This is a genomic window from Micromonospora sp. HM134, assembly GCF_007833915.1.
Classification (GTDB): domain Bacteria; phylum Actinomycetota; class Actinomycetes; order Mycobacteriales; family Micromonosporaceae; genus Micromonospora; species Micromonospora wenchangensis.
The window spans coordinates 6187121-6417198 of sequence record NZ_CP041061.1; the positions used below are offsets into that span (position 1 = coordinate 6187121).

General features: G+C 74.0%; 200 protein-coding genes, 3 tRNA genes and 1 pseudogene (2 of these 204 running past the window's edge). 81 read left to right on the forward strand and 123 right to left on the reverse strand.

Annotation, left to right across the window (positions count from 1 at the left end):
* Positions 1 to 1744: the 3' portion of a hypothetical protein gene (locus FJK98_RS26785; RefSeq protein WP_145921442.1), read on the forward strand. It extends 452 nt beyond the left edge of the window; the window shows 1744 of its 2196 coding nt (coding positions 453–2196); its start codon lies off the left edge, out of view; the stop codon is at positions 1742 to 1744.
* 458 nt (positions 1745 to 2202) lie between these two features.
* Positions 2203 to 3291 carry an AI-2E family transporter gene (locus tag FJK98_RS26790; RefSeq protein WP_145923012.1) on the forward strand — a complete coding sequence of 363 codons (1089 nt, stop codon included), beginning with the start codon at positions 2203 to 2205 and terminating at the stop codon, positions 3289 to 3291.
* 16 nt (positions 3292 to 3307) lie between these two features.
* On the opposite strand, the gene FJK98_RS26795 is transcribed toward FJK98_RS26790, so the two are convergent.
* From FJK98_RS26795 to FJK98_RS26810, 4 genes are all read right to left on the reverse strand, one after another.
* Positions 3308 to 4108, reverse strand: a complete 801-nt coding sequence (locus FJK98_RS26795) for an alpha/beta hydrolase (RefSeq protein WP_145921443.1) — start codon at positions 4106 to 4108, stop codon at positions 3308 to 3310.
* Positions 4109 to 4195: 87 nt separating this feature from the next.
* Positions 4196 to 4522 (reverse strand): hypothetical protein, encoded by a 327-nt coding sequence (locus FJK98_RS26800; RefSeq protein ID WP_088642767.1) that lies wholly within the window; start codon positions 4520 to 4522, stop codon positions 4196 to 4198.
* Between the two features lie 64 nt (positions 4523 to 4586).
* Positions 4587 to 6365, reverse strand: coding sequence for a 3-hydroxyacyl-CoA dehydrogenase family protein (locus FJK98_RS26805; protein WP_145921444.1), 1779 nt, complete (start codon positions 6363 to 6365; stop codon positions 4587 to 4589).
* A 97-nt stretch (positions 6366 to 6462) separates the two neighbouring features.
* On the reverse strand, positions 6463 to 6930 hold the full coding sequence (locus tag FJK98_RS26810; protein ID WP_145921445.1) for an FHA domain-containing protein: 468 nt from the start codon (positions 6928 to 6930) through the stop codon (positions 6463 to 6465).
* Positions 6931 to 7122: 192 nt separating this feature from the next.
* Between FJK98_RS26810 and FJK98_RS26815 the strand changes: the two genes are divergently transcribed.
* Positions 7123 to 8622, forward strand: coding sequence for an aldehyde dehydrogenase family protein (locus FJK98_RS26815; RefSeq protein ID WP_145921446.1), 1500 nt, complete (start codon positions 7123 to 7125; stop codon positions 8620 to 8622).
* Between the two features lie 32 nt (positions 8623 to 8654).
* On the opposite strand, the gene nucS is transcribed toward FJK98_RS26815, so the two are convergent.
* Positions 8655 to 9314, reverse strand: a complete 660-nt coding sequence (nucS, locus tag FJK98_RS26820; protein ID WP_145921447.1) for an endonuclease NucS — start codon at positions 9312 to 9314, stop codon at positions 8655 to 8657.
* Positions 9315 to 9385: 71 nt separating this feature from the next.
* Between nucS and FJK98_RS26825 the strand changes: the two genes are divergently transcribed.
* Positions 9386 to 10003: a DUF4126 domain-containing protein gene (locus tag FJK98_RS26825; protein ID WP_145923013.1), complete on the forward strand. Its 618-nt coding sequence runs from the start codon at positions 9386 to 9388 to the stop codon at positions 10001 to 10003.
* A 64-nt stretch (positions 10004 to 10067) separates the two neighbouring features.
* Here FJK98_RS26825 and FJK98_RS26830 read toward each other — a convergent pair whose 3' ends face one another.
* A complete protein-coding gene (locus FJK98_RS26830) occupies positions 10068 to 10664 on the reverse strand; it encodes a hypothetical protein (RefSeq protein ID WP_145921448.1) in 597 nt (198 codons plus the stop codon).
* Positions 10665 to 11428: 764 nt separating this feature from the next.
* Between FJK98_RS26830 and FJK98_RS26835 the strand changes: the two genes are divergently transcribed.
* From FJK98_RS26835 to FJK98_RS26845, 3 genes are all read left to right on the forward strand, one after another.
* Positions 11429 to 11725 (forward strand): DUF1540 domain-containing protein, encoded by a 297-nt coding sequence (locus tag FJK98_RS26835; protein WP_067312880.1) that lies wholly within the window; start codon positions 11429 to 11431, stop codon positions 11723 to 11725.
* Between the two features lie 172 nt (positions 11726 to 11897).
* The gene (locus FJK98_RS26840) at positions 11898 to 12800 is read left to right on the forward strand and encodes an ABC transporter ATP-binding protein (protein WP_145921449.1); all 903 of its coding nucleotides are present in this window, start codon (positions 11898 to 11900) and stop codon (positions 12798 to 12800) included.
* Complete coding sequence (locus FJK98_RS26845; RefSeq protein ID WP_145921450.1) at positions 12800 to 13645, forward strand: ABC transporter permease; 846 nt, start codon at positions 12800 to 12802, stop codon at positions 13643 to 13645. The genes FJK98_RS26840 and FJK98_RS26845 overlap by 1 nt, the downstream gene beginning before the upstream one ends.
* Before the next feature lie 88 nt (positions 13646 to 13733).
* On the opposite strand, the gene FJK98_RS26850 is transcribed toward FJK98_RS26845, so the two are convergent.
* A complete protein-coding gene (locus tag FJK98_RS26850; protein WP_145921451.1) occupies positions 13734 to 14582 on the reverse strand; it encodes a 3-hydroxyacyl-CoA dehydrogenase family protein in 849 nt (282 codons plus the stop codon).
* 102 nt (positions 14583 to 14684) lie between these two features.
* Positions 14685 to 16124, reverse strand: coding sequence for a UDP-N-acetylglucosamine 1-carboxyvinyltransferase (gene murA, locus FJK98_RS26855; protein WP_145921452.1), 1440 nt, complete (start codon positions 16122 to 16124; stop codon positions 14685 to 14687).
* Between murA and FJK98_RS26860 the strand changes: the two genes are divergently transcribed.
* Both FJK98_RS26860 and FJK98_RS26865 read left to right on the forward strand, forming a co-directional pair.
* Positions 16123 to 16695 carry a cob(I)yrinic acid a,c-diamide adenosyltransferase gene (locus FJK98_RS26860; RefSeq protein WP_145921453.1) on the forward strand — a complete coding sequence of 191 codons (573 nt, stop codon included), beginning with the start codon at positions 16123 to 16125 and terminating at the stop codon, positions 16693 to 16695. The two genes, murA and FJK98_RS26860, sit on opposite strands and share 2 nt — an antisense overlap.
* Positions 16671 to 17096: a VOC family protein gene (locus tag FJK98_RS26865; RefSeq protein WP_145921454.1), complete on the forward strand. Its 426-nt coding sequence runs from the start codon at positions 16671 to 16673 to the stop codon at positions 17094 to 17096. The genes FJK98_RS26860 and FJK98_RS26865 overlap by 25 nt, the downstream gene beginning before the upstream one ends.
* Before the next feature lie 34 nt (positions 17097 to 17130).
* On the opposite strand, the gene FJK98_RS26870 is transcribed toward FJK98_RS26865, so the two are convergent.
* The 12 genes from FJK98_RS26870 to FJK98_RS26925 form a co-directional block, all read right to left on the reverse strand.
* A complete protein-coding gene (locus FJK98_RS26870; RefSeq protein ID WP_088642779.1) occupies positions 17131 to 17586 on the reverse strand; it encodes a DUF2550 domain-containing protein in 456 nt (151 codons plus the stop codon).
* A 12-nt stretch (positions 17587 to 17598) separates the two neighbouring features.
* Positions 17599 to 17877 (reverse strand): F0F1 ATP synthase subunit epsilon, encoded by a 279-nt coding sequence (locus tag FJK98_RS26875; RefSeq protein WP_067312863.1) that lies wholly within the window; start codon positions 17875 to 17877, stop codon positions 17599 to 17601.
* A 135-nt stretch (positions 17878 to 18012) separates the two neighbouring features.
* Positions 18013 to 19212 (reverse strand): LCP family protein, encoded by a 1200-nt coding sequence (locus tag FJK98_RS26880; RefSeq protein ID WP_145923014.1) that lies wholly within the window; start codon positions 19210 to 19212, stop codon positions 18013 to 18015.
* Between the two features lie 237 nt (positions 19213 to 19449).
* Positions 19450 to 20907, reverse strand: a complete 1458-nt coding sequence (gene atpD, locus FJK98_RS26885; RefSeq protein WP_088642781.1) for a F0F1 ATP synthase subunit beta — start codon at positions 20905 to 20907, stop codon at positions 19450 to 19452.
* Positions 20907 to 21836, reverse strand: a complete 930-nt coding sequence (locus FJK98_RS26890; RefSeq protein ID WP_145921455.1) for a F0F1 ATP synthase subunit gamma — start codon at positions 21834 to 21836, stop codon at positions 20907 to 20909. The genes atpD and FJK98_RS26890 overlap by 1 nt, the downstream gene beginning before the upstream one ends.
* Before the next feature lie 9 nt (positions 21837 to 21845).
* Positions 21846 to 23489, reverse strand: a complete 1644-nt coding sequence (atpA, locus tag FJK98_RS26895) for a F0F1 ATP synthase subunit alpha (protein WP_145921456.1) — start codon at positions 23487 to 23489, stop codon at positions 21846 to 21848.
* Between the two features lie 87 nt (positions 23490 to 23576).
* Positions 23577 to 24398, reverse strand: a complete 822-nt coding sequence (locus FJK98_RS26900) for a F0F1 ATP synthase subunit delta (protein WP_145921457.1) — start codon at positions 24396 to 24398, stop codon at positions 23577 to 23579.
* Complete coding sequence (locus FJK98_RS26905) at positions 24398 to 24937, reverse strand: F0F1 ATP synthase subunit B (protein ID WP_088642785.1); 540 nt, start codon at positions 24935 to 24937, stop codon at positions 24398 to 24400. The genes FJK98_RS26900 and FJK98_RS26905 overlap by 1 nt, the downstream gene beginning before the upstream one ends.
* Before the next feature lie 29 nt (positions 24938 to 24966).
* On the reverse strand, positions 24967 to 25200 hold the full coding sequence (locus FJK98_RS26910; RefSeq protein ID WP_067312849.1) for an ATP synthase subunit C: 234 nt from the start codon (positions 25198 to 25200) through the stop codon (positions 24967 to 24969).
* 132 nt (positions 25201 to 25332) lie between these two features.
* Positions 25333 to 26130: a F0F1 ATP synthase subunit A gene (gene atpB / locus FJK98_RS26915; RefSeq protein ID WP_145921458.1), complete on the reverse strand. Its 798-nt coding sequence runs from the start codon at positions 26128 to 26130 to the stop codon at positions 25333 to 25335.
* An 11-nt stretch (positions 26131 to 26141) separates the two neighbouring features.
* On the reverse strand, positions 26142 to 26378 hold the full coding sequence (locus FJK98_RS26920) for an AtpZ/AtpI family protein (RefSeq protein ID WP_088642787.1): 237 nt from the start codon (positions 26376 to 26378) through the stop codon (positions 26142 to 26144).
* Positions 26379 to 26551: 173 nt separating this feature from the next.
* Positions 26552 to 26983 carry a hypothetical protein gene (locus tag FJK98_RS26925; RefSeq protein ID WP_145921459.1) on the reverse strand — a complete coding sequence of 144 codons (432 nt, stop codon included), beginning with the start codon at positions 26981 to 26983 and terminating at the stop codon, positions 26552 to 26554.
* A gap of 123 nt (positions 26984 to 27106) precedes the next feature.
* Between FJK98_RS26925 and FJK98_RS26930 the strand changes: the two genes are divergently transcribed.
* Positions 27107 to 28564, forward strand: a complete 1458-nt coding sequence (locus FJK98_RS26930; protein ID WP_145921460.1) for an SDR family oxidoreductase — start codon at positions 27107 to 27109, stop codon at positions 28562 to 28564.
* Between the two features lie 126 nt (positions 28565 to 28690).
* Here the strand turns inward: FJK98_RS26930 and FJK98_RS26935 are convergent, their stop codons facing one another.
* The 4 genes from FJK98_RS26935 to prmC all read right to left on the reverse strand — a co-directional run bounded on the left by FJK98_RS26935 (position 28691) and on the right by prmC (position 33179).
* The gene (locus tag FJK98_RS26935) at positions 28691 to 30808 is read right to left on the reverse strand and encodes a transglycosylase domain-containing protein (protein ID WP_145921461.1); all 2118 of its coding nucleotides are present in this window, start codon (positions 30806 to 30808) and stop codon (positions 28691 to 28693) included.
* 164 nt (positions 30809 to 30972) lie between these two features.
* Entirely contained in the window at positions 30973 to 31584 is a 612-nt protein-coding gene (locus tag FJK98_RS26940) for a phosphotyrosine protein phosphatase (RefSeq protein WP_145921462.1), read from the reverse strand.
* Positions 31585 to 32232, reverse strand: a complete 648-nt coding sequence (locus FJK98_RS26945) for an L-threonylcarbamoyladenylate synthase (RefSeq protein ID WP_145923016.1) — start codon at positions 32230 to 32232, stop codon at positions 31585 to 31587.
* Entirely contained in the window at positions 32232 to 33179 is a 948-nt protein-coding gene (gene prmC, locus FJK98_RS26950; protein WP_205789223.1) for a peptide chain release factor N(5)-glutamine methyltransferase, read from the reverse strand. The genes FJK98_RS26945 and prmC overlap by 1 nt, the downstream gene beginning before the upstream one ends.
* Before the next feature lie 75 nt (positions 33180 to 33254).
* On the opposite strand from prmC, the gene FJK98_RS26955 reads away from it, so the two are divergent.
* Positions 33255 to 34799, forward strand: coding sequence for a GGDEF domain-containing protein (locus tag FJK98_RS26955; RefSeq protein WP_145921463.1), 1545 nt, complete (start codon positions 33255 to 33257; stop codon positions 34797 to 34799).
* Between the two features lie 104 nt (positions 34800 to 34903).
* Here the strand turns inward: FJK98_RS26955 and prfA are convergent, their stop codons facing one another.
* From prfA to thrB, 4 genes are all read right to left on the reverse strand, one after another.
* Positions 34904 to 35992, reverse strand: coding sequence for a peptide chain release factor 1 (prfA, locus tag FJK98_RS26960; protein ID WP_145921464.1), 1089 nt, complete (start codon positions 35990 to 35992; stop codon positions 34904 to 34906).
* Positions 35993 to 36112: 120 nt separating this feature from the next.
* A complete protein-coding gene (gene rpmE, locus FJK98_RS26965; RefSeq protein WP_088642795.1) occupies positions 36113 to 36337 on the reverse strand; it encodes a 50S ribosomal protein L31 in 225 nt (74 codons plus the stop codon).
* Positions 36338 to 36835: 498 nt separating this feature from the next.
* The gene (gene rho / locus FJK98_RS26970) at positions 36836 to 38893 is read right to left on the reverse strand and encodes a transcription termination factor Rho (RefSeq protein ID WP_145921465.1); all 2058 of its coding nucleotides are present in this window, start codon (positions 38891 to 38893) and stop codon (positions 36836 to 36838) included.
* 294 nt (positions 38894 to 39187) lie between these two features.
* Entirely contained in the window at positions 39188 to 40132 is a 945-nt protein-coding gene (gene thrB, locus FJK98_RS26975; protein ID WP_145921466.1) for a homoserine kinase, read from the reverse strand.
* Positions 40133 to 40239: 107 nt separating this feature from the next.
* Between thrB and FJK98_RS26980 the strand changes: the two genes are divergently transcribed.
* A complete protein-coding gene (locus FJK98_RS26980; protein ID WP_145921467.1) occupies positions 40240 to 40758 on the forward strand; it encodes a hypothetical protein in 519 nt (172 codons plus the stop codon).
* 28 nt (positions 40759 to 40786) lie between these two features.
* Here FJK98_RS26980 and FJK98_RS26985 read toward each other — a convergent pair whose 3' ends face one another.
* From FJK98_RS26985 to argS, 7 genes are all read right to left on the reverse strand, one after another.
* Positions 40787 to 42031 (reverse strand): MFS transporter, encoded by a 1245-nt coding sequence (locus tag FJK98_RS26985; protein WP_145921468.1) that lies wholly within the window; start codon positions 42029 to 42031, stop codon positions 40787 to 40789.
* 11 nt (positions 42032 to 42042) lie between these two features.
* Positions 42043 to 42888, reverse strand: coding sequence for a polysaccharide deacetylase family protein (locus FJK98_RS26990; RefSeq protein ID WP_145923017.1), 846 nt, complete (start codon positions 42886 to 42888; stop codon positions 42043 to 42045).
* A gap of 204 nt (positions 42889 to 43092) precedes the next feature.
* A complete protein-coding gene (locus FJK98_RS26995; protein ID WP_145921469.1) occupies positions 43093 to 46365 on the reverse strand; it encodes an efflux RND transporter permease subunit in 3273 nt (1090 codons plus the stop codon).
* A gap of 147 nt (positions 46366 to 46512) precedes the next feature.
* On the reverse strand, positions 46513 to 47562 hold the full coding sequence (gene thrC / locus FJK98_RS27000) for a threonine synthase (RefSeq protein WP_145921470.1): 1050 nt from the start codon (positions 47560 to 47562) through the stop codon (positions 46513 to 46515).
* A 114-nt stretch (positions 47563 to 47676) separates the two neighbouring features.
* Entirely contained in the window at positions 47677 to 48990 is a 1314-nt protein-coding gene (locus FJK98_RS27005) for a homoserine dehydrogenase (RefSeq protein WP_194822939.1), read from the reverse strand.
* Positions 48991 to 48998: 8 nt separating this feature from the next.
* A complete protein-coding gene (gene lysA, locus FJK98_RS27010) occupies positions 48999 to 50384 on the reverse strand; it encodes a diaminopimelate decarboxylase (RefSeq protein WP_145921472.1) in 1386 nt (461 codons plus the stop codon).
* Positions 50385 to 50443: 59 nt separating this feature from the next.
* Entirely contained in the window at positions 50444 to 52108 is a 1665-nt protein-coding gene (argS, locus tag FJK98_RS27015; protein WP_145921473.1) for an arginine--tRNA ligase, read from the reverse strand.
* Positions 52109 to 52206: 98 nt separating this feature from the next.
* On the opposite strand from argS, the gene FJK98_RS27020 reads away from it, so the two are divergent.
* The 4 genes from FJK98_RS27020 (at position 52207) to FJK98_RS27035 (ending at position 54917) form a co-directional block, all read left to right on the forward strand.
* A complete protein-coding gene (locus FJK98_RS27020; RefSeq protein WP_145921474.1) occupies positions 52207 to 53025 on the forward strand; it encodes a DUF3105 domain-containing protein in 819 nt (272 codons plus the stop codon).
* A gap of 10 nt (positions 53026 to 53035) precedes the next feature.
* The gene (locus tag FJK98_RS27025; RefSeq protein WP_145921475.1) at positions 53036 to 53701 is read left to right on the forward strand and encodes a DUF305 domain-containing protein; all 666 of its coding nucleotides are present in this window, start codon (positions 53036 to 53038) and stop codon (positions 53699 to 53701) included.
* A 185-nt stretch (positions 53702 to 53886) separates the two neighbouring features.
* Positions 53887 to 54582 (forward strand): winged helix-turn-helix domain-containing protein, encoded by a 696-nt coding sequence (locus FJK98_RS27030; protein WP_145921476.1) that lies wholly within the window; start codon positions 53887 to 53889, stop codon positions 54580 to 54582.
* 260 nt (positions 54583 to 54842) lie between these two features.
* Positions 54843 to 54917 (forward strand) — tRNA-Arg (locus tag FJK98_RS27035).
* A gap of 234 nt (positions 54918 to 55151) precedes the next feature.
* Here FJK98_RS27035 and ligD read toward each other — a convergent pair.
* Positions 55152 to 56111, reverse strand: a complete 960-nt coding sequence (gene ligD / locus FJK98_RS27040) for a non-homologous end-joining DNA ligase (RefSeq protein ID WP_145921477.1) — start codon at positions 56109 to 56111, stop codon at positions 55152 to 55154.
* 330 nt (positions 56112 to 56441) lie between these two features.
* Here ligD and FJK98_RS27045 point away from each other — a divergent pair, with 330 nt between their 5' ends.
* From FJK98_RS27045 to FJK98_RS27055, 3 genes are all read left to right on the forward strand, one after another.
* A complete protein-coding gene (locus tag FJK98_RS27045; protein WP_145923018.1) occupies positions 56442 to 56774 on the forward strand; it encodes a helix-turn-helix domain-containing protein in 333 nt (110 codons plus the stop codon).
* A gap of 104 nt (positions 56775 to 56878) precedes the next feature.
* Complete coding sequence (locus FJK98_RS27050) at positions 56879 to 57466, forward strand: TetR/AcrR family transcriptional regulator (RefSeq protein WP_145921478.1); 588 nt, start codon at positions 56879 to 56881, stop codon at positions 57464 to 57466.
* 13 nt (positions 57467 to 57479) lie between these two features.
* Entirely contained in the window at positions 57480 to 59684 is a 2205-nt protein-coding gene (locus FJK98_RS27055) for an MMPL family transporter (protein WP_145921479.1), read from the forward strand.
* A 93-nt stretch (positions 59685 to 59777) separates the two neighbouring features.
* Here FJK98_RS27055 and FJK98_RS27060 read toward each other — a convergent pair whose 3' ends face one another.
* Positions 59778 to 61034: an erythromycin esterase family protein gene (locus tag FJK98_RS27060; RefSeq protein ID WP_145921480.1), complete on the reverse strand. Its 1257-nt coding sequence runs from the start codon at positions 61032 to 61034 to the stop codon at positions 59778 to 59780.
* Positions 61035 to 61124: 90 nt separating this feature from the next.
* Between FJK98_RS27060 and FJK98_RS27065 the strand changes: the two genes are divergently transcribed.
* Positions 61125 to 61316 (forward strand): DUF2795 domain-containing protein, encoded by a 192-nt coding sequence (locus tag FJK98_RS27065; protein ID WP_145921481.1) that lies wholly within the window; start codon positions 61125 to 61127, stop codon positions 61314 to 61316.
* A gap of 29 nt (positions 61317 to 61345) precedes the next feature.
* Here FJK98_RS27065 and erm read toward each other — a convergent pair whose 3' ends face one another.
* Both erm and FJK98_RS27075 read right to left on the reverse strand, forming a co-directional pair.
* Positions 61346 to 62170 carry an ErmE/ErmH/ErmO/ErmR family 23S rRNA (adenine(2058)-N(6))-methyltransferase gene (gene erm, locus FJK98_RS27070; protein ID WP_145921482.1) on the reverse strand — a complete coding sequence of 275 codons (825 nt, stop codon included), beginning with the start codon at positions 62168 to 62170 and terminating at the stop codon, positions 61346 to 61348.
* Between the two features lie 596 nt (positions 62171 to 62766).
* A complete protein-coding gene (locus FJK98_RS27075) occupies positions 62767 to 63672 on the reverse strand; it encodes a Gfo/Idh/MocA family protein (protein WP_145921483.1) in 906 nt (301 codons plus the stop codon).
* Between the two features lie 203 nt (positions 63673 to 63875).
* On the opposite strand from FJK98_RS27075, the gene FJK98_RS27080 reads away from it, so the two are divergent.
* A complete protein-coding gene (locus FJK98_RS27080; protein ID WP_145921484.1) occupies positions 63876 to 64280 on the forward strand; it encodes a hypothetical protein in 405 nt (134 codons plus the stop codon).
* Positions 64273 to 64747 (forward strand): annotated as a pseudogene (locus tag FJK98_RS27085) (hypothetical protein). The gene FJK98_RS27080 and the pseudogene FJK98_RS27085 overlap by 8 nt, the downstream one beginning before the upstream one ends.
* Here the strand turns inward: FJK98_RS27085 and fabG are convergent.
* On the reverse strand, positions 64720 to 65478 hold the full coding sequence (gene fabG, locus FJK98_RS27090; RefSeq protein WP_145921486.1) for a 3-oxoacyl-ACP reductase FabG: 759 nt from the start codon (positions 65476 to 65478) through the stop codon (positions 64720 to 64722). The pseudogene FJK98_RS27085 and the gene fabG overlap by 28 nt on opposite strands.
* 98 nt (positions 65479 to 65576) lie before the next feature.
* The gene (locus FJK98_RS27095) at positions 65577 to 67229 is read right to left on the reverse strand and encodes an alpha-amylase family protein (protein WP_145921487.1); all 1653 of its coding nucleotides are present in this window, start codon (positions 67227 to 67229) and stop codon (positions 65577 to 65579) included.
* Between the two features lie 111 nt (positions 67230 to 67340).
* On the opposite strand from FJK98_RS27095, the gene FJK98_RS27100 reads away from it, so the two are divergent.
* A complete protein-coding gene (locus FJK98_RS27100; protein WP_145921488.1) occupies positions 67341 to 67955 on the forward strand; it encodes a DUF1349 domain-containing protein in 615 nt (204 codons plus the stop codon).
* 170 nt (positions 67956 to 68125) lie between these two features.
* Positions 68126 to 68806, forward strand: coding sequence for a DedA family protein (locus FJK98_RS27105; protein ID WP_145921489.1), 681 nt, complete (start codon positions 68126 to 68128; stop codon positions 68804 to 68806).
* 140 nt (positions 68807 to 68946) lie between these two features.
* On the opposite strand, the gene FJK98_RS27110 is transcribed toward FJK98_RS27105, so the two are convergent.
* From FJK98_RS27110 to lysX, 7 genes are all read right to left on the reverse strand, one after another.
* Complete coding sequence (locus tag FJK98_RS27110) at positions 68947 to 70509, reverse strand: cellulose binding domain-containing protein (RefSeq protein WP_145921490.1); 1563 nt, start codon at positions 70507 to 70509, stop codon at positions 68947 to 68949.
* Between the two features lie 220 nt (positions 70510 to 70729).
* Entirely contained in the window at positions 70730 to 72166 is a 1437-nt protein-coding gene (locus FJK98_RS27115) for a carbohydrate-binding protein (protein WP_145921491.1), read from the reverse strand.
* Between the two features lie 76 nt (positions 72167 to 72242).
* Positions 72243 to 72974, reverse strand: a complete 732-nt coding sequence (locus FJK98_RS27120) for a membrane protein insertase YidC (RefSeq protein WP_145921492.1) — start codon at positions 72972 to 72974, stop codon at positions 72243 to 72245.
* Positions 72975 to 73101: 127 nt separating this feature from the next.
* Positions 73102 to 73413, reverse strand: a complete 312-nt coding sequence (locus FJK98_RS27125) for a DUF6412 domain-containing protein (protein WP_240762381.1) — start codon at positions 73411 to 73413, stop codon at positions 73102 to 73104.
* A 10-nt stretch (positions 73414 to 73423) separates the two neighbouring features.
* The gene (locus tag FJK98_RS27130; RefSeq protein ID WP_145921493.1) at positions 73424 to 74254 is read right to left on the reverse strand and encodes an alpha/beta fold hydrolase; all 831 of its coding nucleotides are present in this window, start codon (positions 74252 to 74254) and stop codon (positions 73424 to 73426) included.
* Positions 74251 to 74961: a DUF998 domain-containing protein gene (locus FJK98_RS27135; RefSeq protein WP_145921494.1), complete on the reverse strand. Its 711-nt coding sequence runs from the start codon at positions 74959 to 74961 to the stop codon at positions 74251 to 74253. Before FJK98_RS27135 ends, FJK98_RS27130 begins: the two co-directional genes overlap by 4 nt.
* Positions 74958 to 78320, reverse strand: a complete 3363-nt coding sequence (lysX, locus tag FJK98_RS27140; RefSeq protein WP_240762383.1) for a bifunctional lysylphosphatidylglycerol synthetase/lysine--tRNA ligase LysX — start codon at positions 78318 to 78320, stop codon at positions 74958 to 74960. The genes FJK98_RS27135 and lysX overlap by 4 nt, the downstream gene beginning before the upstream one ends.
* Before the next feature lie 203 nt (positions 78321 to 78523).
* On the opposite strand from lysX, the gene FJK98_RS27145 reads away from it, so the two are divergent.
* From FJK98_RS27145 to FJK98_RS27160, 5 genes are all read left to right on the forward strand, one after another.
* Positions 78524 to 79663 carry a glutamate--cysteine ligase gene (locus tag FJK98_RS27145; RefSeq protein WP_205789227.1) on the forward strand — a complete coding sequence of 380 codons (1140 nt, stop codon included), beginning with the start codon at positions 78524 to 78526 and terminating at the stop codon, positions 79661 to 79663.
* A 132-nt stretch (positions 79664 to 79795) separates the two neighbouring features.
* Positions 79796 to 81166 carry an FAD-dependent oxidoreductase gene (locus tag FJK98_RS27150; protein ID WP_145921496.1) on the forward strand — a complete coding sequence of 457 codons (1371 nt, stop codon included), beginning with the start codon at positions 79796 to 79798 and terminating at the stop codon, positions 81164 to 81166.
* A 111-nt stretch (positions 81167 to 81277) separates the two neighbouring features.
* A complete protein-coding gene (locus FJK98_RS34400) occupies positions 81278 to 81463 on the forward strand; it encodes a type IV toxin-antitoxin system AbiEi family antitoxin domain-containing protein (protein ID WP_240762384.1) in 186 nt (61 codons plus the stop codon).
* Between the two features lie 9 nt (positions 81464 to 81472).
* A complete protein-coding gene (locus tag FJK98_RS27155; RefSeq protein WP_240762386.1) occupies positions 81473 to 82219 on the forward strand; it encodes an endonuclease domain-containing protein in 747 nt (248 codons plus the stop codon).
* A gap of 95 nt (positions 82220 to 82314) precedes the next feature.
* Positions 82315 to 83181: an aminoglycoside phosphotransferase family protein gene (locus FJK98_RS27160; protein ID WP_145921497.1), complete on the forward strand. Its 867-nt coding sequence runs from the start codon at positions 82315 to 82317 to the stop codon at positions 83179 to 83181.
* 15 nt (positions 83182 to 83196) lie between these two features.
* Here FJK98_RS27160 and FJK98_RS27165 read toward each other — a convergent pair whose 3' ends face one another.
* Entirely contained in the window at positions 83197 to 84003 is an 807-nt protein-coding gene (locus FJK98_RS27165; protein ID WP_145921498.1) for an Fpg/Nei family DNA glycosylase, read from the reverse strand.
* Between the two features lie 157 nt (positions 84004 to 84160).
* On the opposite strand from FJK98_RS27165, the gene FJK98_RS27170 reads away from it, so the two are divergent.
* The 3 genes from FJK98_RS27170 (at position 84161) to rocD (ending at position 87323) form a co-directional block, all read left to right on the forward strand.
* Entirely contained in the window at positions 84161 to 84943 is a 783-nt protein-coding gene (locus FJK98_RS27170; protein ID WP_145921499.1) for a DMT family transporter, read from the forward strand.
* A 353-nt stretch (positions 84944 to 85296) separates the two neighbouring features.
* Positions 85297 to 86112 carry a dimethylargininase gene (ddaH, locus tag FJK98_RS27175; protein WP_194823626.1) on the forward strand — a complete coding sequence of 272 codons (816 nt, stop codon included), beginning with the start codon at positions 85297 to 85299 and terminating at the stop codon, positions 86110 to 86112.
* Positions 86109 to 87323 (forward strand): ornithine--oxo-acid transaminase, encoded by a 1215-nt coding sequence (gene rocD, locus FJK98_RS27180; RefSeq protein ID WP_205789229.1) that lies wholly within the window; start codon positions 86109 to 86111, stop codon positions 87321 to 87323. The genes ddaH and rocD overlap by 4 nt, the downstream gene beginning before the upstream one ends.
* 63 nt (positions 87324 to 87386) lie before the next feature.
* Here the strand turns inward: rocD and FJK98_RS27185 are convergent, their stop codons facing one another.
* The 6 genes from FJK98_RS27185 to FJK98_RS27215 form a co-directional block, all read right to left on the reverse strand.
* Complete coding sequence (locus tag FJK98_RS27185; protein WP_145921501.1) at positions 87387 to 88439, reverse strand: acyl-CoA desaturase; 1053 nt, start codon at positions 88437 to 88439, stop codon at positions 87387 to 87389.
* Positions 88440 to 88581: 142 nt separating this feature from the next.
* Positions 88582 to 89733, reverse strand: coding sequence for an FHA domain-containing protein (locus tag FJK98_RS27190; RefSeq protein ID WP_145921502.1), 1152 nt, complete (start codon positions 89731 to 89733; stop codon positions 88582 to 88584).
* A 113-nt stretch (positions 89734 to 89846) separates the two neighbouring features.
* Complete coding sequence (locus FJK98_RS27195; protein ID WP_168222557.1) at positions 89847 to 92588, reverse strand: SCO7613 C-terminal domain-containing membrane protein; 2742 nt, start codon at positions 92586 to 92588, stop codon at positions 89847 to 89849.
* Positions 92589 to 93676: 1088 nt separating this feature from the next.
* A complete protein-coding gene (cutA, locus tag FJK98_RS27205; protein WP_145921504.1) occupies positions 93677 to 93997 on the reverse strand; it encodes a divalent-cation tolerance protein CutA in 321 nt (106 codons plus the stop codon).
* 52 nt (positions 93998 to 94049) lie between these two features.
* A complete protein-coding gene (locus FJK98_RS27210; protein ID WP_145921505.1) occupies positions 94050 to 95069 on the reverse strand; it encodes a 1-acyl-sn-glycerol-3-phosphate acyltransferase in 1020 nt (339 codons plus the stop codon).
* Entirely contained in the window at positions 95069 to 95899 is an 831-nt protein-coding gene (locus FJK98_RS27215; protein WP_145921506.1) for a patatin-like phospholipase family protein, read from the reverse strand. Before FJK98_RS27215 ends, FJK98_RS27210 begins: the two co-directional genes overlap by 1 nt.
* A gap of 191 nt (positions 95900 to 96090) precedes the next feature.
* On the opposite strand from FJK98_RS27215, the gene FJK98_RS27220 reads away from it, so the two are divergent.
* Positions 96091 to 97809: a serine/threonine-protein kinase gene (locus FJK98_RS27220; protein ID WP_145921507.1), complete on the forward strand. Its 1719-nt coding sequence runs from the start codon at positions 96091 to 96093 to the stop codon at positions 97807 to 97809.
* A gap of 28 nt (positions 97810 to 97837) precedes the next feature.
* On the opposite strand, the gene FJK98_RS27225 is transcribed toward FJK98_RS27220, so the two are convergent.
* From FJK98_RS27225 to FJK98_RS27260, 8 genes are all read right to left on the reverse strand, one after another.
* Positions 97838 to 98947 (reverse strand): glycosyltransferase family 4 protein, encoded by a 1110-nt coding sequence (locus tag FJK98_RS27225; protein WP_370517096.1) that lies wholly within the window; start codon positions 98945 to 98947, stop codon positions 97838 to 97840.
* A 190-nt stretch (positions 98948 to 99137) separates the two neighbouring features.
* A complete protein-coding gene (locus tag FJK98_RS27230) occupies positions 99138 to 100760 on the reverse strand; it encodes a trypsin-like peptidase domain-containing protein (protein ID WP_145921508.1) in 1623 nt (540 codons plus the stop codon).
* A gap of 84 nt (positions 100761 to 100844) precedes the next feature.
* Positions 100845 to 102395, reverse strand: a complete 1551-nt coding sequence (locus FJK98_RS27235; RefSeq protein WP_145921509.1) for a cell wall metabolism sensor histidine kinase WalK — start codon at positions 102393 to 102395, stop codon at positions 100845 to 100847.
* Complete coding sequence (locus FJK98_RS27240; protein WP_088646020.1) at positions 102392 to 103093, reverse strand: response regulator transcription factor; 702 nt, start codon at positions 103091 to 103093, stop codon at positions 102392 to 102394. The genes FJK98_RS27235 and FJK98_RS27240 overlap by 4 nt, the downstream gene beginning before the upstream one ends.
* Before the next feature lie 101 nt (positions 103094 to 103194).
* The gene (locus FJK98_RS27245) at positions 103195 to 103812 is read right to left on the reverse strand and encodes a PadR family transcriptional regulator (RefSeq protein WP_145921510.1); all 618 of its coding nucleotides are present in this window, start codon (positions 103810 to 103812) and stop codon (positions 103195 to 103197) included.
* Positions 103809 to 104639 (reverse strand): DUF4097 family beta strand repeat-containing protein, encoded by an 831-nt coding sequence (locus FJK98_RS27250; RefSeq protein WP_145921511.1) that lies wholly within the window; start codon positions 104637 to 104639, stop codon positions 103809 to 103811. Before FJK98_RS27250 ends, FJK98_RS27245 begins: the two co-directional genes overlap by 4 nt.
* A gap of 305 nt (positions 104640 to 104944) precedes the next feature.
* Complete coding sequence (locus FJK98_RS27255) at positions 104945 to 105865, reverse strand: 1-acyl-sn-glycerol-3-phosphate acyltransferase (RefSeq protein WP_145921512.1); 921 nt, start codon at positions 105863 to 105865, stop codon at positions 104945 to 104947.
* Positions 105862 to 106641 carry a GNAT family N-acetyltransferase gene (locus FJK98_RS27260; RefSeq protein ID WP_145921513.1) on the reverse strand — a complete coding sequence of 260 codons (780 nt, stop codon included), beginning with the start codon at positions 106639 to 106641 and terminating at the stop codon, positions 105862 to 105864. Before FJK98_RS27260 ends, FJK98_RS27255 begins: the two co-directional genes overlap by 4 nt.
* 200 nt (positions 106642 to 106841) lie before the next feature.
* Between FJK98_RS27260 and FJK98_RS27265 the strand changes: the two genes are divergently transcribed.
* The 5 genes from FJK98_RS27265 (at position 106842) to FJK98_RS27285 (ending at position 113743) form a co-directional block, all read left to right on the forward strand.
* Positions 106842 to 107507 carry a hypothetical protein gene (locus tag FJK98_RS27265; protein WP_145921514.1) on the forward strand — a complete coding sequence of 222 codons (666 nt, stop codon included), beginning with the start codon at positions 106842 to 106844 and terminating at the stop codon, positions 107505 to 107507.
* Positions 107508 to 107657: 150 nt separating this feature from the next.
* Positions 107658 to 108590 (forward strand): ABC transporter ATP-binding protein, encoded by a 933-nt coding sequence (locus tag FJK98_RS27270; RefSeq protein WP_145921515.1) that lies wholly within the window; start codon positions 107658 to 107660, stop codon positions 108588 to 108590.
* Positions 108587 to 109411: an ABC transporter permease gene (locus FJK98_RS27275; protein WP_145921516.1), complete on the forward strand. Its 825-nt coding sequence runs from the start codon at positions 108587 to 108589 to the stop codon at positions 109409 to 109411. The genes FJK98_RS27270 and FJK98_RS27275 overlap by 4 nt, the downstream gene beginning before the upstream one ends.
* Positions 109412 to 109711: 300 nt before the next feature.
* Entirely contained in the window at positions 109712 to 113485 is a 3774-nt protein-coding gene (locus FJK98_RS27280; protein WP_145921517.1) for a multifunctional oxoglutarate decarboxylase/oxoglutarate dehydrogenase thiamine pyrophosphate-binding subunit/dihydrolipoyllysine-residue succinyltransferase subunit, read from the forward strand.
* Between the two features lie 78 nt (positions 113486 to 113563).
* The gene (locus FJK98_RS27285) at positions 113564 to 113743 is read left to right on the forward strand and encodes a DUF6104 family protein (protein WP_088645992.1); all 180 of its coding nucleotides are present in this window, start codon (positions 113564 to 113566) and stop codon (positions 113741 to 113743) included.
* Positions 113744 to 113755: 12 nt separating this feature from the next.
* On the opposite strand, the gene FJK98_RS27290 is transcribed toward FJK98_RS27285, so the two are convergent.
* Both FJK98_RS27290 and FJK98_RS27295 read right to left on the reverse strand, forming a co-directional pair.
* Positions 113756 to 115966 carry a bifunctional polysaccharide deacetylase/glycosyltransferase family 2 protein gene (locus FJK98_RS27290; protein WP_145921518.1) on the reverse strand — a complete coding sequence of 737 codons (2211 nt, stop codon included), beginning with the start codon at positions 115964 to 115966 and terminating at the stop codon, positions 113756 to 113758.
* On the reverse strand, positions 115959 to 116549 hold the full coding sequence (locus FJK98_RS27295; RefSeq protein ID WP_145921519.1) for a hypothetical protein: 591 nt from the start codon (positions 116547 to 116549) through the stop codon (positions 115959 to 115961). Before FJK98_RS27295 ends, FJK98_RS27290 begins: the two co-directional genes overlap by 8 nt.
* A gap of 249 nt (positions 116550 to 116798) precedes the next feature.
* Between FJK98_RS27295 and pta the strand changes: the two genes are divergently transcribed.
* From pta to FJK98_RS27315, 4 genes are read left to right on the forward strand one after another with little or no spacing between them, the layout of a single operon-like run.
* Entirely contained in the window at positions 116799 to 118874 is a 2076-nt protein-coding gene (gene pta, locus FJK98_RS27300; protein ID WP_145921520.1) for a phosphate acetyltransferase, read from the forward strand.
* Positions 118871 to 120022, forward strand: coding sequence for an acetate/propionate family kinase (locus FJK98_RS27305; RefSeq protein ID WP_145921521.1), 1152 nt, complete (start codon positions 118871 to 118873; stop codon positions 120020 to 120022). The genes pta and FJK98_RS27305 overlap by 4 nt, the downstream gene beginning before the upstream one ends.
* A gap of 57 nt (positions 120023 to 120079) precedes the next feature.
* A complete protein-coding gene (locus FJK98_RS27310) occupies positions 120080 to 120982 on the forward strand; it encodes an alpha/beta hydrolase (protein ID WP_145921522.1) in 903 nt (300 codons plus the stop codon).
* A 39-nt stretch (positions 120983 to 121021) separates the two neighbouring features.
* Entirely contained in the window at positions 121022 to 121999 is a 978-nt protein-coding gene (locus tag FJK98_RS27315; protein WP_145921523.1) for a chlorophyllase, read from the forward strand.
* 12 nt (positions 122000 to 122011) lie between these two features.
* Here the strand turns inward: FJK98_RS27315 and FJK98_RS27320 are convergent, their stop codons facing one another.
* The 3 genes from FJK98_RS27320 to FJK98_RS27330 all read right to left on the reverse strand — a co-directional run bounded on the left by FJK98_RS27320 (position 122012) and on the right by FJK98_RS27330 (position 124679).
* Entirely contained in the window at positions 122012 to 122974 is a 963-nt protein-coding gene (locus tag FJK98_RS27320) for a zinc-binding dehydrogenase (protein WP_168222558.1), read from the reverse strand.
* 110 nt (positions 122975 to 123084) lie between these two features.
* Positions 123085 to 124263 (reverse strand): NADP-dependent malic enzyme, encoded by a 1179-nt coding sequence (locus FJK98_RS27325; RefSeq protein WP_145921525.1) that lies wholly within the window; start codon positions 124261 to 124263, stop codon positions 123085 to 123087.
* Positions 124264 to 124403: 140 nt separating this feature from the next.
* Entirely contained in the window at positions 124404 to 124679 is a 276-nt protein-coding gene (locus tag FJK98_RS27330; RefSeq protein ID WP_145923023.1) for a S24/S26 family peptidase, read from the reverse strand.
* Positions 124680 to 124838: 159 nt separating this feature from the next.
* On the opposite strand from FJK98_RS27330, the gene sodN reads away from it, so the two are divergent.
* From sodN to FJK98_RS27345, 3 genes are read left to right on the forward strand one after another with little or no spacing between them, the layout of a single operon-like run.
* Entirely contained in the window at positions 124839 to 125243 is a 405-nt protein-coding gene (sodN, locus tag FJK98_RS27335; protein ID WP_088645999.1) for a superoxide dismutase, Ni, read from the forward strand.
* Positions 125240 to 125800 carry a GNAT family N-acetyltransferase gene (locus FJK98_RS27340; protein ID WP_240762388.1) on the forward strand — a complete coding sequence of 187 codons (561 nt, stop codon included), beginning with the start codon at positions 125240 to 125242 and terminating at the stop codon, positions 125798 to 125800. Before sodN ends, FJK98_RS27340 begins: the two co-directional genes overlap by 4 nt.
* Positions 125797 to 126204, forward strand: coding sequence for an ATP-binding protein (locus FJK98_RS27345; RefSeq protein WP_145921526.1), 408 nt, complete (start codon positions 125797 to 125799; stop codon positions 126202 to 126204). Before FJK98_RS27340 ends, FJK98_RS27345 begins: the two co-directional genes overlap by 4 nt.
* Before the next feature lie 40 nt (positions 126205 to 126244).
* On the opposite strand, the gene FJK98_RS27350 is transcribed toward FJK98_RS27345, so the two are convergent.
* Positions 126245 to 126634 (reverse strand): hypothetical protein, encoded by a 390-nt coding sequence (locus FJK98_RS27350; protein ID WP_145921527.1) that lies wholly within the window; start codon positions 126632 to 126634, stop codon positions 126245 to 126247.
* A 42-nt stretch (positions 126635 to 126676) separates the two neighbouring features.
* On the opposite strand from FJK98_RS27350, the gene FJK98_RS27355 reads away from it, so the two are divergent.
* Together FJK98_RS27355 and FJK98_RS27360 are read left to right on the forward strand one after the other, a co-directional pair.
* Positions 126677 to 127627: a diacylglycerol kinase family protein gene (locus tag FJK98_RS27355; protein ID WP_145921528.1), complete on the forward strand. Its 951-nt coding sequence runs from the start codon at positions 126677 to 126679 to the stop codon at positions 127625 to 127627.
* A 444-nt stretch (positions 127628 to 128071) separates the two neighbouring features.
* Entirely contained in the window at positions 128072 to 128329 is a 258-nt protein-coding gene (locus tag FJK98_RS27360) for a WhiB family transcriptional regulator (RefSeq protein ID WP_067311984.1), read from the forward strand.
* Positions 128330 to 128471: 142 nt separating this feature from the next.
* Here the strand turns inward: FJK98_RS27360 and FJK98_RS27365 are convergent, their stop codons facing one another.
* The 4 genes from FJK98_RS27365 to FJK98_RS27380 all read right to left on the reverse strand — a co-directional run bounded on the left by FJK98_RS27365 (position 128472) and on the right by FJK98_RS27380 (position 131963).
* Positions 128472 to 129221, reverse strand: a complete 750-nt coding sequence (locus tag FJK98_RS27365; RefSeq protein WP_240763069.1) for a sirohydrochlorin chelatase — start codon at positions 129219 to 129221, stop codon at positions 128472 to 128474.
* 104 nt (positions 129222 to 129325) lie between these two features.
* On the reverse strand, positions 129326 to 130090 hold the full coding sequence (locus FJK98_RS27370; RefSeq protein ID WP_145921529.1) for a phosphoadenylyl-sulfate reductase: 765 nt from the start codon (positions 130088 to 130090) through the stop codon (positions 129326 to 129328).
* A complete protein-coding gene (locus FJK98_RS27375) occupies positions 130087 to 130245 on the reverse strand; it encodes an IS1 family transposase (protein ID WP_141723017.1) in 159 nt (52 codons plus the stop codon). The genes FJK98_RS27370 and FJK98_RS27375 overlap by 4 nt, the downstream gene beginning before the upstream one ends.
* The gene (locus FJK98_RS27380; protein WP_145921530.1) at positions 130242 to 131963 is read right to left on the reverse strand and encodes a nitrite/sulfite reductase; all 1722 of its coding nucleotides are present in this window, start codon (positions 131961 to 131963) and stop codon (positions 130242 to 130244) included. The genes FJK98_RS27375 and FJK98_RS27380 overlap by 4 nt, the downstream gene beginning before the upstream one ends.
* A gap of 834 nt (positions 131964 to 132797) precedes the next feature.
* Here FJK98_RS27380 and FJK98_RS27385 point away from each other — a divergent pair.
* On the forward strand, positions 132798 to 134390 hold the full coding sequence (locus FJK98_RS27385; protein ID WP_370516930.1) for a glycosyltransferase family 39 protein: 1593 nt from the start codon (positions 132798 to 132800) through the stop codon (positions 134388 to 134390).
* Positions 134391 to 134405: 15 nt separating this feature from the next.
* On the opposite strand, the gene FJK98_RS27390 is transcribed toward FJK98_RS27385, so the two are convergent.
* The 5 genes from FJK98_RS27390 to FJK98_RS27410 all read right to left on the reverse strand — a co-directional run bounded on the left by FJK98_RS27390 (position 134406) and on the right by FJK98_RS27410 (position 141457).
* Positions 134406 to 135944 carry a glycosyltransferase family 39 protein gene (locus FJK98_RS27390; protein WP_145921531.1) on the reverse strand — a complete coding sequence of 513 codons (1539 nt, stop codon included), beginning with the start codon at positions 135942 to 135944 and terminating at the stop codon, positions 134406 to 134408.
* On the reverse strand, positions 135941 to 136939 hold the full coding sequence (locus FJK98_RS27395) for a glycoside hydrolase family 26 protein (RefSeq protein ID WP_145921532.1): 999 nt from the start codon (positions 136937 to 136939) through the stop codon (positions 135941 to 135943). Before FJK98_RS27395 ends, FJK98_RS27390 begins: the two co-directional genes overlap by 4 nt.
* On the reverse strand, positions 136936 to 138588 hold the full coding sequence (locus tag FJK98_RS27400) for a glycosyltransferase family 2 protein (RefSeq protein WP_205789231.1): 1653 nt from the start codon (positions 138586 to 138588) through the stop codon (positions 136936 to 136938). The genes FJK98_RS27395 and FJK98_RS27400 overlap by 4 nt, the downstream gene beginning before the upstream one ends.
* 261 nt (positions 138589 to 138849) lie before the next feature.
* Positions 138850 to 140373: a sensor histidine kinase gene (locus tag FJK98_RS27405; protein ID WP_145921533.1), complete on the reverse strand. Its 1524-nt coding sequence runs from the start codon at positions 140371 to 140373 to the stop codon at positions 138850 to 138852.
* Between the two features lie 52 nt (positions 140374 to 140425).
* Positions 140426 to 141457: an SIS domain-containing protein gene (locus tag FJK98_RS27410; RefSeq protein ID WP_145923028.1), complete on the reverse strand. Its 1032-nt coding sequence runs from the start codon at positions 141455 to 141457 to the stop codon at positions 140426 to 140428.
* A gap of 188 nt (positions 141458 to 141645) precedes the next feature.
* On the opposite strand from FJK98_RS27410, the gene FJK98_RS27415 reads away from it, so the two are divergent.
* A complete protein-coding gene (locus tag FJK98_RS27415) occupies positions 141646 to 143481 on the forward strand; it encodes a tetratricopeptide repeat protein (RefSeq protein WP_145921534.1) in 1836 nt (611 codons plus the stop codon).
* A gap of 192 nt (positions 143482 to 143673) precedes the next feature.
* On the opposite strand, the gene FJK98_RS27420 is transcribed toward FJK98_RS27415, so the two are convergent.
* The gene (locus FJK98_RS27420) at positions 143674 to 145263 is read right to left on the reverse strand and encodes an MDR family MFS transporter (protein WP_145921535.1); all 1590 of its coding nucleotides are present in this window, start codon (positions 145261 to 145263) and stop codon (positions 143674 to 143676) included.
* 116 nt (positions 145264 to 145379) lie between these two features.
* Between FJK98_RS27420 and FJK98_RS27425 the strand changes: the two genes are divergently transcribed.
* Complete coding sequence (locus FJK98_RS27425) at positions 145380 to 145961, forward strand: TetR/AcrR family transcriptional regulator (protein ID WP_145921536.1); 582 nt, start codon at positions 145380 to 145382, stop codon at positions 145959 to 145961.
* 7 nt (positions 145962 to 145968) lie between these two features.
* Here FJK98_RS27425 and FJK98_RS27430 read toward each other — a convergent pair whose 3' ends face one another.
* Positions 145969 to 146514, reverse strand: coding sequence for a GNAT family N-acetyltransferase (locus FJK98_RS27430; RefSeq protein WP_145923029.1), 546 nt, complete (start codon positions 146512 to 146514; stop codon positions 145969 to 145971).
* Complete coding sequence (locus FJK98_RS27435; RefSeq protein ID WP_145921537.1) at positions 146514 to 146729, reverse strand: biotin/lipoyl-binding carrier protein; 216 nt, start codon at positions 146727 to 146729, stop codon at positions 146514 to 146516. The genes FJK98_RS27430 and FJK98_RS27435 overlap by 1 nt, the downstream gene beginning before the upstream one ends.
* Positions 146730 to 146964: 235 nt before the next feature.
* Here FJK98_RS27435 and FJK98_RS34885 point away from each other — a divergent pair, with 235 nt between their 5' ends.
* Complete coding sequence (locus FJK98_RS34885) at positions 146965 to 147039, forward strand: 50S ribosomal protein bL37 (RefSeq protein WP_369700219.1); 75 nt, start codon at positions 146965 to 146967, stop codon at positions 147037 to 147039.
* A 128-nt stretch (positions 147040 to 147167) separates the two neighbouring features.
* Here the strand turns inward: FJK98_RS34885 and rsrA are convergent, their stop codons facing one another.
* From rsrA to FJK98_RS27460, 5 genes are all read right to left on the reverse strand, one after another.
* Entirely contained in the window at positions 147168 to 147455 is a 288-nt protein-coding gene (rsrA, locus tag FJK98_RS27440) for a mycothiol system anti-sigma-R factor (RefSeq protein ID WP_145921538.1), read from the reverse strand.
* Position 147456: 1 nt separating this feature from the next.
* The gene (locus FJK98_RS27445) at positions 147457 to 148278 is read right to left on the reverse strand and encodes a sigma-70 family RNA polymerase sigma factor (protein ID WP_088646016.1); all 822 of its coding nucleotides are present in this window, start codon (positions 148276 to 148278) and stop codon (positions 147457 to 147459) included.
* Between the two features lie 259 nt (positions 148279 to 148537).
* Positions 148538 to 149149, reverse strand: a complete 612-nt coding sequence (locus tag FJK98_RS27450) for an alpha/beta family hydrolase (protein ID WP_145921539.1) — start codon at positions 149147 to 149149, stop codon at positions 148538 to 148540.
* Between the two features lie 32 nt (positions 149150 to 149181).
* Complete coding sequence (locus FJK98_RS27455; RefSeq protein WP_145921540.1) at positions 149182 to 149574, reverse strand: WhiB family transcriptional regulator; 393 nt, start codon at positions 149572 to 149574, stop codon at positions 149182 to 149184.
* Positions 149575 to 149774: 200 nt separating this feature from the next.
* Positions 149775 to 150473, reverse strand: a complete 699-nt coding sequence (locus FJK98_RS27460; protein ID WP_145921541.1) for an SOS response-associated peptidase — start codon at positions 150471 to 150473, stop codon at positions 149775 to 149777.
* Between the two features lie 101 nt (positions 150474 to 150574).
* Here FJK98_RS27460 and aroA point away from each other — a divergent pair, with 101 nt between their 5' ends.
* The 4 genes from aroA (at position 150575) to FJK98_RS27480 (ending at position 154965) form a co-directional block, all read left to right on the forward strand.
* Positions 150575 to 151876 carry a 3-phosphoshikimate 1-carboxyvinyltransferase gene (aroA, locus tag FJK98_RS27465; protein ID WP_145921542.1) on the forward strand — a complete coding sequence of 434 codons (1302 nt, stop codon included), beginning with the start codon at positions 150575 to 150577 and terminating at the stop codon, positions 151874 to 151876.
* A 204-nt stretch (positions 151877 to 152080) separates the two neighbouring features.
* Positions 152081 to 152974 carry a ribosome small subunit-dependent GTPase A gene (gene rsgA / locus FJK98_RS27470; RefSeq protein WP_145923030.1) on the forward strand — a complete coding sequence of 298 codons (894 nt, stop codon included), beginning with the start codon at positions 152081 to 152083 and terminating at the stop codon, positions 152972 to 152974.
* Positions 152975 to 153232: 258 nt separating this feature from the next.
* Positions 153233 to 154051, forward strand: a complete 819-nt coding sequence (gene hisN, locus FJK98_RS27475; protein WP_145921543.1) for a histidinol-phosphatase — start codon at positions 153233 to 153235, stop codon at positions 154049 to 154051.
* Between the two features lie 59 nt (positions 154052 to 154110).
* Positions 154111 to 154965, forward strand: coding sequence for a hypothetical protein (locus tag FJK98_RS27480; protein ID WP_228544551.1), 855 nt, complete (start codon positions 154111 to 154113; stop codon positions 154963 to 154965).
* Positions 154966 to 155066: 101 nt separating this feature from the next.
* Here the strand turns inward: FJK98_RS27480 and FJK98_RS27485 are convergent, their stop codons facing one another.
* Complete coding sequence (locus FJK98_RS27485; RefSeq protein WP_145921545.1) at positions 155067 to 156380, reverse strand: glycosyltransferase; 1314 nt, start codon at positions 156378 to 156380, stop codon at positions 155067 to 155069.
* A gap of 253 nt (positions 156381 to 156633) precedes the next feature.
* Here FJK98_RS27485 and FJK98_RS33390 point away from each other — a divergent pair, with 253 nt between their 5' ends.
* The 3 genes from FJK98_RS33390 (at position 156634) to FJK98_RS27495 (ending at position 158205) form a co-directional block, all read left to right on the forward strand.
* Positions 156634 to 156780: a hypothetical protein gene (locus FJK98_RS33390; protein ID WP_168222559.1), complete on the forward strand. Its 147-nt coding sequence runs from the start codon at positions 156634 to 156636 to the stop codon at positions 156778 to 156780.
* Entirely contained in the window at positions 156777 to 157559 is a 783-nt protein-coding gene (locus FJK98_RS27490) for an ATP-binding protein (protein WP_145921546.1), read from the forward strand. The genes FJK98_RS33390 and FJK98_RS27490 overlap by 4 nt, the downstream gene beginning before the upstream one ends.
* 73 nt (positions 157560 to 157632) lie before the next feature.
* Positions 157633 to 158205 carry a DUF5709 domain-containing protein gene (locus FJK98_RS27495; RefSeq protein ID WP_145921547.1) on the forward strand — a complete coding sequence of 191 codons (573 nt, stop codon included), beginning with the start codon at positions 157633 to 157635 and terminating at the stop codon, positions 158203 to 158205.
* 2 nt (positions 158206 to 158207) lie between these two features.
* Here the strand turns inward: FJK98_RS27495 and FJK98_RS27500 are convergent, their stop codons facing one another.
* Both FJK98_RS27500 and macS read right to left on the reverse strand, forming a co-directional pair.
* Positions 158208 to 158876, reverse strand: a complete 669-nt coding sequence (locus tag FJK98_RS27500) for a response regulator transcription factor (protein ID WP_145921548.1) — start codon at positions 158874 to 158876, stop codon at positions 158208 to 158210.
* Positions 158873 to 160003, reverse strand: a complete 1131-nt coding sequence (macS, locus tag FJK98_RS27505; RefSeq protein WP_145921549.1) for a MacS family sensor histidine kinase — start codon at positions 160001 to 160003, stop codon at positions 158873 to 158875. Before macS ends, FJK98_RS27500 begins: the two co-directional genes overlap by 4 nt.
* A gap of 121 nt (positions 160004 to 160124) precedes the next feature.
* Between macS and FJK98_RS27510 the strand changes: the two genes are divergently transcribed.
* Positions 160125 to 160559 carry an ATP-binding protein gene (locus FJK98_RS27510; protein ID WP_145921550.1) on the forward strand — a complete coding sequence of 145 codons (435 nt, stop codon included), beginning with the start codon at positions 160125 to 160127 and terminating at the stop codon, positions 160557 to 160559.
* Between the two features lie 61 nt (positions 160560 to 160620).
* On the opposite strand, the gene FJK98_RS27515 is transcribed toward FJK98_RS27510, so the two are convergent.
* A complete protein-coding gene (locus tag FJK98_RS27515; RefSeq protein WP_145921551.1) occupies positions 160621 to 161559 on the reverse strand; it encodes a ribose-phosphate pyrophosphokinase in 939 nt (312 codons plus the stop codon).
* A gap of 63 nt (positions 161560 to 161622) precedes the next feature.
* Here FJK98_RS27515 and glpK point away from each other — a divergent pair, with 63 nt between their 5' ends.
* From glpK to FJK98_RS27555, 8 genes are all read left to right on the forward strand, one after another.
* Positions 161623 to 163107: a glycerol kinase GlpK gene (gene glpK, locus FJK98_RS27520; RefSeq protein WP_145921552.1), complete on the forward strand. Its 1485-nt coding sequence runs from the start codon at positions 161623 to 161625 to the stop codon at positions 163105 to 163107.
* A 71-nt stretch (positions 163108 to 163178) separates the two neighbouring features.
* Entirely contained in the window at positions 163179 to 164780 is a 1602-nt protein-coding gene (locus FJK98_RS27525; RefSeq protein WP_145921553.1) for a hypothetical protein, read from the forward strand.
* A 98-nt stretch (positions 164781 to 164878) separates the two neighbouring features.
* A complete protein-coding gene (locus FJK98_RS27530; RefSeq protein WP_145921554.1) occupies positions 164879 to 166546 on the forward strand; it encodes a right-handed parallel beta-helix repeat-containing protein in 1668 nt (555 codons plus the stop codon).
* Between the two features lie 5 nt (positions 166547 to 166551).
* Complete coding sequence (locus tag FJK98_RS27535) at positions 166552 to 168117, forward strand: glycosyltransferase family 39 protein (protein WP_145921555.1); 1566 nt, start codon at positions 166552 to 166554, stop codon at positions 168115 to 168117.
* 473 nt (positions 168118 to 168590) lie between these two features.
* The gene (locus FJK98_RS27540) at positions 168591 to 170210 is read left to right on the forward strand and encodes a glycosyltransferase family 2 protein (protein WP_205789246.1); all 1620 of its coding nucleotides are present in this window, start codon (positions 168591 to 168593) and stop codon (positions 170208 to 170210) included.
* Positions 170207 to 171205 (forward strand): glycoside hydrolase family 26 protein, encoded by a 999-nt coding sequence (locus tag FJK98_RS27545; RefSeq protein WP_145921556.1) that lies wholly within the window; start codon positions 170207 to 170209, stop codon positions 171203 to 171205. The genes FJK98_RS27540 and FJK98_RS27545 overlap by 4 nt, the downstream gene beginning before the upstream one ends.
* 109 nt (positions 171206 to 171314) lie before the next feature.
* Complete coding sequence (locus tag FJK98_RS27550) at positions 171315 to 172550, forward strand: type VII secretion protein EccE (RefSeq protein ID WP_168222560.1); 1236 nt, start codon at positions 171315 to 171317, stop codon at positions 172548 to 172550.
* Positions 172547 to 173722 (forward strand): hypothetical protein, encoded by a 1176-nt coding sequence (locus tag FJK98_RS27555; protein WP_145921558.1) that lies wholly within the window; start codon positions 172547 to 172549, stop codon positions 173720 to 173722. Before FJK98_RS27550 ends, FJK98_RS27555 begins: the two co-directional genes overlap by 4 nt.
* On the opposite strand, the gene FJK98_RS27560 is transcribed toward FJK98_RS27555, so the two are convergent.
* Together FJK98_RS27560 and eccCa are read right to left on the reverse strand one after the other, a co-directional pair.
* On the reverse strand, positions 173673 to 174431 hold the full coding sequence (locus FJK98_RS27560) for a HEAT repeat domain-containing protein (protein WP_145921559.1): 759 nt from the start codon (positions 174429 to 174431) through the stop codon (positions 173673 to 173675). The two genes, FJK98_RS27555 and FJK98_RS27560, sit on opposite strands and share 50 nt — an antisense overlap.
* Positions 174432 to 174577: 146 nt before the next feature.
* Complete coding sequence (gene eccCa / locus FJK98_RS27565) at positions 174578 to 178531, reverse strand: type VII secretion protein EccCa (RefSeq protein WP_145923032.1); 3954 nt, start codon at positions 178529 to 178531, stop codon at positions 174578 to 174580.
* Positions 178532 to 178717: 186 nt separating this feature from the next.
* On the opposite strand from eccCa, the gene eccD reads away from it, so the two are divergent.
* Entirely contained in the window at positions 178718 to 180127 is a 1410-nt protein-coding gene (gene eccD, locus FJK98_RS27570; RefSeq protein WP_145921560.1) for a type VII secretion integral membrane protein EccD, read from the forward strand.
* 7 nt (positions 180128 to 180134) lie between these two features.
* Positions 180135 to 181529 carry a type VII secretion protein EccB gene (eccB, locus tag FJK98_RS27575; protein WP_145921561.1) on the forward strand — a complete coding sequence of 465 codons (1395 nt, stop codon included), beginning with the start codon at positions 180135 to 180137 and terminating at the stop codon, positions 181527 to 181529.
* Between the two features lie 36 nt (positions 181530 to 181565).
* Here the strand turns inward: eccB and FJK98_RS27580 are convergent, their stop codons facing one another.
* Genes FJK98_RS27580 through FJK98_RS27590 form a run of 3 tightly spaced genes read right to left on the reverse strand, consistent with a single transcriptional unit; the run spans position 181566 to position 184886 of the window.
* On the reverse strand, positions 181566 to 182930 hold the full coding sequence (locus FJK98_RS27580; RefSeq protein WP_168222561.1) for a S8 family serine peptidase: 1365 nt from the start codon (positions 182928 to 182930) through the stop codon (positions 181566 to 181568).
* Positions 182931 to 182949: 19 nt separating this feature from the next.
* Entirely contained in the window at positions 182950 to 183930 is a 981-nt protein-coding gene (locus tag FJK98_RS27585) for an SMI1/KNR4 family protein (RefSeq protein WP_305070082.1), read from the reverse strand.
* Positions 183927 to 184886, reverse strand: a complete 960-nt coding sequence (locus tag FJK98_RS27590) for an SseB family protein (RefSeq protein ID WP_145921563.1) — start codon at positions 184884 to 184886, stop codon at positions 183927 to 183929. The genes FJK98_RS27585 and FJK98_RS27590 overlap by 4 nt, the downstream gene beginning before the upstream one ends.
* Before the next feature lie 128 nt (positions 184887 to 185014).
* Between FJK98_RS27590 and FJK98_RS27595 the strand changes: the two genes are divergently transcribed.
* Entirely contained in the window at positions 185015 to 185485 is a 471-nt protein-coding gene (locus FJK98_RS27595; protein WP_145921564.1) for a hypothetical protein, read from the forward strand.
* 21 nt (positions 185486 to 185506) lie between these two features.
* Here the strand turns inward: FJK98_RS27595 and FJK98_RS27600 are convergent, their stop codons facing one another.
* The 11 genes from FJK98_RS27600 to FJK98_RS27650 form a co-directional block, all read right to left on the reverse strand.
* On the reverse strand, positions 185507 to 186055 hold the full coding sequence (locus FJK98_RS27600) for a hypothetical protein (RefSeq protein ID WP_240762392.1): 549 nt from the start codon (positions 186053 to 186055) through the stop codon (positions 185507 to 185509).
* Positions 186052 to 186612: a hypothetical protein gene (locus tag FJK98_RS27605; RefSeq protein ID WP_205789248.1), complete on the reverse strand. Its 561-nt coding sequence runs from the start codon at positions 186610 to 186612 to the stop codon at positions 186052 to 186054. Before FJK98_RS27605 ends, FJK98_RS27600 begins: the two co-directional genes overlap by 4 nt.
* Positions 186609 to 186839, reverse strand: a complete 231-nt coding sequence (locus FJK98_RS27610) for a hypothetical protein (protein ID WP_145921565.1) — start codon at positions 186837 to 186839, stop codon at positions 186609 to 186611. Before FJK98_RS27610 ends, FJK98_RS27605 begins: the two co-directional genes overlap by 4 nt.
* 103 nt (positions 186840 to 186942) lie before the next feature.
* A complete protein-coding gene (locus FJK98_RS27615; protein ID WP_145921566.1) occupies positions 186943 to 187605 on the reverse strand; it encodes a hypothetical protein in 663 nt (220 codons plus the stop codon).
* A gap of 375 nt (positions 187606 to 187980) precedes the next feature.
* On the reverse strand, positions 187981 to 188349 hold the full coding sequence (locus FJK98_RS27620) for a hypothetical protein (RefSeq protein ID WP_145921567.1): 369 nt from the start codon (positions 188347 to 188349) through the stop codon (positions 187981 to 187983).
* A gap of 12 nt (positions 188350 to 188361) precedes the next feature.
* Positions 188362 to 188721, reverse strand: coding sequence for a hypothetical protein (locus FJK98_RS27625; RefSeq protein ID WP_145921568.1), 360 nt, complete (start codon positions 188719 to 188721; stop codon positions 188362 to 188364).
* Between the two features lie 51 nt (positions 188722 to 188772).
* Positions 188773 to 199227 carry a glycosyltransferase family 4 protein gene (locus tag FJK98_RS27630; RefSeq protein ID WP_145921569.1) on the reverse strand — a complete coding sequence of 3485 codons (10455 nt, stop codon included), beginning with the start codon at positions 199225 to 199227 and terminating at the stop codon, positions 188773 to 188775.
* 48 nt (positions 199228 to 199275) lie between these two features.
* Positions 199276 to 199647: a hypothetical protein gene (locus FJK98_RS27635; protein ID WP_145921570.1), complete on the reverse strand. Its 372-nt coding sequence runs from the start codon at positions 199645 to 199647 to the stop codon at positions 199276 to 199278.
* Positions 199640 to 200041 (reverse strand): YbaB/EbfC family nucleoid-associated protein, encoded by a 402-nt coding sequence (locus FJK98_RS27640; protein WP_088644221.1) that lies wholly within the window; start codon positions 200039 to 200041, stop codon positions 199640 to 199642. The genes FJK98_RS27635 and FJK98_RS27640 overlap by 8 nt, the downstream gene beginning before the upstream one ends.
* Before the next feature lie 108 nt (positions 200042 to 200149).
* Positions 200150 to 200440 (reverse strand): WXG100 family type VII secretion target, encoded by a 291-nt coding sequence (locus FJK98_RS27645; protein ID WP_145921571.1) that lies wholly within the window; start codon positions 200438 to 200440, stop codon positions 200150 to 200152.
* A gap of 80 nt (positions 200441 to 200520) precedes the next feature.
* Positions 200521 to 200880: a WXG100 family type VII secretion target gene (locus FJK98_RS27650; RefSeq protein WP_228544714.1), complete on the reverse strand. Its 360-nt coding sequence runs from the start codon at positions 200878 to 200880 to the stop codon at positions 200521 to 200523.
* A gap of 248 nt (positions 200881 to 201128) precedes the next feature.
* On the opposite strand from FJK98_RS27650, the gene FJK98_RS27655 reads away from it, so the two are divergent.
* Together FJK98_RS27655 and FJK98_RS27660 are read left to right on the forward strand one after the other, a co-directional pair.
* Positions 201129 to 202175: a WXG100 family type VII secretion target gene (locus FJK98_RS27655; RefSeq protein ID WP_145921572.1), complete on the forward strand. Its 1047-nt coding sequence runs from the start codon at positions 201129 to 201131 to the stop codon at positions 202173 to 202175.
* Positions 202176 to 202190: 15 nt separating this feature from the next.
* Entirely contained in the window at positions 202191 to 204209 is a 2019-nt protein-coding gene (locus FJK98_RS27660; RefSeq protein ID WP_145921573.1) for a WXG100 family type VII secretion target, read from the forward strand.
* Between the two features lie 44 nt (positions 204210 to 204253).
* On the opposite strand, the gene FJK98_RS27665 is transcribed toward FJK98_RS27660, so the two are convergent.
* A complete protein-coding gene (locus FJK98_RS27665; protein WP_145921574.1) occupies positions 204254 to 205087 on the reverse strand; it encodes a phosphoribosylaminoimidazolesuccinocarboxamide synthase in 834 nt (277 codons plus the stop codon).
* Between the two features lie 146 nt (positions 205088 to 205233).
* Here FJK98_RS27665 and FJK98_RS27670 point away from each other — a divergent pair, with 146 nt between their 5' ends.
* On the forward strand, positions 205234 to 206565 hold the full coding sequence (locus FJK98_RS27670) for an ABC transporter substrate-binding protein (protein WP_145921575.1): 1332 nt from the start codon (positions 205234 to 205236) through the stop codon (positions 206563 to 206565).
* 36 nt (positions 206566 to 206601) lie between these two features.
* Here FJK98_RS27670 and FJK98_RS27675 read toward each other — a convergent pair whose 3' ends face one another.
* The 7 genes from FJK98_RS27675 to FJK98_RS27705 all read right to left on the reverse strand — a co-directional run bounded on the left by FJK98_RS27675 (position 206602) and on the right by FJK98_RS27705 (position 213143).
* Positions 206602 to 206871 (reverse strand): hypothetical protein, encoded by a 270-nt coding sequence (locus FJK98_RS27675; RefSeq protein ID WP_145921576.1) that lies wholly within the window; start codon positions 206869 to 206871, stop codon positions 206602 to 206604.
* Positions 206872 to 206991: 120 nt separating this feature from the next.
* Positions 206992 to 207065 (reverse strand) — tRNA-Met (locus FJK98_RS27680).
* 222 nt (positions 207066 to 207287) lie between these two features.
* A tRNA-Met gene (locus tag FJK98_RS27685) sits at positions 207288 to 207361 on the reverse strand.
* 56 nt (positions 207362 to 207417) lie between these two features.
* Positions 207418 to 208362 carry a hypothetical protein gene (locus FJK98_RS27690; RefSeq protein WP_145921577.1) on the reverse strand — a complete coding sequence of 315 codons (945 nt, stop codon included), beginning with the start codon at positions 208360 to 208362 and terminating at the stop codon, positions 207418 to 207420.
* The gene (locus FJK98_RS27695) at positions 208352 to 208861 is read right to left on the reverse strand and encodes a SigE family RNA polymerase sigma factor (protein WP_145921578.1); all 510 of its coding nucleotides are present in this window, start codon (positions 208859 to 208861) and stop codon (positions 208352 to 208354) included. The genes FJK98_RS27690 and FJK98_RS27695 overlap by 11 nt, the downstream gene beginning before the upstream one ends.
* A gap of 145 nt (positions 208862 to 209006) precedes the next feature.
* Positions 209007 to 212000, reverse strand: a complete 2994-nt coding sequence (locus tag FJK98_RS27700) for a UPF0182 family protein (protein ID WP_194822666.1) — start codon at positions 211998 to 212000, stop codon at positions 209007 to 209009.
* Between the two features lie 129 nt (positions 212001 to 212129).
* Positions 212130 to 213143: a PDZ domain-containing protein gene (locus tag FJK98_RS27705; protein WP_145921579.1), complete on the reverse strand. Its 1014-nt coding sequence runs from the start codon at positions 213141 to 213143 to the stop codon at positions 212130 to 212132.
* Positions 213144 to 213256: 113 nt separating this feature from the next.
* Here FJK98_RS27705 and FJK98_RS27710 point away from each other — a divergent pair, with 113 nt between their 5' ends.
* Positions 213257 to 214555: a zinc-dependent metalloprotease gene (locus FJK98_RS27710; protein ID WP_145921580.1), complete on the forward strand. Its 1299-nt coding sequence runs from the start codon at positions 213257 to 213259 to the stop codon at positions 214553 to 214555.
* 96 nt (positions 214556 to 214651) lie between these two features.
* Here FJK98_RS27710 and FJK98_RS27715 read toward each other — a convergent pair whose 3' ends face one another.
* Both FJK98_RS27715 and FJK98_RS27720 read right to left on the reverse strand, forming a co-directional pair.
* Positions 214652 to 215251 (reverse strand): hypothetical protein, encoded by a 600-nt coding sequence (locus tag FJK98_RS27715; protein WP_145921581.1) that lies wholly within the window; start codon positions 215249 to 215251, stop codon positions 214652 to 214654.
* 65 nt (positions 215252 to 215316) lie between these two features.
* Positions 215317 to 215847: a M48 family metallopeptidase gene (locus tag FJK98_RS27720; RefSeq protein WP_088644234.1), complete on the reverse strand. Its 531-nt coding sequence runs from the start codon at positions 215845 to 215847 to the stop codon at positions 215317 to 215319.
* A 511-nt stretch (positions 215848 to 216358) separates the two neighbouring features.
* Between FJK98_RS27720 and FJK98_RS27725 the strand changes: the two genes are divergently transcribed.
* The 3 genes from FJK98_RS27725 (at position 216359) to FJK98_RS27735 (ending at position 219479) form a co-directional block, all read left to right on the forward strand.
* Positions 216359 to 216526 (forward strand): DUF5679 domain-containing protein, encoded by a 168-nt coding sequence (locus tag FJK98_RS27725; protein WP_007464795.1) that lies wholly within the window; start codon positions 216359 to 216361, stop codon positions 216524 to 216526.
* 298 nt (positions 216527 to 216824) lie between these two features.
* Positions 216825 to 217907, forward strand: a complete 1083-nt coding sequence (locus FJK98_RS27730; RefSeq protein ID WP_145921582.1) for a ThiF family adenylyltransferase — start codon at positions 216825 to 216827, stop codon at positions 217905 to 217907.
* 240 nt (positions 217908 to 218147) lie between these two features.
* On the forward strand, positions 218148 to 219479 hold the full coding sequence (locus FJK98_RS27735) for an AarF/ABC1/UbiB kinase family protein (protein ID WP_145921583.1): 1332 nt from the start codon (positions 218148 to 218150) through the stop codon (positions 219477 to 219479).
* Between the two features lie 324 nt (positions 219480 to 219803).
* Here FJK98_RS27735 and FJK98_RS27740 read toward each other — a convergent pair whose 3' ends face one another.
* From FJK98_RS27740 to FJK98_RS27750, 3 genes are all read right to left on the reverse strand, one after another.
* Positions 219804 to 220169: a WhiB family transcriptional regulator gene (locus FJK98_RS27740; protein ID WP_145921584.1), complete on the reverse strand. Its 366-nt coding sequence runs from the start codon at positions 220167 to 220169 to the stop codon at positions 219804 to 219806.
* A gap of 131 nt (positions 220170 to 220300) precedes the next feature.
* The gene (locus tag FJK98_RS27745) at positions 220301 to 220558 is read right to left on the reverse strand and encodes a hypothetical protein (protein WP_088644283.1); all 258 of its coding nucleotides are present in this window, start codon (positions 220556 to 220558) and stop codon (positions 220301 to 220303) included.
* A 124-nt stretch (positions 220559 to 220682) separates the two neighbouring features.
* Positions 220683 to 222863: an ATP-dependent DNA helicase UvrD2 gene (locus FJK98_RS27750; protein WP_145921585.1), complete on the reverse strand. Its 2181-nt coding sequence runs from the start codon at positions 222861 to 222863 to the stop codon at positions 220683 to 220685.
* 89 nt (positions 222864 to 222952) lie between these two features.
* Between FJK98_RS27750 and FJK98_RS27755 the strand changes: the two genes are divergently transcribed.
* Positions 222953 to 223195 (forward strand): mycoredoxin, encoded by a 243-nt coding sequence (locus FJK98_RS27755; protein WP_145921586.1) that lies wholly within the window; start codon positions 222953 to 222955, stop codon positions 223193 to 223195.
* 64 nt (positions 223196 to 223259) lie between these two features.
* Here FJK98_RS27755 and FJK98_RS27760 read toward each other — a convergent pair whose 3' ends face one another.
* Positions 223260 to 224528, reverse strand: coding sequence for an MFS transporter (locus FJK98_RS27760; RefSeq protein ID WP_145923038.1), 1269 nt, complete (start codon positions 224526 to 224528; stop codon positions 223260 to 223262).
* Positions 224529 to 224761: 233 nt separating this feature from the next.
* Between FJK98_RS27760 and FJK98_RS27765 the strand changes: the two genes are divergently transcribed.
* The 3 genes from FJK98_RS27765 (at position 224762) to FJK98_RS27775 (ending at position 226528) form a co-directional block, all read left to right on the forward strand.
* On the forward strand, positions 224762 to 225736 hold the full coding sequence (locus FJK98_RS27765) for a helix-turn-helix transcriptional regulator (RefSeq protein ID WP_145923039.1): 975 nt from the start codon (positions 224762 to 224764) through the stop codon (positions 225734 to 225736).
* Between the two features lie 73 nt (positions 225737 to 225809).
* On the forward strand, positions 225810 to 226028 hold the full coding sequence (locus tag FJK98_RS27770; protein WP_145921587.1) for a DUF397 domain-containing protein: 219 nt from the start codon (positions 225810 to 225812) through the stop codon (positions 226026 to 226028).
* Between the two features lie 236 nt (positions 226029 to 226264).
* Complete coding sequence (locus tag FJK98_RS27775) at positions 226265 to 226528, forward strand: hypothetical protein (RefSeq protein WP_145921588.1); 264 nt, start codon at positions 226265 to 226267, stop codon at positions 226526 to 226528.
* Between the two features lie 130 nt (positions 226529 to 226658).
* Here FJK98_RS27775 and nudC read toward each other — a convergent pair whose 3' ends face one another.
* From nudC to FJK98_RS27790, 3 genes are all read right to left on the reverse strand, one after another.
* On the reverse strand, positions 226659 to 227606 hold the full coding sequence (nudC, locus tag FJK98_RS27780; protein WP_145921589.1) for an NAD(+) diphosphatase: 948 nt from the start codon (positions 227604 to 227606) through the stop codon (positions 226659 to 226661).
* A complete protein-coding gene (locus tag FJK98_RS27785; RefSeq protein WP_145921590.1) occupies positions 227603 to 228928 on the reverse strand; it encodes a pitrilysin family protein in 1326 nt (441 codons plus the stop codon). The genes nudC and FJK98_RS27785 overlap by 4 nt, the downstream gene beginning before the upstream one ends.
* Before the next feature lie 173 nt (positions 228929 to 229101).
* Positions 229102 to 230078, reverse strand: the 3' portion of a protein-coding gene (locus FJK98_RS27790; RefSeq protein WP_145921591.1) for a pitrilysin family protein. The gene runs 334 nt beyond the window's last position; 977 of the gene's 1311 nt are visible here — the last part of the coding sequence; the start codon falls outside the window, past its right edge — the gene reads right to left on this strand; the stop codon is at positions 229102 to 229104.

Here is a 230078-nt window from a genome sequence, read left to right on the forward strand (position 1 = left end):
GGAACGGCACACCACGGCCCGCAAGGCCGAGGCGGACGCCGCCGTGCGTACCGCCAAGGAGGAGGCCGCCCGGCTGCGCAGCACCGCCAAGGACGAGGCGACCCTGCTGCGCGCCACCGCCGAGGACGAGTCCAACCGGTTGCGGACCGCCGCCCAGGACGCCCTGAACCGGGCCCAGCAGGAGGCCACCCAGCTCCGCGACACCGCCAAGGAGATCCACGCCCGGGCCCAGCAGGAGGCCACCAAGCTCCGCGAGATGGCGAAGGCGGCGCTGGCCAAGGCCCAGAAGGAGGCCACCGACCTGCGCGAGGCCGCCAAGGAGGTGCACCTCAAGGCGCAGCAGGAGGCCCGGCGGCTCGTCGATTCGGCGACGGAGACCAGCCGTGCCACCCACGCCAAGGCGCTCCAGCAGGCCAAGCAGGTCACCGACGACGCGGACGGCGCGGCCAAGGCGACCCGGGAGCGGGCCCGGCAGGAGGCGCAGCGGCTGACCACCGAGGCGACCGAGGCGGCCCGGCACAGCCGGGCCGAGGCCGAGGCGTACGTGCAGCGGATGCGCACCGAGACCGAGGCGTACGTGCAGCAGTCCCGCGCCCAGACGCAGCAGGAGCTGGGAGCCTGGCGCGCGGGGGTGGAGCAGGAGGTCAACGGCCGGCGGGAGGCCGCCGACCGGGAGCTCGCCCAGCGCCGGGCCGCCGCCGAGCAGGAGTTCGCCAAGCGCCGCGACGAGCTGGACCGCAAGCACCAGGCCCGGCACGACGAGCTGGAACAGCAGCACGGCACGCGGCAGGCCGAGCTGGAGCGGGAGTGGGCCGCCCGGCGGGACGAGATCGAGCAGGGCGCGGCCGAGATCCGCCGGGTCGCCGAGGCGGACGCGGCGACGCTGCGCCGCACGGCCGAGCAGGAGACCACCGAGCTACGGCGGCGGGTGGAGCAGGAGACCACCGAGCTGATCGACCGGGTCGAGCGGGAGACCGCCGAGAAGCGTCGCCAGGCCGACGAGCACGTCGCCGCGTCGCGCCGGCAGTTCGACGAGTACGCGGCCACCACCCAGCAGCATCTGGCCACCACCCAGCAGCACCTCGCCGCCACCCAGCAGGAGGCGGCGGCCGGCCGGCAGCAGCTCGCCCGGGTGATGCTGGAGATCGCCCAGGCCCAGCAGCAGCTCGCCGACCTGCGTCAGGAGACCTGGCAGGCGCGGCAGGAGCACGACGAGCTCCAGCGGGACGTCACCGCCCTGCGGGCGCGCGCCGCGACGCCGGTGGGCCCCGACGCCGTGGCGTCGTCCCCGGACGGCGACCGGCCGGGGACGGGTCCGCTCGGCAACGGCAGGAAGCCGAAGCCGACGCGCACCGCCGACGCCCTGGCACCGCAGCCGGTGGGCTCCGGCCCGGCCGGCGGCGGCAAGGCACCCGCCGACAGCGACGCCGGGAAGGAACCGGTCGCGGCCGGCGCGGACGCGGTCGTGGCCGTCACCAGGCCGGCCACCAACGGTACGAAGCCGACCGGCGGTACGGACGGTGCCGCGAAGCCGAAGGCCGAGCCGGTGACCACGGTGGACGGCGGGACGGCGAGCGCCGGGGTGGACGGTGAACCGACCGTCGCCGCGGTTCCCGGCACCGCCGGCCGGGACGCCACCCCGACGAAGATCACCAGCACCGGGGAGAACGGCAAGCGGCCCAGCAAGCCGACCACCGACGAGCGCAGCGCCAAGCCGAGTACGGTGACCGTCGAGTCCGAGTGACCGCGCCGGGGCGACCCCGCGGTGGCCGGTGGGACACCCGCACCACTACCCTGCGGGCAGGAGCCCGTACGGTAGGTGGTCGCCGGGTGGGTTAGTTGATCCACTCCGGGTGTGCCGCGCCGGGGCGGAACTGGGGAGGTCCGGTGGCACAGCACGGCCCGGCACGCGACGATGCGACCCGGGACAGCGCCCCTGCGGGCGTACCGACGGCCCGGGCCGGGGCGGAACCGGTGACGGCCCGCTCCGAGCCGCCGCCCACCACGGACGGCGAGCACGCCACGCGCGGAGAGCCCGCCGCGCCGACCGGCCGGGGCACCGACACCTCCCACACCAGGGCCCCGGGCGTACCCGCGCAGGACGCCCTGGAGCAGGACACGCCAGCACAGGCCGCAGCGCAGCACGCGCCGGGGAAGGACGCAGCACAACACGCCCTGAGGCAGAACGCACCGGCACAGGACGTGCCGGGAGACGACGCCGCCGGGGCGGTCGGCAGCGGGTCGGGGCGGTTCGGTCGACCCGGGCGGCCACTGCGCCGCAGCAGCTTCCTGGTCGGCTTCACCGGGGCACTCGGCGTGCTGCTGGCGTACACGGTGTTCCTGGGGATCCGCAATGCCGGCGGCATCCTGGTCCTGGTGGTGATCGCGCTCTTCCTGGCGGTGGGGCTCAACCCGGCGGTGGTCCGGCTGCGCCGCTGGGGGCTGCCGCACGGGCTGGCGGTGACGGTGGTGGCGCTGACCCTGGTGCTGCTGATCGTCGCCGGGCTGGTGGCGCTGGTACCGCCGGTGGTGACCCAGACCGGGCAGTTCATCGACCAGCTTCCCAGTTACGTCGAGGAGCTGCGCCGCAACCGCACCGTCAACGACCTGGTGGTCCGCTACGACGTGATGCAGCGGGTGCAGGCGCTGGCGAACGCGGACACCGTGGGCCGGGCGCTCGGCGGGGTCCTCGGCGGCGCCCAGTTGATCTTCGGAACGATCTTCCGGGTGCTCACCGTGCTGGTGCTGACGATCTACTTCCTGGCCTACTTCGACCGGCTGCGCGATCTCGGGTACGCGTTGGTGCCCAGGTCGCGCCGGCAGCGGGTCAGCCTGATCGGGGACGAGATCCTCACCAAGGTCGGCGCGTACATGGTGGGGGCGTTGAGCATCGCGGTGCTGGCCGGCGCGACCAGCTTCGTCTTCGCCCTGGTCGTCGGGCTGCCCTACCCGTTCGCGCTGGCCGTGGTGGTGGCGGTGACCGACCTGATCCCGCAGATCGGGGCCACCCTCGGCGCGGTGGTCGTCAGCCTGGTCGGCTTCGCCACCGCGCTGCCGGTCGGTATCGCCTGCGTGGTCTTCTTCGTGCTCTACCAGCAGGTGGAGAACTACCTCATCTACCCGAAGATCATGCGGCGGTCGGTGGAGGTCAACGAGGTGGCCGCGCTGCTCGCCGCCCTGCTCGGGGTGGCGCTGATGGGGGTGGTCGGCGCGCTGATCGCCATCCCGGTGGTGGCCGCCCTCCAGCTGATCCTGCGCGAGGTGGTGCTCCCCCGCCAGGACCGGCGCTGAGGGCCGAGGGCGAGGCTCAGCCGGCGGCCGGACCCGGTACGGGGGTGTCGGCGAAGGCGGCCACCGTCCGGTCGGCGTACGCGCTGACGTCGCCGGTCTCCATCGGGCCGTCCCAGCTCGTCGGCAGCGGCAGCGGCACCGCCGGGTTCACCCGCCGGACGATCTCGTCGAGCACCCGCTCGGCGTCACCCACCCACAGGTGCTTGGCCCCGGGCACGCCGACGACCTCGGCCTGCGGCACCGCCGCGAAGCGCTGCCGGGCCTCGTCGGGGCGCAGGTAGTCGTCGAACTCGGGCACCAGCGCGGTCAGCGGCCGACCCGACTCCGCCCAGACGGCCAGGTCACCGGGTTGCGAGAAACGCAACGGCGGGGAGAGCAGGATCGCCCCGGCCACCGCCGGGTCGCAGCCGTACTTCAGGGTCAGGTCGGTGCCGAACGACCAGCCCACCAGCCAGATGTTCGGCAGCTCGTGGAACTCGGCGTACTCGATGGCGGCGGCGACGTCGAACCGTTCGCCCACCGCGTTGTCGAAGGCTCCCTCGCTGGTGCCCCGCACGCTGCTGGTGCCCCGGGTGTTGAACCGGAGCACCGCCAGGTCGGCCAGGGCGGGCAGCCGCCAGGCCGCCTTGCGGAAGAGGTGGCTGTCCATCATCCCGCCGTGGGTGGGCAGCGGGTGCAGGCAGACCAGGGTGCCCGCCGGCGTCCGGTCGACCGGGCGGGCCAGCTCGCCGACGAGCCGCAGGCCGTCGGCGGTGTGCAGCTCGATGTCCTCCCGGTGGCCGGGCAGGATCGACGACGCGCGGATCGGTGTGCTCACCGCCCCAGTCTGACCCGAACCCGCCGCCGTCGCTCGACCGGGGCGGAACCGGGGTGATCCAGGTCGCCCACCCGGCCGGAAACCGGGTCATCCGTAGCGGGGAGCGCCCCGGCCGCGCAGCAGGTTCGGTCCCCGCCGGTCCCGGGCCCGCCAGCAGCCGTTGTGCCAGTGCCGCCGGTCGGTGAGGTCCCCCGCGCCGTCGGCCGGCCAGGCCACCAGGTGCGCCACCCCGGGTCGGATCTCCTGGTCGCATCCGGGGCAGCGGTACGTCTTGACGGACGCCCCGCCGCTGATCCCGCGTACCTGCCACTCGCCGTCGCGCCACTGCTGCACCGACTCCACGCCGTGCCGGGCCCGCTCGGCGTCGAGCTGGCCGGTGTCCTCGCGGCGGGGACGGTTGCGACGGGGGCTCACCTCGCCAAGGTTACGGTCAGGTCCGCATCCCCGGCGGGGTGAGGTCGGTCGCCCCGGGGTCGGGTCAGTCCCGGGCGTGGTCGCGGAAGCCCCGGCCGGCGGCGCGACCCAGGTGACCGGCGGTGACCAGGTGGTGCAGCAGCGGCGCGGGGGCCAGCCCCGGTTCGCGCGACTCCCGGTACAACGCCCGCTGCACGGCCAGCGCCACGTCGAGGCCGACCGCGTCGAGCAGCGCGAACGGGCCCGTCGGGTAGCCGCAGCCGAGCGTCATCGCGTGGTCGATGTCGTCGACGGTGGCGTATCCGGCCTCCAGCATCGCCACCGCGTCGTTGAGGTACGGGAAGAGCAGCGCGTCGACCACGAAGCCGGCCCGGTCGCCGCAGACCAGCGTGGTCCGGCCGAGGGCGGCGCAGACCGCGCGGGCGGTGGCGGTGGCCTCCGTCGAGGTCCGGACGGTGGTCACCACCTCGACCAGCGGGCGCGCCGGCACCGGAGCGCAGAAGTGCAGGCCGAGCACGTCGGCGGGTCGGCGGGTGGCCATCGCCAGCTCGATCACCGGCAGGGCGGAGGTGGTGGTGGCGAGCACCACGCCCGGCTTGCAGACCTCGTCGAGGCGGGCGAACAGCGCCTGCGTGGCGTCCAGCTCCCCCGCCGTCGCCTCGACCACCAGGTCGACGTCGGCAAGCGGTTCCAGCGCGTCCGCCCAGGTGATCCGGGCCAGCGCGGCGTCCCGGCCGGCCGGGTCGGGGCGGTCGCGCGGGACGTCCTCGGCGAGCGTGGCCCGGACCGCCCCGGTGGTCCCGGCGGGCCCGTCCGCGCCGACGGCGACCACCTGGTAGCCGGCGGCGGCGAACACCGCGGCGAGATCGGCCGCCGTCGTCCCCGAGCCGACGACACCGACCCTGGTCACGGCCGTGGTGCCCGGCGCGTCGTCGGCGGCGGTCGGGGTCGACCCGTCGGGTACGACCTTCGCCGAGCCCGGCTTCTCGTAGGTGTAGAAGCCGCGTCCGGTCTTGCGGCCGAGCAGTCCCGCCGTGACCATCTGCCGGATCAGCGGCGCCGGGGCGTGCCGGCGGTTGCGCCCGCCGTGCCGGTACATGGTGTTCAGGATCTCGTACGCGGTGTCGAGGCCGATCAGGTCCAGCAGGGCGAGCGGGCCCATCGGCAGGCCGCAGCCCAGCGTCATCGCCGCGTCGAGGTCCTCGCGGGTGACGTAGCGGGCCTCGAACAGGCCCACCGCCTGGTTGAGGTAGCCGAACAGCAGGGCGTTGGCGATGAACCCGGCCCGGTCGCCGATAGTCACGCCGACCTTGCCGAGCCGGGCGCAGAGCGCCTCGACGTCGTCGACCACGTCGGTGGCGGTGACCACGGTGCGGACGACCTCGACCAGTTTCATCACCGGTGCCGGGTTGAAGAAGTGCAGGCCGACGACCTGCTGGGGGCGGCCGGTGGCGACGGCGATGTCGGTGACGCTCAGCGAGGAGGTGTTGGTGGCGAGGATGGTGGCGGGCGGGCAGATCCGGTCCAGCTCGGCGAAGATCCGCCGCTTGAGGTCGAGGCGCTCGGGGACCGCCTCGACCACCAGGTCCACCGCGTGCAGCGCGTCCAGCCCGACCTGGAAGTCGACCCGGGCGTGCAGGGCGTCCCGGTCGGCCTCGGCCAGCTTGCCCCGCGCCACGGCCCGGTCGGTCGACCGGGTGAGGGTGGCCCGGCCCCGGGCCAGGGCGTCCGGGGAGATCTCCACCGCGACGACGTCGACACCGTTGCGGGCGAACACCTCGACGATGCCGGCACCCATGGTGCCCAGACCCACCACGCCCACCCTGGTGAACTCCCGCGCCACGACCGGCCTCCCCTGGTTGATTCCGCCGTCGCCGGCATGAACGAACGCTAAGGTTATCCGCCGGGACCGGCGCGGGGGAGGTCGGTCCCGATTCCGGTCAGGCGTCGACGGCGCTGGGCGTGGGGACCGGGGTGGCCGGCAGGGCGTCGGTGGGGCCGGGGAGGCGCGACGGCAGCGGCAGCGTGGGCCGGTGGTCCCGGCGGCCGACGGACCCCCCGGCGAAGCGCAGGCCGACCGGGTCGGTGGTGGCCAGTCCGGGGTCGAAGTAGCGCAGTTCGGTACGGCCGAGCCGGATCACGTCGCCGTCGGTGAGGGGCTCGGCGTCGGTGATCCGCCGGTCGTTGAGCCAGGTGCCGTTTGTCGATCCCAGGTCGACCAGGACCACCCCGTCGGCGGTCAGCCGCACCTCGGCGTGCCGCCGGCTCAGGTGCGCGTCGGCGACCGCGATGTCGGCGGCCGGCGCGCGACCGATCACCTGTGGCTGGGGCCGGACGCGGAAGCTCGCCCCGCGCATCGGGCCAGCGGCCACCGTCAGCAGTGGCATCAGTTCCGGATGATCCTGCATGGACAGTCAGCTCCCCACCCACCGTCGCCCCGCGGTCAGCCTGCCAGCTCCGCGTGACCAGCTCACCACCCGCCCGGCCATCTCCGCGACCCCTGGCGGACGACCGGTGTCCACCGAACAGGCGGCGACGGGGCGATAGCTGAGCGGTGTTCACAACTACCAGCGGGTAGCTTCCGGGTCTAGACTTCCGCCATGACGGCTGTGCAGGTCCCGGGTACCCCGGTCATCTCCGACGGTCGGCTGGTCTCGACGAGCCCGGCCACCGGCGACGAGGCCGGCAGCGTGCCGGTCGCCACCGCCGAGGAGGTGGACCGCGCGGTCGCCCGCGCCCGCACGGCCGGGCAGTGGTGGGCCGGCCTCGGCTTCACCGGCCGCCGGGCCCGGCTGCTGCACTGGCGGGCCCTGCTCGCCCGGCGGGTCGAGGAGCTGGCCGAGCTGATCCACGTCGAGGGCGGCAAGCCGGTCGGGGACGCCGTCGTCGAGGTGCTCACCGCCATCGAACACATCGACTGGGCGGCCCGCAACGCCCGCCGGGTGCTGGGGCCCCGCCGGGTCCGCTCCCGGCTGATCCTCGCCGAGTTCTCCGGTCACCTCGAATACCAGCCGCACGGCGTGGTCGGGGTGATCGGCCCGTGGAACTACCCGGTGTTCACCCCGGTCGGTTCCGCCGCCTACGCGCTGGCCGCCGGCAACGCGGTCGTCCTCAAGCCCAGCGAGTACACCCCGGTCGTCGGGCAGTGGCTGGTCGACGCGTTCGCCGAGGTCGTGCCGGAGCAGCCGGCGTTCACGGCGGTGCACGGCCTCGGCGACGTCGGCGCGGCGCTGTGCCGCTCGGGCGTCGACAAGGTGGCCTTCACCGGTTCCACGGCGACCGCCCGTCGGGTGATGGCCGCCTGCGCCGAGTCGCTGACCCCGGTGCTGCTGGAGGCCGGCGGCAAGGACGCGATGATCGTGGACGCCGACGCCGACCTGGACGCCGCCGCCGAGGCGTGCGTCTGGGGCGCGCTGACCAACGCCGGCCAGACCTGCATCGGCATCGAACGGGTCTACGCGGTGGCGGCGGTGCACGACGCGTTCGTCGGCAAGGTGGTCGCCCGCGCCGAACGGCTGACCGTCGGCGCGGACGGGGCCGACCTCGGCCCGATCACCATGCCGAGCCAGCTCGACGTGATCCGCCGGCACATCGACGAGGCCATCGCCGCCGGGGGGCGGGCCGTGCTGGGTGGTCCCGCCGCCGTGCAGCCGCCGTACGTGCACCCGACCGTGCTGGTGGACGTCCCCGAGTCCGCGTCGGCGATCCGCGAGGAGACCTTCGGCCCGACCGTGACCATCACCCGGGTCGCCGACGCCGACGAGGCCGTACGCCGGGCCAACGCCCTGCCGTACGGCCTGGGGGGTTCGGTGTTCGGGCGGCGCGACGCGGTGGCGATCGCCCGCCGGCTGCGCTCGGGGATGGCGTCGGTCAACTCGGCGCTCACCTTCGCCGGGATGTCCACGCTGCCGTTCGGCGGGGTGGGCGACTCGGGCTTCGGCCGCATCCACGGTGAGGACGGGCTGCGCGAGTTCGGCCGGGCCAAGTCGGTCACCCGGCGACGGGCCCGTTCGCTGCTGCCCGCGATGACCTTCGAGCGGACCCCGACCGACGTGGCCCGGATCGTCAAGGTCACCAAGGCGCTGTACGGCAGGCGCTGACCCCGACCGGCGGGCGGCCCGCCGACCGGTGGTCAGAACAGGGTCAGCTCGTCACGCACGATGCCGCGCAGCCGGTCGTAGTCGACCACCACGCAGCGGATGCCCCGGTCGGTGGCGAGGACCCGGGCCTGCGGCTTTATCTCCTGGGCGGCGAAGACGCCGGTCACCGGGGCGAGCAGCGGATCCCGGTTCATCAGTTCGAGGTAGCGGGTGAGCTGCTCGACGCCGTCGATCTCGCCGCGCCGTTTCACCTCGACGGCGACCGCGCCGGCGTTGGCGTCCCGGCAGAGCAGGTCGACCGGACCGATCGCGGTCATGTACTCCCGCCGGACCAGGGTGAAGCCCTCCCCCAGCGTCTCCGGGTTGGCGGCCAGCAACTCCTGCAGGTGCGCCTCGACGCCGTCCTTGCGCAGCCCCGGGTCGACGCCCAGCTCGTACGAGGTGTCCTGGAAGACCTCCTCCAGGGTGATCCGCAGCTCCTCGCCGGCCTTGTTGACCACCCGCCACACGCCGGGGGCCTCCTCCAGCCGGCAGGGCGGGCTCATCCAGTTCAACGGCTTGTACGCGCGGTCGTCGGCGTGGATCGACACCGACCCGTCCGCCTTGACCATGAGCAGGCGGGTGGCCAGCGGCAGGTGCGCCGAGAGCCGTCCGACGTAGTCCACCGAGCACTTCGCAATCACCAGACGCACCCGACGAGGGTAGCCGAGGACCGGCCGGTCACCGTCGCGCGGCACTGGCGCGCCGGTGCGATGCTGAGATGGTGTTCGAAGTCCTCACCGGTACCGGGCTCGCCGCCTCGGCGGGCCTGAACGCCTACATTCCCCTGCTCACCATGGGTCTGCTGGCCCGCTACACCAGCCTGATCGACCTGCCCAGCGGCTGGCAGTGGTTGGGCAACGGCTGGGTGCTGGCGATCCTCGCGGCGCTGCTCGCCGTCGAGGTCGTCGCCGACAAGGTGCCCGTGGTCGACCACGTCAACGACGTCGTGCAGACGGTGGTCCGCCCCACCGCCGGCGGGCTCGCGTTCGGTGCGGGGTCGGGCTCGGAGACGGTGACGGTGAGCGACCCGGGCGGGTTCTTCTCGTCCCACCAGTGGGTGCCGGTGGCGGCCGGTGTCGCCATCGCGCTCGGGGTGCACCTGTTCAAGGCGGCGGCCCGACCGGTGGTCAACGCGACCACGGCGGGTTTCGGCGCACCGGTGGCCAGCACCGCCGAGGACGCGACGAGCGTGCTGATGTCGCTGGTGGCGATCATCCTGCCGGTGCTGGTGCTGGCGTTCCTGCTGGGCATGGTGGCGTTCGTGGTCTGGTTCCTGCGCCGACGCCGGGAGCGCCGCCGGGACCGCGAGGCGGCCCGCGCCGCCGGCTACCGGGTCTGACCCACCGCCAGGCACGTCGATGGCCGGCACCCCGGGCGGGGTGCCGGCCATCATGTCGTACGGGTCAGCTGTTCCAGTGCTGGGCGACGAGGTCGGCGGCCTGGGTCTCCCACTGGGCGTAGTGGTCGGGGTACGCCGACACCTGCACCGTCTGGGCGGCCTTGGTCAGGGGCATGTCCTGCCAGCCGTCGACCTGCTTGAGGCCCTTGAGGAACGCCATCGTGGCGTACTCGGGGTCGGTGATCTGCTCCACCGTGCCCCAACCACTCGACGGACGCTGCTGGAACAGACCCTGCGAGTCGTGGTCGTTACGGTCACCCAGGTGACCCAGGTTCTCCAGCTTCGACTCCTGAAGGCTCGTGGCGATCGACACCACGGCGGCACGCTCGTCCATGCCGGCCTTCTTCGTCGCGGCGATGATCGCCTTGACGTTGGCGGTCTGCTCGTCGTTCAGGTCGATGCGCGACTGCTCGCCCTGCACACCGTGCGGGATCAGCTTGGCCTTGTCGACGGCCGGCTTGTCGGCCTGCACCACGGCCACGGTGTGGTCGGTGGCGGTCGACTCGGCGGTGCCGTGGTTCAGCGGACCGGCGGCCAGACCACCGGCGACGGCCAGACCGGCGATACCGAGAACACTCTTACGCAGAATGGTGGTCTTCATGGGGGATGCTCCTTCGAGGGGGTCGACGCCACCCGACCGGTCGGGGGACCGGCCACCGGCGGAGCCGGCGGTGGGGGCGTAAGCACCACGAACGAGGCGCTCATGAGGGAAAGTCGGTAGCTCTCCGGCGGGCCCTGCCGCTCGCGCCGGAACCAGATGTAACGACCGGGGGCCCCGCATCATTCCGGGGCGCTGCCCGCCTCCGGGCTGGCCGGGCGGGGTGCTGCTGCGGTCGTACAGAGGGTGTAACGACTGCAGGCCGGCCGGGATTCCGCCATCGGGGTGCCGCCGGTCACGGGACGCTCCGCCCGGTCGACCCCACCCCGGACACCGGTGACGCCCCGACCGGGCTGAACCGGTCATCCGGCCGTACCCGTGACGCGCGGGACGGCCAGGCGCGGCCCCCTCACCGACGACCGAGGCCGGACCGACCACCCGGCCGGGCGCGAGCCCGCCGCCCCACCCGACCCGCCCCGGCCCCGCCCGACCCGCCTCGGCCCGCCCGGCCCACCCCGGCCAGCCCCGGTGATCAAGAGTTTTGCGTCGTCGAGAGCGCTCTCCCAGGCCGCAATTCTCTTGATCACCGGGGCGGAAGGGCCGGGGCGGAAGGGTGGGGTGGGAGGGGTGGGCGGGGCGGGAACGGGGCGTCCGGGGGCGGTCGCCGTGGTGGCGGTCTTCCTACGGGGTGATCAGCGGTGGAACGGCCCGCGCCCACCAGACCGGCACTTATCATTTGTGGCATATCTACCGAAAGTGAGGTTGTCATGACCGCAGCGATGGAAATGCCCCGGGTTCAGGAGTGCGCGGCCTCGTCCTGCGCCTACAACCACACCAACGACTGCCACGCGTTCGCCATCACCATCGGCAGCACCGACCACGCGCACTGCCACACCTTCGTGGAGCTGCCGGTGCGCGGCGGCCTCGACCGGCTCATCGCCCAGGTCGGCGCGTGCAGCCGGGCCGACTGCCGGCACAACGCCGAACTGGAGTGCCGCGCCCCGGCGATCACCGTCGGCCCCGACAACGACCTGGCCGACTGCATGACCTACCAGAGCCGCTGACCGACCACCGCAGGGCCGGGGCCGACACGCCCCCGGCCCCGCCGGCCGTCCCCGGCTGTGCAGCACCTCACAGGACCCCGTCGGGGACGAGCGGGCCGCCTCGACGCGACCCGGCCGACACCGGCACACCCCGGACCGCCGCGCCTCACGGCCTGGTCGCACACTGGACGGCATGGATGACGAGCTCGCGATCTCCGTACGGGGACTGCGCAAGGCGTACGGCGACAACGTCGCGGTGGCGGGGGTGGACCTCGACGTCCGCCGGGGCGAGGTGTTCGCCCTGCTCGGACCGAACGGCGCGGGCAAGACGACCACGGTGGAGATCCTGGAGGGCTACCGGCAGCGCGACGCCGGCCAGGTGAGCGTGCTCGGCACCGACCCCGGTCTCGTCCTCGGGTCCCGCCCGCGCGGCCCACGGGCGGGCGCACCGCGTACCTCCCGGGGGCAGGCGGCCGACTGGCGGTCCCGGGTCGGCATCGTGCTCCAGGGCACCGGCGAGTTCGACGAGCTGACCGTCGCCGAGGTCGTCCGGCACTTCTCCGGGTTCTATCCCGAGGCGGACGACCCGGACAAGGTCGTCGAGCGGGTCGGGCTGGGGGCCAAGGCCAACGCCCGTACGCACACCCTCTCCGGCGGGCAGAAGCGCCGGCTCGACGTGGCGCTGGGCATCATCGGCCGCCCCGAGCTGCTCTTCCTCGACGAGCCCACCACCGGTTTCGACCCGGAGGCGCGGCGCGAGTTCTGGGAGCTGATCCGGGACCTCGCCGCCGCCGGCACCACCATCGTGCTCACCACCCACTACCTGGACGAGGCCGAGTCGCTCGCCGACCGGGTCGGGGTGATCGCCGCCGGCCGGGTGATCGAGGTGGCCCCGCCGGACCTGCTCGGCAACCGTCAGGACGCCCTGGCGACGGTCTCCTGGCGTACCCCGGACGGGACGCCGCACACGGAGCAGAGCGCGACGCCGACGGCGCTGGTGGCGGAGCTGGCCGCGCGCTTCGGCGGCGAGGTGCCCGGTCTGACGGTGACCCGGCCGACCCTGGAAGACGTCTACCTGAGCATGATCGGACACTGATGACCACCACCACGAAGCCGGCGACCCCGTCCGCCACCACCGGCCGCCGGCGGGTCGGGCCGGGCGCGCTCGCCCTGCGCCAGGGCCGGCTGGAGATCACCCAGTTCCTGCGCAGCCGGGAGTCCGTCGTGTTCACGATGGGCTTCCCGATCATCATGATCCTGATCTTCGCGTCGATCTTCGACGGGACGATCGGCGGCGGGGTGAAGTTCACCCAGTACTTCATCACCGGCATGATCGCGACCGGGCTGATGACGGTGAGCTTCCAGAACCTCGGCATCTGGATCCCGATCGAGCGGGACCGGGGCGTGCTCAAGCGCTACCGGGGCACCCCGATGCCGAAGTGGGTCTGGTTCGCCGGCAAGGTGATCATGGTGGTGGTGATCGGTGTCGCCGAGACCGCGCTGCTGCTGGCGGTCGCCGTGGCCCTGTTCGACCTCGACCTGCCGGCCACCGCCGGGAAGTGGTTCACCTTCGGCTGGGTCGCCGTGCTCGGGGTGACCGCCTGCACCCTGTGCGGGATCGCCATCTCGTCGCTGGCCCGCACCGCGCGCAGCGGCTCCGCCGTGGTCACCCCGGTCTCCCTGGTGCTCCAGTTCATCTCCGGGGTGTTCTTCGTCTTCACCGACCTGCCCACCTGGATGCAGCAGGTGGCGGCGTTCTTCCCGCTCAAGTGGATGTGCCAGGGCCTGCGCGCGGTCTTCCTGCCGGAGAGCTTCGGCGCGCAGGAACCCGGCGGCTCCTTCGAGCTGGGCCGGGTCGCCCTGGTCCTCGCGCTGTGGTGCCTGATCGGCCTGGTGCTCTGCCTGACCACCTTCCGCTGGACCACCAAGCGGGACGGCTGACCCGCCGGGTGTGCTCGACGCAGTTGTGCCGATGCTGCGGTGTCCGCCGGTGGGGACACCGCAGCATCGGCGACGTCGCGGGCCGAGCTCAGTACGAGTAGAACCCCTGGCCGGTCTTGCGGCCCAGGTCACCGGCGGTGGCCATCCGCTGGAGCAGCTCCGGCGGGAAGAACTTCTCGTCGGCCGTGTCGGTGTAGATGTTCCTCGTGGCGTTCAGCAGGACGTCCACGCCGGTCAGGTCGACCGTGGCCAGCGGGCCCATCGCGTGGCCGAAGCCGAGCTTGCAGGCGGTGTCGAGGTCCTCGGCCGACATCACCCCGGACTCGACCAGCTTGACCGCCTCCATGGCCAGCGCGCAGATCAGCCGGGTGGTGACGAAACCGGCGATGTCCCGGTTGACCACCACCACGGTCTTGCCGATCTCCTCGGCGAACGCCCTGGCGGTGGCCAGGGTCGCGTCGCCGGTCTTGTAGCCGCGCACCAGCTCGCACAGCTTCATCATCGGCACCGGGGAGAAGAAGTGGGTGCCGACGACCGACTCCGGGCGCTCGGTGGCGGTGGCGATCTGGGTCACCGGGATGGCCGACGTGTTGGTGGCGAGCACCGCGTCCGCCTTGCAGATCTTGTCCAGCGCGCGGAACACCTCGTGCTTGATCTCGATCTTCTCGAAGACCGCCTCCACCACGATGTCCGCGTCGGCCGCCGCCTCCAGGTCGGTGGTCGGGGTGATCCGGCCCAGGGTCGCCTCGACCTCGGCCGGGTCGATCCTGCCCTTCTCGGCGAACTTCGTCAGCGACTTCCGGATGCCGTCCACACCGCGCTTCGTGGCCGCGTCGTCGATGTCGCGCAGCGTCACCTGCCAGCCCGCCTGCGCCGCCACCTGGGCGATGCCGGAACCCATCAGCCCGGCCCCGACGACCGCGAGTCGACCCGCCATCTGCTTCTCCCTCGCCTGCGATTGAGTGTCTGCCAGCACCCTAGTCGGCGAGCCTGAACGAACGCTAAGCCCCGGACGGTCGGACCGGCGGCGGGAGGCGGGTCAGATGGTCAGCTCGGGGGTCTCCGGGACGGTGCCCCGTTCCACCTCCACACCGAGCGCCCGCAGGTCGGCCACGAAGTCCGGGTAGCCCCGGTCCACGTGGTGCACGTGCGACACCTCGGTGACCCCGTCCGCGCACAGCCCCGCGATGATCAGCCCGGCGCCGGCCCGGATGTCGGTGGCCCGTACCGGCGCACCGGAGAGCCGGTCCCGGCCCCGGACCACGGCGTGGTGGCCGTCGGTCTTGATGTCGGCACCGAGACGCACCATCTCGTTGGCGAACATGAACCGGCCGTCGAAGATGTTCTCGGTGATCAGGGACGCCCCCTCGCTGACCGCCGCTAGGCCGATCGCCATCGGCAGCAGGTCGGTCGCGAACCCCGGGTACGGCAGGGTCACCACGTCCACGGCGGCGGGGCGGTCGTCGGCGCGTACCCGGAAGGCGTCGCCCCGGGTCTCCACCAACGCGCCGGCCGACACCAGCTTGTCCAGCGCGACCTCCAGATAGGCCGGGTCGATCCCGGTGACCGTCACGTCCCCCCGGGTCATCGCCGCGCCGAACGCCCACGTTCCGGCGACGATCCGGTCCCCCACCGTGGCATGCCGCACCGGGCGCAGCGCGGGCACCCCGGCGATACGCAGCGTGGAGCTGCCGCAGCCGGAGATCCGGGCGCCCATCCGGTTGAGCATCGTGCAGAGGTCGACGATCTCCGGTTCCCGGGCCGCGTTGTCGATCGTCGTCACGCCCCGGGCCAGCACCGCCGCCATCACCAGGTTCTCGGTGGCGCCCACGCTCGGGAAGTCCAGCACGATCTCGGCGCCCCGCAGCCCGTCCGGGGCGGCGGCGATGACGAAGCCGTGCTCGCCGGAGACCTCCGCGCCCATCCGGGCCAGCCCGGCGATGTGCATGTCCAGACCCCGGGAGCCGATCGCGTCCCCGCCCGGGTGGGCCACCCGCACGTACCCCCGGCGGGCCAGCAGTGGGCCCAACACGCAGATCGACGCCCGCAGCCGACGCACCAGGTCGTAGTCGGCGTCCGCGCCGGGCTGCTCGGGCACGTCGATGACGACCGACCGGGAGCGGGCCTGCCCGCCGTACCCGACCATAGGGTCCACCGGGTCGTCCGCCGCGAAGTAGACCGCGCAGCCGAGCCGGCGCAGCACCTCGCCCATGATGGCGATGTCGGTGATCCGGGGCACGTTCGTGATCACCGTACGCCCCGGGGCCAGCAGCGCCGCCGCCATCAGCTTCAGCGCCGAGTTCTTCGCCCCGACGACGTGCACCGTGCCGGCCAGCCGGGCGTCACCGCCGACCCGGATGACGTCGACCGCGTCGACCGCCGGATCGCCGGCGTCACCCGGCCCCACCTCCACCGGCCAACCGGCCGCAGCGGGCCGTGCCGGGATCGTCAGGTCCGGTATCCGTAGGCTGTGCGTCATGGCCGTCCACCTCACGCGCATCTACACCAAGGCCGGCGACGCCGGCATGACCAGGCTGAGCAACAACGAGCAGGTGCCGAAGACCGATCCACGGATCGCCGCGTACGCGGACGTCGACGAGTGCAACGCCGCGCTCGGCGTGGCGCTCGCCCTGGGGCAGCTCGACGACGAGCTGCGGGCCGTACTGGAGTCGATCCAGAACGACATGTTCGACGTCGGCGCCGACCTGGCCACCCCCGTCGAGCCGGACCCGGCGTACCCGCCGCTGCGGGTCACCGAGGAGTACGTCGAACGCCTCGAAGGCTGGTGCGACGAGTACAACGGGCGACTGGGCAAGCTCGACTCCTTCATCCTCCCCGGCGGCACCGCTGGCGCGGCGCTGCTGCACGTGGCACGGACGATCGCCCGGCGCGCCGAACGGGCGGCCTGGGCCCTGGTCGCCCACGATCCGGATCGCACCAGCTCCCTTCCGGCAAAGTATCTCAACCGCCTCTCCGACCTGCTGTTCATCCTGTCAAGAACGGCCAATCCGGGCGGCGATGTGCTATGGGTGCCGGGCGGCAAGCGCTGAGCACGGGCGGGCTGCACCACGTCGAGGTCTGGGTACCCGACCTGGCCGCCGCGAAGCGGAGCTGGGGCTGGCTGCTCGGTGAACTGGGCTGGACGCCGTACCAGGACTGGCCGGCCGGCTGCTCCTGGCGGCACGGCCCGACGTACCTGGTCGTCGAGGAGTCCCCGGCGCTGACCGGGCGGACCCACGACCGGCGCGCCCCGGGCCTCAACCACCTGGCCTTCCACGCCGGTCCGCCGCACGCGGTGGACCGGCTGGTGGCCGACGCCGCGGCCCACGGCTGGGCGCTGCTGTTCGCCGACCGCCACCCGCACGCCGGTGGCCCGGACAGCTACGCCGCCTACCTCACCGACCGGCAGGGCTACGAGGTCGAGCTGGTGGCCGCCGTCGCCGCACCCTGACCGCGCCCGGCAGGGCGACCGGGCCGGTGCCGGGTCAGGCGGCGGGCCAGTCCTGGGAGGCCATACGTGGCGAGGCCGCCCCGGGCGGGGCGGCCTCGAGCCAGGAGGAGAAACCGGTCACCGTGGATCGGGCCATGGCGATCTCGACCGGCGCGTGTTGACTGGTACAGCGGAGGATCACCCAGTCGGACGGCATGGAGAGCCGTTCCTGACCCTCGGGCAGCCGCCGCCGCTCCACCACCAGCTCCTTGCGGGAGAGCACCCGCTTGGGCCGCAGGGCGAAGCTGAACATCCGGTACCAGCGGAGCTGGTCGCCGACGAACCGCGCGAAGCCCGGTGACCAGCCCCGGCCGTCCAGGACGGTGGTGACCCGGACGCTCAGCCGGATGATGCCGCCGCTACGGGTGACCAGGGCCCGCCGGACGAAGAGGATCAGGAGCGCGGCGAGGATCACCGCGATGCCGATTCCGATCCCTTCGACGATCTCCATCGGCGGGTGGACTCAGCGGGCCGGAGTGGCCGGGGTGGCGCTCTCGGCGAGCACGGTGACGCTCTCCGCGCCGACCGACAGGAATCCGCCGGTGATGTCGTAGGCGACCTGCTGGCCGCCGGCCTGCTTGATCCGGACCTGGCTGGGCTCGGCGAGCTGGCCAAGCAGCGGCGCGTGCCCCGGCAGCACACCCAGCTCGCCTTCGGTCGTGCGGGCGACGACCATTTCGGCCTCGCCGGACCAGACCTTCTCCTCGACGGCTACGAGGTCGACGTGAAGCTGCTGTGCCACGCTGTCTCCTTGCTGCGGCGACGGATTGTCGAAAGTCTAGTCGGACCGCCGTCGCCGACCCAACGCGGGTGCCGAGACCTGCACCACCATCCGGCGTGTCGGCTGGCCGGACGGTGCTGTCGGCACCCGCAGGGGTCACTTGACCTTGTTACGGAACTCCGGGTGCTCCAGCAGGAAGGCGTCCAACTGCTCGTTCTTGAGGGCGGCGAAGAAGTCGTCGGCGGCGGGCAGCAACCGCTCCCCCCGGTAGGCGTTGCCGGTGCCGATCCCCTCCCCGGGCAGCTTGATCAGCTCGACGTTCTCCGAGCGGATGCCCTTGAGCGCGATGGCGAAGTCGACCACGCTGTTGCCCCGGCCGTTGAAGGTCAGCGACTGGCCGGCGGCCCGGATCACCCGGTCCAGCTTGATCGGGTTGGTCACCACGTCGGCGCTGAACGCCTGGCTGATCATCGCCTTGATGAACTGCTGCTGGTGCCGCTGCCGGCCGTAGTCGGCGTCCGGGACGCCGTTCCTCGGGTAGCGCTGCCGGACGTAGTCCAGCGCCTGCCAGCCGCTGAGGTGCTGGTTGCCCTTCTTGTAGACCGCCTGCGGCCCGATGTACCCCTCGCCGTACGGGTTGCCCTTGCGGTGCTTGCCGTTCGGCTCGCGGTGCTCGGAGCGGACCTCCCGCTCGATGTACATGTCGACGCCGCCCATCGCGTCGACGATCTTTTGGAAGCCGGTGAAGTTGATGATCGCCCCGGCGTCGAACCGGGTGATCCCGGTCGCCTTCTGCACGGTCTTGGCGAGCAGTTCGAAGCCCTGCGCCGCGCTGGGGTTCTTGCCCTCGACGATGCTGCCGTGCGACATCGCTCCGTTGATCTTGCCGGAGCCGCCCCGGTAGCCGGCCTTGTCGAACTTGGGGATGTCGACGTAGAGGTCACGCGGCACGGAGAAGATGTACGCCCGGTCCAACGACTCCGGCACGTGCAGCACCATGATCGAGTCGGCCAGCGGCGGCGTCTTCGCGTCCCGCGGGTCGATGCCCACCAGCAGGATGTTCAGCGGGCCCTTGACGTTGCTCTTGCGCTCCTGCGCCCCGGCCGCCTTGTCGCCGAACAGGTCGGCCTTGCCCACCGAACCCTCGTAGCGCGACAGCAGCGTCTCGTAGCCCACCAGGACCGCGCCGCTGAGCATCAGCAGCACGACCCCGAAGATGGTGCACGCGCGGGCCCAGCGGGGCACCCCGGACCAGATCGACCGCCTGCCGTCCCCGCCGGCCTTACCGGCCCCGCCACCCTTACCGGCCTTACCGTCCCTGCCGCCCTTGCCGGTCTTACCCACCAGCAGCTCCATTCGTCGCGCACGGGGACTCGTCACGAGGATTCGTCACGCCCACGAAGAGGAGACGGGCGTACCCGGTCGAAAAGTTGCACCACACCGACCCCCAAACCCGAGAGTCGTTCTCGAAACGGTACCGCGCCCCCGCAGCGACCGCTCGCCCGGCAACCGGACACCGGCCCCACCAGGCGCAACGGCCGAAGGCCACCCCGGTCGACCGGGGTGGCCTTCGCAGCACGACTGTCCGAGAGCTCAGCCCTCCGACATCAGCTCCTTCGCCTTGCGCTCCAGGTCCTCCAGACCGCCGCACATGAAGAAGGCCTGCTCGGGGAAGTGGTCGTACTCGCCCTCGCTGATCTTCCGGAACGCGTCGATGGTCTCCTCGATCGGGACCGTCGAGCCCGGCACGCCGGTGAACTGCTCGGCGGCGTAGGTGTTCTGGGAGAGGAAGCGCTCGATCCGGCGGGCCCGGCCGACGGTGAGCTTGTCCTCCTCCGAGAGCTCCTCGATACCGAGGATGGCGATGATGTCCTGGAGGTCCTTGTAGCGCTGGAGGATGCGCTTGACCTCGGTGGCCACCGCGAAGTGCGCCTCGCCGACGAACTCCGGGGCGAGGATCCGGGACGAGGACGCCAGCGGGTCCACGGCCGGGTAGATGCCCTTGTCGGAGATCGACCGCTCCAGGTTGGTGGTCGCGTCCAGGTGGGCGAAGGTGGTCGCCGGCGCCGGGTCGGTGTAGTCGTCGGCGGGCACGTAGATCGCCTGGAGCGAGGTGATGGCCTGGCCCCGGACGGAGGTGATCCGCTCCTGGAGCTCGCCCATCTCGTCGGCCAGGGTCGGCTGGTAACCCACCGCGCTCGGCATCCGGCCGAGCAGGGTGGAGACCTCGGAACCGGCCTGGGTGAAGCGGAAGATGTTGTCGATGAAGAGCAGCACCTCCTGCTTCTTGACGTCCCGGAAGTACTCGGCCATGGTCAGCGCCGACAGCGCCACCCGCAGCCGGGTGCCCGGCGGCTCGTCCATCTGGCCGTAGACCAGCGCGGTCTTGTCGATGACGCCGGACTCGGTCATCTCGGCGATGAGGTCGTTGCCCTCACGGGTGCGCTCACCCACGCCGGCGAAGACCGACGTACCACCGAAGTTCCGGGCCACCCGGGTGATCATCTCCTGGATGAGCACCGTCTTGCCCACGCCGGCGCCGCCGAACAGGCCGATCTTGCCGCCCTTGACGTACGGGGCGAGCAGGTCGATGACCTTGATGCCGGTCTCCAGCATCTCGGTCTTCGGCTCCAGGTCCGCGAAGGCCGGGGCCTTGCGGTGGATGCCCCACCGGTCGTCCGCGTCGAGCGTCTCGCCCTCGGTGAGGTTGAGGCACTCGCCGATGGCGTTGAAGACGTGGCCCTTGACCGCGTCGCCCACCGGAACGGTGATCGGCGAGCCGGAGTCGGTCACCTCGGCACCCCGGACCAGACCGTCGGTCGGCTGCATCGAGATGGCCCGGACCAGGTTGTCACCCAGGTGCTGGGCGACCTCCAGGGTGAGCGTCTTCGCGCCGCCGGAGAGGTTCACCTCCACGTGCAGGGCGTTGAACAGGGTCGGCATGGCGTCGCGCGGGAACTCGGCGTCGACGACCGGGCCGATGACCCGAACCACGCGACCGGTGGCCGTACTGGTCTCTGCCGGTCCCCCGGCAACTGCGGATACAGTCATCACACTTCACTTCCCGACGCGGCCAGCGCGTTCGCGCCGCCGACGATCTCACTGATCTCCTGGGTGATCCCGGCCTGGCGGGCCGAGTTCATCTCACGCGTGTACTTCTCGATCATCTCTTCGGCGTTGTCGGTGGCGCTCTTCATCGCCCGCCGCCGGGCCGCCGACTCGCTCGCCGCCGACTCCAGCAACGCCGCGTAGATCCGCGTGTTGATGTACTTCGGCAACAGCGCGTCGAGCAGCGACTCCGCCTCCGGCTCGAACTCGTACGCCGGCAGCAGCCCCTCGGAGCGCGGCCGGTCCTCGACCTGCATCGGGCCGATGATCTTCGTGACCGGGCTCTGGGTCATCAGGCTGTGGAACTCGGTGTAGACGATGTGCAACTCGTCGATGCCGAGCACGCCGTCCGGCCCGGCGTCGCCGTCGGTGTCGTCGGCACCGGCGGTGAACGCCGCGATCAGCGTCTCGCCGACCTCACGGGCGTCGGCGAAGGTGGGCTGCTCCGAGAAGCCGGTCCAGTTCGCCGCGATCTGCCGGTTGCGGAACCGGTAGAACGTCAGGCCCTTGCGTCCGATGACGTAGAGCACCGGCTCCTTGCCGTCGGCGGTGAGCCGGGCGATCAGCGACTCGGCGGTCCTGATCGCGTTGGAGCTGTACCCGCCGGCCAGGCCCCGGTCGGAGGTGACCAGCAGGACGCCCGCCCGCCGCACCCGCTCGCGCGGGGTGAGCAGCGGGTGGTCGATCCGGGCGTTCGAGGCCAGCGCGGTGAGCACGCCGGTGATCGCCTGGGCGTACGGCAGGGACGCCGTCACCCGGGCCTGGGCCTTGGCGATGCGGCTCGTCGCCACGAGCTCCATCGCCTTGGTGATCTTCTTCATCCCCTTCGCCGAACGGATTCGCTGGCGAAGAACGCGTACCTGGGCCGCCATGAGTCAGCCCTACTGCTTCTCGGCGTCGCCGCCGGCGTAGCGGGTGACCGTCTCCCGGTCCGACTCGCCCTCCAGCGGCTTGGCCGGCGCGTCGTTGACCCGGCGCTCGTCGGCCTTGCCGAGGAAGACCTGCTTGAACTCGCCGATGGCCGAGTCCAGCGAGGCGGCGATGTCGTCGCCCCACTTGCCGTCCGCGATCGAGGCCAGCACGCCCTCGTGCTTGTGCCGCAGGTACTGGAGGAACTCGGACTCGAAGCGACGGATCTCGCCGACCGGGACGTCGTCCAGCTTGCCCTCGACGCCGGCCCAGACCGAGACGACCTGCTCCTGCACCGGGTACGGCGAGTAGTTCGGCTGCTTGAGCAGCTCGACCAGCCGGGAACCCCGGTTCAGCTGGGCCTGCGAGGCCTTGTCCAGGTCGGAGGCGAAGGCGGCGAACGCCTCCAGCTCACGGAACTGGGCCAGGTTGAGCCGCAGCGAGCCGGAGACCTTCTTCATCGGCTTCATCTGCGCGGCGCCACCGACCCGGGAGACCGAGGTGCCGACGTTGATGGCCGGCCGGACGCCCTGGTTGAACAGGTCGGACTCCAGGAAGATCTGGCCGTCGGTGATGGAGATGACGTTGGTCGGGATGAAGGCCGAGATGTCGTTGGCCTTCGTCTCGATGATCGGCAGGCCGGTCATCGAGCCGCCACCCAGCTCGTCGGAGAGCTTCGCGCAGCGCTCCAGCAGGCGGGAGTGCAGGTAGAAGACGTCACCCGGGTAGGCCTCACGGCCCGGCGGGCGGCGCAGCAGCAGCGACACGGCCCGGTACGCCTCGGCCTGCTTGCTCAGGTCGTCGAAGACGATCAGGACGTGCTTGCCGCCGTACATCCAGTGCTGCCCGATGGACGAGCCGGTGTACGGGGCGAGGTACTTGAAGCCGGCCGGGTCGGACGCCGGGGAGGCCACGATGGTGGTGTACTCCAGCGCGCCCGCGTCCTCCAGGATGCCCTTGATCGAGGCGATCGTGGAGGCCTTCTGGCCGATGGCGACGTAGATGCAGCGGACCTGCTTCTTCGGGTCGCCGGAGCGCCAGTTGTCCCGCTGGTTGAGGATGGTGTCCAGCGCGACGGTGGTCTTGCCGGTCTTCCGGTCGCCGATGATCAGCTGCCGCTGGCCCCGACCGATCGGGGTCATCGCGTCGATCGCCTTGATGCCGGTCTGCAGCGGCTCGTCGACCGACTGCCGGGACATCACGTTGGGGGCCTGGAGCTCCAGCTCGCGGTAGCCCTCGTCGGCGATGTCGCCGAGGCCGTCGATCGGCTGGCCGAGCGCGTTGACCACGCGGCCGAGGAAGGCGTCGCCGACCGGTACGGAGAGCACCCGGCCGGTGCGCTTGACGCGCTGCCCCTCCTCCAGCTTGGCGGAGTCACCGAGAACGACGACACCGATCTCCCGCACGTCGAGGTTCAACGCCACGCCGAGCGTGCCGTCCTCGAACTCCAGGAGTTCGTTGGTCATGGTCGAGGGCAGGCCCTCGACGTGGGCGATGCCGTCACCGGTGTCGGCGACGGTGCCGACCTCCTCGCGGGAGACGTCGGTCGAGTAGGAGGAGACGTAGCGCTCCAGGGCGCCGCGGATCTCCTCCGTCGAGATGGTCAGCTCGGCCATCCTCTGCTTCCTTAAGTATCAGGGGCCCGGGATACCTAGTACCGACCGGTCCGAATGGCGTCGATCAAAGGGCGGCGAGGCCGCTGGTCAGCGCTGCACGAGCGCGTTGCGGGTCTCGTTGAGGCGGCGCAGGACGGTGCCGTCGTACAGGTCGGAACCGACCCGCACGCTCACCCCACCGAGCACCTCCGGGTCGACCGTCTGCTTGACGGAAACCTCTCGACCGTACATCGCGGAGAGACGGGCACCGAGCCGTCGCTCGTCGGACTCACTCAACGGAGCCGCCACGGTCACGTACGCGACCTGACGGTCCCGCCGGTCGGCGGCCAACTCGACCAGCCGGGTGAGCGCCCCGGTGAAGGAGCGTCCCCCGAACCCGCCGAGGGCCACCTCGACGAGGCGGACGGTGACCGGCCGGGCCTTGCCGGCGAGCAGTTCCCGGGCCAGTCCGGCCCGCTGCCCGGCCGGGGCGATCGGATCGGCCAGCGCCGCGGAGAGCGCGGACTGACCGGCGACCACCTGGCCGAAGCGGAACAGCTCGTCCTCGACCTCACCGAGGTCGCCCGCGGCGTCGGCACTGGCCAGCAGCGCCTCCACCCCGAGCCGCTCGGTGCCGTCGAGCAGCTCCGACGGCGTCGACCAGCGGCCGGCGACCAGGCCGGACAGCAGGTCGAGCGCATCCGCGCCGATCTTGCCGGTCAGGATGCCGTTGAGCAGCGCCGCACGGTCGTCGCCGCTGCGGGCCGGGTCGGACAGCGCCCGGCGCAGCCGCGGCTCGCCCCGCAACAGGGCGGCGACGGAGAGGACGTCGTCGGCGGTGGTCGCCACCGCCGACGGCTCCGCCCCGCGGACGTACGCGTCGAGGCGCTCGGCCGCGACCGCGTACGACTCCCGGCTGGCGGCCTGCATCAGCGGGCCCCCGTGCTCTCGAGGTTGCTCAGGAACCGGTCGACGGTGCCCTTGCGGCGTGCCTCGTCGGCAAGCGACTCGCCGACGATCTTGCTGGCCAGGTCCACCGCGATGGTGCCGACCTCGGCCCGCAGCTCACGCACGATGGTGGCCCGCTCGGCGGCGAGCTGCTCCTTGCCGGCCGCGATGATCCGGTCGGACTCCTCCCGCGCCTTGCCGAGGATGTCCTGACGGATGCCCTCAGCGTCGGCCCGGGCGTCGTCCCGGATCTTGGCGGCGTCGGTACGCGCCTCGGCGAGCTGCGCGCGGTACTGCTCAAGGAGCTGGTTGGCCTCGGCCTGGGCGGCCTCGGCACGCTTGATCCCGCCCTCGATCGCGTCGACCCGGGCCTGGAACGTCTGTTCCATGCGGGGGAAGACGAACTTCATCAGCACGAAGCAGAGCACGGCGAAGGCGACGCTGCCGACCACGATCTCCTGCCAGAGCGGGATGATCGGGTTGTGGGTCGACTCACCACCCTCAGCGGCGAGGAAGTACATGGATGACCTCCCGGTCTGCAGGGGCCGGGTCAGCCGGCCCAGATGAAGCCGAAGGCGATGCCCAGCAGCGCGAGCGCCTCGATGACGGCGAAGCCGATCCAGACGTACGGCAGGGTCATCCGGGACGACTCCGGCTGGCGGGCCGTCGACTGGATGTAGGCGGCGAAGACCAGGCCGACGCCGATGCCCGGGCCGATGGCGGCGAGGCCGTAGCCGATGGCGGCGGTGCTGCCGGTGACCTCGGCGAGAACGCTAGCGTCCATGGGTGTGGTTCCTCCTGGGTATCTCGCGTGACTCTCACGCGGGACGACAACGGGTTGATGCGGTGGACCAGTGCTCGCGAGCGAGCCCCCGCCCGTGGACCAGTGCTCGCTTTCGAGCCCCCGCCCGGTGGATCAGTGCTCGTCGGCGAGCGCGCCCTGCACGTAGCTTGCGGTGAGGACGGTGAAGACGTAGGCCTGCAGGCAGATGACCAGGAACTCGAGGAAGGTGAGCGCGATGGTCATCACCCAGGACAGCACCGAGACCGGTGCGAGCCAGGCGTTGGCGCTGAGCATCGCGAAGCCGCCGAGGGTGAAGACCAGCAGCAGCATGTGCCCGGCGAACATGTTGGCGAAGAGACGCACGGCCAGCGAGAACGGCCGCACGAGGAAGGTGGAGAAGAACTCGATCGGGATCAGCAGCGGCAGGATGTACCAGGGCGCCGGCGGGATCAGGGAGTTCTTGAAGTACTTCACGAAGCCGTGGTGCCGGATGCCGACGTAGTTGAACATCAGGTAGCTGATCACGGCGAGGATCGCCGGGAAGGCGATGTGCGAGTTCGGCGAGATCTGGAAGAACGGCACGATCGCGAAGAAGTTGGTCAGCAGCACGAAGCAGAACAGCGTGGTGAAGTACGGCGCGAACCGCACCCCCCGGTGTCCGATCATGTCGACCGCGATGTTGTTCCGCACGAAGCCGTAGATCGACTCGGCGAGCCACTGCTTCTTGGTCGGGACCAGCTGCGGCTTCCGGTAGGTCGCCAGGAAGAAGATGATCAGGATGCCGACGGCGACCCACACCATCGCCGTGATCTTGGTGAACCAGTACGAGTCGTGCGCACCCCAGGGCAGGATGCTGGGCAGGTAGAAGTCCTCCACGCTGGGTGGGAATGCCGCCTGGCCCGCTGCCAGGACGTTCGCCTGTCCGAACACCGCGTCCCTTCCTAAGTAGGCGTGCCGAGCCGGCGGACGACCAGGATGATCCCCCCGGCCATGCCGAGCACGACACCGATCCCGGTGGCGATGCCGCCGGAGTCGAGCCACTGGTCGACCAGCCAGCCGATGAAACCCCAGACGAGCATGCCCCCGATGAGGTACGAGAGCGCGGTCCAACCCTGACCGGCGCCGGTCGGAACGTCGTCCGGGCCACCGGTGGGTCGGGGGTTTTGGTCACCAGCCATGACGGGGCGAACGATATCAGCCGGGAAGACGAGGCTGTGCCTCACCCCCCGCACAACCGTCGTTGTGTGGGCATCGGGCGGGCTCCATCGTCTGGGGGCACGCTACTCCCCTTCCGCAAGGGAGAGAACGACCGCACGCGGACAGTCGCCCGCCCGCCCACCATGTGGGACAGTCAGGAGCCGGGTCGACGGGAATACACCCTGGTCAGCCACCAGATGTGCACTCCGGTCCAGACCACCACACCGGCGGCGATGCCGACACAGAGTGGAACCAGGCCGTCCCAGCCGGTCGATGCCACCGCCACCATGACCACCCCCAGCAGGGTGAACTTGGCGATGTAGAGGCCCAGCCCGAGGGGCAGCACCAGTTGCGGGTTGACCGCGTCGGCCCTGGCCAGCACCACCGTGGTCAGGCTGTAGCTGACCACCGTCACCGCCACCCCGGCCGCCGCGCCGAGGGCCGCCACGCCGCCGCCGGTCACCGCACCGACCAGCGCGGCGACCACCCCCAGCACCGCCGAGGCGGCCAGCAGCACCGGCAGGTGACGCAGCCGCCACCCCTGGTCGTCGGCCACCGCCGGCCCGCGCGCCCCGGGCTCAGCCACGCGGGTCTTCCGGGCCGTCGGCGTGCGGCGCGGCCACGACGGGCCGCCCCCGGTCCGGCCCCCACCAGGTGCGCTTCACGTTCTCCACAGCGAAAGAGTGTACGGAGCCGCACACTGGTGTCCGTGAGATGCCTCGTCACCGGCGCGACCGGATACATCGGTGGACGGCTCGCGCCCCGCCTGCTGGCCGAGGGGCACCAGGTGCGCTGTCTGGCCCGTAAGGCCGGTCGGCTGCGCGACGTGCCCTGGGCGGCGCAGGCCGAGATCGCCGAGGGGGACCTGCGCCGGCCGGAGACGCTCCCGGCCGCCTTCGCCGACGTCGACGTCGCGTACTACCTGGTGCACTCGCTCGGGCAGGCCGACTTCGAGGCGGCCGACCGGGAGGCGGCCACCAACTTCGCCGAGGCCGCCGCCGCGGCCGGCGTACGCCGGATCGTCTACCTGGGCGGGCCGGAGCCGGCGGCCGGCGGCTCGACCTCGCCGCACCTGCGGTCCCGGGCCGAGGTGGCCCGGATCCTGCTGGCCGGCGAGGTGCCCACGGTGGTGCTGCGGGCCGCCGTGATCATCGGGTCCGGGTCCGCCTCGTTCGAGATGCTGCGCCACCTCACCGAACGGCTGCCGGCCATGGTCACCCCCCGCTGGGTCCGCAACCGCATCCAGCCGATCGCCGTCCGGGACGTGCTGCGCTACCTGGTCGGCTGCGCCGGCCTGCCCCCGGAGGTGGACCGGGCGTTCGACATCGCCGGCCCGGACGTGCTCACCTTCCGGGAGATGATGCAGCGGTACGCGCGGGTCGCCGGGCTGCGCCGCCGGATCATCGTGCCGGTCCGCCCGCTGACCCCGGCGCTGTCCTCGCACTGGGTGGGGCTGATCACCCCGGTGCCGAACGCCATCGCCCGCCCGCTGGTGGAGAGCCTGATCCACGAGGCGGTCGCGCACGAGCACGACATCGCCCGGTGGCTGCCCGACCCGCCGGGCGGGCTGACCGGCTTCGACGACGCCGTCGCGCTGGCCCTGACCAAGGTGCGCGACGCCCAGGTGGAGACCCGCTGGTCGAACGCGAGCGGCCCGGACGCCCCGGCCGAACCCCTGCCGTCGGACCCGGACTGGTCCGGCGGGACCGCCTACACCGACGTCCGGGAGCAGGAGGTGGCCGCCCCGCCGGCCGCGCTCTGGCGGGTCATCGAGGGCGTCGGCGGCGAGCACGGCTGGTACTCGTTTCCGCTCGCCTGGTCGGTACGCGGCTGGCTGGACCGGCTGGTCGGCGGGGTGGGGCTGCGCCGGGGCCGGCGCGATCCGCACCGCCTGCAGGTCGGCGAGGCGCTGGACTTCTGGCGGGTGGAGGAGATCGTCCCCGGGGAGCTGCTGCGGCTGCGCGCCGAGATGCGGCTGCCCGGCCGGGCCTGGCTGGAGCTGCGCGCCGAGCCGGCCGGCGACGGCCACAGCCGGTACGTGCAACGCGCCGTCTTCCTCCCCCGGGGCCTGCCCGGCCACCTCTACTGGCTGTCGGTGGCCCCGTTCCACGCCGTCGTCTTCGGCGGCATGGCCCGCAACATCGCCCGGCACACCCCAACCCCCTGATCCCCCACCTCGTGTCGATCATGGAGTTGTGGTGGACGGATCAGACCGTTTTGGTCCGTTATGCGAGCACCACAACTCCATGATCGACGGGGTGGGGCGGGGTGGGTGGGGTGGGGTGGGGTGGGGTCAGTTGCCGTCGCGGGGGGTGGGGGCGAGGCGGTAGGTGATCGACTCGTTGGGCGGGACGAAGTCGCGGACCGGGCTGTCGGCCAGGGCGGCGGCGAGGATACGGCCCACCGCGTCGACCATCCGGCTCTGCACGGCGGCGCCGACGGCGTCCCGGGGGTCGTCGGGGTTGGCGGCGATCTGGGCCACCGCGAGCTGCGGGGTGAACGCCACCACCGACTCGGTCTCGTTCCGTTCCGAACTGCCGGTCTTGCCGGCCACCGGGCGACCCAGCCCCGGGCGGAGTTGCTCGGCCGTGCCGCCGTCGCAGCGGCGGTACATCGACTGGTCGCCGACCGGGCAGCGGGCCGCGTCGGCGGCGGCGCGGGCCACCTCGGTGTCGATCACCTGCCGGCAGTCGGGCCGGCCGGCGGCCACCTCCTTCCCGGCGCTGTCGGTGATCGACACGACCGGCAGCGGCGCGCACCAGGTCCCCTCGGCGGCCACCGTGGCGTACGCGTTGGCCAGGTCGAGCGGGGTGGTGGAGGAGACGCCGAGGGTGAACGCCCCCCAGTTGCGCGCCCCGGAGCGGGCCAGCTCGGCGTCGTCGGGGGCGCGGAACCGGATGCCCAGCCGCTCGGCCATCTCGACCACCCGTTCCGCGCCGACCTTCTCGGTGAGCCAGGCGAAGTAGGTGTTCACCGACCGGCCGAAGGCGGTCCACATGGTGCGGTAGCCGTCCATCCACTCGGGGGTGGCGTTGACCGGGCACCACCGGCCGCCGCAGCTCGACCGGGGGTCGTCGGTCGGGAACCGGGTCACGATCCGGCTCGGCGCGACGAAGGCGGTCTCCAGCGGCAGCCCGGACTCCAGGGCGGCCAGCAGGGTGAACAGCTTGAACGTCGAACCGGCCTGGTAGCCCTCGATGCCGTTGCCACCGGCGACGAGCTGGTTGACCGTGTTCGGGTAGTTCTGCTGCCCGGCCGGGTTGGGGGCGACGCTGTAGTGGCGGTTCACCGCCAGGGCCAGCACCCGCCCGGTGCCGGGCTGGACCACCGCCGCCGGCGCCGCCCGGGGGTCGTCCACGTCGTAGATGCCGGTCACCTGGCGTACGGCGGCCCGCTGCACCGCCGGGTCGAGCGAGGAGACGATCCGGAAGCCGCCCCGGCGCAGGGTGTCCTGCCGTTCGGCGGCGGTCGCGCCGAAGGCGGGCTGGTCGCTCCACCACTGGGTGAACCAGTCGCAGAAGAAGCCCCAGTCGTTGCGCTGCTCGGGTACGGCGGTGCAGTCGTTCGGCGTCCGGCTGGGCCGTAGATCGAGCGGTTCCTCGCGGGCCTGCGCCGCGTCGACCGGCCCGACCTGGGCCAGCGCCACCATCCGGTCCAGCACGTACGAGCGCCGGGTCAGCGCCGCGTCGGCGTCGCCGTTGATCGGGTCGTCGGTGTCCGGGGAGCGGACCAGCCCGGCCAGCAGCGACGCCTGGGCCAGGGTCAGCCGGGCCGGGGTGGTGGAGAAGTAGCGCTTGGTGGCGGCGGCGATCCCGTACGCCCCGGCGCCGAAGTAGGCGATGTTCAGGTAGCGGGTGAGGATCTCGTCCTTGGTCAGCTCGCGCTCCAGCGCCAGGGCGTACCGCATCTCCTGGAGCTTGCGGGCGGTGCTGATCTCGGTGGCCTTCTTCCGCTGCTCCTTGGTCAACCGGGGGTCGTTGCTGAGCACGTTGCGGACATACTGCATGGTCAGCGTGGAGGCGCCCTGCCGGGCCCGGCCGTCGCGCTGGTTGACGGTGAACGCCCGGACCACGCCCCGCAGGTCGACGCCCCGGTGCTGGTAGAACCGGGCGTCCTCGGCGGCCACGATGGCCTGCCGCATCACCGGGGCCACCTTGGCCAGCGGCACGTCCACCCGGTCCTCGGTGTAGAAGGACGTGACCAGGGTGACGCCGTCGGCGGCGTACAGGGTGGACCGCTGGGCGGTGGGTGGGGTGCGCAGGGTGTTGGGCAGTTCGGCGTAGGACGAGGCGAGGCCGCCGAAGCCGAGGCCGAACACCAGCGCGAGCGGCAGGGCCGCCGCGGCCAGCACCAGGCCGGCGAGGACGCCGGCGAGCAGCACGGTGAACGCCTTGTGGAGGGCCCGGATCATCAGTACTCCCCGCAGGAGTCGTCAGGACCCGTTCAGCATGACCCGCAAAACCGCCCGAACTCTCATCTTTCCCCGAAACCGGAGGAAGTTCGCGGGACGGACACGGCGCGCGGGCCGGGACACGCCGCGCCGGTCACCCGGACGGGCCGCCGCTCAGCCGGCCGTCACGGCAGCAGGGCCGAGGTGAGCGGGTGCACCGTCTCCTCGATCTCGTCGGCCACCCGGCTGAAGCACTGGTCGCCCCGGCCCCACGGATCGTCCAGGTCGTCGGAGTGCAGCGCGCCCGCCCCCTGCCGGGCCGCGTCGACCGCCGCCACCAGGGCCACCCCCCGGGCGTACACCGCGTCCGGGGTGGCCCCGGCCGGCGGCAGGGCGGTGGTGTCCAACGCGCCGAGCAGCCGGCCGAACTCACCCAGCACGAACGTGCGCGCCGCCGCGTCCGGACGCAGCGCCACCACGTACTCCTGCTGGTCGGCGGTGGCGGTGAGGACCAGGTCGGCGGCGTCGATCAGGTCGGAACGCAGCTTGCGGGCGGCGAAACCCTCGACGTCACCACCGCGACCCAGCACCTGCCGGGCGGCCGGCGGGTTCATCTCCTCCCCCGCGTGCCACCCGCCGGTGCCGGCGCTGTGGCTGTGCAGCAGCGCGTCCGCCCCGGCCGGGTCGACGCCGAGCCGCTCCAGCCGCTCGCGGACGGCGAGCACCAGCAGCCGTTCGGCCATCGGGGAACGGCAGATGTTGCCCATGCAGACGTGCAGGACGGTGAACGGCGGCACTCAGGCTCCCCGCTCGTCGAGGATGTCCGGCGCGACGTCGCGGAGCTGGTCGAGGGTGATCGCGCCGGCCCGCAGCAGCCGGGGCGTCTCCCCGGTCAGGTCGACGATGGTGCTCGGCACCGGATCGGGACACGCCCCGGCCTCCAGGTAGACCCGCACCGAGTAGCTGAGCTGGTCGCGGGCCTCCTCCGCGGTCAACGACGGCGACTGGCCCACCTTGTTGGCCGCGGCCACCGCCATCGGGCCGGTCTCCCGCAGCACCTCCAGCGCCACCGGGTGCAGCGGCATCCGGACCGCCACCGTCCCGTCGGCGTCGCCGCCCAGGTCCCAGGCGAGGCTCGGCGAGTGCTCCACCACGATGGTCAACGCACCGGGCCAGAACGCCTCGACCAGGTCACGGGCCGCGCGGGGCAGCGAGAAGACCAGGCCGTCGAGGGTGTGCCGGGAGCCGATCAGCACCGGCGGCGCCGCCTGGCTGCCGCCCCGGGCGTCGGACAGGGCCTTGACCGCGTACGGGGTGAACGCGTCCGCACCGATCCCGTAGACCGTGTCGGTGGGCAGAACGACCAGCTCGCCGTTCTTGACCGCCTCGATCGCCGCGGCGATGCCGCGGTCCCGGTCGGCGGATGACCGACAGTCGTAGAGCATCACGAGGAGCCAGTCTGCCACGCCGACGCCGGGACGGCGTGCGGGCCGTCCGACCGGCGGGACGCGGTGGCGAACCGGGGCCGCCCGGCCAGGTCCCGGTGCGCCCGCACCGCCGTGTACCGGCCGTCGGCGGTCAGCAGCGCCGGCACCGCCCCGCCGTGCGTGTCGTCGTGCTCCACGCCCAGCTCGCCGTCGGGTCGCAGAAACTCGGCCGCCCGGCGCAGCACCGGCCGCAGCACCACCAGCCCGTCCGCCCCGCCGAACACCGCCTCGTCGGGGTCGTGCCCGGCCACCTCCGGCGGGACCGGCACCGCCCGTGGCACGTACGGCGGGTTGCACAGCAGCACGTCCACCGCGCCGACCAGGTCGGCCAGCAGCCCCGGGTCGGTGACGTCGGCGGCCACCACCTCGACCGGCCGGTCCCCGACGGCGGCCCGCTCGGCGGCGTTGCGCCGCAGCCAGGCCAGCGCGGCCGGGGACCGTTCCACCGCCACCACCCGGGCCGCCGGCACCTCCTGGGCCACCGCCAGCGCGATCGCCCCGGAACCGCTGCACAGGTCGACCACCAGCGGGTCCGGCCGGGTCAGCGCCCGGTCGATGCCCCAGCCGGCCAGCAGCTCCGTCTCCGGGCGGGGCACGAAGACGCCCGGCCCGACGGCCAGCTCCAGGTGCCGGAAGCCGGCCCGCCCGGTCAGGTGCTGCAACGGCTCGCGGTCGGCCCGCCGGGCCACCAGCGCGTCGTAGCGGGCCCGCTGGGCGGCGGTGAAGCCGTCGGTCAGGGCCAGCCGGCCCCGGGGCACCTCCAGCACGTACGCGGCGAGCTGCTCCGCCTCGGACCGGGCCGACGCCACCCCGGCGGCGGCGAGGGTACGGGCGGCGCGGGCCACCACGGGCGAGGTCCGCTCGCGTTCTGTCCCTTCGGACGGGTGGCGTGGGAGTGAGGTCACGCCATAATCATGAGGCGTCGTCGGTCCCGCCACGAGTGGGTGCGGCCGGGCGCACACCGACGGGAGGTTCGCCAGGTGGGGTGGCTCGACCGGGTCGATGACCAGGTTGACGCCCTGACGCATGCCCGCAGCCTCCAGGAGGCGAGCCGCTCGGCCGAGGCGGTCGGCGTCCTCGACCGGGTGCTGCGCACCACCGCCGACCCGTACACCCGGGCGGACGCGCTGGTGCAGCGGCTCTGCGCGTTGATCAACCTGGGCCGGACGGCCGAGTTCACCCGGGCCATCGAGGAGGCCTCCGGGGCGGTGCGCGACCTGCCCGAGCCCTACCTGCACGGGCACCTCAACGCGCTGGCCGCGCTCGCCGCGCACCACCAGGGCGCGCTCGACCGCTGCGTCATGCACCTGGTCCGGGCGGCCCGGGCACTGGGCGCGGCGGAGGACCGGGACCGGGACACCGCCTGGGGCTGGCACGACCTGGCGATGGCCTACTCCTACCTCAGCTTCCACGGCTACGCGCTGGGCGCGATCGAACGGGCCCGCCAGCACGGCGCCGCCGCCGGCATCCCCGAGGAGACCTTCGCCGCCCCCGGCATCCGGCTACGCAACGCCGTCGCGCTGGACCACAACGGCGACAGCGACGGCTGCCTGCGGGTGCTCCGCGACATCGCGGCCGACCTGGCCCGGTTCGTCGACGACGGGCGGGCCGACCGGCTGCGGCCGAGCAGCCTCGCCGCGTACGGCTACGCGGCGGTCCGCCGGGCGGCGCTCGGCGACGCGACCCCGGTCGGCCCGGAGCCGGCCCGGCTGCTCGACCACGGCGGGGACAGCGCCCGTGCCCGGGACATGCGCCAGCTCGGCCATGTCTGCCTGGCGGTCGCCGACGGCCGCCCGATCGAGGCGATCACCCGGCTGGACTCGGCCCGGGTGTCGGCCGAGACGCTCGGCGCGGCGGAGCTGTCCCGGCTGCGCAGCATCGCCTTCTCCCGGGCCGGCGACCACGCCGCCGCGCACCGCGCCGACCGGATGGCGTTCCGGCTGGCCGCCCAGCGCAACGACCGGCTGCGCGACGTCTACATCGACGGCATCGCGGCCCGCATCGACCACGAGGAGATGCGCCGGGAGGCCGCCCGCTACGAGGGTGAGGCGCTCACCGACCCGTTGACCGGGCTGCCCAACCGGCGGCGGCTGGAGCGCTACATCGGCTCGGTGGTGTCCCGGGGCGAGCGGGTGGTGATCGGCGTCTGCGACCTCGACGGCTTCAAGGCGGTCAACACCACCCACGGCCACCACTCCGGCGACCTGGTGCTGCAACGCATCGCCGGGGTGATCAACCGGGTGATGCGGCGGGGCGACTTCGTGGCCCGCTACGGCGGCGACGAGTTCGTGGTGGTGCTCTCCGGGGCCGGCATGGCCGAGGCTGCCGAGGTGGCCCGCCGGATCGACGCGGCGGTGCGCACCGAGGACTGGGAGTCGCTGGTGCCCGGCACCCCGGTCGGGGTGAGCATCGGGTTCGCCGAGGTCGCCGGCACCGGCACCGCGCTGCGCGACGCCCTCGGGCTCGCGTTCGAGATCGCCGACCGGGAGATGCTGCGCGCCAAGGCCCGCTCCCGCGCCTCCTGACCCTCACCCCTGGGAGTTCTCCCACCGGCCCGCCACGACACCGTCAGGCGCGCTGTGGCGGGCCGCGCCGGGCCGCTGTGCGCCGGGCCGGCCCCCGGACCGGGTCAGCGGCGGGTCAGCTCGGTGTCGCCGGCGAGCCGGGCGGCCCGGTCCGCCTCGGCGAGGGCGTCCAGGACGCCGTCCAGCTCCCCGGCGAGCGCCAGGTCGAGGTTGTACGCGGTGTAGCCGATCCGGTGGTCGGTGATCCGGTTCTGCGGGAAGTTGTAGGTGCGGATGCGCTCCGAGCGGTCCACGGTGCGCACCTGCGCCTTACGGGCGTCCGAGGCGGCGGCGTCGGCCTGCTCCTGGGCCACCGCCAGCAGCCGGGCCCGCAGGATGCGCATCGCCTGTTCCCGGTTCTGCAACTGGGACTTCTCGTTCTGGCAGGAGACCACCACGCCGGTGGGCAGGTGGGTGATGCGTACCGCCGAGTCGGTGGTGTTCACCGACTGGCCGCCCGGCCCCGACGAGCGGAACACGTCGATCCGCAGCTCGTTCGGGTCGATGGTGACGTCGACGTCCTCGGCCTCGGGCAGCACCAGGACACCGGCCGCGCTGGTGTGGATGCGGCCCTGCGACTCGGTCACCGGGACCCGCTGCACCCGGTGCACCCCGCCCTCCCACTTCAACCGGGACCAGACGCCGTTGCCGCCGTCCGGGACCCCCTTGGTCTTGATCGCCAGCGAGACGTCCTTGACCCCGCCGAGGTCGGAGTCCTGCGCGTCGATCACCTCGGTCAGCCAGCCGTGCCGCTCGGCGTACCTGGTGTACATCCGCAGCAGGTCCCCGGCGAACAGCGCGGACTCCTCGCCGCCCTCGCCGGCCTTGATCTCGATGATCACGTCCTTGGCGTCGTGCGGGTCGCGGGGGATCAGCAGCTCGGCCAGCCGCTCCTCCAGCGCCGGCAGGGTCGCCGCGATGGAGTCGGCCTCCTCGCTGAACGCCGGGTCCTCGGCGGCCAGCTCGCGGGCCGCCACCAGGTCGGCGCGGGCCTGTTCCAGCTCACCGGCGGCCTTGTGCAGCGGGACCAGCTCGGCGTAGCGGCGACCGACCCGGCGGGCGGTGTTCTGGTCGGCGTGGATGGCCGGGTCGGCCAGCCGCTTCTCCAGCTCGGCGTACTCGTCGAGGAGGGCGGCCAGGCGCTCGCTGCTCATGCGGGGGGTGCTCCTTCGACGGGTCCGGCGGCGGTGGAACGGGACACGGAGGTCACGGGTGGGCGCAACGGACGACGCCCGCGTCCGGCACGGGGCCGGACACGGGCGTCGTCGGTGGAGCTACTTGGCCTTCTTCGCCTGGACCTTGGCGTACTTCTGCTGGAACTTGGCGACCCGGCCCGCGGTGTCGAGGACGCGCTGCTTGCCGGTGTAGAACGGGTGGCAGGCGCTGCAGGTCTCGACGCTGATCGAGCCGCCCTTGGCGGTGCTGCGGGTCGTGAAGGAGTTGCCGCAGGAGCACTTGACCTCGGTCGTCGTGTACTCCGGGTGGATGTTGGGCTTCATGTCGCCTCGGTCCTTTCGTCAGGTGGTCGCCGGGTCGCCGCTGATCCCCCGCCGCCTGGTGCGCGACGGACTCGGGCGTGAACCGGAACCGGTGGCCGATTGACCAGTGTGCCATGGGCGTGAGCCGACCCGACGGGCGGGCCGCACGATCGGTCCGGCAGTGGTAACGCCCGTCCCGCCATCCGCATTCCCGCCGCTCAGGCCCCGCATTCCTCGCCCGGCGGGCGGACCGGGTGGGCTCCTCCCCCAGGTTCAGAAGCCCACCCGGCCGGGCCGCCGGGCGGCGGACGCCTCCCCAGGTTCCCCCGCCGCCCGTCGGTGGCCGGGCCCGGCCCGCTCGGCCGGGACCGGCCCGCCCCCAGTCAACCCGGCCACGTACAGAATTTTCAAGAGCCGCCAGGCCCATCGAAAGAAAAGTCCACAAACGCAATTCCCGGGTACGACGAAGGGCACGGCCGCTGCGGCCGTGCCCTTCGTGGCGGTCTCACCCGGAGCGGGTCACTCCCCCGGTGTCGACTTGGCGATCTGCATCAGGAACTCGATGTTGGTGCGGGACTGCTTGAGCCGGTCGAGCAGCAGGTCCAGCGCCGCCTGCGAGTCCAGCGAGTGCAGCACCTTGCGGAGCTTGTGGATGATGGCCAGTTCCTCCGGCGCGAGCAGGATCTCCTCCTTGCGCGTACCCGAGGCGCTGACGTCCACGGCCGGGAAGGTGCGCTTGTCGGCGATCTTCCGGTCGAGCTTCAGCTCCGCGTTGCCGGTGCCCTTGAACTCCTCGAAGATGACCGTGTCCGCCATCGACCCGGTCTCCACCAGCGCGGTGGCGAGGATGGTCAGCGAGCCGCCGTTCTCGATGTTGCGGGCCGCACCCAGGAACCGCTTCGGCGGGTAGAGCGCCGTCGAGTCGATACCACCGGACATGATCCGGCCGGAGGCCGGCGCCGCCAGGTTGTACGACCGGCCGAGCCGGGTCACCGAGTCGAGCAGCACGACCACGTCGTGCCCCAGCTCGACCAGTCGCTTGGCCCGCTCGATCGCCAGCTCGGCGACCGTGGTGTGGTCCTGCGGCGGACGGTCGAACGTGGCCGCGATGACCTCGCCCTTCACCGACCGCTGCATGTCGGTGACCTCTTCGGGCCGCTCGTCGACAAGGACCACCATCAGGTGGCACTCCGGGTTGTTGTGCGTGATCGCGTTCGCGATCGCCTGGAGCACCATGGTCTTGCCGGCCTTGGGCGGCGACACGATCAGCGCCCGCTGCCCCTTACCCAACGGCATCACCAGGTCGATCACCCGGGTGGTCAGGATGTGCGGCTCGGTCTCCAGCCGCAACCGCTCCTGCGGGTACAGCGGGGTGAGCTTGTAGAACTCGGGACGGCGGCGGGCCTCGTCCGGCTCCATGCCGTTGATGGTGTCCAGCCGCACCAGCGGGTTGTACTTGTCCCGCCGCTGGTCGCCGCCGCCTCCGCTGTCCCGGGCGGCCCGGACCGCGCCGGTGATCGCGTCGCCCCGGCGCAGGCCGTACTTCTTGATCTGCGACATGGAGACGTAGACGTCGTTCGGGCCGGCCAGGTAGCCGGTGGTCCGCACGAAGGCGTAGTTGTCGAGCACGTCGATGATGCCGGCCACCGGGACCAGCACCTCGTCCTCGCCGACCTGCGGCTCCCGGCCACCGCCGGTGTCGTTGCCGCCCTCGGCCCGGTCACCCCGGCCCCGACGACGGTCCCGGAACCGGCTGCGCCGGCCCCGCCGGCCGCCGCCCTCGTCGTCGTCGGAGTCGTCCCGGTTGTCGCGCTGACCACGGTCGCCACCCCGGTCGTTGCGGTCGGCCCGCTCGCCCCGGTCGTTGCGGTCGCCCCGGTCGCTGCGCTCGGTCCGCTCCGCCCGGTCGTTACCGGCCCGCTCGGCCCGCTCGCCCCGGTCGTTGCCCGCGCGCTCGGCCCGGTCACCACGGCCGGCCCGGTCGTTGTCCGTCCGCTCGGCCCGGTCGTTACCGGTCCGCTCGGTCCCGGTCCGCTCGTTACCGGCCCGCTCGGTCCCGGCGCGCTCGCCACGGTCCCGGCCGGTACGACCCTCGGCCCGCTCGGGACGCTCACCGGCCTCGACCGGCGGCTCCTCGGTACGGGTCTCGACGGGCCGTGCCTCGGCGGCCGGCCGCGACTCGGCGGTGCTGGCCCGGCTGCGCCGGGTCCGGGTCCGACCCTCGGTCTCGGTGGTGGCGGCAGGGGTGGCCGACGCCGGCTCGGCGGCACGCTCCGGGGTCACCTCAGCGTGCACCTCCTCCCGGACGGGAGCAGCCGCAGCCGCCACCTCGGCCCGCGGTCGAGGGGTGCCGGTCGCGGCGCCGCCCTGCTGCCGCTCGGAGATCGCGCTGATCAGCTCGCCCTTGCGCATGCGAGCGGTCCCGGAGATGCCGAGCGACGCGGCCAGGCTCTGCAGCTCCGGCAGCAGCATCGCCGACAGACCGGTACCGCTGCGCCGACGGCGGGCGGGGGCGGCGGTGGTGGCATCGCCAGCGACGTTGGAAACATCCGACGTCACGTCGGTGGTGTCGCTCAATGGATTCCTTCCCTCGATAGGCCGGGACTGCCCGGGATCGACAAGCAAGGTGGCCGGGCGGCCTCGGTGCACCCGCCTCGCATGACGCGTCGCGGGAGTCTGTGGCACAGCAGCCGGGCGGTTTCCCAACTCACCAACGTCGGTGAGCAGGTCTCGCCGTCTGCGGCGACCTGCGGAAACTGCGGTGCGGCGTGGGCCTTGGCAGGGGTGACGGGCTGACCGCCGAGAGCTTCGGGGTGCGCCGACCCGCAGAGAGATCGCGTGCTTCGCGGCTGTGCTGAGTCTAGAGCGTAATCAACTCTTCCGACCTGCGGCAACAGGGTCCCGCTCGGCGTGTCCCAGTCTACCCCGTGCGAGCGTCGCTCCGCGCACCTCTACCGGCAACCGCCAGACTTCCCATTCTGTTCCCGGGTCGAACCCGTCGGGCGGTGCGGTGAACGCCAGCACCGTCGGGCCCGCCCCACTGACCACAGCCGCCACACCGGCCGCACGCAACTCGCTGACCAGTGCGGCGGTCTGTGGCATTCCCGCCGCACGGTAGTCCTGGTGCAGCCGGTCGACGGTGGCCGGCAGCAGCAGCTCCGGCGCGGCGGTCACCGCGTGCACCAGCAACGCCGACCGGCCCGCGTTCAGCGCCGCGTCCCCGTGCGGCACCGTCGCCGGCAACGCCGCCCGCGCGGTGGCCGTCAGCCCCCGCACGGCCGGCACGAAGACGGTGGGCGAGACCCCGGGCGCGACCGGCAGCGAGACCGCCCGGCCACCGGTCGGCTCCGTCCAGGCGATGGTGAACCCGCCGAGCAGGCACGGCGCGACGTTGTCCGGATGCCCCTCGATCTCGGCGGCCAGCCGCAGCACCGCCTCGTCGTCGAGCCGCTGCGCGCCGTCGGCGACCAGCCCCCGGGCCAGCAGCACCCCGGCCACGATCGCCGCCGAGGAGGAACCCAGGCCCCGGGCCTGCGGAATCCGGTTCACGCACTCCAGGGCCAGCCCCGGCGGCTGCGCGCCGAGCAGGTCGAAGGCCGCCCGCATGGCCACGACCACCAGGTGCCGGTCGTCCGGCGGCAGGTCGCCGGCGCCCTCGCCGGTCACCGCCACCCGGACGCCGTCCGGGGTCACCTCGGCGGCCACGTCGTCGTGCAGGGCGAGGGCGAGCCCGAGGGCGTCGAACCCGGGGCCCAGGTTGGCGCTGGTCGCGGGCACCCGCACCCGCACCGGCCCGGAGGTGAAAGTCGTCGGCACGGGATCATGCTAGGGCCCGGGACCGACGGGGACCGCCTCGCCCGGAAGGTGGAACTGGATCAGCTCGGCTAGCCTGACGCCGATCCATCGACCGGTCGGGAGGCGACGTGGCAATGCTCGGTTACCGGCTCACCCAGGTGCTGGGGCACCTACCCATCCTGCTGACCCTGCTGACCGTCCTGGTGCTCGGCGCCACCGCCGGCCGCCGGCTGCCCGGCCGGTCCCGGTCGTTCCTGCTCGCCGGGGCCGTCGTCCTGCTGCTGCTGGAACTGCTCACCACCGCCTGGGTCGCGGCCCTGCCGGACTTGATCCGCTCCGGCGGGATACGGCAGTACCAGATGTGGAGCCTCGCCGTCAGCGCGGTCGGCTGGATCGGCTACCCGATCGGCCTGGGCCTCATCGTCGCCGCCGTCTTCGTCGGCCGCCGCGCCGCGTCCCCGTCCCCCGTGCCCGGTCAGCCGTGGGGCACCTGGACGCCGCCGGCCGGTGGCCCCCCGACCGGGCACCCGGGTGGCCCGCCGCCCGGCTACGCCGCCGGTCAGGCCGCGGAGCACCCGGGTCGGGGCGCGTGGGGCGGGAGCGACCACCCGCCGGCCGCCCCGCCACAGGCCGACCGCGCCGACTGAGCCGGATCGACCGCGCCGCCTCCGGCCGTCAGCGGACGGTCGACGGGTCGCCCCCGGTGGCCGGGTCGGTGAGCGAGAGCCGGCGGGTGGCGATCCGCCAGCCCACCGCGTACACGACGGTGACCAGGCCGCAGCCGGCCAGCACCACCCGCTCGTCGACCCGGTCGACCACACCGGCCACCACCAGCTGACTGACCGAGATGGCCAGGGTCGCCAGCATCATGTCGGTGGCGAACACCCGGCCGCGCAGCCGGTCCGGCACCTCGCCCTGGAGGGCGAAGTTCGACAGGACCCAGTTGCTGCCGCCGCCGAAGTGGGCCACGAAGACCAGCAGCAGCACCAGCGGGAACCAGCTCGCCACCGCCGCGCCCAGGTAGGCCAGCCCGTACAGCGACATCGACAGGGCCAGGCCGGGCAGCAGCCAGGCCCGGTTGGTCAGCACCCGGCTCATCAGGATCGGCCCCACCAGCGCCCCCGCCCCGCGCGCCGCGAAGAGCAGGCCGGTGCCGACCGGCCCCGCCCCGTACACGGCGGCCAGCAGGGGGAAGACGGTCAGCACGCCGTTGCCCAGCCCCACCGCCGACTTCACCGTCACCAGCGCCAGCACCCGGGGCCGGTGCCGGATGTGCCCCAGCGCCTCGCGGATCGCCGTCCAGGTGCGCGGCGTCGACCGGTCGGCCTCCCGGGCGGCCTGCAACGGCCGGCGGATCAGCGCCGCCAGGCCCGCCGCCGCCACCAGGCCGACCACCCCCACCCAGAAGCAGGCGTACGGCCCGACGGCCGCGGTCAGCACGCCACCGAGGGACGCCCCGACCACGGTCATCGTCCCCCAGGCGGAGCCGGCGACGGCGTTGCCGACGGCCAGGTCGGCCGGATCGAGCACGTTGGGCAGGGCGGCCTGGGCGGCCGGCGAGTAGAACGCCTTGCCGACCGCCACCGCCGTGATCGCCACCATGGCCAGCCAGGCCGTACCGGCGTTGCGGACACCGAGCAGCAGCAGCACACCGAGCAGCGTCACGCCGTTCGCGGCCATCATGATCTTCCGGCGGTCGAACCGGTCGGCGATGGTCCCGGTGTACGGCAGCAGCAGCGCCAACACCCCGGTGTCCAGCGCCAGCACCAGGGCGCCCCACACCCCGCTGCCGGTCAGCTTCGGCAGCAGCACCAGCAGCGGCACCATGACGAACCAGTCGGCGCCGAAGACCACCAGCTCGGCGAGGAAGAGATTGCGGAAGTCCCGGTTACGGACGAGAACGGAGAGCGGAGAGGACACGTGCCCGGACCCTACCCCCCGGGTCGGGAGCCGGTCGGATGGCCCAGCAGCTGGGAGACCGTGACGAAGGTGTACCCCCGGGCCCGCAGGCCGGTGATCATCGAGTCCAGTCCCCGCAACGCCACCTGACGGTTCTCCGGGCCCGCGTCGTGGGCGAGCAGGATGGTGCCCGGCACGACGTCGGACACGATGCGCCGGGCGTGCCCCGCCGGGTCGTCCGGGTACTCCCCCTCCACCATCTGCAACGACCAGAGCACGACCCGGTAGTCGAGGCGTACGGCGGCGTGCAGCACCCCGCCGCCCAGGTGCCCGTACGGGGGCCGGAGCAGCCGGGGCGGCGTTCCGGTGACCTCGGCGATGGCCTCGTGCGACCGGCGCAGGTCGTCGTGCACGTCGGCGGCGGCCAGCCGCGCCAGGTCCCGGTGCCGCCAACTGTGGTTGCCCACCTCGTGCCGGGCCAACCGCCCCCGGATCAGCCCGGCGTGCCGGCGCACCCGCTCCCCGACCAGGAAGAAGGTCGCCGGCACCGCGTGGCTGTCCAGGGTGTCCAGCACGGTCGGCGTCCACCGCGGCAGCGGACCGTCGTCGAAGGTCAGCGCGACCAGCCGTCGCGTGGCCGGGGCGTGCCACACCACCTGGAGCCCGCCGGAGCCGACGTCCTGCCGCCGGTTGCCGACGGTGGCGCTGGCCGGGCCGGCGGACAACGGCAGGTGCCGGTCGGCCAGCCAGGCCCCCTGGGACATGCCGGCGGCCCCCAGCGCGACGCCGCCGGCCAGCAGTGCCCCGCCGCCCAGCACCCGTCGCCGGCCCCACCGCCCGCCGCCCGGCCCGGCCGGCTCCGCCCGATCTACGTCCATCACCCAGGGTGGATCGACGATGACCGACAGTAGAGGAACACAGGGGTGACCGTACCCGGTGAACGGCCGGCTGTCCCGGGCGCGACGCGACGCGCCCCCGGCCCGGTGACCCCGGACCGGGGGCGCGTCGTGGCGCGTCGGCGGCCCTCCCCCGACCCGGTCGCGGCGGGTCGGGGGCGGCCGCTGCGACGCGGCCGGGCGGGACTACTCGGTCGGTGGCAGCGGCGACCGGCGGCTCTTCGGCAGCCGCAGCACCTCGAACTGGTCGGTGCCGTCCACCAGCGCGGCCGACGGGGCCGGTCGGGCCGGCGGTCCACCCGACGCCTCGGCCGCCGGGGCACCCACCGGCGTCGGCACCTCGGCGTCCGGCTCGGCGGGCGTCCCGGTGGGGCCGCCCTCGTCGGAGGTCCGTCCCCGCCGGCCGGCCCGCCGCTCGCGCAGCGACTCCTTGGTGCGTTCCACCATCGTGTAGAGGGTCGGCACCAGGACCAGGGTGAGCAGGGTCGAGCTGAGCAGGCCACCGATCACCACCACCGCGAGCGGCTGGGAGATGAAGCCGCCCTCGCCGGTCAGCCCGAGGGCCATCGGCAGCAGCGCGAAGATCGTGGCCACCGCCGTCATCAGGATCGGCCGCAGCCGACGCCGGCCGCCCTCGACCACCGCCTCGGTGATGCCCATCCCCTGCGCCCGGTACTGGTTGATCAGATCCAGCAGCACGATCGCGTTGGTCACCACGATGCCGACCAGCATCAGCACGCCGATCAGCGCCGGCACGCCCAGCGGGGTCCCGGTGACCAGCAGCAGGGCGATCGCGCCGGTCGCCGCGAACGGGATGGAGATCAGCAGGATCAGCGCCTGGGTGATGCTCCGGAACGTCGCCACCATGATCAGGAAGACGATCGCGATGGCGGCCAGCACGGCCAGCCCCAGGTCGCCGAAGGCGTCCTCCTGCTGGGCGCTCGCGCCACCCACGGCGATCGTCGCCCCCGGCACGTCCACGTCGTCCAGCCGCTTCTTCAGCTCGGTGGTGGTCGCACCGAGGTTCGAGCCGGTGGCCGTGCCGGTCACCGAAACGCTGCGCTCACCGTCGATCCGGGTGATCTGCTGCGGCCCCTCGCCCCGGGTGACGTCGGCGATGTCGTCCAGCTTCACCGGGCCCACCGGCAGCGCCCGCAACTGCTCCTCGGTCAGCGGCGGGGCCGCCGTCGTCCGCAGCACCACGTCCTGCTGCCCGCCGTCGAGGGTCACCCGACCCAGCGGGCTGCCCCGGTACGCCTGCGACACCAACTGCCCGACCGCCGCCTCGCTGAGCCCCACCCGGGCCGCCGCCAGCCGGTCGACCGTCACGTCGACCCGGGGCACCCGGTCGGCCAGGCTGGTGGCCACGTCCTCGACGCCGGGGGTGCCCGCCATCGCCGCCCGGACCTGGTCGGCGGCCCGGTTCAGGGTGTCGGTGTCGGCGGCCTGGACGACCACCTCCAACTGGCTGCCCGAGGTGCCGCCCTGCCCGTTGTCGAAGCTCAGCTCACCCGCGCCGGACCCGAGCCGGTCGAACTCCCGGCGCAGGACCTCCTTCATCTCCTTGGCGTCGGTGTCCCCACCGAGCGCCACCGACCAGCGGGCGGTGTTGTTGCCGCCGCCGCCCAGCCACGGCTGGTCACTGCCGCCCGCGCTCACCTGGTAGGTCTCGACCCCGTCGGTGCGCGCCAGCACCCCCTCGACCAGGCGGGCGGCCTCGTCGGTGGCGGCCAACCCGGACCCCGCCGGCAGCTTCTGGCTGATGCTCAGGGTGTCCTGGCCGGAGTCGTCGAGGAAGTTGGTCTCCAGCTTCTGGGCCAGCCCGAACGTGCCGAACAGCAGCAGGATGCCCACCGCCACGGTGATCCAGCGGGTCCGGCGGGTCCGGGTGGCGAACCCGATCGCCGGCAGGTACGCCCGCTGCAACGGGCTGCGCAGTTCCTTCTCCTCGGCGGCCCGGCGCACCGCCTCGTCCGCCCCGTCCCGCGGCGGCTTGAGGAACCAGTACGCCAGCACCGGGATCACCGTCAGCGACACCAGCAGCGAGGCGAGCAGGGCCACCGTGACGGTGATCGCGAACGGGGCGAAGAGCTGCCCGACGAAACCACCCACCAGCGCGATCGGGGCGAACACCGCGACCGTGGTGAGCGTCGACGCGGTCACCGCCCCGGCCACCTCGCGGACGGCGGTGACGATCGCGTCCCGCTTCGGTTCGCCGTACTCCAGGTGGCGTTTGATGTTCTCCAACACCACGATCGAGTCGTCCACCACCCGCCCGACTGCGATGGTGAGCGCGCCCAGGGTGAGCAGGTTGAGCGAGTAGTCGCCGATCCAGAGGGCGAGCAGCGCCACCACCACCGACAGCGGGATGGAGACCGCGGTGACCAGGGTGGACCGGACCGACAGCAGGAAGACCAGGATCACCACGACCGCCATCAGCAGGCCGAGCAGCCCCTCGGTGGTCAGGCTCTCGATCGACTTCTCGACGAACGGGGCCTGGTCGAACACGATGGTCAGCTCGGCGCCCGAGGCGGACCGCAGGTCGTCCAGCCGGTCCCGGATGTCGTGCGAGATCCGTACGGCGTTGCCGTCCTGGGCGGCCGTGACCTGGACCCCGATGCTCTCCTTGCCGTTGGTGCGGGTGATCGCGGTGGCCGGGGCGAGCTGCTGCTCGACGGTCGCCACGTCACCGAGCCGGACCGGGGCGGCCTTCGGCGCGGTCGGGGTGAGCGCGATGCCCCGCAGCTGGTCGAGGGTGGTGACCGGAGCGCCCACCTGCACCGGCAGCGCGGTGGTGCCGTCGACGACCGCGCCGGCCGGGACGGCGATGCCGTTGGACTTCAGCGCGGTGGCGATCGCGGTCGGGGTCAGCTTGGCGGCGGCGAACTTCGCCGGGTCCGGCACGATCGTCACGACCTGCTCGCGGGTGCCGGTGACGGCGACCGTGCGGACCCCGTCGATCCCCTCCAGCTCCGGCACCACCGTGTCGCGCAGCTTGGCGGCGAGGGCCTGCTCGTCACCGCCGCCGGTGGCGGCCAGCACCACGGCCGGCAGGTCGTCGGTGCTGCCGGTGATGACCTGCGGGTCGACCTCATCGGGCAGTTGCGCGTCGACCCGGCTCAGCGCGGTCTGCATCTTGTTGGCCACGTCGTCGATGTCCGTGCCGAAGACGAACTCCACCGCGATCGTCGCCGACCCCTCCCGCGAGGTGGAGGTGACCTTCTCCAGCCCGGGGATGCTCTGGAGGCTGTTCTCGATCGGCTCGGCGACCTGCGCCTCGACGATCTCCGGCGAGGCACCCGGGTAGACCGCGACGACGAACGCGCCGGGGAACTCCAGCGAGGGCAGCAACTGCTGCTTGAGCGAGGGGACGGTGAACGCCCCGAACGCCGCGGTCACCACCGCGATCAGGGCGACGAGCCCCCGGTTGGCGAGGCTGGATCTGGCGAGCAGCGACATCGGCGTGGCTCACTCCTGGGAGAGGGGACAGGCGTAGGGAAAGTCTGCCCGACCCGGTCTCCCCCACCCGTCACGGGGTGGTCACCCGACGGCCGGGGCGACGGGGACGGCACCGGGCCGTCACCGTCGCCCGGCGCGGGGCGGGGATCAGGCCAGGTCGAGGGAGCGGGCGGCGGTCAGGGCGTCGTTGGCGATGGTGATCGGGGCGGGGGCGGTGGAGATCGCCCACTCCGGGTCCTTCAGGCCGTGGCCGGTGACCGTGCACACCACCGTCGCCCCGGCCGGCACCCGGCCCTCGGCCCCCTGCTGGAGCAGACCCGCCACGCTGGCCGCGCTGCCCAGCTCGACGAAGACCCCCACCTCGCGGGCGAGCAGCCGGTACGCCGCCAGGATCTCCCGGTCGGTCACGGCGGCGATCAGCCCCTGCGAGGCGTCCCGGGCGTCGAGCGCCTTGGTCCAGCTCGCCGGGTTGCCGATCCGGATGGCGGTGGCGATCGTCGACGGCTCCGGCACCACCTGACCGCTGACGATCGGGGCCGCCCCGGCGGCCTGGAAGCCGTACATCTTCGGGGCGCGGGTGGCGTTGCCGTCGCGCAGGTCCTCCGAGTAGCCCATCCAGTAGGCGGAGATGTTGCCGGCGTTGCCGACCGGCAGGCAGTGGATGTCGGGGGCGTCACCGAGCGCCTCGACGATCTCGAAGGCGGCCGTCTTCTGGCCGTGCAGCCGGTCCGGGTTGACCGAGTTGACCAGGGCGACCGGGAAGTCCTGGGCGAGCTTCGAGGCCAGTGCGAGACAGTCGTCGAAGTTGCCCTGCACCTGGAGCAGCTTGGCCCCGTGCACCAGCGCCTGGGCCAGCTTGCCCAGCGCGATCTTGCCCTGCGGCACCAGCACCGCGCAGGTGATCCCGGCCCGGGCCGCGTACGCGGCGGCGGAGGCGCTGGTGTTGCCGGTGGAGGCGCAGATGATCGCCTTGTCGCCGGCCTCGACCGCCTTGGAGACGGCGACCGTCATCCCCCGGTCCTTGAACGAGCCGGTCGGGTTGGCCCCCTCGACCTTCAGGTAGACGTCCGCGCCGAGCCGGGCGGAGAGCGCCGGCGCGGGCAGCAGCGGGGTGTTCCCCTCGTGCAGGGTGACCACGGGCGTGGCGTCGGTGACCGGCAGCCGGTCCCGGTACGTCTCGATCAGGCCCCGCCACATGTCGCTCTCCTCGCCTCTGCCGCCCCGGTCGTGCCGGGGCCCCTGCCAGCCTGGACCAGCCTCGTCGACCGGCCTCCGGCACACCCGCCGATAACCATCAGGCGAGACGCCCGGTCATGCCCCGCCCTCGACCCGCAGCACGCTCGCCACCGACCGGACGATGTCCAGCCCGCGCAGCTCCCGTACCGTCGCGGCGAGCGCGGCGTCCGGGGCGACGTGGGTGACGATGACCAGGTCGGCGTCCTCGCCACGGCCGGCCGGGCCGCCGCCGGCCGGCCCCTGCCGGACGGTGGCGATGGAGACGTCGTGCCGGGCGAACACCCCGGCCACCGCCTGGAGCACACCCGGCCGGTCGACCACGTCGAGACTGATGTGGTAGCGGGTCAGCGCCTCGCCCATCGGCCGGACCGCCAGGTCGGCGTAGGCGGACTCGCTGGCCGCGTACGCTCCGGCGAGCCGGTTGCGGGCCACCGCCACCACGTCGCCGAGGACCGCGCTGGCGGTCGGCGCCCCGCCCGCCCCCCGCCCGTAGAACATCAACTGCCCGGCCGCCTCGGCCTCGACGAAGACCGCGTTGAACGCGTCGCCGACGCTGGCCAGCGGGTGGGTCAGCGGGATCATCGCGGGGTGCACCCGGACGCTGACCGTCTCCCGGCCGGCGGCGTCGGTGCCCCGGGCGGCGATGCAGAGCAGCTTGATGGTGCAGCCCATCGCCTTGGCGCTGGCCATGTCGGCGACGGTGACCTCGGTGATGCCCTCCCGGTGCACGTCGGCGGCGGTGACCCGGGTGTGGAAGGCGAGCGAGGCCAGGATGGCGGCCTTCGCGGCGGCGTCGAAGCCCTCCACGTCGGCGGTCGGGTCGGCCTCGGCGTACCCCAGTTCGGTCGCCTCGTCGAGCGCCTCGGCGAAGCCGGCGCCGGTGGCGTCCATCGCCGAGAGGATGAAGTTGGTGGTGCCGTTGACGATGCCGGTGACCCGGTTGATCCGGTCGCCGTGCAGCGACTCACGCAGCGGACGCAGCAGCGGGATCGCCCCGGCCACGGACGCCTCGTAGTAGAGGTCGGCACCGCCCTCGGCCGCCGCGTCGTGCAGTGCCGCGCCGTCCTCGGCGAGCAGCGCCTTGTTGGCGGTGACCACGCTCTTGCCGGCGCGCAGCGCCTCCACCAGCCAGCTCCGCGCCGGCTCGATGCCGCCGACCACCTCGACGACGACGTCCACGTCGTCGCGTTTGATCAGGCCGAGCGGGTCGGTGGTGAACAGCGCCGGGTCGACGGGGAGGTCACCCCGGTCCCGGCCGACGCGGCGCACGGCGATACCGGCGATCTCCAGCGGAGCACCGATCCGGGCGGTCAGGTCGGCGGCCTGCTCGTGCAGCAGCCGGACCACCTCGCTCCCGACCGTTCCGCAGCCGAGCAGGGCCAAGCGCACAGGTGACGTCATCCCACATCCAAAGCGAGCAGGTCTTCTTCGGTCTCCCGCCGTACGATCAGCCGGGCTCGGCCGTCACGCACCGCTACCACCGGAGGGCGGGGCACATGGTTGTAGTTGCTGGCCATGCTCCGGCAGTACGCCCCCGTGCCGGGGACCGCGACAAGATCTCCGGGCTGCACGTCGGCGGGCAGGAATTCATCCTTCACCACGATGTCCCCGGACTCACAGTGCTTTCCCACCACGCGGGCCAGCAGCGGCTCGGCGGTCGAGGTCCGGTCGGCGAGCGTCGCCGAGTACGACGCGTCGTAGAGGGCGGTCCGGATGTTGTCGCTCATCCCGCCGTCCACGCTGACGTAGGTGCGCAGCCCGTCGACGTCCTTGACGGTGCCGACCGTGTAGAGGGTGAACACGGCGGGGCCGACGATGGCCCGGCCCGGCTCGATCGACAGGTGCGGGACGGCCAGGTTCTCCGCCGCGCACTCCGAGTCGACGATCTTGCGGAGCCGCTTGGCCAGCTCGGCCGGGGGCGACGGGTCGTCCTGGGTGGTGTACGCGATGCCGAAGCCGCCGCCCAGGTCCAGCTCGGGCAGCTCCACCCCCCGGGCGTCGCGGATCTGCGCCTGCAGGGCGAGCACCCGACGGGCGGAGACCTCGAAGCCGCTGGTGTCGAAGATCTGCGAACCGATGTGCGAGTGCAACCCGCGCAGGTCCAGCACGCCCTCGTCGATGACCCGGAAGGCCGCCGCGGCGGCGGCCCCGCCGGCCAGCGAGAAACCGAACTTCTGGTCCTCGTGGGCGGTGGCGATGAACTCGTGGGTGTGCGCCTCCACCCCGACGGTGACCCGGATCAGCACCCCGGGGCGGACCCCGCGCTCCCGGGCCAGCGCGGTGAGCCGGTCGATCTCGGTGAACGAGTCGAGGATGATCCGCCCCACCCCGGCGTCCAGCGCCCGGGTCAGCTCGGCGACGGACTTGTTGTTGCCGTGGAAGCCGATCCGCTCCGCCGGCATCCCCGCCGACAGCGCGGTGGCCAGCTCGCCGCCGGAGCAGACGTCCAGGTGCAGGCCCTCCTCGGCGATCATCCGGACCACCGCCCGGCAGAGGAACGCCTTGCCGGCGTAGTAGACGTCCACGTCGGGGAAGGCGTCCCGAAACTCCCGGGCGCGCGAGCGCAGGTCGTCCTCGTCGAGGACGTACGCCGGGGTGCCGTACCCGGCCGCCAGCTCGCGGACGTCGAGACCCGCGACGGTCAGCGCGCCGTCCGCGCCGCGCTCGACCTGGCGCGGCCAGAGCTGCGGCACCAGGGCGTTGACGTCGGCCGGGGGACGCAGCCAGGCCGGCCCCCGGTGGCCGATGTCACCGTGCAGGGCACCGGCTTCGTGCGCACGCATCTACTCGTCTCCGCTTCGCGTCTGGGGGGCCCGCCCGCCCGCTTCCCGGGTACCCACGGTCACATCCGCTCCGGGGCGGAGACGCCGAGCAGGCGCAGCCCGTTGGCGATCACCGTGCGGGTGGCGTCGTTGAGCCAGAGCCGGGCCCGGTGCAGGTCGGTGACCTCCTCGTCACCGCGCGGCAGGATCCGGCAGTTGTCGTAGAACCGGTGGTACGCCCCGGCCAGGTCCTCCAGGTAGCGGGCGACCCGGTGCGGCTCGCGCAGCTCGGCGGCGGCGGCGACCACGGCGGGGAACTCGGCGAGCGCCTTGAGCAGCTCGTTCTCCTTGTCGTGGTCGAGCAGCTCGGGGTGGAACCCGGCCCCGTCGCCCCGGCTCAGGCCGACCTCGGCGGCGTTGCGGCCGACGCTGGCCGTCCGGGCGGCGACGTACTGCACGTAGTAGACCGGGTTGTCGCGGGTGGCCCGGGTCCACAGCTCGACGTCGATGTCGATGGGCGAGTCGCTGGAGTAGCGGGCCAGCGCGTAGCGGGCGGCGTCCACCCCGATCGCGTCGACCAGGTCCTCCAGGGTGACCACGGTGCCCGCCCGCTTGCTCATCCGCAGCGGCACACCGTCGCGGACCAGGTTGACCAGCTGGCCGATGAGGATCTCCAGGTTGACCGCCGGGTCGTCACCGAAGCAGGCGGACATCGCCTTCATCCGCCCGATGTAGCCGTGGTGGTCGGCACCCAGCATGATCACGACCCGCTCGAAGCCGCGCTCCCGCTTGTCGAGGTAGTAGGCGCAGTCGGCGGCGAAGTACGTCCACTCGCCGTTGGACTTGCGCAGCACCCGGTCCTTGTCGTCACCGAAGTCGGTGGTCCGCAGCCAGGTCGCCCCGTCGGCCTCGTACAGGTGGCCCTGCGCGCGCAGCCGGTCCAGGGCGAGGTCCAGCTCGCCCCGGTCGTGCAGGTCCTTCTCGTTGAAGTAGGTGTCGAACTCCACCCCGAAGCCGCGCAGCGAGGACTTGATCTCGGCGAACATCAGCGTGACGCCCTCGACCCGGAACACCTCCTGGGCCTGCGCGTCGGGCAGGTCGAGCACGTCCGGCCGGACCGCCCGGACCTGCTCGGCGATCTCGGCGATGTACGCCCCGCCGTAGCCGTCCTCGGGGGCCGGCTCGCCCTTCGCGGCGCAGAGCAGCGACCGGGCGAACCGGTCGATCTGCGACCCGGCGTCGTTGAAGTAGTACTCGGTGCCGACGTCGGCGCCGGTGGCCCGCAGCAGCCGGCTGAGCGCGTCGCCGACCGCGGCCCAGCGGACCCCGCCGATGTGCACCGGGCCGGTCGGGTTCGCCGAGACGAACTCCAGGTTGATCCGCTGGCCGGCGAGCCGGTCGCTGCGGCCGTACTCCTCGCCGGCCTCGACGATCGCCCGGGCGAGCTGGCCGGCGGCGGCGGCGTCGAGCCGGATGTTGAGGAACCCGGGGCCGGCGATCTCCACCGACTTGATCCCGGCGGCCCGACCGAGCTGGTCGGCCAGCGCGGCGGCCAACTCCCGGGGCGGGACGCCGACCTTCTTGCTGAGCTGGAGGGCCAGCGTCGAGGCGTAGTCGCCGTGGTCGGGGTTGCGCGGTCGCTCCACCGCCGTGTGCGCCGGGAGCGCGGCGGGGTCGAGCCCACGCTCGCGGAAGACGGCGTGGGCTGCGGAGAGGACGACCTCGGCGAGTTCTGCGGGAGTCACCGAACCATGTTATCGGGGGTAGACTCGGGCACTCGGCGGCGACCCTGAGCGTCACCCGGCCCGCCAGATCCCCTGACCGACCGACCTGACGAGGGACGATGAGCATCAGCACCCCGGGCGGCCCGCAGCGCCGTCCGACCGTGGTCAGCACCGGCAAGAAGCCGGCGGCGGGCCGGCCCGCCGCCGGCGCCAGCAAGCCCGGGGCCGCCAAGTCCACGGGCACCCCCCGGCAGACCTCGGGCGGCAAGGGCCCGCGCAAGCCGATCGCCCCGGTGAAGGTGAGCCAGGGCCGGTCCTGGGGCCCGATCGCCCTGTTCGTGGCCGTGGGCGTGCTCGCCGTCTCGATCATCGGTTACGGCGCGTACGCGGCCTTCCAGGGTTCCAAGTCGTGGGAGCAGCGGGCCTCCGAGATCGACGGCATCGTCGACTTCCGGGAGAAGGACCCCAAGCTCGTCCAGGGCGGCCAGCACCAGCAGGGCGCGATCAAGTACGACGTGCTCCCGCCGGTGGCCGGCCCGCACAACCCGGCCTGGCAGAACTGCATGGGCGACGTCTACGACGCCCCGATCGCCAACGAGCACGCGGTGCACAGCCTGGAGCACGGCACGGTCTGGATCACCTACCGTCCCGACCTGCCGGCCGACCAGGTCAGCAAGCTCCGCAGCAAGGTGCAGGGCGTCGAGAAGGCCATGCTCAGCCCGTTCGAGGGGCTGGACAAGCCGATCTCGCTCCAGGCGTGGGGCTACCAGCTCAAGGTCGACAACGCCGACGACAGCCGGATCGACGAGTTCATCAAGACGCTGCGGGTGAACGCCTCGGTCGAGGGCCCGAACGCCAACTGCGGTCAGGGCATCACGGCCACCGGCACCGCCCCGCGCGACAACGTCCCGCAGCAGCAAGAGATGCCCACCCAGTGAGGACGTGGCGATGACCGCTCCCGCGACGACCGACACGCCGCCCGTCGAGCCCCCGGTCACCCCCTCCGGTGACCGGCGGCCCGCCGGCCGTTACGGCGTGCTCGCGCTGACCGCCGCCGTCGTGGTCGGCCTCCTCCTCGGGTACGCCGGTGGCCTGCTCACGCCGACGTTGACCCGGCCGGGCGACAGCTCGCCGGAGGCCGGCTTCGCCCGGGACATGAGCACCCACCACGCCCAGGCGGTGGAGATGGGGCTGATCGTCTTCGACCGGGGCACCGACCCCGAGGTGCGGCAGATCGGCGGCGACATCGCCACCGGCCAGCAGGGCGAGATCGGCACCATGCAGACCTGGCTGCGGTCGTGGGGGCTCGACCCGACCGGCAGCGAGCCCCGGATGGCCTGGATGCCCGACGGGGCCAAGGTCGAGAACGGTCTGATGCCGGGCATGGCGACGCCGGAGGAGATGGCCAAGCTGCGCGTCGCCCAGGGGCGCGAGCTGGACGTCCTCTTCCTCCAGATGATGATCAAGCATCACCTCGGCGGCATCCACATGATCCAGGGCATCCTGGACGCCGGCAGCGACGACGACGTGCTCGCGGTGGCCCAGATCATGAAGAACACCCAGCAGACAGACCTGACCAACCTGCAGAACGCGTTGAAGCGCCTGGGCGGCTGACCCGCCCGACCTCCTGGGAGGCCCGCGTACCGCTCCGGCGGACGCGGGCCTCCGCGCATCCGCCGGACCCCGTGACAGGTTATGGGTGATTTGCATCTTTAGCGTGCTGCGCACCTTTGAGGGTCTACGAGAGGTTTCTACCTACATATCGTGACCAGTTGCGATTAGTGCTCGTTGCGTAGGACGTGGGGGTTGCACTCAGAGACGCGCGGCGCTCGGTCACCAGCTGGTGCCGACGCCACACCATCGGCGGTGACGGAGCGGTGGCAGCCGCCCGTCGCGGACACCGGCAGGGCGAGTCGGGAGCGCTCAGCCGGCAACAGGAACTCGAACTGATCGACGTACTGCGCGGCGTCCACCCCGACGCCTTCGGGCTGGACGAGGAACTCTGGACGCGCCAGAGCCTCGCCGCGCTGATCCAGCGCCGCTTCGACCTGACCATGGACGCCGGCACCGTCGGGGCGTACCTGCGGGCCTGGGGGCTGGGCCCCCGGGAACCGCGCGAGCGGGCCTGCGGGCTCTGCGTCGGCGCGGTCGAACGCTGGGTACGCGGCGAGTACCCGGCCATCACCCGGGCCGCCCAGGAACACGACGCGGAGGTCTACTGGATCGGCCGGGTACGCCTGCGCGGCACCATGCCCGCCGCCGAGGTGATCTCGGCGGTGTCGTCCCGGGGCCGGGTCCGGTTCATGGTCACCACGCCGAGCGTGGACCCGCCGCTCCCCCGGGACTTCGTGTTCCGGCTCAGCGGTGCCGACCAGCACCCGGTGCACCTGATCGTGGACGGCTCCTGGCCCCGCAACGAGTGGCCCCGCCGACTGCCCCGGCGCATCGCCCTGCACCCGCTGCCGAGCTGCGGGCGCACCCTGGCCGCCGCCTGACCAGCCCGGCCCGGCCGCCGGTGACGGCTCGGCGGCCGGCGTGGTCGCTGCGACCAGCCTGCTGATCAGCTCGCGCCGGCCGACGGTGACAGCCAGCCCTGGGTCACCGGTGACGGTCCGCCCGCCGCCGACGGATCGGTGCGGCCACCCCTCGCCCGCCTCGGCGTCACGATCACGCAGGTCAACGGGGAGAACCGAGGGGTCCCGGGTGGCGATTCGGTGATCCCGAAGGGGGTTTGCTACTCTTCTCAGGTCGCTGAGCCCCCGTAGCTCAGGGGATAGAGCACCGCCCTCCGGAGGCGGGGGCGCAGGTTCGAATCCTGCCGGGGGCACCACGGACGACCAGCACTAGAAGGCCGCTGACCAGGGAAAACCCGATCAGCGGCCTTCGTCGTATCTCCGGCCGTCAGCGACCCGTGGCGGGTGTCCGTGCCGTCGGCGTGCCGATCCGAGGCGATGATCCGCTCAATGTCGGCCCTGTTGCGCTGTCGCGGCATCGGGGATGCCGCTACCTCGGCCCACGGGAGTCGATCAAGCCCGGCCGATCCCGAGGCCGGGCGGGCGGCGGGTCAGGGGGATTCGCGGCGGGCCCTGGCGCGGCGTTTTCCCTCGTGCATGGCCTGCACCCGGGGCACCGGGATAGTGCGCCCCTCGGCCACCAGGTCGGCGGGGAGGCGTTGCGGCGCGGGCATCGCCCCGGCCCACGGGTCCCGGTCGCCGAGCACCGCCGGGACGGTCCGCACGGTGAAGTCGCCGGGGCTGATCCGGTCGAGGTCGTCCCAGGCCACCGGGAAGGAGACCGGGAGCCCGGGGCGCATCCGGGGGCTGTACGCGGCGACCACCGTCGCCCCGCCGGCCCGGGTGGGGTCGACGAAGACCCGGCCGCCCCGGTCCTCCCGGATGAAGGCGGTGGTCGCCGCCTGTGGGTCGAGACGCTCGGTGTGCAGGGCGAGCGCCCGGGTCGCGGCGGCCACCTCCTCGGCGGTGGTGTCCGGGTGCACCGGCACGAAGACGTGCAGCCCCTTCGCGCCGCTGGTCTTCACCGCGCCGGCCAGCCCGACGTCGGCGAGCGCCCGGCGGACCGCCCCGGCGACCCGGACCACCGTCGGGAAGGCGTCCCCCTCGGGCGGGTCGAGATCGAGCACGAGGTGGGTGGGCTGCTCGGGGAGGGTCGCGGTGACCAGCGCCGGGTGGTACTCGATGGCCCGCTGGTTGGCGAACCAGAGCAGGGTGCGCCGGTCGTCGCAGAGCGCGTACGACACCTGGCGGTGCGAGGTCTCGGCCCAGATCGCGGTGCGGCGTACCCAGTCGGGGGTGTATTTCGGCAGGTTCTTCTGCATGAACGGCTCCTGCCCGCGCAGCAGCCGGACCACCGACAGCGGCCGGTCGCGCAGGCCGGGCAGGATGCGGTCGCGTACGGCGTCGAGGTAGTCGACCAGGTCCCGCTTGGTCAGATCGCTGCCGGCGAGCAGCGGCTGGCCCAGGTTGGTCAGGCCGACCCCGTCCCGCGTCTCCTCCGCCCCACCCATCCGCCCACCCTCCCGGCCGTACCGGCCCGGCGCAACCCCGACACGGGTCGGCCGCCGGTCCCGTCGTCGGGGTGTCCGTCTGTGACCATGGCACCGGCGGAAGGAGGCACCCTCGTGTCCCGGGAACTCAGCGACGGCCGCACCGGCGGGCAGCAGGACGACGACAGCCACGCCGGCCCGGACCAGCACGGCCACGGCACCGGGAACCAGCACGGCACGGACCGGGACGGCAGGGACCGGGACGGCACGGACCGGCACGGCACGGACCGGCACGACGGGGAGCAGGACGACGACGGGTGTGCCGGCGGGGGACGGGACGGCGACTGCACCCTGCGGGAGGCGCTGGACCGGGTGGGCGGCAAGTGGGCGATCGGCATCCTGTTGGCCGCCTCCCCCGGCCCGGTCCGCTTCTCGGAGCTGACCCGGCAGGTGGAGGGGATCAGCCGCCGGATGCTCACGTTGACGCTGCGCAACCTGGAACGGGACGGCCTGTTGCACCGCCGGGTGCATCCGGGCGTGCCGCCGAGGGTCGAGTACCGGGCCACCCCGATGGCGTTGGAGCTGTACGAGCCGTTGCTGGCGTTGACCGCCTGGGCGCAGCGGCACCGTACGGCGATCAGCGAGGCGCGGGCCGCGTACGACCGGAGGCACGGCCGGGCATGACGGTGCGTCACGGGAGCAACGGGCCCGGCGCTGTGGCGAACGCCACCGACTTTCTCTGACCGATCGGTCAGTGTCTGACCGATCGGTCAGGCATGCTGGAACGCATGATCCGACGCACCCCCCGCACGCACGGCGAGATCCTCGCCGCAGCGGCCCGGCGGTTCGCGGTGACCGGCTACAAGGGCACCTCGTTGCAGGACATCGCCCGCGAGGTGGGCTGCTCCAAGGCGGCGGTGCTCTACCACTTCGCCGGCAAGGAGGCTCTGCTCGCCGAGCTGATGGCGGGACCGATCGCGGTCCTCTGCGAGCTGGACGAGCGGATCTCGACGCTGACCGGCGCGGCGGCGCAACGCGTGGCGGCGGAGGGCTTCGTCGACCTCGCGGTGCGGTTCCGGGGCGAGATCGCGCTGCTGCGCGGGGAGTTCCCGGAACTGCTCGCCCAACCGGCCTTCGCCCACATCCAGCGCATCTCCGAGCGGCTGATCGAGGCGATGACCGGCCCCGACGGCGGGCAGGACGCGCGGGTCGCCGCGCTGGTGCTGCTCGCCGGCATCGCCGAGGGGTGCGGTGCGTTCGCCGACATCCCCGACGAGGAACTGCGCCCCGCCCTGCTGGCCGTCGCCCAGCGGGTGCTCGTCACCCCCGCACCGCCGCCACCACGGCCACCTCTCGACCACCAACACCAGGATTGAGGACAAGGATCTGATGGCGACCCTGCTGTACCGGCTAGGCCGGGCATCGTTGCGCCGCCGGCGACTCGTCGTCGCCGTCTGGCTCGTCGTACTCGTCGGCCTCGGCATCGCCGCCGCCACCCTGAAGGGCCCGACGGCCAGCAACTTCACCATGCCCGGCACCGAGTCGCAGCAGGCGTTGGACCTGCTCGCCGAGCGGTTCCCGGCAGCCAGCGGCGCCACCGGCACCATCGCGGTGAAGGCACCCGCCGACGGCCAGTTGACCACCCCCGACGGGCAGGCCGTGGTCAAGGGGGTCGTCCAGGAGGCGGCCACCCTGCCCGGCGTCATCGGCGCGGTCGACCCGTACCAGTCCCAGGCGATCACCCCCAACGGCCGCTACGCGCTGATCCAGGTGCAGTTCGCCACCGGCGCGGACGACGTCACCGACGACCAGCGGGCGGCGTACGAGAAGGTCGGCGCGCAGGCCGAGGCGCAGGGGTGGCAGATCGCCCCCGGCGGTGAGGTGCTCAACTCCGAGCCGGAGGTCGGCTCGACCGAGGCGCTGGGTGTGCTCGTCGCCGCGATCGTCCTGATCATCACGTTCGGCTCGCTGGTCGCGGCCGGGATGACCATGCTGAACGCGCTGATCGGCGTCGGGGTCGGCATGGCCGGCCTGTTCGCGCTGAGCAGCGTGGTCGAGCTGACCAGCACCGCGCCCATCCTGGCCCTGATGCTCGGCCTGGCGGTCGGCATCGACTACTCGCTGTTCATCACCTCCCGGCACCGGCAGCACCTGCTCGAAGGGCTCACCCCGGAGGAGGCCGTCGGCCGGGCCGTCGGCACCGCCGGTTCCGCCGTGCTCTTCGCCGGCGCCACCGTGGTCATCGCGCTCGCCGGCCTAGCCGTGGTCGGCATCCCGTTCCTCACCGTGATGGGTCTGGCCGCCGCCGGCACGGTCAGCGTCGCGGTGCTGGTGGCGATCACCCTCGCCCCGGCGCTGCTCGGCTTCGCCGGCCGCCGGGTGCTGCCCCGCAAGCTGCGCAACGCCACCCCGGCCACCGGGACCGTCGACGCCACCGGGACCGTCGACGCCGCGCCGGCCGCCGAGGACCGTTCCGGCTTCGGGTTCCGCTGGGCGCGGTGGGTGACCCGGCTGCGCATCCCGGTGATCCTGGTCGGTCTGCTCGGTCTCGGGCTGCTCGCCCTGCCGGCCCAGGACATGCGGATCGCCCTGCCGGACGCCAGCACCGCCCCGGTGGGCAGCCCGGCCCGCACCAGCGCCGACCTGATCCGGGAGGGCTTCGGTCCGGGCTTCACCGGCCGGCTCGCCGTGGTGGTCACCTCGGACTCCCCGCAGGACACCGCCGCGGCCGTGCCGCAGGTCGCCGCGCTGGTCCAGCGTACGGACGGGGTGTTGGCGGTGGCTCCGCCGCAGCTCGACCCGTCCGGGCGGACGGCGCTGATCGGGGTGATCCCGAAGAGTGGGCCGACCGACGCGGCCACCGAGACGCTGGTGCACGACATCCGGGACCGGGTGGGCTCGATCGGCAACGCGGAGGTGCTGCTGACCGGCGTCACCGCGATCGGCATCGACGTGTCCGAGAAGCTGTCCGACGCGATGCCGGTCTACCTGCTGCTCGTGGTGGGGCTGTCGATCCTGCTGCTGATGCTGGTCTTCCGGTCGATCCTGGTGCCGTTGAAGGCCGCGCTGGGCTTCCTGCTCACGGTGGCCGCCACCTTCGGCATCACCGTCGCGGTGTTCCAGCAGGGCCACCTCGCCGGCCTGGTCGGCCTGGACAGCCCGGCCCCGCTGATCAGCTTCCTGCCGATCCTGCTGATCGGCATCCTGTTCGGCCTGGCCATGGACTACGAGGTCTTCCTGGTCTCCCGGATGCGGGAGGACTTCGTGCACGGCGACACGGCCCGGCAGGCCACCATCAACGGGATGGGGCACGGGGCCCGGGTGGTCACCGCCGCCGCGCTGATCATGATCTCGGTCTTCGGCGGCTTCGTCTTCCTCGACGACCCGGTGATCAAGTCGATGGGCTTCGCGCTCGCCGTCGGCGTCGCCATCGACGCCTTCGTGGTCCGGATGACCATCGTCCCCGCCGTGATGTCCCTGCTGAACGCCAGGGCGTGGTGGCTCCCCCGCTGGCTCGACCGGGCCCTGCCCAACGTCGACATCGAGGGCGAAGGTCTCCGCGCCCACCTCGACAAGCAGCCGGTCAACGTCTGACCCTGCCGATCATGGAGTTGTGGTGCCCGGCCCGGGGTTTTCGCCCCGTTCCGTCCGGCACCACAACTCCATGATCCACGCAGCGGACGGGGGTCAGACCCCGGCGGGGTAGGTTTCCAGTTCGCCTACCGTGGGTCGGGTGGGTAGGGGGTGCAGGGCGGTGGAGGCGTCGCACCAGACGAAGGCGTCGTAGCGGTCGGCCAGCCGGCTCGGCACGTAGTTGCCCCAGCGTTCGAAGGTCGGGTCGTAGACCACCCCGATCGCCCGGTGCTCGGCGGTGTCGGTGACCCAGTCGGGCTGGTCGGGGCCGCCGAAGACGAGCACCGCCCGCTCCGGCAGCAACTCGTGCAGCCGCCACTCCACCGAGCCCTCCCGGGCCGGCGGCACCGTCATCACCTCGGCCGGTGAACCCCAGTGCGGGGCGGCGACCACGGTGCCCCGGTAGCCGCCGAAGCCGATCAGCGTGACCGCGTCCCGGCCGAGGCGTTCCCGGGCGAGCTGGCCGATGTTGACCATCCCGTCGCCGGCCATGTCGGTGGCGCGGGCGTCCCCGATGTGGGTGTTGTGCGCCCAGACGATCCCGCGCGACCCCGGGCCGTACCGGGTCAGCAGGCGGTCCAGGGTGTCGGCCATGTGGATGTCGCGCACGTTCCAGGAATCCGGCCCGCCGTGCACCATCGCCCGGTAGTACCGCTCCGCGCCGGCCACCACCTCCGCGTTCTGCCAGGCCGCGAAGGCGTCCGGGCCGTCCGAGGCGACGTGTGCCCGGGTACGCGCCAACAGCCGGATCACCTCCTCCTCGCAGCGCGCCGAGACGAACCGGCTGGCCGCGCCGTACTCCTCGACCCGCCGCCCGTACGGCTCGAAGCACCGGTACGCGTCCTGCGCCGCCTCCATCGACTTCGGGTCCTCCTCGCCGAGGTAGTCGAAGATGGCCTGCATGGACTCCCACAGGCTGTAGACGTCGAGCCCGTGGAAACCGGCCCGCTCCCGCTCCGGGCGCTCCAGGTTCCACGCCCGCAGCCAGCGGCAGAACCGGTCCACCTCGGCGTTGGCCCACATCCAGGTGGGCCAGCGGGTGAACCGGCCCAGCGCGGTACGCGGGTCCTGCGCGCCGCCGGGCGCGCCCACCACCGACCGGTGCACCCGGTCGCAGTCCGGCCAGTCCCCCTCCACCGCCACGAAGTCGAACCCCTGCTCGGCGATGAGGCGTCGGGTGAGCTGCTCACGCAACCGGTAGTAGTCGTAACTGCCGTGCGTCGCCTCGCCGATCATCACCACCCGGGCGTTCCGGGCGCGCTCCAGCAGCGGGTCGAAGTCGCTCGGCGTACCGAGCCGCTGTACCAGCATGGGCGGGGCTACCCGGCAGGGTCGGCGGACAAACCGCCGGCCGGCCCGTGACGGGCGGTGTGTCGCCGGGCGGAACGGGTAGCCGGCGGCATGACCGTCACCGGGATGCAGTTGCAGGAGTACCTGGCCGGGCTCGACTACCCGGTCTCCCGCGAGGACCTGGTCCGCTGGGGTCAGGAGAACGGCGCCAGCACCGAACTGCTCCAGATGCTGCGGGCGCTGCCCGCCGGGCAGTTCGACGACCCGGCCGAGCTGAACGAGGCCCTCGGCACCCTCGCCTGAGCCGCCCCCGCCTGCGCCGCCCCGACCGGTCACCACCGGCGGCCACCGGCGCGACCCGTGGGAGCGTGCAGCAACCGGAACAGCACCAGCCACTGCTCCGGCCAGACCAGCCCGACCGGGGTCGCCGGGTCGAGCCGCGCCGCCCGCAGCGCGCCGTCGACCCGCCGGCCCGGATGGGCCGTGCGCAGCGAGGCCGCGAGCGACCCGCCCGCCCCGCCGAACCCCAGCTCCACCATCCTGCGGTACGCGGGCAGCCCGGCCGGGTCCAGCAGCGCCGCCGGCCGGCGGTCGATCCGCAGGATGCCCCCGTCGACGGCGGGCACCGGCCGGAACGCGGTGCGGGCCACCCGGCCGGACAGCCGCCAGTGGTACTCCGGCCAGGTCAGCACGGTCAGCCGCGTCCACCGGCCGAGGTCACCGGTCCGTTTACGGGCGTACTCCCACTGGGTGAGCAGGGTGGCCGCGCGCAACCGGGGTGCGGCGAGGCACCAGCGGACCACCGCCGCCGTCAGCGACCAGGGAATGTTGCCGACGACGGCGAACGGCTCGTCGGGTGGTGCGGCGGTCAGGAAGTCGGCCTGCCGGTGCTGCACGTGCGGCAGCGTCGCGCACACCGCCGCCAGGGCGGGGACGACGGTCGGGTCGACCTCGTAGGCGATCAGCCGGCCGCACCGCTGCGCCAGCGGCCGGGTCAGCTGGCCACGGCCGGCGCCCACCTCCAGCAGCAGGTCGTCCGGGCCGGTACGGGCCGCCCGGACCATCCGGGTCACGGCGGCCGGGTCGGCGAGGAAGTTCTGGGACAGTACGCGACGGGACCGGTCGCGTGCGGTGGTGCGGTCGGGGCGGGGTGCCACGGGGCTCGTCCTGTCTGTCGCCGCTCGGCGACGGTACGGACAGGCGCAGCACGACACCGGGCCTGTCCGAGCGGATCGGGACTCGGACGACCCTGGAGATCGGCGGGGACGCGACGCGAGGAGAGCGCGGACCGTGACCAGCCACGATGGCGGCCAGACCACGGTGGCGGCCAGACCACGGTGGCGGTCAGGCCGGGGTGGTGCTCGGGTCAGGCGCGGTGGGCGTCCCGGCCGGCCAGGGCCGGACGCCGGACTCGCGGGCGGGCCACCAGGAGGGGGCCCCGCGCGGCCGACGTGACGGCCACGATGATCAGGGCGTGCGTGAACATGGAGGCCACGCTAGTGCACCCCGCGTGTCGCGCAACGGCTTTTCCGCTCCCGTCCGCCGCGGCCCCGGACACCGACGGACGAGCGTCCACTCTGATCACCTCGGGTGACCACGGACGGGGCAGCACCGCACGCACGTCGACATGCCTGGCAGGCATATTCATGCCTGCCAGGCATATCGTCCGTCGTCGCATCCGGGGCCGGCCCGGTCCACGCCGGCCGACCAGGCCGGCCCGGGACACGCCTACAGGTCGACCGGGTCGCGGCGGTCAGGGCCGGAGGTCGACGGTGCGGGCCTCGGCGCGGGCGGTCTGGGCCGCCGCCAGGACGGCCACCACCTCCCGACCGAAGCGGACGTCGCACCGGTGGTCCCGGCCACCCGAGTCGATCTCCGTCAGCAGTTGGTCGACGGCGGTGCCGAACGCGGTAAGCGAGTCGCCGTCGGCGGGCGGGACGACCGCGGTGCCGTTCTCGCCGTAGAAGACGTTGTCCCGGGTCACCGCCGTCGGCGGGGCGTCCAGGGTCAGCGACAGCGCGCTGGTCGCGCCCCCGTCGTGGGTGAGCAGCAGGTGCACCAGCCCGGCGGGGCCGTCCATCGCGGCGACCCGGGTGACCCGGCCGAGCACCGGCAGCACGATCGACAGCGCGTGCGGGCCGATGTCCCACAGCGCGCCCTGCTCCCGCCGCCACCGGGAGCCGCCGTACGGGCTGCCGGTGGCGTAGATCGAGGCGAACTGGGTGACCCGGGCGTGCTGCCAGCCGCCGACCGCGGCGGTGGCGGTGAGGAAGCCGTCGACGTTGGGGTGGAAGCGTTGGGTGAAGAAGACCACCGAGGCCACCCCGGCGGACCGCGCGGCGGCGACCACCCGGTCGGCCTCGTCGAGGCTCAGCGCGAGGGGCTTGTCCAGCAGCAGGTGCCGGCCGGCGGTGGCGGCCCGGACGGCGATCCCGGCCTGCACGTCCGGGGGCAGCGCCACGGCCACCGCGTCGCAGGCGTCGAGCAGGGCGTCGACGTCGTCGAACGCCGGTACGCCGTGCCGGGTGGCCAGCGCGGCGGCCCGGTCGGGGTTGCGCCCCCAGACCCCCACCAGTTCGGCGCGGGGATGGGCGTCCAGCCCGGCGCCGTGGGTGCGCGCCGCCCAGTGGCCGGTGCCGAACAGGCCGAACCGCAGCACGAGGTACCCCCGGTCTCGTCGTCGGCCACGCCCGGTCGCAGCCGTGATCCACGCTAGTCGCCCGCCCCTGTTCGCGCAGCCGACGGCCGCCGACCCGCACCGCCGTCCACCGACCGGGAACCCGGGCCGCCGACCCGGGACCGGGACGACGGTGATTACTACGCCGGTTAGTAGGCTGTGCCGGTGACCGAGACACCTATCGGATGGCGGCGATGACCGGCGCGGCGTCGGCCGGTTCGCCGGTGGGCGGGGTGCTCGCCACCGTGACGATCGGGCTGTCGCTCGTACTCGCGCTGTGGGCCCTGGTGGCGGCGGTCCGGCACCGGCCGCCGGACCTGGTGCAGTCCGTCGGGCTGGGCCTGCTGGAGGTGGCGCTGCTCGCGCTGACCGTGCTGGCCCTGGTCGCCGTCCTCGGGGGTGAGCGGCCGGGCGAGCCCGGCGCCTTCTTCGGCTACCTGGTGACGCTGGTCTGCCTGCCCCCGCTGGCCTGGGTGCTGGCCCGGATGGAACCGACCCGGTGGGGGTCGGCGATCGTCTGCGCGGTCTGCCTGGTCCTGCCGGTGGTCGTGGTCCGGCTGCAACAGACCTGGGAGGTCGTCGGTGGCTGACACCCGGACGGCGCGGCGCGCCACCAACGCGGGGCCGGGGCGGCTGCTGATCGCCGTCTACATCCTGTTCGCCATCGCCGCCACCAGCCGGGCCGGGCTCCAGATCGCCACGAAGTTCGACGAGGCCCCGGTGGCGTACCTGCTCTCGGCGATGGCCGCGCTGATCTACATCGTGGCGGCGGTCGGGCTGGCCCGTGCCGGGCACGCCGGCCGCCGGGTCGCGCTGGCCTGCTGCTCGGTGGAGCTGGTCGGGGTGGTCGGCGTCGGCGTGCTCAGCCTGGTCGACCCTGAGCTGTTCCCCGACGAGACGGTCTGGTCCGGCTTCGGCAGCGGGTACGGCTACATCCCGCTGGTGCTGCCCGTGCTGGGCCTGCTCTGGCTGTGGCGTACCCGCACCGCCGCCGACGCCTGACGCCGCCTGCGACGCCCCGGCCCCCGGTCAGTCCTTCGGGCCGCCCGCGACGTAGATGACCTGGCCGGAGACGAAGGACGCGCCCTCGCTGGCCAGGAACGAGATGGTGTGCGCGACGTCCTCGGGGCGGCCCGGACGGCGGACCGGGATCTCGGCGGCGGCGTGCTTCTGGAGGTCGTCGAAGTCGACCTTCATCCGGGCGGCGGTGGCGGCGGTCATGTCGGTGACGATGAAGCCGGGGGCGACCGCGTTGACCGTCACCCCGAACGGCCCCAGCTCGATCGCGAGGGTCTTGGTGAAGCCCTGGAGGCCGGCCTTGGCCGCCGCGTAGTTGGCCTGGCCCCGGTTGCCCAGCGCCGAGGTGCTGGACAGGTTGACGATCCGGCCGTACTTCCGCTCGACCATGTGCCGCTGGGCGGCCTGGCTGAACAGGAACGCGCCGCGCAGGTGCACCCCCAGCACGGTGTCCCAGTCGGCGTCGGTCATCTTGAACAGCAGGTTGTCCCGCAGCACCCCGGCGTTGTTGACCAGCACGGTCGGCCCGCCCAGCTCGGTGGCGACCCGCTCGACGGCGGCCTCGACCTGGTCGCGGTCGGCGACGTCCGCGCCGACGCCGACGGCCCGGCCGCCGGCGGCGGTGATCGCCTCCACGGTCGGTCCGGTCGCCGCCTGGTCGATGTCGACCACGGCGACGGCCATGCCGTCGGCGGCCAGCCGCCGGGCGGTGGCCGCGCCGATACCGCGTGCGGCTCCGGTGACGATGGCGACGCGGGGCTCCTCCGACATGACTACCTCCCGGTAACTTCTGGCTCGACCGGAGGAGCCTACCCGCCCCGACGCCCACCGACGTCCCGGCCGGGCGGGGACGTCGGCGGGCGGGCCGGTCAGTAGGTGGTGGACCGGCGGAGCCGGATCCAGCGGTAGCCGTGCCCGCCCAGCTTCAGGCTGTCCAGCTTGCCCACGTCGCCGTAACCCCGGTCGGTCAGGACGTCTATCGGCAGGTCCGCCTCGGGGGCCACGCTGCTCAGGTCCACCTCCACGTCCTCGGTGCCGAGGTTGTGCAGGAAGACCATGGTGCCGGTCGGGCCGTCGGCGCGGTGCGCGAGGACCCCGGCCGGCATCGGCACGTCGATGTGCGTGGTCGAGCCGGAGCCGATCTCCGGGGCCTCCCGCAGCGTCCGGATCATCCGCTCGAACCAGGCCAGCAGCGACGTCGAGTCGCCCCGTTGGGCGGTGACGTTGACCTGCTGGTAGCCGAAGTCACCCTTGTCGATCACCGGGCGGATCAGCTTCTCCGGGTCCGCCGTGGAGAAACCGCCGTTCTCCTTGTACGACCACTGCATCGGGGTACGGATCGCGTTCCGCCCGTCCAGCGCGAGGTTCTCGCCCATCCCGATCTCCTCGCCGTAGCGCAGCACGGGCGTGCCGCGCAGCGAGAACTGGAGCGCGTACGCCAGCTCGATGTGCCGGCGGTCGTTGCCGAGCATCGGGGCCAGCCGGCGCCGGATGCCCCGGCCGTAGAGCTGCATGTTCTCGTCCGGGCCGAACTTCGCCAGCACGTCGTTGCGCTGGTCGGCGGTGAGCCGGGACAGGTCGATCTCGTCGTGGTTGCGCAGGAAGGTCGCCCACTGGCCGCCGGTGGGCAGCTTCGGGGTGTCGCGCAGCGCGTCGATGATCGCCTCCGGGTCCTCCCGGGCGAGGGCGAGCATCAGCCGGCCGTTGAGCATGAAGTCGAAGAGCATGTGGATGCGGTTGCCCGAGCCGCTGCCGTCGCCGAAGTAGACCGGGAGCTGGTCGGGTTCGACGTTCGCCTCGGCCAGCAGCACCGCGTCGCCGCGCCGCCACTGCACGTGCTGGCGCAGGTCGGTGAGGAAGTCGAAGTCCTTGGGCGCGTCCGGGTTGCCCGGCTCGGTCTGCTCGATGATGAACGGCACGGCGTCCATCCGGAACCCGGAGACGCCGAGCTGGAGCCAGAACGAGGTGATCTTCTTGATCTCGGCGCGGACCTTCGGGTTCTCGACGTTGAGATCCGGCTGGAACTTGTAGAAGCGGTGGTAGTACCACGCCTTGGCGGTCCGGTCGTAGCTCCACGTCTCGTGCTGCTCGCCCGGGAACACCATGCCCTGGTGCCGGTCCGCCGGCTCGTGGTCGGCCCAGACGTACCAGTCCCGGTACGGCGAGTCGGGCGAGGACCGGGCGGACTGGAACCACGGGTGCTGGTCGGAGGTGTGGTTGACCACCAGGTCGATGATGACCCGGATGCCCCGGTTCTGCGCCTGGTGCAGCAGCTCGGCGAAGTCACCGAGGGTCCCCAGCCGCGGGTCGACGTTGTAGAAGTCGGTCGCGTCGTATCCGTCGTCCTGGTTGGGCGAGGGATGGATCGGGTTGAGCCAGAGGCAGGTCACCCCCAGCCGCGCCAGGTAGTCGAGCCGGCCGATCAGGCCCCGGAAGTCACCGACCCCGTCGCCGTCGGAGTCCGCGTACGTGTCGACGTCGAGGCAGTAGACGACGGCCTCGGAATACCACCTGTCACCCATGCCGGCCTAATGTCTCCGGTGCGCCGACGCCGCAAACGCGAACCCCGTTCCGTCGTCCGTCGGCGGCCACCGCGCCGACCCGGGACGGGCCGACCGGGGTACGGTCCGGGGATGGCTGCGCATCCGACGGACGGCTCCCGCACCCTCGACTGGGACGAGGGCCGGTGGCTGCACCCACCGGTACGGGTGGACCGGGCCGGCGACGGCGCGCTGCTGGTGGAGCCGGCCGCCGGCAGCGACCTGTGGCGGCACACCAGCTACGGCTTCGTCCACGACGACGGGCCGGCGCTGCTCGCCCCGCTGCCGGCCGACGGCGCGGTCGAGGTGGACTTCCTGCTCGACTACACCGAGCAGTTCGACCAGGCCGGAGTGCTGGTCCGGGTGGACGAACGGAACTGGATCAAGGCCGGGGTGGAGGTCAGCGACGGTCTGCCGCAGGTCGGCGCGGTGGTGACCCGGGAGGTCTCCGACTGGTCGGTGGCGCCGGTGCCGCAGTGGAGCGGCCGGCAGGTGACCGTGCGGGCCAGCCGCGGCGGCGACGCGCTGACGGTGCGGGCGCGGGTCGCCGACGAACCGTGGCGGTTGGTCCGGCTGGCCCCGCTCGACCCGGCGGCGGTGGCGCTGGCCGGGCCGTTCTGCTGCGCGCCCAGCCGGGGCGGGCTGACCGTCCGGTTCACCGGCTGGCGACAGGGGCCGGCGGACCGGGCGCTGCACCCCTCGGACTGATCCCCGGCTCAGTCGGCGCCGTCGACCGTTCGGCACGACGGCGCGGTCGCAGCGTACGGCCGGGCCCGGCGGGCGGCGGCCGACGGGGGTGGGCTCACTCACCGGAGGGTGTAAGTGGTGGCCGGCTGGGTACCACTGTCCGATCCCGCCGGCCCGCTGGAAGGACGCCCATGGCTCTCGCCGAGAACGTCGACCCGAACCAGTTCACCGGGCTGACCGGATGGGTGGCGGGCGTCATCGACTCCCTCGGCGCGGTCGGGGTCGCCTTCCTGGTGGCGCTGGAGAGCATCATCCCGCCGATCCCGAGCGAGATCGTGCTGGCGATGGCCGGCTACCTCGCCGCCGAGGGCCGGTTCAGCCTGGTGGTGATCGTCCTCGCCGCGACGGTCGGTTCGCTGGTCGGCGCGCTGGTGCTCTACTGGCTCGGCGCGGCGCTCGGCGAGGAACGGCTCAAGCGCTGGCTGGACCGCATCCCGCTGGTCGACCGGGACGACCTGGAGAAGGCCGACCGCTGGTTCGAGCGGCACGGCCGGTGGGCGGTGCTGATCGGCCGGCTGGTGCCGGTGGTGCGCAGCCTGGTCTCCGTCCCGGCGGGCGCGAACCGGATGCCGATGGGCGAGTTCGTGCTGCTCACCACGCTGGGCAGCGGGGTGTGGAACGCGCTGGTCGTCGGCCTCGGCTACATGCTGGGCTCGCGCTGGCAGGACGTGGAGAAGTACAGCGACTGGTTCAACTACGCCATCTTCGCGGTCTTCGCCGTCATGCTCGTGAGCTGGGCCAGCAAGAAGATCCGCTCCCGGCGCGACCGGAACGACCGGGGTGACCGGCGGTCGGTGTCCGCCGACCACTGACCGGGTCACCGCGCCGGCCCATCCGCGCGGGCCGCCCGGCGGCGAGGGGCCGCGAAGACGGCCCGGCCGGGGAGCCGGCCGGCCGGGGACCGCCACCCGGTGGGGCCGCCGGACGGGCCGGCCCCACCGGGCGGTGGTGTTCAGAACTTCGCGGTGATCGAGGTGAACTCCCAGGTGCCCTGGCTGATGCCGGAGCAGTTGGCGACCACTCCCCCGTCCGGGCAGGCGCGGTCCCGGTTGACCGACCAGAAGGTGAACCGGGACAGCCCCCGTGCCCTGGCCCAGTCCCGGATCTGCGTCCAGGTGGCCGGCGTGGTCAGCTCCCGCTGGTCGGACAGGCCGTTCATGCCGCTGATGCCCATGTGCGCGTACGCGGTGGCGTCGGACCAGCCGAACGCCGACTTCAGGGTGGTCTTCAGCCCCTCGGCGGCGTTGACGGTGCTCTGGTACATGTCCGCCCCGCCGCCGAAGTCGAACGGCATGATGGTGAAGGTGTCGATGTTCGCCCCGAGCGCGGCGGCCTGATTGACCAGCCGGGTGCCGTAGTACGACGGCCCGGTGGTCGAGGTGCCGAAGGTGACGATCGTCCTGATCCCGGGGTTGTTCTGCTTGACGATCTTCAGCGCGCCGAGGATGCGGTCCTGCACCGCCTCGTTCTCGAACTCGTCGCTGTTCTCGATGTCGATGTCGATCGCCTTCAACCCGTACGCGTTGATCACCTGCTGGTACGCCCCGGCGAGGGCGCTGGCCGACGCGCAGTTCGGGCCGAGCTTGTTGCCGCTCCACCCGCCGAACGAGGGGATGACGTCGCCGCCGGCCGCCCGGATCGCGGCGATGGTGCCGGCGTGCGCGCCGCCGGTAAGCGGGCCGGAACCGTCCCAGGCCGGGGTGCAGCCGCCACCGGAGAGCACGAACGCGATGGTGAACCACTTCACCCCGGTCGCCCCCATCACCGTCGCCGGTGCGGGCGGGTCGCCCCAGCCCGGGTAGAGGTAGGGGGCGGCGGCCATCGTGCCGGTGCCGCCGGTGCAGCCGGTGGTGGTGGCCGACACCGGGGCCGACTTCGCCGACTCGCTGGCCGCGTTGTACGCCGTGACGGTCCAGCTGTGGGTGGAGCAGGCGGCCAGCCCGGAGACGGTGGTCGAGGTGCCGGTGACGGTGGCCTTCACCGTGCTGCCCTCGTAGATCCGGTAGCCGGTGACCGTGCCGGAGACGGCGTTCCAGGCCAGCGTGGCCGAGGACGCGGTGGTGCCGGTGACCCGCAGCCCGCCCGGGGTGGCCGGGCCGGTCGGGTTGCCGGGGCCGCCGCCGGTGCAGGACCCGCCGTTGACCGTGCAGTTGGTCGGGTCGCCGGTGCCCGCGACGACGAAGCCGAAGGTGGTGCTGGCGCCGGGGGCGAGGCTGCCGTTCCAGCTCTGGTTGAGGGCGGTGACGTGCTGGCCGGAGCTGCTCAGCCGGGCGTCCCAGAACGAGCCGACGGTGCTGCCGGACGGCAGGTCGAACTGGACGTTCCACGAGCTGATCGCGGTCGAGGTGTCGTTGGTGACGGTGAACTTGGCCTCGTACCCGCTGCCCCAGCTGGCGGTGCGGACGAAGGCGGCGGTGGCGGCGGACGCGGCCGGCGGGGCCACGAGCGTGCCGGTGAGCAGGGCGGCGGCGAGCGCGACGGCGAGGGTGGCCGCGCGGGGGGTGCGGAGTCTCACGGGTGGCCTCCAGTGGACCGGGGCGGGGGCGTCAGGGGTGCGACCGGTCCGGGTGCGCGGGCCGGTGGACGCGGTCCGGGGGTGGGACCGCCGGGACGACCGGGAGGGCATCCACGGTCGTCCACGTCCGCGCCTATTATTAAGACTCTTAACTGTTAATGTCCAGAGCCCACCGACGAGGGGGCCGCACCGGTGCGGCGCGACCCCCTCGCGGCCCGGGTCAGCGACGGAAGGTGAACCAGTTGACGTTGACGAAGTCGGACGGCTGACCGCTGCTGAAGGTGAGGTAGACGGTGTGCCGGCCGGTCACCGCCGACACGTTGCCCGGCACCGACCGCCAGCTCTGCCAGCCACCGGTGTTGGCGACGGCGAAGCTGCCGATCGGGGTGGCGGTCGGGCTGTCCACCCGTACCTCGACCAGGCCGCTCACCCCGCCGGCCGCGCCGGAGGCCACCCGGGCCAGGAAGTCGCGCGGGCCGCTGCTGCCGAAGTCCACGTTGTCGTAGCGGGCCCAGTCACCGTTGCGCAGCGCGGCGATGTTCTGCCCGCCCTCGGCGCACGTCTCGACGGCCACCCCGTTCTGCCCGGAGAACGCCTCGGCCTGGATCGTCGAGTAGGCGTCCACGGTGCCCGACGGCGGCGGCGTGGTCGGGGCCGGCGTGGTGGGGGTCGGCGTCGGGGTGGAGCCGCCACCCCGGCGGTAGACCGCGACGTAGTCGACGAGCATCGGCCGGCCGGAGACGGTCGACCCGGTCGGCGTGACGGCGCCGGCCACCCCGTCCGGGAAGGAGCCGCCCATCGCCACGTTGAGCAGCAGGAAGTAACCGCCGTGACCGGTCATCTGCGCCCAGTAGGTGGCACCGACCTGGGTCTGGGTCACGGTGTGGAACAGCTGGCCGTCGACGTACCAGCGCAGTTGCTGCGGGCTGACCGAGGTGTCCCACTCGGTGCGGTAGGTGTGGAACGCGGCCTGGCAGGCGCTGCCGGGGCAGACCCGGGTGGCGCCCAGCCCGCTGAACTCGTTGCACGGACCGCCGGGGGCGACCCCGCAGTGCAGCGCGCCCCAGACCTGGTTGAGCCCGTTGACGTTCTCCATCACGTCGATCTCGCCGATGCCCGGCCAGTTCTGGTAGTTGCCCCGGTAGGGCGCGCCGAGCGCCCAGAACGCCGGCCAGTAGCCGGCCGCCTGGGCACCGGTGACGTTGGGCATCTGGATCCGTCCCTCGATCGCCAGCACCCCGCCCGACGGGGGCTTGAAGTCGGTGCGCACGGTCTCGATCCGGGCCGAGGTCCACCGGCCGCCGGAGTCGCGCAGCGGGGTGATCCGCAGGTTGCCGGACCCGTCCTGGGCCAGGTTGGCGGTGCTGCCGGTGTACGTCTGGATCTCGCCGGTGCCCCAGTTGGCCGGGCCGCCCGGGTAGCTGGTGCCGGTGTCCACGATCCAGTTGGCCGAGGACGGCAGCGTGCCGGCCGAACCGGTGAAGTCGTCGCTCCACACCAGGCTCCACCCCGACGGCGGCGTGGGGACGGCGGCCTGCGCGGCGACCGAGACGCCGGTCAGCGCGGTGGCGGCGGCGAGCGTGACCGCCAGGGCGAGCCGGCGGCGGGGCCGGCGCGGGGCGGTGGGGGCGACCGGAGCCGCCGGGACAGCGTTCATCGGGATGCCTCTCTGGGGGGACGGGAGCAAGAGAGCGCTCTCTGAGCGGTTTTCTACGCTCCCGCCCCACCACTTGTCAACGCTCGTCGATGGCTCCGGCCGGCACCGGTCGCGGCCGACGCAACAGCACGTGCTCGGCCACCGTCCACCCGGTGGTGGTCACCAGGTAGAGCACCGCCGCCAGCGGCACCACCAACGCCAGCAGCACCGTGCCGTACGGCAGCAGCGGCAGCACCCGGGCCAGCAGCGCCGCCCCCGGCTGGTCGGCCGGGACGGCGGCCGACGCCGCCGCCCGCCGGGACAGCACCGTGGCCAGGCCGGCCAGCGCCGCCAGCAGCACCCCGAACACCAGCAGCACCGACGGGGTCAGCCCGTCGCCCAGGTGCCAGCCCAACGGCACCCCGGCCAGCCGCGCGTCGAGCAGCCCGCCGGCACCGTCCCCGGTGCCGAAGAGCCGGTACATGACCAGGAAGAACGGGGCCTGGAGCAGCGCCGGCAGGCAGCCCGCCACCGGCGACGCCCCGGCACCGCGGTAGAGCGCGAACACCTCCGACTGCAACGTCGCCGGGTCGCCCGCGTACCGCTGCTGGAGCTGGCGTAGCTGCGGGGCGAGCGCCGCGCGACGCCGCTCCGCACGGACCTGGGCGACGGTGAGCGGTGAGATCAACAGCCTGACGGCGATGGTGAACAGCACGATCGCGACGGCGGTGGCGACCCCGCCGGCCAGCGGCGTCAGCAGCCCGGCGAGCCAGCCGACGACGGAACCCGCGGCGGCGGCCGCGTCGTGCACAGGTGAGAAGGCGAGCATGGGGGAACCCCTCGGTCCGATTCCGGAGGTCCGCACGCGACGGTGACCGGCGGCCCGTCAGGGGCCGCCACAAGTCCGCGTGGGACGGATGGCGACGGAACCGGTCGGGGGTCGGCGGCGCGCGGGCTCAGCCCGCGACCGGGGACCAGCCGACCGGGAGGGGACCCCCGGGTGCCCGGGGGCGGGGCCGGCCCGCCGCGTCCGGATCGACCTGCCGGGGTACGCGTCGACGCCGGGCCCGGTCGCGCAGCCCGACCGCCCGCCGCCGCCCGGTGCCGGGGCCGGACGCCGACCGGGGCCGGGCCGCCAGCAGGACGACGAGCAGCAACGCGGCCGCCACCGCAGCACCGGCCAGCAGGTCACCCGGCCGGTCCGCGAGCAGCGTCAGCCCGACGAGCGCGTACGCCCACAGACCCGTCACCACCCGCAGCCCCGACACGCCCGCCAGCCTAGGACCCGCTGTCACGTCGGACCGCCGCGACGGCGTCGGCCACCGTCCCCGGCCGGTCGACGTGCAGCAGGTGCCGGGCGTCCCGGAACACCTCCTGCCGGCCAGCGGGGAAGCTCGCCGCCAACGCCGCGTGTCCCGCCCGCCAGGCCGCCCGGCCGGCCGGGGTGGGCACGTCGCCGAGCGCGGTCAACACCCGCACCGGCAACGTCGGTGCTGCGGTCACCGCCCGCAACGCCACCAGCTCCGCCGCCACCGCCGGGTACGCCAGCCACTGCACCAACGCCCCGACCAGCACCGCCCCGCGGCCGTACGCCGCCGCCTGAGCCGGGTCGGGCGGCCGGACGCTCATCCGGCGCACCGCCCGACGCCACGCCCCCGGGCCGCACCGGCGGGCCAGACCGGACCGGTCGAGCGCCCCGGCCAGCACCGGCTCCCCGGCCGCCACCGTGCCGGCCGTCCACGCCGACCACCACCGCCACCGGGCCGCCCCGGCCGGGTCCACCAGGCTCGGGTCCACCAGCACCAGGCCGGCGAGCCGCCCCGGATGCCGCCGGGCGTACGCCTCGGCGGGCAACGCCGCCGCCGAGTGCGCCACCAGCACCGGCCGGTCCAGCCCGGTCACGGCCGCGTCGAGGCGGGCCAGTTCGGCGGTGAGGGTGGGCACCCGGGCGTCGTCCGGCCGGTCCAGCCGGCGCACCCGGTACCCGGCGGCGGTCAGCGACGGCACCAGCAGGTCCCAGGTCGCCGCCCCCTCCCCCATCCCCGGGCAGAGCAGCACCCCCGGCCCGCCGGCCCGCGCCGCCGGGTCGCCGGTGGGCGGGCCGGTCACCGGGGACGCTCCGGGCCGGGGCCCCGGCGGGCGACGGCGGCGGTGAGCAGCAGCCAGCCGGACAGCCCGGTGAGCTGGACCCGCTGCCACAGGCCCAGCCCCCACTCGGGGTGCAGCGTGGCGACCAGCGTCCCGACCGTGCCGACCGCCAGCACCACCGCCACCGCCAGCCCCACCCGGCGGCGGGCCGGGCCGCGCAGCACGGCGAGGACCGCCACCAGGCTGAGCAGCGCGCCGGCCACCGCCACCGAGGAGGTGACCGTGTGCGCCTGGTGCCGCCAGGACAACTCCCCCAGCTCCTCCAGCCGGGCGCAGCGGGCATCGATCGAGGGGGCGCAGTCCATCGAGGTCCAGCCGCCGTCGACGGCGGTGGCCACGCCGAACACCAGCAGCCCCCACCAGGCCGGCCGGGGCACCTCCCGGGCCACCCGGGCCAGCAGCAGCCCGGCCACCGTCGCGCACAGCCCGGTCGTCACGTCGCCGAGCTGGAAGACCAGGTGGTACGGCTGGTCCCGGGCGGCCAGCTCGCTCAGGTAGCTCTGCACCGGCCGCAGCCCCGGGTTGAACACCGGGGCGAGCAGCCAGGAGGCGTAACAGACCGCCGCCAGCGCCAGCGCCACCGCCGCCCCGGTCCGGGCGGCCCGGCGTCCGTCGCCCCCACGGCGGGCCGGCGGGTCCGGGGCGCGGTGCGGGCGGGGGCGGCTCACGACGACTCGCGGACCATCGGGAACGGCAGCGTCTCCCGGATGGACCGGCCGGTCAGCAGCATCACCAACCGGTCCACGCCCAGCCCCAGACCGCCGGTCGGCGGCATCGCGTACTCCAGCGCGGTGAGGAAGTCCTCGTCCAGCTCCATCGCCTCCGGGTCACCGCCGGCCGCCTTCAGCGACTGGGCGGTCAACCGCCGCCGCTGCTCGGTCGGGTCGACCAGCTCCGAGTACGCGGTGCCCAGCTCCATCCCGAACGCCACCAGGTCCCACCGCTCGGCCAGCCGGGGGTCGGCCCGGTGCTGGCGGGTCAACGGGGAGACGTCGGTCGGGAAGTCCAGGTAGAACGTGGGCACGTCGGTACGCGCCTCGACCAGTCGCTCGTACAGCTCCAGCAGCAGTTCGGCGCGCTCCCACCCCGGGTCGTACGGCACCTGAGCCGTGTCGGCGAGCCGGCGCAGGGTGGCGGTGTCGGTGTCGACGGTCACCTCCTCGCCGAGCGCCTCGGAGACCGCCTCGTGCACCGTACGCACCGGCCAGGGCCCGCCGATGTCCACCAGTTCACCGGTGCCCGGTCGACGGGCCAGTGGAGCCCCGTGCACCGCCACCGCCGCCGCGACGATCAGCTCCCGGGCCAGCTCCCGCATGTCGTGGTAGTCGGCGTACGCCTGGTACGCCTCCAGCACGGTGAACTCCGGGTTGTGGCTGAAGTCGACGCCCTCGTTGCGGAACACCCGGCCCAGCTCGTACACCCGCTCGACGCCGCCCACGGCGAGCCGCTTCAGATACAGCTCGGGGGCGATCCGCAGGGTCAACCGCAGGTCGTAGGCGTTGCTGTGGGTGACGAACGGGCGGGCGTTGGCACCCCCGTGCACCCGTTGCAGGATCGGCGTCTCCACCTCCAGGAAGTCCCGGGACACCAGGGTCCGCCGCAGGCTGGTGAGGGTGGCGCTGCGGGCCCGCAGCAGCTCCCGGGCCTGCGGGCTGGTCGCCAGGTCCAGGTAGCGGCGGCGGACCCGCGCCTCCGGGTCGGCCAGGCCGTGGTGCTTGTCCGGCAGCGGACGCAGGCACTTGGCGGTGAGCCGCCAGTCGGCCACCCGGACGGACACCTCGCCGCGCCGGGTGGCGTACACCTCGCCGGTCGCGCCGACGTGGTCGCCGATGTCGACGGTGGACCGCCACCGGTCCAGCTCCTTCTCCAGCACCAGTTGCAGGTCACCGCTGCCGTCGCGGACGGTGACGAAGCAGACCCGGCCGTGGTCGCGGACCAGCAGCACCCGCCCGGCCACCGAGACGGTCTCCCCGGTGCCGGTGTCCGGGGCCAGCCCGGCGTGCCGGGCCCGCACCGCCGCGCACCCGTCGGTACGCGGCCACCCCACCGGGTACGCCTCGACGCCCTGCGCCCGCAGCCGGTCCAGCTTCGCCCGCCGGACCCGCACCTGCTCGGGAAGCTGCTCGTGCGCCGGCTCCGGGCTGACCGCGTGCACGGTGGCCGCGTCCGGCGGCACGAACCCCACCCCGCCACCGGCCGGCGGCGCACCGTACAGCGGGGACGGCCGGCCGCCGGGCAACGCCACGAAGCCCTCCGCGACGGCGGCGGCCAACCCGACCCGGGCCAGTTCCCGCCGCTCGCCGAAGCACAGGTAGCGGGGCGTCCAGTGCGGCTGGTACTTGGCGTTGGACAGGTACAGCGACTCCAACTGCCACCAGCGGGAGAAGAACAGCAGCGTACGCCGCCACAGCCGGATCACCGGGCCGGCGCCGATCCGGGCACCCTGCTCGAACACCGACCGGAACACGGCGAAGTTCAGCGACACCCGCTCGACGCCCAGCCGGGGGGCCACGCCGAGCAGCGCGGCCACCATGAACTCGGTGACCCCGTTCTCGGCGGTGCGGTCCCGGCGCATCAGGTCCAGCGACAGCCCGTTGCCGCCCCACGGGCTCAGCGACAGCAGCGCCCGTACCCGGCCGGTGCCGTCGCGGGCCTCGACCAGCACGCAGTCACCGTCGGCCGGGTCGCCGAGCCGGCCCAGCGCCATCGAGAAGCCGCGTTCGTGCTCGGTGTCCCGCCAGCGGGTGGCCAGGGCGGCGAGGTCGGCCAGTTCGTCCGGCGGGATGTCGGCGTGCCGGCGGACCCCGGCGGTGTAGCCGGCCCGCTCGACCCGGTGGACCGCCTGCCGGACCGGGCGCATGTCCCGCCCGCCCAGGTCGAACTCCCGGGCCAGCAGGATCGCCTCGTCGCCCAGTTGCAGCACCTTCAGCCCGTGCCGGTGGTAGGCGCGCGCGCCGGCCTCGCTGGCCCCCATCACCGCCGGGGTCCAGGCGTACTCCCGGGCCTGTTCCAGCCACGCGGTGATGGCCGGACCCCACGCCTCCGGGTCGCCGACCGGGTCGCCGCTGGCCAGGCTCACCCCGTTGACCACCCGGTAGGTCAGCGCCGCCTTGCCGCTGGCCGAGAAGACCGCCGCCTTGTCCCGCCGGGTGGCGAAGTAGCCGAGCGAGTCCCGGTCGCCGTAGCGGGCCAGCAGCTCCCGGATGCGTTGCTCCTCGTCGGGGTGCAGCACGGCGGCGGCGCGCTGGGAGCGCAGCAGGGTGAACAGGCCGGCCAGGAAGGCGACCGCGCCCATCCCGCCGAGCAGCAGGTTGACCCAGCCGGGGGCCTGGCCGTGCCGGGTGACGTCCAGGGTGATCGCGCCGCCGAAGACCTTCTCGATGGCGTACCCGATCCGGTCCAGCCAGCTGTGCAGGCTGCCGGGCACGGCGGTGAGCAGCAGGTAGCCCAGCCCGACGGCCGCCGCAGCGAGGCCGAAGAACACCCCGAGGGCACGCCGGGTGCTGCCGCTGCGGACCCGGGCGTAGAACTCCCGCCGGGCGGCCAGCAGCAGGGTCAGGGCGGCGGCGGCGAAGCCGATGCCCACCCAGACGCCGACGGTCTCGATCATGCTGAACAGCCGTCGGCCGGCGTCGTCGGTGAGCTGGTCCGCGCCGACGGTCACCAGCAGCAGGCCGGTCAGCACGCCGACGACCAGGCTGAGGATGAAGTAGACGACCAGCACCCAGTACGCCAGCCGCTTGCGGCGCAGCACCGCCGCGGCGAGGGTGCCGAGGAACACCGCGTACGCCAGGTTGGCCGGCGCCGGCACCAGCAGCGTGTCGATCATGGTCCGGATCGGCTGGAACTCGGCGTTGGCCGCGCTGCTGACCGCCGCCAGCGCGCAGATCGCGGCGATGAACCACAGCAGCGCCGCGAACATCCGGGGCACCTGCCGCCGCCAGTCCCGCTCGGGTGGCCGGGCCGGGTGACCGGGCCGGCGGACCGGCGAAGGGGGCGTCACCCGGGACACCGTCGTCGGGGTCACCTGACCTCCCTCACGTCGCCGCCCCCGACCCGCCCGGTCGGGGCGGGGGTGCGGTTCGGCACCGGTCGGCGGACCGGGCCATGGTAAGCATCCGGCGCGACGACGCGCCGTGTCGCGTTTTCTCCGCCGGCCACTCTGGGTAATGCGCCGGACAGCGCGTGGCGAACCCGCCGCGACCGGGACGTGGACGGACGGTGATGGCGATGACCAGTGGGGTGGCGGCCGGGGCGGTGGCCCCGGAGCGGACCGGGCCCGACCGGCTCACGGTGGGCGTGGAGGAGGAGTTCCTCCTGGTCGATCCGCACACCGGTGCCGCGGTGCCCGCCGTCGACCTGGTCATGGCGCAGGTGCCGGCCGAGCTGCGCGGGCAGGTGGAGCGGGAGTTCCAGACCAGCCAGATCGAGATCGGCAGCCCGCCCGGGTTGGACCTGGGTTCGATCCGGCACTCGCTGGGCGTGCTGCGCGGCGCGCTGGCCGACGCGGCCGAGCGGGCCGGCGTCCGGGTGCTGGCGATCGGCACCGGGCCGGTGGCGGGACCGGTGCCGCCGGTGGTGGACAAGCCCCGCTTCGACCGGATGATCGCCCGGTTCCGGCTGCTGGTGCCCGGCCCCGGCAACAACGGCATGCACGTGCACGTCGGCGTGCCCGACCCGGACACGGGGGTACGGGTGCTCAACCACATCCGGTCGTGGCTGCCGGTGCTGCACGCGATGACCACCAACTCGCCCTTCTCCGAGGGGGTCGACACCGGCTACGCGAGCTGGCGTTCCGTCGAGTGGGAACGCTGGCCGTCGGTCGCGCCCACCCCCTACCTGGAGTCGTACGAACACTACGAGCGGCTGATCCGGCAGTTGATCGCCAGCGGGGTGATGCTCGACGAGGGGATGCTCTACTGGTACGCCCGGCTGTCGGCGAAGTACCCGACGGTGGAGGTCCGCATCGGTGACGTCTGCCCGTCGGTCGACGACGCGGTGCTGGTCGCGGGACTGGTCCGGGCGCTGGTCGCCACCGCCATGGACGACGTGGCGGCGGGCCGTCCGCCGGTGAACACCGACCACCACCTGCTGGTGGCCGCGCACTGGCGGGCCGCCCACGACGGGTTGGAGGGCGACGGCGTCGACCTGGCCAACGGCGAGCTGCGCCCGGCGTGGGAGCTGGTGGACCGGCTGGTCGAGCGGGTCCGCCCCGCCCTGGAGGCGCACGGCGACCTGGCCGAGGTGACCGAACTGCTGGCCGGGCTGCGCCGGCACGGCACCGGGGCGGCCCGGCAGCGGGCCGTGTTCGCCCGCTCGGGCCGGCTGGAGGACGTGGTCGCCGAGGTCGCCCGGCAGACCCGTGGCTGACCGGTCCGACACCGGCCGGCGGCACGACGGCGACCGGCCGGTCGACGGCCGCCGGGCCACCCGCCGGGGTGCTGCTGGCCGGGGTGCTGCTGGCCGGCCCGGGGGCGACCCGCGCGTGGAAGACTGGGCGTCGTGACAGAGCGGCTGGTCGTCGTCGGTGGGGACGCCGCCGGCATGGCGGCGGCGTCCCAGGCCCGTCGCCGCCGGGGCGTCGACGACCTGGAGATCGTGGCGTTCGAGCGGGGACACTTCACGTCGTACTCGGCGTGCGGCATCCCGTACTGGATCAGCGGGCTGGTCGAGGAGCGGGACGCGCTCATCGCCCGCGACCCGGCCACCTTCCGGGACGACTTCGCCATCGACGTACGGCTGCGCACCGAGGTCACCGGCATCGACCTCGACCGCCGGGAGGTCACCGCCCGCCGACTCGACGACGGCGGCGAGGTCCGCGAACGCTTCGACACCCTGGTGTACGCCACCGGCTCGGTGCCCAACCAGCCCGACTGGGCCGACGGCGACATCGACGGCATCTTCGGCATCCAGACCCTCGACGACGCGGCGGCGCTGCGGGCCTGGCTGGACGCCGACCCGACGCCCCGCCGGGCGGTGGTGGTCGGCGGCGGCTACATCGGGGTGGAGATGGCCGAGGCGCTGATCCAACGCGGGCTCGCCGTCACCCTGGTCGAACGGGCCGAGCAGCCGATGGCCACCGTCGACGAGGACATGGCCGGCCTGGTCGCCGAGGCGATGCGCGGGCTGGGCGTCGAGATCCGTACCGGCGTCACGGTCAGCGGGGTCGAGCAGCGCGACGGCCGGGTGTCCGCGGTGGTCACCTCCACCGGCCCGGTGCCGGCCGACGTCGTGGTCCTCGGCCTGGGCGTACGCCCCAACACCGCGCTCGCCGCAGCCGCCGGCCTCCCGCTCGGCCGGACCGGCGGGGTCCGTGTCGACCGTCGGATGCGGGTGCCCGGGGTGCCCGGCGTCTGGGCGGCCGGCGACTGCGTGGAGACCCTGCACCGGGTCACCGGCATGTCGGTGCACATCCCCCTCGGCACCCACGCCAACAAGCAGGGCCGGGTCGCCGGGATCAACATCGGCGGCGGGTACGCCACCTTCCCCGGGGTGATCGGCACCGCCGTGACGAAGGTGTGCGACCTGGAGGTGGGGCGTACCGGGCTGCGGGAGCGTGACGCCACGGCGGCCGGGTTCGAGTTCGTCTCGGTGATCGCCGAGTCGACGAACCGGGCCGGCTACTACCCGGGGGCCCAGTCGATGACGGTCAAGCTGATCGCCGAGCGGCCCACCGGTCGGCTGCTCGGCGCGCAGATCGTCGGCCGTTCCGAGGCGGCGAAGCGGATCGACGCGCTGGCCGTGGCGCTGTGGAACGAGATGACGGTGGACGAGATGACCGCCCTCGACCTCGGCTACGCCCCGCCGTACGCGCCGGTGTGGGACCCGGTGCTGATCGCCGCCCGCAAGGCCGTCGACGCCCTCGGCCGCTGAAACCCACCACCCCGTATCACTGCCTCGCCGGTAGGCGTCACTTTGTGGAGAGTTCTTGTCGCCAGGGCGACAAGAACTCTCCACAAAGTATGGTCTGCTCGTCGGATGCGGATGCCTGGCGACGATGCCGCCGCCCTCGACTGGTTGCTCTTCACGCAGGCCGGAGTGGTGAGCTGGGCCCAGGCCACCGCCGAACTCACCCCCTCCCGGGTCCGTCACCTGCTGGCCACCGGCCGGTGGGAACGGGTGTGCCGGGGCATCCTGCGGGCCGGCGGTGGCCCGGTGACCGTCGACTAGGCACGATGGGTGGCAGTGCTGGCCGCCGGTACCGACGCCGTCCTGGCTGGTTTCGCGGCGGCGCAGGCGGGGGGCCTGCGCGGGCATTGGCGGCACGAAGCGGTGGACGTGCTGATCCCGTACCAACGGCAGGCCCCTGACCTGCTGCGTCGGCTGCCCCTCGGCATGCCGGCGGTGCGGGTACGACGGACCCGGCAGCTCACCGACGACGACCGGCAGCGGGGCCGGCCGGACCGCACCACGATGGCCAGGTCGCTCCTCGACGCCGCCCAGTGGATGCGCGGCGACGACGATGCGCAGGCGGTACTGGCGGCCGGCTGCCAGCAGCGGCGGGTCACCCCTGGAGAACTCGACGCGGTGGCCCGCCGGTTGCCCCGACTGCGCCGGGCGGCCCTGATCCGGCGGACCATCGGCGACCTGGCCGGCGGGGCAGAGGCACTGTCCGAGATCGATCTGGTCCGGCTCTGTCGTCGCCATCGCCTGCCCCGCCCGGAGTTGCAGGAACGCCGGCGGGACGCGGACGGGCGCGTGCGTTACCTGGACGCCTACTGGCGGCAGTGGGGCCTGCACGTCGAGGTCGACGGCGCACACCACATGGACGTCCGGCAGTGGGCGGCCGACCTGCGCCGGCAGAACGGGGTGTGGATCTCCGGGGACCGCATCCTGCGGTTCACCGCCTTCGACGTCCGCCACCGCCCCGACGAGGTGGCGGCCCAACTGCGCGCGGCGCTGACCGCCGCCGGCTGGCGTCCCTGACCGTCCCGCCTCTCCGGGCGGCTCGACGCGTTCGTTCGTGGCGAGCTGTGGTCGCCGGGGCAGCAACAACTCTTCACGGTCGCCACAATGGGTCGGTGGAGATTCCGGCGGGGTTGTCGTGGGTGCGGCAGACGCCGGAGGGGCGGGAGTGGCTGGCCACGCTGGCCCGGTGGCGGGACGAGTGCGCGCAGCAGTGGTCGCTGCGGCTCGGGCCGCCCTTCCCGTACGCGTTCGCCTCGCTGGCGATGCCGGCCGACCTGCCCGACGGCACCCCGGCGGTGCTGAAGTTGCAGTACCCGGCCCCGGACAGCCGGCACGAGGCCGACGCGTTGGCGCACTGGGACGGCGAGGCGGCGGTCCGGCTGCTCGCCCACGACCCGCAGCGGCGGGCGCTGCTGGTGGAGCGGTGCCGGCCCGGCTCACCGCTGCACGAGGTGCCCGCCGACGAGGCGGTGGACGTGGTGGCCGGCCTGCTGCCCCGGTTGTGGCGGCGGGCGGCCGGGCCGTTCACCCCGCTCGCCGAGGAAGCCATGGGCTGGCGGCACCGGCTGCCCGAGGCGTGGGAGGGTGCCGGCCGGCCGTACGGGCGGCGGCTGGTCGACGCGGCGCTCGACCAGCTCGACCGGCTGGTCGACACCCAGGGCGAGCAGGTGCTGGTCAACCAGGACCTGCACGCCGGCAACGTGCTGCGGGCCACCCGGGAACCGTGGCTGGTGATCGACCCGAAGCCGCTGCTGGGTGAGCGGGAGTTCGCGGTGGTGCCGATCGTGCGCGGGGCCGAGCTGGGGCACTCCCCCGGGGCGGTACGGCGGCGGCTGGACCGGGTCACCGGGGCGCTCGGCCTCGACCGGGACCGGGTGGTCGGCTGGACGATCGCGCACTGCCTGGCCTGGAGCCTGGACGGCGACACGGTCTTCACCAACCAGGTCGAGGTGGCCCGCTGGCTCGTCGACGGCACGTAGGCGCCCCCGCCCGGGTCAGCGTTGGCAGGTGGGGCACCAGTAGAGGTTGCGGCCGGCCAGCTCGCCCCGGCTGACCGGGCCGCCGCAGACGTGGCAGGGGGAGCCGGCGCGGCGGTAGACGTACACCTCGCCGCCGTGCCGGTCGACCCGGGCGGGACGGCCCATCGCCTCGGGCAGGTGGGCGTCGCGGACGGTGTCGATCCGGCCGTGCGTCACCGCCACGCTCATCAGCGCCACCAGGTCGGTCCAGAGCGCCGTCCAGCCCGCCGGGGTGAGCGCCCGGCCGGGCAGCGTCGGCCGCAGGCCGGCCCGGAACAGCACCTCGGTCACGAAGATCAGCCCGGTGCCGGCCACCATCGACTGGTCGAGCAGCAGCGCGGCGAGCGGGGTGGGGCTGCGCCCGATCCGGGCGTACGCGCGGTCGGGGTCGGCGTCGGCGCGCAGCGGGTCCGGGCCGAGCCGGCCGCGCAACGCCGCCACCTCGGGCGGGGTGAGCAGTTCGCAGGCGGTGGGTCCGCGCAGCTCCAGCCAGTGCCCGTCGCTGGCCAGTCGCAGCCGGACCTGCCCCACCGGTACGGGCGGCTCGCCGTCGCCGTCGGTGAACCTGCCGTACAGGCCCAGGTGGACGTGCAGGGTGCGCTCGTCGGCGTAGTGGTGTAGCAGGTGCTTGCCGTACGCCTCGGTGCCGTGCAGGACGCTGCCGGAGATCAGCGCGGCGCCCTCGGTGAAGCGGCCCTGCGGGCTGCTGGCGGTGACCTTGTCGCCGGCGAACAGCTCGGCGTGCCGGGCCGCGAGACGGTGGATGGTGTGTCCCTCTGGCACGGGTGCCAAGGGTAGCCCGCCGCCCCGGCCCCGCCGACGACGGTGCCGTCCGGGTCGCCCGGAGTGTGGTCGATCGACGGACGGGGTACATCCGGGGTGTTCCCGCGTGCCGGCCACCGACCCTTCCGAGGGCTGCACGCATCGACGAGGAGGTGTGATGGTGAACGTTCCTTCCCTCCTGCGCCGCCGGACGGCGACGCAGGACAGCAACGGCGACGGGGTGGTCGACGCGCGTGACGGGCAGCCCGTGGTGACCGACCGGGACGCCGACCGGGCGACGTACCGCAGCGGGTCGCTGGCCACCGACGGCGAACGCGACGCCGACGACGAGCGGCGGGCGGCGGAGCGCGGCGCGCTGGCGCGGGCGGCGACCGCCCGCAGCGCCGTGGACGGCACCCGGAGCGCCGCCGCCGCCCGGTCGACCACCATCGACGACGAGCCGCGTACGCCGACCGACCCGATCCGGGTCACCGACCCCGCGCCGCGTCCGGTGCCGGACCGGCCGGTCGACCGGGACCGGACGCCCGTTCCGCCGCCCCCGCCCGCCGGCACCCGCCCCGGCGACCGGGTGGACACCGACGGGGCCGACCCGCAGCCGCCGGTGGTGGCCGGGCCGAAGCCGAGGACCAGCCTGCTCGCCACCCTGGGTCTGATCGTCTCGGTGGTGGGCGCGGCGTTCGTGCTCACCGGCACGCTGGCCGGGTACGGCATCGCCCTCGGCGCGCTCGGCGCGGTCTGCTCGGTGCTGGGGCTGATCGCGACCCGGCGTCGGCACGTGGCCGGTACCACGGACGCGCTGGTCGGCGTGCTTGTCGGCCTGGCCGCGGTGGTGCTCGGCGTGCTCGCCTTCACCGGTCAGTTCGACTGGCCGACCACCGACGGCGACTGGGTGGCCCGGTTCCGGGAGTGGCTTGACTCACAGTTTGTCGACCGGTTCTGAGGGCACATTTGACCCCGCCGGCGGTTCGCCGGCGACGTTGGACCAGCCGGCTCGCCGGCACCGCCCGACCAGCTCTGGTGGTTCACCAGCCGGGCACCCCACCTCGGGGGCAGCGGTTCGCCGCCACCGAAGCGCACAGGGGCCGTCATCTCCCGCCGGGGTGGCGGCCCCTTCGCCGTACGCCGCCACGCAACGGATCGCCGTCGCGGTTGGGCCACACGCAACGAACCACCGCCGGACGCAAGTCTCGGCGGTGGTTGTCGCACGGCCGGGCCGCATACCGTTGAGCCACGGCGCCAGCCCGTGGGCCACGGAGGCCGGGCGCGCCCGACCTCGGGAGCAGGACAATGACGATGGACGCCACCAGCCAGCGCTTCCTGATGTGCCGGCCGACGTACTTCGCCGTCGACTACGCCATCAACCCGTGGATGGACCCGACCGCGCCGGTCGACGCCGCCCTGGCGATCCGGCAGTGGGAGCAGCTCCGCCGCACCTATCTCGACCTCGGCCACACCGTCGAGCTGATCGACCCGGTCGCCGGCCTGCCGGACATGGTCTTCGCCGCCAACGGGGGCACGGTCATCGGCGACCGGGCGATGGCGGTGCAGTTCCGCGACCCGCAGCGCGCCGACGAGGCCCCCGCCTACCGGGCCTGGTTCGAGGCCGCCGGCTTCGAGGTGTACGACCCGAAGCACGTCAACGAGGGCGAGGGGGACGTGCTGCTGGTAGGCGACCACCTGCTCGCCGGCACCGGGTTCCGCACCGCGCACGCCTCACACGCCCAGTTGCAGGAGGTCTTCGGCTACCCGGTGGTCACCCTGCAACTGGTCGACCCGCGCTTCTACCACCTGGACACCGCGCTGACCGTGCTCGACGAGCGGACCGTGGCGTACCTGCCGGAGGCGTTCTCCCCCGGCAGCCGGGCGGTGCTGCGCCGGCTCTTCCCGGACGCGGTCCGGGCGGGCATGGCCGACGCGGAGGTGCTCGGCCTCAACGCGGTCGGCGACGGCCGGCACGTGGTGCTGCCCGCGCAGGCCACCGGGCTGGCCGCGCAGCTGCGCGACCGGGGTTACCAGACCATCGGTGTCGACCTGTCCGAGCTGCGCAAGGCCGGCGGCGGACCGAAGTGCTGCACGTTGCGAATCCGTCAGGGAAAGGCGAGCCAGTGATCGAGGACATGGTGCGGACCCCGTCCGCCGTCCGGGACGCGGAGCGGTACACCGCGCACAACTACCACCCGCTGCCGGTGGTGATCTCCTCCGCCGAGGGGGCCTGGCTCACCGACGTGGACGGTCGGCGCTACCTGGACTGCCTGGCCGGCTATTCGGCGCTGAACTTCGGCCACCGGCACCCGACCCTGATCCGGGCCGCCCACGAGCAGCTCGACCGGCTCACCCTGACCAGCCGGGCGTTCATCCACGACCAGTTCGCCGACTTCTGCCGGGAGTTGTCCGCGCTCTGCGGCAAGGACCTGGTGCTGCCGATGAACACCGGCGCGGAGGCGGTGGAGACCGGCATCAAGGTGGCCCGCAAGTGGGGCTACCAGGTCAAGAAGGTCGCCCCCGGGCAGGCGAACATCATCGTCGCCGGCGGCAACTTCCACGGCCGGACGACCACCATCGTCAGCTTCTCCACCGACGCCGACGCCCGCGCCGACTTCGGGCCGTACACGCCCGGGTTCACCGTGGTGCCCTACGGCGACCTGGCGGCACTGGAGGCGGCGATCGACGAGAACACCGTCGCCGTGCTGCTGGAGCCGATCCAGGGCGAGCAGGGCGTGGTCCTGCCGCCGGAGGGTTACCTGCCGGGCGTACGCCGGGCCTGCACCGACCGCAACGTGCTGTTCATCGCCGACGAGATCCAGTCCGGCCTGGGCCGGACCGGGCGCACCTTCGCCTGCGACCACGAGGGCGTCGTACCGGACATGTACCTGCTCGGCAAGGCGCTCGGCGGCGGCATCGTGCCGGTCTCCGCCGTCGCCGCGGACGCCGACGTGCTCGGTGTGCTCCGGCCGGGCCAGCACGGCTCCACGTTCGGCGGCAACCCGCTCGCCTGCGCGGTCGCCACCGAGGTGGTCCGGCTACTGGCCACCGGGGAGTTCCAGCGCCGCTCCGCCGAGCTGGGCGAGCGGCTGCGCGCCGGGCTGGCGGGGCTGCTCGGCAGCGGGCTGGTCGCGGTGCGGGTACGCGGGCTGTGGGCCGGGGTCGACATCGACCCGGCGCTGATGACCGGGCGGCAGGCGTGCGAGCGGCTGATGGACCGGGGCGTACTGGCCAAGGACACCCACGGCTCGACCATCCGGCTGGCCCCGCCGCTGGTGATCACCTCCGACGAGATCGACCACGCGGTGGCGCAGCTCGCCGCGGTGCTGGCCGGCTGAGGTCGTACCCGCAAGGGCGCCGGGACCGTCGCGGTCCCGGCGCCCTTGCGCCGGTGCGTCGACTCAGCCCTCGCGCAGCGGCCGGCCCACCTCGTGCAGGTGCGCCAGCCCCTGCCGGTACGAGTCGATCAGCCCGGTCTCCGCGTACGAGATGCCCTGCTCGATGCAGTAGGCCTTCACCAGCGGCTGGACCCGGCGCAGGTTGCCCCGGGGCATGTTCGGGAACAGGTGGTGCTCGATCTGGTAGTTCAGGCCGCCCAGCGCCAGGTCCACGAACCAGCCACCGGAGACGTTGCGGGACGTGAGCACCTGCTTGCGCAGGTAGTCGAGGTCGTCCTCGTCGGTGGGCATCAGCATGCCCTTGTGGTTGGGGGCGAACGCACACCCCATGTAGAGGCCCCAGAGCGCCTGGTGGATGACGGCGAACAGCAACGCCTTGACCGGCGACATCACCGCCAGCAGCAGGCCGACGTAGCCGACGGTGTGCGCCACGAGCAGCAGGGCCTCCACGGCCCGGTGCCGCACCGGAACCCGCCACCCGCCGCCCGGCTCCCGGTCGGTCAGGGCCCGGATGCTCGCCACGTGCAGCGCCAGCCCCTCCAGCAGGAGCAGCGGGAAGAACAGGAACGCCTGCCGGCGGGCCATCCACCGACCGAAGCCCCGGGTCGCCATCACCTGCTCGTGCGTCCAGACCAGCGCACCCGCGCCGACGTCAGGGTCCTCGTCGGCGTGGTTCGGGTTGGCGTGGTGCCGGTTGTGCTTGTCCACCCACCAGCCGTAGCTGAGCCCCACGGCGAGATTGCCGGCGATCAGGCCGGCCGCCTCGCTGTGGCCGCGTCGGCGGAACATCTGCCGGTGCCCGGCGTCGTGCCCGAGGAACGCCACCTGGGTGGTGGCCACTGCCATCACGACCGCCAGCGGCAACTGCCACCAGGAGTCGCCGACCATCGCGACCAGCACCCAACCGGCCAGGAAGGTACCCAGGGTCCCGACAATGCAGGCCGTGTACCAACCGGGACGCCGGTGTAACAGCCCCGCCTCCGCGACCCTACGGGACAGGCGCGCATAGTCGCTGCCCCGCCGGGCGGTCGACGCTGCCAACGTCGAGGAACTCATCTGATGGCACCCTCCGGTGTCGCGGCCGCACCCGATGGGCGGCCTTCCGTCACCAAGCCTGGCGTCATAGATGAGACTGGACAATCCTTGTCAGCCCCCAGTCCAGGGTGGAGCTACCCCTACCGGCCGCGGTCGGTAGGGGTCAGTTGCGCGGTAGCCGCATCGCCATGGTGGGCGCCTCGGCCATCACCGACGTCGGGGTGAACGCCGCCCCGGTGGGCAGTTCCCGGGCCCGGCCGACCTGCACCCCGGGGTACAGCTCCACCATGTCCGCGCCGCCGAGCACCCGGGACTGCTTCGGGGCCAGCGGGACGCGGTCGGCCTCGGTCATCGAGCCGTTCGGCCTGATGCCGGAGCCGTTGGTGCTGACGTCGGTGACGATGACCTCGCCGACGCGCAGCTCGAACCGGACGTGCGCCCGGCTGATCCAGCGCCGCGCCTCGTCGTTGAGCCACTGCCCGAGCATCACGCCCCCGGTCTCCTCGGGGGCCCGGCCGACCGTCACCGGCTCGTCCTCGGTGAGGACGAAACGGCGGCGGATCAGGCCACCGATCCGGATCGCCAGCACCTCGCTGCGCGGACGCGGCCCGGCGTCGGAGAGCCGGGCACCGTGCCGGGGGCAGGTCGGCACGCCGTTGCGCAGGGCGGGCGGCGGCTGACCGGCCGGGGCCCGGTCCACCCGGGCCAGGTCGGCGAACGCCCCACCGCCCCCACCGCCGCCGAACAGCGCGCAGCCCGGCTCCGGGCAGCGCCACTTGCGGGCGAGCAACTGCCCGCCGACCGGGGAACGGTCGCCCTCGACCGGGGTGTGCCCGCCCCCGACGTGCGCGACGAAGGCCGGGCCGCCCGCGCCGGGCACCGGGGCGACGACCCGTCCCGGCTGCTCCACCAGCCACGGGAACCGGCCGCGCAGGCCGTCGAAGCGGACCCTGCTGACCACCGGCAGACCGAGCAGGTCGGCCACCTCCAGCATCCGGTCACCCGGGTTGTCGAGCACCTCGACCAGACCGTCGTCGGCCCACCGGCGGACCACCATCCGCTCGTTGGAGGTGAGGTCGGCGTCGGAGAGCAGCGCCCGGTGCACGATCGCGTAGACCGGGACGCTGTCCTCGGCCAGCTCGCGGGAGAGCGCGTCGATCACCATGCCGAGCCGCAGCAGGCTGGCCGGGCGGCCACCGTCGAGATCCTGGTAGCGGATCACCTCGGCCAGGTCGAGTACCGCTCGGGCCAGGGACGGGTCGGTGCAGACCCGCCCTTCGATGGCGTCCAGCACCTTGCTGATCTCGAATCTCATCGCGCGCTCCGGAGGATGTCGTCGATCTGCCGGGCCGCCACCGCCGGCCCGGTCGGCACCTGCCCGCCGGGGTGAACAGGCGCTGCCTTGGCACGACCCTACCGGTGCCCGGGTCAGCCCATCCGGCCCACCGCCGCGCGCAGCCGGGCCACGTCGCGCCGACGCCGCTCGTAGGTGGCGGCGAGGGTGATCAACGCCAGCCCGCCGACGGCCAGGTAGATCCAGCGGGGCAGCAGGTCCCAACCCCGGACCAGTTCGTGCACCGCGAGCAGGACGAGGGCACCGCCGCCGAGCACCACCGGGGCCTGCCAGCGCCGGACCGCCCCGACCAGCACCACGCCCAGGGCGGCGCCGCCCAGCAGCAGCCGCCGCCACGGCTGCGGGTCGGCGGCCACCAGCACCGACACCAGGCTGGGCAGCAGCCCGGCGGCGAGCCCCGGGCCGAGGGCGAGCCAACTGGTCAACCCGGGTCGGGCCCGCAACGCGAGCAGGCCGGCCAGCAGCGTCAACCCGGCCGCCGGCAGGGTGTACGCCTCCAGCAGCACCACCTCGCCGCTGATCAGCAGCAGCCACGCCCCGAGCAGTTCGCTGCCGCCGGCCACCGCCCCGAAGGCCCACCGCCGGCCGGCCGACCGGCCCGGGTACAGCACCCGCAGTGCGGCGGCGGCACCCCAGAGCACGCAGATCACGGCCGCGTACCGGATCGCGCCGACGGTGAGCAGCAGGGCGAGCACGGCCACCGCCTGCGCGGCGGCCTCCAGCGCCCGTACGGTGAACGAGCCGCGCCGGGCCAGCGCGGGTGCGCCGAGGAGCACCGCCACCGCCACCCCGAGCACCGGGAAACCGGCCGTCCGGGTCGGCAGGCCGGCGGCCAGGGGCGCGGTGAGCGCGAACCCGGTGGCCGCCGCGACGGCGGTCAGGTAGCCCAGCAGCCGTACCCCGGCCCGCCGGCCGACCGCGCCTACCACCGCCGCCGCGACCACCAGCAGGGCGAGCCCGGCCAGCGTGCCGGCCCGGGTGGCGAGCAGCCCGACCAGGCCGGCGGCCGTCCACAGCAGACCGATCGGGGTGGTCACCGGCACCAGCAGCGCCCGGCCGCGCCGGTGGGCCGGTGCCGCCGCGGCGGCTCCGGGAGCACCCGGGGCGGTCCCGTGGGGAGCGGCCTGGCCCTGTTCGGTTCCGTGGGGAACAGCCCCGCCCGGGGCGGCGGACGGGGCCGGGCCGGTGAGCGTGGCGGTGAGCAGGGCGGCGACCCCGACGAGCAGCACCGCCGCCGGCACCACCGGCCAGGGGGCGTCCGCGCCGAGCAGCAGCACGGGCAGCGCCGCCGCCCCGAACGGCAGCGCGGCGACGGCCGCCCCGGACCGGTCACCGGTGTGCCGGTGGACGACCAGCGCGGCCGTGCCGGCCAGGACCAGCAGCGCCGCCCCGACCACGGGGGCACCGGTAGGCCCGTCCCCGGTCGGCGCCCCGGACCAGGGTCGCACCGGCCCGCCGTAGGGGGCGGCGAGCGCGGCCAGGGTCACCGGCGCGGCGGCGACCAGCGCCAGGCCGGCCAGCACCGCACCGACCACCCGGCCCGGGGTCACCGGCGCGGTCCGCCGGTCGGCCGGCACCAGCGCGACGACCGCCAGCGCCGCGTAGAGCGCGAGCGGCTCCCCACCGGGTACGACGGTGGGCGCGACCACGGCGGCGAGCGCCAGGGCGAGCGCGGTGCCGGCGTACCCGTCGAGGTCGGGGCGGCGACGACGCAGCGCGAGCAGCGGGACCAGCAGCAGCACGGCGGCGACGAACCCGGCCCGCGACTGCCACCAGGCCGGTGCCCCGGCGGCCCGCGACGCGACCGCCGCGCCGGCCGGCACGGTGAGCAACGCGACCGTCAGCGCGACCCCGGCGACCCGGCCCGCGACGGCGCTCGCCGGGCGGCCGGGCAGTGCCACCACCAGCCCGGCGACCAGCACCACCCCGAGCGCCACCAGCATCCCGGCCGGGGCGGCCGAGGCCACCAGCAGGCCGTGCCCGAGCAGCACCGTGGCCCCCGCCGCGCCGACCAGCACGGTCGGGGCGCGCCGGCCGCGCAGCACCGCGACCGGCAGCAGCGCCGCCCCGACGACCAGGTCGACGGCGAGGGTGGCCGGCCACGGGGTGACCGTCACCGCCGGCAGTGCCGCAGCCGTGACCACCACCGCCAGCAGTACGGTCACCGGGCGGGCCGCCCTCGGCAGCAGCAGGAGACCGGCGCCGGTGGTGAGCAGGACGACGAGCGGCAACTGCCAGCCCCAGGCGAGGTCGGGTCCGGCGGCGGCGCCCTGCCAGGCGGGCAGCGACCGGTCCACCGCGAGCGCCGCCACGGCCCCGGTGGCGAGCACGACGACCTGGGCCGCACCGCCCGCGACCAGCAGCGCGCCGACCCGGGGGCCGGTGCGGTGCCGCTGCGGCAGCAGCCGGACGGCACCGGCCAGGGTGGCGGCCACCAGGCCGACGGCGAGCAGCAGGAACCCGGCCCGCAGTTCCGCCACCGGCCGCAGCACCGCGACGGCCAGCAGCGGCACCAGCAGCCCGGCGGTGATCTGCCGGAACACCGTCGCTCCGGCGACCCGGGCCGCGCCGGCCAGGACCAGGCCGACGAGGAGCAACGGCAGGCCGGCGAGCAGTGGCTGACCGCCGGCGCGGCCCAGCGCCAGCGGCACCAGGGCACAGCTCGCGGCGACGGTCAGCGCGCCGCCGAAGCCGAGCCAGCCGAGCACCCGGCCGGCGAGCACGGAACCGGACGGCCCGGCGACCGGCCCCCCGCCGGCCGCCGGACCCCCGTCCGCCGGGGCGACGGTGGTGCCCGACCCCCCGGCGGGCACCACCACCCCTCCCCCGGACCCGCGACGGCTACAGCCGCCGCGGGTGGCGCCGCCGCGGCCGGAGCCACAGCGGCGGGATCGGGCCCGGCCGGGGCCGGGGAGCGGCGGCGCAGCACGACCACCACCGCGAGGTCGAGCAGCGCCACCCCGAGGAAGGTCAGCGTCCAGCCGGTGGCTCCCGGGCGGGACTGCGCGACCGCGAGCGGCAGCACCGGCTGGACCACGAACAGCGCCGCGAACCACGGCACGGTGAGCCTGCTGAGCAGGGCGTACCCGGCGGCGACGGCCGCGCTGACGCCGGCGACCAGGGCGGCGTAGCGGGTGCCCGGCCAGTCGGCGGTGCCGAGCAGGTTCACCGACCAGGCGGCGTACCCGTCGAGGACTACCAGCAGCAGGCCGACGGCGGCGAACGTCTCGGCGGTGCCGCGCAGGCCACGCCACTTCGCCACCAGCGGCACCGCCAGGGCGAGCGCGGTGAACGCGGCCAGGATCAGCGCCCGGCCGGCCACCCCGACGGTGGCCCAGGCGACGGCGGTGAAGACCACCGCCGCCGTGCCGAGCAGCAGGCCACCGAGGACGAACAGCAGCCACTGGATCGTCCGGGTGGACGTCTCCGGGCGACCCGGGGTGTCCTGCGGGGGCACGGGCCCGGCGAACGCGCCCGGCGACATCGGCCTCCCCGGGCGCACCGGCGGCGCGACCGGACCGGCCGGCGTGGCGACCGGGGGGCCGGCCGGCGTGGCGGGAGGTGCGGCCGGCGCGGGTGGACGGACCGCCGCGCCGACCGGGACCGGCGCGGGGATCTCCCGGCGGATACGGGCCGCCAGCTCCGCCCGTCGGCGCTGCGCCGCGAGCAGTCGGGAGCCGAGCCCCTGGTACGCCTGCCGGGCCCGCTCGACCTCCCGGCCGAGGGCGACGATCTCCCGGTCCAACCGGACCACCTCGGCGGCGGGCGGGTACGGCCCGAGCCCGCAGCCGGCGCACCCACGGGTCAGCTCGGCGGGTGCTCCGCAGCGGGGGCAGGGGTAACCGGTGTTCTGCACCCGGCCATCCTGCCGGTGGGCGGCAACCGGAGGCCAGAGTGCCCGTACCTAGGTACGGGTGTTCTCGTGCACCCAGGCGGCGTACGCCGGGTCGCCGCTGCGGGCCTGGGTGACCAGGATCTCGGGCACCTCGTACGGATGGTTGGCCCGGATCTGGGCGACCAGCGCCGTGGCCCGGTCGGGGGCGGTCTTGAACTGCACCGACCACTCGGTGCTGGTCTCCACCCCGGCCCGCCACCAGTACGTGCTGTCGACCTGGCCGCCGACCTGGGCGCAGGCGGCCAGTCGCCCGGCCACCGCGGCGGCCGCCATCAGGTCCGCGACGGAGCGCGAGTCCACCACCGTCGTCACCACGCAGATCTGGTCCACCTGCGCACCTTACGCGGGAACGGCGGTGAACCGGTCGACCGTCACGGTACGTTCACCGGGCCGTCACGCTGTCCCGGTTGTCGGCGATCCAGCTGTCGATCCGGTCCCACCAGTCGAACAGCCAGTCGATCCGCTCCTGCCGGCCGGTCGGGACGTCCTCGGGCGGCACGGACCAGAACCGCATCACGATCCGTTTGTCCATCGGCAGTTCGCGCCACACGTCGGCGACGGTGAGCATCCGGTCCAGACCGGTGTGCGCCACGAAGATCACGCCGGCCTCCGGCGCGGCGTCCAGGGCGGCGAGCACCCCACCGGGCTGCGGGGCGAGCACGTGCTGCATCCGCTCGGCGCGGACCGCCATCCGTTCCAGGCCGAGCGCGCGCAGCTTGGCGATGGCCCGCAGCCGCCGGCCGGGGGTGAAGTTGCCGCCCTCCGGGAAGATCACGAAGGCGTCGTCGTCGTCCAGCCCGGTGGCCAGGTGACCGATCTGCCGGACCGCCGACCCCCGCCCGTCACCGGGGGCGATGAACCGGTTGGGCAGGCGGTTGAGCAGCACGTCGATCGCCGGGTCCCACTGGAGCGCCTCCTTGAGCACGATCCGGGGCTCCCGCTGGAACCAGTTGACCAGGGAGTGGATCAGGATGAACGAGTCACCCGGGCCGGCGTGCCGGCAGAGCACCAGTTCCGGCCGGCCCGGCAGGGCGGTGTCCGGGTCGGTGCCGACCACGTCGATGCTCAGCCGCAGCGTCCAGCGGGCCTGCCAGAACAGCACCCGCAGGAACCAACCGGCGAGCACGTAGTGCGCCCGTTGGAAGGCCGGCGTGCGCTTCCACCGGCCGAATCCGGAGGCCAGCCAGAGCACGAACAGGGCGACCAGCGCGGCGGCGTCCCAGACCAGGTAGACACAGCCGATCCAGAGCAGCCGCAGCGGACGCAGCCGGCCCGGCACGAACGGCGACGCGGCCAGCGCGAGCAGCGCCCAGACCGGCACCGTGGTCAGCACCGTGAACGCGAGCAGGATCACCCCGGGCGCGAACAGCAGCCGGCGTACCCACCGAGGGGGCAGCGGCATCAGCGGTCCAGGCTCGCCAGGTAGTGCCGGGAGGCGGTGTAGGCGCGGCTGATCCGCCGCCCCACCGCCGCCATGTCCCGGTACGCCCACGGGCTGTCGTCGCGCGGTTCCAGCCCGCCGGTCGGCAGCACGTGCACCCGTACCCCGTCGGGCAGGGCGGCCATCTCCCGGGCGAACCGGTGCCGGCGGGCGATCTCGAACGCGACCTGAGCGATCTCCCACGGCCGGCGGGGCGGCGTCAGCTCCCGTTCGATCCGCCCCACCTGGAGGACGAAGATCTGCGTCGCGCCGACGGCGACCGCCTCGCCGATCGGGATCGAGTTGACGATCCCGCCGTCTATGTAGTGCTGGCCGTCGATCTGTGCCGGCGGCAGCAGCCCCGGTACGGAGGCGGAGGCGAGCACCGCCGGCACCAGTGGTCCGGTGTGGAACCAGTGTTCGGCGGCCCGCTCGATGTTGGCCGCGCAGCAGCGGAACGGCACCTTCAGGTCGGCGAAGGTGGTGTCCGCCCCCAACTCCCCCTCCAGCAGCTTGCGCAGCGGCCGGGGCGAGTGCAGGTGGGTACGGGCGGCGAAGCGGCGCAACTGCCGGGCGACCGAGTCGCCGTACACCTCGCTCGCCTCCGGGGAGGCCCAGAGCCGGACCAGCCGGTCGGTGACCGCCTCGGACGGGTCGGCGGCGACCAGCGCGCCGTTGACCGCGCCGATCGAGGTGCCGAGCACGACGTCGGGGCGGATCCGGGCCCGGAACAGGGCACGCAGCATCCCCACCTCGACCGCGCCGAGCACTCCCCCGCCGCCGAGCACGAACGCCACCGGACCGCCACTCATGCCGTTCATCCTGGCACGCCACCGCCCGTGGCCGTGCCGCAGCCGCTGGTCACCGCCGCGCGTTCCGGACCGGTGGCGGTGGGCGAACCCGCCACTGCGGAGGGTCATCGGGCAACTGGACAACCGTTGACAGGGGGGACACATTCCCGCAACCTGACACCACCCCGAACCCCAGGCAGGTGCGAACACTGATGGCAGCCCTGAACGCCGGTAGGTTGCTGGCCCGCAGGTACCGGCTACTCGACAGGATCGGGGCCGGCGGGATGTCGGTGATCTGGCGGGCCCGCGACGAGGTGCTCGACCGGGTCGTCGCGGTCAAGGTGCTCGCGCCGTCGCTGGCCGCCGACGCCCGGTTCCGGGACATGGTGCGCGAGGAGGCGCGCTCGGCCGCCCAACTGGTCCACCCGCACGTGACCGCCGTGCACGACTACGGCGAGGCGCTCGCCCCGGACGGCGAGATCACCTCGTTCGTGGTGATGGAGCTGCTCACCGGCGAGGAGCTGGAGCACCGGCTGAGCGAGGGGCCACTGCCCTGGCCTGAGGCGGTCGAGGTGGGCGCCCAGGTGGCCGAGGCGCTGGCGGCGGCGCACCGGCTCGGCATCGTGCACCGGGACATCACCCCGGCGAACGTGATGATGACCCGGATCGGCGCGAAGGTGCTCGACTTCGGCATCGCCACCCAGGTCGGCACCCCCGACGACGACGAGGACGGCGGCACCTTCGGCACCCCGGCGTACGTCGCGCCGGAACGGTTGGACGGTGCGCCGGCCCAGCCGTCGACCGACGTCTACTCCCTCGGCGTGCTGCTCTACGAGACGCTGACCGGCCAGCCGCCGTACCCGGCGGAGACCTGGGAGCAGCTCGCCGCCGCGATCGCCGACGAGCGACCGCCGGTGCTGGACGGCGTACCGGGGCTGCCCCCGGTGGTGGTCGACGTCTGCCTGCGCTGCCTGGCCCGGGACCCGCACGAACGGCCGACCGCGCACCAGGTCGCCACCGCCCTGCGCGACCAGTTGCTGCCGGGTGACCCGCAGGCCGCCACGATGCTCGCCCCGACGGTCACCCTGCCCGCCGTCCCCGGGTCCGACGCCCCGGACGACCGGCCAACCACCCCGGCCGCCGGAACCGGCCCGGCCGTCGTCGGTGCGGCAGCCGGCGTCGGCGCGGTGACCGGAGCTGGATCGGTGACCGGCGTCGGCGCAGCCGCCGCAGCGGCCCCCGGTGACGGCACCGCAGCATCCGGACGGGCCGGGGTCGGCGGTGCGGCCGGTGGCCGGGCCGGGGCCGCGGCGACGGCGGACACCGGCACCCCGGGCGGCCGGCACGTCGGCAAGGGCGGCCCGGGTGGTGGGACCCCGGAACCGGAGCTGCTGCCGCCGTCGCGCCGCCCGTTGGTGGCGGTGGGGGTGCTGGTCGTGCTGACCGCGGCGGCGGTGCTCCTGCTCGCCCCGCTGCTGGAACCCGGCACCCACTCCCCGCCGGTCGCCGGGCGGACCGAGGCCCCGGCGACCGAACCGACGCCGCCGGGCACCTCCCAGCCGGCGGCGGAGCCCACCCCGCCGCCGGCCCCCCGACGGGCCACCACCGCGCCCGCACCGGCGCGCCCGCCGGCCACCACCCCGGACGGGGGCCAGGGCGGCGGCGGGCTGACCGAGGCGGCCGACCGGATGCGCCGGCTGATCGACGACGGGGTCCGCACCGGCGAGGTCCGCGAGGACGTCGGCCTGGACCTGCGCAACGTGCTGGCCAACCTGACCCGGTCCGCCGCCGAGGGCCGCTCCGACGTGCCCGCGCAGGTGGCCGCGCTCCGCGAGAAGGTCACCCGCCGCATCGACGAGGGGGGCATCACCCCGGCGTACGGCCGGCAGCTCGACGCCGCCGTCCGGGACCTGGCCGCGACCACCGTCTGAGCGCCCGCGCCGTCCCGCCGCGCGCCCGTCAGCGGGTACGCAGCCCGACGGGCCGGCGCAGCGGCGGGGCGGTGCCGAACGCGACGGCCCGGTAGACCGCCTCGTAGCCGTGGGCCATCCGCTCGGTGGAGAACTGCTCGGCCACGTGCGCGGTGCAGGCCGCCGGGTCGAGCCGGATCACCTCGCGCAGGGCCGCCGGCAGCTCCCGGGCGTCGTCGCGGACCAGCCCGGTCACGCCGTCCACCACCACCTCGGGCACCGCACCCCGGCGCAGCGCCACCACCGGCGTGCCGGTCGCCATGGCCTCCACCATCACCATGCCGAACGGTTCCTCCCACTGGATCGGCATGATCAGGCAGCGGGCGTCGGCCAGCAGCCGCAGGGTCGCCTCCCGGTCGGCGTTCATCACCACGTCGACGTCGTGGCCCAGCATCGGCTGCACCACCTCGGCGAAGTACCGGCGTTCGGCGGGCTCGTTGCACTTGCCGGCCAGGGTGAGCGGGAGGCCGGCCGCCCGGCAGGCCCGGATCGCCGTGTCGGGGCCCTTGTCCGGGCTGAACCGGGCCAGCCAGAGCACCGGGCCCCGGCCGGGTTCCCGCTTGACCGGCACGTCCCGGCTGTCCAGCGCGTTGTGCACCGTACCCACCCAGGGCAGCGCGGGGTTGGCCCGCCGTTGGGCGTGCGAGATGGCCACCAGGCCCACCCCGTGGTCGGTGTCGCCGAGCACCGCCCCGTACTCGCCGACCGGGTTGCCGTGCACGGTGGCCACGGTGGGCACCGCACGCCGGCCGGCGACCAGCGGCCCGATCGTGGTGTGGTCGTGGATCACGTCGAAGTCGGCGGCGGACACCAGCCGGTTGATCCGGGCCAGGTGGGCCAGTTCCGGCAGCGACTCGCCCAGCCGGTCGTACTGCAACTCGTCGATCGTGGAGACGAAGTCGGCGGTGGTGCCGTGCTGCCGGCCGGCCCCGAAGAGGGTCACCCGGTGCCCGTGCCCGACCAGCGCGTCCACCAGCCCGTGCACCACCTGCTCCAGCCCGCCGTACCCGGGTGGCGGCACCGACAGCCAGGGTGGCACGAGCATCGCGACCCGCAGCGGCGGCCCGGACGGCGGACGTTCCGACGGACGGTGGGTCACTGCCACGAATCCTCCCCCGTTGTCCCGGTCCGGCAGGTGTGTCCGGCGGGATCGGCGGCGATTTCCCCCTGTCCGGACACGCAAACGCGCCCCGGCCGGGTGGGGCCCGTCCGGGGCGCGTGCGGCGGCGGGCGGTGGAGCCAACCCCCTTGGCTCCGCCGCCCGCCGCCCGGAGGAGGCAGGTCTGTGGTTACGACGTCTCGGCGAGCGTCACGGTTGCGGTCGCCTCGGCACCATTTCGCTTGTAGGTCACCTGGACCCGGTCGCCGACCTTGCCGGCCTGCACCGCGCCGACCAGATCGTTGGAGTCGTTGATCACCGTGTCCCCGAACTTGGTGATCACGTCGCCGCGCTGGATGCCGGCCTTCTCGGCGGCGCTGCCCCCGGCGACGGAGGCGACCAGCGCGCCGCCGTCCTCGGCCGCGTTGACGCTGACCCCCAGGGACGGGTGGCTGATCTTCTCGCCCCGCTGGAGCTTCTCGGCGACGTCCTTGGCCTTGTTGCTCGGGATGGCGAAGCCGACGCCGATGTTGCCGGTGCTGCCCTGCCCGGCGGTGGCGATGGCGGTGTTGATGCCGATCACCTCACCCCGGGTGTTGACCAGCGCGCCACCGGAGTTGCCCGGGTTGATCGGGGCGTCGGTCTGGAGCAGGCCGGAGATCGAGCTGGCACCGCCCTGCGGGGACTGCTGCGGGCCGTTGCCGCTGCCGGCCTGGATGGTGCGGTCGCGGGCGCTGAGGATGCCGGCGGTGACCGAACCCTGCAAACCGAGCGGGCTGCCCAGGGCGAGCACCTGGTCGCCCACCTGCATGGCGTCGCTGTCGCCGAACTTCGCCGCCTTGAGGTTGTCGAGACCGCTGGTCTGGACCACCGCGAGGTCGGTCTTCGGGTCGGTGCCGACGATCTTGGCGGGGGCCGACTTGCCGTTGGCGAGGACCACCCGGACGGCGTCCCCGGAGGCGGAGGCGACCACGTGGTTGTTGGTCAGCACGAAGCCGTCGGAGCTGAGGATCACGCCCGACCCCTCACCGCTGTCGGTGATGATCGAGACCACGCTGTCCTGCACCGAGGCGGCGATCTTCGGCAGATCGGCGCTGTTGATCACGGGCGCGGCCGAGTAGTTGCGGGTGATCCCGCCCCGGTCGCCGTCGACCGCCAGGGCGAGCGCGCCACCGGCCACGCCGGAGCCGAGCATCAGGGCGAAGACCGCCACCCCGGCGCCGACGAACTTGGCCACCTTGCCGGCCTGCGGTGCGGGGGCGGGCGCCCACGGCGGAGTCGGCTGGCCGGGGTGCTGCGGCCCACCCGGGCCACCCTGCCCCGGGTAACCGGCGGACGGCTGACCCACGCCGGGCTGGCCGTATCCGGCACCGGGCTGACCGGGGTAGCCGGCCGACGGGGTGCCCACGCCCGGCTGCCCGGGACGGTGCTGGCCGGGGTAGCCACCGGCCCACCCGGACTGCTGCTGGCCGGGCTGGTAGCCGGCCGACGGGTACTGCCCCGCCGGGGAGTGACCCGGGTAACCGGTGGACGCGGGATAGCCGGGCCGGTACGCCTGGTCGCCGCCACCGGACGGGTACGAGGTCTGCGGGTATCCGGCGGCGGGCGGCGCGTACGGCGACGCGGGTGGCGCGTACGCCGGTCCGGGGTTGGCCGTGCCGGCCGGCTCCCCCGCGGTGCCGGCGGCCTGACCGGGGGTGTTGGGGGTGTCGGACTCGCCGCGCGTGGCGCGGGACGGCTCGGCGGAGGGGTGCGACGGCTCGGCGTCGGGGGCAGCCGGCCGACGCTGCGGGTCGGTCTCGAACTCGGTCATGCCCCTAGTTTTCCCCGTCGCACTGTCACCCACCTGGAACCCGCCTGGAAGTTTTCTGAAAGTCACAGCGGGACCGGTAGGGGGTCACTCCGGGTCGCCGTCCGCCTCGGGCAGCAGGGGCAACCGGACCCGGAAGGTCGCCCCGCCGCCCGGGGTCTCGTCCACCTCGACGGTGCCCTGATGGGCGGTGACCAGCGCCGCGACGATGGCCAGGCCCAGCCCGGTGCTGGTGATCCCGCTGGCCCGGCGGGTCCGGGCCGCGTCGGCGCGGTAGAACCGTTCGAAGACCCGCTCGGCCTGTTCCGGTGCGAGCCCCGGCCCGGTGTCCGCCACCTCCACCACGGCCACGTTCCCGGCCTCGGAACGCAGCCGCAGGGTCACCGACGCCTCCGGCGGGGTGTGGGTCAACGCGTTGGTCATCAGGTTGCCGATCACCTGCCGTAGCCGGGCGTCGTCGGCGTGCACCACCAGCGGGCCGGAACCCGGGGCGATCTCCAGCTCGACGTGCCGTTCGGGGGCGACCACCCGGGCCGCCTCGACCGCCTCGGAGGCGAGCACCGGCAGCTCCACCGGGGCGAGCGACAGCGGGCGTTCCCGGTCCAGCCGGGCGAGCAGCAGCAGGTCCTCCACCAGCAGCCCCATCCGGGCCGCCTCGTCCTCGATGCGCCGCAGCAGGTCGGCGGTCTGCTCGGGGGCGCGGGCCGCACCCTGCCGGTACAGCTCGGCGAAGCCCCGGATGGTGGTCAGCGGGGTCCGCAGCTCGTGCGAGGCGTCCGCGACGAACTGCCGCATCCGCTCCTCCGACCGCCGGGCGCGGGCCTCCGACGCCAGCGCGGCGTGCGCCGCGTCCCGGGCGCCGGCCTCCGCCGTACGGGCGGCCATCTCCGAGGCGGCGCGGGCGGTGAAGGCGGCCTCGATCTGGGCCAGCATCGCGTTCAACGCCCGGGAGAGCCGGCCCAGCTCGGAGGTGGCGCACTCCTGCCCCTCCTCGGGGTCGGGCACCCGGCGGGTCAGGTCACCACCGGCGATCGCCGCGGCCGTCCGTTCGATCTCCACCAGCGGTTTCAGGCTGGTGCGGACGATGGCCGCGCCGATCGAGGCGAGCAGGATCAGCACCGCCCCACCGACCAGCATGTCTATCCAGATGAGTCGCTTGACCGCCAGGTCGACGTCGGTCATGTGCTGGCCGAAGGCGAGGATCCGGCCGTCGCCGAGGTCCGTGTAGAGCATCCGCCACCGGGTGCGGCCGTCCTTGGACTGGACGGTGAACGGGTCGCCGACCAGGGCCGAGAAGCCGGCGAAGTCGGTCGGGAACTCCGGCAGTTCCTCCGGGCGCAGGCCGGAGTAGCGCGACGTCCCGTCCACCCCGGCCCGGCTGGCCTGGGCGGCCACGTAGTCGGTGGGGATGCCCACCACGAGCGGGCCCTGGGCCTGGCCGAGCGCCCGCGCCACCCCGTTGGTGTCGCCGCGCAACTGGTCGTCGACCTGGCCGATCAGGTACTCCCGCAGGAAGTACGTGGTCAGCGAGCTGATCACCACGAGGGCGATGGCGACCAGGGTGAGCACCGCCGCGACCAGCTTGACCCGTAGCGGAACGCTCCGGAGCCGCCCCTTCGCCTCGTCGAGCGGATTCACGCCGCCGGCTTGCGCAGGACGTAGCCCACGCCGCGCAGGGTGTGGATCAGGCGGGGCTGGGTGTTGTCGACCTTGCGGCGCAGGTAGGAGATGTACGACTCGACGATGTTGTCGTCACCCCGGAAGTCGTAGTTCCACACGTGGTCGAGGATCTGCGCCTTGGACAGCACCCGGTTGGCGTTGAGCATCAGGTAGCGCAGCAGCTTGAACTCGGTCGGCGAGAGCTGCACCCGCTGGCCGGCCCGGTGCACCTCGTGGGTCTCCTCGTCCAGTTCGAGGTCGGCGAAGGTGAGCCGGGAGGGGGCGTGCTCGCCGGTGGCCGTACGCCGCAGCACCGCCCGGATCCGGGCGGTCAACTCCTCCAGGCTGAACGGCTTGGTGACGTAGTCGTCGCCGCCCAGGGTGAGCCCCCGGATCTTGTCGTCGGTGGCGTCCCGGGCGGTCAGGAACACCACCGGGGTACGCGTGCCGCCCTCCCGGAGCATCCGGATGACCTCGAAGCCGTCCAGGTCGGGCAGCATCACGTCGAGCACCACCAGGTCGGGACGGTGGTCCTTGGCCGCGTGCAGGGCCGCGCTGCCACTGGTGGCGGTCGCCACGTCGAACCCCGCGAAGCGGAGGCTGGCGGAGAGCAGTTCGAGGATGTTGGGGTCGTCCTCGACGACGAGCAGTCGCGCCTCGGTCTGGGTAGCGGCCATGCTGGCCATCATCCGTGACGTCGCTGCGTCGGCGCTGGACGGTTCCTGCAAAAACCCTGTGAAGCCGGCCGGGGCGGCGGTCAGCGCCCGGCCGGGGGCCGTCACCGCAGCAGCCGACGCAACCCGTCCAACGCGCCGTCGAGCACCCGGATCGCCGTACGCAGCTGGGTGTCGCTGAGCCGGCCGGCCCGGACCAGGGCCCCGACCTCGACGGTGAACTCGGCCAGCCGCTGGTCGAACTCGGCCAGCAGGGGCGGTTCACCGGCGGTGGGGGCCGCCGGGCGGGGCGGGGCGGAGGCGGCCGGACGGTCCCAACGGGTCTGCCGGGTCTGCCGGGTGGCCTCGCGCAGCTCCCGCTTGAGGTCCCGTACCGAGCCGCGTACCTCGGTCTGGATCTCGCCGGCCAGCGCGGAGAGATCCTCCACCGAGGCCGAGATGTCGGATTCCAGGGCGGTCAGCTCGTCGGCGCGCTGCCGCAGCTCGGCCCGGCCACCCTCGGTGATCTCGTAGACCTTGCGGCCACCGGCGGCGGTGTGGGTGACCAGCCCGTCGGCCTCCAGCCGTTGCAGCCGGGGATAGATGGTGCCGGCACTGGGGGCGTACAGGCCGAGGAAGCGTTCCTCCAACAGCCGGATCAGCTCGTAGCCGTGCTTGGGACCGTCGTCGAGCAGCCGCAGCAGGTAGAGCCGGAGCCGCCCGTGGCTGAACACGGCGGTCACGGCAGCTCCTCCTGGTCGGCGTCCACCGGCCGGGCGAGCAGCGCGATGCTGCCGGAGGTCGCGGACGCCCAGAGCTTACCCGCGCCCGTGCCGAGCACCCCGTGGCTGTCCTTGACCGGGCCGACGCCGGCCCCGCCGCCGACCTGGGGGAAGCCGCTGGTGATCCGGCCCGAGGTGGTGTGCAGGTGGACGGCGAGGTCGCTGTCCTCGCGGACCCGGACGGTGATCGGGCCGGAGATGGTGGTGAGCCGGATGTCGCTGCGCCGGGGGTTGTCCAGGTCGCAGGTGATCGCCCCGGAGACGGTGTTGGCGTGCACCCGGCCGGCCGCGCTGTCGGCGAGGGTCACCTCGCCGGAGACCGTGTTCAGGACGAGGTCGCCGGTGACGCCGAGCGCCTCGACCGGGCCGGAGACGATCCGCGCGTTGGTGCGCCCGGCCAGGCCCATCAGGGTGATCTGCCCGGAGGTGACGTCCACGGTGGTGTCGCGGGACAGCCCGGAGGCGACCAGCGTGCCGTCGACCAGGTGCAGGTCGGCCAGGGTGCCGGCGGGGACGGCGACGGACACCTCGGCCCGGAACCGGCGGCCGAGCTGCCCGAGCCACCAGAGGAACCCGGGCCAGCGGGGCGGGCGTTCGTGCTCGATCCGCAGGACGCCGTCGCGGTGCTCGACGATGACCGGCCGACTGCTGATCCGGGTGACGTCGATCCGCGCCGGCCCGTCGGTGCCGACCACGTTGAGCCGCCCGGTGACCAGGCGGACGTCGAGCCGGGTGACCGGCTCCTCGATGGTGAGCCGTTGCGGTCTGTCGACCTTCCAGTTGGTCATGACGTCTCCCTCCGGGGTCACGGCCGACGGCCGCACCACTGCACGGCGGAAGCGTAACGCGATACATCGCGATAGAACAAGACTGTCGCGAGTCACCCACCCGACCGCCCCACCCGACCGACCCGCGGTCGGCAAGATCCACTCATCTGGGCCGATCCAGCGGTATCCCGGCCTACCGATCACCGCAACATCGGCCCACGCGAGTCGATCACGCGGAACGCGGAGGGCCGATCACGCGGAACGCGGAGGGCGATCGCGGGGCGCGCGTCAGGGCGATCGCGGGGAGCGCGATCCTGATCTGCGGGTCAGGCGGCCAGGCCGAGGGCCGTCCCGGCGGCCGGCACGGGCCGGGGCGACGACGCCGGGGGCACGGGGGCCGGGGCGGGACGGCTGGTAGTCGGGCGGGGCGGGAGCAGGTGCACGGCCGACTCGGCGGCCCGGGCCAGCACCCGGCGGTCCGCGCCGGCGACCGGGTGCAGGGCGGCGGTCACCACGACGTCGACGACCAGGTCGCGGGCGGCCAGCACCCGGCGTACCGAACGCCACAGTGTCTCGTCGCCGAGGAAGGCGGCGGTGGTGGTCGTCGCCCCGGTGGCAGCAGAGCGGTAGCTGATCCGTAGCGGCACGACGGGGGCGCCGGCATCGACGGCCGCCTGGAAGACCGCCGGCCGGAAGCCCCGGCGCGGCCGGCAGTCGGCCGAGGGGACGACGCCGCACCAGGTCGTCCCCTCGGGGAAGACCGCGACCGGGTGACCGGCGCGCAGGGTCGCCGCGAGCCGGGCCACCGTGCGCGGCAGGTCCCGGGGGCGCGACCGGTCGACGAAGACCGCGCCACCCGCGCGGGCCAGCAGCCCCAGCACCGGCCAACTCCGCACCTCCCGCTTGGCCAGCAGTCGGGCCGGCGCTACCGCCAGCACCGCGAGCACGTCCAGCCAGGAGACGTGGTTGGCGACCAGCAGCGCCCGTCGCCGGGGCAGCCGCCCGCGCACCACCAGGCGCACCCCGAGCACCCCGGTGGTCCGCCGGGCCCAGGCCCGCAGCACCGCCGCCCGTCGCGCCGCCGGCACCACCGGCAGCAGTACGGCCATCCCGGCCCCGGCCAGCAGCATCCCGAGTACGCCCAGCAGCCGGGCCACCTGCCGCACCGGCGACACCCCGGCCCGCCCCTCCCCCGGCAGGCAGTCCGGCCCGCAGCCGGCGGTCGGCCGCCACAACTCGGCGCTCACCGGGTCACCCCGCCCATGAAGTGCCGGCGGTAGCGCGGGTTCATCCGGTCCAGCGAGAACAGCAGGTAGAAGTCGGCACAGCGGAAGTCCGGGTCGTACGCCGGTTCCCCGGCGATCCACGCGCCGAGCCGCAGGTAGCCACGGACCAGCGGGGGGATCAGCGCCCGCCCGGCGGGGTCCCCGGTGGCCGACTCCGGTGTCGCCGCGCCCGGCTCGGCGAACCAGGGCCGCAGCGGGCGGACCCGCATCAGCGGGGGCGCGAGGTGCCCCGCCCGGCCCAGCGCCCACGTCTCGGCGACGGCCCGGCCGCCGTCGCCGACCGGCACCGAGGCGCAGCCGCCCAGCCAGTTCACCCCGCGCAGGTGCAGGTATCGGGTCAGTCCCGCCCACATCAGGTTGAGCACCGCGCCGGTGCGGTGCTCCGGGTGCACGCAGGAGCGGCCGGTCTCGACCAGCAGGTCGCGCAGGGGGTCGAGGGGGGTCAGGTCGAACTCGCCGGCGGCGTACCGGCGGTCGGTGCGGCCGGGGGGCAGCAGCCGGTAGGTGCCGACCACCGCGCCGGTGCGCTCCTCGCGGACGATCAGGTGGTCGCAGTGGACGTCGAGGTCGTCGGTGTCCAGCCCGGCGGCACCCGGGCGCAGGGTCGCGCCGAGTTCGGTGGCGAACACCTCGTGGCGCAGGCGTTGCGCGGCCGCGACCTGGGTCGGGTCGTCGGCGATCAGCAGGGTGTATCCACTGGTCGTCAGGGGTGCGCCAGCGGCATGCAGAACAGCCATGGGACCTGTGTAGGTGCCCCGGGTTGCCGGCCTCCCGGGGACGGGTGTCGATCCGGTGAACGCCGGTCGGCGGGATCGGTCGGCGGCGTGACCAGGGTGGCGTACGGGGCCGGTGGGGCGGTTGGAAGGGTGGCCGGCGCGTGCGAGGCTGCCTGCGGGCGCCCGGCGGTCGGCCGGGCCGACGACACGGCGGAGGGGCGATGATCATCGAAGCGCGGTACCAGGGGCCGCCCGGCACGGGCAACGGCGGCTGGAGCGCGGGGATCTTCGCCGGGGCGTACGGCGCGGACGGGCCGGTCGAGGTGACGTTGCGTCGCCCGCCGCCGCTGGACACCCCGCTCACCCTCGCCGACGGCGACGTGCGCGACCCCGACGGGCACCTGGTCGCCGAGGTACGCCCGGCCGGTGCTCCGCCTGCCCCGGTGCCCCCGGTGGACCCGGCGACCGCGCGGGCCGCCTCGGCCGGCTACCCGGGACTGGTGGACCACCCCTTCCCCGGTTGCTACGTCTGCGGCCCGGAGCACCCGGACGGCCTGCGGATCTACCCCGGGCGGCTGCCCGACGGCCGGACCGCCGCGCCGTGGCGGACGCCCGTGCGGGTGACCGCGCCGACGGTGTGGGCGGCGCTGGACTGCCCCGGGGGCTGGGCGGTGATCGCCCCGGGCCGGCCGTACGTGCTGGGCCGGCTCGCCGTGACGCTGGACGCGCTGCCCGAGCCGGGCGGGGAGTACGTGGTCACCGGGGCGGTGGACACCGTCGAGGGACGCCTGGCGGTGGTGCGTACCAGCCTCTACGACGGTGCCGGTGGGCTGCTGGGCCGGGCCCGCGCCACCTGGGTCGCGTTGCCTGCCGAGCCTCGTCCCTGAGGACGACCCGCTCCTGCCTGAGTCGGAGCAGGGCCTACCGACCGGGGCTGATGGCGTAACTTGACCTGACCAGCAAGGCTGGCAGCGGCGCATTCCGCAACGGCGTCGCAGAACGCGGTGCCCCGCGCGCCGCCGCACGGGAGGAGAACGATGTCCGACGGGCAGTGGAGCCCCAGCACCGGCCAGATCGTCGTGTCCGGTTTGACCAAGCAGTACAAGAACGTCCGGGCGGTCGACAACCTGTCCTTCACGGTCGAGTCCGGTCGGGTGACCGGCTTCCTCGGGCCGAACGGGGCGGGCAAGACGACCACCCTGCGGATGCTGCTGAACCTGGTCACCCCGACCGGTGGCACGGCGACCATCGGCGGCCGGCGGTACGCCGACCTGACCGACCCGCTGCGGCACGTGGGCGCGGTGCTGGAGGCGTCCAGCGCGCACAAGGGCCGTACCGGCATCAACCACCTGCGGGTGATCTGCGCGGCGGCCGGCCTGCCCAGGAGCCGGGCCGACGAGGCGCTGGCACTGGTCGGGCTCACCCCGGCGGCGAAGCGCAAGTTCAAGGGCTACTCGCTGGGCATGAAGCAGCGGCTCGGCATCGCCGCCGCGATGCTCGGTAACCCCCAGGTGCTGATCCTCGACGAGCCGGCCAACGGTCTCGACCCGGAGGGCATCCGGTGGATGCGTGGCTTCCTCAAGGGGCTGGCCCACGAGGGGCGTACGGTGCTGGTCTCCAGCCACCTGCTGTCCGAGATGCAGCTCCTCGCCGACGACGTGGTGATCATCGCGGCCGGCAAGCTGATCCGGCAGGGCCCGGTGGAGCAGGTGCTCGGCTCGATGGCGCAGGGCGGCCGGGTGCGGGTGCGCACCCCGCAGGCCGAGGAGCTGACCGTGGCGCTGCGTGAGCAGTCCGCGACGGTGGAGACCGGCGAGCACGGCGTGCTGCTGGTCAGCGGGGTGGACGCGCCGGCGATCGGCCGGGCCGCGCTGGCCGCCAAGGTCGAGCTGCACGAACTGACCCCGGAACGACCCGACCTGGAGCGGGTGTTCCTGGAGCTGACGGCCGGGAAGGCGGGCATCCGATGAACCTGGTCCGATCCGAGCTGTTGAAGATCCGTACCACCAGCACCTGGTGGATCTTCGGGCTGATCACGGTGCCGTTGTGGGCGCTCACCGCCCTGATCAACTGGTTGCAGACCGACGCGCTGGCCAGCAACAACTTCGGCGACGTGCCGGCCGACCAGGCCGACCAGATCCAGGCCGTGCAGTCGGTGGACAGCCTGGCCGCCAACGTCTACACCAACGGGCAGTTCTTCGGTCTGATGATCGTGATGCTGCTCGGCATCATCGTGGTGACCAGTGAGTTCTTCCACCAGACAGTCACCACCACCTTCCTCACCGTGCCGCACCGGACGGCGGTGATGCTGGCCAAGCTGGCCGCCGCAGCCGTGCTGGCCGTGCTGTTCTGGCTGGTCACCACCGTGTTCAACCTGGCCTTCGGGGCACTGGTGATGAACAGCGTCGACCTGGGCTCCCAGCTCGGCAGCGGGGCGGTCTGGCGGGCCACCGCGCTCAACGGCCTGGCGTACCTGCTCTGGTCGGTGCTCGGCGTCGGGATCGGGGTGCTGATCCGCAGCCAGATCGGCGCCACGGTCACCGGCATCCTGCTCTACCTGGGTGGCGCGGTCGGCGCGGCCATCGCGATCAGCATCCTGGCCAACCGCTGGGGCGACTGGATCAACGACCTCCAGGTGCTGGTGCCGTCGCTGGCGTCGTCGCTGATGGTCAGCGGGACCGAGATCCCGGGCAACCCGCCGCGCTGGGCGGGTGCGGTGGTCCTCATCGGGTACGCGGTGGTGGCCGGCGCGATCGGCACCCTCACCATGCGGCGGCGGGACATCTCCTGACCCGACCCGTTCTCCGCACCGGCCCGGCGTGACGACCCGTCGCGCCGGGCCGGTGCCTTTTCCGGGCGGCCCCGGACGGGCGGCACTCCGCCCGCACCCACTCCGGTACGGAGTCGGCGGGACACGAAGAGCTGATTGACTTTCGACATCTTCTGTGAAACCGCCCACCCCCCGGAGGTGGAAATGCCTATCGTATTTGCACGGCGTAGCCTGGGAGCCGTCTCCCGTCCACGCGCACGTACGGACGACGGCGGACACCGCGTGACACACAAACCCGCGTGAAAGAGGCGATTACCGGCCGTGTCGACCCAGCAGACTTCGCAGGAGAACCCACTGGCGGGTTTCGGCCCGAACGAGTGGATCGTCGAGGAGATGTACCAGCGCTACCTCGCCGACCCGTCGAGCGTCGACTCGGCCTGGCACGACTTCTTCGCCGACTACCGACCCGCCCCCGGCGCCGCGACCCCGCGTCCGGCTGACGGCAAGGCCGCGCCGGCCGCGACGCCGGAGCCGGCCGAGCAGCAGGAGCCGGTCGCCACCGTCGCGACCGGGCCCGCCGCGAAGGCGGCGACGGCCACCACCAAGCCGGCCGCCACCGCCAAGCCGGCCGCCGCGCCGAAGCCGGCCGCCGCGAAGACCGCCACCAGGTCCGCCGCGAAGCCGGCGGCCACGGAGAAGGCCGCCCCGGTCAAGCCGGCGGCGAAGGCGCCGACGGCCAGCGCCGCCGGCACCACGCCGCTGCGCGGGGTGGCCGCCCGGATCGTGCAGAACATGGACGCCTCGCTGTCCGTGCCGACCGCCACCAGCGTGCGCGCGGTCCCGGCCAAGCTGCTGGTCGACAACCGCATCGTGATCAACAACCACCTCGCCCGGGGGCGCGGTGGCAAGGTCAGCTTCACCCACCTGATCGGGTACGCGCTGGTCCGCGCCGTGGTCGAGCACCCGGAGCTGAACAACTCCTACGCCGAGGTCGACGGCAAGCCGGCGATGGTCCGCCCGGAGCACGTCAACCTGGGCATCGCCATCGACCTGACCAAGCCCGACGGCACCCGCAACCTGGTGGTGCCGTCCATCAAGGGCTGCGAGCAGATGGACTTCCGGCAGTTCTGGCAGGCGTACGAGGACGTGGTCCGGCGCGCCCGCCGCAACGAGCTGACCATGGAGGACCACTCCGGTACGACGATCTCGCTGACCAACCCGGGCGGCATCGGCACGGTGCACTCGATCCCCCGGCTGATGCAGGGGCAGAGCGCGATCATCGGGGTCGGCGCGATGGAGTACCCCGCGCCGTACCAGGGGATGAGCGAGGCGACCCTGGCCGAGCTGGCGGTCAGCAAGATCATCACGCTGACCAGCACGTACGACCACCGGATCATCCAGGGCGCGCAGTCCGGCGAGTTCCTCAAGGTGATGCACGAGCTGATGCTCGGCGAGCGCGGCTTCTACGACCAGATCTTCACCTCGCTGCGCATCCCGTACGAGCCGGTGCGCTGGGTGCGGGACGTGGCCGTCGACTCCGAAGGCCAGATCAACAAGACCGCGCGGGTGCACGAGCTGATCCACGCCTACCGGGTCCGGGGCCACCTGATGGCCGACACCGACCCGCTGGAGTTCACCATCCGCAAGCACCCCGACCTGGACGTCCTCCAGCACGGGCTGACCCTGTGGGACCTCGACCGCACCTTCCCGGTCAACGGCTTCGCCGGCAAGCAGCGGATGAAGCTGCGCGAGATCCTCGGCGTGCTCCGTGACTCGTACTGCCGGCGGCTCGGCATCGAGTACATGCACATCCAGGACCCGGAGGAGCGCCGCTGGATCCAGGAGCGGATCGAGCGCCGTTACGAGAAGCCGGCCGCCGATGAGCAGAAGCACGTGCTCAACCGGCTCAACGCCGCCGAGGCGTTCGAGACCTTCCTGCAGACCAAGTACGTCGGCCAGAAGCGGTTCTCGCTGGAGGGCGGCGAGTCGCTGATCCCGCTGCTCGGCGAGGTGCTGGAGGCGTCCGCCGAGGACGGGCTGGACGAGGTCGTCATCGGCATGGCGCACCGGGGCCGGCTCAACGTGCTGGCCAACATCGTCGGCAAGCCGTACGAGAAGATCTTCTCGGAGTTCGAGGGGCACCTCGACCCGCGGTCCACCCAGGGTTCGGGTGACGTGAAGTACCACCTGGGCCAGAACGGCAAGTTCACCACCCCGGACGGCGACCACTCGGTCAAGGTGTCGGTGGTGGCGAACCCGTCGCACCTGGAGGCGGTGGACCCGGTGCTGGAGGGCATCGTCCGGGCCAAGCAGGACCGGATCGACCTCAAGCTGGAGGGTTACACCGTGCTGCCGCTGGCGGTGCACGGTGACGCCGCGTTCGCCGGGCAGGGGGTCGTCGCCGAGACGCTCAACCTGTCCCAGCTGCGCGGCTACCGCACCGGCGGCACCGTGCACGTGGTGGTCAACAACCAGGTCGGTTTCACCACCGCCCCGGAGTACAGCCGGTCCAGCCTCTACAGCACCGACGTGGCCCGGATGATCCAGGCGCCGATCTTCCACGTCAACGGCGACGACCCGGAGACCGTGGTCCGGGTGGCCCGGCTGGCCTTTGAGTACCGGCAGGCGTTCAACAAGGACGTCGTGATCGACATGGTCTGCTACCGCCGGCGCGGGCACAACGAGGGCGACGACCCGTCGATGTCCAACCCGCAGATGTACAAGATCATCGACTCGAAGCGGTCGGTCCGCAAGCTCTACACCGAGGAGCTGATCGGCCGGGGCGACATCACCGTCGAGGACGCCGAGGAACTGCTGCGCGACTACCAGTCGCAGCTGGAGCGGGTCTTCAAGGCCACCCGGGACGCGGCCACCACCCCGCGTCAGGTCGGCCGGCCCAGCCGCCAGGAGGAGCCGGAGCCGCAGGTGCAGACGGCCACCGACGCCGCCGTGGTCAAGGCCATCGGCGAGGCGCACGTCAACCTGCCCGAGGGCTTCACCCCGCACAAGCGCATCCAGCAGTTGCTCGACCGGCGGGCCAAGATGTCCGTCGAGGGCAACATCGACTGGGGGTACGGCGAGATCATCGCGTTCGGCGCGCTGCTGCACGACGGGATCACCGTCCGGCTCGCCGGCCAGGACTCCCGCCGGGGCACCTTCGTCCAGCGGCACGCCTCGATCGTCGACGCCAAGACCGGCGAGGACCACCTGCCGCTGAAGTCGCTCACCGCCGACGGCGAGCGGTCCCGCTTCTTCGTGCACGACTCGCTGCTGTCCGAGTACGCCGCGATGGGCTTCGAGTACGGCTACTCGGTGGAGAACGTCAACGCGCTGGTGTGCTGGGAGGCCCAGTTCGGTGACTTCGTCAACGGCGCCCAGTCGGTCATCGACGAGTTCATCTCCTCCGGCGAGGTGAAGTGGGGTCAGCGTTCCGCGGTCACCCTGCTGCTGCCGCACGGCCACGAGGGGCAGGGCCCGGACCACACCTCCGGCCGCCCGGAGCGGTTCCTCCAGATGTGCGCCGAGGACAACATGCGGGTGGCCATCCCGACCACCCCGGCGAACTACTTCCACCTGCTGCGCCGCCAGGCCCTGTCGCCCAAGCGCAAGCCGCTGGTGGTGTTCACGCCGAAGTCGCTGCTGCGGCACAAGCTCTGCGTCAGCCCGGTGGAGGACTTCACCACCGGCACGTTCGCCCCGGTGCTGGCCGACACCGCCGCGCCCGCCCCGGAGCAGGTCAAGCGGGTGCTGCTCTGCTCGGGCAAGGTCTACTACGACCTCTTCCAGGCCCGTCAGGAGCGCGGCGTCACCGACACCGCGATCATCCGGATCGAGCAGCTCTACCCGCTGCCGGTGCAGGAGATCCGGGACGCGCTGGCGGCGTACCCGAACGCGGAGGACTTCGCCTGGGTGCAGGAGGAACCGGCCAACCAGGGGGCGTGGAGCTTCGTCGCGCTCAACCTGCTGGAGCACCTGACCGACGTCCGGCTGCGCCGCATCTCCCGGCCGGCCGCCGCCGCCCCGGCGGTCGGCTCGGCCAAGATGCACGAGGTGGAGCAGACCGCGCTGATCGACGCCGCGCTGCCCCGCCCCTGACCCGATCCGTACCGACCCACCCGGCCCGCCCCTGCCCAGGGCGCGGGCCGGGCCCGTCAGCGAGGAACGAGGAGCACGGTGTACTTCACCGATCGTGGGATCGAGGAGCTGGTGCAGCGGCGGGGCGACGAGCAGGTCACCCTGGAGTGGCTGGGCGAGCGGCTGCGCGACTTCGTCGACCTCAACCCCGAGTTCGAGACGCCGGTCGAGCGCTTCGCCACCTGGCTGGCCCGCCTCGACGACCTCGACGAGGACTGATCCCGGCGACGGTCAGCCGTTGCGTACCGCCGGTTCCAGGCCGGTACGCCGCAGCTTCTGCCAGCCCAGCCGGCCGCCGGTCAGCGCGGTGACCACCGCCTGCACCATCACCAGGTACATCAGCTGCCGGTAGACGAACTGTTGCAGGGGCAGCACCCACAGCACCCCGAGCTTCTCCCGGTCCAGCCGGAACGCCACCACGGCGGTGACGGTCTGCACGCCGAGCATGACCAGCCAGGCCACCGCCGTGGCCTTGCGGTCGAGGAAGAACAGGCCGTACAGGGCCAGCAGGTCGATCACCGGCGCGAGCAGCGGCAGCAGCACCCCGAAGAGGCTGAGGAAGAACAGGCAGCGCCGGGTGAACCGGCCCGACGCGCCCCGGTCGAGCACCGAGCGCCGGTGCTTCCACATCGCCTGCATGGTGCCGTAGCTCCACCGGTAGCGCTGTTTCCAGAGCTGCCCCATGGTCGCCGGGGCCTCCGTCCAGGCGCGGGCGGTCTCCTCGTAGACCACCTTCCAGCCGGCCCGGCCCAGGGCGATGGTGATGTCGGTGTCCTCGGCGAGGGTGTCGTCGGTCATCCCCCCGGCGTAGCGCAGCGCCTCCCGCCGGAAGCCGCCGATCGCCCCGGGCACCGTCGACATGCAGCGCAGCGTCTCGTAGAGCCGCCGGTCGAGGTTGAACCCGATGACGTACTCGATGTGCTGCCACTTGGCGATCAGGCTGCGCCGGTTGCCGACCTTGACGTTGCCGGCCACCGCGCCGACCTGCGGGTCGGCGAAGGGCTGCACCAGCCGGCGGACCGCGTCGGGCTCGAAGACGGTGTCCCCGTCGACCATCACGATCAGGTCGTGCCGGGCCAGCGCCAGGCCGGTGTTCAGGGCGCTGGGCTTGCCGCCGTTGGGTTTGCGGACCACCCGGACGTTGGGCAGGCCGAGCGCGTCGACGATGTCGGCGGTGCCGTCGGTGGAGCCGTCGTCGACGACGATCACCTCGATCCCGCCGGGATGGTCGCCGCCGGCCAGGGAGCGGACCGCCGCGGCGATCCCCTCCTTCTCGTTGTAGGCCGGGACGATCACCGAGACCGGTGCGGTGACCGGCGGCCCCCAGCTCCAGCCCTTGGCCCGCCGCCGTCGGGCGTGCCGCCCGGCCAGCACGAACAGCACGAGGGTACGACCCACGGTGAGCAGCCCGACGACGACGAAGAGGCCGCCGAACACGGTCAGCGTGCTGTCGGCGCCCCGGACCGCCCAGATCAGCGTCCGGCCGCGCCACCGTTCCCCGGTGCCGGCGGGGGTGGCGGCGTCCATCCGGTGGTCGACCCCGGCGGCGGCGAAGGCGAGGTTCAGCCCCTCGGTCGCGGTGACGAACCGGTACCCGCGTTCCTTCATCATCGGGATGAACCGGTCGAGGGCGGCGACGGTCTGCGACCGGTCGCCCCCGGCGTCGTGCCAGAGGGTGACCGCGCCTTCGTCGCCGTCGGGGGCGGCGTTCGCCACGATCCGGTCCACCCCGGGCAGCGACCAGTCCTGGCTGTCGGTGTCGTTGAGGAGCGTCAGGTAGCCCAGGTCACCGGCGGCGGTGACGACCGGCCAGTCCCGGTTGTCGATCGCGCCCGGATGCGACGAGTACGGGAAGCGCACCAGCGAGGTCCGCGTCCCGGTGGCCCCGGCCACGGCGAGCTGGGTCTGGGCGTACTCCAGGCGTTGCCGCCACGCCGGCAGCTCGGCGAGGTCGGGGTGGGTGAAGGTGTGCACGCCGAGCTGGTGGCCGCCGTCGGTCAGCTCGCGGGCCACCTCGGGGTGCCGGGCGACCTGCGAGCCCAGCACGAAGAACGTGCCCTTGACCTGGTGGGCGTCCAGAACCTTGAGCACCTCGCGGGTCCAGACCGGGTGGGGGCCGTCGTCGAAGGTCAACGCGATGGTGCGCGACGGCAGCCGGTAGGAGCGGACCAGTTCGCTGCTGGCGCTGATGATCGGCCCGCCGGTCACCACGGAGGTGGGCACCTCCCGCTGCCCGGCGACGCTGTCCCGGCGGTCCGGGGCGAAGGAGGCGTTGGCGTAGGCGCCGACCAGCAGCACACCGGCCAGCAGCGCGAGCACCGTGCCCAGCAGGATTCCGCTCGGCGGCGGCACCGCCCGCCGCCGCCGGGCCGGCCCGGGTGCACGACGGCGGGTCGATCCGGGGACGCGACGGCGGGTTGCCGGGCCGGCCGGCTCAACCATCGACGCGGACGCCGTCGGCACCGCCGGGGAGCGGGTCGGGCAGGGCGGGCGGCTCGTCGGTGGGCGTCGGCGGGTTGGGCGTCGTGGCCTGCGGCGTCGACCGGGTCGGCCGGGGCGACGCCGTGGAGGTGGCCGGGCTGCGGCTCGGCGACCGGCTGGCGCTCGGCGACGGCGAGGGGCTGGCGGTGCCGGGGGTGACGGAGGGGGTGACCGGGGCGACGGCCGGCCCGCTCCCCCGGGGTGCCCGGGGGGCGGCGGTCGGTGCCACGGTGCCGGTGGTCGGGGCGGGGGCGGGGGTGGTGGTGGCCGGCCGGGCCGGCGCTGACGACCGCTCGGGCTGCGCGGCTTCGTCGACGAAGGGGAGCACCGCGTGCGGGGCGATGCCCCCGGCGAAGCTGACCCCGACCAGCCCGGAGTAGATCAGGACCACCAGCCCCAGGGCGTACGCGAGCCAGCGCAGCCGGGAGTGGCGTCGACCGCTGGGGTCGACGAAGACGGGGACCGGCGGAGGCACGGCGGCGATCAACGCGGTGGGGCCGTCGGTGCGGTCGAGCAGCACGGTCGGCCCATCGATCACCGTCACGTCATTGATACGATGTGGATCGACAGCCGGCCGACCACCGAGCGCGCCCATGGGCTTCGATTCTTCGAATGGCGCATTTTTCCTGCTCAGCCGGTCGGCAGTCATGGGATGCGAGTTTAGGCACGAGGATCACTCAGCTTCCAGCTCGTCCCACGAATGAGACTCGGGTCGCACCGGCGCGCCCCCGCCGGCGACGGTTCAGGGCGAAGGTCCCGGGCGAGACACGACGTGATCTCCTAGGGTGGTGCCGTGGCCCGCAGCGTCTACCTGACCAGCGTGGGGTCCGGCGGGGGTAAGTCGACCATCGCCCTCGGCCTCGCGGAACTCCTCTCCCGGCAGGTCGAACGGATCGGCGTGTTCCGGCCGCTGGTCTCCGACACCGGCGACGACCCGATCCTCGCCCTGCTGCACGACCGCTACCGGATCGACCTGCCCCAGGCCGACCTGACCGGCACCACGTACGCCGAGGCGGCGGCCCTGGTCGCCGACGGCCGACGGGAGGAGCTGATCTCCCGGATCGTCGAGCGGTACCGGGCGGTGGAACGGCGCTGCCCGGCGGTGATCGTGGTGGGCAGCGACTTCACCGACGGCGGGGACACCGCCGGCCCCCGCGAACTGGCCTTCAACGCCCGGCTGGCCACCGAGTTCGGCAGCGTGGTGGTGCCGGTGGTGGACGGCTTCGGGCAGCAGCCGGAGGCGGTCACGGCGGCGGCGCGCGGGGCGTACCACGATCTGGCCGACCTGGGCGCGACGGTGCTGGCGGTGATCGCCAACCGGGTGACCGCAGCGCTGACCCTGCCCGAGCTGCCGGTCCCCGCGTACGCCATCCCGGAGGTGCCGAGCGTGTCCGCGCCGACGGTGGCCGAGGTGGCGGCGGCGCTCGACGCCACCCTGCTGGCCGGCGACGACGCCGCCCTCGGCCGGGACGTGCTCGACTACGTGGTCGGCGCGGCGCACGTGCCGACCCTGCTCGACCACCTCACCGAGGGGGCCCTGGTGATCACCCCGGGTGACCGGGCCGACCTGCTGGTCGCGGCGAGCACCGCGCACGTCGCCGGGCAGGTGTCGCTGGCCGGCGTGGTGCTCACCCTCGGCGAGCAGCCCGACCCCCGGGCGATGCGCCTGGTCGAACGGCTCAACACCGGCTTCGCCGTGCTCTCGGTGACCAGCGACAGCTACGACACGGTCGAGGCGTCCAGCCACATCGAGGGCCGGCCCGGCCCGGCCAACCCGCGCAAGGTGGAGGCCGCGCTCGGCGCGTTCGAGGGTCACGTCGACACCGTCGACCTGGCCCGCCGGCTGCGGGTCAGCCGCTCCGAGCGGGTCACCCCGCTGATGTTCGAGTACGACCTGATCGACCGGGCCCGCGCCGACCGCCGCCGGCTGGTGCTGCCCGAGGGCACCGACGAGCGCATCCTGCGGGCCACCGAGATCCTGCTCCGCCGGGGGGTGGCCGACCTGACCCTGCTCGGCCGCCCCGACGACGTGGCCCGCCGCACCCGCGAGCTGGGCATCGACCTGACCGGCGCGGACGTGGTCGACCCGGCCGGCAGCGCCTGGCGGGACGAGTTCGCCACCCGGTACGCGGCGTTGCGCGCCCACCGGGGCGTCACCGTCGAGATCGCGCACGACATCGTGGCCCAACCCAACTACTTCGGCACCATGATGGTGGCCACCGGGCACGCCGACGGGATGGTCTCCGGGGCCACCCACACGACGGCGGCCACCATCCGTCCCGCCTTCGAGATCATCCGTACCGTGCCGGGCGTCTCGGTGGCCTCCAGCGTGTTCTTCATGCTGCTCGCCGACCGGGTGCTGGTCTACGGCGACTGCGCGGTCAACCCCGACCCGGACGCCGCCCAGCTCGCCGACATCGCCATCTCGTCGGCCGACACGGCGGCCCGGTTCGGCATCGAACCCCGGGTGGCGATGCTGTCGTACTCGACCGGGGACTCCGGCGCGGGGGTCGACGTGGAGAAGGTCGCCACCGCCACCAAGCTGGTCCGCGAACGCCGGCCCGACCTGCTGGTCGAGGGGCCGATCCAGTACGACGCGGCGATCGACCCGCAGGTCGCGGCGACGAAACTGCCGAGCAGCACGGTCGCCGGCCGGGCCACCGTGTTCATCTTCCCGGACCTCAACACCGGCAACAACACGTACAAGGCGGTGCAGCGGTCGGCGGGGGCGGTGGCCGTCGGCCCGGTCATGCAGGGCCTGCGCCGGCCGGTCAACGACCTGTCCCGGGGCGCGAAGGTCGCCGACATCGTCAACACGGTGGCGATCACCACCATCCAGGCGGCCGGATCGTCGGAGGAGGGGTCGTGACCGACCGGGTGCTGGTGCTCAACTGCGGATCGTCGTCGGTGAAGTACCGGCTCTACGACGGGGAGTCGACGGTCGACTCCGGCACCGTGGAGCGGGTCGGCGAGCCGGGCGGCGGGCCGGCCGACCACGCCACCGCCGTCCGGGAGATCCTCGGCCGGCTCGACCTGACCGGGCTGACCGCGGTGGGGCACCGGGTGGTGCACGGCGGCCGGCGGTTCAGCGCGCCGGTCCGGGTCGACGACGCCGTCGTCGCCGCGATCGGGGAACTGGTGCCGCTGGCCCCGCTGCACAACCCGGCCAACCTGGCCGGCATCGCGGTCACCCGGGAACTGCTGCCGGACGTCGCCCAGGTGGCGGTCTTCGACACCGCGTTCCACCACACCCTGCCCGAGTCCGCCGCCACGTACGCCATCGACCTGGACACCGCCCGCCGGCACGACATCCGCCGGTACGGCTTCCACGGCACCTCCCACGCGTACGTGTCGCGGCGCACCGCCGAACTGCTCGACCGCCCGTACGACCGGCTGCGCACGATCAGCCTGCACCTGGGCAACGGGGCGAGCGCCTGCGCGGTGGACGGCGGACGCAGCGTGGCCACCTCGATGGGCATGTCGCCACTGGAGGGGCTGGTGATGGGCACCCGCAGCGGTGACCTCGACCCGACGGTCATCTTCCACCTGCGCCGCGAGGGCGGGATGGGCGTCGACGAGATCGACGACCTGCTCAACCACCGCAGCGGGCTGCTCGGTCTCACCGGGGTCAACGACATGCGGGAGGTGCAGTCCCGGCGGGCCGCCGCGGATCCCGCCGCCGTGCTCGCCTTCGACGTCTACTGCCGGCGGATCACCGGCTACGTCGGGGCCTACCACGCGCTGCTGGGCGGGGCGGACGCGATCACCTTCACCGCCGGGGTGGGCGAGCACTCCCCCGAGGTACGGGCCGCCGCCCTGGCCGGGCTGGACCGGCTCGGCATCGCCGTCGACCCGCACCGCAACGCCGGCACCGGCGACCGGGTGATCTCCCCGGCCGGCGCGGAGGTCAGCGTCTGCGTGGTCGGCACCGACGAGGAGCGGGAGATCGCCCGGCAGACCCGGGCGGTGCTGGCCGGGGCGGACCGAGCGGTGGAGCCGGACCGACCGGGGCGGTGACCACCATCGTCCGGACGGCCGGGCCGGACCGGACCGCCGACCACCTACCGTGCAGTCATGGGGGTGAGGCGGCTGTGCGCCGTGGTGCTGGCCGCGCTGCTCGCCGGCTGCGGCCCGGCCACCGCCGCCACCGACCCACCGCCACCACCGCCGGCCCGGCACGCCCCGGAGCAGGCCCTGCCGGTCGCGGTACGCACGGTCACCGTCGACCCGGCCGGGCCGCGCCCGCTGCCGGTGACGCTCTGGTACCCGACCGAGCGGGGCCGGGTCGCCCCGGGCCGGTTCCCGGTGGTGCTGCACAGCCACGGCCTGCGCAGCCTCCCCGAGCTGCACGCCGCGCTGGCCACCCGGTGGGCCGCCGCCGGGTTCGTGGTGGCCGCGCCGACCTACCCGTACACCAACCGGCGGGCGGCCCGGTTCAGCCGCGCCGACGTCCGCAACCAGCCCGCCGACGGCTGGCGGGTGATCCGGCACCTGGTCCGGCTGAACGCCCGCGCCGGTGACCCGCTCGCCGGGCACCTGGACGTCGGCCGGTTCGCCGCGACCGGACACTCGGCGGGCGGCTTCACCACGGCCGGCATGTTCACCTCCGGCCACCCGGCCCGGCTGCGCTCCGGCGTGATCATCGCCGGGGGCGGGTTGGCGGGCGCCTTCGCCGGGCCGAGCGCCCCGCTGCTGTTCGTGCACGGCACCGCCGACCCGGTGGTGCCGCTGACCGTCGGCCGGGCCGGCTACCAGCGGGCGTCCGGCCCGAAGGCGTTCCTCAGCGTGCTCGGCCAGGGTCACGGCGAATACCTCACCCCGGGCCGGCCGGGCTTCGACCAGGTGCTCGCCACCGTCACCGACTTCCTCCGCTGGACCCTCTACGACGACCGGGAGGCCGGCCGCCGGCTGCGTGCCGACGCCACCCGCCCCGGGGTCACCACCCTCGACGACCGGTTGGCCGACGCCGGGCCGTAGCCGGCCGGGCAGCCGCCACGGGCGGGCACAATCGTTCTCATGTTCCGTCGTCGTATCCCGGTCCTGCTGACCGCCGCGCTGCTCGCCGCCGGCCTCGTCGGCTGCTCGGCGTCTCCGCCCGCGCGCCCCGCCGCCCCGTCGCCGACGCTGGCGGCCAGCGCCCCGGGGGCCACCCCGCAGGCGTCGCGCATCCCCGCCGGCACCGCGCCGACGCAGGCGTTCGCGGTCGGCGTACGGGAGCTGAGGCTGAACCGGGGCGGCGACCGCCCGCTGCCGGTGACCCTCTGGTACCCGGCCCGGGGCACCGCCGGTGGGGCGGCGCAGCGCGACGCCACCGTGGCGGCCGGACGCTTCCCGGTGGTGGCGTTCAGCCACGGCCTCGACGGGCGGCCGACCGACTACCGGGCGCTGACCACCCGCTGGGCGGCGGCCGGTTTCGTGGTGGCCGCGCCGATGTTCCCGCACACCGGCAAGGGCACCGACGGCAGCGTCCTCGACGTGCTCAACCAGCCCGCCGACGTGTCGTACGTGCTGGACAAGGTGCTGGCGCTGGACGCGAAGGCCGGCGACCCGCTGCGCGGCCGGCTGGCCACCGACCGGGTGGCCGCGGCCGGGCACTCGGCCGGCGGGGTGACCACCATCGGCCTGTTCACCACCGGCCGGGACGAGCGGCTGCGGGCCGGGGTGGTCCTCGCCGGGACGGGGCTGGGCGTGGGCACGGCCTTCGCCGGGGCCGCCGCCCCGCAGCTCTTCGTGCACGGCCGGGCCGACGAGGTGGTCGACTACGCCGCCGGCAAGGCCGTCTACGACGCGGTGCCGTGGCCCAAGGCGATGCTCAGCCTGACCCGGGGCGACCACGGCCGGGCCCTGCTCGGTGACGACACGGCCCTGCGGGTGGTCTCCGACACCACCATCGAGTTCCTCCGCTGGACGCTCTACGGCGACGCGGCGGCCCGGGACCGGTTGCCCGCCTCGGCCGCCCGGGGCGACATCGCCACCCTCGACGACCGTCTCTGAGCCGGCCGAGGGTCAGGCGGTGTGGTCGACCACGACCTTGCCGAAGACCTCGCCGGAGTGCAGCCGGGCGAAGGCGTCGGCCACCCGGCTGAACGGGACCACGCTGTCGACCACCGGGCGTACCTCGTGCTCGGCGCAGAAGGCGAGCAGCTCGGTCAGCTCGTCCGGGGTGCCCATCGAGGTGCCGAGGATCTCCAGCTGCATGGCGAAGACCCGGCGCAGGTTGACCGGCGGCAGGTGACCCGAGGTCGCGCCGGCGACCACGATCCGGGCCATCGGGGCGGCCGACTTCAACGAGTGGTCGAAGGTGGCCGCGCCGACCGTCTCGATCACCACGTCGACCCGCTCCGGCAGCCGGGCGCCGGGTTCCAGCGCGGTCGCCCCCAGCGCGGCGATGCGGTCCCGCTTGGCGGCGTCGCGGCTGGTGGCGTACACCCGCTTGCCCAGTGCCAGGCCGAGCGCGACGGCGGCGGTGGCGACCCCGCCGCCGGCCCCCTGCACCAGCACCGCCTCGCCGTCGGCGATCCGGCCCCGGGTGGTGAGCATCCGCCACGCGGTGAGCCAGGCGGTCGGCAGGCAGGCCGCGTCGGTCGCCGACAGGCCGGTCGGCAGCGGCAGCAGGTTCATCCGGGGTACGGCCACCCGCTCGGCCAGGGTGCCCTGGTAGTGCTCGGAGAGGATGGAGACGCCCCGCGGGTCACCGGGGGTGGGCAGCACCGGGTAGATGACCACCTCGTTGCCGTCCGGGTCGGTGCCGGCCGCGTCGCAGCCCAGGATCATCGGCAGTTGACCGTCGGCGAGCCCCACCCCGCGCAGCGACCACAGGTCGTGGTGGTTGAGCGAGCTGGCCCGCACCTGCACCGTCACCCAGTCGTCGTCGAGGTGGGCGGGCTCGGGGCGGTCGCCGACGGTGAGCGCGGCGAGCGGGTTGTCGGCGTCGAACCGGGAGGCATAGGCGGCACGCATGATCCGCACCGTAACAGCGGAACGATCGTTCAAGAAGGGTCCGGGCCGGCCGGCCCGGACCCTTCCCACCCGGTCGGGGGCGCGTCGCGCTCCGGTCGGGTGGCGCGCGACGCGTCGGTTCAGGCGCGGGCGACGCCGTCGTGGCGGGCCGCCTGGGCCACCGCCTCCGCCACCGCCGGGGCGACCCGGGGGTCGAGCGGGGACGGCACGATGGCGTCCGGGCTGAGCGACCCGTCGACCACTCCGGCGATCGCGTCGGCGGCGGCCACCTTCATCCCGTCGGTGATCCGGGTGGCCCGCGCGTCCAGCGCGCCCCGGAACACCCCGGGGAAGGCGAGCACGTTGTTGATCTGGTTGGGGTAGTCGCTACGCCCGGTGGCCACCACCGCCACGTGCCGGGCGGCCACCTCCGGGTCCACCTCGGGGGTGGGGTTGGCCAGCGCGAACACGATGCCGCCCGGGGCCATCCCGGCGACCGCCGCCTCGGGGATCCGCCCGCCGGAGACGCCGATCAGCACGTCCGCGCCGCGCAGCGCCTCGGTGACGTCACCGCGCCGGCCCTGCGCGTTGGTGGTCTCGGCGAGATACGCCTTGGTCTCGGTCAGGTCGTCGCGGTGCCGGCCGATGACGCCCCGGGAGTCGCAGACCACCACCTGTTCGGGGTCCACTCCCCCGGCGACGAGCATGTGGGTGACCGCGACCCCGGCCGCGCCGGCCCCGCTGACCGTCACCCGCAGGTCGCCGAGCTTGCGGTGCAGCAGGCTGGCCGCGTTGCGCAACGCGGCCAGCACCACGATCGCGGTGCCGTGCTGGTCGTCGTGGAAGACCGGGATGGGCAGCGCCTCGTCGAGCCGCCGTTCCACCTCGAAGCAGCGCGGGGCGCTGATGTCCTCCAGGTTGATCCCGCCGAACGAGGGGGCGAGGGCCCGGACCGTCGCCACGATCTCGTCGACGTCCTGGGTGTCCAGGCAGATCGGCACCGCGTCGACGCCGGCGAACTGCTTGAACAGCACCGCCTTGCCCTCCATCACCGGCAGCGCGGCGCGCGGGCCGATGTTGCCGAGGCCGAGCACGGCGGAGCCGTCGGTGACGACGGCGACGGTGTGCGACACCCAGGTGTAGTCGTCGACCAGGGCGGGGTCGGCGGCGATCGCCTCGCACACCCGGGCCACCCCCGGGGTGTACGCGAGCGAGAGGTCCTCGCGGCTGGTCAGCGGGACGGTCGAGGCGACGGCGAGCTTGCCGCCGAGGTGCAGTCGGAAGACGGGATCAGCGGGATCCACGGTGGACGCAGACATGGTGACTCCAGGATCTGTCGAGCAGACGGAGCGGCCGGCGCGAGGGCGCGAGGTGAGGCGGAGCGGCGACACGCGGTACGGGGGTCACCCGGGCACCTCCCGAGCATAGTCAGCCCACCGGCACCGGGTTGTGAGGAGGGTCATATCGGTGCGGGGGCCGGCCGGCCGGGGCGGGGCCAGTAGCGGAACACCACCCGGCCCAGCACGTCGGCCACCCCGTACGCCCGGGAGTCGTCGGTGACCAACGTGTTGTCACCGTGCAGCCACCACCCGCCGTCCTGCGGACGCACGGCGCGCTTGACCACCAACAGGTCCGGGCGGCTGCGGAACACGGCCACCACGACGTCGCCGGGGCGGACCGGCCGGCCGCCCCGGCGGACCAGCAGGGCGTCGCCGTGGCGCAGGGTGGGTGACATGGACGGCCCGGTCACGCCGACGGCGGTGAGCGGGGCACGCGACCGAAGGGTGGGACCGGAGCCGCCGACCGTCACAAGGTTTCCCCTCCGCCCCTGCCGGGGACGTCGTCAGGAGTAATGTCGGCTCGGATCATCGCAAACATCCCATGGAGGAACCTGATGCGACTTCCCCGCATCCTTTCGCCCCGTGTGACCGCCAGCGCACACTGTGACCTGCCGTGCGGCGTGTACGACCCGGCGCAGGCCCGGATCGAGGCCGAGTCGGTCAAAATGATCTGCGAGAAGTACCAGGCGAACACGGACCCCGAGTTCCGCACCCGGGCGATCCTGATCAAGGAGCAGCGCGCCGACCTGGTCAAGCACCACCTGTGGGTGCTCTGGACCGACTACTTCAAGCCGCCGCACTTCGAGAAGTACCCGCACCTGCACCAGCTGTTCAACGAGGCCACCAAGGCGGCCGGCGCGGCCGGCGCCAAGGGCGCGACCGACCCGGCCAAGGCCGACGAGCTGCTCCAGAAGATCGACGAGATCTCCAAGATCTTCTGGGAGACCAAGCAGGCGTGACCCTGCCCGCCACGGCACCGACGATCCGGCCGGCGCGTCCTGGGGACGTGCCGGCCATCGTCGCGATGGTGCACGAGTTGGCCGACTACGAGCAGGCCGCCGACCGCTGCGGGCTGACCCCGGCACAGCTCGACACCGCCCTGTTCGGGCCGGCCCCGGCGCTGTTCGGGCACGTCGCGGTGGACGACGACGACCAGCCGGTCGGCTTCGCGCTGTGGTTCCTCAACTTCTCCACCTGGGCCGGCGTGCACGGCATCTACCTGGAGGACCTGTACGTCCGCCCCGCGTACCGGGGCACCGGCGCCGGCCGGGCGCTGCTCGCCACCCTCGCCGGGATCTGCGTGGAGCGCGGCTACCGGCGGTTGGAGTGGTGGATGCTCGACTGGAATCCGGCCGCCCGGTTCTACGCCTCGATCGGGGCCGAGCCGATGACCGAGTGGGTGCCCTACCGGCTCGACGGGGCGGCCCTGCGCGACCTCGCCGCCGAAGGGGTGACGTCGGCCACGCGCGTGTCCGCCCGGCCGGGTAGAGTCCCGGACCGGGGGGATGAGGCGTGACTCAACTGACCGGCCAGCCAGCGACCGACGACGACGTCGTGCACCTCACCGTGCCCGCCGACGGCGGCTACCTGGGCGTGCTGCGCACCGCCACGGCGGGGCTCGCGGCCCGCCTCCAGTTCGCGCTCGACGAGATCGAGGACCTGCGTATCGCGGTCGACGAGGCGTGCGCGATGCTGCTCGCCATCGCCACCCGCGACGCCGAGTTGGAGTGCCGGTTCTCGGTCACCGAGGACGCGCTGACCGTCGAGGTCACGGTGCCGACCGTGCGCGGCGCGGCCCTGCCGGGAGAGTCCTCGTTCGCCTGGAAGGTGCTCACCGCGCTGACCACGGCGGCGGCGGCCGAGTCCACCCAGGGTCGGGCCACCATCTCGCTGCTGACCCGCCGCTCCGCCGGCTACTGACCGGGCCCGCCGGCGTCACCGCGCCCCGCGCGGCGTTGGGTCAGCCGAAGCCCAGGGCGCGGGTGGTGGGCGGGCTGACCAGCAGCGCGCAGACGCCCACCCCGAGCGCCATCAGGGGTACGCCGAGCCAGCCCAGCCCGCCGGAGATCATGAACCAGCCGACCGGCAGCAGCATCAGCTCCAGCACGATCGCCGGGGCACGGGCACCGGCCCGGCGGCGGGCCAGCGCCCCGCCCAACGCCCAGAGCGCGACCGCGCCCGCGATGGCGAACCCGGTCACGAAGAGTGCCGAGACCAGGTCGGTCGTGGTGGCGGTGAGGTCGGCCCAGACCAGCCAGCCGGCGAGCAGCGCCAGGGCGACGGCCTCGCCCCGCAACAGGCGTACCGCCCAGCGCAGGGTGTCGGGAACCGGCGCGGAGTCGATCGTCACGCGGGCCACGATACCCCCGCCCCATCACGTAAAGTGCCGGCCATGCGGGCCGTCCTGGTGGTCAATCCGAAGGCCACCACCACCAGCGAACGCAGCCGGGACGTGCTGGTCCGGGCACTGCGCAGCCAAGTAGACCTGTCGGTGCGGTACACCCGACGCCGGGGCCACGCCACCGACCTGGCCCGGGAGGCCGCCCAGGAGGGCGTCGACCTGGTGGTCACCCTGGGTGGCGACGGCACGGTCAACGAGGTGGTCAACGGTCTGATGACCGCCGATCCCCCGACGATCCGCACCGGTGGTTCCCCGGCGGAGCGGCTGCCGGCGCTGGCCACCGTGCCGGGCGGCTCGACGAACGTCTTCGCCCGGGCGCTCGGGCTGCCCCGGGAGTGGGCGGACGGCACCAGCATGATCCTGGAGGCGCTGCGGCTGGGCCGGTCCCGCACGATCGGGCTGGGCCGCGCTGACGACCGCTACTTCACCTTCTGCGCCGGCTTCGGGTTGGACGCGGCGGTGATCCACCGGGTGGAGCAGGCCCGGCGGCGGGGACGGGTCTCCTCACCGTCGCTCTACTTCCGTTCCACCCTGAGTCACTACTTCCTCGGCTCCGACCGGCGGCATCCGGCGATCAGCATGGAGCGGCCGGGCGAGCCGGCCGAGGGCGAGCTGGCGACGGTGATCATCCAGAACACCGCGCCGTGGACGTACCTCGGCGACCGGGAGGTCAACCCGAACCCGGAGGCGTCGTTCGATCTCGGGCTGGACGTGCTGGCGCTCCGTCAGCTCCGCGTCGCCAGCACCACACGGACGGTGACGCAGTTCCTCTCCCGACACCCCGATCCGCACGGCAAGCAGGTGCTCCGATTGCACGATCTGGAGGAGTTCACGCTGGTCTCGGCCCGCCCGCAGGCCTTCCAGCTGGACGGGGACTACCTCGGGGAGCGACACAAAGTCAGATTCACCTCCGTTTCCGGCGCACTGAGAGTAATCTGCTAGGTCTCGGGTAACGCCCTAGGTCGAGCGGTCGGGACACCGCGCGGCGCGGTGGCCGCCACACCGAGGAGGAGTGCCGGAAATGTCAGCAATGTCACGCGGACTGTACTATATTGATCCTCGACTGTGGTACGCCGGGTAACAGGGAAGCCTGGAAACCGGACAAAAGGGTCGTGAGCTTGCTCACCGAGCGGAGTTTTTCCGAGCGTCACCCCTTGACATCGCGTTCGTTCGTGAAAGTATTCACAAGCGAACTTGAGTTACCGGGACATTGCCTGGATATGCTCGGCCGGTTGAGCAGTTCCAGCAGGCCCAGGCGCTAAAAACGAGTCTGCTCACGCATTGCCGAATAGTCGTACGCGAACCGTGACGACCGGCATTGCGGACGGATATAAGAAAAGCACCAGCGTTAACTGCCATCCATCCAGAATGAGGAGTGTTGCCGCCATGGACTGGCGTCACAATGCCGTCTGCCGCGACGAGGACCCGGAGCTGTTCTTCCCGATCGGGACGTCCGGCCCCGCTGTCCTGCAGGTCGAGCAGGCCAAGGCCGTCTGCCGGCGCTGCTCCGTGACCGACCAGTGCCTCCAGTGGGCACTGGAGTCCGGTCAGGACGCCGGCGTCTGGGGCGGGATGAGCGAAGAGGAGCGCCGCGCGGTCAAGCGCCGTGGCGGTCTCCGGGTGCTGCGCGCTCACTCCGCCTGAAAAAACCGATCACACACGCTGTCCGCCCCGGCGGGGTCCGCCCGCCGGGGCGTTCTGCTGCCCGCACACCCCGTGATCAGAATTCGTCAATGCATTGTCGCCAGACAATTACTGAGGGTAATGAAAGCGTGAGTGACTCCGGTCACCCGTCACCCGAGGTGTCGACCCGGCGCAGAACCAGGTCCACCAGATCCGGGGAGTCGTTCAACGGGGCGCTGACGGCCACCGCGCCGGCCCGCTCCGCCGCCGCCACCACCGAATCGTGGAACAGCCCCGGCGCGAGGAAGTACGCCACCACCGCCACCTGTCGCGCACCGGCCGCCCGCAGCCGGGTCACCGCCACGTCGGCCGTCGGCGGGGCCGCCGAGGCGTACGCCACCGTGCAGGGCACCCCGTACCCGGCGGCGAGGGCGGCGGCGACCCGCCCCACCGACCCCCGGGCCCGCGCGTCCCGGGTGCCCGCCGCCGCCAGCACCAACGCGTCCACCGGCCCCGGCCGCGCCTGGGCCAGCCGGTGGCCCAGCCCGGCCAGCAACCCCGCGTCCACCGTCCCGTCGGCCGGCCCGAGCACGTCGGTGACCCGTACCGTCAGCCCGGGAGCGTCCCGCCGGGCCGCCGCCACCGCCGCCGGGACGTCCACCCGCCGGTGGTACGCGGCGGTGAGCAGCAGGGGCACCACGACCGCCGTACGGTGACCGTCGGCGGCCAGCCCCCGCAACACCTCCGTCGGCCCCGGATCGGTGTGGTCGAGCCAACTGGGCAGCACCGGCGTGCCGGGACGGGCGGCACCGACGGCACGGGCCAGCGCCCGGGTCGCCGCCGCCGCCCGGGGGTCCCGGCTGCCGTGCGCCACCAGCACCACCGGCACGCCCGCGCCGGCCCGCACCGGCAGCGCCGGGGCGGCAGCCGGCAGCGCCGAGCCGACGGGCGGCAGCGCGGCGGCGGTGGACGGTCCGGGTGGTGCCGCGCCGGACGTCGGGGCGTGCTCCGACCCGGTCAGACGTGCAGGCCGCACTCGGTCTTCTCGAACATGGCCCAGCGGCCGGCCCGGGGGTCCTCCCCCGCCCTGGTCCGCCGGGTGCACGGCCAGCAGCCGACCGAGCCGTAGCCCCGGCTGAGCAACTCGTTGACCGGGATGTCGTAGCGGGAGATGTAGGAGTCCACGTCGGCCTGGGACCAGGCGGCGATCGGGTTCACCTTCACCTTGCCGCGTCGCGGGTCGAACGTCACCACAGGCGTGTTCGCCCGGGTCGGCGACTCGTCCCGGCGCAGCCCGGCGGCCCAGGCGTCGTACCCGGACAGGGCCCGCTCCAACGGCTCGACCTTGCGCAACTGGCAGCAGTCGTCCGGGGAGCGGTTGAACAGGCGGGGGCCGTACTCGCCGTCCTGCTGGCCGACGGTCTGCCGGGGCCGGATCGAGCGCACGTTCACCGGCAGCCGGCGGGCCACCTCGTCGCGGACCCGCAGCGTCTCCGGGAAGTGCAGCCCGGTGTCCAGGAAGATCACGTCCACCCCGGGGGCGACCCGGGACACCAGGTGGGCCAGCACGGCGTCGGCCATCGAGCTGGTCACGCAGAACCGGTCGCCGAAGGTGTCGGCCGCCCACCGGGCGATCTCCAGCGCCGGCGCGCCCTCCAGCTCGCGGCCGGCCCGCTCGGCCAGCGCCCGCAGCTCGGCCGGGTCCCGACGGGCCGGGTCGGCCGTCCTCGGGCCGCCGGGGCCGACCAGGCCCAGGCCGGCGGCGGAGAGCAGCCCGGTCACCGGGTCACCGCCCGACTCAGCAGGCCGTTGAACTTGACGGTGAAGACCCGGGCGCAGGCGTGGCACTCCCAGGCGCCGTGGCCGGCCTCGTTCGGCCGCAGGTCCTCTTCGCCGCAGTACGGGCAGTGCAGCGGCGCGGATCGGGTTTCGCTCATCGGAGTTCCTCCTCGTCGACCCTGATCACCCAGTTGGCGAACGTCTCGCCCTCGGTCCGGCCGGCCAGGTAGCGGCGGGCCAGTCGTTCCACGTACTCGGGAAGCTCGTCGGCGGTGGTCTTCAGGCCGCGCAGCTTGCGGCCGAACCCGGCGGTCTGGCCCTGGGCCATGCCCAACCCGCCGCCCAGGTGCACCTGGAAGCCCTCCACCTGCCGGCCGTCCGGGCCGACCACCAGCTGACCCTTGAGGCCGATGTCGGCGACCTGGGTGCGGGCGCAGGCGTTCGGGCAGCCGTTGATGTGGATGGAGATGTCCGCGTCGAAGTCGCGCAGCCGCTCCTCCAGCCGGGCCACCAGTTCCTCGCCGCGCGCCTTGGTCTCGACGATGGCCAGCTTGCAGAACTCGATGCCGGTGCAGGCCATGGTGCCGCGCCGCCAGGCCGACGGCCGGGCCTCCAGGCCGATCCCGCGCAGCTCGTCGACCAGGGACTCCGTCCGCGCCGGCGGCACGTCCAGCACCAGCAGCTTCTGGTACGGCGTGAGCCGCACCCGGTCGCTGCCGTGCGCCTCGACCACGTCGGCGAGCTTGGCCAGCTGCCCGCCGGAGACCCGCCCGACCACCGGGGCGGCCCCGACGTAGTTGCGCCCGTCACGCTGCCGGTGCACGCCGATGTGGTCGACCGGCTTGTCGGGCAGCTGCGGGGCCGGGCCGTCGAGCAGGGTACGCCCCAGGTACTCCTTCTCCAGCACCTCGCGGAACTTCTCCACGCCCCAGTCGGCCACCAGGAACTTCAACCGGGCCCGGTTACGCAGCCGGCGGTAGCCGTAGTCGCGGAAGATGCCGACCACGCCCGCCCAGACGTCCGGCACCTCGGCCAGCGGCACCCAGACGCCGAGCCGCTTGGCCAGCATCGGGTTGGTGGACAGGCCGCCGCCGACCCAGACGTCGAAGCCGGGGCCGTGCTCCGGGTGGTCGACCCCGAGGAAGGCGATGTCGTTCGCCTCGTACGGGGTGTCGACCAGCCACGAGATGGTGGTCTTGAACTTGCGGGGCAGGTTCGAGTACGCCTTGTCGCCGACGTACCGGCGGACGATCTCGTCGAGCGCGGGGGTCGGGTCGAGCACCTCGTCCTCGGCCACCCCGGCGACCGGGCTGCCCAGCACGATCCGGGGGCAGTCGCCGCACGCCTCGGTGGTCTGCAGGCCCACCGACTCCAGCCGACGCCAGATCTCCGGCATGTCCTCGACCCGGATCCAGTGGTACTGGATGTTCTGCCGGTCGGTGATGTCGGCGGTGTCCCGGGCGAACTCCCGGGAGATGTCGGCGATCACCCGGAGCTGGGCCAGGGAGAGCTGACCGCCGTCGACGCGGACCCGGAGCATGAAGAACTCGTCCTCCAGCTCGTGCGGCTCCAGCACGGCGGTGCGCCCGCCGTCGATGCCGGCCTTACGCTGGGTGTAGAGGCCCCACCAGCGGAACCGGCCCCGCAGGTCCTGCGGGTCGATCGAGGCGAACCCGCCGTGGGCGTAGATGTTCTCGATCCGGGCCCGGACGTTCAGCGGGTCGTCGTCCTTCTTGATCCGCTCGTTGGGGTTGAGCGGCTCGCGGTGGCCGAGCGCCCACTGACCCTCGCCACGGGGACGGCGGGGGGCACGGGTGGCGGGAACGGCGGTGGCCGTCGGGGTCCCGGGACGGGCCGGGGTGCTGCTGACCGCCATCGCGGCGTCCTCCGTTGTCTCTGCGGTGCCTCGGGGGGAGCGCGGACGCGGCGGCGGCCGGCCCTGGAAGGGCCGAGGACAACGGTGTCGGAACGGCCGGCGCAGAGTACGCGCCCGAGACGGATGGGTCGGGCGTCGTCAGTGGGCCGGACAGATCGCGCTGCGCACGCGGCCGTAATCGACGTGGCGACGTGCCACGAAGCGGCGGACGACAGCGGCGGTCATGCAGCCATGCTCCCACACCCTGCGGAAACCGGCCAATGACCGCGTGCCGCATCCCACATCACGGGCCGCATCCCCACCGTCACCGCCCCCGGCGGGCGGTGCGGCTCGACGGCCGGCCGGACGGTCAACGGGGGCGGTCGGGGGGCGGGGCGGCCGCCAATGGGCGCGAAAAGGGGTATCCGGCCGGAAAGACACCGCAACATCGGCCCACATAAGTCGATCGAGGGCGAGCGGCCGCTCGGACGGCAACCCGTCGGTCGGGACGGGACCCGGGACGCGTCCGGGGAGGGGACGGGCGTCGCCGCGAAGGCGACCCCGGCAGGAGGACCCGGACGACCGGTCGCCGGGGTCGCGGAGCGGGCGGACCGGCTGCGACCGACCGGGTGAATCGTCTTCGACATCAGCTCGAAAGGATGCGCACCCCACCTCGTGTCCGCCCAGGCAGCCTGGTCACCTCCGGCTCCGGCGGTGCCGCCGGGTCGGGTGTGGGACCCTCGACCCATGGGCGCAATGTCCCAAAAAGGGCTTTCGGGTGGGCAGTCGGATGCGCACCCGCCTTTCCCTGAACCCCAACCGACGGGCCCGCACGCTGGACCGGCGGGGGTGGCGGTGTGGGCCGTTCCGCTGCTTCTCACCCTGGTCGCGGGCTGCTCGGGGATCAGCAGCGCCCAACCCTGGCGGGACGAGTTGGCCACCTGGAGCGCGGCCACCCGCCCGGTCGGGGACCTGCTCCGGCTCACCCGGACCGTCGACGCGGCGACGGGGGCTTACTACCTGGTGGTGCACGGCTGGACCGGGGTGTTCGGCGACTCCGTGGCGGCGTTGCGGCTGCCCTCGGTGCTGGCGATGGCGGGGGCGGCGGGCCTCACGGGCGTACTCGGGCGGCGGTTGTTCAGGGCGCCTGCCGGCCTGCTCGCCGGCCTGCTCTTCGCGGTCCTGCCGGGCACCTCCCGGTACGCGCAGGAGGCCCGGCCCTACGCGCTGGCGACCCTGCTCGCCGTGCTGGCCACCGTGCTGCTGGTCCGCGCCCTGGACCGTCCCGGCCGGCTGCGCTGGGCCGGCTACGCGGCGGCCGTCGCCGGGCTCGGCCTGGCCCACCTGCTCGCCCTGGGCCTGCTCGCCGCGCACGCCGTGGCGGTGCTGACGTTCGCCGCCTGGGGCCCGCCCACCACCGGCCCGACCCGCCCGGCAGCCGCCGACCGCCGACCGGGTACCGACGGACCGGGCGACGGGAGGTGGTGGGGACGGCGGCTGCCGGGTTGGGTGCTGGCCGTGTCGGCCGCCGTGGTGGTGCTGGTGCCGTTGCTGGTCACGGCACAGCGGCAGCGGTCCCACCAGCTCGACTGGGTCGCCGCTGCCCGGCTGGCGGATCTGGCGGCCCTGCCGGGTGCGCTGGCGCACAGCGGCGTGGTGGGTGGCGTGCTCGTCGGGCTCGCCGCGCTCGGGGCGACCCGCTCGGGGTGGCGGGGCCTGCTGCCGGGCCTCTGCGTACTGCTGCCGGTGCTGCTGGTCTTCGTCGCCGCGCTGGCCGTGCCCCTCTGGGTGCCGCGGTACCTGTTCTTCACCGTGCCCTTCGCCTGCCTGCTCGCCGGTGCCGCCCTGGCCGGCCCCGTACCACCAACCGGCCCTGTACCGCCGGCCGGACCCAGGCTGCCGGCCCGACCGGCGCGGACCCGACCGGCGCGCGCCCTGGCCCGTCCGGTGGGGGCGGGGCTGGCGGTGGTGGCGCTCACCGCGCTGCTCGGGCTGCCCGACCAGGCGGCGGTACGGCACAGCCACGGCTGGCCGCGCGGCGCGACCGTCGACTACCGGGGGGCGGCGGCGGTCATCGCCGCCGGCCAGCGGCCCGGCGACGCGGTGGTGTACGCGCCCCGCGACGGGTGGCTCTTCCTCGATCTCGGCATCGACTACCACCTGCCCCGGATCACCGGTGACCGGGCTGCCGACGGGCCCCGGCCCCGGGACGTGCTGGTCGCCCAGGGGCGGCGGGACCGGGCCGACCTGTGGGTCCGCGAGTGCGACCGGCCCGCCGGGTGCCTGGCCGGTGTGGACCGGGTCTGGCTGGTGGTCGCCGGGCGGCACGACGATCCGCTCGCCGCGGTGCCGGGCGACCGGGGCGACGCGCTGCGGGCCGGGTTCACCGTCGAGCAGGTCCGACCCCGGCCGGGGGTGACGGTGGCGCTGCTCACGCGGCAACGCTGACCGCGCCCACCCCGGTCAGGCCGGTTTGCGTTCCAGCAGGACCACCCGGACCCGGTCGAACCGTTCGACGTGCCGGATCAGGAAGCGCTGCCGTAGCAGCGCCTCCCGGGCCGGCGGCAGCCCGGCCAGCGGATCGTCGAGGTGGCCGGTCTCCACCAGCCAGATCCGCCGGGTGTCGCCGAGGCAGGGCAGCGGTTCCTTGCACTCGCGGGCGGTCAGCCAGCCGGTCTGCCGGGCCGGTACGGCCACGAAGACGTCCCGGGGGTGCGTTCGGTCGCGCAGGCCGTAGTCGGTGGCCTTGCGGGCCACGTCGCTGGACCCACCGAACCCGTCGTTGTACGCGACCCCGTCACCCGCTTTGACCTGCGTCCCCAGGTAGCGGACCGCGTCGAGGTAGCGGGGCTGCCCGTCGGCCTCGTTGGAGCGGACCCGTTCCTGGGCCGGCAGGGTCTGCCAGGCCAGCACCGGCAACAGCACCAGCGCACCGGCCAGCCAGGCCGCCGGCAGCCGCCCCCGGGTCGCCAACCGCGCGGTACGGCAGACCGCGAACGCGGCGAGCAGCGCCCACGCCGGGACGGTGAACAGGAAGTACCGGGCCAGGAAGAGGTGCAGCATGCCGGCGGTGAGGTAGCCGGCGGCCGGGGGCAGCACGGCCCAGATCAGCAGCATGAGCACCATGGCGCGCCACTGCCGGCCGGCGACCGCCACCGCGAGCAGGGCGAGCGCCGCGACCAGCGCCAGTGTGGCCGTCGTGCCGGTCAGGTTCGCCAGGAAGCGGAGCACGGCGTCGCCGTCGTTCTCCACCCAGGAGATCTGCCCGGACTGCCGGCTGCCGAGGATCAGCACCGGCAGGACGAACAGCCCGGCGATGCCGGTGGACGCCGCCCACCGCCACCGGGGTTCCTCGCCGCGTACCGACCGCCACAGGTGGAACAGGTGCGCGACGACCACCAGCAGCGCGACGAAGTGCAGCCAGCCGACCAGCACCAGCAGCACGCCGTACGCCCACCAGCGGCCCCGGGTCGGCCTGTCGACCGCGCGGAGGAAGAGCCAGCTGGCCGCCACCGCCGCCAGGGTGACCAGGGCGTACGAACGGGCCTCCTGGGCGTACCGGGAGACGGTGGGCAGCAGGGCGAAGACCAGGCCGGCCAGCACCCCGACCGGGGTGTCGAAGAGTCGCCGCCCGATCAGGGTGACCAGCCCGGCGGTGAGCCCGACCGCGAGCACCGACGGCAGCCGCAGGGCGGTCGTCGAGTCCCCGGTCACCGTGGTCAGCGCCGACATGACCAGGTAGTAGCCGGCGTGCACGAGGTCGATGTTGCCGACCAGCATCCGGAACTGCTCGACGGTGAGCGTCGTGACGTGCCAGGTGACCAGTTCGTCGTTCCACAGGTCCCGCGCGTCCAGCCGCCACCAGCCGAGGCCGAGCGCGACGACGGTCGGCAGCAGCGCCCACCAGCCGCCGCCCCGGCCCGCCTGCCGCACCGGTGTGGCGTGGCCGGTGACCTCCGCCGGGTCGGCCTGCCCGGTCCACTGCACCGTCGGCGCGGTCACTTCACGGTCCGGATGTCGAAGCCGAAGGTGTCCTTGGCGGCGGACCGGCGGAACGCGCGCAGGGCGGCGTCGTCCCGGTCGATGTTCCACTTCCCGGAGCCGTTGATGTTGAAGTACGCCACCCCGAGGAAGTCCCTACGCCGGGCGACGTTGGTGAGCAGGTCGGTGATCTGGCCGGGTCGGCGGCTGCTCGGTTCGGCCCCGGTCTCCACGATCAGCAGCGGACGCCGGGTGAAGGTGCGGATCTGGGTGATGGTGGGAACGAAGAGGTCCTGGAACGTCTTCGGACCCCGGTTGGTGTAGTAGCCGTCCATGCCGACCCAGTCGACGTAGGCGTCCCCGGGGTAGAGCGCCCTGATGCTGACCTTGCGCAGGTAGTTGACGACGTTCGGGGTCCAGGTCCAGATCACGTTGGTGGCGCCCTGCTGGGTGAAGATGTCGTGCAGGTGCCGCCAGGCGGCGACGTACTCGGCGGCGGTGGTCTGCTTCGTCCCCCAGGAGTACCAGTGCCCGTTCATCTCGTGGGCGAAGGTGAGCGCGATCGGCAGGTTCAGGGTGCGGACGGCGGCGGCGAACTCCTTGACGTACGCGTCGTGTTTGCCGGCGGCGATGTCCCGCAGCGGCACGTCGTACGGTTCCCAGCGGATCACCGCCAGCGCACCGTAGTTGTGCAGTTCGCGGACCTCGCTGGCGGCGAACTTGTCGTCGAAGCTCTCGAAGACCGCCACCAGGTTGGGCGTCTTGCCGGTCTCCCCGGCGAACGCGCGGACCCGGCCCATCTCGGCACCGCCGGCCACGGTGACGCCGAGGTACTTGCCCTTGGGTGACTTCAGCGCGGTGACGTCGTACGCCGGGATCTGTTCCTCGGTGGCGGCGACCCCGCCGGGCCCGCCGGCGGACCCGGCGACCCGGATGTCCACCCGGCGCAGCACGGCGAACTCGGTGAACGCCAGCGCGAGCACCAGCAGGAAGGTGACCAGGTACTTCGTCCTCACCGGACGACCTCGACGTCGCGTTCCGGGTCGACCAGCAGCGCCTGCCCGACGATGGCCAGGTAGAAGACCGCACTGAGCAGGGCCGGTACGAAGATCCAGGGTTCGGGTTCGACGAGCATCCGCCACCCGGCGACGCCGGCCCAGACCAGGCCGCTGCCGGCGGTCCAGACCTTCATGCCGGTCCACAGCCGCCGGGTCTTGCTCTTCTTGGCGGTGCCGCCGGTGGGCTGCCAGCCCATCCGCCGGCCCCGGATGATGTCGATGATGGCGAAGGCGTGCGCCCACCCGTAGATCATCTTGACCGTCCAGCTCTCCAGGCCGTAGCGGTTGCGGTGCCAGAACGGGAAGATGATCAGGTTGTAGACCACGCTGGGCAGGATCAGCAGGTAGTTGGCGATCGCGATCTGGTGCGCGAACACGGTCAGCATCAGCACCGGGATGACCGGCGCGACGAAGGTGAACAGCCCGGTGTGCAGGTAGTAGCAGAAGCCGGAGATGTAGCTGAGCCGGGCCCGCAGCCGCAGCTTCGTCGACCAGAACTTCCTCGACCCGAGCAGGCTCATCGAGCCGGCGCACCAGCGGTACTGCTGGGTGAAGAACGAGTCCACGTCCGACGGGCAGAGCCCGGCGGCCAGCACGACCGGGATGTAGCGCAGGTTCCACCCCTTCATCCGCAGGTCGAAGCCGGTGTGCACGTCCTCGGAGTGCTCGATGAGGGTGGACCCGCCGATGGAGAACAGCGCGTCGCGCCGGTAGATGGCGCAACTGCCCACGCAGATCGCCGAATCGTGGGCCTGCCGGGAGACCTGCACCGACCGGTAGAACAGCTCCTGCACCGCCCCGGCCCCCCGCTCCACCCAGGTCTGCCCCAGGTGCACCCGGAAGTACTGCGGCGACTGCACGATGCCCGCCTTCGGCTCGGCGTCGAACCAGGGCAGCATCTGGTCGAGCATGTCCTCACGGGGGACGAAGTCGGCGTCGAGGACCAGGATGAAGTCGCTCATGGTGCGTTCGAAGGCGTACCGCATGTTGCCGGCCTTCTTGAACCAGCCCCGGTTGGGTCGCCGCTGGTAGACGAAGCCGAAGGCGAGCGCCATCCGTTCCATCGCCTCGTTGGGCGAGTCGTCGAGCACGTAGACGGTGACCTCGCCCCGGTAGTGGCGGCCCATCGCCCGCACGTGCTCCCAGGTGTTGCGCAGCACGTGCGCGGGCTCGCCGCAGACCGGCAGGAAGACGTCGACGCTCGGGTACCGGGCCGGCCGCCAGGTGCGCACCAGCTCCTGGTGCCGGGCCAGGTCGAAGCCCGGGGTGAACAGGTTGACGGCCAGCGAGATGAGGTAGTACGCGACGGTGAAGAACAGCAGCGGGGCGAGCAGCCACAGCCACGGGGCGAGCCGGACGAAGAGCAGCTGGCTGGTGATCAGGCAGCCGAAGCTGACCAGCGACGGCACCATCAGGGCGGCCAGTCGCCGCTTGCGGTAGGAGACCATCTCGGCGTCCGTCGGCGGCAACGGCACCGGGGCGTACGCGGGCCGGTGCGGCGCGTCGTCGGTCCTGCGCGGGGTCCACTTCGACACCTGCCGCGGCACCCGGAACTCGGCGGTCGGCGACAGCACCGCGGCCGGATCGACCGCAGGCGGTGAGGTCATCGCTTTCGTCTCCCCCGCTCGCCGGGCCGCACGGCCTTCCCGGCAGTGCGAGCGGGATGGGTCGCCGGACGCGTCCAGGAAGCCGGGCACGGTGAACTGGCCGTGTCTGCTTGAAGGTGGAGATAGAAAACTATTCAGTCGGCCGCAAGGTGTCAATGCCCATGAATCGAACGAAAGCCTCACCGGGCCGCAGATCCCACGTCACGCTACTCACATTCACCGGAGCGTCACCGGCCGGAAACCGGTGCGTCGTCAACCGGCTCAGCCCTTCGCCAACGGCAGCACCAGCACCGCCTCGGTGCCGCCGGTCGGGCCGGGACGCAGCTCGATGCTGCCCCGCAACTCCCCGGTCACCAGCGCCCGGACGATCTGCAGGCCGAGCCGCCCACCCCGGTCGGCGTCGAACTCGGCCGGCAGCCCGCGCCCGTTGTCGGTCACCGAGACGTGCAACTGCTTGCGCTGCCGGTGCGCCGAGACGACCACCTCGGGCCGGGTCGCCGGCTCCACCGCCTCGGCCCCCTCCTCGGCCGGCGGGAAGCCGTGCTCGACGGCGTTGAGCAGCAACTCGTTGAGCACCATCACCAGCGAGGTGGCGATCTCGGCGGGCAGCACCCCGAAACTGCCGGTACGCCGCATCCCGACGCTCACCTCGGTCGCGGCCACCTCGGTCGCCGCGCTCGCCACCCGGTCGACGATCCCGTCGAACTCGACCGCCTCGTCGCTGGACATGGAGAGCGTCTCGTGCACCAGGGCGATGGAGGCGACCCGGCGTACCGACTCCTCCAGGGCGACCCGGGCTTCCGGCATGGCGACCCGGCGGGCCTGCAGGCGCAACAGCGCGGCGACGGTCTGCAGGTTGTTCTTCACCCGGTGGTGGATCTCCCGGATGGTGGCGTCCTTGGTGATCAGCGCCCGGTCGCGGCGGCGTACCTCGGTGATGTCGCGGACCAGGACCAGCGCGCCGATCGGCACCCCGGCGGGCATCAGCGGCAGCGCCCGGGTGAGCATCGTCGCCCCCCGGGCGTCGATCTCCCGGCGCGGCGGGCCCTCACCGCGCAGCGCGGCGAGGATGCCGTTGGCCGCCTCGGTGCCGTCGAGCGGGTCGCTGGCCAGCCGGCGGTGCAGCTTCGCCAGGTCCTCGCCCACCAGGTGGGAGGCGTACCCCAACCGGCGGTACGCCGACTGCGCGTTCGGGCTGGCGTAGGTGACCTTGCCGCCCGCGTCGAGCCGGACCAGCCCGTCGCCGACCCGGGGCGCGGAGGTGGTCTCCCCCGGGTGCCGGGGCGGCGGGAAGGTGCCGTCGGCGATCATCTGGGCCAGGTCGTCGGCGGTGGTGAGGTAGTTCAGTTCCAGCTGGCTGGGGGTGCGGGCGGTGGACAGGTTGGTGTCCCGGCCGACCACCGCGATCACCTCGCCGGCCTCCCCGTCGGCGGTCCGCAGCCGCACCGGGATCGCCTCGTGCCGGGCCGGCACGTCGCCGTACCAGACCGGGTCGCCCTCCCGCCAGATCCGGCCCTGCCGGTAGGCGACCTCCAGGTGGGCCACCTCCGGCCCGCCCACGATCCGGCCCACCTGGTCGTCCAGGTAGGCGGTCGGGGCGGTCGTCGGGCGGACCTGGGCGACGCAGAGGAACGTGCCGTCGGCGTCCACCGGAACCCACAGCAGCAGGTCGGCGAAGGACAGGTCGGACAGCAGCTGCCAGTCGCCGGCGATCCGGTGGAGGTGGTCGATGTCGGCCGGGCGGAGCTGGGTGTGCTCCTCGGCGAGGTCGCGCAGCGTGGACACGAGACACAGCGTGCCACGCCCACCCCGACGCCGTCCCGCTGGCCGGCCCGGCTCACATCGTCGCGGTGACCTTCTTCAGCCCGCGCGGGGCGTCCGGGTCCTCGCCCCGGGCCAGCGCCAGGGCGAGGGCGAGGCGCTGCAACGGCAGGATGTCCAGCAGCGGGGCGTACCGCTCGTCGACCTCGGGCACGGCCATCCGGGTGGCCCCCTCGACCTCGGCCGAGCCGACCACCACCACGTCGGCGCGGCGTTCACCGAGCCGGGGCAGCACCTCGCCCATGGACCGGCCACCGGGGCCGGAGCCGACCACCGCCAGCACCGGCACGTCCGGGTCGGTCATCGCGAGCGGGCCGTGCAGCAGGTCCGCGCCGGAGAAGGCCAGCGCCGGCAGGTAGGACGTCTCCATCAGCTTCAGCGCCGCCTCCCGGGCGGTCGGGTACGCGTATCCCCGGCCGGTGGTGACGAGCTGGCCGGCGAACCGGTAGCGCGGGGCGAGCTGGGTCGGGGTGGGGTCGGCGAGGGTGCGCTCGGCCAGCTCGGGCAGGCGTTCCAGGTCGGCCCGCTGGTCGGCCGGCAGCGCGCCGTCCCCGGCCCGGATGCCCTCCACCAGCAGCAGCAGGGCGAGCAGTTCGGCGGTGTACGTCTTGGTGGCGGCGACCGCCCGCTCGTGCCCGGCGGCGATGTCGACGCCCAGCTCGGCGGTCTGCGCCAGCGGCGAGTCGGGGTTGTTGGTGACCGCCAGGGTGAGCGCGCCGGACTCGCGGGCGGTGCGCAGCACCTCGGTGAGGTCGGGTGAGCCGCCGCTCTGGCTGACCCCGACGACGAGCGCGTCGGAGAGGTCGGGGCGGGCCCCGTAGACGGTGACCGCGCTGGGCGAGGCGAGCCCGGCGGGCAGCCCGAGCCGGATCTCGGTCAGGTACGCCCCGTATAGGGCGGCGTGGTCGGAGGTGCCCCGGGCGGTGAAGACCACGTGCCGGGGGCGGCGTCGCGCGACGACCGCCGCGACCCGGGCGATCGCCGCGGCGTGCTCGGTGGAGAGCAACCGCGCATAACCGGCCGGCTGCTCGGCGATGTCGGCGGCCATCCCGGCCCCTGGCTGCGTCACGGAAACTCCCTTCGCTGCGCGATCGCCGCGCGTTTCATGTTCAGTCTTGCACGATTTTGTCGCCGGAGACAATCCACCGCGCACTAACGCGCAGAAGATCGGCACCGGTTGCCGGTATCCCCTACGCTTGCCCAGCCCTGGCAACCCCCTGCTAGCGAGAGGCCGACGTGTCGGAGGAGCCACCCGCGCTGACCGCGGCGGAGGAACTCGCCCTCGCCCGGCTCGCGCTCGACGAGGGCGACCTGGCCCACGCCGCCGACCACCTCGCCGCCGCGCTGGTGCTGGCACCGACCCTGCCCGACACGCACGAGACGCTCACCCGGATCGCAGCCGCCTCGGGCGGTGACCTCGACCTCTTCCCGCTCGGCCAGCGGGCACACGTCGGGGCCGTGGTCGCCCGCGCCCACCTGCTCGCCGCCGCCGGCCGCCCGGCCGAGGGGCTCGACCTGCTGGTCGCCGCCACCGGCCACGCCCCCGGCGTCGACTGGGCCGGGGTGCCCTGGGTCACCGCCCCCGAGCTTGCCGAACGGCTCGACCCGGACCGCTGCGCCCGCATCCTCATGCAGGTCTGCGCCGCGGTGCCCGACCCGGTGCCCCGCGCCGGGCGGGCGCCCCTGCTGCCGTACCTCACCCTGGCCCGGCACGCGGTCGCCGCGTACCCCCGGCACGCGCTGCTGCTCGGCGCGGCGTCCGCGCTGGCCCGGCGGCTCGGCGAGGTCACCCTCGCGGTCACCTGGGCCAGCCGGGGGGTACGCGAGACGCCGTCCAAACTCGGCGAGGTCTGGCTCGGGTACGCCTACCGCAGCGCCGGGCGGACCCGCGACGCCCTGGCCGCGCTGGAACGGGCCGTCGGGCACGACCCCGACGACCTGGCCGTCTACGCCGACATCGCCGGCACCCTGGCCGACCACGGCCGGCTCGACGAGGCCCTCGGCTGGACCGACCGGGCGCTGGCCCGCGACCCGACCTTCGACTGCGCGGTGCACACCGCGCACCGGCTGCGGTTCCTGCGCGACGGCGACGTGGCGCACCTGGTCGACCTCGCCGACTTCACCCGGGACCACCCGGACGACAGCCACGAGCACACCGACCTCGCCGAGTCCTGCCGGGGACGCCCCTGGCTGGGGCAGGTCACCCCGGCGACCGGCGCGATGGTCGACGCGCTGCGGCGCACGCTCGCCGCCGACGGTTTCCCCGACGCGGCGGTACGCCTGACGACCCCGGAACCGCCGAGCGCGATGCGTACGGTCGCCGCCGCCGTGCCCGGCCTGCACGTCGAGGTGACCGGGGTGGCCGAGCCGGACCCCCGCGAGCCGCGTCGGGCCACCGGCTACCGGCTCTGGCGTTACGAGGGCACCACGGTCGCGCCGGCCCTGCCGATCCCGTCCCCGGTCGCCGCCGAGCGGGTACGCCACCTGGCCCACCCCGCCTGGCCGCACCCACCGGCCGCGTACGACGCGGCGGTCGGGCTGGCCACCCTGGACCTGGCCGACCTGCTGGGCCTGCTGGTGCACCCGCCCGACGCGCCGCCGACCGCGCTGGGCCGGGTGCTCACCGGTCAGGACCCGTCGCTGTGGGTCCGTTGCGTCCAGGTCTGGGCCTGCCTCGGCCTGCTGCACCACCGTACCGACGAGCCGTGGGCGACCTCGACCCGTCGCCGGGTGCTGGTGGAGCTGATCTGGGGCGTGGAGGACTGGATCACCGAGGCGGCGCTGTTCGCCCTGGTCACCGCCGCCTGGGTGGACCCGCCGGTACGCCCCGACGTGGCCGGGCTGGTGGCCGAGCGGCTCGCCGACGTGGCGGCCGTCGCGCAGGGCCGGCCGGTGCCGATCGCCGTCTCCCTGGCCCACCTGGCGCTGGCCGCCCCGGCCGTGGACCCGGACACCACCGCGCTGGCCCACCGGCTGCTCGCCACCCCGGCCCGGACCCGCCGGACCGGCCGGCTGGCCCGCGCCTGGCGTCGCCTCACCGCCGTGGTCCGCCGCACCCCTGACGCCCCCTGACGTCCTCCCCGCCGCCCCACCCACCATGATCGACTCATCGGGGCCGATGTAGCGGTATCCGAGTGGTCGGGATACCGCAAGGTCGGCCCAGTTGAGTCGATCATGACGACGGGGGTGGGAGCAGGCGACGCCACGCGGCCGGTCCGACCCCCGGCGGGGGCGGACCGGCCGCGACGGACGGGACGGGACGGGTCAGGAAACCGGGGCCTTGCCGAGGGCAACCTCGGCCTGCTCCTCGCCGGTGGCCTCCGGCGGCGGGACGTCGTTCGCGGTGCGGAGCGGGATCTCCTTGATGAACCAGGCGAGCACCGGCACCGCGATCGTGATGACCATCGCCCAGAAGAAGACGTGCGAGATGGCGTCGGAGAGACCGCCGAGGACCACCGCGCGCGCCTGCTCCGGCAGTTCCTTGAGCTTGTCCAGGTCCATCCCCCGGCCCTCGCCGGTGCCCCCCTCGAACGCGCTGCCGGCCGCCGAACCGGCGAGCCGGTTGGCGAAGATCGCGCCGAACAGCGAGATGCCGAACGAACCCCCGATGGAGCGGAAGAAGGTGGCCGCGCCGCTGGCCGCGCCGAGGTCCTTCTGCTCCACGCTGTTCTGCGCGATCAGCATCGAGGTCTGCATCAGGAAGCCCATGCCGGCGCCGAGGACCAGCATGTAGAGCGACGACTCGACCTTGCCGGTGTCGACCTCCAGCCGGGACAGCAGCGCCATGCCGGCGGCCATCACCACGCCGCCGACGATCGGGAACATCCGGTAGCGGCCGGTGCTGGTGATGGTCCGGCCGACCACCAGCGACACCACCAGCATGCCGAACATCAGCGGGAGCAGGAGCAGGCCGCTGTTGGTGGCCGAGGCGCCCTGCACGGTCTGCTGGTAGAGCGGCAGGAAGTTCATCGCGCCGAACATGGCGAAGCCGAGCAGGAAGCCGATCATCGAGATCAGCGCGAAGTTGCGGTTGGCGAAGAGGCCGAGCGGCAGGATCGGCTCGACGACCCGTCGCTCCACGATGCCGAACGCCACCAGGCTGACCAGGGCCAGCACCGCGAGGCCGAAGATCTGCGCGGAGACCCAGTCGTACTCGTTGCCGCCCCAGGTGGTGATCAGGACGATCGCGGTGATGCCGACGGAGAGCAGCCCCGCGCCCAGCCAGTCGATCCGGTGCTCGGTGCGGTACTTCGGCAGGTGCATGGTGGTGGCCAGGATCAGCAGCGCGAGGCCACCGAGCGGCAGGTTGACGTAGAACGCCCAGCGCCAGGAGAGGTTGTCGGTGATGAAGCCGCCGACCAGCGGGCCGGCGACCATGGCGACCGCCATGATGGCGGCGATCATGCCCTGGTAGCGGCCCCGCTCGCGCGGCGGCACCAGGTCACCGATGATCGCCATCACGCCGACCATCAGACCGCCGGCGCCCAGCCCCTGCACCGCCCGGAACGCGATCAGCTCGACCATCCCGTTGCCGGTGCCGCCCAGCATCTCCGAACCGGACATCCCGCACAGCGCCGAGCCGACCAGGAAGATGACCACCGAGGTCAGGAAGACCGCCTTGCGGCCGTAGAGGTCGCCGAGCTTGCCCCAGATCGGGGTGGAGACGGTGGTGCCCAGCACGTAGGCGGTGACCACCCAGGTGAAGTGGTTGACACCGCCGAACTCGCTGACGATCCGTGGCAGCGCCGTGCTGACGATCATGTTGTCGAGCATCGCGAGCATCATCGCGATCATGAGGCCGAACAGCACCACCCGGATGTTGGGTTTCGCCCTCGCCTGGGTTTCCTGAGTCATGGGTAAGCTCCCCCGGAGATCTGTCGCACTTACTTGCCGCCCGGCTAGTCACCTTACTAGCCGCACGGTAAGTTGGACAGCGGGACCCCGTCAAGCGAGTTGGGTGGTAGATACAGGTGACTCAGAGCACAGGCGGCACGCGTGAGCGCATCCAGGCCGTCGCCCTGGAGCTCTTCACCGAGCAGGGATACGAGAAGACCTCGCTGCGGGAGATCGCCGAGCGGCTCGGCGTCACCAAGGCCGCCCTCTACTACCACTTCAAGAGCAAGGACGAGATCGTCAACAGCTTCGTCGAGGACCGGTTGCACCGGATGGACGAGCTGATCGACTGGGCCCGCGACCAACCGGCCAGCCGGGCCACCCGGCGGGAACTCGTCAGCCAGTACGCCGACATGATGTTCGCCACCGGGCAGTCCCAGGTGATGCGCTTCTTCGAACAGAACCAGACCGTGCTCAAGAGCCTCGCCGCCGGTCAGCAGATGCGCGAGCGGATGTACCAGCTCGCCGACGCGATCTGCCTCGGTGACGACTCCCCCCGGGCCCAGCTCCGGGCGACGCTGGTGCTGTTCGCCGTACACAGCAGCTGGTTCGCCGTCCGCACCCCGGACATCACCGACGACGAACGCAAGAAGATCGCCCTTGAGATCGCCGACGAACTGCTGGCCGGCATCGAAGAGGGCGGCCCGGCGGACCGCTGACCGGCACTCAGCCGACGGCGGGCCGGTCCGGACCGGCGGGCAGCGCCATCCGCAGGGCCAGCAGGTCGACACCGGGCAACGGCGACCAGTCCCGCTGCGGGGTACGCACGAAACCGAGCCCCGCGTACAGCCGATGGGCGGCGTCGGCGAGCCCGCTGCGGACACAGATGACCATCGCCGAGCAGCCCTGCTCCACCGCCCGGGACAGGCAGGCCCGCACCAGCGCCACCCCCGCGCCCCGCCCCTGGGCGGCCGGGTCCACCGCCAGCATCCGGAACTCCGCCTCACCCGGCCCGGACAGCTCCGCGTACGGGCTGCCGGGCAGCACGTACGTGACCGAGCCGAGAATCGTGCCGGTAGCCCCGTCGACGGCGACCAGGATCTCGCCGTGCTCCGCCCGAGCGGCCACGTCGGCCAGCACCCCGCCGTAGCCGTTCTCGCCCTTGAGCTGACCGTCGGCCTCGTACGCGGCGACGGTCAACCGGGCCACCGCCGGGAACTCGGCCGGTACGGCCCGCCGGACCAGCAGCCCGGTCGACCGGTCGCCGGGAATCAACCGATCACCGCGATCAGGTCACCGTCCTGCACCACGTCGCCCTCGTTGACCGCGAGCTGCTCGACCACCCCGTCGGACTCGGCGACGACCGGGATCTCCATCTTCATCGACTCCAGGATCACCAGCGTGTCCCCCTCGGAGACGGTGTCCCCGGTCGACGCGACGACCTTCCACACGTTGGCCACCATCTCGGCGCGGATCTCCTCGGCCATCACGGCCCTCCCTCTCCACCGGGTGTGTCTGCGTCGGTATCCAATCACGTACCGACCCCGCGTGGGCGGGAGAGCGCCACGCCCGCCCCGGCGTACCGCTGCCGCCCCGGCGCACGACGGCGTCCGCCTGCCGCACTAGCATCATCAGGTCGGACCCGACGCCGGGAGGCCGGCGGCGTGCACGCGGTCGCGGGTCGACCGCAGCAGGGGTCGGACCCATCACGAGGAGGTCAGCATGGCGAAGAAGGCCCGTAAGAAGAAGGCCCGCAAGAAGAGCGGCGCGAACCACGGCAAGCGCCCCAACTCCTGAGCCGTTGCGGGGGGCGACCGCCGCGACGTCAGGCCCGGCCCCGCGCCGGACACACCGGTGGCCCGGGTCGAGCGACCCGGGCCACCGTCATGTGTTCGTCCCGTCCATGGCGGTCCGCCGTGCGGGTGTCACTCGGCGAGTTCGCGGGACTCGCTGGGCTCGAAGACCACCAGCTCGGTGAGGCGTATCCGCAGCCGCTCGCGCAGCTTGTCGGGGGCGGTCTCGTTGCCGCAGCACCGGGCCACCAGCGCCCGCACCTCCTGCTCGATGCCGTACTCGCGCAGGCAGGGCCCGCACTCGTCCAGGTGGTGGCGGATCAGCGAACGGCGTTCGTCGGCGCACTCCAGGTCGAGGTAGAGGTAGACCTCCGCGAGCACTTCCCGGCAGTCCGTCTCGTGCGGCTCTCCACAGCTCACGTCACACCTCCCGACCGGCAGTGGCGGTGGTCGAACCCTTCGCGGGCTGCGCGGCGCTGAAGCCGCGCTCCGCGGCGTACCGCTCCAGCAGCTTTCGCAGGTTACGACGCCCGCGGTGCAACCGGGACATCACGGTGCCGATCGGCGTGCCCATGATGTCGGCGACCTCCTTGTACGAGAAGCCCTCGACATCGGTCAGGTAGACGGCCAGGCGGAACTCCTCCGGCAACTGCTGGAGGGCCTCCTTGACGTCGGTGTCCGGCAGCCGGTCCAGTGCCTCGGTCTCGGCCGACCGCAACCCGCTGGAGGTGTGCGACTCGGCCTCGGCGAGCTGCCAGTCGGTGATCTCCTCGGTGGGCGCCTGGATCGGCTGGCGCTGCCGCTTGCGGTAGGAGTTGATGTAGGTGTTGGTCAGGATCCGGTAGAGCCAGGCCTTCAGGTTGGTGCCCTGCTCGAACTGGTGGAAGGCGGCGTACGCCTTCAGGTACGTCTCCTGGACCAGGTCCTCGGCGTCGGCCGGGTTACGCGTCATCCGCAGCCCGGCGGCGTAGAGCTGATCGACGAAGGGCATCGCGTCCCGCTCGAAACGGGCCCTGCGTTCGTCCGTCTTCTCGGTGGTCAACCGCACATCCCCTCGCGTCGGATGCTGTCCCGCCGAGGATACGCGGACGGACCGGTCCGCAGCTTCGGTTCTGCCGGGTGTGCCCGTGCTCACCACCCGGGGGCCGGTCCCCACCGCCGGCCAGTCCGGACCGTCGAGCAGCCGTCTGAGCTGCCGCGCGTCCCGATCGTCCCGCTCCCGGCTCCGCGTCTCTGTCGGCACCGGTCACCCCCCTCGCCAGATTCCTCGTCCGGGAGTCGTAACACCCGACCGACGGCCGCACATTCCACCGGCCCCCGCTCCTGGTCCCGGCCCACCGGTCGGCTACCGGAGGACTGGGACCAGGAAGGGCCTGGGAGGGACGGTCCCGACCGCCCGAACCGGAAGGTCGACACCACCGGATGCAACGAGGGGTCCGCCGGGGCGGAAACGGGTGGTCAGCGCGGCGAACCGGCCCCGGGGCGCGGGGCGGTGGACGCGGTCAGCGGGCCCACCGGTGCGTACGCAGCCAGGCGAGCACCGCGGCGGCCACCCCGGCCGGGTCCTGGCGCAGGTCGTGACGTTCGCCACGGCGCACCACCACCTGCACCGCCCCGGCGGCGACGGGCAGCCCGAACGGGTCCCGGTCGCCGTTGACCACCAGCGTCGGCAGGCCGGTGACCAGCTCGTCGGCCCGGGAGCGCTCCGGGCGGCCGGGCGGGTGCAGCGGAAAGGCCAGGGCGACGACCCCGACCGCCCCCACCGGGCCGGCCGTCCGGCAGGCCACCCGGGCGCCGCTGGACCGGCCGCCGACCAGCAGCGGCAGGTCGGGGTGCCGGCGGCGCAACACGGCCAGCACCGCCGTCCACGCCTCGTCCAGGTGCCCGGCCGGGGCCGGGGCCCGCCGGCCGGCCACCCGGTAGGGCTGGGTCACCCGGGCCACCAGCACTCCGGCGTCGCGGGCGGCGTCGCGCACGGCGAGCAGGTCCGGCGCGTCCACCGAGCCGCCGGCCCCGTGACCGAGCACCAGCAGGGACGTCGGCGGGCCGGTCGGCCGGTCGGTGTCGACCCGGGCCGGGCCGCGCGGGGTGTCGAGCTGCGTGGAGCGGGGCATCCGGCCATTCTGCGCCGTGGCCGGCGGCGCGCTCAGCTCAACGGCACCAGGGTGAGCAACTGGTCGCGGACCGGTGGGCCGGCGTCACCGGCCGTGCCGGAATCGGCCCCGACCTCGCCCCGCCAGGCGACCAGCATGGCCCGGCGCTCGCGGGGCGTGGTGCCGCCCCACACGCCGTGGGTGTCGCCCACCTCCAGCGCCCAGGCCAGGCAGGAACCCTGCACGTCGCAGCTGCGGCAGAGCGCGACCGCCGCGTCGGCCGGTTCGTTGGGCGCCGGAAAGAACGTCTCCGGATCCACGCTCTGGCAGGTACCTCTGGTCCGCCAGGCATCGTCGGAACGACGGTCCCGCAACGCCCGGAGCAGTCGCGGATCGCGTCGTGCGGCGGCCACCTCGTGCGGTCGGGGCATACGTGCCCGGGTCATCACACCCACCTCCCCCGTGGGACCGGCAAGATCGACGGGCGTCGTTCGCACTGCGCGAGGACGCTCCCAGTGCCAGCGCTGTGTTGTATCGCACTGTCGGCTACGGGGACAAGGGGTGTGCCGGAAAGATGGCAAAAGATCCGAGCGACGTTTCACCCGGAACTCTGGCAATTCGTACGCGCCAATGTCACCTATTGCGATCAGAACAGCGCGCTCTCCCCGTGGGAGCGTTCCCCGTCCGGCGTCACCCGGACGGTCAACTCCGGGCCGTCGTTACGCACGTCGCCCACCGCGGTGCCCACCGGCCGGATCTCCAGCCCGGCGAGCCACTCCGCCGACGGCGGGACCAGCAGCGCCGCCGGATCGTCGGCCGGGGCGAGCCAGTCCGCCCACCGGTCGGGCGGCAGCAGCAACGGCATCCGGTCGTGCACCTCGGCCAGCTCGCCCACCGCCGCCGTGGTGAGCACGCTGAACGTGAGCGTCGACTCCCACCGCGACCAGATGCCGGCCAACGCCAGCACCGAACCGTCCCGCGGGGTCATGAAGTAGGGCTGCTTGCCGCCACCGGCCCGGCGCACCCACTCGTACCAGCCGTCGGCCGGGACCAGGCAGCGGCGGCGGGCGAACGGCAGGGCGTACGCCCGGCTGGTGGCGACCGTCTCGACCCGCGCGTTGATCATGCGGGCCGCCCCGGCGGCCGACTTCGCCCAGTGCGGCACCAGCCCCCAGCGGCCCACCGAGAGCGCCCGCCCCCGCTCCGGATCGACCCGCACCACCGGCACCCGGTCGGTCGGCGCGACGTTGTGGTCCGGCCGGATCCCGCCGTCGGTGTCGTCGTACGACTCGAAGACCGCGCTCAGGTCCCCGGAACTCCGGGTCGTCGCGTACCTGCCGCACATGGCCCTACGCTAGCCCCCCGCGCCGCCGTCGGCTGTCCCGCCCACCGGGAGTCGGCCCGTCGGCAGTCTCGAAATCGCCGTCGGGTTGGCAGAATGTGACCGTGGGAAACCTGACCGCCACCCGTCCGCAACAGCCCTGGGCCGCACCGACCGCCACCGACCCGGTCACCGCCGCCCTGCGCCTACCCGGCTCCAAGTCGATGACCGCGCGGGCCCTGGTGCTCAGCGCGCTGGCCGGTGGCCCGTCGACACTGCACGGGCCACTGCGCGCCCGCGACACCGAACTCATGGCGGGCGGGCTGCGGGCGATGGGCGCCCACGTCTCGGTCTCCGACGACGACCGCTGGCTCGTCCGGCCGCACCGGCTGGTCGGCCCGGCCCACGTCGACGTCGGGCTCGCCGGCACGGTGATGCGGTTCGTCCCGCCGGTCGCCGGGCTCACCGAGGGACGGGTCACCTTCGACGGCGACCCGCAGGCCCGGGTCCGGCCGCTCGGCCCGCTGATCGGCGCGCTGCGCTCGCTCGGCGTCCGGATCGACGCCCCGGAGACCGGCAGCCTGCCCCTGGTGGTGCAGGGCGTCGGCCGGGTCACCGGCGGCGAGGTGGTCATCGACGCGTCCGCGTCCAGCCAGCTCGTCTCCGGCCTGCTGCTCGCCGGGGCGCGCTTCGACCGGGGCGTGGTGGTCCGGCACCAGGGCCCGCCGGTGCCCTCCGCGCCGCACCTGCGGATGACCGTGCAGATGCTGCGGGCCGCCGGGGCGGCCGTCGACGACACCGTCCCCGACGTCTGGGTGGTCGAGCCGGGGCCGCTCGCCGGCCGGGGCTGGGAGATCGAACCCGACCTCTCCGGCGCGGTCCCCTTCTTCGCCGCCGCCCTGGTCACCGGCGGCGAGGTGACCCTACAGGGCTGGCCGCACAACAGCGTCCAGCCGGTCGAGCAGCTCCGCTCGCTGCTGGACCGGATGGGCGGTGAGGTCACCCTCACCACCGCCGGGCTGACCGTGCGGGGCACCGGCACCGTGCACGGCCTGACCGCCGACCTGTCCGACGTCAGCGAGCTGACCCCCGCGCTGACCGCGCTCGCCATGCTGGCCGACTCGCCGTCGACGTTCACCGGCATCGGGCACATCCGGGGGCACGAGACCGACCGGATCGCCGCGCTGGCCCGGGAGTTCACCGGGCTCGGCGCCGACCTGACCGAAACCGCCGACGGGCTGGAGATCCGGCCCCGACCGCTGCGCGGGGGCGCCTTCCGCACCTACGCCGACCACCGGATGGCGCACGCCGCCGCGGTGGCCGGGCTCGCCGTCCCCGGCATCGAGGTGGACGACGTGGCGTGCACCTCGAAGACCATGCCGGAGTTCCCGGCACTATGGTCGGCGATGGTGACCGGCAAGAGCTGACGGCGGAGGGGGCAGGTCCTGACGACCAAGCGACGGGAGTACGACGAGGACGACGTACGGGTCCGGCCCGGCCGGTCCTCGCGTCCGCGTACCCGGACCCGCCCCCGGCACGACGACGCGGTCGACGGCTTCGTCATCGCCGTCGACCGGGGCCGGTACACCTGCGTGCTCCCCGACGACCCGGACGGTGTCGCGATCACCGCCATGCGGGCCCGTGAGCTGGGCCGCAAGTCGGTGGTGGTCGGCGACCGGGTGAGCCTCGTCGGCGACGTCTCCGGCGCGGACGGGGCGCTGGCCCGGATCGTCCGGATCGCCGAGCGGCGCTCGGTGCTGCGGCGTACCGCCGACGACGACGAGAACACCGCCGAGGGACGGCTGGAACGGGTGGTCGTCGCCAACGCCGACCAACTGGTGATCGTCAGCGCGTTGGCCGACCCGCCGCCCCGGACCGGCTTCATCGACCGTTGCCTGGTCGCCGCGTACGACGCCGACATCGAGCCGCTGCTCTGCCTGACCAAGGCCGACCTGGCCGGCCCGGAGCAGGTGGTCGGCTACTACACCGAACTGGAACTGCCGTACGTGCTCATCCGACCCGACTCCGACCTGGACGCGCTGCGGGCCTTGCTCGCCGGCCGGGTGTCGGTGCTGGTAGGACACTCCGGGGTGGGCAAGTCGACGCTTGTCAACCGGCTGGTGCCGGACGCGCTGCGGGCGGTCGGTGTGGTCAGCGCGATCGGCCGGGGCCGGCACACCTCCACCAGCGCCGTGGCGCTCCGGCTACCGCGTACCCCCGACGGCGACGGTGACCCGGGCTGGATCGTTGACACCCCGGGCATCCGCAGCTTCGGGCTGGCCCACGTCTCGGCCGAGAGCCTGCTGCACGGGTTCCCCGACCTGGTCGAGGGGACGGTGGACTGCCCACCCAACTGCCCGCACACCCCGGACGAGGCGGGCTGCGCCCTGGACGCCTGGGTGGCCGCCGGCAAGGCCGACCAGCGGCGGCTGGCCTCGTACCGCCGCCTGCTGGCCTCCCGCGCCGGCGAGGGCGACCCCCGTGAGGCGGAACGCAACCCCGGCGACCCCCTCGCCGGCTCCTGACCCACCCACCCTTCTCCCCCGCCCACCCGCGCGCCCCACCTCGCCCCGGCTCCGCGCCCGCCCCGCGCACGCTGCCCCGCCCCGCCCCGCCCTCACCGCCCCGGTGATCAAGAGGTTTGCGTCACGTGATCAAGAGGTTCGCGTCAATCTGGCGCTCCGCCATGACGCAAACCTCTTGATCACGCCAGCGGGAAGGGGCGGGGGGAGCGAGGGGGTGGGGTGGGAGAGGTGGGGGGAGCGGGGGGTTAGGGTTTCGGGGTGACGGGGTATGCGGGTGACATCGATCTTGCTCATCGGCTCGCGGATGCCGCCGATGCCATCGCGATGAGCCGGTTCCGGGCACTGGACCTGAGGGTGACGGCGAAGCCGGACCTGACTCCCGTGTCCGACGCGGACACCTCCGTCGAGCGGGAGATCCGGGCGTTGCTGGCCGCCCACCGGCCGGACGACGGGCTGCTCGGCGAGGAGTACGGCGAGCAGCCGGCCACCGGCCCGCACGACCGGCGGTGGGTGATCGACCCGATCGACGGCACCAAGAACTTCGTCCGGGGCGTGCCGGTGTGGGCCACCCTGATCGCCCTGTTGGAGGGGGACCGGCCGGTGGTCGGGCTGGTCTCCGCCCCGGCGCTCGGCCGGCGCTGGTGGGGCGCCAACGGTGTGGGGGCGTATGCGGGGCGCGACGCCGCCTCCGGCGAGCCGATCCGGGTCTCCGGGGTACGCGACCTCGCCGACGCCAGCTTGTGCTACTCGTCGCTGACCGGGTGGGAGGCGGCCGGCCGGCTGGACGCGGTGCTCCAGTTGATGCGCGACACCTGGCGCAGCCGCGCCTACGGCGACTTCTACGGCTACATGCTGCTGGCCGAGGGGGCACTGGACGTGATGGTGGAGCCGGAACTGTCGCTGTGGGACGTGGCCGCGCTGGTGCCGATCGTGACCGCCGCCGGGGGCACCATGACCACCCTGGAAGGCACCCCCGCCCCTGGTGGGACGGCATCCGGCGAGATCAGCGCGATCGCCACCAACGGGCCGCTGCACACCGACGTGCTGTCCCGGCTGGGTCGGCCAACCGCGCGCTGAACGCACCGGCCCTCTATTCTCGCCTGGTGGTGTCCTCCGGTTGGTGCTTCCTCGCGGCGATGATCATCGCGTACGGCTTCGCCAACATGCTCCAGTCGGTCGCCGCCGCCCGGACGACCGTGCACCACACCTTCGACCCGGGGCTGCTGCTGCGGCTGGCCGGGCACCGGACGTACCTGATCGGGCTGCTCTGCCAGGTGACCGGCTTCGTGCTGGCCTTCCTGGCCCGGCGCGACCTGCCGTTGTTCCTGGTGCAGGCGAGCGTGGCGGCGGGGCTGGGGGTGACCGCCCTGCTGGGGGTGGTGGTGCTCAAGTGGCGGCTGCCCGCCGCCGAGGTGGCGCTGCTGGTGCTGCTCTTCGCCGGGATCACCGCGCTGGTGCTCTCCGCCCAACCGGCCCCCTCCAAGGGGCTCGGCACCGCCGGCCTGGTCGCCCTGGCGCTGGCCCTCGGCGGAATCGGGCTGCTCGGCTTCTTCGCGGTACGCCTGCACGGGGCGCCCGGTTCGGTGGCGCTCGGCTCCCTGGCCGGGCTCGCGTTCTCCGCCGCCGCAGTCGCCGCCCGGCCGCTGGCCTCCGCCCCGTCGGCCGAGGAGTTCGTCCGTGACCCGCTGCTCTACCTGCTGATCGCCCATTCGCTGGTGGGTCAGCTGCTGCTCGGCCTGGCGATGCAGCGGGGCTCCACGACGGCTGCCGTCGCCGCGATGGACGCCGCCGGGGCGGTGCCCGCCGCGATCGTCGGCCTGCTGCTGCTCAACGACAAGATCTGGCCGGGCCGGGAGTGGCTGGCCGCCGTCGGCTTCCTGATCACCCTCGCCTCGGTCATCGGGCTCACCCGGTACGCCGCACCCCAGCACCACCACGCGGTGGCCCGCACCCGGGAACGCGCCATGGTGGGCGCGGTCCCCCGGGCCTGACCGGACGCGGGCCGGCCCCGCACGACGCCGGCACGGGCCGCAGGCCGCGTCGGCAATGAACGACACCGGCCGCAGGTCGTGTCGGCGGTGAAGGGCCCCGGTCAGACGCCGACCGGACCGGTGGTCGTCCCGGTGACCGGCGCCTCGACCTCGACCGCCACGGTGGCGTCCTGGCCGGCCGGCGGGTCGGCCTCGACGTCGACGGGCACCGTCTCGGGCACCTCGACCGGGGTACGCCGGCCCACCACCCGCTCGTAGAGCCGTTCCAGCGCGCCGGCCGTCCGCTCCCAGGTGTAGCTGCACCGCACCCGGTCCACCGCGGCGTGCCCGTAGGCGAACCGGCCCGCGTTGTCGGCGAGCAGCCGGCGCAGCGTCATGCCCAGCGTACGGACGTCGCCGGGGGGCACCAGCCGGCCGGTGACCTCGTCGACCACCGCGTCGGCGATGCCGCCCATGGCGTAGCCGACCACCGGCACCCCGCAGGCCATCGCCTCCAGCGACACCCGCCCGGCGGAGGAGTAGTGCGGGGTGCAGGCGACCACGTCGGCCGAGCGGTACCAGGTGGCGAGCTGGTCGTGCGGCACCGCGCCGACCAGGGTGACCTGGTCGGCGACCCCGGTACGCTCAGCCAGCTCGCGCAGCCGCCGGGCCTCCGCGTGGGTGGTGAGCTGGTCGGCCGGCGGCCCACCGGCGATCACCAGTTCCGCGTCGCCGACCAGCCGCATCGCCCGGATCAGGTCGTCCTGGCCGTGTCCGGGGGACAACCCGCCGACGGAGAGGATGCGGGCCCGCCGGTCGCGGGGGGCGGCCTCGCCGTCGGGGTGGAACCGTTCGACGTCCACCCCGGTCGGCACCATCGCCACCGAGGAGCGTTGCAGCCCCATCCGGGTCAGCTCGTCGACCTCGTCGTTGCACTGGGCGACGGCGACGTCCACCGCCCGGGTGAGCGCGCGCTCCAGCGGGATGCGTTCGCCGGGGCCGTCGTACTGGCGGCCGAGGTGGCGGCGCTGCTCGACGCCGAGCGAGTGGAAGGTCTGCACCACCGGGATGTCCGTCTCCCGGACCGCGTGCGCGGCGGCGAGGCCGCCGATCCAGTAGTGCCCGTGCACCACCTCCGGCGTCCACTCCCCCGCCCACCGGTCGGCCAACCAGCGGCCGAACTCGGGCACGTGCGGGACCAGGTCGCCGGTGGCGGTGGGCCGGGCCGGGCCGACGGGCACCCGTTCCACCCGGTACCCGTCGATCTCGACGCTCGCCGGCAGCGCCGGGTCGTCGCGGCGCTCGTACACCCGCACGTCGTGGCCGCGCCCGGCCAGCTCGCCGGCGACCCGAGCGACGTGCTCGTGGGTGCCGACGGGCGGTCCTTCGGCGTGCCGGGACGGCCCGGCGTGCGCGCAGACGAGGCCGACGCGCATGGTGCACCTCCATGCGATCTGCAAGGGATGGTCTCCGGTCAGAGCGTCCCATTAACCGGGGCCCCACGAGCCGAAACCTCGCAGATCGGAAGCGGTCAGCGGGCCGGTGGGCCGGCTGTGGGGCACCCCACACCGAGCCGTCCCGGTGCGGGCCCGACCGGGGTGAGCTGCGGGTCACCGGAAGGGTTCCACTGATCAGTGGCCGCGCGGCGGCATGACCCGGCCCGACCCGGGGTACCGAGCGGAGATGCCGATGACCCGTACCCCCGCCGTCGCCGCCGTGGTGGTCGCCGGCGTCACCGGCGGGTTCCACGCCACCCCGACGCCGCGCCCCGCCCGGCCCGGCGTCGCCGGGGAGGCGCCCCGCCCGGCCCGTGCCGATCGGGGGCGACGGCGATGAGCCGCGCCGACCTGCCGACCCCGGGGACTGTCCGGCACCCCCGGGCGGGGTGCCGGGTGGTGGCCGACGACTCCTCCGCGCTGGTCCGACTCGCCGGGATGCTGGAGCCGGTCGACGTCGACCGGGTACGCGACGCGCTGCTCGCCCGGCTCGTCGACCGGCCCGGTCCGATCGTGGTCGACCTGGCCGGGCTGCGTGCCGCGGGGTCGGCCGTCGGGCAACTGCTGGCCGGGGTACGTCGGGCGGTGCGCGACTGGCCCGCCGCCGACCTGCTGGTGGTCGACCCGACCGGGGCGCTCGCCGACGACGGGGCCGTGACGGAGCTGGCGGTCTACCCGACCCCGGCCGAGGCGACGGCGGCCCTGGCCCGTACGCCGATGGCGGCGGTGCTGACCGAGGAGCTGACGCCGGCGGTCGGGGCGGCCCGGTGGGCGCGGGAACTGGTGACCGACGGTTGTGCCCGGTGGGGCGTGCCGGAGCTGGCCGAGCCGGCCTGCATCGCGGTCACCGAGCTGGTCAACAACGTGGTGGCGCACGCGTCGACCCCGATGACGCTGCGGTTGGCCGCGCAGGGCGACACGGTGCACCTGGCGGTGCGGGACCGCTCCCGGCGGCAGCCCCGCTACGTGGGGCTGGCCCCGCCGACCTCGGCCGGCGGCCGGGGGCTGCTGCTGATCGACACGGTGGCCCGGCGTTGGGGCAGCACCATGCTGCCGGACGGCAAGGTGATCTGGTGCGTGCTGCACACCGAGGACGAGTCACACTGGCACCACGACTGATTGATGCCCTTTCGTCCCGATCCGGGGAGCGGGACCCGGTTACCCGGGCCATGCCAGTGGGTAGTGCTCAGCCATGCGCGACGACGAGTTCCCGACCCCCGTGTCCGACCCCGAGGCGCTCGGCCTGCCCGACACCGCCGACGACGACTCGACCGCCGACGACGACGTGCTGACCGGCCGGGAGGCCGACGGCCCGGACCCGGCCCAGCTGCCCGGCGACCGCACCCCGGTAGCCGTGGACCACTTCGGCACCACCGCCGACGAGCAGCTCGACGGCGAGTCGTTGGACTACAAGCTCGACCGCGAGCAGTACGAGCGACGGGCCGACGACCCGCTGGCCGGGCCGGTCGACCCGGACATCGCCGCCGAGGCGGAGAACGAGGAGGCCGCCGCGCAGGCCCAGCTCGACGCCGACGTGCTCGACCCGGGCCCCACCTCCGACCCGAACTCCCCGGTCTCGCTCTACGACCACGGCCAGCTCGGCACGGTCGCCGACGCGCAGGTGGGCCGGCTGGTCGAACCGGACGAGGGGGCCCGCACCGACCAGGAGACCGACAGCATCGCCTACGACGCGGGCGCGGCCGGCGGGGGCGCGAGCGCCGAGGAACTGGCCGTCCACGAGACCCGGCCGCCCGAGGCGCACTGACCTCAGTCGTCCAGGCCGCGCTCGATCGCGTAGCGGGTCAGCTCCACCCGGTTGTGCAGCTGGAGTTTGCCGAGCGTGTTCTGCACGTGGTTCTGCACGGTACGGTGCGACAGCCCGAGCCGCCCGGCGATCTGCTTGTAGGACAGCCCCTTCGCCACCAGCCGCAGCACCTCGGTCTCCCGATCGGTGAGCCGGGGTGCCGCGCCGGGCCCGTCGTCGCCGGTCCCGCCGGCCGGCGGGTCCGCGGCGAGCCGCCGGTACTCGCCCAGCACCAGACCGGCCAGGCCCGGGGTGAACACCGGCTCACCGGCCGCCGTCCGGCGCACCGCGTCCAGGAACTCCGCCGGGGCCGCCGACTTCAGCAGGTAGCCGGTGGCCCCGGCCTTCACGGCGTCCAGCACGCCCTGCTGCTCGCCGCTGGCCGACAGCATCAGCACCCGGACCCGGGGCAGCGCGGCCCGCAGGCCCTGGATCACCTCCACCCCGGAGATGTCCGGCAGTTGCAGGTCGAGCACCACCACGTCGGGTCGGGCGGCGGCGGCCACCCGGACCGCCTGGCGGCCCTCCCCGCTGGTCGCCACCACCAGGTGCCCGGCCTCGGTGAGGTCCCGGGCCACCCCCTCCCGCCACATCGGGTGGTCGTCGACCACCATCACCCGTACCCCGGTCATCGGTTCCTCCTCGGCACCATCAGTTCGATCTCGGTGCCCTCCCCCGGCGTCGAGATGATCCGCACCTCGCCGCCGAGGTCGGTCATCCGTCCCCGGATGGCCTGCGCCACCCCCAGCCGGCCCTGCCGGGCCGCCTCGACCAGCCGCCCCTCCGGGATGCCCGGCCCGGCGTCGCGCACCGACACGGTCACCGTGTCGCCCTCGTCCTCGACGAGCACCCAGGCCCGCCCGTCGGCGTGCCGCCGCACGTTGTCCAGCGCCGCCGCCGTCGCGGCGGCCACCTCCCGGGCCACCGGCGCGGGCAGCGGCACCGGGGTCGCCGGGGCGGAGACCTGCACCGTCGCCGAGGCGTACCCGGACAGCAGGGACCGCAGGTCGACCTCGCCGACCGGGTCGGCGGGGGACGTCGGCGGGGCCCCGGAGATCAACGCGCGCAACGCCACCTCCTGCTGGCCGGCGAGCCGGGCCAGCTCACCGGCCTCCCCGTCGAGGTGCGCGCCGCGCCGCTGGACCAGGGACAGCACCTGGAGCACCGAGTCGTGGATGTCCCGGGCCAGCCGTTCCCGTTCCCGGGTCGCCGCCTCCAGCTCCACCGCCCGCTGCAACCGTTCCTCGGTGGTCACCGCCAGCCGGGCCACGTGCCCCACCACCGCGCCGGCGAGCAGCAGCAGGATCGCCCCGGTCAGCGAGGACGGGCCGATCCGGCCCCGGGTGGCGAGGTCGGTGCCGCCGATCAGCAGCGCGGCCACCGTGCCGCGCCGCCGCCCGCCGGAGACCGCCCAGGCCAGCACCGGGCCGGCCAGCCAGGCCACGGCCAGGGCGGGCACCCCGGCGGCCAGCGCCGGGCGTCCCACCACCCACGGCGTGACCGCCAGGATCGCCAGGACCACGCCGAGGTCGGCCAGGAGCAGCGGCCAGCGCCGGTTGGCCGGCCGGGCGTACCCGACCGCCGTCACCCCGGACCAGGCCAGCATCACCAGCAGTACGCCGCCCGCGGCGACCGGGTGGGCGTACCGGCCGGCGTCGCGCAGGACCAGCAGGCCGACGTACGCCAGCGAGGCGAAGCGGAAGACCGCGACGGAACGCCACAGCGGGTCGGCGAAACCTCCCGGCGGGGACGACGGCATGGCCGCCACGATGCCACAGTCCCCAGGTCAGCCGGCCGGGCCGGTCGGTGCGGACCGGAGAACCCTGACGTACGGTAGAAATAGCGTGAAAAACTCCGAGATCGCTGTCGGGACAGGGCCCATGACGAACGCAGAACTTCCCACACCGCGTACGGTGGTGCCCATCGAACCTTCCCTTCTCATCGCCGAGGCGTTCGACCAGGCACAGGTGACCGAGCTGAGACACTCGGTCAGCTCCTGCGCGCACGCGGCCGGACTGGCCGGGCAGCGGCTCGACGACTTCGTGCTGGCGGTCAACGAGCTGATCACCAACGCCGTCCGGCACGGCGGCGGCCGGGGCTGGCTGCGGCTCTGGCGCCGCCCCGGCGAGCTGGTCTGCGAGGTCTCCGACCACGGCAGCGGCATCAGCGAGCAGCGGCTCGACGACCGCAGCCGGCCCGCCCCGGACACCGCCGGCGGCTGGGGGCTCTGGCTGGCCCGGGAACTGAGCGACGCGATGGAGGTCGAGAGCGGCGCGGCCGGCACCACCGTGCGGATCAGCGCCGCCGCCGGCTGACCCGCCGGCCTGGTTCCGTCGGGCCCGGCTCCGTCGGCCTGGTGCCGGCCGTCGGTGCCGGTCAGCCGAACAGGGCGCTCACCGACTCGCCGTTGTGGATGCGGCGCATCGCCTCGGCCAGCGCCGGGGCCACCGAGAGCACCGTCAGCTTCGGCACCCGCTTGTCCGCAGGGATCGGCACGGTGTTGGTGCAGACGATCTCGCGTACCCCGTCGACGGCGGCGAGCCGGCTCAGCGCGCCGCTGGAGAACAGCCCGTGCGTGCAGGCCAGCCGGATCGACCGGACGTTGCGTTCGTGCAGGTGGCCGATCAGCTCGACCACTGTACTGCCCTTGGCGATCTCGTCGTCCAGCACGATCACGTCCCGGTCGGCCACCTCGCCGATCACCGTGCTGATGGTGACCCGGTCGTCGCTGAACCGCTGCTTCGCCCCGGCCGCGACCGGGGTGCCGAGCATCCGGGCGAACGCCGCCGCCTCCTTGGCGTTGCCCAGGTCCGGCGAGACCACCACCGTGTCACCCAGGTCGTGCCCCCGGAAGTGGGCGGCCAGCTCCCGCAGCGCGTGCAGGTGGTCGACCGGGACGCTGAAGAAGCCGTGCACCTGCGGCGAGTGCAGGGTCATCGCCAGCACCCGGTGGGCGCCGGCCGAGGTGAGCAGGTCGGCCACCAGCCGGCCGCCGATGGAGATGCGCGGCGCGTCCTTCTTGTCCGACCGGGCGTACGCGTAGTGCGGCAGGACCACGGTGATCCGGCCGGCCGACGCGCCCCGGGCCGCGTCGATCATCAGCAGCAGCTCGACCAGGTTCTCCTGCACCGGCGGCACCAGCGGCTGGATCAGGAAGACGTCGCGCTCCCGGCAGTTCGCCTGCAACTGCACCTCCAGGCAGTCGTTGGCGAACCGGGACACCCGCACCGGGTGCAGCGGCACCCCCAGGTGGGCGCAGATCTCGGCGGCGAGGTCGGGATGGGCGGTTCCACTGAACACGGCGATGTCACGCACGTCTGGAGATCGTACGGAACCGTGCCGGTTCTCCGGCCGACCCGGGCCGGGTACGGTGCCGAAATGACCGGAGAGTACGTCGCCGCCATCGATCAGGGCACCACCTCGTCGCGGTGCATCGTCTTCGACCGGGCCGGTGAGATCGTCGCCGTCGCGCAACGCGAGCACCGGCAGATCTTCCCCAGGCCCGGCTGGGTGGAGCACGACGCCGAAGAGATCTGGGCCAACGTCGAACGGGTCGTCCGCGACGCGCTGGCCGACGCCGGCACCGGCCCGGACGGGTTGGCCGCCGTCGGCATCACCAACCAGCGGGAGACCACCGTGGTCTGGGACCGGGCCACCGGCCGGCCGGTCGCCAACGCCGTGGTCTGGCAGGACACCCGTACCGGCCCGCTGCTACGCGAGCTGGCCGGGTCGTACGGCGAGGAGAAGCTGCGTGCCCGCACCGGGCTCACCCTGGCCACCTACTTCGCCGGCCCGAAGCTGCGCTGGCTGCTGGACAACGTCGACGGGCTGCGGGGGCGCGCCGAGCGGGGCGAGGTGCTGTTCGGCACGATGGACAGCTGGCTGATCTGGAAGCTGACCGGACGGCACGTCACCGACGTCACCAACGCCAGCCGGACCATGCTGATGAGCCTGGAGACCCTCGACTGGGACCCGGAGCTGCTCGACGCGCTGCGCGTCCCGGCCGCGATGCTGCCGCAGATCCGCAGCTCGGCGGAGGTCTACGGGACGGCCCACGGGGTGCTCGACGGGGTGCCGGTGGCCAGCGCGCTCGGCGACCAGCAGGCCGCCCTGTTCGGGCAGACCTGCTTCCAGCCCGGCGAGGCGAAGTGCACCTACGGCACCGGGAGTTTCCTGCTGCTCAACACCGGGGCCAGCCCGGTGCCGTCCAGCCACGGCCTGCTGACCACGGTGGCCTACCGGATCGACGGCCAGCCGGCCGCGTACGCCCTGGAGGGGGCGATCGCGGTGACCGGTTCGCTGGTGCAGTGGCTGCGGGACAACCTCGGGTTGATCTCCTCGGCCGCCGAGGTGGAGGATCTGGCCGCCACGGTGGACGACAACGGGGGCTGCTACGTGGTGCCCGCCTTCTCCGGGCTGTTCGCGCCGCACTGGCGTAGCGACGCCCGGGGGGTGATCGCCGGGCTGACCGGCTACATCACCAAGGGGCACCTGGCGCGGGCGGCGCTGGAGGCGTCGGCCTGGCAGACCCGCGAGGTGGTCGACGCGATGAACGCCGACTCCGACGTGGCGCTGCGCCGGCTGCGGGTCGACGGTGGAATGACCGCCAACGGGCTGCTGATGCAGTTCCTCGCCGACGTGCTGGCGGTGCCGGTGGTCCGCTCCCGGATCACCGAGACCACCTGCCTCGGCGCGGCGTACGCGGCCGGCCTGGCGGTCGGCTTCTGGCCCGACCTGGCCACCCTGCGCGCCCAGTGGCGTTCCGACGCGCAGTGGGAGTCCCGGATGGACCCGGCGCACCGGGAGCGGGAGCTGGGCCGGTGGCGCAAGGCGGTCGCCCGCACGCTCGACTGGGTCGACTGACTCCGACGGCGGCCCGTCGGTCGATCGGTCTTCGTCGTACCGACCGATACGATCGGTCGGGGGGATGCCACATGCAGACAGTCGGTCCGTACGCGCTGCACCGCAAGCTCAGCTCGTGCGAGCTGGGCGAGGTCTGGGCCGCACGGGACGCCGCCGAGCGGCCGTTCACCGTGGCCGTGCTCGCGCCGGCCGCCGCCGAGGGCGGCTGGCGGGAGGCGTTCGCCGCAGCGGCCAACACGCTGGCCCGTTCCGACGGCCTGCCGATCACCGGGGCCAACCACACCGGCCCGGTGCCCTGGGTGGCCTGCGCCGCCGAGCAGGGCGCCGGGGCCGCGCACGTCTTCCTCGCGCTGGGGCAGCGCCTCGTCCCGGCCGGGGAGCCCCCGGCTGCCGGCCCCCGGGTCGGGCCGCCCGGCGAGCCCGCCCCGGCGCGCCGGCCGGCCGCCGCAACGCCGGTCGCCGGGACACCGGTCGCCGCAGCCGGGGCACCGGCACCGGACGGGCACCGCGTCGACGGGTCGGCGGGCCCGGCCCGCCCGGGGCCGACCCCGCCGGGGGCACCCACCCCGTCGACCGGCACGGTCGCACCGGCCGGCACTGTCGCATCGACCGGCACTGTCGCATCGACCGGCACTGTCGCATCGACCGGGTCCGGCGCATCGGTCGCCGGCAGCGCGGTGCCGCCGGGTGCCGCACCCCACCCGACCGCCCCGACACACCCGCCGGCCCCGCACCAGGCCACCCCGGCGCAAGGCGGTCCGCAGCAGGGCGGTCCGCACCGGGCGGCCCCGCCGCAGGCAGTCACGCACCCGGCAGCCGCGCCGCAGGTCGGCCCCCACCAGATGGCCCGGCAGCAGGTGGGCCCCCACCAGGCGGTGCCCGCGCCGGTGGTGCCGCAGCGGGCGGGACCGCCGTACCCGCCGACGCCCCTCGCGGCACCGTTCCCGCCGGCACCGTTCCCGCCGGTCGCGGGTCCGGCGCGCGGGCGGGGTCGGGCCGTAATGTGGTCGGTGCTGGTGGCCCTGCTCGCGGCGGCGCTCGGGGCGGCGGGCGGCTACCTCGTCGCCGGCCGGACGGCCGACGGGCCGGCCACCGTCGCCGCGACGGCCTCCGCGACCCCGAGCGCCGACCTGGGGTTGCCGAGCACGCCGCCGCGTCGGCCGGGGGTGGAGCCGCCGGTCGGCGGCGGCTGGCCCGCCGGGGCGCCCACCTTCGCCGGGACCGAACCGACCCGGGAGATCACCGGCCTGGCCGGGGTCGACTTCAGCTTCCGGGTGCCCACCGGCTGGAGCTGCACCGAGGCCGGCCGTACCAGCGGTTCGGCGCACTACCGGTGCGGCGTCCCGGCCGCCGACGGGTCGATCATCGGTGGCGACCTGGTCGTCCGGCAGTGCCCCCGGCTCTGCACCGACGAGCGCCGCACCGCGCTGCGCCGGCAGGAGGAGGCATGGGGGTTGCAGTGGATCCGCAGCGGCGAGTTCACCACCTGGGCGGAGACCACCCGGGTGGACGGTACGCCGCGCTACGGGCTGGTCTACCTCTCCTACTGGCGCAGCGTGCCGGAGGACGCGATCGACAGGCAACTGGTGCTGCGGATGACCGCGCCGCCGGACCGCGCGGACGAGGTGCGCAAGGTGGCCGCCTCGGTGCGGGAGGCCACCTTCACCATCTGACGCGGGGGCGAGGCCACCCCCGGTCGACCGGTACCCTTCGACCGGACGTCGACGACGAACCGGTCCGTCCTTCCACGACCGAGCGGGGCCATGTGCGCATGCTGACTGTCTCCCCTGACCGAGCCGGGGCCTGTCCGACCATCACGGACGCGTTGGAGATCGCGCCGGACGACGCGGTCGTCTCGATCGTCCCCGGCGTCTACCCCGAATCGCTCCGGCTGGACGGCCGGCGGGTCCGGCTGGTGGCCGCCGGCGAGCCGGGCTCGGTCATCGTGGACGGTCGGGCCGCCGGACGCCCGACGGTGGCCTGCACCGGCGGCGAGGTGCTGTTGCAGGGGCTGGTCGTGCAGGCCGGCGACTATCCGGCGGTGGAGGCGGTCGGCGGCCGGCTGCGCATGGAGAAGTGCCAGGCCAGCGCCGGGTACGCCGCAGCCGTGTCGGTACGCGACGGGGCCCGGATCGAGGCCGTCGAGGTCACCGTCACCGGCGGCCAGCACGGGCTGGTCGTCTCGGACGCGGGCGGCACGGTCGAGCAGTGCGAGATCCGCGACGTCACCGACGACGGGATCATCGTGCGGCTCGGGGCCGACCCGACCATCCGCAACTGCACCGTCGGCGCCGCCGGCTTCCGGGGCGTGTACGTCTACCAGGCGGCCCGCCCCACCATCGAACGCTGCGACATCTCCGGCACCGGCGACGCCGGCATCGTGGTCGCGTTGCAGAGCAGCCCCACCATCGTGGACTGCTGGGTGCACGACACCCGGGGCGTCGGCATCGACGTCGGCCGGGGCTGCGGCGGCACGGTCGAGGGCTGCCGTACGGAGCAGACCGCCGCCCCCGGCGTCCGGATCGCGGAGGGGGCCAGCACCGTCCACCGGGCGGCGGAGGCGGGCGGGCGGCCGATGGCCGGGGTGAGCGCGGGCGGCGGGACGATCGGCCAGGACGAGCGGAAGGTCGAGGAACTCCTCGCCGAACTCGACTCGATGATCGGGCTGGCCGGGGTGAAGGCCGAGGTGCGTTCGCTGATCGATGAGATCCAGGTCAACGAGTGGCGGCGCAACGCCGGGCTGGCGGTGGGTGCGGTCAGCCACCACCTGATCTTCACGGGCGCGCCGGGCACCGGCAAGACGACGGTGGCCCGGGTCTACGGGCAGTTGCTCAAGGCCCTCGGGGTGCTGCCCAACGGCCAGTTCCGGGAGGTGTCCCGGCGGGACCTGGTCGGCCAGTACATCGGGCACACCGCCGAGAAGACCTCCTCGGTGTTCACCGAGGCGCTGGGCGGGGTGCTGTTCATCGACGAGGCGTACACCCTGTCCCGGGCCGGGGGTGCCGGCGGCGACTTCGGCCAGGAGGCGATCGACACCCTGGTCAAGCTGATGGAGGACCACCGGGACCAGGTGGCGGTGATCGTCGCCGGGTACACCACCGAGATGGCCGCCTTCCTGGACGCCAACTCCGGGCTGGCGTCCCGGTTCGCCAAGACGTTGGAGTTCGAGAACTACAGCCCGGTCCAGTTGGTCGACATCGTCGGCCGGATCGCCCGCAACGACGAGTACCTGCTCGCCGAGGGGCTGACCGACGGGCTGCTGGAGTGGTTCGGCCAGATCGAGCGGGACCAGAACTTCGGCAACGCCCGGGAGGCCCGCAAGCTGCTGGAGGGGATGCGCAAGGCGCAGTCCGGGCGGCTGCGCGCGCTGGGACGGATGCCGAGCCGGGACGACCTGCGCACCCTCGTCCTGGACGACCTGCTCGCCGCCACCCGGTGACCGGGATGTCGCCCACCGGGGGCACCGGTGCCCGCAGCGACGCGCCGACCGCCCTGATCGTCCGGGTCCGCGACGCGCCACCCGAGCCGGCCGCCCCGTGGCGGCCCACCGAGGCCGACCAGCCGGCCCCGCCGGAACCCCTGGACGCGCCCTGGCTGCGCCACCTGGCCCGGCTGCTGCCGATGGCGGTCGTCGCCGTCCTCGGCGGGATCGGGCTGAACCGGCCCGGCCTGTGGGAGGACGAGCTGGCCACCTGGGGCATGGTCACCGTCGGGTTCGACGACTTCGTGGCGGTGCTGCGCAACGTCGACGCCTCCATCGGCCCGTACTACCTGCTGATGCGTGGCTGGGTGGCGCTGGCCGGCAGCTCCGACGTCGCGTTGCGGGTGCCGTCGCTGCTGGCCATGGCGGCGGCGGCCGGCCTGGTCGCCGCGATCGGCCTGCGGATCGGCGGGCTGCGGGTCGGGCTGGTCGCCGGCCTGCTGTTCGCGGTGCTGCCGACCACCTCCCGGTACGCGCAGGAGGCCCGGCCGTACGCGTTCGCGGTGTGCGCCGCCGCGCTGGCCACCCTGCTGCTGGTCCGGCTGCTGGAGCGGCCCCGGTTCCTCCGTTACCTGGGGTATTCCGCCGTGGTGGCGTTGCTGGGGCTGATGCACCTGGTGGGCCTGCTGCTGCTCGTCGCGCACGCGCTGGTCGCCTGGCGGGGGGCGCAGCGCCGGCGGGGCTTCTTCGGCTGGCTCGGCGCGGCCGTGGCCGGCACGCTGCCCGTGCTGCCCGTCCTCTGGCTGGGCCGGCAGCAGACCGGTACGCAGATCAACTGGATTCCCCCGGTCACCCTGGACCGGCTGGTCGACACGCCGGAGGCGCTGTTCGGCGGGCCGCTGCTCGCCGGTGCGGTGCTCGCCCTGGCCTTCCTCGGCATGTCGATGCGGGAGCGGGCGGCGGTGGCCACCGCGTGGCTGGTGCTGCCCACCGTCGGCCTGCTGCTCGCCGCCCAGCTCACCCCGCTCTGGCTGCCGCGCTACCTGCTGTTCACGGTGCCGGCCTGGGCGCTGGTCGCCTCGCTGGCGTTGCGGCGCAGCTCGCTGCTGCGGGGCACCGCCGCGATGCTGGCGATCGGCCTGCTCGGCATCCCGGTGCAGGTCGAGATCCGGGGCGTCACCGGCCACAGCCAGGGCACCAAGGACATCGCCGCCGTGCTGCGGGCGCACGCGCGCCCCGGCGACACCCTGGTGTACGGCCCGTTCGACGCCGGTGACCAGCGCACCAGCCGGGACGCGGTGAACCGGTACGTCGACGAGAGCTGGCGACCCCGGGACGTGCTGATGACCGTACCGGCCCGCCGGCAGGGCACCCTGGGGGCGCGGGAGTGCGCCGACCGGGACGTACCGGTGTGTCTGGGTCGCCCGGAGCGGGTGTGGGTCGTCCGCAAGGGAGCCCTCGACGATCCGGTGCAGCGGATCGGGCCGGCCAAGGAGGCCGCGCTCAAGTCGTACGCCGTCGACCGCACCTGGCGGGTCCGGGGCTTCAGCATCGGGCTGCTGGTGCGTAAGCCGGAGGTGGGGAAGTGAGCACCCGGGCCGGCGCGGGGCGCGCCGACGAGACGACGGAGTTCCACCGTCCGGTGCTGCCACCCCGTCCCACCCCACCGGCACCACCGCCCGGCCCGGTGCCAGCCCGGGACGCGCACCAGCAGCGCACGCCGGCACCACCGCCCGACCCGGCAACCCCGCGCACGGCACCGCAGCGCGGACCGCTGCGGGACCCGGCGCAGCGTGCTCCGACGCCGCCGCCGTGGCCGGGGCGGACCGCAGGGGGTGGTCCGGTGGGACCGCCGACGCCCCGGGGCGGGACGACCGGGCCGGTGCCTCGGGACCCGGCCGTGCCGACGCCACGCGGGCCGAGGGCGGCTCCTCCCGCGCGTCCCTCGGCGGTGGTCCCCGCCTCGCGTGCCCCGCTGCCGGCCCCCGCTCCGGACGACCCGGTGACGGTGCCGACGCGTCGGGGTCCGGCGGCGGTGCCGACCCCGCGAATGCCGTCGGCGATGCCGACCCCTGCGGCACCGACCCCGGTGGGGCCGTCGGCGCGGGAGGCGGTGGCACCGGCGGCGCTCGGTCGACCGGTGACGGTCGACCCGTCCCTGCCGTTGCCGCCGGACGACGACGAGAAGGCCGCCTACCGGCACCGCCGGCTGCCGGTGCTGATGGTCACCTCGTTCGTCAGCTTCACCGGGCTGCTCACCAGCCAGCTGCTCTTCGTCCGGATGGCGCCCTGGCTGCTGTTGCTGCTGCCGCTGTTCGGCTTCACCGTCCTCTACTACCTGATCTCGGCGACGGTGAACATCGGCACGCCCGGGTTCGACCTGGACCGGCACCGTCGGCTGGTGCGCGACTTCCGGCCGCCCGTGCACCCGTCGGTGGACGTGTTCCTGCCGGTCTGCGGCGAGGCGACCGAGGTGCTCCGCAACACCTGGGAGCACGTCAGCCGGATGGTCGACCACTACCCGGGCCGGGTGCACGTCTACGTGCTCGACGACTCGGCGACCGACGAGCGGGAGGCGATGGCGCTCGCCTTCGGCTACGTCTACCAGCGCCGCCCCAACCGGGGCTGGTACAAGAAGGCCGGCAACATGCGGTACGCGTACCAGCGCACGCTGGGCGAGCACATCCTGGTGCTGGACGCCGACTTCACCCCCCGGCACGACATGCTCGACGAGATGGTGCCCTACCTGGCCGCCGAGCCGGATCTCGGGATCGTGCAGTCCCCGCAGTACTTCCGGGTGCACTCCGGGCAGGGCTGGCTGGAACGCGGCGCCGGGGCGGTGCAGGAGCTGTTCTACCGGATGGTGCAGGTGTCCCGGCAGCACCACGAGGCGGCGATCTGCGTCGGCAGCTGCGCGCTCTACCGCCGGGAGGCGCTCGACGCGATCGGCGGTTCCACCCTGATCGAGCACTCCGAGGACGTCCACACCGGGTTCGACATGCGGCGGCGCGGCTGGCGGCTGCGCTACCTGCCGGTGCCGCTGGCCACCGGCCTGTGCCCGGCCGACGTCAACTCGTTCTTCACCCAGCAGTACCGCTGGTGCGCCGGCTCGATGAGCCTGCTCGGGTCGACGAAGTTCTGGAACACCCGGATGCGGCTGCGCACCCGGCTGTCGTACCTCTCCGGGTTCTGCTACTACCTGCACACGGCGCTGTTCACCTTCGTCGGGCCGCTGGTGCCGATCGTGCTGCTGGCCTGGTTCCCGCAGTCGGTGGCCCCGGCCAACTACGTGTGGATCGTGCCCAGCCTGATCTACAACCTGGTGGTGTTCCCGCTGTGGCACCGGTGCGCATACCGGGTGGAGGCGTGGACCGTCAAGATGATCTACGGCTGGTCGCACGCCTTCGCCATCTGGGACCTGCTGCGCGGGCAGAGCATGGGCTGGCAGCCCACCGGCGGCACGGGACGGAAGAACAGGACGGGTCGACTGTGGTGGGGAATGGCCGTCTGCACGGCGGGCAGCGGAGCACTCTGGACCGGCCTGGCGGCCCACCGGATGATCACCGACGACCTGTGGACCTTCGCGCCGGCCTTCCTCGGTGGCGCGTTCTACCTGGCCGTCGCGTTGCAGGCGCTGCTGGTGAAGCCGGCGCGGGACATCCGGCCGGAGCGTTCCCGGTGACCTCCCGCCAACTGTTCACCATCGTGACGCTGTTCGTGATCGGGGTCTTCGGCTACGCCGCGCTCGCGCCCAGCCCCGCCAGCCGGCCGGCCCGCTTCGCCACCGAACCCAGCGCGTCGGCCTCCCCCACCGGCCCGCCCCCGGCGTACGACGTCCGCCCGCTGGTGCAACCGCAGGGCCGCTACCTGGGGGTGGCGCTGAGCGGGGCACCGCAGGACATGAGCCGGGTCGACCGGTTCGCCGACCTCGTCGGCAGCAAACCCAACATCATCACCATCTACGAGAGCTTCGACGACGAGTTCGCCGCCGCCGAGGTCCGCCGGGTCCACCGGTACGGCGCACTGCCGATCGTCCGCTGGGAGCCGTTCAAGGCGAAACTGAAGGACATCGCCGCCGGCCGGCACGACCCGTACCTGGTGGAGTTCGCCGTCGCGGTACGCCGGCTCAACCTGCCGGTCGCGCTCACCATCGCGCACGAGATGAACGGCCACTGGTACTCCTGGGGCGCGCACGACAACACCGCCAAGGAGTTCGTCGCCGCCTGGCGGCACATCCACGCCGTCTTCGCCCGCGCCGACGCCACGAACGTCATCTGGACCTGGACCCCGAACGTGGTCAACCCGGTCCCGTCGGTGAAGCTCGCCCCGCTCTACCCCGGCGACGCGTACGTGGACTGGGTCGGCATCGACGGCTACTTCACCCGGCGCGGCGAGCAGACCTTCGACGACCTGTTCGGACCCACCATCACGCAGGTCCGGAAGTTCACCACCCGGCCGCTGCTGATCGTGGAGACCGGGTCCGAGCCGGGCGCGATGCGCCGCCGGGCGGTCGACGAACTCTTCACCGCCATGCGGAAACGACCCGACCTGCTCGGGTTCGTCTACTTCAACCAGAAGGGCTCCGGCGACTGGGTGATCGACTCGGACAAGCCGGCGCTCGCCGCGTACCGGTCCGGGGCGGCGGCCGACCCCCGGATCGGTTTCCGGGTCAACTGACCCGGGCCGCCGGCCCACGGGCCCCGGGGCGCTGTGCCGGGTTCCTATGATGAGGGCGGCCTGCCGTGGGCGGGCCGCACGGGTCGACGCGTCTGGGGGGCAGCCGGAGATGACCGGAGCACCACGGCCGGCACGCGCCGCACTCCCGGCGGACGACCCCGACGCCCGGGTGCACCTGGCACCCCGCCGCCGGCCCGGCCGGATCGGCGAACTGCACGTGCTGCAACTGCTCCTGCTGGAGGCGGTGCTGCTCGGCGTCCTCGCCAGTGGACTGTTCGGGCTGCCGGTGCTGGTCGTCGCCGCACTGTGCGGCGTACTCCTGCTGACCGTGGTGTTCCTGCGCTCGCGGGGCCGCTGGTGGCTGGAGCGGCGGGCCCTGGCCCGGCACCAGCGGCGACGGGCCGCCGCGACGGTCCCGGTCGCCGCCGACCCGGGGTTGGACGCCCTGCAACGACTCGCGCCCGGCCTGTCGGTGGGCACCGTGGCGATGGCCGACGGTACGCGGATCGGGGTGGCCCGCGACGACGCCGGCTGGTTCGCGGTGGCCGCCGTCGACGGCTCCGGGCCGACCGGTGACGCGCCGGCCGGCCTGCCGCTGGACGTGCTGGCCACCGCACTGGCCGAGTCCGGCCAGCCGGGCACCGTGCTCCAGGTGGTGACCAGCACCGTGCCGGCCGGCGGTCCGACCGACGACCCGACCGCCCCGGCGCGGGAGTCCTACCGGCAGTTGCTGGCCGGCCTCGGCGGCACTCCGGTCCCGGCCGGCCGGGCGACCTGGGTGGCGGTCCGGCTGGACGCCCGCGCGCTGGCCGAGGCGGTCGGCGACTACGCGGTCGACCTGGGCGTAGCCCCCTCGGTGGTGGCCGCGCTGGCCCGCCAGACCGGCAGGTCGCTGCGCCGCAGCGGGGTCGAGCACCGGCTGTTGGACGCGCACGGCCTGCTCGCCGCCGTCGGCCGGTCCTGCGGCTTCACCCCCGGCGTCCCGGCCGGCGCGACCGACGTCCGCGAGGAGTGGTCGGCGTGGCACTGCGGGCCGCTCGCGCACCGCTCGTTCTGGATCCGGCGCTGGCCGCCGGTCGACCGGGCGGCGGCCATGCTCGGCTGGCTGGAGACACTGCCGGCGTCGCTGGTGACGGTGTCGTTGACGGTGGCCACGAACGGCCCGGGTGAGGATCTCGACCTGCGCGGCCTGGTCCGGGTGACCGGGCCGGCGGAGTTGCTGCCGCAGCTGTGCGGGCCGGCGGTCGACGGGGTACGGCAGGCCGGCGGGGAACTCTTCCCACTCGACGGCGAACACGGCCCGGCGGTGTACGCGTCGGCACCGACGGGAGGTGGCGCGGGATGACCGGCCCTGGTGACGACCGGCGTACGGCGGTGCCGGCCACCTTCGGCACCTCCCCCGACCAGCCGGCCGGACCGTACCGGGACCCGTCCGGCGGGCCGTACCCGCAGGGGCCGGCCGGTGAGCCGTACCCGGTGGGTGGGCCGGATCCGCAGGGGCCGGCGGTGGCCGGGGCGTACCCGGGTGGGGCGGTCGCCTCGGCCGCCGTACCGCCGCCGGTGGCCGCGCCACCGGTCGCCGCGCCGCCGGTCGGCGCGGACGCGCCGGTGCTGGGCGCGCCCCGCGCCCGGGTCGACGCGGAGGCCGACGCCGACACGACCGGCACCGCCGCCGCGACCGCGCTGGCCACCGCCGACCCGCTGACCCGGGCCCTGGCCAGTCCGCTGGCCGCCCCGCAGAGCCATCCGTCCGCTCCCCCCGGCCCACCCCCGACCCACCTCCCCGGGGTCGGGGACGCCCCCGGTCGGGGCGGGCCGTCCGGTCGGCTGCCCCGGCTGCGGATCGGCACCCACGCGGTTTCCCCGGCGGCTCTCGCCCGGCTCAGCCCGAGCCCGCTCCCGGCTGGTCTGGTGCTCGGTGCGGACCGCCGCCGGGCGGCGGTCACGATCCGGCTGTTCCGCCCGGAACCGACCCGGGTCGCCCTGGTCGGCGGGGTGTGGGCGGGTCAGCTCGTCGCCTTCCGGGCGCTGGCCCTCGGCGCCCGGGTCATCGTGGTCACCGCCGACCCGACCACCTGGGCCGGGTTCGGCCCGGCGGCGCTCGGCCGGGCCGCCGACCGGGTCGAGGTACGCGTCGACGACCGGCCGGCACCCGCCGCCGGCACCGCCCAGCAGCCCACCCTGATCGTGCGTGACCTGCCGCCCGGCGCGACCCGCCCGGCCGGGTTCGGGGCGGCGACGCCGGGTTCGTGGCAGGCCGAGCTGACCGTGCTGCGGCGGCTCGATCCGGGCACCGCGTCCGCCCTGCGCGACAGCGACCTCTGCGTGCTGCAACGGCTCTCCGCCGACGAGTCGGCGACCGCGCGGCAGGCGCTGCGGCTGCCCCCGGACAGCGGCCGGTTCCTCCAGGTGATGGCCGACGACATGCTCAGCCTGGTCGGCGGCGGCACGGACCGGCACCTGTGGATCAGTCAGACCCCGGTCGAGCAGCACCTGCTGGGCGCGCCGCGTCGCTGACCAGCAGCCGCGCGAGGCGCTTCTTCCGGCCGTTCTCGCGGACGATCCAGGCCACGTCGCCGTCGTCGACGGTGGCCAACGCCCGGAACGACGGCAGGCCACCGGCCGGATCGGCGGCCACCGCGACACTCCAGCAGTAGCCCAACGCCTGGCGCAGCGCCCGGACACCCTCGTCGCGGCGCTGGTCGGCCGGGAGGGCGGCCAGGCCCGCCGTCGCCTGTCCGCACAGGGCGACGGCGCGGGCGGCAGCCTCCGGAGCGGTCAGCAGGCGCGGTTCGCACACGGCCGCGACGGCCGCCCGCCGGACCAGCGGGTGCGGGTCCCCGACCCAGGCCGTGCCGAGGTCGAGCAGGCGCGGCAGGTCGGCGTCGCCGAGCCGCTGCAACGCCAGGGCCACCGCCTCGCGTACCCGCCAGCGGGGGTCGGTCGCGTGCTCGTGCAGGCGCGCCTCGATGCGCGTCCGGGCCCGGGCCGGCGGGCCGTCGGCCAGCAACCGGCCGAGGCCCAGCACACCGCAGAAGACCAGGTACTCGTCGTCGGTGGCGAGCAGACTGTCGAACGTGTCGGGCCCGCCCTCGTCGGCGACGGCCTGGGCGAGTTCGAGGTTGGCGCGCGGCCCCGGCAACCCCGAACGCTCCCGCAGGTACGCCGGCCACCGCCGGGGGCCGGCCGCCCGCAACTCGACCCGGTACTGGTCACGGCGGCTCACCAGCGCAGCGTAACCCGCCCGACCGGGGCGGGCCGCCCGCTCCGGTGAGCCGGTCGCCGTCGCGCGGGACAGCGGTATCGGAGCAGCCGACACCGCTCTGTCCCGGCCCCGTTGAGTCGATCATGACGCGCCCCGGCAGGGTCACGTCAGCCGACCGGGGGCGGCACCAGGGGGAGCTGGACCAGTCGGGCACCGTGCCGGCGGGTGAACAGCCAGCCCCGGCCGGCGGGCAGCCGCTGCGGCTTGACGGTGCCGAACAGCGCGCCCTCCTCGCGCGGCCCGGACATCATGATGCCCGGGGAGGCGAGTTCCCTGATCCGCCCGATCACCGGGTCGAACATGGCCCGCCCGGCACCGCCGATCCGCCGGGTCAGCACCAGGTGCAGGCCGATGTCGCGGGCCTGCGGCAGGTACTCCAGCAGCGGCGCGAGCGGGTTGAGCGCCGCCCCGGCCACCAGGTCGTAGTCGTCGACCAGCAGGTAGAGTTCCGGGCCCTTCCACCAGCTGCGGTCGCGCAGCTGCTCGGCGGTGACGTCCCGCCCCGGCAGCCGCTCCCCCATCACCGTGGCCACCTGCTTGACCAGGTCGGCGGTGACCTGCGGGGAGGTGCCGTAGCCGATCAGGTGCTCGGATTCGACCGCGCCGAGCAGGCTGCGCCGGAAGTCGACCAGGATGATCCGGGCCGCCGCCGGGTCGTTGCCCTCGACGATGCTGCGGGCCAGCCCACGCAGGAAGGTGCTCTTGCCGCACTCGACGTCCCCGAAGAGCAGCAGGTGCGGTTCGGCGGTGAAGTCGAGGCGTACCGGCTGGAGGTCGGTCTCGGCGATGCCGATCGGGATCACGCCGCCCTGCGCGGCGGGCAGCGCCTCGTAGGGCAACTCGGCGGGGAGCAGCCGGACGGCCGGGGCACCCGCCGACGTCCAGTGCTGCTGCACCCGCTTGACCAGGTCGGCCAGCGCGTCCGGCAGGTCGTCGACCACCGGCCGGCCGTCGAGGCGGGGCAGGCCGGCGAGGAAGTGCAGGCCGTCGGGGGTCAACCCGTGGCCGTGCTGTTCCGGCACGTTCACTGCGGCCCGCCGGTTGATCACCGAGTCGGCCGGCTCGCCGAGGCGCAACTCCACCTTCGCGCCGAACATGTCCCGCACCGCCGGCCGGACGTCCATCCACCGGTTGGTGGCGGCCAGGATGTGGATGCCGTAGCCGAGACCCCGGTTCGCCAGCTCGGTGACCAGGGGTTCAAGGTCCTCGAACTCGCCCCGCAGCGCCGCCCAGCCGTCCACCACCAGGAACACGTCACCGAACGGGTCCTCGGAGAACCGGCCCTCGCGGCGGGCCCGCCGGTAGGCCGCCGCGCCCTCCACCGCATGTGTGGTGAACAACGCGTCCCGGGCCTGCATCAGCCCGTGCAACTCGGCGATGGTCCGGCGGACCTTGTCCACCTCGCGCCGGCTGGCCACCCCGCCGACGTGCGGCAGGCCGGCCAGCGCGGCCAGGGTGCCGCCGCCGAAGTCCAGGCAGTAGAACTGCGCCTCGCGCGGGGTGTTGCCCAACGCCAGGCTGGTGACCAGGGTACGCAGCAGGTTGCTCTTGCCGGTCTGCGGTGCGCCCACCACCATCACGTTGCCGGCCGCCCCGGCCAGATCCAGCCAGAGCGGGTCGCGGCGCTGCTCCAGCGGCTTGTCGACGATGCCGGCCACGCCGTGCAGCGCACCGTGCCGGTCCTCGGCGGCGATGGTCAGGCCCCGCACCGGGGACACCTGCACCGGTGGCAGCAGCGCGTCGAGGGTGGGCGGTTCCTCCAGCGGCGGCAACCAGACCTGGTGGGCGGCCGGCCCGCGCCCCTCCATCCGGGCCACGAGCACGTCGAGCAGGCTCTCCCCGACGTGCTCGTCGACCGGGGCCTCCGTCGGCTCGTCCGGGACGTCGTCGGTGGCGAGCGGGGCGTAGTCGGTGGTGTAGTCGCGGACCGGGTCGATCAGCCGGCCGCCGACGGTGGGCACCCCGCCGTGCTGCCGGACCGCCCCCGAGACGTACGCGGCCTTGAACCGGATCAGCCCCTCGGTGCCGGCCTTGAGGTAGCCGTGCCCCGGCGAGCGGGGCAGCTCGTAGGCGTCCGCCACGCCGAGCACCGCCCGGGACTCCATCGAGGAGAACGTCCGCAGGCCCAGCCGGTACGACAGGTGCGTCTCCAGGCCGCGCAGCCGCCCCTCCTCCAGCCGCTGCGAGGCCAGCAGCAGGTGCATGCCCAGCGACCGGCCCACCCGGCCGATCTGCACGAACATGTCGATGAAATCCGGTCGGGCGCTGAGCAGCTCGCTGAACTCGTCCACCACGATCAGCAGGCTGGGCAGCGGGGCGAGCGGCACCCCGGCCGCGCGGGCCCGCTCGTAGTCGCGCTGCGAGGCGTAGTTACCGGCCCGACGCAGCAGCTCCTGCCGGCGGGTGATCTCGCCCTGGATCGCGCCGAGCATCCGGTCGACCAGGAACAGCTCGTCGGCCAGGTTGGTGATCACGGCGCTGGTGTGCGGCAGCCGGTCCAGCGCGGCGAACGTCGCGCCGCCCTTGAAGTCGACCAGCACCAGGTTGAGGATTTCCGGGCTGTGCGTCACGGTCAGCGCCAGCACCAGCGTCCGCAGCAGCTCGCTCTTGCCGGAGCCGGTCGCGCCGACCAGCAGCCCGTGCGGGCCCATCCCCTCCTGGGCGGACTCCTTGAGATCCAGCTCGATCGGCCGGCCGTTCTCGTTGACCCCGATCGGCACCCGCAGCCGGCTGCGGTTGGGGCGGCTGCCCCAGGCGTCGGCCAGGTCCAGCTCGTAGGGGTCGCCGAGGCCGAGCAGGTCGGCCAGCCCCAGGTCGGTGGCGACGGCCGGCTGGTCGGCGTACGAGGCGGCGGAGAGCCGCAGCGGCGACAGCTCCCGGGCCAGCACCTCGGCCCGCGCCGGATCGAGCGTGTCGGCCCGGCCCACCCGGGTGGCACCGTCCATCGTGGTGCCCGAGATGGTGCCGTCGTCGGCGACGTCGAGCACCACGGAGGTCTCGTCGAGCAGGCGCGGCGGCCGGCCGGTGAGGTCCAGCAGGGTCACCCCGGCGACGCCGCCCTCGGTCATCAGGTGGTCGGAGCCGGCGACCTGCCCGCCGTCGACCACCACCAGCACGTACGGCGTGACCGCCGCCGTCGCCGTCGGGTCGAAGCGGGGCCGGTTGGCCAGCACGTCGACGAGCATCGCCTCCAGCGCCACCACGGTCGGGGCGAACAGCCGGATCGGGCCCACCGCGTCCAGCTTCGTCGGGTGCTGGGCGTGCGGCAGCCACTTCGCCCACTCCCACCCGTCCCGCCGGTCCGCGCCGACGCAGAGCGCGACCAGCAGGTCGTCGGGGGCGTGGAAGGTGGTCAGCTGGGCCACCACCGCGCGGACCAGCCCCCGTACGGCGTCGTCGGCCCCGCGCAGGTACACGTGGGAGAAGTCGCGCAGGGCGATCGCCACCGGCAGGTCGGGCACCACCGAGTAGGTGGCGACGAACCGGCGCAGCGCCACCGCGCACAGCGGCTCCAACTCGTCCACCGGGCGGGTCTGCGGCGGGATCAGCGGGGTGGCGACCTCCTGCGGGCCGAGCCCGATGCGGACCACGCTGAAGTCGGCGTCACCCCGCCGACGTTCCCACAACCGGCCACTGGTCACGGTGGACCAGAGCGAGTCCGGGTCGGGGTGCCGGTAGTGGATGGCCTCCCGCTGCTGGCGTACCGTCGCGCGGACCTGGGCCCGCAACTGGGCGAGGCGGCGCATGTACTGGCGGCGGGCCTCGATCATCTCGCGTTTGCCCGGCCCCGACTGGTTGACCGCCATCACGGCGATCATGCCGAGGATGGAGATCCCGTACATGCCACCGACCACATAGGTCATCACCCCGCCGCGCTGCATGCCCATCATCAGGCCCATCGCCGCGGCACCCGCCGCCATCGGCAGGATCATCAGCATCCGGGTCCAGCCCCGGCCACCGGCCGCCGGCACCTCCGGCGGCGGGTCGAGGAGCACCTCCCCGGTCGGCAGCGGGGGCGCCGGCCGGCGGGGTGGACGCTTGACGACCACCAACGACGACATCTCCCCCGTACCTCCCACCACGTAGGTCTCCGGCGGCCCACTCTATCGACCGGTCGCCCCTGGCAGGGACCGCCGCCCGTCGTCGGACGGCCACCCGACAAGGCGGCGCGACCGTGCTACGTTGACCGCCGCGGAAGGCCCAGGAGGCAACCGCGCGGACGCGTGGCACACGGGGAGGTGACCAGCGTGACGGCCCCGGGCGGTCTCAGTCTGGCCAGGGTGACCATCGCCGCTCCCCAGCGGCGGATGGACGTGGCGTTGCCCAACGGCATGCTCGTCGGGGAACTCCTGCCGCACCTGCTCCGGCACGCCGGGGAGGGCCTCGGCGACGTCGGCGAACAGCAGGGCGGGTGGGTGCTGCGACGGGCCACCGGCACCCTGCTGGAGGCCACCCGCAACCTCGCCGTGCAGGGCGTCCGCGACGGCGAGCTGCTGCATCTCACGCCCGGCCGCGACGAGTGGCCCGAGCTGGCGTACGACGACGTGGTCGAGGTGATCGCCAGCGGCGCGCGGCGTACCGGTCGGTCGTGGAGCGACGACGCCACCCGGCGGGCCGGGCTGGCGGTCACCGCCGCCCTGCTCGGGATCGGGCTGGTCGCGTTGACGACGGTCGGCGCGCCGTGGCGTACCCCGGGGTTGCTGGCGTTGGGGGTCGCGGCGCTGCTGGCGGTCGTCGGGCCGGTGCTGTCGCGGGCCGTGCCCGACGCCACCGCCGGTGCCGTGGTGGCCGCCGCCGGCCTGCCCTACGCGCTGCTCGGTGGGGCGCTGCTCGTCGCGCCGGACGGCGCACGGCTGGTCGACCTGGGGGCGCCGAGCCTGCTGCTCGGCTCCGCCGCGCTGCTGGTCTTCGGCATCGTCGGCTACGCGGCGGTGGGCGGGGTGCAGCGGCTGTTCATGGCGGGGGCGGCGGCCGGGCTCACCGGCGTGCTGGCCGCGTCGCTCTGCTACGCCGGAGTCTCCCCCGCCGGTGCGGCGGCGGCGACGCTGACCACGGTGATCGGGCTGCTGCCCGGCTACCCGCTGATCGCCGGCTGGTTGGGCAAGCTGCCGGTCCCGGAGCTGCCCGACCGGCCGGAGGAGATCCTGAAGGACCGGCCGGTGCCGGAGCGGGCGAGGGTCTTCGTGACCGTGGCGCGGGCCACCGAACTGCTCACCGGGATGCTGCTGTCCGCCTCGGTCTGCGGTGCGCTGGCCATCGCGTTCCTGCTGACCGGGGACCGTACCCCGGCCGGCGCGCTGCTGGCGCTCTGCGGGGCCGGCGCGCTGCTGCTGCGTGGGCGGCTCTTCCCCACCGCCGCGCAGCGGGTGCCGCTACTGGTCAGCGGCCTGACGGGGCTGTCGTCGCTGGCCGTCGCCGCGCTGCTGGGCACCGCGCCGGGCGGTGGCCGGGTGCTCGTCTGGCTCGGTGTGGTCGCCGCGGCGGCGCTGACGCTGGTCGCCGGGCTGGTCTACAGTCGACGCCGGCCGTCGCCCTACCTGGGCCGGGCCGCCGACATCGCCGACGTGATCGCCATCATGGCGTTGATCCCGCTGGCCTGCGCGGTCATCGGCCTGTTCGGGGCGATCCGGGGGATGTTCGCCTCGATCGGCGGGTGAGACGACGATGACGACGCGGCGGGACCAGCTCCAGTCGTACCAGTTCATGACCCAGCGGGTGATGTCCGCGTTCGTGATGCGCGAGACCGACCCGCAGCAGTCGCCGCTGCGCCGGGGCATCGGCGCGCTCTTCGGCGGGTTGATGGTCGCCGTCCTGGTCGCCGCCGGGGTGGGCATCTACGGGCTGCTCACCAAGGTCGGCGGGAACAGTTGGCGGCAGCCCGGCGCGGTGGTGGTCGAGAAGGAGAGCGGCGCGACCTACATCTACCTGGACGGTCGGCTGCACCCGACGCTCAACTACGCCTCCGCGCTGCTGGCCGCCGGCCGCCCCGGCACCCCGGTGGTCCGCGTCTCCGCCAGCACCCTCGGCACGGTGCCGCGCGGGGTGACGATGGGCATCCCGAACGCCCCCGCCTCGCTGCCGGCCGCGAACCGGCGGGCCGGTCTGCCGTGGACGGTCTGCTCCACCCCGACGACCGACGACACCGGCCGCACCACCGACACGGTGACCCTGGCGTTGGCCGCCCGCCCGGCCGGTGGGCGGGGCGTCGGCGACGACGGGCTGCTCGTCAAGGACGCCACGCTGGGCATGAACTACCTGGTCTGGCACGGCCGCCGGCACCTGGTGCAGGGCTCCCGGGTGGTCGTGCCCGCCCTGTTCGGGGCGGTCACCCCGACCCCCGTCGGCACCGCCTGGTTGAACGCGCTGCCCGCCGGGGTGGACCTCGCCGCGCTGCCGGTCGCCGACCGGGGGGACCCCTCCCGGGAGGTGTCCGGGCGACGCAACGGCGACGTGCTGGTCGCCCAGACCGCCTCCGGCCCGCAGCACTACCTGGTGCTCGCCGACGGGGTCGCCCCGATCACCCCGGTGCAGCAGGCCATCCAGGCCGGCCAGTCGGGGCGGCAACCCGTCCCGGTCGCCGTCTCCGACGTCACGTCGCTGCCGAAGAGCCAGCGGGTCCCCCGCCCGCCGGACCGGGGCCAGCCGCCCGCCACCCCGCCGAAGCTGCTCGGCCCGGAGCCGGGGCAGCAGATCTGCGCCGCCACCTCCGACGCCGGCACCCCGCCGGAGTTGACCGTGGGCGGCACCGTGCCCGACGCGGACCGGGCCGCGCCTACCGGTTCCGTCTCCCCCGACGGCATCCCGCTGGCCGACCGGATCGCCGCCCCCGCCGGCCGGGTCACCGTGCTGCAACTGCTCGGCAGCCCCGGCGCGTACAGCATCGTCACCGACCTGGGCATCCGGTACCCGGTGCCGTCCGCCGAGGCGTTGCGCCTGCTCGGCTACCCGGCGGAGGGGGCGCTGACGGTGCCGCCGGGCCTGACCATGCTGGTGCCGACCGGCCCCACCCTGGACCCGCTGGCCGCGGTCCGGCCCGCGCCGATCACCACCGGCGGCTGACCGGCCCCGCCGCACCGGACCGCCTGCCGTGGAAGGTCAGCGGCCGGGCGGCGGATCGTCGAAGAGCTGCACCGGCGGACCCGGTTCGGTCGGCGGCGTCGACCGGGCGGGTGCCGGCGCGACGGCCGGCCGCCAGCGGCGACGCCGTACCCGGGGCAGGGTCAGCGCCACGGCGCACACCACCAGGACGGTGACGAGGGCGAGCGCGGTGCCGGCCAGGGCGATCCGCCGGCTCTCCCGTACCGCCGGGTCGGGGCGGTCGTCGGCGGGCCGGAACCGGGGCAGCGGGGCCGGCCGGGCCTGTGGCAGCAACTGGTCGTTGACCGCCCCGTACGGGTTGACCGTGCCGTGGCCGTACTCGGTGCGGTCGGCACCGGGGACCGCCGTCACGGTCAACAGCCGGACCAGTTCGCCGCGCGGCGTACCGGACCGCTTGGCGAGGGTGAGCGCCCCCGCGCCGGCCACGAAACCACAGGCCAGTGCGGTGCCGTCGGCGGCCTCGACCAGTCCGGCACCGCGCTGGGTGGTGGTCACCGCCGCGCCCGGCGCGACCAGGTCCAGGTACGGTCCGTACTGCGACTTCGGCCAGCGCCGCCCGTCCGGGCCGATCGCCCCGACGGCGAGCACCTCCGGGTAGCCGGCCGGGTAGGGCACCGGGTTGCCGTCCCCGCCCCGGTCACCGCTGGCGGCCACCAGCAGGACACCCCGCTCGACGGCCCGCCGCACCGAGGTCCGCAGGGTTGCGCTGTCCCGGTCGGCGGCCACGGTCACCGCGACCACCCGGGCGTCCCGGTCGACCGCCCAGTCGATGCCCCGGGCGAGCACCGCCGGGTCGACCGGGGTGGCCCCGAACGCCCGGTCGTCGACCACCCGTACCGGCAGCACCCGGGCGCTCGGCGCGAGGCCCGCGAACGGCGACCCGTCGGCCTGCCGGGCGACGATCAGCCCGGCCACCCGGGTGCCCTGCCCGGTGCAGTCGGTGTCGGCCGGGCCGCTGCCCCGGACCGCGTCGAAGCCGCTGCCGACCCGCCCCCGCAACTGCGGATGGTCGGCGTCCACCCCGGAGCCGAGCACCGCGACGGTCACCCCGGCCCCCTGGCTGAACGGCCACACCTGCTCCGGGGCGAGCACCTGCTGCGCCCAGGACGGCGTGCCGACCTGCCCGCCGGCCGGCGCGCACCCGGGTGCCGCCGGGGCGGGCCGCACCGGGCAGGCCAGGGTCGCGGCGACGAGCCCGACGACGAGCCCGCCCACCACCGGACGCGCCCGGCCGGCCGCCGTCACCCGACGTCGCCCCCGCCGGGTCGCGTCGCCGGTCGGCGGCGATCCGGCGGCAGGACGGCGACCGCCCGTACCCGTCCGGTCGTCCGGTTGCCGGCGGACCGGCGCGTACCCCGTCATGTGTTCCTCCGTCCCGGTCTCACGCCGCCGGCCGTCGGCGGGCGGGCGGCAGCGCCGACCCGGTCCGCCCGTCGTCGACCCGACCGACCCGGCTGTCGGCCACCGCGCCGACGGCCAGGTCACGCAGCGACCCGGGCACCGCCCGCAGGGCATGCCAGAAGACGCCGAAGCTGTCGGCGCAGCGGTGCAGCAGCCGGGCGGTCACGTCGGCGGCGGTGTCGTCGTCGCGGGCCCGGGGATCGTCGTCGTCCCAGTACCAGACCGACCCCTCGTCGCCGCCCGCCACCCGGACGGCGAGCAGGCCGCCCTGCACGTGCCCGACGGCCAGGAAGTCGGCGGTGAACCGGTCGGTGAACCAGGCGTTGGCGTGGCAGAGGTCCTGCATCCAGTCGGCCCGGACCACGCCGAACAGCGGCTGGTCGACGACGAACCCGAACCGGGGGTGCACGGCCGGCCAGTCCGGCCAGCCGCCGTTGGTGCGGGCCAGGAAGTCCCGGTAGCCGGCCGGCAGGGCGAAGCCGAGCCGCTGCTCGATCCGGGTCACCGCCTGCGGGGTGAGCCGTTCGGCGAACCGCAGCGGCGGCGGGGTGGCCGTGTCCACCGGCAGGCCGCGGCGGCGGGGGTCGGCGTCGCCGGTACTCACCCCGCCCAGGTGCCGCAGCGCCGCGTGCAGTTCCGCCGGCACCAGCGCGACCCGCCGGCTGCGCGCCAGGTGCGCCCAGACCCACCCCGCCGGGGTACGTCCCGACGCCTGCGGATCGGCCGGGTCCGGCACCGCCAGGTTGGCGGTGAGCACGTCCAGCACCCGGGCCTCGTCCAGCCCGATGCCCGGTGGCAGCGGCGGCAGCTCGACCACCGCCCGCGCGTACGGCGTCCAGTCGGGAAAGCCGTACGGGTCGACCGGCACGCCCTGCCGGTAGCGGACCCGCAGCATCGGCGCGACCGGGTGGGCCACCCCGAAGGCGTACCGGGCTGCGGGGATCGGCCCGGCCCCGCTCACCGGCCCCACCCGTCACCGGCCGACCGCCCGGCGACGGCCCCGTCGGGGGCCGTCCCGTCGGGGGTGGGCCAGAGCAGGAGGAACGGGACCTGGTCGGCGGGGACGGTGACGCCGGCCGGGGAGTCCGGGTCGACGGCCAGGGCGTGCCCCGGCGGCCAGACGGTGAGCAGGGCGGCCAGCGTGGCCCGCAGGCTCGGCGTGCCGTCCGGGTAGGCCCGCGCGAACCGTTCCGGGGCGGTGAACACCTCGATCACCGGCGTCTCCCCCGCGCCGACCGCACGCCACGGGAAGTCCGGGTCGACCAGCCGGGCCGGGTCGGGCACCGGGGCGGCGGTGGGCAGCACCACCAGCGCGTCGAGCAGCGCGTCGAGGTAGCCGACGGAGTCACCCCGTTCGGCCGCGTCCCGCAACAGCGCGGCGGTGTCCGGCTCGTCCGCCGGACCGGGGGCGGGGGCCGGCGGGGCGAACGCGGTGGCCGGGTCGTCCGGCCCGTCGGCCGTCGCGGCGACGATCTCGTCGTCGGCCGCCGCCTCGGCCAGCTCGGTGAGCAGCTCCGCCCCGGCGGGCACGGTCAGCTCGCCGGCCGCCGCCGCCCGGACCGCCTCCACCGGCAGGTACGCGTCCAGCGGGGTGCCCGGGTTGACCGCCAGCCGCCAGCCGGCCACCGGCCACCGCTCGCACAGCTCGTCGTACCCGGTCACGGTGTACGCGTCGGCGACCCCGGCGACCTGCGGCGCCATCGCCTCCAGCGAGGTGAACACGGGCAGGAACGGCGCTCCGAAGAGGTCCATCGTGACGAACCGCTGCCCGCCGTCGGCCGGGTCGTCGTCGCGCACCTGCGGAAGGAACAGCTCGGCCCGGGTGAGGATGCGGAAGAACCCGGTGCGGTCGTCTTCGCGCGCCGCGCGCAGCAACGCCCGTTCGGTGTCGTTGGCCGGCTGCCACGACTCGTCCACGACGGGTCTCCCTCCCTGCCCGGTGCCGACCTGAGCCTAGCGATGTCCCGCCTGCGGGCGGGACCCGCAGCGGGCGCACGCTAGGCTACGGGCCGGTCGCCGTCCGCCGACGTTCCGCAGGAGGTTCCATGCGACGTGTCGTCGCGGTCGTCGCCCTGGCCGCCACTGTGGCCGGTTGTTCCGCCGACCCGTCGCCCGCCCCGGCACCGGCCCCGGTGGAGTACGTGGTCACGCTCACCGTCGAGGTGGTCGGCGGCGGAGGTGGGCTGTTCGGGATGGCGGTCACCTGGGGGCACAGCGCGCTGGAGACACAGTCCGCCACCAGCCTGACCTGGGCCTGGTCCCACGCGGTGACCCTGCGCTATCCCGACGTGGAACGGGTGTGGGTGGCGGCGACGCCGCAGGCCCGGCCGGGGGTCGACGAGCGGTTGGCGTACGCCGGCGGGATCCCGACGTTGCACTGCACGATCCTGTTCGGCGACCGGATCGTCGAGGAGCGGACAAGCATCTCCCCGACGTGCGCGGCGAACCTGTCGGCCGGCCCACCGGCCGGCAGAACCCCCACCCCCGCGCAGCGGTCGGGCGGCACCGCCGACTGATCTCCGTCCACCCCCGACGGCTCAGTCCAGGCGGCGCAGCGCCCCGACGTACGCGGACCGCACCGCGGCCAACCGGCCGGCCCGGAACCGGCCCGGCTCCCGCTGGTAGACCGTGCGACCCAGCGCCGTCCAGACCGCCGTGAACGGCACCCGGGCACCGCCGGGCGGCACGAACTTCACCACCTCGTCGAGGGCGGCGACGGCGGCGGTCAGCCGGGCCCGGCACCGCCGGCGGTCCGCCTCCGGCAGGGTCCGCGCCCCGGCCGGCACCCCCCGGGCGTGGTTCCCGGCCACCCACAGCCACTCCCCGGCGTCGATCAGCCGGGACGGCTCCGGGCCGCCGTACCGGAAGCCCTCCTGCACCCCGACGGGCGCGGCGGGCAGCCGGAACAGGAACTCGCGGGCCGTGCCGCACCCCTGGCACGCGCCGGTGTAGCGGCGGGCCAGATCCCCGTCGGGGAGGGTGAGCACGGTCGAGGCGCGCGGGAAGCGCCCCTGCCCACAGCCGCACGGTTGCAGGTCCATGTAGAGGTGGGCCTCGTGGGTGGACCGCGCGGCCAGCGGCGTCACGCCGGGCTCCACGGCATGTGGTCGAGGTGGAAGTCCCGCACGACCTCGATCCGGCGACGACGGAACCGCCCCGGTTCCCGCTGGTAGACCGTCCGCCCCCGGGTCGACCAGAACGCCGCCTCCGGCACCGCGTCGCCGGCCTCGGGCAGGAACTTACGGACCTCCTCCAGGGCGGCCACGGCGGTCCACCGCAGGTCCGCCGCCTCGGCGTCGTCGCCCTGCCGCTCGGCCGCCTCCGCCGCCTCCCCGCACCAGTCGGCGACGAGCAGCCACTCACCGGGGTCGAGCAGGGCGGAGGGCTGCGGGCCGCCGAACCTGCTGCGGGGATGCGGACCGGCGTCGGCGGGTGCCGTCCGCCCCTCGGGCAGGGCGAAGAGGAACTCGCGCCGCTCGTGGCATTCGGCACACCGACCGGAGTACCGGTACGCCGGTCGGGACTCCTGTGTCGTCGCCGTCGCGGTCCAGGCGGCCTCCATCGACCCGCACCGGGGGCACGGGTGCAACTCCAGGTAGAGGTCGACCTCGTCCCGGGTCCGGACGGCGGGCAGCAGGGTCACTCGGTGTCCCGGTAGTGGCCGGTGTCGGGGTCGAGGCCCATGATCTCCCGGGCCTGACGCATGTACTCGCGCTGCGCCTGCGCCGACGGCGGCCGACGCTGCGCCGAGTCGGCGCCCTCGGGGGTGAAGTCGGCGTCGTCCACCTGGTGCGTGGCCTGCCACCGGGCGTGCAGGTCGGCCAGGTCGCGCAGCCGGCGCTGCCGCTCCGGGTCGTCGGTCATCGCCATCGGGTCACCTCCGGATGCCGTCCGCCGCCGGGCGGACTGCCCGCCCGGACCGACGGAGCGGGGCTGGTCTCTGCTGGCCGGCCGGTTCCGGCGGTCCGACCGGTCACGGCAGCGGACGCTCCACCCGCTCGGCGACGGTCTCCCGGACCCAGGTCGCCGCCCGGCCCGGTCCACCCGTGACCGTCCACCGGTACACGTCCACCGCGGAGCGGATCTCCAACAGGTAGTAGTTGTGCGAGAAGAACCGCAAGGTCCAGCCCCCGTCCGGGTCGGGCACGAACGTCGGGGGCGTCACCGCAGGCGCGTCCGGCACCGCGAGCACGTGGGTGAAATGGTCGGGGTCACGGATCAACCAGCCGGCGCGGGTGCCCTCGGTCACCGAGAAGGGGCGTACCACCGGGCCGTCGATCGTCCACGCCGAGTACAGCTCACCCAGCAGTTCCGCGTACGCCGACGGGTCCAGCCCGGCACCCACCCGACGGCCCAACTCGGCCATCACCTCGGGCCGGTTGAGGTGCAACGTCCCGCCGGACGTGGTGCGCAGCAGGCCGTGGGTGACGAACATCGGTTGCCGTGCCGCCACCACCCGGACCGCCTCGACCAGCCAGTCCCCGTCGACCACGGCCCACTGCGCCGGCCGGGCCCGGTACCGGAACCTGTCGGTCTTGACGGTCACCGACTCCGGGCCGACCCACACCTGTCCGGTGGCTTCGTCGGAGGCCAGCACGCACCGCTGGAGCGCCCCGGTCGTCCACTCCGTGTCCACCAGCAACCTCCCCGTCCGGCCGTCGGCGCACGTCATTCTGCCACCCGGCCCGCCCGGCGTCGGGTCGCGGACCAATCATCCCGGCGGGAACGCGGGGGGCGCGGAGAATACCCGAGCCGGGCGTCGCGCCGGAGTGGAGGACGGCGAGCAGTTCGGCGTACGCCACCGGATCGAGGTCCACCCCCACCCGCCGGCCCAGCGCCGCCGTCGTGGCCGGCGAGTTCAACACCGGACCCGCGCCGGCACGGGGGAGCAGCAGGCCGGAGGTGGTGGTCACGGCACCGTTCGCGCCGACCACCCGCAGCGTCACGCCCCTCGTCGTACGGGTTCCCGGCCGTCGACGCACCTACCGGTCGGGTGCTCCACCGGACGGGGTCATCGGTCGGTGCGGCGACGCAGGTCGTCGGCCAGCTCGCGGGCCAGCGCGCTGAGCGAGCCGTCGGAGCGGACCGGGCCACAGCTGAATCCGGGCCGTACCCGGGCCGCCAGTTCCCGCAGCATCGACGCGACGACCAGGCCACGGGCGCTCGACATCGACACCAGCCCGGGGGCGGCCCGACCGAGCCGTTCCTCGGTCCCGCGTCCCGCGTCGACGGTCGCCCGCCACTGGGCGGCCTTCTCGTCGAGCCCGACCCGGCGTGCCGTCGTACGACCGCTGCCGTCCCGCTGGTAGTCGGGCCAGATCAGCAGCTCCCGGGTGGGGTCGGCCGGTGGGACCGGCACGCTCAGGCCGTCGTCGCTCATCCCCACGTCCCCTCAGTAACCGGTGCCCGACTCAAGATGCCGGGCGAGTTGCGTCGCCAGCTCCGCCAGCGAATCGTCGGCCCGCACCGGCGGCGTGGACCGGCCGGGCTCGACCCGGGCCGCGAACTCCTCCAGCAGGGCCGCCACGACGTGCGCCCGCGCGGTCGAGAAGGCGATCACGTCGTCGCCCGCCCCGGGCCCGTCCACCGTCGACTCGGCCGCCCGGCCGGATTCCAGGGTCCGCCGCCACAGGTCGGCCGCCTCGGCCAGCCCGACGGGCCGTCGGACGCTGCGCCCGTCGCCGGCCTGCCCGTAGTCGTACTGGCAGAGCAGGTGCGCGGCGGCATCCCGGTCCGGATCAGCATCGGTCATCAGGCTGCGTCCCTCCTCGTCGGTGCCCGCACGGTCGGCTCCGTCCCCACGCTAGCCGCCCGGCCCCGGACGGTCGATGTCGGGCGACGGCCGGCCGGGTGTCGGCGTGCCGGTGCCGTCGTCGTGTTCCCGCCCGCCCCCGCCAGCCTCCGGACGGGACGTGGCGTCGGGGCGGGAGGCGTCGTCCGGCTGCCGCGCCAGCACGGCCAGCAACTCCCGGGCCGCGTTGCCCGGCGGGTACCCGGCGTCGAGGTGGCGGCGCAGGTCGAGCGCCCGGTCGCGGTGCACCGCCAGCTCGGCCAGGATCCGCTTCACGTGCTCGGCCCACACCGGGACCCGCTCGTCGGCGACCCGGTCCAGCAGCGCCCGCTGGTCCGCCGGGTCCACCGTGCCGTCGGGACGGGTGATCTCCGCCAGTCCGCGACGCCACGCGGCGACGGTGACCCCGTCCCGTACCGTCGCCGCCTCGCCCAGGGCGGCCGGCACGTACCTGGGGTCGCCGAAGAACAGCCCCGCGCCGGTGCCCTCGCCGACCAGCACGGGCACCCCCGCCCGGGCGGCCTCGCTGGCCACCAGGCCGAAGCCCTCGTGGATCGACGGCATCAGCACCAGGTCGGCGGTGAACAGGTCGGTCATCAGCTCCGGGCTGCCCGGCTTGACGAACGGCAGCACCCGGATCTCGGTCCCGGCGAGGTGGGCGAGCCGTTCGGTCTGCGCCGCGACGTCCGCGGGGGGCGCACCGCGCACGGTGAGCCGGACGTCGACCCCCTCGGCGCGCAGGTGGCGTACCAGTTTCGCGGCGAAGTCGATGCCCTTGATCGGGTCGGTCGCGCGGCCCTGGACGACCAGGTCGAAGCCCACCTTGTCGGCCGGCCGGGCGACCGGCTCGCCCGGCAGGCGGGGCATGTCCGAGATGATCTCGTGGGTCCGGGGGGCGCCGGCCGTCCCCCCGCCGGCCAGCCGGGCCGCCTCCTGACCGAGCAGCGGACCCACCCCGGTCACCAGGTCGGCGCCGGCCATCAGGCGGCGTTCCGTCCCGGCGTGTCCGAGGCCCTCACCCGGGTTGCCCCGCAGACCGTCCAGCACCTCCGGTGCGGTGTGCAGCACGTGCACGTAGCGGGCCCCGGGGTAGAGCTGCTCCACCAGCAGCCGGGCCGCGCCGCCGCTGAACCGCGAGTGGCCGACCACGACGTCCACCTCGGGCGGCAGGTTCTCGAAGAGCATCAGCAGCGCCCGCGTGTCGGGCAGACCCTTGGCGTCCAGCACCCCCCACACCGGCCGTACGCCGGTCACCTCCAGGTTGTCGGCGACGCGTTCCCGGACCAGGTCCGGCCGGTCCGGGTCGACTGCGGACACCCGCGCGTGCACCTGCGCCCCGGCCGCCGCGAACGCCTCGGTCAGCTCCCGGTTGGCCGTCGGCACCCCGCCGAGCTTCGAGTGCCACTCGGTGCAGGTGGTCATCACCCGCAGCCGCCCGGCGGTCTCCCCGGCCGGGGCCGGGTTCCGGCGGACCACCTCGTACGGGGAGAGTTCGCCGTTCCAGTCGCCGTCGGCGACCCGGCCGCCCCGCACCCCGGCCGCCGCCAGGCCGTCGTGCACGGCCTGCGCGGTCACCTCGGGCCCGAACCGACCGGTCAGGTGCCGCCGCAGCTCCAGCGCGCGCTCGCGGCCGGCGACGGCCGCGTCGGTCAGGCCCTGGACGCGGTCCGCCCAGGCGGTGGGGGCGGACATGGGTTCGCCGACCACCGAGTCCCGGCCCAGGCCGGCCGGGACCCGGTCGACGTCGGCGAGCAGCCGGCCGGCACCGGTCGCACCGTCGACCAGGACGGGGACGCCGTGCTCGGCGGCGAGGACGAAGCCGGGGTCGTAGCCGTCGCCCCGGGACGACGCCAGCACGACGTCCGCCCCGTGGAACGTCGCGGTGACCGCGCCCGCCTCCGTCGGCAGCGGACGGACCTCCACGAACGTGCCGGCGAGCGTGCTCAGCTCCCGGCTGCGCACCTGCCGTACGCCCGGATCGGACTCCACGCTGGTCACCACCAGCCGGGTGCCGGCCAGGCCCCGGGACCGCAACTCGGCGACCACCTGCGCGGCCTGCCGGTGGGCGGCCGAGTCGCCGTCGTACACCAGGATCCTCGGGCCGGCGCCGGGGCCGCCGCCGACGGGCGGCACCGGGCGGGGCACGAACCCCGGCGTCACCTCGCGGATCTCCGGCATCCGCCCGCCCAGCCCGGTCAGCCCCTGCCGCAGCCCGTCCGCCACGTCCGGGCCGACGGCCACCACCAGGTCCGCCCGGGACAGCACCCGCAGGTGTTCCGGGTCGGTCGGCACCCGGTCGAGGAGTTGCACGACCGCGGCGTCCGGGTAGGCGTCCCGCCGCACGTCCGCGATGCCCGCCGTCTGCCCGTGGCCGACCAGCACGTCCACGTCGCCGGGCAGCCCGTCGGGGCGCAGCAGCGGGCTCAGCGGCCCGGTGACGCCCGCGACGGGATCGGCCCCGAACAGCCGCACCCCGGGGGCCGGCGTCGACGGCTGCGCCCCCGGCACCCGGATCCTCAGCTCGTCGCCGTGCCCACCGAGGGCCTCGGCCACCCGGTGCACCGTCCCGCCGGGGGTGACCCCGTCGGCGAAGCCGAGCATCCGCAGCGTCGGGGTCCGGGCCGGCGGGTCGGCACCGACGAGCGCCTCCCGGCCGGCGTCGCTCAGCCGCCCGTCGAGCAACCGCAGCCGGGCCGCCAGGCCCGGATCGTCCGGGTGCAGCCCGAGATGGTCGCGCAGGGCCCGCAGTTCGGTGCGGGCGTACGCCGTCTGGGCCGGGTCGCGCAGCAGGTCGGCCAGCACCTCCGCCTCGGCCAGCCGGCCCAGGTCGTGCGGGCTCAGGCCGGCGCCGTCGGCCGGTGCCCCGGGGGTCAGCGCGTCCGGCGTGAACGGGTCCAGCCCGCCGGCCGCCCGCTCGCTGATCGCGGTCAGCTCGGCGGCCTCGTGGGCGACGGCCCGCGCCACGGTGACGTCGGCCGCCCGGTCGGACAGCTCTATCCGCCAACCGCCCCCGTCCGGCGGGACGGTGCCGTGCGGCAGGTTCCGGCCGTCCGCGTCGATTGGCACCGACCGGGCCACCGCGCCGTCGGGCAGCGCGTCCGCCGGCACGGCGGTCAACTCCAGCCGTACGCCCCGCAGCGGGCTGTCGGCCGGCGACCGGCCCACGGTCTGCCGCAGGGCGTCGTCGCCGAGCTGCCGTACCAGCTCCGGCTCGGGGGTGTCCCGGCCGTACCCGTGGAACTGCGCGTCGGGGACGCGGGCGGCGGTGACCGGCGGATGGCCGCCGCTGAGCAGGCCGTGGATCGCCGACGGGTCGGGCACCCGGGGCAGCCCGACGGTGTACGCCGAGCGGGGGTGCAGCGGCCCGGTGTCGCTGACCGGCTTGACGCCCTTCCAGTCCGCGCCGAGCAACGCCCGCTTGCCGATCCACGAGGCGTCCCGCCCCTGGTGGTGTTCCCCCCAGCCGGCCTGGCTGATCTCGAACGGGGTCGGGTACCGGCTGCTGCCGAAGGGGTGCCGGGCCGCCCGGTCCAGGATCTCCCGCCCCGCCTCCCGCTGCCGGTACGCCTCGGCGAGCACCCGCTGCGGATCGGTGGTGCCGTAGCGGGCCCGCAGCCGGTCGGGGTCGACGGGGCCGTCGGTGGCGCGGCCGGCCAGCGCGATGTCGGCGTCGACCTCGCGCAGTTCGGCCCGGAGCCGGTCGAGCACGGCGTTCGCCCGGTGCCCGGTGTCCGGCGCCCAGTCGTAGCCGTCGCGCGCCCACGCGTACCCGCCGACGGTCGAGGCGGCGTGCACCTCGATCCGGGCGACGCCGGAGTACCGGTACCACCCGGTGAGGTGGCCGTTGAGTTCCCGGGCGAAGCCCCGGCCCTGGACCTGGTCGGCGAGCTTCAGCGAGACGTGTTCGACGAAGAGACTGCCGTCGTGGTCGCGGTGGAAGGACCGCACCACCCGGCCGACGTTCGCGCCGTCCCCGTCGTGCACCGTGGCCCGGACCACCACCTCGTTGCGGTGCACGCCGACGCTGAACGGATCGGTCAGGTCCACCCGGAGCCGTAGCCCGGCGAACTCGCGTCCGTCCAACTGGTCGGCGAACTCCCGGCGCACCGCCTCCTCCCACGCTGCGGCCTCCTCCCGGGTTTCGGGGATCAGCTCGTCGAGGGAGGGCCTGCGGTCCTCCTGCCGCCACGGCCGGTCGGACCAGATCTCGTCGTGCCGGGCGTACTCCCGTCCGTCGGTCGGCGTCACCCCGTCCGGCTCCGGCACCCGCTCCAACTCGTGCACCGGGTAACCGTGTCCGGCGAGATCGGCGTCGAGCCGGTTCAGCTCGTCGCGGAGGCGTACCTGGTCGATCGGGTCGGTGGCGTCCCGCAGCTCGTCGACGATGCAGCGCCGCTCGGTCAGCCTCAGCAGGGTCCGTCCGTCGGGGACGGGCGGAGCCACGGCTCCCGGCCCGTTGACGGACGCCTGCTCCGGGCGGGTCACGCCGGGGGCGGGCCAGCCGGGTGTCGTCGGTTCCGGCGTACGTCCGGTCGGTGCGGACCGGTCCGGCACACCCCGGGCTGCCCCGTCGACGTCCCGGGCGGGCGACCGCCCCGGCGCGGTGTGCTGGTCGGCGACGGCCGGTCGGGTATCGGCGGCCGGTCGGGACGTCGCCGGCCGGTCCGCAGCGACAGGGGCGGGCTCGGGCCCGGCGAGAAACCCGGTGATCCGGCGGAGTGCGCGGCCGAGCACACCGGAGCGGTGCCCGGACTCCGGCCGGTCCGCGGGGCCCCCGTCCGGCGGGCCGCTCGCCGGGTGTGGCACCCACTCGGCGAGCGGCGGCGTCACGTCCGCGGGACGCGGCGGAGCGGGAGCCTGCGTACCGGATGCCTGGTCGCGGAGGGCGGGCAGGGGACGGGCCGCCTGTTCCCGACTGATCTCGCCGAGGTCGATGCCGTGCCGCGCGGCGACGTCACGGCTGAGCGGGCCGTGCAGGGTGCCGACCCGACGCTCGCCGGCGATCGGGTGGTTCGCCTCGTCGATGGCGAGTCGGGCCCGCTCCACCGCCTGCTCGGGAGGAAGACCGACCAGTCCGTCGAGCGACGGCTCCCGCGACAGGATGGCCCGCTCGGCGGGATCGGTGACGTACCGCTCCAGGACGTAGTCCCGGATCTGTTGCGGGGTCCGGTCGGCCAGCTCCTGGTAGGCGTCGCTACGCGGCACCCGAGGATCCCCGGCGTGGTCGAGGGCGCGGAACCCGGCCAGCCCCCGCAGGAACTGCTGCTGGACGACGAACGCCTGGAACTCGCCTTCGAACCGGAACGGGACCAGCACCTGCGCTTCGACGTCGTCGCCGTACCGTCCCTCGGCGATCCCCCGGGCCAGGAGGTCACCCAGCACGTCGGGGCCGGGCTGGAGACGGTGCATGCTCTCGTGCACGACGGTCGCGGCGACGGCGCTGATCGGCCGGTGCGCGGTGCCGTCCCGAGGGTCGACATAGAGGATCTCGGTCCGGGTGTCGAAGCCACCCCGCGCCGGTCCCCGGACCCAGTCGTCCAGTTCGGGCAGGCGCAGCTCCGGTGGGAGCAGCGCCCCGACGCTCTCCATGTCCTTCGGGATGACGCGTTCGAAGGTGTCGGCCGCGTGCCGCTCGAACGCCGGCCCGAGCACGTCGCCGATCTTCGCCACCGCGATCGCCTGGTCGATGACGTGGAACCGGTGGGTCACCGGGTCCACGCCGACCACCCGGTGGGCCATCTCGACGGAGTTGAGCGGGTCCACCCCGTCCAGGTCCCGCCAGCCCGGGTCGGCGTGTTCCCCGCCCCGGGAGAAGTCCCGCCAGTCGCGGTAGCGGTCGGCGTACCCGTCGACCGCCCGGCTCAGTGCGCGTACCTCCCGCACGACGTCGCCGAGCGGGCCGCCGTCGCGGGCCCGGTCGGCGGCCGCCTGCAACCGGTCGGCCTGCCCGGCCACCGCGTCGAGGTCGGCGATCCGGCCGGCGACGGCCGCCTCCGGGTACCGGGCGAGCAGGTTCTCCTTCGCCCTGCCCACCAGCTCGTGCACCTGCCCGGGCAGTTCCGCGCCGGTCCGGGTGCGGTGGGCGGGGAAGTTGCCGCTCGGCGCGAGTTCCTGGCTGACCGGCAGTTCGTCGCCCGCCCGTGGCGACCCGTCCGTCGGCGCCTCGGCGGTCCCGGGTGTGCCGGCATCCGGCCCGGCGGCAGGGGGCCCGGCGGTCCTGGGCGCGGCGACGTCCGGAGGCTCGGGCCCCGGCCCGGCGGTGTCGTGGGGCACGGGCCTCGGGGCGGCGTTTTCCGGGACGACGGGCCTCGGCCCGGCGGGGTCCGGGAGGGTGGGCCTCGGGGCGGGGGCGGGTGGTGCGGCGTTCGGGTCGGCCGGGGTCCGCTGCGCGACCAGCGCCGTCGTCTCCGCGCGCAGCCGGGCCACCACGGCGTCGATCTCGGCCTGGCTACGCGGCAGGTGGGAGCCGTCCTCCTGGCGTACCGCGAGGTGTTCCCGGGCCCAGTCCCGCAGCTGTCCGGGGGTCGCCGGGTCGGCGAGCAGGCCGCGCACGGTGCCCGGGGTCAGCGGCCGGGGCGGTGCCGGCGCGGGGGCGGTGGCGTCCCGGAAACCGACCGCGTCGGCGTCCAGCACCGGCGGGTCCGGGCGGACCGGTGCCTCCAGCGCCGCGAGCGACGGCTCCGGCGGCGTCCGCGCCGGTCCGGGTCGCGCCGGCCCGTGCGGCGGCGTCGCCCCGTCCCGTCCCCCCTCCGGTACGCCGTCCGCCGGCACCCCGGACCGGCCGGGCTCGACAGCTCGGCCGGGCTCGACCGGGCGGTCGAGTACCTGGTGGATCTCGTGGTGGAGGGTACGCCAGGCGTCGCCGAGCTGCCGGTCGACGAACGCGGCCCGCGTGGCCGGGTCGGCCGGCAGGTGCTCCGGCAGGACGACCCCGGCCGGCTCCCGCTGCACCCACTGCCCGTGCTCGACCGCCATTCCCGGCCGCAGCACCACCGGTTGCCCGGGTGGCAGCGCCGAGTTGACCTGGAGCACGACCCCGACGCGCAGCCCGTCCGGGTACTCGACGGTGAGCAGGCGGGACGACTCGTCCCAGCTCGCCCGGTGCGGCTGGTCCACCGGCCCGGCGTCCCGGCCGGCCAGCAGCTCCCCGACGTGCCCGTCGAACGTCGACCGCACCGCCTCGGGCAGCGGCACCGAGGGCCCGACCGGGTGCGACCCGGCCGGCACCAGCTCGTACGGGACGTGCCCCTCCGCCGGTGCTACGCCGCGTAGCTGCCCCCCGGCGGCCAGCTCGCCGCCTCGGCCTGCATCCGCAGGATCTTGCCGTACGCCTTCCGGTACTGCATGTCCTCCAGCCCGTCCAGCACCTGCCCCTCCCGGGACCCCTTCTGGATGACCAGCCGACGGTCCTTCTCCGGGTAGCCGAAGCTGTACTCGACCTCCCGACTGTCCTCCCGGACCATTTCGAAGTCCACCAGAATCGCCATCACCGGTTCTCCTCGGCCACGAGTTGTCCAGGTCCTCTCCGGTCCGGCCGGGCGCGACCCGCTCCCAATTGAACAGGCTCTGGGCGTACGCGTGGGCATCCGGGTAGGTGGCGTCCGGGTGCAGCAGCAGGTAGCCCGACTCGGCCAGCTCGTGCTCCAGCAGGACCAGGTCGGGTTCGAGCGGGCGGCCCTCCCGCAGCCTGATCCACGCCTCCGCGATGTCCTCGTCCGCGTCGAAGCGTCGGCGGACCCAGCCGTCCGGGTAGTCCCGCAGCACGTGCTCGTCGACCATGAGGTGCTGTTTCACCCGGGCGATCTCGGCGTGGGTGAAACCTGTCGTGCCGCCGGGGCGGGCGACGGTGGCGAGGTTCGCCGCGATGTCCGCGACGTCCCCCGGGTCGGCCCGGAACCGGTCGTAGGCCCGGTCCGCCCACTCCATCGCACGGAGTTCGTCGCGGGGACGGATCGAGGCCCCGGTCTGCGCGTCCCGGTCCCCGGGCCCCCGGTTCTCCGCCCCGCGATCCTCGGGGGGCCGGTCCTGCGGGGGCCGGTCGGTGGCCGGGCGGTCCTCGGGCCGGGGGTGGTCCGGGCGGGGGTCGGCCCGGGTCACCCCGGTCGGGTCGGTGGCCGGCCCGGTCCGGTCGGGACCGGTGGCCGCCGGGTCGTCCCAGGTGGTCACCGGTGGTTCGGGGCGGTCGGCCGGCAACGGGGGTGGCGCGTCGTCAGGGTCCCGGTGTGCCGCCTCGGCGTCCCGCCCGCCCGGCTCCACGTCCCGGTGCCCCGGCCCGGGATCGCGCCGGACAGGTTCGCCCTCGCGCCCGACCGGCTCGATCTCGTGACGTCCCGGCCCGGCCTCCCGGCGGACGGGATCGACGTCGCGGCGTCCCGGGTCCGCGTCGGCGCGGACCGGGTCGGCGTCGCGGCCGGGCGGTGGGCCGTCGGGGCGGGTGGGAGCACCGTCGACGGGACCGCGCACCGGTGCGGTGTCGGCCGGCGTCGGCCGGGTCGCCGGTTCACCGGCCGTCCGCTCGCCGGTCGGCGGGGTCGACTCCCCCACCATCCGGTCGCCACCCGGGCGGGACCACTCCCCCGGCGTCCGCTCGCCCCCGGAGCGCACCGGGTCGGCAGGCGGGCGGGCCGGGTCGGCGAGGCGGGTCCCCGCCTCCGGGGTGCGTACCGGTGCGGGGTGGGCGGGCTGGCGCGGGCCGCCACCGTCCCCACCTCCGTTGCCGCCCACCAGGTCGGTGCGTTGCGGCAGGTCGGCCGGGGGCAGCTCGGGCCGTGGCGGGTGGGGGCCACCCGGGCCGCCTGGGGCGGGTCCGTCGCCGTCGACCACCGTCGGGTCGGGTGACCGGACGCCGTCGCGGGCGAGCACGGTGCCGTCGGCGGCGATCGCCCCGCCGTCGAGCCGTTGGCCGTCGCCGTCGACGTGGGCCCAGACCGCGCCCCGCTCGCTGTAGGTGACCCGCAGGCCGGCGGCCCGGTCGACGGCGGCCATCCCCTCGGGGAGCACCATCACGTCACGCCCGATCCGCAGGTTCATCCCGCCGACCCGGACGGTGTCCAGTTTGTTCTGCGCGCCGAAGATGACGCCGGCCTTGGCCCCCTCCGCGCCGCCGTGCAGCATGTTCTGGAGGTCGAACCTGCCCTGGACGGCGTCGGTCGCGCCGGTCACCAGGGCGCCGGTGACCCCGCCGCCGATGACGTGGCCGGGGATGCCACCGAACATCGACGCCCCGAACAGCCCACCCTGGACGGTGGAGACGCCGAGCTGGCCGAGGTCGAGGCTGGACCGTTCGCCCCCGGCGATCTGGTACATCTGGCCCAGCAGGTTGCCGCCGCCCATGAACGCCGCCCCGAACGCCACCCGCTGGCCCAGGTACTTCGTCAGCTCCCGGCCGAAGGTGGTGGTGGCGATCTCGCGGGTCGCGTACTGGCTGAGGGTGGCCCGGCTGAGCTGCTCGAACGCCTCGGTGCCGGCCAGTCGTACGCCGCCACGGGCGGCGAGGTCGGTGCCGACCCGGGCACCGAACCTGCGTAGCAGCTGTTCCTCGATCTCCCGGGCCAGCTGGTTGCGGGCGGCGAGCAGGCTCCGCCCGGCCAGCCGTCGGGACTCCAGCCCGGCCTCCCGGCCGAGTTGGCGCAGCAGTTCCCGGTTGGTGACGCCGCGCAGCCACTGACCGGCCATCCGGTCGGCGACCGACCGGGCGATGACGTTGCGCGGCAGGGTGTTGCGGGCGAGGTTGCCGGCGCCCTGCCGGATCACCGTCGGCAGGGTCTGCCGGACGAAGGTGGGGACCTGGGTCCGCGCGAAACGCGGCAGCTGGGTGGTGACCAGCCGGGGAACCTGGGTACGGACCAGGTTCGGCAGCTGGGTCCGGACCAGGGTCGGCAGCGTACGGGTCAGCAGCGCGGTCACCTCGGCGAGGGCGGCGCGTACGGAGATGCTGCCGATGGCCCGTACCGCGTTGGTGGCGGCGGCCCCGATCGCGGCCCGGCAGGCGGCGAACGCCCCCGGGATGCCGGCGGTGGACAGGCCGAGTGACGGGATGGCGGCGGCGACCAGCATGAACAGCGAGACGGCGAGCATGATCAGGCCGAGCAGGGCCATGAACTTCATCAGCTCGATCTGGAGGCCGAAGCTCTGTACCGCCTCCTCCATGGAGGCGAGGGTGTCGACCGTGCCGGCGAGCGATTCGAGGTAGGACAGCCATTCCCGGGTGAACACCTCGGCGGCCCCGTCGCCGCTCCAGTTGGTCAGGATGCCGTCGGCGGCGTGCACCGCCTCCTCGTAGAAGGCGGCGAGTTCCTGCGTCGCGGCACCCCAGGCGTCGGAGAGTTCGTAGACGGCGTCGATGTCCGACTCGGGGATCTTGCCGATGAGGATCTCGCCGACGGTGGAGCGGACGCCCGGGATGGCGGCTTCGAGGTCGGAGAACCACTCCAGGATCTCGGCGAGGGCGTGGTCACTCTCGCTCACGCGGGGTCCTCCCCGGCATCGTCGGGTTTCCCGGCCGGTCGTCTCGGGTCAGTGCCGGCCACCGGCCCGGTCGATGTCGGTGGCGTTGTCGTCGTCGGTGCCGGTGTAGCTCCACATGGCGTCGGCCACGTACGCGCCGAGCTTGTCCATCGCCTCGCCGAGCTTGGGCACGGTGGCCTTGACGGCCTCGTTCATCTGCTGCCCGCCGCCGCCGGGAACCTCGACCGACTTGTGGTACGTCTTGAGGAACTCCTCGGTGAACTCGTCGCGCGGCAGCGTCCCGGGCGCGGCCTCCAGCCCGGTGATGGCACCGAGCTTGCCGTCCATCGCGGTGGACATCGACTGCCCGTTGATCCGGAGCCGGTTGGCGATGCCGAGGATGTCGGCGACGCTCGTCCTGATCTCGACGAAGCTACTCATCGTCGTCCCCCTTCAGGCGCACGTCGGCGTCGTGACTGTGCAGCAGCTTCTCCAGCTGCGCGCCGCCGGGGGCCATCCGGCGCAGGTCGGGGGCGAGGCTGCCGTCGAGGATCTCGCGGGACTGCTCGGCGGCGTCCTCGACGGCGAGGCGGACGGTAGCCACGATGGTGGCGGCGAGGGCCTTGGAGTTGGGGTTGCGGAACACCCGGGGGTCGATGTCCAGCTCCAGCAGGTGCCCCCGGGGGCCGACGACCGCCTTGACGGTGCGGTCGTCCGACCAGGCCGTGCCGGTCACCCGGAGCATCCGGCGCTGTACGTCGTCCATTCCGGACCAGGCCTTCTTGAGGTCACCGATCATGGCGGTCAACGCGCCGAAGTTCGGTCGTTCCTCCATCGTCCCTCCCCCGAGGTCCCTTCCGACGGGCAGCCTAACCGGGGCGGCCCGGCCCGGCTGCCCCACCGGTCCGACGCCCTCCGGGCCGGAGGGCGTCGGACCGGACGGTCACATGCCGGCGGCGATCTGCTGGTCGACCTGCTGCATCCGCTCGGCGGACGCGCCGAGCTTCACGCCGACCCGGGTCAGCGCCTCCTTGATCTCGGTGGCACCCTGGTTCCACTTCTGCCGGGCCTCGTCGCACGCCTGCCCCGCCGGGCCCTGCCAGTCGGCCGCGAAAAGCTGGGTGAACTGGGTGTAGAGGTCCTGGAGGCTGCCGTCCATCTGGCCCTGGTAGGTGCCGATGGCGGTGGCCACATCGGAGATCTGGCCGAAGTTGTAGGTGATGGGACTGCTCACTGGAAGGTCACCTTTCGCTGGTCACAGCGGCACGGATCGCCCGGGGAGGGCCGACGTGGCCGCGGCGGATACCGGCGGCGTCAGCCGCGCAGGATGCTCATCACGCTGGCGTCGCCGGTCTCGGCGGCGGCGTTGCGGATCTCGGTCGCGGCGTCCTCGTCGTTCATGCCGTACTGCGTGGCGGCGCTGGTCATCTTGCCGGACAGTTCGTCGAGCGCCGAGATGATCTTCTTCAGGCCGTCGTTGAGCTGCACGGAGACGTCCTGAAGCGCGTTGTTGGCCGAGCCGCGCATGCCGCTGCCGCCCAGCGCCTGCACCCGTTCGACGAGCCGCGCCATGCCCAGTGCGAGGCCCTCACCGGTCTCGTTGCACCGTTTCGCCATCGCGTTCAGCTGTTCCTGGGTGGCGTGAACCTGACCCAGTCCCGGAGTGTCGGTCAAGGTGGACTCACCCGCTCCTCTGCTTGCGCCCCCCGGTCAGGGAAGCGTCCCCTTGATGGTGGTGGCCGTCGTGGCCGACCCTGACGGTAGCGCCCCGTAACGAATCGGGCCACCTCACTTCGTCCGAAGTGGCTGGTCGGGGAGGAGACGGCGGTGGTACCGGGTCCCGGCGGTGGTCGGCAGCGGTTACGCTCGGGGCGATTTCCGGTGAGACTCGGGCGGGGGCCCGCCGCACCAGGGGAGGTTCGGTGGCGGAGGACGACGGCAGCAACCCGTACCAGCACGAGACCGACCAGAACACCCGGACCGACTGGCTGGCCGATCAGAAACCCGTCGACGTCGATCCGGACGGGCTGGTCGACTACGGCAAGAACATGGTCGTCATCCAGGAGAACCTGCAGAGCCACGGCGGCCGGTTGAGCCAGCTCGGCCAGTTGCCGCACCGCGCCTGGGAGGGTGCCGCGCTGCCCGAGGGCGTCTACATCCGCACCCAGCTCACCCTCAACTACGCCGAGTTCCAGCAGTACCTGACCTACCTGGGCGCGGCGCTGACCAACATCGGCATGGCCGCGCAGACGGTGGCGGACGCCTACGCCAACACCGACGGCTGGTCGGCGGCCTCGCTGGACGCGGTCCGGTTCGCCTTCGGCGACGCCGACGCGCCGCGTCCCGCCGGGCTGCCGCCGTTCGTCTCCGGCAAGACCTGGTGGGACCAGTACCTCGAAACGGTGTCGAGCGGGCAGGCCGGCACCGCGCCGACCCCCGAGCAGTTCGTCGACCAGGGCCGGCCCCGGGTCGCCCCGGACGGCAGCATCACCTTCACCGCGCTCGGCCCCGGCGGCGTGGTGCGCACCATCGTGCAGCGGTCGCTGCCCGGTGGCGTGGGCACCGAGACGGTCACCACCACGACCGACGCCACCGGCAAGGTGCTCGACAGCAGCACCAGCCGGACGACCACGGTCGTCACCGGCACCTCGACGGTGGTCACCACCACCAACACCGACGCGGAGGGCCGACGCACCGGCGGCAGCCGGGAGACCACGTCGTACGGCGTCGACGGCGGTCGTACGGTGACCAGCGAGCAGCTCGACGCCGGGGACAGGCCGACCGCCACCCGGGTCGACGCGCAGCACGCCGACGGGACGCACACGATCACCACGACCGACGGCAGGGGCACCGTCACCCAGGAGCTGCACATCGGTCAGGACACCGAGGGCGTGGACCCGGCCGAGTTGACCGACTCCCCCGCCAAGCGGGCGCTGGACGAGATCAAGCGGCACGACTACGGCATCTGAGCCCGGGAGGACACCATGGCCGACTACTGGGGTGCCCAGGCGACGTACGCGCACGGCGGCCCGCGCGGCGAGGGCACCCGGTACGTCATGCCGCCGGAGAACCCGGACCTGAAGTTCACCCCGGCACCGGGCGGCGAGGGCGGGGCCACCATCGAGACGGTCCGCCAGCAGGTGCTGGGGCAGCACCCGGAGGACATCTCGGCGCTGGCCGACCAGTGGCAGAACGCCTACAACCTGTTGCAGAGCATCCACCAGCAGCTGCTGTCCGCCAGTCAGACCCTGCACGACGAGCACTGGCAGTCGCCGCAGGCCCGGGACGCGTTCCTCAAGGCGGGGCCGGGCAAGACGCTGGCGTACCTCGACGAGTGGATGGACGCGGCCCAGCACAACGTGACCGCGCTGCGGGCGATGGTCGGCATCGCCCGGGACTCCCGGGCGGAGATGGAACGCCTCTGGACGGAGTACCGGGAAGCCATCGACGACGCGAAGAACTCCGACGGCTGGACGCAGTTCTCCGAGGGCTTCAAGCAGGGCTTCACCCTGGGTCTGTACGACGGCGAGAAGGGCATCCAGGCGGCCGAGGCCGAGGCGGTGCGGGAGAAGCAGGAGGAGTACAACCGCCGGGCGCAGGAGTTGGCCCGGCGCACCGCCGACGACTACTTCGACACGTTGAGCAAGGTCAGTGGCGGGCACGGTCCGCCGTTCTTCCCGATGGACGCGGTGCTCAACCCGGTCGGTCATCCGCCGTGGCGCGGGCCGGTCGGTGCCCCGCCGCCGGTGGGGCCGCCCGGCGCCCGCCCGCCGGGGGTCGGGGCGACCCCGCCGCCGACGTCGGTGCGGCCGGTGCCCCGGCCCACGCCTGGTGATCCGGACCAGTTGGCCCGGCAGGTGCTGGACACGCTCAGGCCGCCTCCGGAGGCCGGCGCGCCGACCCCGGCGCCGGACACCGGCAACCGGACGGGTCCCGCCGCGGCACCGCCGCCGGTGGTGCCGCCGCCGCTGGTCGCGCCGCCACCCGGCCTGTCCGCCGGGGCACCCGGGCTGAACGGCGTGAACGCCAACGCCACCGGCGCGGGCCGGGCCGGGCTGGCCCGGCCGCCGGGCCTCGACGGGCTCGCCGGTGAGCGTGCCGGGCTGCGCAGCGGGGTGCTGCGCGGCGGTGCCGGAGCGTCGGCGGTCAGCGAGCCGCCCCAGGCGTCGTTGCGGTCCCCCGGCGCGAGCGCCACCCCGCCACCGACCGGCGGCCGGGCCGCGCCGCCGAACGGGCTGCGTGGTCCCGGTGCCGGGTCGACGGCGGCCCCGCCGGCCGGTGCCCGGGGCACCCCGGCGGCCGGTTCCCCGCATTCCCCGGCCTCCCGCCGGCCGGGCGGCGGGGAGCAGGCGGACCCGGAGCGGCGGGGCACCGTCCGCGCGGGTGCCGGCGACGAGGACCTGTTCGGCCGGCCGGCCGGGGAGACCACCGCGCCGGTGTTGCAGAGCCGGCGTCCGGACGCACGGCGTGCGTCCGGCGGTGCCGCCGTCGGTGGCCGGGCCGGCGACGCCTCGACGCCACCCCGGCCGGGCACCGCCCCGCCCGTGCTGGGCAGCCCGGCCCGGGATGCCGGGGTGACCGGGACGCCCCGGTCGAAGCGCCGTGACCGGGCCGGTGCGGCGCGGCCGGCGACGCCGGGCGGCGAGTGGTGGGGCGACGGCCGGTCGGAGGCGACCGCGCCGGTGCTGGACGCGCCGGCCGCGCCGCTGTCCGGGGGTCGGGTGTCCCGGCTGGAGGAGGTGCCGGGTGCGTTGCGTGGCCGGCCGTCGGCCGAGCCGGCACCCCGGCGGGCGCGCGGCGGGCAGCCGGTGCCGCCGGAGCTGGCCCCCCGGCGGACCACCGCCGCGAAGCGGGACGACCGGGAGGGGCACGGCGACGGTCCGGGGATCGTCACCGACGAGCAGGCGTTCAGTGTGGAGACGCCGGGTGGTGGTGTGCTCGGCAAGCAGGCCGAGGACCGTTCCTACCGGGCCGAGCCGAAGACCGCGGTGGGCGGCAACTGATCGCGTTCCGGCCGGCCCGCCACGGGCCGGCCGGGAGCGGCGGGTCAGGACCAGCGTTCGCCGGTCAACCGTTCGTAGACGTCGACGTAACGGGCCCGGGTCGCCTCGACCACGTCGGCCGGGACCTCCGGCGCGGGGGACCGCTTGTCCCAGCCGCTGCTGGTCGCCCAGTCCCGCACGTACTGCTTGTCGTAGGAGAACTGGGTCCGGCCCGGCTGGTACGACTCGGCCGGCCAGTAGCGGGACGAGTCGGAGGTGAGCACCTCGTCGCCGAGGACCAGGGTGCCGTCCGCCGCCCAGCCCAGTTCGATCTTGGTGTCGGCGACCAGGATGCCCCGGTCGGCGGCGAGTTCCGCGCCCCGCCGGTAGACGTCCAGGGTGATCTGGCGCAGCCGCTCGGCGGTTTCCGCGCCCACCTTGTCCACCACGTCGGCGAAGGTGATCGGCTCGTCGTGCTCCCCGGCCGGCGCCTTGGTCGACGGGGTGAAGATCGGCTCCGGCAGGATCGACGCCTCGACCAGGCCACGCGGCAGCGGCACGCCGGAGACCGCGCCGGTGCGCTCGTATTCCTTGAGGCCGCCGCCGGTCAGGTAGCCCCGGGCGACGCACTCGACGGGCACCATGTCCAGCCGGCGGCAGCGGATCGCCCGGCCGGCGAACTCGGCGGGCACGTCGGTGGTCGAGACGACGTGGTGCGGCACCAGGTCGGCGAGCTGCTCGAACCACCAGAGCGACAGGGCGGTGAGCAGCCGCCCCTTGTCGGGGATCGGGGTGGGCAGCACCACGTCGTAGACGGAGATCCGGTCGGAGGCGACCAGGATCAGGTCGTCGCCGTCCGCGTAGACGTCCCGGACCTTGCCGGAGTGCAGAAGTTCCACGTGCCCTAGTACACCACGGGGACGACGCCGGCCGGGTCGCCCACCCGGGCCGCCGGCGGGCGGCGGGCCGTGCGGGCGTTGACACCCGGCCGCGCCACCTGCGTGAATGGTCCGGCTACCGGCCCGCCCGTCCCCAGGAGCACCCCGTGTCCGCTGTGCGTCCCCTGCTGCTCCGGCCCGGCGTCGACCCGGCCCGGCGGCGGCTGCTCGGCGCGCTGCTCGGTGTGCCGGTGCTGGCGGCGGGCGGGCTGAGCGGGTGCGGCGTCGAGGCGGAGTCGCCGACGCCGGACGGCCCGGTGGAGCTGTCGGTCTTCTGGTACGGCGGCACCCGCCGGGCCGAGGCCACCGAACGGGCCCTGCGGCTGTACTCGGCCCGCAACCCGCAGGTCACCTTCCGGGTGACCTGGCAGGGGCAGGGCGGCTACTACGAGCGGCTCGCCACCCAGGCGGGTGGCGGCAACGTGCCCGACCTGTTCCAGATCGACGACTCGATGCTCGGCGACTACGCCCAGCGCGGCATCCTGCTCGACCTCGGCGGTTACGTCGAGGACGGCCGGATCAACGTGAACACCCTGCCGCCCGGCCTGGTCGACTACGGAAAGATCGACGACCGGGTGTACGGCGTCGCGGCGGCGCAGACCCATGCCGCCGTGGTGTTCAACCGTGACCTGCTCCGCCGGCTCGGGGTCCCCGAGCCGACCACCTCGATGACCTGGGCCGACTATCTGAGCTGGGCCGCCGGGGTGACCCGGGCCAGCCGGGGCCGGGTCGCCGGCTCGATGGACCCGTCGGGTGACCACCGGGCGTTGTGGCTCTGGCTGCGTGGGCTGGGCAGCAAGTTCTACCAGGGACGTCAGTTGGGTTTCGGCTCCGCCGCGCTGCTGGACTGGTTCGAGTTCTGGGAACGGGCCCGCAGCCAACGGGCCACCCCGGCCGCCGCCCTGGTGGACCGCGCCGACGGCGGCGAGCCGGCCCGGCAACTGGTGGTCAGCGGGCACACCGCCGCCTCGTTCGCCTGGTCGCACCAGTTTCCCGAGCTTCAGCGCTACAGCAGGGACGAGCTGGCCCTGGTCGGCTTCCCCGGCCCCCGGGCCGCCCAGTGGGACCGGGCGTCGATGTACTGGGCCGGGTTCCGGGGCACCCGGCACCCGGGGGTGGTGGCCGACGTGGTCGACTTCCTCACCGGCAGCGTGGAGGTGGGTCGGCTCCTCGGCACCGAGCGGGGCCTGCCGGCCAGCCTGACCGTACGCCAGGCGGTCGTGCAGACCCTCGACGATCCGCCGGCCGAACGCGTCGCCGCCCTCGGTGAGGCGCTGCACCAGCAGGTCGGCCCGGCACCCGCGCCACCCCCGAGGGGGCACAACGAGGTGCGGGCCCTGCTCACCGAGGCGGCCCGGAGCATCCGCGCGGGACGCTCCGGGGCGCGGGCGGCGACGACACAGTTCATGGCCCGGGCGCAGGCGGCCCTGGCCCGGTGACGGGTCGACGGGAGGGGCGGTGACGCCGGTCGCGGGTCAGCGGGGCGGGCGGTTGCGCCGGTTGCGGGTCAGCAGCACCACCAGCAGGACGATGCCGCCGACGACCACCAGGCAGCAGAGCAGCCCGAGGACGCCGAAGCCGCCGGCCCTGGACCGTCGCCGGGCCGCCTCCACCACCAGCTCGCCGGTGCCGGTGGACGCCCACGCGGCCACCGGCACGAAGACCGAGAGCACGACCGCGCCGAGGACCGCGCTCAGCCGGCCCCACCATGTGATCCCTGTTGACGTCCTGATCTCAGTAGACATGCCCTCATCCTGACCGAGGGCGGCAAGTCCGGCACCCCGAAGCCCGCACCGGTTCGGGACGCGGGACACCGGAAACGGCGACAGGCCCCGGAGACGAACTCCGGGGCCTGTCGAAAACAGTAGCGGGGACAGGATTTGAACCTGCGACCTCTGGGTTATGAGCCCAGCGAGCTACCGAGCTGCTCCACCCCGCGTCGGCCCGTTAAGCCTAACCCATCCGTCCGGCGGAGATCGGCCGGGCCCCCCGATCCGCCGTCCGCCCAGCTCAGGACGCCCGCCGGGGGCCACCGCCGCCGGTGGCGTCCGCCCACCGGCTGCGGCACGCCGATCTCCCACGCCACGACGGCAGGCCCACCCGTGCCGGGGCGGAAACGCGACAGGCCCCGGAGACGAACTCCGGGGCCTGTCGAAAACAGTAGCGGGGACAGGATTTGAACCTGCGACCTCTGGGTTATGAGCCCAGCGAGCTACCGAGCTGCTCCACCCCGCGTCGGCTGGTTAACCGTAGCCTACCGACCCCCGGGCCCGCAAAACGCCACCCGGCGGTCAGTCCAACCAGTCCCGCAGCGCGTCCACCGCCCGCCGGCTGTCGGCGTCCACCTGCGACCGGTCACTTGACGTGCCCTCCCAGCCCTGCTCCCAGAGCACGGTCACCACGTCCCCGAGCCGGATCGCCCGGACCAGCCGGATCTCGTCCGCGCCGGCCGGGTCACCCGCCCCTTCGGAGTACGACCGGCGCAGCTCGAACAGCACCGACTCGTCGCCGTAGCCGCCCCCGCCGAGCAGCCGGTACCGGGACGTCACCCCCGGGGTGTCGGACGACTGCTGTACCGGGCAGTCCCGCACCGCCGCCCGCAGCTCACCGAGGGCCTCCTCGGCGCGACCGGCCCGGTACAGGGTGACGGTGTGCCGGTAGCTGCCGTCCGGGACGTACCCCTTGGGGGTGTCGGCGTACCGGAAGGCCAGGGCCCGGCCCCGGCGCTGGACGACACCCGAGTCGCCGGGGTGCGCGCCGCAGAGCTGCGGCAGCGTCGGGCCGGCGTCGAACGTCGCCCGCATGCCGGTCTCGTTGGCCGCGGCGAGGGTGAAGAACGCCGCGTCGGGGATCGCGGTCGGCGGTCGGCCGGACGGCGACGTGGCGGTCGGACCGACCGTGCCGGCCGGCGACCGGCCGGCGGAACCGGTGAGCGCGGACGCGGCCGGGACGGAGGTCACCGGTTCCGCCGGCGACACCGCCGGGGCGGGCACCGAGACGCCGGTGCCGGGCGGGGAGGAGGGCGGCCCGGCCGGCGTGCCGGGCGCGGCGGTGAACACGAACCGGGTGCCGGCCGCCGTTCCGCCCACCAGGGCGGCCACGGCCAGCACCCCCGCCGCCGCCCGCAGCCGGGCCCGCCGGTCGGCGTACCGGCGGACCAGGGCGGGCGGGACCAGGCCACCCGGGTCGGTGTCCTGCGCCAACGACCGGTAGAAACGGTGCAGCTCACGCGACATCGTTGACCTCCAGCTCCTTCGCCGAGACGCCGGGGAGCAGCTCGGCCAGCCGGGACCGCCCCCGCGACAGCCACGACTTCACGGTGCCGCTGGGCACCCGGGCCTCCCGGGCGATCTCCTCCACCGGCATGTCGAACAGGTAGTGCAGGGCCAGCGCCTGACGCTGGTTCGCGGGTAGCTGCCGCAGCGCGGCCACCAGCAGCACGGTGTCCTCACCGGGTGGTCGCACGTCCTCCGGTGGCCCGGTACGGCTCAGCGCCGTCCGCCAGCTCCGTAACCGGCGGAACCGGTCGGCGGCCAGCCGGCTGACCACCAGCCGCAGCCACGCCTCCGGCGCGGGGTGCTGCGCCAGCCGGCCCCACTGCCGCCAGGCGCGGGCGTACGCCTCCTGGACGAGGTCCTGTGCCTCTCCGTGGTCGCCCGCCACGGCGTGACCGTAGCGCAGGGTCCGCGCCGAGGTGCTCCGGTAGAACTCGTCGAAACTCCGCTCGTCCCTCATGCCCGCACCACGTCCCCCCGTCCCGGCCACCTGCACTGGAGACGGTCAGCGGCATCGTCAGGTTGCGGGACAACCGGTCGGAAAAGCGACGGGGCCCACGATCCCGGTCCGGATCGTGGGCCCCGTCGACGCGGGAGCGCGCGGGTCAGCCGCCGCCGGACGGCGTCGGCGTGGCGGGCGGGTTACCGCTGGACGCGCCCGACGGGTTGCCCTGCTGGGCCTGCTGGAAGGCGGTGATCGCCTCGTCCAGCGCCTTCAGCGCGCGGCCGTACCGCTCGAAGTCACCGGACGCCTGCGCGGCCTTGACCTCGGCGATCGCCGCCTGGACCCGCTGCGTGGCGGTGGCCAGGTCGGCGCTGGGCGGTGGGCTGCTCGCCCCGGGCGAGGCCGTCGGCGAGGGGGACGGGGTGCCGCCCGAGGGTGGCGGCGTCTCGCCACCCGGTGGCGGAGTGGTCCCCTGTCCGGCCCGTTTGCCCTGCTCGACGAGCTGCTTGATGCCGTCGGTGACGTTGTTGGCCAGCACCACGTACGAGCCGCCGTCGCCGTACGACAGGAGCACCTTCTGCAACAGCGGGTACGCGTCCTGCTGGTTGCTCTTGACGTAGACCGGCTCCACGTAGAGCATCCCGTTGCCGAACGGCAGGGACAGCAGGTTGCCGTACTGCACCTGGGCCTGGTTGGAGGAGAGCAGGTTCAGTTCGGTCCGGATGGTCGCGTTGTTGGTCATCTGCTGGTGCACCTGCACCGGGCCGGAGATCCGGGTCTGGTCGGGCAGCTCCAGCACCTCCAGCTTCGGCTGCCCGTCGACGTACGACCCGGAGATCAGCGCGGCGAGGTTCTGCCGGCCGTTCGGGGTGACCGCCGAGGTGAGCTGGAACCGTGGGGCGTCCTGGTTGGGGAACTGGGTGAACAGGTAGTACGGCGGCTGCTTCTGCCCGCTGTCCGGCGCGTCCGGCACGTTCGGCACCTGCCAGAAGTCCTGACCGGAGTAGAAGTCGCCGGGGTTGGTGACGTGGAACTTGGTGAGCAGGTTGCGCTGCACCTTGAACATGTCGGCCGGGTAGCGGAAGTGGGCGGCCAGGTCGGCCGGGATGGCGCTCTTGGGCAGCACCAGGTCCCCGCCGAACGCCTTGTTCCACGCCTTGAGCACCGGGTCGGCGTCGTCGAACTCGTAGAGCCGGACGGTGCCGTCGTACGCGTCGACGGTGGCCTTCACCGAGTTGCGCATGTAGTTGACGTTCTCCCGGGCGAGCTGGAACGTGCCCCGGTTGGTCAGCTCGTCGGTGGTCTCCTGCTGGAGGTTGATCCGCTCGGCGTACGGGTAGGTCGCGGCCGTGGTGTAGCCGTCGATGATCCACTGGACCTTGCCGCCCACCACCGCCGGGTACGGGTCGCCGTCGAGGGTGAGAAACGGGGCGACCTTCTCCACCCGGTCCCGGGGGTTGCGCACGTACAGCAGCTTGGAGTTCTCGTTGACCGCCTCGGAGAGCAGGAAGTTCGTCTCCTGCTCCTTGATCGAGTAGAGCAGCCGCCGGGTGAACGAGCCGATCTCGACGCCGCCCTCACCGGTGTAGGTGTAGTACTGCTCGCCGCCGGTGGTCGGGGTGGGCCGGTCGAACTCGACGTCCTTGTCCGGGCTGCTCTGGCCGACGATGGCGTAGTCGTCGGGCTGCATCCGCTCGCCGTAGTAGATCCGCGGCTGGCTGGCCGGGATCTGCTCGGCCTGCGAGGAGCACGCCTCCTGCGCCTTCTCGCCGAGGAAGCCGGAGACGAAGTACGGCTGTCCGCCGCAGACCACCTGGTTGGCCGGGGCCGCGACCAGGCCGTAGCCGTGGGTGTAGACGGTGTGCCGGTTGATCCAGTTGTTCTGCTGGTCGGTCAGCTCGCCGTAGTTGATCTCCCGCACCCCGACCACGTAGTCGGAGGTCTTGTTCTCCACCGAGTACCTGTCGATGTCCAGCTTGGGGCCGAAGTCGTAGAACCCGCGGACCTGCTGGAGCTGGGTGTACGTCTCGGAGACGAGCTGCGGGTCGAGCAGCCGGACGTTCGGCACCACCGAGGTGTCGGTGGCCAGGCTGGCCGGGGGCACCAGGTTGCTGGCCGCGTACCCCTCGGTCTGCACGTCGGCTATGTCGAACGCGTCGCGGGTGGCGTTGATGCTCCGCTGGATGTACGGGGCCTCCTTGTCCCGGGCGCTCGGCTTGACCTCGAAGGTCTGCACCGCCCACGGGTAGATGCCGCCGATCGCGACGGCGGAGACGCCGAGCAGGGCCAGCGAGATGCCCGGCCAGACCAGGTTCCGCATCACCGCGTTGGAGAAGACGATGATGGCGATCGCCACCACCACCGAGATGTAGGCCAGGATCTCCTTGGCCGGCAGCAGCGCGTTGACGTCGGCGTAGCCGGCGCCGTACAGCTTGGCGCCCTCGTTGTACTCCAGCAGCATGGCCCGCCGGTCCAGCACGTACGCCACGGCCTTGAGCAGGACGAAGAACGCCACCAGCGTGCTCAGGTGGGCCCGCGCGGCGTTGGTCATCCGGTCGCCGACGCCCTGTAGGCGCACCCCGCCGAAGATGTAGTGCACGGCCAGCGCGCCGATCAGGGCCAGCACCACGGCGGTGAAGCCGACCCCGAGCAGGTAGCGCCAGAACGGCAACTGGAAGACGTAGAAGCCGACGTCGATGCCGAACTCCGGGTCCTTGACGCCGAAGTTGCCACCGTTGCGGAACAGCAGCCACTGCGACCAGCGGCCCTGCGCGGAGAGCCCGGCGAACAGGCCGAGCACCACGGCCGTCAGGCTGATCCAGGTGCCGATGCGGGGGGTGAGCAGCATCCGGTACCGCTCCAGGGTGGCCTGCTCCAGCGAGTGCGGGCGCAGCTTCGGCCGCAACCGGTACGCCAGCCACAGGTTCCCGCCGACGAACGCGGCCAGGCCGAGCCCGACGGCGAGGAAGAGCAGCAACCGGGTGATCAGCATGCCGGTGAAGACCTGGGTGTAGCGGACCTCGTCGAACCACAGCCAGTCGGTCCACGCCTGCACCCCCCAGCCCAGCAGGGTGAACAGGAGGAACACCCCGACCAGGACCCCGATGGTGACGCGTCCGCGCCGACTCATCCTCGGCAGGGGGCTGCTACGCATGGCCACTGTTTGGCTCCGCACGCTCGATGTGATCGGCTCCGGACAGGCACCCAGAGTACGGGGTGTTCCTGAACGTGGCGGGTCAGGTCGTGCCCGGGTCGCCGCCGGTGTCCCGGCGTGGCCCCGCCCTCAGCAGCGGGTCGGCTCCCCACCGGCGCGCAACGTGTCCAACGCGGTCAATGCCTCGTCCAGCGAGCCGACCTTGAGCATGGGCAGACCCGGCTGCGGGTTGCGGACCGCCTCGGCGCAGTTGTCGGCGGGGACCAGGAACACCTTGGCCCCGGCCTTCTTCGCCCCGACCAGCTTCTGGGCGATGCCGCCGATCGGACCGACCCGGCCCTCGTCGTCGATCGTGCCGGTACCGGCGATGATCTTCCCGCCGGTGAGGTCCTCCGGCTTGAGCTTGTCGATGATGCCGAGGGCGAACATCAGCCCGGCGCTCGGGCCGCCGATGTCCTTCAGGTCGATCTTCAGGGTGAACGGGTGCGGCTGCCGCTGGTCGGGGACCACGCCGATGCGCGGCCGGCCGTCGGCTTCCCGGCTGGTCACGGTGGCGGTGCCGGGGGCGCCGTCGCGGACGTACCCGATGGTCAGGCTGGTGCCGGCGGGCTTGCTGCGGACCAGCTCGACCAGCCGGGTCGCCGAGGTGACCTTGGCGCCGTCGACGGTGGTGACCACGTCGCCGGCCTTGAGCGCACCGGCCGCCGGCCCGTCCGCGGCGACCTCCTTCGCCACCACCTCGACCGGGTAGCCGAGCTTGACCAGCGCGGCGGTCTCGGCGCTGCTCTGCGAGTTCTGGAAGTCCTCGGCGTTGCGCTTCTCGACCTCCTCCTGCGACTCGCCCGGCGGGTAGACCAGTTCCCGGGGGACGACCGCCTCGTCCTTCGACAGCCAGCCGGCGATCGCGGCGCGCAGCTTCACCGTCGGCTGCACACCGACCGTGGTCATCCGGAGCTGACCGGCGGAGGTGGAGGTCTCCCGCCCGCTGACCTGGATGACCTCCCGGCCGTCGTTGGTGCCGAGGGTGTTCACCGTCGGCCCGGGGCCGAGCACCACGTACGGGATGGGCGCGCCGAGCACGCCGATGCTCAGCAGGGTGGTGAGCAGAGCACCGAGGAGGACGGTCACGCCACGACGTCTCATGCGGCAGAGCGTACCGACCGGTGGCGGCGGGTCCGGCGGGCTGCGGCGGACTTCGCCCTCAGCGCAACGCCGACGGCGGCTACCAGGGGCGCGGCGCGCGTACCGTAGACGTCGTGCCTGATATTCCGTTCGGTTTCGCGCTCCCGGGTGGGCAACCACCAGACCCCAACGATCCCGCGCAGATGCAGCAGTTCATGTCGCAGTTGCAGCACCTGCTCTCCGCGCCGGGCAGCGGGCCGGTCAACTGGGACCTGGCCCGCCAGGTGGCCGCCAGCCAGCTCGCGGCCACGGGTGACCCGATGGCCTCCCCCTACGAACGGCACGCGGTGGAGGAGGCGCTGCGCCTGGCCGACCTCTGGCTGGAGCCGGCGTCGGCCTGGCCGACCGGCATCCGCACCTCCCTGGCGTGGAACCGCAACGAGTGGATCTACAAGACGCTCGACGTCTGGCGCAAGCTCTGCGACCCGGTCGCCAGCCGGATGGTCGGCGCGATGGGCGACCTGGTCCCGCCGGAGGCGCGCGCCCAGCTCGGCCCGATGCAGTCGATGGTCGCCACCCTGGGCGGCGCACTCTTCGGCGGTCAGCTCGGGCAGGCCCTCGGGCAGCTCGCCGCCGAGGTGCTCTCCGCCGGTGACATCGGCCTGCCGCTCGGCCCGGCCGGCACCGCCGCGCTGATCCCGGCCAACATCCGGGTGTACGGCGAGGGCCTGGAGCTGCCGGAAGACGAGGTACGCCTCTACGTGGCCCTGCGCGAGGCGGCCCACCAGCGGCTCTTCGAGCACGTCCCGTGGCTGCGCGGGCACGTGCTGACCGCGGTCGAGAACTACGCGTCCGGCATCCGGGTCAACCGGGAGGCGATCGAGGAGGCGATGGGCCGGGTCGACCCGACCGACCCGGAGTCGATGCAGGCCATCGCCCTGGAGGGGATCTTCACCCCGGAGGACACCCCCGCGCAGAAGGCGTCCCTGGCCCGGCTGGAGACGGTGCTCGCGCTGGTCGAGGGCTGGGTCTGTCACGTGGTGGACAGCGCGGCGGCCGACCGGCTGCCCAACGTGGTCCGCCTCGGCGAGGCGTTCCGTCGCCGCCGGGCGGCCGGCGGGCCGGCCGAGCAGACCTTCGCCGCGCTGGTCGGCCTGGAGCTGCGCCCGCGCCGGCTGCGGGAGGCGTCGGCGCTCTGGGCGGCGCTGACCGAGCACCGGGGCATCGCCGGGCGGGACGCGGTCTGGGGCCACCCCGACCTGCTCCCCTCGGACGCGGACTTCGCCGACCCGGTGGCGTTCGCGACCACCTCGACGGACCTCGACGACGAGCTGGCCACCTTCGACTTCACCGCCCCGGGCGGCCCCGAGGAGCAGGCACCGGGCAGCCGTCCCCGCCCCGACGACACCGACGGCGACGCCGACCGGCCCTGACCGCCACGGACCAGCCGCGACACCGGCCGGCCCACCCGATTCCCGGGGGACCGGCCGGTCGCCGTTGCCGGGGTCAGTCCGGTGGCTGGTGGCGGGTCAGGTGCGGTGGCCGGAGAGCAGGGCGCGGGTCGCCTCCCAGCCCTCCACGGCCGGGTCCAGGGCGGCCAGGTCGGCCGGGCCGCGCAGCCGGTGCCAGCCGGGGGTGACCGCCACGTCGGCCGGGGCGGACGCCGCGCGCCGCAGGTCCGCCGGCCCGGCGACGTCCAGGTCCAGCGCCGGCAGCCACCCGGGTACGGGCAGCCGGGACGCCACGCCGAGCAGTCCCGGGCCGCCCTCGACGGGGGCGACGGCGACGGGTCGGCTGGTCAGGGGTCGCAGCAGCTTGCCCAGGACGAGCCCCGGCAGGTCGGGGGCGTCGGCGGCGACCACGGCGGCCTGGTCGTACCCGTCGAGGGCGGCCAGCGCGGCGGTGACGGTCGGCTCGGGCACCTCGTACACGGGGGTGTCGGGCCAGCGCACCGCGTCGGCCAGCCAGCGGTCGGCCGGGGTCACCGCGAGCGCGGACTCCACCTCGGCCAGGGTGGCGAGCAGGTCCACCACGTCCTCGGCCAGGGCGGTACGCCAGCGCGCCGGGTCCACCCCGGGCGGCGTCCAGGCCACCGGACCGAGCAACGCCACCACCACCCGTCGGACCATTCCCCGACCCTAGTGGGCGCGGTACGGGTGATCGACCCCGGCAGGGCGGTCGACGGGTGGGGCGGTCAGCCGGCGATCGGGACGGCGGAGGCGGCGGCGACGCCCTCCAGGTAGCCCCGGGCCCGTTCGGTCTTGGCGTACCGGCCGACCAGGGCCCAGAAGCGGGCGTTGTGGCTCGGCACGATGAGGTGCGCCAACTCGTGCAGCAGCACGTAGTCGAGCACCCAGTCGGGCATCTCCTGGAGCCGGTGCGAGATCCGGATGGTCCGGTCGGCGGGGGTGCAGGAACCCCAACGGCCGTTCTGGTTGGTGACCCAACGGACGCTGGCCGGCAGGGCGTCGCCACCCTGGTCGGCCAGGTACAGGTTGATCAGGCGCAGGGCCCGGTCGAGCAGTTCGGTGTCGTTGCGGGCCAGCCGGCCCTCCCGGGCGGCGAGCCGGGCGAGCATCCGGTCGACCCACTCGCTCTCCTCGGCCCGGGAGAACTGGTCCGGGATGAGCACCACGACCCGCTCGCCGTCCCGGTAGGCGGACACCGTGCGTCGCCGGCGCTGACTGCGCCGTACCTCGACGACTGGCTTCCGCGCCGCCGCCATCAGTGGGCCGCGCAGCCGTGGTTTCCTGCCACGAGGGAAAGCTAATGCGTACTGACCAGGGGTCCGCAAGGGTCAACACCCCGACACGCGCCCGGAAAATGGTGGTTAGTAGTAAGGAGTCCGAAAAAAACTGGTGGTGACCATGAGCCTGGACCCTCGTCACCCTTCGTGGCGACGCCGGAAGCCACCGCCGGGTGCGATCTCCACCGTAGGTGATCGGTCCCGGCGGCGTCGCCGCACCCCCGTCCGGGGGACCTCCCAGAGGGCTCCACACGGCGTGTCCCCGGCAAACTCACTTATCCCGCCTATTTCGGGATGCACACTCTCGACGTCGACTTGCTCACAGTGTCGATGCACCGCTGACATGGAACCGCCCAGACCTGGGTAGGGTCCGCCAACCGGCGGTCACGTGGGTGGCCGCGGAGAAGGACCCGGCGCCGGCGCCCCCACGGCCCGCCGCCGGGAGCACCGCCGGACCGACGTGCCCGGCGGACGAGACGAGGAGGCTACCGTGGCCGACCAGGCCCAGACCTACAACGGTTACTGCGTGAAGTGCAAGGAGAAGCGGGACTTCGAGGGGCACGTCGAGGTCTCGAAGACCGGGATGAACATGGCCAAGGGCAAGTGTCCGGTGTGCGGCACAACAGTGAACCGCATCCTGGGCAAGGCCAAGGTCTGACCCGTCCGGGTACGACGCGCAAGGGGCGGCCCGGTGGGCCGCCCCTCCCGCGATTCCAACCCGAACCGCGATTCCAACCCGAACCGGGACTCCGGAACCGCCCGCAGCGCCCCACCCGGCCCGGCTGCGGCGGCGGCCGGTCACCCACCACCCGGGCGGCAGATCTGTCGGCTGCCCGACATAACTCCGGGTAACCTGTGGATAACTCGCCGAGACCTGTGGACAACGCTGGATCCGGCGCTGCGCACCTGTGGACAACGATCGACGCACCGCAGGGACTCGGTCACGATTCGTTGTCATGAGCCCGCCCCACCCCGCGCCTTCCCACCCCGTGCCCTCCCGTACCGCGCTGCTGCGTCCGGCCCTGCTGCCGGGCCTGACCCGGCTCTGGCGGGACCGGCACACCCTGCAACTGGGGCTGACGCCCGGCCGGGCCGTCCTGCTGGAGGTGGCCGACTCGCGGGTCACCCGGCTGCTCGACCTGCTCGACGGCACCCGCAGTGAACGTGGCGTGCTGGCGGACGCGGCGAGCGCCCGGGTCGACCCGGGCCAGGCCCGGGGGTTGATCGACACCCTGCACGCCGCGGGGCTGGTCGTACCGGCGCACACCCTGCTCCCCCGCGACCTGACCGGCCCGGACCGGACCCGGCTGGCCGCGGAGGCCGGGGCGCTCGCCCTGGCCGCGCCCGCCCTGCCCGGCACGCCGGCCCAGGTGCTCCGTCGCCGCCGCGCCGCCCGGGTGGTGGTGGCCGGGGCGGGCCGGCTCGGTGCGCCCGTCGCCGTGGCCCTGGCCCAGGCCGGCGTCGGGCAGGTGACGGTCGGGCTGACCGGTCCGGTGCAGCCGGGTGACCTGGTGGGCACCGGGCTGGCCGCCGCCGACGTCGGGCAGCCGCTGGCCGACGCGGTCCGGGCGGCCATCGACCGGGCCGCCCCGGGCACCCGCACCCGCCCGGCCGGCCGCCGCCGGGCCGAGCTGGTGGTGCAGCTCGGCACGGACCGTCCGGCGGACCTGCTCGCCACCGGGTACGCCCGGCGTCGCCAGCCCCACCTGCTGCTCACCCTGCGGGAAGGGATGCCGGTGGTCGGCCCCCTGGTCCGGCCGCCGGTGGGGCCCTGCCTGCACTGCCTGGAGCTGCACCGCACCGATCGTGACCCGGGCTGGCCCGGCCTGGCCGCCCAGCTCGCCACCGGCCCGGCCCACCAGTCCTGCGGCGCCGCCACCCTGCTCACCGCCGCCGGTTACGCGGTCGGCGAGGCGCTGACCCAGCTCGACGGCGGCACCCCGGAGACGGTCGGCTGCACGGTGGAGGTCGGGCCGGGCGGCCGGTTACGCCGTCGGGCCTGGGCACCGCACCCCGACTGCTCCTGCTCGGGCCGCTGACGCGGGCCACCGCCGGGGTGAGCACGGCGACCAGCTCCAGCCGGCCGGCGAGCAGCTCGGCCCGACCGGCGGCACAGCGGCGGCCGGCCGGGATCAGCCCCCGCCGCGGCCGTACCGACCGCCCGGCGGGGCACGGTGGGGGTGGCCGGCGGGCGTCGCGGGAGCGTGGAACGGGGGACGGGGCCACCCAGCCCGGCTTCAGCGCAGCAGCGGGGCCACGAAGTCGGTAACAATGGCCAGGTGACCGACATCCCGCGCCGCGCCGTGTCCCGGACCGCCAAGCTCGCCGCTCTGCCGCTCGGCTTCGCCGGTCGGACCGTCCTCGGGATGGGCAAGCGCGTCACCGGCATCGCCTCCGACGTCATCTCCGCCGAGATCCAGCAACGTACCGCCGAGCAGCTTTTCAGCGTCCTCGGGCAGCTCAAGGGCGGGGCGATGAAGTTCGGCCAGGCGCTGTCGGTGTTCGAGGCGGCGTTGCCGGACGAGATCGCCGCGCCCTACCGGCAGGCGTTGACGAAGCTCCAGGAGGCCGCCCCGCCGCTGCCGGTGGCGAGCGTGCACAAGGTGCTCGCGGAGCAGCTCGGGCCGGACTGGCGGGACCGGTTCGTCGAGTTCGACGACAGCCCGGCCGCGGCGGCCAGCATCGGCCAGGTGCACCGGGCGGTGTGGCGGGACCCGGAGACCGGGGTGTCCCGGTCCGCCGCCGTCAAGATCCAGTACCCGGGCGCGGGGGACGCGCTGCTCGCCGACCTCAAGCAGCTCTCCCGGCTGGGCGGGATGTTCCGCGCCATCCAGCCCGGCCTGGACGTCAAGCCGCTCCTGGCCGAGCTGCGGGAACGGATCACCGAGGAGTTGGACTACGAGCTGGAGGCCGAGTCGCAGCGCGCCTTCGCCGCCGCGTACGCCGACGACCCGGAGATCTTCATCCCGACGGTGCTCTCGTCGTCGCCCCGGGTGCTGGTCACCGAGTGGATCGAGGGAACGCCGCTGGCGGACATCATCCGGGAGGGCACCGAGGAGCAGCGCGACACGGCCGGCCGGTTGATGGCGACCCTGCACCTGTCCGCCCCGCCCCGGGCCGGGCTGCTGCACGCCGACCCGCACCCGGGCAACTTCCGGTTGCTGCCGGACGGCCGGCTCGGTGTGATCGACTTCGGCGCGGTGGCCCGGATGCCCGAGGGCACGCCGGAGCCGATCGGCCGGCTGCTCGGGCTGTCGTTGCGCGGCGACGCCGACGCGGTCGTCGCCGGGCTGCGCGAGGAGGGCTTCGTCAACCCGACCGAGCCGATCGACGCCCGGGCGCTGCTGGACTACATCCGCCCGATGCTGGACCCGGTGGCGCAGGAGGAGTTCCGGTTCACCCGGGCCTGGCTGCGCGCCGAGGCGACCCGGCTGGCCAGCCCGAAGTCGCCCGCCTTCCAGTTCAGCCGGCAGCTCAACCTGCCGCCGTCGTACCTGCTGATCCACCGGGTGACGCTGGGCTCGATCGGGGTGCTGTGCCAGTTGGAGGCGAAGGCCCCCTACCGGGGGATCCTGGAGCGCTGGCTGCCCGGCTTCGCCCCGGTCGCCTGACCGGCGACGGCGGGGCGACGGCCGACCGACACGACGCGGGGGCGGTGACCATGATCCGGTCACCGCCCCCGCGTATCAGTGGTGGTTTCAGAGAACGCCCAGGTCGCGAGCCGACTGGCTCCGGCTGTTCATCGCGACGGTACGGGCGGAACGGTGCGCCTCAGTGCTCGTGGTGGTACGACCGGCCTGAGGCCGGCGCATTCGAGCCCGGGACAACGCTTCGTGGAGTAGTTGCATCTCGGTTCCGTTCGGCAGGTGCAGCATCGTGGTCAACTTTCTCGCGGCCGATGATCATCGGCGGGTGGGTGGAACGGATCGGGTAGGTCAGGCTGCCAGTCGGACCGCGCTGCGCGAGGTGGCCACACCACTGGCCGCCAGTCGCGCCTCGGCCTCGACCCGGAGGGCGGCGTCGCGGGCGAGGTCCTCCTTGCGCGGACGGCCCCGGGGCCGCTTACGCGGGACGACCGCGCCACGCTCGAAGATCTCGCCGCCCCAGACGCCCCACGGCTCGGCCCGCTCGACCGCCCCGGCCAGGCACTCGACGCGCAGCGGGCAGTCCCCGCAGAGCGACTTGGCCAGCTCCAGGTCGGTGGGCGAGTCGGAGAACCACAGGTCGGGGTCGAACTTCCGACAGGGCAGGTTCGCCTCCAGCTCGACGCTCACGTCGAGGGGGGCCAACGCCAGACTCATCTCCCGGTCACCTCTCTCTCACTTCGATCTCGTGGATCGCATTTCCGACGTACTTCGACGGGCAAAAAACTGAGGCCGCGGATCCCGGTGAGCGGGTTCCGCGGCCTCGAGGTGAGCCGGTGGTCTGAGTGTCAGACCGGTCTACCTCGAGGTGGAACGCCGCGGACATCCATGCGCTTCTTGGCGACATCGATGCCCAGACCCGTGAAGCCACTGGTCCCCTCGACTCCCGCAGTGGGCGCAACAGTCAGGTTCAGCTCGGCCTGAACCGAGACCTGGTGCACCTGCGGGATCGACGGTCGCGGAGCGGCAAGGGCCACCCACGCAGCCGACAGCGGAGCGCAGGCAGCTGGCATCGCCGCCGGACGCTCATAGGTGATGATCTCCACGGGTGCCACCTCCCTCACGTTCCTCGTGCCGATTCGGACTCAGCCCCCGTGAGCAGCCGTTATGGCGCTGCTCCCGAGGTGCGTCCTGAGGCTATTCCTCGCCACGGGGCGAGGGCAAACGAATTTACGACGAGATTTCGAGAGTTTTTTCCGGGCCGATCTCGTCGACCGTCGCGCCGGCCACCAACGCCAGCACCGCCTCGCCGTACAGGCCGAGTTTGCGCGGGCCGATGCCGGCGATCGCGATCAGCTCCTCGACCCGGCCCGGCCGCCGTTCGGCCAGCGCGACCAGGGTGGCGTCGGTGAAGACCACGTACGCCGGGACCCGCTGCGCCCCGGCCACCCGGGCCCGCCAGTCACACAGCCGCTCGTATAGTTGCTCATCGATGTCGGACGGGCAAGTGTGACAGCGGCCCAACTTGCGGTCGGCCCCGGCGACCAGGGTCGCGCCGCAGATCCGGCAGGAAACCACCGGGGCCCGCCGCCGCTCGACCGCGCGCTTCGCCGCGCCCGCACCGCCCGACCGGGCCGTACCGGCCCGTTCGCCGCCGCCGCTGCGGTCCAGCTGGGGCAGGAACCGCGACGGCCGGCGGGCCCGCCCACCCGGCGAGCGGGCCGAGGCGTACGACAGCCAGAGCCACTGCCGGGCCCGGGTGATCCCGACGTAGAGCAGCCGCCGCTCCTCCTCGACCTGCTCCGGGGTACGGGCGTACGAGGTGGGCAGGGTGCCCTCGGAGAGACCGACCAGGAAGACCGCGTCCCACTCCAGCCCCTTGGCCGAGTGCAGGGAGGCCAGGGTCACCCCGTCCACCGTCGGCACGTGCTGCTGGGCGGCCCGCCGGGCCAGCTCGTCGTTGAAGTCGGCCAGGCTGGGCGGGCGCTCCACCGTCGCGGCCTCGCCGATCGGCAGCACCTCGGGGCTGGCCGCGTACTCCTCGGCGAGCTGGACCAGGGCGGCGAGCGCCTCCCAGCGTTCCCGGGCGGCACCACCGGGCGGGGCGGTGTCGGGCGTCCAGCCGACGGCGGTCAGCGCCTCCCGGACGGCGACCGGCAGCGGTGTCTCGCCCGGGATCGAACGGGTGGCGGCCCGCAGCGCCACCATCGCCTGGCGGACCTCGGCGCGCTCGAAGAACCGCTCCGCCCCCTGCACCACGTACGGGACGCCGGCCTCGGTCAGCGCCTTCTCGTACGCCTCGGACTGGGCGTTGGTGCGGAACAGCACGGCGATCTCCCGCGCCGGGGTGCCCCCGTCGACGAGCACCCGACAGCGGGCCGCCACCGCGGTCGCCTCGGCCGGCTCGTCGGTGAAGATCCGCAGCTCCGGTTCGGGGCCGGGCGGGCGTTGGCCGTGCAGCTCCAGCCGCAGCCGCGCCTCGGTGCCCCGGGCCTGCCCGATCACCGCGTTGGCCAACCCGACCACCTGCGGGGTGGAGCGGTAGTCGCGGACCAGCCGGACCACGGTGGCCGCCCGGTGCCGGCGCGGGAAGTCGATCAGGTACGCCGAGGTGGCCCCGGTGAACGAGTAGATCGTCTGGCTGGCGTCACCGACCACGGTCACGTCGTCCCGGCCGCCCAGCCAGGCGTCGAGCAGCCGCTGCTGGAGCGGGTTGACGTCCTGGTACTCGTCGACGACGAAGTGCCGGTACTGGCCGCGTACCTGCTCGGCGACGTCCGGGTGCTCCTCGATGCCCCACACCGCGGCGCGCAGCATGTCCTCGAAGTCGATCACCCCGGAGGAGCGCTTCAGCCGCTCGTACGCGGTGAACACCTCGGCCACCTTCGCCGGCTCGTACGGCGTCTCGCGCAGCGCCCGGGTCGCGGCGACCACGTACTCCCCCGGCTCGACGAGCGACGACTTGGCCCACTCGATCTCGCCGGCCAGGTCCCGGGCGGCGGCCCGGTCGGCCCGCAGGCCGACCTTGGCGGCGGCCAGGGTGACCACCCGGACCTTGCTGTCCAGCAACTCGGGCATGGCCCGCCCGGACAGCAGCCGGGGCGCGAAGTACCGCACCTGGCGCAGCGCCGCCGCGTGGAACGTCCGCGCCTGCACCCCCGGCACCCCGATCAGGGTGAGCCGGGATCGCATCTCGGCGGCGGCGCGGGCGGTGAAGGTGACCGCGAGCACGTGCCGCCCGGAGATCCCGCCGGTCAGCACCCGGTGGGCGATCCGGGAGGTCACCGCGCGGGTCTTGCCGGTGCCGGCGCCGGCCAGGACGCAGACCGGGCCGGCCGGGGCGGTCACCACCGACCGCTGCTCCGGGTCCAGCCCGGCGAGCACCGTCTCCGCCGCTGAGTGAACCGCCACAGCGAGGAATCATCTCAGCTCCGGCCGGTGTTGCACCGGTTAGCCTGGCCTGACCCGGGCCGGTGCGGCGACCCTTGGAGGATCCGACGATGTTGACCATGTATTCCACTCCGTGGTGCGGCTACTGCCACCGGCTGAAGTCGCAGCTGGACCGGGAAGGCATCGGGTACGAGGTGGTCGACATCGAGCAGGACCCGAAGGCCGCGGACTTCGTGATGAGCGTCAACGGCGGCAACCAGACCGTGCCGACGCTGCGCTTCGCCGACGGCAGCGCCCTGACCAACCCCTCCATCACCCAGGTCAAGCAGCACCTGGCCACGATCGCGGGCTGAGCCCTCCCCGCTTCACGCAGCGGCCGACCCCCACCGGGGCCGGCCGCTGCGTCGTGTCGCGGGGTCAGCGCCCGGGCAGGCGGGGGGCGGTCGGGTCGGGCAGCGGACGACGGGGGGCCGGGATGCGGGCCACGGGCGGTGTCCTCGGCGGGAGCGGCGGGGTGAGCCGTCGACCCCGCCAGAGCCACAGGCCGGCGGCTGTGGTGACCACCCCGACGAGCACGAAGAGCAGCCGGTAGTCGAACACGCCGACGAGCAGCGCCCCGGCCCCGATGGAGACCGCCTGCGGTCCGCTGACCAGCGCCTCGGAGGCGGCGGTGACCCGACCGAGCAGCCCCGGCGGGGTACGCCGCTGGACCAGCGTGGTCAGCCCGACCATGGTCAGCGGCAGGGACAGTCCGGCGAGCAGCAGGGCCAGCACGCCGAGCCGGAGGTCCGGCCAGGCCAGGGTCAGCGCAGCCGGGCCGAACAGGGTCACCCCCACCGCGAGCGCGCCCAGTTCGCCGACCCGGCGCACCACCGTCGGCGAGAGCAGGCCGCCCACCAGGCCGCCGATCCCCTGCACGGCGATCAGCACGCCGACGAAGGCGGCGTCGCGGCGCAGTCCCTGGTCGACGTACGCGAAGATCAGCGATTCGGTGAAGCCCATCACGAGCGAGCCCAGGCCGTAGCCGAGCAGGGCCCGGCGCAGGGCGGCCTGGTGGGACAGGTGGCGCAGCCCCGCGCCCAGCTCGGCCGGCCAGCGCAGGGCGGCGGCGGCCGGCGGGAGCTCGGTCACCCGGAGCAGCCCCACCACGGCGGCGGCGACCACGAACCCGGTCATCGCCAGGCTGGTCAGCAGCCAGCCGCCGACCGCGGCGTAGAGGGCCGCGCCGGCCAGCGGCCCGCCGAGGCGCAGGCCCTGCCGTACGGTCTGCAACGCCCCGTTCGCGTCGGCCAGCAGCTCGCTCGGGACGAGCTGGCGGAGCAGGCCGCTCAGGGTCGCGTGCAGGGTCAGGTAGGACAGCCCGTAGCAGGCGGCCACCACGTAGATGATCCAGACGTCGGCCCGGTCGTGGACCGCGAAGAGCGGACTGAGCAGCAGGGCCGTGCCCAGGTTCGCGACCACGAAGAACGGCCGGCGGCGGTAGCGGTCGACCACCCAGCCGACCAGCGGGGCCAGGATCATCGGCGCGATGATCGCGAAGATGGTCGCGCCGGCCAGCCCGTCGGAGCCGGTCAGGTCCTTGACCCAGATGGCCAGGGCGAGCAGCAGCATCGACTCGGCCGCCATGCTGGCCAGCAGCGCGACGAAGAGCAGACGGAAGTCGGGGCGGCGCAGGACGGTGCGCATGGGTTCCCTCCGGCGGGGGGTGGCGTCCGGCTGGACGCGTACGGGGGAACTGCCGCCGGTGGGGACGGCGTCGTCCCGGGCCCGGCTGACACGTTCCACAGTCGTCTTTTTGTCGCAAGACACGCCCTCGCCGGGACCTCCGACGCCGGTCGCGCCGTCCATACTGACCGTGGGGGGCGAGTTTCATACAGTTACCGTCGCGTCTCGTGGCGGTCTACGGAATCGAGGACACCGTGCCTCCTGCCGTACCGAGCCCGATCCTGCGTCGCCGCAGGCTCGGCACTGACCTGCGTCGCCTGCGCGAGGCGGCGGGACTCACCGGCGACCAGGTGATCGAACGGATCGGCTGGGCGTCGGCGTCGAAGCTGTCCCGGCTGGAGAACGGCCGCAGCCGGCCCGACCCGGAGGACGTCGCCGTCCTGCTCGACCTCTACCGGGCCGCCCCCGCCCTGCGGGAGGAGTTGCTGGTCATCACCGAGGAGGCCGGCGACATGCGCGCCTGGCGCAAGTCGTACCCGGTGATGACCCAGCAGCAGCTGGGCTGGGCGGAACTGGAGGCGGGTTGCGCCCAGATCCGCGAGTACAACCCGGTCCTGGTGCCGGGGCTGTTGCAGACCGAGGGGTACGCCCGGCTGCGGATCGTCTCGGCGAACGCCGCCGCCGCTTCGGCCGACCCGTCCGCCGGGGACGACCCGGAGACCGAGGTCAAGGCGCGGCTGGGCCGGCAGTCCCTGCTGGACCGGCCGGACGGCCCCCGCTACACGGCGGTGCTGGAGGAGGCGGCGTTGGGCCGCCGGGCCTGCCCGCCGGACGTGCTGCGGGATCAACTCGCCCACCTCTGCGAGCTGGCCATGCTGCCGAACGTGACGCTGCACCTGCTGCTGCGCGACACCCGGATCGGCGAGTTCTACCTGCCGCCGACGGCCTTCTCGCTCTACCGGTTCACCGATTCGCAGGACCCGGAGACGCTGGCGATCGAAGGAGGCTTCATCGACGTCATGTCGACCGAGGCATCTACGGTAAATCGCTATAAAGTGGCGTTTGAGTGGCTATGCTCGGCGGCGCTCTCCGCATCGGACACCCTTACCTGGCTCTTCACGGCGACGGGACGGCTGACCGACACGGCAGCCTCGTCCTCGACGGTCCCGGGTCCGACAGCAGCGCCGGCCCAACGCCGCCGACAACCTGGGCGCCTGACGGAGCGGTGACACACCGACCCGCCGGGGCCGGGCGACCGCCGCTCGTTTCGTCGAAGCAGTTCCAGGAACCAGGAGCAGAGCCATGAACGAGATCCAGACCGTGCCCGCCGACCTGCGCTGGCACAAGAGCAGCCGTAGCCAGACCTCCAACTGTGTGGAGGTCGCCCGGCTGCGCACCGCGACGACCGAGGTGGCGCTGCGGGACAGCAAGGACCCGGACGGCCCGGTGCTGCTGTTCCCGCAGGCCGGCTGGCTCGGCTTCCTCCAGGGCACCAAGGACGGCCAGTTCGCCCTGGACTGATCCGGTCACCGCTGCGGGGCCGTCGGCAGCCTGCCGGCGGCCCCGCGTCGTCGCGTCGCCACACCCGTCCACTCCGTACGGGCGACCCACCTGAGCAGGCATCGGATGATCGGACAGGACCCGGCCGAAGCACCGCGTCCGCCTTGCCGGGAGCACCGGCGGGCGTAACATGACGATCCAGTGACGTGGAAGTTCCACAACGTACCCGGCCACCCGCGGTCCGTCCGGAGACCACCATGCGTTACCTGATCGTCCGAACCGACATCCGCACCGCCGCCGACATCGACCTCGCCGCCACCTGGGCCGGCGGAGGTTGCCTACGCAACGAGACCACCACCCCCGAGCTGCGCCGCCAGACCGTGCACGCCGAGGACCGGGACGCCGCCCTGCTGCTGGCCCGGGCCCTGTCCACCGTGGGCGCGGTCCGCGCCGGCCGACAGCGGATCAAGGTGCTGCCGCTCGGCGAACCCGGCCGACGGCACCGGCACCCGCCCGGCTGACCGACGTCCGTCGTGGTCGGACCGGCCCCGCCGGGCCGTCTCCCGCCCGGCCACGACGGCCCGTGTTCCCGGCCCGGGGTCCGTCGCGGCAACGACGGCCCGGGGCCGGGACCGCAGCCGCGCCGGACGGTCAGCAGTGGCCGTCGAGCCAGCGGTGGATCAGGAACAGCGCGATCGACGACGGCGGCGGCAGGATCACCCGGTCGCCGTCCCCGGCGTCCACCGCCCGACCGGCCAGCACCGCGCCGATCTCGCGCCGGGTGAACCAGCGGGCGTACGCGATCTCCGTCGGGTCCACCCGCACCGGCTCCCCCGGGTCCGCCTCGGCCAGGTAGCCCAGCATCAGCGAGCCGGGGAACGGCCAGGCCTGGCTGCCCGCGTACGTGATCCGCTCGACCCCGACGCCGACCTCCTCGCGGACCTCGCGCAGCACGGCCGCCTCGACGGACTCCCCCGGCTCGACGTACCCGGCGAGGCAGGAGAACCGCCGCTGCCCCGGGGTCCGTGGCCAGGTGGCGTTGTTGCCGAGCAGGCAATGCCCGTCCGGGCCGTCCACCCCGTCGTGCACCAGGACGATCATCGCCGGGTCGGTACGCGGCCACATCCGGTGGCCGTCCGCGCCCACCCGCGACCAGCCGCCCTCGGCGACCTCGCTCCGGTGCCCCGTCCGGGGTGACCAGCCGTGCCCCAGGTGCCAGTTGACCAGGGCGAGCGCGGTGGTGAAGATCCCCGCGTCCCGGTCGTCGAGCAGGTGGCCGATCTCCCGCAGGTTGGCCTCCCGGGTGCCCGGCAGCTCGGGCAGCGGGGCGTCCACCGCGAAGACCGGCACCCCGTCCGGTTCCACCCCGAGAAAGAGCCGGTACGCCTCCGGGGTCGGGCCGACCTCGGCGGCGTCCCGCAACACCAGCACCGGCGGGTTCGCGTCCGCCCGGACCAGGGCCCGCCCGTCCCGGGTCGAATCCAGCACCAGCACCCGGGCCCGCCGCCACGCCTGCGCCAACCACTGCGGGTCGGTACGCCGGTGCGCCGCCCGGTCCAGGGTGGACCGGGCCAGCGGCGGCGCGGTCTCCCCGCTCACGCCGACTCCGTCCGCACCGGGGTGAGGGCGGCCAGCGGACCGGCGATCCGTTCGGCGTCACCGAGCACCACCACCACCGCCCGCGCCGGGGCGAGATAACGGGCACCCACCTCGGCGACATCGTCGACGGTGACCTTCGCCAGCCGGGCGGCGTGCTCGGCGAGGAAGTCCAGCCGCAGCCCGTTGCCCGCGTACGCACTGGTCAGCGCGGCCAGCCCGGCCTGGGTGGAGATGCCGAGCTGGAGGGTGCCCAGGGCGTACTGGCGGGCCTGTTCCAGCTCGTCCGCGCCGGGCGGCAACGAGGCCAGCCGGCCCAGCTCGTACGTGGTCTCCAGCAGGGCCGGCCCGGTCACCTCGGTCGCCACCTCGGCCCCGGCGACCAGCACCGACCCGGCCACCGAATGCTCCACCGAGGAGTGCGGGCCGTAGGTGTACCCCTTGTCCTCCCGGATGTTCTCCGTCCAGCGGGACGAGAAGTAGCCGCCGAAGATCAGATTCGCCAGTTGCAGCGCGGCATGGTCCGGATGGGTCCGGGGTACCGCCGGCAACGCGATCCGCAGCGAGGACTGCACCGAGCCGGGCCGGTCCACCAGCAGCAACGGGCCGGGTTCCAGCGGGGGCGCGGGCGGCAGCTCGGCACCCCGGCTGTCCCCGGTCCAGCCGCCCAGCGCCTTCTCCGCCGCGTCCAGCGCGCGTTCCGGCTGCACGTCGCCGACCAGCACCAGCACCCCCTCGGCCGGGTGCACCCGCTCGGCGTGCAGCCGGCGCAGCACCGCCGGCCGGACCGCCCGCACCTGGTCCGGCTCCGGGGTCTGCACCGCGTACGGGTGCCGGCCGTAGATCCGCCGCAGCAGCGCCGTCCGGGCCAGGTGGGCGGGCTGGCTCAACGCCACCTGGATGCGGTCCACCAGCCGGTCCCGCTCGGTCTGCACCCAGTCGGCCGGGTAGCTGGCGTCGGTCAGCACGTCGGCCAGGAGTTCCAGCATCCGGTCCAGCCCGGTGACCAGGCCCGCGCCGGAGAGCATCAGCCGGTCCGGGTCGGCCCCCGCCGAGAGCCCGCCGCCGACCTTCTGCAACTCGGCGGCGATCTCGGTGGCGGTGCGGGTGCCGGTGCCGGCCAGCACCGTCTCGGCGAGCATCGCGCCCCGGGCCAGGTGGGTGCGGCCGAACGGCATCCACAGCCGCAGCTCGACCAGGGGTACGGCCGGCCGGCGTACCGCGATCACGGTGAGCCCGTTGGCGAGCCGGCGCTCGGCCTGCCTGGGCAGCTTGAGCCGCCGGGTCGGACCGAGCGGCGGAAGCGCCCGGGAGTTGACGGTCACTGCGTTGTCTCCGTTCGCGACTGCGGGGCTCGCAAACCCGGCTCACTCCTCGCGCTCACCGCGTTGTCTCCGTTCGCGACTGCGGGGCTCGCAAACCCGGCTCACTCCTCGCGCTCACCGCGTTGTCTCCGTTCGCGACTGCGGGGCTCGCAAACCCGGCGCACTCCTCGCGCTCATTTGGCACCGCCGGGGATGACCTCGATGGAGGCGCGGCGGTCCGGGCGCAGGGTGGCGGCGGCGGCGCGGACCTGGTCGTCGGTGACCTCGCCGACCAGCCGGGGCAGGTCGTTGAGCAGGCCCGGCTCGCCGCGCTGCTGCTCCAGCACCGCCATCCGCAGCGCCCGGCCGAGCACCGCGTCGGTGTCCCGTAGCAGGTGGGTGGCCATCCGCGCCTGGGTGCGGGCGAGTTCGCCGTCGGTCAGCCCGTCGGTGGCCAGCCGGTCCAGCTCCTCGTCGATCGTGCGCAGCGCCTTGTCCACGTCGCCGCCGGGCGGCAGGTGCGCCTGGAGCAGCAGTGCGGTGGGGTCGCGGACGTCGAACGGGTCGCCCATGAAACCGAGGTAGCCACCGAGGCCGGTGACGCTGCGGTCCCGCTGCACCATCCGCTCGACCAGGCGGGACGCGTCCCCGTCGGTGAGCACCTCGGCGAGCACCACGTACGGCAGGTAGCCGGCGAAGTCGCCGACCGGGTCGGGCACCCGCCACGCCGAGGCCACCGCCGGCAGCGGCGCCAGCTGGTCGGTGTACGTGGTGCGCCGCTCGGCGGTCAGGTCGGGCTCGGTGAAGTCGGGGCGCTCCGGGGCGGGCCGGGCCGGCACGTCGCCGAAGTGCCGTTCGACCAGGGCGGTCGCCTCCGCGACGTCGATGTCACCGCTGACCGCGAGCACGGCGTTGCCGCTGGCGTAGTAGCGGCGGAAGAAGTCGGCGGCGTCGGCGACGGTGGCCGACTCCAGGTCGTCGAAGGAGCCGTAGCCGTCGTGCGCGTTGGGGAAGGTGTCGAACATCACCGGCGGCAGGGTCAGCCAGGGGAACCCGCCGTACGGCCGGTTGAGCACGTTGACCCGGATCTCCTCCTTGACCACGTCGACCTGGTTGCGCAGGTTCTCCTCGGTCAGCCGGGGGCCGCGCATCCGGTCGGCCTCCAGGAACA

What these genes read in the sequence shown, in the direction of transcription:
- murA (WP_145921452.1), bottom strand. Translation starts at nt 16,124, where the DNA reads ATGACGCACAGCCTACGGATACCGGACCTGACGATCCCGGCACGGCCC.
- FJK98_RS27580 (WP_168222561.1), bottom strand. Translation starts at nt 182,930, where the DNA reads ATGACGGGGTACGCGCCGGTCCGCCGGCAACCGGACGACCGGACGGGT.
- FJK98_RS27420 (WP_145921535.1), bottom strand. Translation starts at nt 145,263, where the DNA reads ATGACTCAGGAAACCCAGGCGAGGGCGAAACCCAACATCCGGGTGGTG.
- FJK98_RS27555 (WP_145921558.1), top strand. Translation starts at nt 172,547, where the DNA reads ATGACCGGCCCTGGTGACGACCGGCGTACGGCGGTGCCGGCCACCTTC.
- FJK98_RS27060 (WP_145921480.1), bottom strand. Translation starts at nt 61,034, where the DNA reads ATGCTGGTACAGCGGCTCGGTACGCCGAGCGACTTCGACCCGCTGCTG.
- FJK98_RS26870 (WP_088642779.1), bottom strand. Translation starts at nt 17,586, where the DNA reads ATGGAGATCGTCGAAGGGATCGGAATCGGCATCGCGGTGATCCTCGCC.
- FJK98_RS27330 (WP_145923023.1), bottom strand. Translation starts at nt 124,679, where the DNA reads ATGTCACCCACCCTGCGCCACGGCGACGCCCTGCTGGTCCGCCGGGGC.
- FJK98_RS27755 (WP_145921586.1), top strand. Translation starts at nt 222,953, where the DNA reads ATGTTGACCATGTATTCCACTCCGTGGTGCGGCTACTGCCACCGGCTG.
- FJK98_RS27730 (WP_145921582.1), top strand. Translation starts at nt 216,825, where the DNA reads ATGAGCCCGCCCCACCCCGCGCCTTCCCACCCCGTGCCCTCCCGTACC.
- FJK98_RS27265 (WP_145921514.1), top strand. Translation starts at nt 106,842, where the DNA reads ATGATCATCGAAGCGCGGTACCAGGGGCCGCCCGGCACGGGCAACGGC.
- FJK98_RS26860 (WP_145921453.1), top strand. Translation starts at nt 16,123, where the DNA reads ATGGCCGTCCACCTCACGCGCATCTACACCAAGGCCGGCGACGCCGGC.
- FJK98_RS27720 (WP_088644234.1), bottom strand. Translation starts at nt 215,847, where the DNA reads ATGGCGGCGGCGCGGAAGCCAGTCGTCGAGGTACGGCGCAGTCAGCGC.
- FJK98_RS27220 (WP_145921507.1), top strand. Translation starts at nt 96,091, where the DNA reads ATGGCAGCCCTGAACGCCGGTAGGTTGCTGGCCCGCAGGTACCGGCTA.
- FJK98_RS27105 (WP_145921489.1), top strand. Translation starts at nt 68,126, where the DNA reads ATGGCTCTCGCCGAGAACGTCGACCCGAACCAGTTCACCGGGCTGACC.
- thrC (WP_145921470.1), bottom strand. Translation starts at nt 47,562, where the DNA reads ATGTGGCGGGGCCTGATCGAGACGTACCGGGACCGGCTGCCGGTCACC.
- FJK98_RS27740 (WP_145921584.1), bottom strand. Translation starts at nt 220,169, where the DNA reads ATGAGTCTGGCGTTGGCCCCCCTCGACGTGAGCGTCGAGCTGGAGGCG.
- FJK98_RS26810 (WP_145921445.1), bottom strand. Translation starts at nt 6,930, where the DNA reads ATGCAGGATCATCCGGAACTGATGCCACTGCTGACGGTGGCCGCTGGC.
- FJK98_RS27715 (WP_145921581.1), bottom strand. Translation starts at nt 215,251, where the DNA reads ATGGTCCGACGGGTGGTGGTGGCGTTGCTCGGTCCGGTGGCCTGGACG.
- FJK98_RS27695 (WP_145921578.1), bottom strand. Translation starts at nt 208,861, where the DNA reads ATGAGGGACGAGCGGAGTTTCGACGAGTTCTACCGGAGCACCTCGGCG.
- FJK98_RS27530 (WP_145921554.1), top strand. Translation starts at nt 164,879, where the DNA reads ATGCTGACTGTCTCCCCTGACCGAGCCGGGGCCTGTCCGACCATCACG.
- FJK98_RS27435 (WP_145921537.1), bottom strand. Translation starts at nt 146,729, where the DNA reads ATGGCCGAGGAGATCCGCGCCGAGATGGTGGCCAACGTGTGGAAGGTC.
- FJK98_RS26845 (WP_145921450.1), top strand. Translation starts at nt 12,800, where the DNA reads ATGACCACCACCACGAAGCCGGCGACCCCGTCCGCCACCACCGGCCGC.
- ligD (WP_145921477.1), bottom strand. Translation starts at nt 56,111, where the DNA reads ATGGGTGGGGCGGAGGAGACGCGGGACGGGGTCGGCCTGACCAACCTG.
- FJK98_RS26935 (WP_145921461.1), bottom strand. Translation starts at nt 30,808, where the DNA reads ATGATCCGGGCCCTCCACAAGGCGTTCACCGTGCTGCTCGCCGGCGTC.
- FJK98_RS27215 (WP_145921506.1), bottom strand. Translation starts at nt 95,899, where the DNA reads ATGAGTGGCGGTCCGGTGGCGTTCGTGCTCGGCGGCGGGGGAGTGCTC.
- FJK98_RS27620 (WP_145921567.1), bottom strand. Translation starts at nt 188,349, where the DNA reads ATGAGCGACGACGGCCTGAGCGTGCCGGTCCCACCGGCCGACCCCACC.
- FJK98_RS26995 (WP_145921469.1), bottom strand. Translation starts at nt 46,365, where the DNA reads ATGTCGCTGCTCGCCAGATCCAGCCTCGCCAACCGGGGGCTCGTCGCC.
- rpmE (WP_088642795.1), bottom strand. Translation starts at nt 36,337, where the DNA reads ATGAAGCCCAACATCCACCCGGAGTACACGACGACCGAGGTCAAGTGC.
- FJK98_RS27310 (WP_145921522.1), top strand. Translation starts at nt 120,080, where the DNA reads ATGGGGGTGAGGCGGCTGTGCGCCGTGGTGCTGGCCGCGCTGCTCGCC.
- FJK98_RS27260 (WP_145921513.1), bottom strand. Translation starts at nt 106,641, where the DNA reads ATGGCTGTTCTGCATGCCGCTGGCGCACCCCTGACGACCAGTGGATAC.
- atpD (WP_088642781.1), bottom strand. Translation starts at nt 20,907, where the DNA reads ATGACTGTATCCGCAGTTGCCGGGGGACCGGCAGAGACCAGTACGGCC.
- macS (WP_145921549.1), bottom strand. Translation starts at nt 160,003, where the DNA reads ATGCCGTCGTCCCCGCCGGGAGGTTTCGCCGACCCGCTGTGGCGTTCC.
- FJK98_RS27760 (WP_145923038.1), bottom strand. Translation starts at nt 224,528, where the DNA reads ATGCGCACCGTCCTGCGCCGCCCCGACTTCCGTCTGCTCTTCGTCGCG.
- FJK98_RS27145 (WP_205789227.1), top strand. Translation starts at nt 78,524, where the DNA reads ATGACCAGTGGGGTGGCGGCCGGGGCGGTGGCCCCGGAGCGGACCGGG.
- FJK98_RS27455 (WP_145921540.1), bottom strand. Translation starts at nt 149,574, where the DNA reads ATGACCCGGGCACGTATGCCCCGACCGCACGAGGTGGCCGCCGCACGA.
- FJK98_RS27050 (WP_145921478.1), top strand. Translation starts at nt 56,879, where the DNA reads ATGATCCGACGCACCCCCCGCACGCACGGCGAGATCCTCGCCGCAGCG.
- FJK98_RS27490 (WP_145921546.1), top strand. Translation starts at nt 156,777, where the DNA reads ATGAGCCGCGCCGACCTGCCGACCCCGGGGACTGTCCGGCACCCCCGG.
- FJK98_RS27500 (WP_145921548.1), bottom strand. Translation starts at nt 158,876, where the DNA reads ATGACCGGGGTACGGGTGATGGTGGTCGACGACCACCCGATGTGGCGG.
- FJK98_RS27290 (WP_145921518.1), bottom strand. Translation starts at nt 115,966, where the DNA reads ATGGTTGAGCCGGCCGGCCCGGCAACCCGCCGTCGCGTCCCCGGATCG.
- FJK98_RS27460 (WP_145921541.1), bottom strand. Translation starts at nt 150,473, where the DNA reads ATGTGCGGCAGGTACGCGACGACCCGGAGTTCCGGGGACCTGAGCGCG.
- FJK98_RS27250 (WP_145921511.1), bottom strand. Translation starts at nt 104,639, where the DNA reads ATGACCAACTGGAAGGTCGACAGACCGCAACGGCTCACCATCGAGGAG.
- FJK98_RS27185 (WP_145921501.1), bottom strand. Translation starts at nt 88,439, where the DNA reads ATGAGTTCCTCGACGTTGGCAGCGTCGACCGCCCGGCGGGGCAGCGAC.
- FJK98_RS27275 (WP_145921516.1), top strand. Translation starts at nt 108,587, where the DNA reads ATGAACCTGGTCCGATCCGAGCTGTTGAAGATCCGTACCACCAGCACC.
- FJK98_RS27080 (WP_145921484.1), top strand. Translation starts at nt 63,876, where the DNA reads ATGGCGGCGATGACCGGCGCGGCGTCGGCCGGTTCGCCGGTGGGCGGG.
- FJK98_RS27020 (WP_145921474.1), top strand. Translation starts at nt 52,207, where the DNA reads ATGAGCATCAGCACCCCGGGCGGCCCGCAGCGCCGTCCGACCGTGGTC.
- sodN (WP_088645999.1), top strand. Translation starts at nt 124,839, where the DNA reads ATGCGACTTCCCCGCATCCTTTCGCCCCGTGTGACCGCCAGCGCACAC.
- FJK98_RS27120 (WP_145921492.1), bottom strand. Translation starts at nt 72,974, where the DNA reads ATGCTCGCCTTCTCACCTGTGCACGACGCGGCCGCCGCCGCGGGTTCC.
- fabG (WP_145921486.1), bottom strand. Translation starts at nt 65,478, where the DNA reads ATGTCGGAGGAGCCCCGCGTCGCCATCGTCACCGGAGCCGCACGCGGT.
- FJK98_RS26890 (WP_145921455.1), bottom strand. Translation starts at nt 21,836, where the DNA reads ATGGCGGCCCAGGTACGCGTTCTTCGCCAGCGAATCCGTTCGGCGAAG.
- FJK98_RS27595 (WP_145921564.1), top strand. Translation starts at nt 185,015, where the DNA reads ATGCGACGTGTCGTCGCGGTCGTCGCCCTGGCCGCCACTGTGGCCGGT.
- FJK98_RS26905 (WP_088642785.1), bottom strand. Translation starts at nt 24,937, where the DNA reads ATGTACTTCCTCGCCGCTGAGGGTGGTGAGTCGACCCACAACCCGATC.
- FJK98_RS27510 (WP_145921550.1), top strand. Translation starts at nt 160,125, where the DNA reads ATGACGAACGCAGAACTTCCCACACCGCGTACGGTGGTGCCCATCGAA.
- FJK98_RS26865 (WP_145921454.1), top strand. Translation starts at nt 16,671, where the DNA reads ATGGGTGCCGGGCGGCAAGCGCTGAGCACGGGCGGGCTGCACCACGTC.
- FJK98_RS26945 (WP_145923016.1), bottom strand. Translation starts at nt 32,232, where the DNA reads ATGCTCTACGACTGTCGGTCATCCGCCGACCGGGACCGCGGCATCGCC.
- FJK98_RS27270 (WP_145921515.1), top strand. Translation starts at nt 107,658, where the DNA reads ATGTCCGACGGGCAGTGGAGCCCCAGCACCGGCCAGATCGTCGTGTCC.
- FJK98_RS27240 (WP_088646020.1), bottom strand. Translation starts at nt 103,093, where the DNA reads ATGGCCGCTACCCAGACCGAGGCGCGACTGCTCGTCGTCGAGGACGAC.
- FJK98_RS27325 (WP_145921525.1), bottom strand. Translation starts at nt 124,263, where the DNA reads ATGTCTGCGTCCACCGTGGATCCCGCTGATCCCGTCTTCCGACTGCAC.
- FJK98_RS26815 (WP_145921446.1), top strand. Translation starts at nt 7,123, where the DNA reads ATGACGGCTGTGCAGGTCCCGGGTACCCCGGTCATCTCCGACGGTCGG.
- FJK98_RS33390 (WP_168222559.1), top strand. Translation starts at nt 156,634, where the DNA reads ATGACCCGTACCCCCGCCGTCGCCGCCGTGGTGGTCGCCGGCGTCACC.
- FJK98_RS27775 (WP_145921588.1), top strand. Translation starts at nt 226,265, where the DNA reads ATGCGTTACCTGATCGTCCGAACCGACATCCGCACCGCCGCCGACATC.
- FJK98_RS27360 (WP_067311984.1), top strand. Translation starts at nt 128,072, where the DNA reads ATGGACTGGCGTCACAATGCCGTCTGCCGCGACGAGGACCCGGAGCTG.
- FJK98_RS26830 (WP_145921448.1), bottom strand. Translation starts at nt 10,664, where the DNA reads ATGAAGACCACCATTCTGCGTAAGAGTGTTCTCGGTATCGCCGGTCTG.
- FJK98_RS27550 (WP_168222560.1), top strand. Translation starts at nt 171,315, where the DNA reads ATGACCGGAGCACCACGGCCGGCACGCGCCGCACTCCCGGCGGACGAC.
- FJK98_RS27705 (WP_145921579.1), bottom strand. Translation starts at nt 213,143, where the DNA reads ATGAGACGTCGTGGCGTGACCGTCCTCCTCGGTGCTCTGCTCACCACC.
- FJK98_RS27115 (WP_145921491.1), bottom strand. Translation starts at nt 72,166, where the DNA reads ATGAACGCTGTCCCGGCGGCTCCGGTCGCCCCCACCGCCCCGCGCCGG.
- FJK98_RS27640 (WP_088644221.1), bottom strand. Translation starts at nt 200,041, where the DNA reads ATGGAGGAACGACCGAACTTCGGCGCGTTGACCGCCATGATCGGTGAC.
- FJK98_RS26910 (WP_067312849.1), bottom strand. Translation starts at nt 25,200, where the DNA reads ATGGACGCTAGCGTTCTCGCCGAGGTCACCGGCAGCACCGCCGCCATC.
- FJK98_RS26880 (WP_145923014.1), bottom strand. Translation starts at nt 19,212, where the DNA reads ATGGAGCTGCTGGTGGGTAAGACCGGCAAGGGCGGCAGGGACGGTAAG.
- FJK98_RS27025 (WP_145921475.1), top strand. Translation starts at nt 53,036, where the DNA reads ATGACCGCTCCCGCGACGACCGACACGCCGCCCGTCGAGCCCCCGGTC.
- FJK98_RS27625 (WP_145921568.1), bottom strand. Translation starts at nt 188,721, where the DNA reads ATGACCGATGCTGATCCGGACCGGGATGCCGCCGCGCACCTGCTCTGC.
- FJK98_RS27230 (WP_145921508.1), bottom strand. Translation starts at nt 100,760, where the DNA reads ATGACCGAGTTCGAGACCGACCCGCAGCGTCGGCCGGCTGCCCCCGAC.
- FJK98_RS27315 (WP_145921523.1), top strand. Translation starts at nt 121,022, where the DNA reads ATGTTCCGTCGTCGTATCCCGGTCCTGCTGACCGCCGCGCTGCTCGCC.
- eccCa (WP_145923032.1), bottom strand. Translation starts at nt 178,531, where the DNA reads ATGTCGTCGTTGGTGGTCGTCAAGCGTCCACCCCGCCGGCCGGCGCCC.
- FJK98_RS27400 (WP_205789231.1), bottom strand. Translation starts at nt 138,588, where the DNA reads ATGACCTCACCGCCTGCGGTCGATCCGGCCGCGGTGCTGTCGCCGACC.
- FJK98_RS27495 (WP_145921547.1), top strand. Translation starts at nt 157,633, where the DNA reads ATGCGCGACGACGAGTTCCCGACCCCCGTGTCCGACCCCGAGGCGCTC.
- FJK98_RS27535 (WP_145921555.1), top strand. Translation starts at nt 166,552, where the DNA reads ATGTCGCCCACCGGGGGCACCGGTGCCCGCAGCGACGCGCCGACCGCC.
- rsgA (WP_145923030.1), top strand. Translation starts at nt 152,081, where the DNA reads ATGCGGGCCCGTGAGCTGGGCCGCAAGTCGGTGGTGGTCGGCGACCGG.
- FJK98_RS27700 (WP_194822666.1), bottom strand. Translation starts at nt 212,000, where the DNA reads ATGCGTAGCAGCCCCCTGCCGAGGATGAGTCGGCGCGGACGCGTCACC.
- FJK98_RS27190 (WP_145921502.1), bottom strand. Translation starts at nt 89,733, where the DNA reads ATGAGATTCGAGATCAGCAAGGTGCTGGACGCCATCGAAGGGCGGGTC.
- atpA (WP_145921456.1), bottom strand. Translation starts at nt 23,489, where the DNA reads ATGGCCGAGCTGACCATCTCGACGGAGGAGATCCGCGGCGCCCTGGAG.
- FJK98_RS27480 (WP_228544551.1), top strand. Translation starts at nt 154,111, where the DNA reads ATGATCATCGCGTACGGCTTCGCCAACATGCTCCAGTCGGTCGCCGCC.
- FJK98_RS27375 (WP_141723017.1), bottom strand. Translation starts at nt 130,245, where the DNA reads ATGAGCGAAACCCGATCCGCGCCGCTGCACTGCCCGTACTGCGGCGAA.
- FJK98_RS27635 (WP_145921570.1), bottom strand. Translation starts at nt 199,647, where the DNA reads ATGAGTAGCTTCGTCGAGATCAGGACGAGCGTCGCCGACATCCTCGGC.
- FJK98_RS27540 (WP_205789246.1), top strand. Translation starts at nt 168,591, where the DNA reads ATGCCGACCCCTGCGGCACCGACCCCGGTGGGGCCGTCGGCGCGGGAG.
- FJK98_RS27210 (WP_145921505.1), bottom strand. Translation starts at nt 95,069, where the DNA reads ATGCCGCTGCCCCCTCGGTGGGTACGCCGGCTGCTGTTCGCGCCCGGG.
- FJK98_RS27660 (WP_145921573.1), top strand. Translation starts at nt 202,191, where the DNA reads ATGGCCGACTACTGGGGTGCCCAGGCGACGTACGCGCACGGCGGCCCG.
- FJK98_RS34400 (WP_240762384.1), top strand. Translation starts at nt 81,278, where the DNA reads ATGCCTGGCGACGATGCCGCCGCCCTCGACTGGTTGCTCTTCACGCAG.
- FJK98_RS27610 (WP_145921565.1), bottom strand. Translation starts at nt 186,839, where the DNA reads ATGGCGATGACCGACGACCCGGAGCGGCAGCGCCGGCTGCGCGACCTG.
- FJK98_RS26850 (WP_145921451.1), bottom strand. Translation starts at nt 14,582, where the DNA reads ATGGCGGGTCGACTCGCGGTCGTCGGGGCCGGGCTGATGGGTTCCGGC.
- FJK98_RS27770 (WP_145921587.1), top strand. Translation starts at nt 225,810, where the DNA reads ATGAACGAGATCCAGACCGTGCCCGCCGACCTGCGCTGGCACAAGAGC.
- FJK98_RS27525 (WP_145921553.1), top strand. Translation starts at nt 163,179, where the DNA reads ATGCAGACAGTCGGTCCGTACGCGCTGCACCGCAAGCTCAGCTCGTGC.
- FJK98_RS27170 (WP_145921499.1), top strand. Translation starts at nt 84,161, where the DNA reads ATGGTGAACGTTCCTTCCCTCCTGCGCCGCCGGACGGCGACGCAGGAC.
- FJK98_RS27675 (WP_145921576.1), bottom strand. Translation starts at nt 206,871, where the DNA reads ATGTCTACTGAGATCAGGACGTCAACAGGGATCACATGGTGGGGCCGG.
- FJK98_RS27055 (WP_145921479.1), top strand. Translation starts at nt 57,480, where the DNA reads ATGGCGACCCTGCTGTACCGGCTAGGCCGGGCATCGTTGCGCCGCCGG.
- ddaH (WP_194823626.1), top strand. Translation starts at nt 85,297, where the DNA reads ATGGACGCCACCAGCCAGCGCTTCCTGATGTGCCGGCCGACGTACTTC.
- FJK98_RS27690 (WP_145921577.1), bottom strand. Translation starts at nt 208,362, where the DNA reads ATGTCGCGTGAGCTGCACCGTTTCTACCGGTCGTTGGCGCAGGACACC.
- FJK98_RS26990 (WP_145923017.1), bottom strand. Translation starts at nt 42,888, where the DNA reads ATGGACGTAGATCGGGCGGAGCCGGCCGGGCCGGGCGGCGGGCGGTGG.
- FJK98_RS27100 (WP_145921488.1), top strand. Translation starts at nt 67,341, where the DNA reads ATGGCTGCGCATCCGACGGACGGCTCCCGCACCCTCGACTGGGACGAG.
- FJK98_RS26835 (WP_067312880.1), top strand. Translation starts at nt 11,429, where the DNA reads ATGACCGCAGCGATGGAAATGCCCCGGGTTCAGGAGTGCGCGGCCTCG.
- FJK98_RS26840 (WP_145921449.1), top strand. Translation starts at nt 11,898, where the DNA reads ATGGATGACGAGCTCGCGATCTCCGTACGGGGACTGCGCAAGGCGTAC.
- FJK98_RS27095 (WP_145921487.1), bottom strand. Translation starts at nt 67,229, where the DNA reads ATGGGTGACAGGTGGTATTCCGAGGCCGTCGTCTACTGCCTCGACGTC.
- FJK98_RS27380 (WP_145921530.1), bottom strand. Translation starts at nt 131,963, where the DNA reads ATGGCGGTCAGCAGCACCCCGGCCCGTCCCGGGACCCCGACGGCCACC.
- FJK98_RS27485 (WP_145921545.1), bottom strand. Translation starts at nt 156,380, where the DNA reads ATGCGCGTCGGCCTCGTCTGCGCGCACGCCGGGCCGTCCCGGCACGCC.
- prfA (WP_145921464.1), bottom strand. Translation starts at nt 35,992, where the DNA reads ATGAGCAGCGAGCGCCTGGCCGCCCTCCTCGACGAGTACGCCGAGCTG.
- FJK98_RS26920 (WP_088642787.1), bottom strand. Translation starts at nt 26,378, where the DNA reads ATGGCTGGTGACCAAAACCCCCGACCCACCGGTGGCCCGGACGACGTT.
- lysA (WP_145921472.1), bottom strand. Translation starts at nt 50,384, where the DNA reads ATGCGTGCGCACGAAGCCGGTGCCCTGCACGGTGACATCGGCCACCGG.
- eccB (WP_145921561.1), top strand. Translation starts at nt 180,135, where the DNA reads ATGACGACGCGGCGGGACCAGCTCCAGTCGTACCAGTTCATGACCCAG.
- FJK98_RS26900 (WP_145921457.1), bottom strand. Translation starts at nt 24,398, where the DNA reads ATGCAGGCCGCCAGCCGGGAGTCGTACGCGGTCGCGGCCGAGCGCCTC.
- FJK98_RS27410 (WP_145923028.1), bottom strand. Translation starts at nt 141,457, where the DNA reads ATGGCCGCCGACATCGCCGAGCAGCCGGCCGGTTATGCGCGGTTGCTC.
- FJK98_RS27065 (WP_145921481.1), top strand. Translation starts at nt 61,125, where the DNA reads ATGACCGTCACCGGGATGCAGTTGCAGGAGTACCTGGCCGGGCTCGAC.
- FJK98_RS27355 (WP_145921528.1), top strand. Translation starts at nt 126,677, where the DNA reads ATGCGGGCCGTCCTGGTGGTCAATCCGAAGGCCACCACCACCAGCGAA.
- glpK (WP_145921552.1), top strand. Translation starts at nt 161,623, where the DNA reads ATGACCGGAGAGTACGTCGCCGCCATCGATCAGGGCACCACCTCGTCG.
- FJK98_RS27450 (WP_145921539.1), bottom strand. Translation starts at nt 149,149, where the DNA reads ATGCCCCGCTCCACGCAGCTCGACACCCCGCGCGGCCCGGCCCGGGTC.